Origin of the sequence: Aestuariivivens sediminicola, from assembly GCF_022662015.1 — a bacterium.
In the GTDB taxonomy this organism is placed as follows: domain Bacteria; phylum Bacteroidota; class Bacteroidia; order Flavobacteriales; family Flavobacteriaceae; genus Aestuariivivens; species Aestuariivivens sediminicola.
In genome coordinates, this window is sequence record NZ_JAKMCM010000001.1 from 1 (window position 1) to 230,686 (window position 230,686).

The window sequence follows — 230,686 nt, forward strand, 5'->3', positions numbered from 1 at the left end:
TACAGCTACTGATAACTGTAGTGCTATACCCCTTGGTGTAGTACTCTCAGAATCCACGACCCCTGGAGCATGTGCAGGTACATATACCATAACAAGAACGTGGACCGCTACTGATGAATGTGGCAACTCTACCAACGCTTCTCAAACCATTAACGTAACTGATACAACTCCACCCGTGTTGAGTGGCGTGCCTGCCAATGCAGACGTTGATTGTGAAAGCATACCTGTCGCCGCTATAGTTACAGCTACTGATAACTGTAGTGCTATACCCCTTGGTGTAGTACTCTCAGAATCCACGACCCCTGGAGCATGTGCAGGTACATATACCATAACAAGAACGTGGACCGCTACTGATGAATGTGGCAACGATGTGTCTGCTTCACAGATCATATCCGTACAGGACACTACTGCCCCAACAGCCTCCAACCCTGGCTCAATATCAGTACAATGTCCAACAGACGTTCCCGCTCCAAACATCTCTGTGGTTAACGATGAAGCCGATAACTGTACTGTGAATCCGACGGTAGCCTTTGTTAGCGATGTGAGCGATGGCAATTCCAATCCGGAAGTCATAACAAGGACCTATAGTGTTACGGATGATTGTGGCAACTCTATTGACGTGACTCAGATCATTACTGTTGACGATACTGTTGACCCGGTAATTAGTAACTGCCCTGTCGATATTGATGTATCAAACGATTCAGGTAATTGCTCTGCTGTAGTGACATGGATCGAACCTACTGCAACCGATAATTGCACAATAGCAGGATCCTTGACGTGGAATAAATCACATCTGCCCGGGGCAACATTTCCCGTTGGCACAACAACGGTGACCTATACCGTAACAGATGAAGCAGGAAATGCTTCGAGCTGCTCATTTGCTGTAACCGTTAGCGATACCGAAAACCCCACCATCTCCTGCCCGAGCGATATTACTGTAGACAATGCCGGAGGCGTTTGCGGGGCTGGTGTCGCCTACGCAGTGACATTTACAGATAACTGTCCAGGGGGTACATTGGTACAAACTGCAGGACTGGCCTCTGGCAGTACCTTCCCGATTGGAACAACCACCAATAGTTTCACCGTAACGGATGAAGCCGGCAATACTGTAAGTTGCAGCTTTACGGTAACGGTTAATGACAGTGAGCTACCCGTATTTGCTTGCCTTCCGGACTACAATGTGAGCAATGACCCCGGTCAATGCTATGCTACAGTGAGTTTTGCTGCTCCCACCGCCACGGATAACTGTGGTGTGGCATCCGTTGTTCAAACTGCCGGATTCGTAACTGATGATGAGTATCCTGTAGGCACTACCACGGTGGTTTTTGTAGCTACGGATACTGCCGGCAACACGAATACCTGTAGTTTTAATGTGAATGTTACTGATGACGAAGACCCTGTTGTGCCTACATTAGCAGATCTGACAGATGAATGTTCGGTGACCATTTCTGCTGCACCTGAAACTACCGATAATTGTTCTCCTTATACCATCATTGGGACAACCGGAGATTTTAGCATTCCACACACCTTCAGTACCCAGGGTATGCATACGATAACATGGGAATTTGAAGATGCACATAATAATAGCATTTTTGTAGATCAAACCGTTATTATAGATGATGAAACAAAACCTGTTCCCGACCTACCGAGTTTAACTCACTATACCTCACTTAATGGCAATGCGCAATATGAATGTGAACTCTACTTGGAGATCCCCACAGCTACGGATAATTGCAGGGGAAACATAAATGGCGTGCCTACGGTCAATGGTATAGAAATTGACCTTCCGATAACCACTTATGGTACCTTTGTTATCGACTGGATATTTGACGACAGAAACGGCAACCCCAAAACGCAACAGCAAATCGTGGAAAATATAGAACCTCCTATTTCCGGAGGAGTATTACTGGGACAAGTGGATACCAATACTGTGGATCCACCTACAAACAACGTACTCATTGCCGCCTGCCCCGATAACATCAACCCGGTGACCATCAATTTATCAGGTTACAATGGAACTATTGTGCGATGGGAGAAATTTGAAGTCGATGCCAACAATTGGGTTGAAATAGACAATACGACAACCACCTATCATGTTGATTTTGATATTACGAATACTGTAGCCACACTATTTAGAGCATACATTCAATACAATTCCTGTTTTGAATATTCTCAGGTATTGAGTGTACATCCAGTACCACCTGATGTCCCTCCGACACTTGATAATAATTACTTTAATAGCTGTTATCCTGAAGAAGTTTCATTGACCGCCTACAGTGGGTATGGTGGTGATATTATTGATCTGGAGGATGAAGAGGCCGGACAGTTCGACCAGGGGCAGTTCCCTGACAAATGGAATCCGAATATGTGGCTCATCGATGGGCAGGTGGCCGGTGTATCCTTTACCGGAGCCGCCAACAACCGCTCGGTGAACAACTGGACGGCAACCAATAACCACCCCTTCCCTGATGGGACCTGGACCCCTAAAATTGAATATGATTCGAACAATTTTAAGTTTGCCATTGCGCAAGGTGATTATAACAGCCAGGAATACCTGGATAACTTTCCCGACGGAGGGGCAACAACCCTGGAAACTCCGATCATGAGTTTGCTTGGGCTGGAATCACCAACATTTTCTTTTACCCAGGCCTGGAACTTGTTTGATGGCGATACAGCAATATGTGAACTGTCACTGGATGGAGGATTGACCTACACTGTAGTATTGCAAGATTTAACCGACCCAATAGTGCCCTGGCCCTACGCTAGTTATCCGCCTTCTACGGCAGATAATTATATTTTTGATCAGTCTATTGCTTCATTTGACTTGAGTATGTATAATACTTATGATCAAGTTAGAATACGTTGGACTTTCTTTGGCACCAGACCATTTAGTGCCTGGGCCATCGATGAAATCACTCTGCCACTCGGAGGATCTCCGGCCGATGAAATTGAATGGACCGATGGTATTGGAAGCCCTACTGAAGAACCATTGGCGGACGGTACCTTGAATGTGACCTACACCTTTACACCCGATGCACCGGGGCATCACCAATTTGGCGCGACAGTGCTGGTTAATGGTTGTCGGGCCTATGACCCGGCGGGTACCGCTTTGGCGGATGTCATACAAAATTATGCCTATGCCGGAGAAGATAAAATCTATGCTGACGGGGAATGCGGTGATAATATCATCACCCTGAATGCCTACGACAATACCAAGACCGCTATTGAAAATGCAGCCAAAGGGGCGTATAAGGACGCAATAACTCATGCCGATTTAATTACACCGGATTGCAAGAATTGTGACGATCCCGGTACAGGATCCCCTGGGATATGGACTGCTGAAGTTATTACTTCCAGTTGTGGCGGTGCGTATTCGTTTTCCGATACTACGGATCCTGATGCTACCTTTACAGCTGATCCCGGAACCTATAGGTTGACATGGACTGTCGGGCCGTTCGGTCTGGATAACACTGGTTTCTGCGATGATGATGTTATTATTGAAATCACCAATTGTGCTCTGGTGGATTTTGATGGCGAAAATGACAATATTACATTTGGAGACAATTACAACCTGGGGCAGGAATTCAGTATCGAGTGCTGGATCAAACCCGACCCAGAGACCAATACAGGAGATCCTAACGATACGACTCAGATCATTATTTCGAAGCGTGACTATACGGACTTCAACAATTCCGGTTACGATTTAAGATTGGAAGGCAGTACCTTATCCTTTAACTGGAACAATACCGGATCCTTAGTCTGCCCTGAACCTATAAATACGGATCGGTGGTATCATATAGCAGTAACACGAACTAAAGACGGAAAGAATTACACCATGTATGTCGATGGTATATTTGTTCAAAGTGATACGGGAAATCCACCTGGATTCAATAATAATGAATGCATTTTAGGTGCTATGGATCAAACCGGCAATCCCCCTAATGCCCCAGTGAATTATTTTTCAGGGTGGATCGATGAAGTGCGTATATGGAATATGAAACTGGATGTCGACCATATCCGTCAGATGATGAATCAGCAGATTGATGCTTCCGGAGGTGCCGTAATAGGAGAGGTTGTTCCGCTGGTCGTAGATGGCCCTGATGCGGATGCCGACGGCGTGGACGATAACCCGGTATCCTGGGCCAACCTTGTCGGATATTACCGTATGGATCCCACTTCTATTTCATGTGGTTACCTGCAACCCTACTCCGGTAAAGGTGTAGCCGGTAAACTTGTAAAAATTACCAGTCAGCAGGACGATAGCGCGCCATTACCCTATACGACCAAGGCAAATGGTAACTGGAATGACAATGGTCTAACTACGCCCTGGACCTATGGGGATACCGTTTGGGATCATCCCAATGGCAATGGTGTAACAGGCGATCCCATTGATTGGAATATTGTGCGAACCGCTCATGATGTCACCTCGGATATGCAGGACGTCACCTTGTTGGGGCTTCTAGTAGATCCTGATAAGGAATTAACCATAACAAATACGGCGGGTGCTCAGGATGAAACCAATCCGGGACATGCCCTGTATGTGACCCGTTACCTCTTATTGGATGGACTTATTGATCTGATCGGCGAATCGCAACTGATACAAAAACGCTATTACTTTGACGACGATGGCAATCCTAATAATGCTGAGGTCACCCATCAATTGAACGGAAGTGAGATTGATTTGGCCAGTAGCGGCCATTTAGAACGTGATCAGCAAGGCCAATCTAACCTTTATAATTACAACTACTGGAGTTCGCCCGTGAGCCCGACGGTTAATGGCATCTATACGGTAGCCGGGGTCTTAAAGGATGGTACCGATACCGATAATCCTTTACCACTTACCAATTGGACGAGCGGTTATAATGCATCCGCTGCTACATCTCCAATTACCATGAGCCGACGCTGGCTTTTTGCTTACCGAAACAATCCTGCCGGCTATTATGCCAACTGGGAATATTTGACAGAAACCGGAACCTTGGATCCCGGCCTGAGTTTTACGATGAAGGGCAGTGGTGCCCCGGGGGACGAACAAAATTATGTGTTTGATGGGCTACCACATAACGGTACGGTTGCCACAGCCATTAACCCGGGCTACGGGGCCCTGGTGGGAAATCCATACCCATCCGCCATTGATGCCCGCGAATTTATAAAAGATAATATGCCGGGAGGTAATCCGGGTACCACAGAAAGTTTTGATGGCGCTTTGTATTTTTGGATACACTATGACACGAACAATACCCATATCCTCAGGGAGTATCAGGGGGGCTATGCCCAACTGACTTTAACCGGAGGAAATCAGGCGGCGGCCCCACCGATTACCATCGACGGCTATGAGGTGAGTGGTATGGGAAGTTCAGGTAAGATTCCGGACTATTATATTCCCATAGGACAGGGCTTTTTCGTCTATGCTTTACAACCCGGATCCGGGGTTGGTGATGTCACCTTCTATAATAAGCACAGGGTGTTTGAAACGGAGCTTGGTCCAGACCCCAGATCCATTTTTATGAAACAAGGGAATGGGAAAGATAGCACATCAAACACACCTGAAGAGGACCTAGATCCTGATGACATTCAAAGGGTACGACTACTCTATCGAGCGCCACAAGGTGTCGTTAAACGGCCTTTATTATTGGGATTCACGCCCGATAATGCCGCCACAGATGACTTTGATTTTGGCTACGACGCCGAAAACACCGGTAACAACCCGGAAGACATGTTCTTTAGAATTGGTGAAAAAAATTATACCATTCAGGGTGTTGGGGCATTCGATGACACCAAGGAATATCCTTTGGCACTCTTTACGGAAACAGGCGGTCGAATAGAGATAAGCCTTTTGGCACTGGAAAATTTAGCCAAAAATACCAAGGTCTATATTTATGATGCCTTATTGGGCACCTATACTAAAATTAATAACAAAGCCTTTGAAACAGTTTTAGATCCGGGTATTTATATGGACCGTTTTTATGTGACCTTCTCTAAAAACAATGCACTTTCGGTGGCCACTGACATACTTGGGGACATTGGGGTTAATTATTTACAGGACAGCAGAGAAATTTATATTAGAGTAAATAATGATGTGTTGGTAAAAGAAGTACAGCTCATCAATAGTTTGGGACAGGCCATTAAGGTATGGAATGCTTCAGCATTGCCATCCTTAACACATAATGCCATGAAAATACCGGTAGAACATGTGGCAGAAGGCGGTTATATTATTAAAGTCGAAACCAACTATGGTACTACCCATAAGAAGATAGTAATTAGCCAGTAAATATAAATGGGTATTAAACTCGGACTTAAGTGGACCATGTCCACTTTTTTTATGCGGTTTGGGTCTTTAAATGTTAAAAATATGTGCATTACAACGTTATTATTTGCATTTCATAGGTTTTTTTATAAATTTTCTCTACATTGCAGGCGTATTAAACCTGTCATCAACCCCAAATCTAATGACAAAAATTACGCGCTTAGTGTTTATGGTTATGCTCTTGTTTCAAATAGGGTATACAACTTGTGCATTTGAAACTGAAGCAAATTCCTTTACCCTTCATACAACATCATCCGATCCTGTCATACAACGCGTGCGTATTTATTTTATATCACCCCATGGTATGACTCGATATCTGCTATTAGGCTTTACAAGTGATAACAGTGCCACGGATGGTTTTGATTTTGGGTATGATGCATTGAACTTAGATGACCTTCCGGACGATCTGAATTGGATGATTGAGAACGACAGGTACCTTATTCAGGGTGTTGGTGCCTTTAATGACACTAAAACCTATCCACTGGGTATGTTTTTAAAGAACAGCGGAGACATTTCGATTGGCTTATATAGAACGGAAAATTTTGACGATCCAATTCACGTTTACGTTCACGATGCCTATCTGAACACCTACACCGAAATCACAGAGGAAACCACATTCAACGAAGCTATGACCAAAGGTGATTATACCGATCGTTTTTATATTGCGTTTAAGGATAATTCTGAGGACAATGTGGCAAAAAACAGCCTATCCGGACCGGAAGCCTTCGCAGAAAATACGCGCATACAGTATTTAACGAATTCGAAAGAACTATACGTCAATACAGGTGGATCACAACACATAAAAAACATCACCATATATAATCTCCTTGGACAAAGGGTCTATAGTGCAAATGGTATCCAAAATCAAATGACGAAAATGGCCCTGCCAAATTTGAAGGGTAACTATGCCATCGTTTCGGTAGAAAGTCCTGAGGGCTATATCGCGACCAAGCAAATCGTTATTCATTAGAACGACATCCCAAATTGATATATTAAGCCCATTTATTCTCTTATAGATGGGCTTTTTTCATTAAAAATAGTTTACTAAAAAGTTGAAAAACATAAGCCATAATTAAAGCTATGGCTTTCGATAACATAGGTCAAATGTGATTATTTTATGCATTTCATCGGTTTTATTTGCATTTCATAGATATTTCATCTATATTCGCTCATGAACATGACACTGTAAATAAAGATTGAGTTCTTTATTAACAGTTGTTCTTATGCTGAAGTAGCTTATGCATTTAAATGAAGAGGACTAAAAAAGGAGTACAAAGTAGCCCCATAAAATGATAGAAGGCACACTATCAAAAAAAAGTGCAAGTACCTCCGGTACGATTATTTGAGTTAGTCATGATTAGTTTGAGTTAGTCGATCCCAAATCTACCATATCTCAACTAATTGTAAGAGTCCCGAACCTACTCGGGACTCTTTTTATTTTATCCTGGAAATCAATTCCTCCAATGACAGTTTTGACTGTTCTCCGGAAATCATATCCTTTAAGGTATAGGTTTCGGATTCCATCTCCTCACTTCCGACAATGACCACATAAGGAATTTGGCGCTTATTTGCATAGGTCATCTGCTTTTTCATTTTGGCCGCATCGGGATACAGTTCCGCATGAATCCCCTGTGAACGTAATGCCTTAATAGCTTTAAGCGAGAACAAGGCTTCCGTCTCTCCGAAGTTGATGAATAAGACCTTCACATGTCGCGTTACCGTTTCAGGAAAAAGCTGAAGTTCTTCCAAAACCATATAAATACGATCCAAACCAAAACTGATACCCACGCCACTCATGTCCTTCATTCCAAAGATTCCCGTGAGGTCGTCATAGCGCCCCCCGCCGCCAATAGAACCTATGGCCACGGATGGTGGTGCAGCGACTTCAAAAATGGCGCCGGTATAATAGTTCAGTCCTCTAGCCAGGGTGACATCCAATTGCACACCGGCGATTGCCAATCCCAATTCCGAAATTGCCTTGTGGATAAACTTTAATTCCTCAATCCCCTCATTTCCGATTTCGGAATCGAATAAGATCGCTGTTAAATTGGTAATTTGGTCTTCAAAGGTTCCGGATAGAGAAAACAGTGGTTCAAGCTTGTTGATGCCCGCTTCCGGAATGCCCTTCGTCAGCATCTCCTCTTTCACTTTCTCCGCTCCTATTTTGTCCAGTTTATCCAGGGCCACCGTAAAATCGATCAGTTTATCGCTGGCTCCAATAAGCTCCGTAATACCGGAAAGTATTTTCCGATGATTGATCTTGATGGTAACCCCTTCCAGCTTTAAGGCTGAAAAGACCTGGTCATATAATTGTATAAACTCCACTTCCTGCCATAAGGAACGACTCCCCACCACATCGGCGTCACACTGGTAAAATTCTCTAAATCGCCCTTTCTGTGGTCTGTCGGCGCGCCAAACCGGCTGGATCTGATACCGTTTAAACGGAAACTCAATGTCGTGTTGATGCTGGACCACATAGCGGGCAAAGGGGACGGTTAAATCGTAACGCAGTGCCTTTTCGGAAATACTGTTCGTCAGTGCATTGGAGTCTTTGGCTTCCAATGCCCGATCGTCTGCCTTAGCTAAATAATCGCCCGAATTCAGAATTTTAAATATCAGGCGATCGCCCTCATCCCCATATTTCCCCATAAGGGTGTCGGAATTTTCAAAACTCGGGGTCTCTATCGGCTGAAAACCAAAAGATTCAAATACATCCTTTATGGTATTTGAAATGTAACTGCGTTTGGCAACCTGCTCCGGATTAAAATCCCTGGTGCCTTTTGGAATGCTTGGTTTCTGCGCCATAATAATTTACTGAGACGATCAGCGTTGCTTTATTTTAATTCGCTATTTGTAAACAATTGTTTGCTGAATTCCTGCGAAAACTGGAAACAAACCTAGAAATCACAGGATCACATGACAAAAATAAAAATTTAATACAGTCTCAACGCGCTTTTGTTATAAGAAATAGAATTGCGAACCTGAGAAGCAAGGTTCTGATATCGGAATCTTGACCACTTACTGCTCACAACACTCAGGAGAATTTGATCGCATTCGAACGCTATCCGTTTAACAGCTTATCGAAATACCTGTACAGATCACCCTTGGTAATGACCGCACCCTGCTGGATCATACGAAACTTATCCAGGTTCTTATCATCCCCATAGGCCTTATCGGCTTGGAAAAACTCGACCTTGTCATCCATCAGATGTTCACGTAACCACTGGTAGCCTTCCTCTGTGGTAATATCAACATCATTTTTTAAATTCAGCACAATCGCCTGCATGTTATCCTCACCCAAATGAAACAGATACATGTGCTGGGGGGAAATATGTTCCAGGTATTCCGTTTTGTTTAATACCCCTTCCCATATCAGGTCACTGAAGACATCCAATTCGGTTTCCGCGAGTTCCGGTTTGTTTTGTTTCAAATTATGCCATTCGTCGGCCGTAATGGATTGCGTTGCCAGAAAATTAATGAATTCCTGATGCAATTCTTCAAACTGTTCTTTTGTAAGCCTGGAATATTTCATTTATACTGCAATCAAAATACGATCTCACCTCAACTTATAAGCCTTCATCACTTAATGGGGCACCCTGGCATTTTCATATGGGTGACTATAAGTTCAACGAAAAAAGGCTCCCGTTTCCGGGAGCACAAATTTAATACTATTCTTTGTTTCTGTCTAGAAAATATAGCGCAATCCTACCTGCATCTGCCAACGTGAAGCCAAACTCGAGTCGAAACCAAAGGTATTATTGAGATTGCTGTTAAAGGAATAGACTGGTGCACCATTACTATCAAAATTTACGCCTATAGGCTGCACATTATTAGGTTGCTGGATAACACCCCAGTCTGAATCTATGAGATTTCCAAAATTTAAAATATCCAAACTCACCTGGATGGTATTGGTTTTTTCTTCAGTCACATTAAAATTAAAATCCTGTAAGATCTTAATATCCCAGCGACCTCTCCATGGTGCGAGTGCGCCATAGCGCTCGGCATAGCTGCCGCGACGTCCGTTTAAATAATCATCTTGCTTAATATAGGCTTCCAAGGCACTGGCGTCTCCAGGATTTGCAAATTGCATCTGACTGATCTCTGCCGATGTGGGAATGTAGATCAAATCATTCAATCCTGAACCATCGCCATTGATATCACCGCCATAGGTATAATTAAAGCGTCCGCCCTGGGCATACTCGAAGAAGGTCGATATGGTTGTACCCATGTTACCATTGCTATAGGTCCATTTTTTCGTGGCCACTCCAATAAACCTGTGGGTATCGCCATATTTTGAAAATGCCAGTACATCGTTATTCACATTGCCCAGAGCTGGATTGAACGCAAAGGCATCTCCCGTTATTTCAGCTTCGATGGAATTGACATCCTTTGAATTCAAATAACTGTAGGCCAACATCGCATAGAATCCATTGACAAATGTTTTCTGCGCCTTCACAGAGGCATTCCAAATTCTGCCTTTATCGGAATTTGAAAACACGTATGCGTTATTGATAACATCTGAAGCCTGATAAACGGGTCTGTTATCGACACCTTGTAGCGTTCCAGTAGGAGTCGTTAAACCCCAGTTTTGAACATGGGCGCCATTCACATCTTTGGTGTAGGATACATCTCCAGTTAGTATTAATCCGTTTTCAAATCGATAATCGGTTCCAATATTGGTTCGCCATACCTGTGGGAATTTGTAATCCGGATCGACCATCTGATAGAAGAATACTTCGGGATTGGCTATCTGATTGCCTAACCACACGAACGGGAAACGCCCTGTAAACAAGCCGGAGCCCCCACGTAATTGGAAGGTGTCATCGCCCTTAACATCATAGTTAAAACCGACTCGTGGTGAAATCAACCAGTCATTGTTAGGCATTTTCGTATTATCCAGAAACACGGTCTGACCATTATTCGGATTCACATAAGGAATGTCCGGTACGTAGCAGCAGGCCCTGTCAATAACCTCCTGTGCTTTATCTGCCGAATCAAAAAATAAGGGTTTATCAAAGCGTAAGCCGTAGGTCAACTTGAATTTATCGGACACGTTCCACTCGTCCTGTGCATAAAATGACAATTGGCCGACATTCGTTTCGGCCAGCGCCCAGGAATTATTTGCATTATTATTGTTGAAGGTGTTTATTGCAGCAGACTGGGCATCAGCAATCAGCCCATTACCAATAGCGGTCTGAAAATCTGCCAGGGAACCAAAGGCTCCGAAGGCGCCCACATACCCCCTGTCATCTCCAAAACCATAAACGCCAAGGTTAAAGGAATTGTCAAACTGAAATTTCTCGAAGGAGGTTCCTATGGTAAAGGTGTGATCACCTTTAAAAAAGTTCAGATTGTTGGTAAACTGAATCACCTTCTGATCTAACCTGTTATGGATAGAAAAGGGTTCATGCCCCGCAATGATATAATTTGAGCCATCCTTTTGAATACTAATGGCAGGCATGGGCGTAGATAACGGGTTCCTGAAATCATCGAAATGCGTAAAACCAACCTGGAGTTTATTGGTCGCTTCATCAGACAAGGTAGAGTTTAATTCGACCTGAACTGATTTTAAATTGTTGTTAATTTCATATCCGGAATTCTGAAACTGTAAGGTTGTCGCATTAGGGCCCCTAAAGCCTAAGGCGGTAGGGTGAGCGGGTTTTTCTTTTGAGGCTTCTAACCAGTTATATATTATGGCCAGTCGGTTGCTATCATTGATATTCCAATCTAATTTGACAATACCCTTGGTGGATTTGGAGGCATAGGTAAACCCTTCATAGGCTCCTGTCATGTAATCTAATCCCCCCAATGCATTCTGCACCGCAATTAAATCCTGCTCCGTTACCCGAGACTCATTGATGGCACGAGAATCTGTGTCCGGCACCCAACCATTGGTTCCGAGATCGTCCCGGTCGTCACTCTCGAAATTGACGAAAAAGAATAATTTATTCTTAATTATTGGACCACCAATACTCAGACCATACTGTGTTTGATTAAGATCGGGCCTGGTCACGTCTTCTCCTTTAATCTTCTTTCCGGTCATGGTTTCATCTCTGTAAAACCCATAAACCGTACCGTAAAACGTATTCGTTCCACTTTTTGTTACCGCATTTACCGAGGCTCCCGTGAAACCGGATTGTGTAACATCGTAGGGTGCTGTAGTGACTTGTATCTGATCGATGGCGTCCAGCGATATGGGTTGTGCTTCGGTTTGACCACCGGGAGTAGCCGCATCCAGTCCGAATGGATTATTAAAAATGGCACCATCTAAGGAGAAGTTATTGAACTGGTCATTTCGTCCCCCGAAAGAACCGGCACTGGCAGTGGGTTCTATCCGTGTAAAGTCCGCCTGAGATCGCGTAATGGTCGGTAATCTTGTGAGTTCCCTGCGTCCGACACTGGTCTCAGCTCCGGTTCTATCGCTACCAAACGTTCCTGTACCGCCATAGCCTTCGATAACGACGGCATCTAACTGCTGACTTTCTTCAACCAGAACAATATCGATATTCTGGGTTTTACCAAGCGTTAAAAACACATCATTGAAGGTTTGTTCCTGATAGCCTACAAAACTAATTGTAATGACATAAGGTCCTCCTACCCTTAAATTTAACATATTAAATCGGCCGTCGAAGTTGGTTGCGGCCCCATACTTTGTACCCGTAGGGGAATGTATGGCCACAACATTGGCTCCAGGAAGGGGTTCAGAATTCTGATCTGTAATAAGACCTTTAATGTTTGATGTCGTTACCTGAGCGAAGGTTGCGACTGTGAAAAACAAGAAAACAATGAGAAAGCGCGTTTTTTTCATGTGGCTGGTGTCGTTTTGAGTTAGTGAATTGACATACCCGTTGCGGGTCTATCAAAAATAAAAAAAAAGCTGCTCATAAAGAGCAGCTTTTTAAAATAGTTTATGTGTTTCTATTTAGCCCGCCTGTGCTATAACTTCAAACGGAAATTCGAATGTTACCTCACGATGTAATCGTATAACGGCGGTATACTGACCTAAACGTTTGATGTTCCCACCAATGATGGTAACATATTTCTTATCAACCGTATGGCCTTCCTTTTCGAAAGCGTCAACCAAATCCGCTTTGGTCACAGAACCGAATAATTTGTCTCCGGCCGATGCCCCTGCAGTAGCTTTGGCGGCAATCTTTATGGTTAATGCTTTTATCGCTTCAGCGGTTTCATTAGCATCATCGATAATTTTCTTTTCTTTAAAAGCCCTTTGCTTTAAATTCTCTGCCAAAACCTTCTTGGCCGACGGTGTCGCTAAAATAGCATGCCCCTGAGGAATTAAAAAGTTTCTACCATAACCGTTCTTAACTGTTACAACATCGTCTTTAAATCCTAAGTTCTCAACGTCTTGTTTTAATATAAGTTCCATTGTTATTGGTATTTTACTTTAATAAATCCGCAACATATGGCATTAATGCCAGGTGACGCGCTCTTTTCACGGCTACAGATACCTTTCTTTGATATTTTAAAGAAGTTCCTGTTAAACGACGTGGTAAGATCTTACCCTGTTCGTTTACAAACTTCAATAAGAAATCAGGATCTTTATAATCGATATACTTGATACCGGATCTTTTGAAACGACAATACTTCTTTTGTTTGCTTGTTTCAATGTTAAGCGGAGTTAAATATCTGATTTCTCCGTCTTTTTTACCTTTTGCCTGTTGATCTATAGATGCCATAGTTAGGATTTTACGTTTAATTTTTCTCTTCTTCTCTCAGCCCATGCAATGGCGTCTTTGTCCAGTTTTACGGTTAAATAACGCATAAAACGCTCGTCACGTCTGAACTCCAGTTCAAGTTGACCGATAACGTCGCCATCTACGGTGTATTCGAACAAATGGTAAAATCCACTTTTCTTGTTCTGTATGGGGTATGCTAATTTCTTTAGTCCCCAATCTTCTTTGGCTACCATCTTTGCCCCTTTAGAAACAAGAAAATCTTCATATTTCTTTACTGTTTCCTTTATCTGTTCTTCAGATAAAACGGGATTTAAGATGAAAACAGTTTCATAATGATTCATAAATCTCTATTTATTGTTAAAAATGGGGGCAAAAATAACCAAATAATTTATATATTGCAAGTTGAATCACACTTATTATAGGCATCTTTTAAATGTTAAATTTTTGTTAAATTGAGCAGTTAATCGATGTTTTTTGGTTTTTACCCGAATTTTTTGTACTATTGTCGATACTTAACCGAAATATCAAAATGTTATGACTTTAAACTGTGTAGTAGTAGACGACTCGGCAATCCAGCGTCTCTCGATAGTGAAGCTGGTAGAAAACCATCCGGCTCTTAATTTAATTGCAGAGTACAGTAGTGCTCTTGAAACCAAAAATGGTTTAAACACTCACCAAGTAGATCTTATCTTTTTAGATATTGAAATGCCCGTACTTAACGGATTTGAACTTCTGGATGTTTTAAATAACAAACCCCAAATTATTTTTGTTACCGGTAAAACAGAGTATGCGTTCAAGGCCTTTAATTATGATGCCACAGATTACTTGCATAAGCCTATTACCAAAGAGCGCTTTAACACCTCCGTGGAAAAAGCTCTGGAACAGCATAAGCTGAAACTCGATTTCAACGAAGAGGAAGGCGAGCACATTTTTGTTAAGAGTAATCTTAAAAAACGTAAGGTCTATATCAAGGACATTAAATGGATTGAAGCCCTTGGTGACTATGTAAAATTGGTGACAGAAGAAACGAGTCTTGTTGTTTTATCGACCATGAAAGCCTTTGAAAAAGAATTACCTGAAAATAAATTTTTAAGAATTCACAAGTCTTATATTGTAAATCTCGACAAAATTGACAGATTTAACAGTAAGAATGTTGAAGTTGGCGCTTACGAAATTCCTCTAAGTAGAAATAAAAAGACGCAATTGGTGGATGCCTTGAATAACATTTAGAGATTTTTTATTAATCTAACTCTCACTAAAAGTTATCGACATTTAAAATTATCTTAACCGACCGAAATTCTTTAATGCTAAAGAAGCTGTTATTAATCTTAATAATGGCTTCTTTTGTTTTTGTCAAGGATTGACCCTTTGGTATTTTAATCAAAATATTTTTATAATACTGATTTCTTATTCTGGATACAGGTGGCGATTCAGGACCCAAGACGCAATCAGAAAAAAGTCCTCTCAAGGACTTCCCTAGCCACTTTGAAGCCAGTTCCACTCGGCTATAATCCCTGTGTTTTAAGATGATTTTAATGAGCTTATAAATTGGTGGATACTTGTAATTATGGCGATCATTCATTTGATCTGCATACATGCCCAAATAGTTGTTCGTAGAAACCTGCTGCAAGATGGCATGATATGGATTATAGGTTTGAATGAAGACTTTACCGCGTTCGTCTGTTCGACCGGCCCGACCGGCGACCTGAAGCATCAACTGGAAACTGCGTTCATGCGCACGAAAATCCGGAAAATTTAGCATGGAATCCGCATTCATGATGCCTACCAATTTAACATGCCTAAAATCGAGTCCTTTTGTGACCATCTGAGTCCCGACAAGAACGTCTATTTCCCGTTGCTCTAAAGCTGTAAATAGTTTTTCATAACTGTATTTTCTTCGGGTAGTATCCAAATCCATACGGGCCACTTTATAACCTGGAAACAATGTTTTGACCTCTTCCTCAATCTGCTCCGTGCCAAAGCCTTTGGCATCGATTTGGGAACTGCCACAGGCCTCGCAATTAAGATGCATCGCTACATGATAACCGCAATAATGGCAGCGTAATTGATTCTTATACTGATGATACGTCAAACTCACATCGCAATTCGGGCATTGCGGTGCATGACCGCAGGTAACACATTCCACAATCGGTGAAAACCCCCTCCTGTTTTGAAACAAAATAACCTGATGACCACTGTGTAATACCTCAGTCATGGCTTCAATTAAGGTGTCACTAAAATGCCCCTTCATCCCTCTTCTTTTGTATTTATCCTTTAAATCAATTAACTGAATATCGGGCATAAGCACCTTGTTATAACGTTCATTGATCTCTGTTAAAGCATACTTATCCTGTCTTACATTGTAATAGCTCTCCAAACTTGGTGTTGCAGATCCCAAAAGTGTTTTAGCCTTATGCATCTTAGCCAACATAATAGCGGTGTCCCTGGCATGATATCGCGGTGCGGGGTCAAATTGTTTGTAGGATTGTTCATGCTCCTCATCGATTATCACAAGTCCGAGATTGCTAAAGGGTAAAAACACCGAGGACCTGGCTCCAACAACAATCTGTGCCTTTGATAGCTCGTGAAGTACATTATACCAAACTTCAACGCGTTCATGAGACGTATACCTTGAATGGTATACGGACACATGGTCCCCAAAATAGCGTTGTAGCCTAACAATTAACTGTGCTGTCAAAGCAATTTCAGGTAATAGATAGAGTACCTGCCTGTTTCGTTTCAGCGTAGCTTCAATTAATTTTGAATACACCTCTGTCTTACCGGACGAGGTCACCCCATGGAGTAAAACAACATCATGGGTTTCAAAGGAATCCACAATGCTTTTCAGAGCCTGAGATTGTAGCGAATTGAGCGTTTTGGTAGGCACATTATCTTCACCGGAAAACTCGATTCTATCGGTTTTGATGTGGTATTCTTCAAGAATCTCTTTGTCTATTAAGGTTCTGATGATGGAAGAGGATGCCCCACTGCGACTTATTAATTCTGAAACCTTAACCGGCTTTTTAGTCCTGGCTGCGATCGAGAATAAGGTCAATACAACCTCCTTTTGCCTCGGCGCTCGTCCAAGGCTATCCAATAATTCCTGCATGGCCACATCCGAGGCATACCTGGAATGCAATTTGACATACCGTATTAACCGTGGCTTATACTTTTCAATAACTTCTTCTTCCAGATACACCACCTTTTTTTGAATTAATTTATGTATAAGGGGTAGCACCTGTTTTTTATCCAGGATTCCGATTACATCCTGAATTTTCAGAGAAGATTGGTGTTGCAAAGCTTCATAAATCAAAAATTCATCGTCTTCCAATAAATTTTCTTCTACGGCTTGATCGGTATTCCTTACAATATTTGTTTCACTCTCCAAAATGAAGGCACTGGGAAGTGCGGCCCGCATGACTTCCCCAAGCGTACACATATAATAACCTGCTATCCATTCCCAAAGTTCTAACTGAAAACCATTGACAAGTGGTTTTTCATCCAAAATTTGATGGATCTCCTTGGGTTCATAAATTGCGGGAGGTGTTTGGTGAATTTTAAAGACAATACCCGTATAAATTTTGGATTTTCCAAAAGGAACAGCCACTCGCATCCCTCTTTCAATAAAGGCTGCTTCAGAAACAGAGATATGGTATGTAAATAATCTTTGAAGTGGAATTGGAATTATAACATCAATAAAATGTTCCATAACCTATCCCCTTTTCCGCAATTTATTTAACGATGCATTTAATTCGTAACCCAGGAGCAATATATTCGAATTTAGCCATAAATAGAATAGAAGGATTAACAGTGCCCCGATAGAACCGTATAACTTATTATATTGTCCGAAGTTTTCAATATAGATACCAAATAAATACGACGTTAAAAGTATAAGCAAGGTCGTAAACAACGCACCGATAGAGAAGAACCTGGATTGCCTACCTTCCTTCGTTCCGAAATAATATAAGGTAGCGGTTGCAATGTAAATCATAACAATGAAAAACACATATTTAGCGACTTCAAACCAAAATACACTGTCGCTGTCTATATATCCCCTTGTATTTAGTACATCTACAAATTCCTTGACTACATAAATCTGAAAATAACCCAGCACTACAATAGTGATTATTAATAAAAAAGCGAGTATTAAAGCAATACCAAGGGCATACAAGTATTGTTTAAAAACGCTTCTGGTTAATTGCTCGTGATAGGAATTTTCAAAACCGGAAAATATAGCACTCACCCCATTGGCCATCAATGCAATGGACAAAACAAAAACAGAAGACAACAATCCTCCTCTTTTCGAGTTTTCAATATTTCTAAAGATATTTTCAAAGAAAAAATCCGATGTGCTCGGTGGCAGGAATGATTCCAAAAAGGTCATGAATTCCGTTTGGAAATTGTCTACCGGTATTTCCGGAATTAGAATGATGATAAACAGAAGAAACGGAAATAAGGCCGTAAAAAAATTGAATGCTATCGCACTGGCTCTTGTTGTTAAAGCGCCTTTAACAATCCCGGTGATATAGAGTTCCAATAAATCATAAAAGGATAAGCCCTCGAGACCTGGTAATTTTATGCGTTTTAGAAGGCGGACCAAAACATTCAATACAGGAATTTTATCAAGATTATCTTCAATTTGCCTGCTCATGTAAATACAATGGATTTATCTGATTTTACACATGCAATTTATGTAAAATTAGGCTAACATATGTCTTGAAAAAACAATTAATTGACCGCTTTTAAACTTAGGTCCATATTGTGAACAGAATGGGTTAATGCCCCACAGGAGATGTAGTTAACACCACACTCGGCATAATGCCTTATGGTAGTCTCGTTTATATTTCCGGAAGATTCGGTTAAACATCTATCACCAATTAATTTTACGGCCTTTCGTGTATCCTCATAATCAAAGTTATCCAATAAAATTCTATGCACACCTTCATTCCTCAAAATCTCTTCAACCTCCAAAAGATTTCTGGCCTCGACCATAATGTCCAGATCCTTTCCTGTTTCCTGAAGATACTGCTTTGTCATCTCTATGGCCTTGGTAATGCCACCCGCAAAATCAATATGATTGTCTTTGAGCATGATCATATCATACAATGCAAACCTGTGATTTTCACCGCCACCAATCTTGACCGCCCATTTTTCTAACACACGAATACCCGGTGTTGTCTTCCTTGTGTCCAGGATCTTCGTTTTTGTACCCTTTACCAAATCAACAAATAGCCTTGTCTTTGTGGCTATTGCACTCATGCGCTGCATGGCGTTTAATACAGTACGTTCGGCTTTCAATATGGATCGTATTGGCCCCTCAACATACATCACAATATCCCCAAAAGTGACTTCAGTGCCATCTTCAATGAGTACTTCGAGCTTCAGACCTTTATCGACATAGGCAAATACTTTTTTTGCAAAATTAACACCCCCTATAATACCCTTGTCCTTGACTAAAAGCTTAGCCTTACCTCTTGCCGTTTCGGGTATACATGCCAAAGAACTATGATCTCCATCTCCAACATCTTCACTTATGGCACTAGCAATGATGCGCTTTACTTCCGAATCAAAGTACTCCTGTGTAATCATATTTTCCTAGTTTGATGCTAAAATAATAAATTGCTGCCCCAATTAACATTTTAAATTTATCAAATTTTTAATTTTTGTAAAGTTTAAAAACAGTATTAGTAAAATGTTAGGGTTAATTTTGCATTATGACAATAAAACTACTCGCAATAGGAAAAACGGATAAGAAAGAACTCATCACCTTGATTGAGGAATACACAAAACGTTTGGGGTTTTACATTAAATTCTCCATACAGATTATCCCTGATGTAAAAAATGTAAAAAACCGCTCAAAAAATCAACAGACAGATGAAGAGGGACATCTTATCTTAGATCGCATACAGCCTTCTGATACCGTAGTGCTTTTAGATGAGAATGGACAGCAGTATTCATCCGTTGGATTTGCGAAATACCTGCAAAAGCATTTGAATTCCGGTATTAAGCAACTCGTTTTTGTAATTGGAGGACCTTATGGGTTTTCACCAAATGTTTATCAAAGGGCCAATGGGAAAATATCATTATCTCAAATGACCTTTTCCCATCAGATGATACGTCTTTTTTTTATAGAACAATTGTATCGTGGATTCACTATTTTAAAGAATGAACCTTACCACCATCGTTGAGCTAGTGCTTGATAAAAGTATGCTTTCTTTTTTTTAATTGTATCTCTAAATCCTTTAAAGTTTTCTTCACAGCATTTTCAAAAGTACTCTCATTAGAGGTGGCAAATAGTCTTGGGCCTGGAGCACTCAATTCTATTTTACAGATCTTTCCATTCTGATCATCATTATGTTCGATTTCAAAATGTACCTCGGCATTTATAATCCAATCGTACTTTTTATTCAGTTTATTAAGTTTCTGCGTCACATAGGCATTCATCGCTTCACTGGTTAGCATATGAACATATTGAATGTTAATCGTCATAATTACGCTATTTAGATATTAAGATTATATTTTAAAAATACTAAAATTTAAAGAGGATAAATCTAACAAAAATCATAACATTATAAAATTTGTTGTTGAAAAAGAACAAAAAGGAGCGTTTACCAATTCAAAATTTTAAATTCATTTATAAGCAGTACGAACTCTAGATTTGGAGTTCTTTTATTTGCTCCGTCGGAATTAATCGTTTTGGACCTCTTTCCAAGGCCTCTTTATATAATTGCAGGGCCTCTTGATCTCTATTTTGAGATTTTAAAAATTGTGCGTATAATTCCTTAGTGGGCACAATAATAACAGGGGGACCATAACTATATGAAACCTGATACTCCAGTTCGATAGATGCTTTTAAATGGTCCTCAGCCAGTTCGAAATCTTCGTCCAACCACGATTGAAGTCCCATTAATTGTAATTTTATCACTTCAGCTCGCTTGACATCAGATCTGTTTGGTAAGGATCGGTTTGCAGAAGCACATACGCTTGCCCCATTGCTGATATTATATGCTAACACACTTTCTTTTTTAATATCCTGTTCGAGACCGTTAATGATACTGCTTATTGCATTTAAGTCCCCGGCATGATATGCCTTCATTCCTTCAATAAAGGCATTTTGGGCAACGAGAGAAATGTTTATGCCACTCACATCGACCTCTATATCCGCTATCGGATGTTCCCATAACCCCGTTTCTGCCAAAAAGGTCCCTTTTAAGAACAACAGATGTACATTGGCCCTTTTCGAAGGTGTTTCATTACAGAATCGTTGCATATCCCAGACCATTTTTTCAGCTTCTTCGATATTACCTTGCTGTAAATACCCATACTCCAACCAATGATAGGCATGGTATCCTCGTGCATTATTGTCAAGGCCTTTCTCCTTCATGCGTGTTAAACTCGCTTGATAAGAATCAATATTCGATGACACTACTTTGTCCCACATGCCTAGGGCTACATAAATATGTGAAGGCATATGCAGTGCATGACTGGCATCAGGAGCAACTTTGGCATAAGAATCGGCTGCATCCAAAGCCAAATAAGCATGATTGGGATCGTCATAGGAATGAATTAAATAATGAAGTGCTCCGGGGTGCTGCGCATTTCTTTCCAAAATTTTACTGGCGACTAACGCACCTTCTCCATAAATAGAATCATTTCTGCCCTCAGATACCGATCCCAAAAGGGAAAGGGAATAGAACGCAGCAATTTCATTCTGATTCGGATATTTATCATATAACGATTTCATATACTCCATATAAGCCTTGTCCCTGTCCTTCTTTGGAGTTTTCGGCTTATAAAGAATCGCAATTGCTTTCAACAAATCCTGTTCCACACTATTTAAATCAGACAGATCTATTTCCTCTATTTTGGCCACTGCATTCATACCATCCTGATAATCTTGCTCTCGCCATAAACTGTGATTATAAGTCATAGCTTCACCCCAATAGGCCATAGCCATATTGGGATCTCTCTTCTGTGCCTCGATAAAGGCCTCTCTCGCATCTGTATATTCAAAACTGTGTAAAAGCAACAAACCCCTCTCAAAATGAGGAATGGCCTCATTCTGTCCTGTCACCTCAAAATCCACAATCCCTAAATGTTCGGACTGCTGCTCCTTCTCCTTACATGAAAAGAAAACAATGAGTAAAATAAAAAGTAGATAGACTCTCATAAATTTAAATTTTTATCTTAAAATTTCTAATTGTTTTAAAGATACATAATATTTTTAAGGGAAATTAGTGCACACATCCAAGATTGATGGATCGCGATTAATTGAGATCTATTTTAACCTAGTTACCTACAAATATTATGGAACTTGTATTCGCAACAAATAATGCAAACAAAATAAAAGAAGTTCAGGCCTTGATACCTCAACATATTAAGCTGTTAAGTTTAAAGGACATTGGATGTTATGAAGAACTTCCGGAAACTCAGAACAGCATAGAAGGAAATGCCAGACAAAAGGCAGATTATGTGACCTCGAGATATAATTACGACTGTTTTGCCGATGACACCGGCCTGGAGGTGGACGCCTTAAAGGGAGCACCCGGTGTGTATTCTGCAAGATATGCCGGAGCACATTGCAGTTCGAATGATAACATGGAAAAATTATTGCACAAATTAAAAGATATACCACTTCGAAAAGCACGGTTTAAAACGGTAATCGCTCTCAATATAAATCAAGGGACCCATATGTTCACCGGGATTTGTAATGGAGCCATTACCCGTACCAAAAAGGGAACCAATGGCTTTGGTTACGATCCTATATTTAGGCCATATGGTTTTAATGAGACTTTTGCCGAAATGGATATCAAATTAAAAAACAAAATAAGTCACAGAGCCAAGGCCATAAACCAATTAATTGAATTTCTAAATACAGTATAAACAACCCATAATGTAAATGAGAAAATGGGTTGCTAGTTAATTTTCTTTATGCTATTTTTAAAAGATGACTGAAGAAGCAATAGAACAGGAGAATTTAGCAATTGCAAAAGCTTACAAAGAGTTACTTAAGGTAAGTTATCGAACCCTTTCAAGGGAAGATAAACAACTTATCCGCAAGGCTTTCGATGTTGCCCTGGATGGGCATAAAGACCAGCGCAGAAAATCTGGAGAAGCCTATATCTTCCATCCGCTTGCTGTGGCTAAAATTGTCGCACAGGAAATAGGACTGGATGCCACATCAATAGCTGCAGCTTTATTACATGATGTTGTGGAGGATAACGAAGATTATTCCATAAATGATATTGAGCAGTTGTTTGGTGAGACCGTTGCCAAAATAGTGAATGGTCTAACTAAAATATCCTCCTTGAGTAAGGAACAGGATATGGATGTTTCCTTACAGGCCGAAAATTTCAGAAAAATGTTGCTCACTTTAAATGATGATGTACGGGTCATCATCATTAAAATTGCAGACAGGTTGCATAATATGCAGACCATGGATGTGATGCGCGAGGACAAACAGGTCAAAATTGCATCAGAAACCTTATACATTTATGCTCCCTTGGCCCACAGAATCGGACTTTACAATATCAAAACGGAACTTGAAGATCTTGGCCTGAAATACACTGAACCTGAAGTCTATAACGATATTTTAAATAAAATTAAAGAGAGCAAAGAAGAGCAGGACGCGTACATTGAACAGTTTAGTGAAGTCATTAAAAACTCGTTGGATAAGGAAAATATGGAATATACCATTAAAGGTAGACCTAAATCCATATTCTCCATTCGGCGTAAAATGGTAAAACAAGGCGTTTCCTTTGATGAGGTTTACGATAAATTTGCTATTCGAATTATTTATAGTAGTGACGAGGTCAATGAAAAGTTTCTGGCATGGAAGATCTATTCTATTGTTACCGATCATTTTCGTCCGAATCCAACGCGACTTCGCGACTGGATTTCATCACCCAAATCGACTGGATATGAAGCGCTTCACATAACGGTCATGGGGCCGAAAGGCAGATGGGTTGAAGTTCAAATACGCAGCCAACGGATGAATGAGATTGCAGAAAAAGGCTATGCTGCGCACTACAAATATAAACAGCATAACGAAAAAGAGGATAATCTGGAAAGTTGGATAAATCGTCTTCAGGAAGCCCTCGAAAATCCACATCTTAATGCTGTTGATTTTGTCGAACAATTTAAACTGAATTTATATGCGCAGGAAATTTTTGTTTTTACCCCTAAAGGTGAATTGAAGTCATTGCCGAAAGGGGCCACTGCATTAGATTTTGCTTTTAGTATTCATACAGAGGTTGGCATGAAGACCCGAGGCGCCAAAGTCAATGGGAAACTCGTCCCTCTGAGTCATGTATTACACAGTGGCGATCAGGTGGATATTTTAACATCTGACACTGCAAAACCAACAACCAACTGGTTGGACTATGCCACGACTGCCAGGGCTCGAAGTAAAATTAAATCGGCCTTAAAAGAAGACAGAAAGCTTATTGGTGAGGAGGGCAAAGAGGTATTAAGACGAAAATTGAAGCAGCTTAAAATTACATTAAACGAGCAGGCCGTCAATGAGTTAGTGCGCTATTTTAAGCTAAAAACCAGTCTCGACTTATTCTATCGTGTTGGAATCGGTTCGATAGACAATAAGATGCTTAAAGAATTTGCGGCGTCCAGGAGCAATGCCTTTGTAAGTTATATAAAAAACAAGATTTCCCGCAAACCGAGCATCAGTAAAGAGGAAATTGAAAAAGATGAAATCACCTCAAAATACGATTCACTTGTTTTTGGAAAAGAGGAAGAAAAGCTGGATTATAAGTTGGCAAATTGTTGTAATCCCATACCGGGAGACGAGGTCTTTGGTTTTTTAACGGTATCTGAAGGCATTAAGGTTCATAAAAAGAATTGTCCTAATGCGCTGAGTTTACAATCCAATTATGCCTACCGTATTATTCATGCCAAATGGATAGATTCGAGCCAACAGGAATTCCTGGTAAAAATTCAAATTACGGGCATAGATCACTTAGGCCTTGTAAATGAAATCACTCAAATTATATCCTCTAACATGCACGTGAATATGAAAAGTTTGAATTTTGAGAGTGATGATGGTGTATTTTCCGGACATATTAGCGCCATTGTGAAAAACAACACCATGATAAACAAACTAATCGAAAAACTGAAAAAAATAAATGGTATCGATAAGGTTAAAAGAGTTTAAAAAACATTAAATTTGCCATGTAATTATGAGCACGACTTCCGATACTAAGAATCAGGACATTGTTAAAAATGTATTCACTAAATTTTTAGAAGCTAATGGTCATCGAAAAACGCCTGAACGCTACGCCATACTTCAGGAAATATATAATAACAATGAGCATTTCGATATAGAGTCTTTATACCTAAGTATGAAGAATAAAAAATATCGTGTTTCCAGAGCAACGCTATATAATACAATTGAATTACTCCTTGAGTGCGGACTGGTAAGAAAGCATCAATTTGGTCAGAACCAGGCGCACTATGAAAAGTCATATTTCGACAGACAACATGATCATGTCATATTAACCGATACCGGAGAGGTTATAGAGTTCTGCGATCCGAGAATTCAATCTATAAAAAAAACAATCGAAGAAGTCTTTGATATTGAAATTAATACACATTCACTCTACTTTTACGGAAACAGAAAACCAACCAAATAACAGCAATTAGAATGGCAGTAGATTTACTACTAGGATTACAGTGGGGAGACGAAGGAAAAGGAAAGATTGTCGATGTTCTCACATCAAAATACGATATAATAGCTCGTTTTCAAGGAGGCCCAAACGCTGGGCACACGCTTGTTTTTAATGGAAAAAAGCATGTATTGCATACCATACCATCTGGTATATTCCATGATAAAGCCATCAACTTAGTTGGTAATGGTGTTGTTATAGATCCTGTTATCTTTAAGGGAGAGCTGGACAAGTTGGAGGCACAACATGTGAATTATCGAAAATCGCTACTGATATCGCGAAAAGCACATATTATTTTACCAACCCATAGATTGTTGGATGCAGCCAGTGAAGCTTCAAAAGGAAAAGCAAAAATTGGCTCGACGTTAAAAGGTATTGGACCAACCTACATGGATAAAACGGGAAGAAACGGTATTCGTGTAGGAGATTTGGAAATGAGCGATTGGAAAAAACGCTATCGGGCATTGGCTGATAAGCACGAATCCATGATTGCCTTTTACAATGTAGACGTTCAATACAATCTTGAAGAGCTTGAAGCTGAATTTTTTAAGGCTGTCGAGGTTTTAAAATCGATTACGTTTATAGATTCTGAGGAATATATATATCAGGCACAGAAATCTGGCAAAACCATATTGGCCGAGGGCGCTCAAGGATCTTTACTCGATATTGATTTTGGTACTTACCCTTTCGTAACTTCAAGTAATACGACAGCTGCAGGAGCTTGCACCGGATTGGGAGTTTCACCAAATAAAATAGGTGACGTGTTTGGAATTTTTAAAGCATACACCACCCGAGTGGGTTCAGGCCCTTTTCCAACCGAATTATTTGATGACAATGGCGCTACAATGTCTAGGGTAGGAAATGAATTTGGAGCAACAACAGGCCGCCCGAGGCGCTGTGGTTGGTTGGACTTAGTGGCTTTAAAATATGCCTGTCAGGTGAACGGTGTCACCCGATTAATGATGATGAAAGGTGATGTACTGTCTGGTTTTAAAACCTTAAAAATATGTACGGCTTATAATTATAAAGGTGATGTCATTACCCATTTGCCGTATAATATAGAACCCGAAAATGTGCAACCCATTTACACCGAATTTAAAGGTTGGAATGAAGATTTAACCGAAATGACCGAAGCATCACAACTTCCTCAGGAATTGAATGCCTATATTGAATTCCTGGAAAAGGAATTGGAAATACCGGTTGCCATCGTTTCAGTAGGACCGGACAGAAAACAGACCATTTTCAGAGATTAATATCACCTTCAATTCATCTAGACGTTCCGAATGCGTTTGGAGCGTTTTTTGTTTAGAAATGGATTCCGTGTAATATTATCGTTATTTTTGCTTCAAACAACACTAATTTGAACACATCTATTAAAAACCCCCTATTCTTTCTACTCGGTTTTATTTCAATTTTCACTTTAGAGGCCCAGGAAAAAAAAAGGATTGAAATTGAACAAGCGGGGGCTATTACCATTGATGAAGTTAATTTCCCGGGAGCTAAAATTATTACTCGCGATGACAGGGGGCAAGTTCATATCTCTCATGAAAACATCACTATGTGGTGTGACAAAGCCATTCAGTATGCGAATGAAAATTTTATTGAGGCCTTTGGTAATGTGAAAATGGTGCAGGGAGACACCATAAATATGAATGCCAAATATGTAGAGTATAGCGGAAAAACGCAATTGGCATTCGCCAGCGGCAGTGTTGTTTTAACAACACCCGATTCCGAATTGAAAACCGACACCCTGTATTTTGATCGTATAAAGCAACAGGCCTATTACCGTTCAGGGGGTACAGTTGTAAAAGACACCTCGGGAACGATTACGAGTAGAATAGGTCGCTATTACATGGAGTTGAAAAAGTATAAATTCATCGATGATGTCATTTTAGTTAATGAAGAATCTACGATACATACTGATTATTTTGATTTTTACGAAGAAAGTGGTCATGCTTATCTCTATGGCCCATCAACAATTACCACTCCGGAAAGCGAGACCTACTGTGAACGGGGGTTTTATGATACCAATACTAAAATTGGATACGCAGTTAAAAAGGCAGAAATACATTATGATAATCGCATCGTTGAGGGAGATAGCTTATATTTTGACAATCAGGCCGGTTTTGCCTCGGCTACAAATAATATAAAGGTAACAGACACCCTGAATAACAGCATTGTTAAGGGCCATTATGCGGAGGTTTTCAAAGCGAAAGACTCTGTTTTTATCACAAAACGGGCCCTTGCTATAACCCTTCAGGAAAACGATTCCATTTATATTCATGCCGATACCCTGATGGTTACTGGAAAACCTGAAAAAAGGATTACGAGGGGATTTAGAAATGTAAAACTTTATAAATCTGATATGAGTGGAAAGGCAGATTCCGTTCATGTAGACCATGAAATTGGATTAACCAAAATGATCAATATTTCGAAAATATCGAGTACCGATCAATTTGCTGTAAAACGCAAACCCATATTATGGAATATAAGAAATCAGATTACTGGCGATACAATTCATTTAAAATCAAACCCTGAAACCGAGAAACTAGATTCGTTAATTGTATTTGATAATGCATTTGTTATAAGTAAGGATTCCTTAGGATCCGGCTTTAACCAGATTAATGGTAAAACACTCATCGGTTTGTTTAACGAACAAAATGAATTGTACCATGTCGACATCATAAAGAATGCCCAATCCATTTACTACATGCGAAATGAAAATAATGAACTAATTGGTATTGATAAGTCTAAATCGGGTAGTATTCAAATCAGCATTACAGATCGGGAAATTGAGGAGGTAAGAAAGATCAATCAGATAGACGGTAAAATCTATCCTGAATCTATGTTCCCTGACATTGAAAAACTCCTGAAAGGCTTTGATTGGCGGGAAGCAGAACGTCCATTGAGTGTGGACGATCTTTTTAAGGACGATCCCCCTTTAAACCTGCCAAAAATAAAAGGTCTGGAGGACTATGAACCTCAGGAAGAATTCTTTGATGATCAAATGATGGAACGTATCGAAAAGGCGGATAATGAATCCATTTCAACTTCAGCCCAGAAAAACAAAGCCTCTCGAAACATTCCTAATGATATAAAGATTGAAAAGCAATTACAGACACCTGAAAAAGTAATTGAATAATTGCTTATGACTACAGATTTCTTCAAATATCAGGCTCAAACCACTCCACATCCCATCGCCATGGAGATATCGCATGCTGAGGGATCCTATATTTATGACAAAAAGAACAATCCTCATTTGGATTTTGTAGCCGGTGTTTCGGCATGCCCTCTGGGTCATAACCACCCTAAAGTCGTGAAGGCGATTAAGACCCAGTTAAATAAGTACATGCATGTTATGGTTTATGGTGAATATATATTGGAACCCCCCGTAGAGCTTACAAAACTTCTCGCCAAAAATCTTCCTGGTAATTTAGAAAAGACCTATTTGACCAATTCGGGAACCGAAGCCGTGGAAGGAGCGCTGAAATTGGCTAAACGCTTTACTGGAAGAAGTGAAATTATAGCTGCTAAAAATGGCTATCATGGCAATACTATGGGTGCGATGAGTGTTATGGGTTTTGAAGAGCGCAAACAAGCATTTAGACCCCTTATTCCCGATGTAAAATTTATTGAGTTTAACAAAAAGGAAGATTTATCCATAATAACGGAGAAAACAGCTTGTATCATACTTGAAACCATTCAGGGTGGCGCAGGTTTCATAACACCGGTAGACGGGTATTTAGAAGCTGTTCGTAACCGTTGTAATGACACGGGAACATTGCTGATTTTGGATGAAATTCAACCGGGTATTGGTCGAACGGGTAAATTATTTGGTTTCGAACACTACAAGTGTACCCCGGATATATTGGTCATGGGAAAAGGCCTTGGTGGGGGTATGCCAATTGGCGCATTTACAGCGTCGAGGGCACTCATGGATGTTTTACAGGATCGTCCGAAACTGGGACACATAACAACTTTCGGCGGCCATCCTGTCATTGCTGCTTCCGCTTTGGCCACACTTCAAGAGGTATTGAGCAGCAACTTGATGCGAGACGTTTTTGAAAAAGAGGCATTGATTAGAAAACTATTGATTCATCCCTTAATTTCAGAGATTAGAGGGATGGGTCTAATGCTGGCATTAATCATGCCCTCAAAAGAAATTACCGATCAATTAATAATAGAATCTCAAAAGCATCGGTTAATTCTTTTTTGGCTTTTATTTGAACCAAAAGCTGTTCGTATTACACCACCCTTAACCATCTCGAATAAAGAAATTATTGAGGGCTGCAACATTATAATTCGTATTTTAGATCGCATTCAATCGGGTTCAATTGATTGAATATCAATAATTAAAGTAATCATATTACTGCTCCAATTCCAATGTTCATTACTTTGTTAAAAACATTTGATGAATTAACTACCATAAAAAAAATAGAGCCTTAAATTTATTGAAGTAGAACTTTACTATTGTGCCTATGGAGTTAAGTCATAATGACAACAACAACTTGCCACTTTCAAAATTCGAATCGATGTTAAAAACAAATCACGTGTTGTTTTTCGATTCAGACGAATTTGAAAACATTATTCACCACTACTTAAATCAAGGAAAAATAGCCTTAGCCAAAAAAGCAATAAAGCTGGGCTTAGATCAGCATCCAACTTCAATTAACCTTCGGTTATTTAAAGCTGAAGTCTATGTGTTTGAAGACAAACTTGTGGAGGCTGATGAACTGCTAAACGAACTTTATAGTTTAGATCCTACGAATGAAGAAATTTATATTCAAAAAGCCAATATCTTTTCAAAGAAAGACGAACATCAAAAAGCCATTGAAGTGTTGAAAAAAGCACTTGAGCTTACGGATGATGTTGTTGACATTTATTCCTTAATCGGGATGGAGCATTTATTTCTGGATGAGTTTGAACATGCCAAGACCTATTTCATGAAATGTATTGAAGAAGATATGGATGACTACTCAGCGCTTTACAACATCATATATTGTTTTGATTTTCTGAAGCAACATGAAGAGGCCATTGAATATTTAAACGTTTTTCTAGACAGAAATCCATATTGCGAAGTCGCCTGGCATCAGTTGGGAAAGCAATATTTAGAATTAAAGAAATATAAAAAAGCTTTGACATCCTTTGATTTTGCCATCATAGCGGACGATTCTTTTGTTGGCGCCTATCTTGAGCGGGGAAAAGTCCTGGAAAAACTAAAACGTTACCATGAGGCGATAGAAAATTACAATACCACGCTTAAGCTCGATGACCCTACCTCCTTCGCTTTATTACATATCGGAAATTGTTATGAGAAATTGGGAAATCAGGATTTAGCTGTTCAATACTATTACAAAACTGTTCATGAAGATCCGTTACTGGATAAGGGCTGGATAGCAATTACCAAGTTTTATAACAAACATAAAAATTATCAAAAAGCCTTATACTATATCAATAAGGCCATAAATATTGATTCTGAAAATGTGACCTATTGGAAATTGTATGCCCAGATTAACCATCGTTTAAACTTTTTTGAAGAGGCCGAAAGAGGTTACAAAAAGACATTGGAACTTGGTAATTATGAATTGAACACCTGGTTGTCCAGAGGAGATTTACTTATTAAACTGGGAGAGTTGGAAGCATCCATTTTCAATTTCGAACAGGCTGTTGAGTTCTATCCGGATAACCCGGAACTGGAATATCGTTTAGCCGGTTTATATTTTGCTTTAAATGAAAATGACAAAGGGTCATTTCATCTTAAAAACGGGCTGCGACATGATAAGGACTATATGTTTATTATTGAGGAACTGTTCCCCGAAGTCATAACTAAACTTCACGTTAAAAATCTGCTAAAAACAAATCTATAAACGGTCGTCACATTAAAATACATATCTTTGATATTTCTATAATATCATCAAAATATGCCTAGACGATTATTAGATTACATAGTCATTTTCTCAAAAGGAATTGCCATGGGTGCTGCTGATGCGGTTCCTGGTGTTTCAGGCGGTACAATTGCTTTCATTTCCGGTATTTATGAAGAATTAATTACAACGATAAGTAATGTGAACCCTTCCCTTTTTAAAATTTTATTCAAAAATGGGATTGGATCCTTTTGGAAAGCATTGAATGGCAATTTTTTACTGGCATTGGTATTTGGGATGACAGTTAGTTTTGTAAGTTTCATGAGGCTTGCAAAATACCTACTGGAGAATCATCCCGTTTTAATCTGGTCCTTCTTTTTCGGACTTATTGTAGCCAGTATATATTTTGTGGGAAAGCAAATAAAAGATTGGAACTTTTACACCATTACTGCCATTAGCGTTGGAACAGCAATTGCATTTTACGTTAGCAAAATACCATCATTGGCTGCAATTGATAGTGCCTGGTTTTTATTTTTTGCAGGTGCTATAGCGATTTGTGCAATGATCTTGCCCGGTATTTCGGGATCTTTTATTTTAATTATTCTAGGAGCATACAAAACCTTGAGTGACGCCTTACACGATTTTAAAATCAAGGAAATTTTAATTTTTATAATTGGTGCTGCTATTGGCCTTTTAAGTTTTAGCCATGTTCTGAAATGGCTATTTAAGCATTACCGAAACGTGACATTAGCCTTATTGACGGGATTTATTTTCGGTTCCCTGAACAAAGTATGGCCGTGGAAAAAAACCCTAACATGGCATACCAGTTCAAAAGGAGTAAAAACGCCTCTACTCCAGGAAAGTATTTCTCCATATTCTTTTGAAGGGGATAATCAATTGCTCTATGCTATCCTCTTAATGCTTGTTGGATTTTTAACTATTTTTATATTAGAAAAGTTAGAACCTAATAATTCTTAAATGGAAAGCACCAGAACCCTAAGAGATAAAATTTTTCTCGTCCTTAAGGGGCTGGGTATGGGTGCTGCCAACAAAGTACCTGGCGTTTCCGGCGGCGTTGTTGCATTCGTTGCAGGTTTTTATGAGGAATTTATTTATTCGCTACAAAAGGTTAATCGTAAGGCCTTCAAATTACTGATTAACGGAAGGTTTAACAGTTTTTTCAATTACATTAATGGTCGTTTTCTTGGCCTGCTTTTTTTAGGTATGGTGGTGAGTTACTTTAGTGTATCAAAACTATTAGACTATCTCATTGTACGTTATGAATTATATGTGTGGAGCGTATTTTTTGGTATGATTGCCGGATCGATTTATTACATAAATAAAGACTTTAGAGATTGGAATCAGAGAACCTATGTTTCTTTAGCATGCGGGATTATTTTAGGTTTAAGTATTAGTTTTTTAAATCCGGCAAAGGAAAACGATAATTTGTGGTTTGTTTTTTTATGTGGTATAATTAGTGTTTCCGGAATGACCCTGCCAGGATTTTCAGGTTCTTTTATTCTCATTTTAATGGGCAACTACGTTCTATTACTCGTCGATTCGGTAAATGCATTATATGACTCCTTTTCTGACTTGCTAAGTGGAAATCTAAATTTTATAGATAATCCGAGGCGTATAACCCAACTGAAGGTTTTAGCTGTATTTACCTTAGGTTCAGTGACCGGACTGGTCACATTTTCTCACGTTTTGAGCTATATATTGAAACACTATAAAAGCATAACACTTTCCACCATTATAGGATTTATAATAGGTTCCTTAGGTGTAGTTTGGCCATGGAAAAAAACAATCTATAAGATTGGTGAGAACGGGCTGTTTTTAAAAGATTCGACAGGGGAAAGAGTTGTTGAAAACTATCAGCGGTATATTCCAAAATTAGATTTGGAGACCTTATATGCCGTGCTTTTTATTTTTTTAGGAATCTTAATTGTTTTAGCTTTGGAAGCATATGGAGCAAAAACCAGAAAAGGCATTAAATAAACTCGGACTTTTAGGTAAAAACATTTCTTATTCATTTTCTAGAGCCTATTTCAAGAGTAAATTTCAAAGAGAGCAAATTACGCATTGGAGTTATGAAAATTTCGATATTGAGCATATAGAGGCCTTCCCAAAAATATTAAAACGTAATCCAAACTTAAAAGGCCTTAATGTAACCATTCCATTTAAACAATCGATAATACCTTATTTAGATAAATTGGATGATCAGGCCAATGAAATAGGTGCTGTAAACACGATTAAAATTAGTAATGAAAAGGAATTAATCGGATACAATACCGATTGTTATGGTTTTGAAAAATCTATATCACCAATACTTCATTCAATCCATAAAAGGGCATTAATTCTGGGTACTGGTGGTGCCAGCAAAGCTATTGCGTTTACCCTTAAAAAACTTGGTATTGAATACAATTATGTCTCAAGGACGGCTTCAAATCTTGCGGATTATACTTATGACACACTCACTAATTCAGATATTTCAAAACATTTAATAATAATTAACTGCACACCCTTAGGCACCTTTCCAAAAATAGAAGATTGTCCGGATATACCCTATGAAGCCATTTCAGAAAATCATATCCTTTTTGATTTAATTTACAATCCAGAAGAAACGACCTTTTTAAAAAGAGGGAAAGAAAAAGGAGCAACAATTTGTAATGGTCAAAAAATGCTGGAATTTCAAGCTGAAAAATCTTGGAACATATGGAATTCGGATTAAAAAGCATTTAATTCCTTACTTAAACCCTTCCAATGCTTTGTAATTCTTTAGGTTGTTAGTATATTTAAACTTTAAACCCATTATTTAACGACCCTAAACATTTTTAAAATGTCTGAGACTGATAACCTGCAGAAAGCAGAAGGAAATAAAGAGATTAATAAAAATTCGAGCACTGCTGACGATCAAAAGATTGCTGATACCAATTTGTCAGAATCAGCATCTTTGAAGAATGAAGAGAACCAAACCGAAGAAGAAAAGACTGAAGATATTGGTGCCAGTAATGAAAAAGAATCCGATACTCAAATAAATGACAATTCCGGAGAGATTACCAACGCGGTTTCCGAAACAAAGGACGCGACTTCTAATCCATCTGATGTTGAATCCGATGAAAATGTAAAGACCGCCCAAGATTCCCCTGATGAGACTTCGCAAGAAGAGGAAGTTGTCAGTACAACAGAAGAAGAGACAGTATCAAGTAAATCTTCAGATAAAAATTCCGATAATAACGATGAAGTCTTAGATGAAATAGAAGCTTCAAACGCTGAAGATGCCGAGGACGAAGACAATAAAGATCGTCATAAAATTGAATTCAAAGAATATGACCAAATGTCATTAGAGGCATTGGCCATAGAACTTGAAAGATTATTGAAAGACGAAAAAGTTCAGGCTATTAGGTCTCATGTACAGCATATTAACAATGAGTTTAAAACTAAATTTCAGTCATTGATTGAAGAAAAAAAGACTGAATATGTGAATGAGGGAGGTAACGAAATAGATTTTTATTACAGTTCTCCTGTTAAGAAAAGATATAAGAAAGCTTATAAAGATTACCGCACTAAATTAAACGACTATTACAAAGATTTAGAACACAACCTTAAACAAAACTTAGCCGATAAACTTGAGATAATAGAAGAGTTAAAGGGATTAATTAATATTGAAGAGAATATAAATACGACCTACAAGCACTTTAAAGAATTACAGGAACGGTGGCGCAATACGGGTCCAATACCTCGAGACAAATACAATAATGCCTGGAACAGCTACCATCATCATGTTGAGATGTTCTACGACTTTTTGCATCTGAACAGAGATCTGCGAGACTTGGATTTTAAGCATAATCTTGACAAAAAACTAAAAATAATTGAACGGGCCGAAGAACTCGCCCAAGAGAGCAATGTTTTGCACGCCTTTAGAGAACTTCAAGAACTTCACAAATTATGGAAAGAAGAGTTGGGTCCTGTAGCCAAAGAACACAGAGAAGTTATATGGGAACGATTTAAAACAGCGACAAAGCTAATAAATGATAAGCGGCAACTCTATTTTAAAGAAATAGATAAGGTATATGAAAAAAACCTGGAAAAGAAAGAAGAAATAATAGAAAAGATAAACACCATTGCCTTGGAGGAGATAAATTCTCATGGCGGTTGGCAGAAAAAAATAAAAGAGGTTGAGTCCTTAAGAAATGATTTTTTCAATGCAGGCAAAGTACCGTTGAAAGTAAATGAATCTACCTGGGCAAAGTTTAAAGAAGCCGTAAGGACCTTTAATCGAAAAAAGAATGCCTTTTATAAAGACCTTAAAAAGGAACAGTACAACAATCTTCAGAAAAAGCTAGAGCTTATCAAAATTGCAGAAGACAATAAAGAAAGTGAGGATTTTGAGACTGCAACACCTTTAATGAAAAAAATTCAAAGTGACTGGAAAAAAATTGGTCACGTACCTCGCAAGGAAAGTGATAAAATTTGGAAACGTTTTAAAGCGGCCTGTAATTATTACTTCGACAGAATTCATTCCAAAAGAAATACCGCAAATAAGCTTGAACTTGAAGCTTTCAACAAAAAACAGGAATTGCTTAACAAAATTAAGGATTTGGAGTTAAGTGAAGACAAATCAGAAGGTATTGCAACCATAAATGAGCAGATTTCTCTATGGAAAGAAATTGGGCGTGTACCTTATGATAAACGGTATATTGAAGGAAAGTTTCACAAGGCTTTAGATAATTTATTTTCGAAACTAAAAATGGAGAGAAATGAAATTGAAATGATCAAGTTTGAAAATAAATTAGAACAGCTGAACAGTGAAGAAGACTCCAGGAATCTAGATAATGAGCGCGCCTTTATTAGCAAAAAGATTGATGAAATTAAAGCACAAATCAATCAACTGGAAAATAATTTACAATTCTTCACGAATGTTGATGAAGACAATCCGCTAGTGAAAGAAGTTCACGGTAATATCAAAGGTCATAAAGATGAACTGAAACTTTGGAAAAAGAAACTCAAAAAAATTAAAGAATTGTATTCCTAAAATTGATTGGAATACTATTTACAGCAATCAGTTTCTTTTAAAAGGCTTCCATTTTTTCAGATTTTATGTTATCAGGTATTAAAGTTGTTTGGCCTCTTCCCAAAAGACGTCCATTTCCGCTAAGGTCATTTCTTTTAGAGGTTTATTCAGACTTTTAGCCTTATTTTCCAGATACTGAAATCGCTTTGAGAATTTTTTATTGGTTCGCTCCAATGCATTTTCAGGATTTATATTTAAAAATCGAGCATAGTTAACCATAGAAAATAGCACATCCCCAAATTCATTTTCTATGGTTTCCTGATTGCCGGAGTCTACCTCCATTTTAAACTCCTTGAGCTCTTCCTCAACTTTCTCCCACACCTGGCCAGGTTTTTCCCAATCGAAGCCAACACCCGCTACCTTATCCTGAATTCTATTAGCCTTTACCAAAGCGGGTAAACTGTTGGGAACCCCTTCCAATACGCTCGCCTTACCCTCCTTTAATTTTAATTTCTCCCAATTGCGTTTTACATCCTCTTCATTATCAACATTTATATCACCGTAGATATGTGGATGACGGTCTACTAACTTCTCGCATATACCATGGCAAACATCTGCAATATCAAAATCTTGAGTTTCACTGGCTATCTTCGCATAAAAAACAATATGCAATAACAGGTCTCCCAATTCTTTTTTAACTTCATCCAGGTTATTGTCCAAAATCGCATCGCCAAGTTCATAGGTCTCTTCAATGGTCAAGTGTCTCAGTGATGCCATAGTCTGCTTTTTATCCCATGGGCATTGCGCACGCAATTCATCCATAATTGTAAGTAACCTATCGAACGCCTCTAATTGTTTTGCTCTTTTATTCATAGATACATTTATTTTTATAATGGAATGTGAGGAAAAATAAGTATTTCCTCACCTATTTCTTTTTAAAATTTGACAATTACCAATGTTCTCATAATCAGTATAATTGTTTTCGACATAATCGATGTTCTTTTTACTATAAACATTTATATCTATCGGTACATCGATTTCCTTTAAAATAAAAACAGGCGGGTTTGATATTAAATCTTGATATAACTCTTCATTTTGCATTTCCCCGGATAAAAATATCGAATTAAAATATTTACTAGAAGATACGCTCTCTGAAATTGCAAGACCCTTAATTAAATTTTCATCTGCACCTAATATATAAACATAATCTTTATCTGAAGTGTTATCATTTAACCATCTGCCAATTAATTCATAAACGGCAGTATCTCTATTTATGTACTGAAATCCTGAATATAGTACTTGATAATATGGAAAAAAAAGAAAGATTACCAGTATTAATACTTTTTTATAATTAAAATACTTAGGGAATAATCCTTTATCTAAAAGTGTGGCAATAGAACAACCTAATAGTATGGATAATGGGGCAATTACCTGTCTTAACTGATGACCATAATAATACCCAGAAGAATTCACACCGAAGAAATCAATTATAAGCCACAACATAACTCCTATTAAAAATGTGTTTAGAATTAATTTAAAATTGTAGAAAACCACAACTAAAAGAGGATAAAAAATGATAATTTTAGAAAATACGAAAACATCAAGAAACTTGATAAAACGCATTTTTATAGTTGGTGCTTTAGATCCTGAATTAGTAAGAATTGCCCATGAACCCTCAAGGTAGTCTTGATAGGGGATAGCAAAAAAAACATCTAAAATGAAAACTGATGAAACTAAAATTGAAACTATTCCTAATACGAAGCAAACATAACCACTAACTAATTTTCGTTTTGTTCTTTGGGGATTTAAATAGATAAAATAAAAACAAGAAAAAGCAATATATGTGGTTATAGAAATTTGTTTAAATGAAATGGCCAGACCTAACGCTAATCCAGATATGTACATGAGGGTATTCAAATTTGGATATTTAGCAGACATTACTATGGCATAAAAGCCAAGAACACTAAACAAAATCATAAAGGTTTCTGTTTGTGCTAACGCAGATCCATCGAATACAAACCAACAAAAAACAAGTCCAAAAATACACATGGCCAATATCCCCGCAAATTTATCATATAGCTGTTTTACTGTTTTATAAATAAAGACAGAGGATATCAGAACTGATAATGCTCCGATCATTCTAACGAAATAGAAATTTCCGTTCGAAACAATTTCAGATAAAGCATATAGAATAAAAATTCCAGGCGTTTTGTTCTCTACTGAACCCACATAGGGTGGCATCCCATTATCAACCCAAATTCTGCCAATATATGTCCACAATCCCTCATCATACCGCATATATGGGTACAAGGCGGTAATAGATAAAACAAGTGCTAAAAATAAAAATAGTGTTATTGGATTAATTAAGAGGAAAGTGTTACTTCTTTTCATGATATGTCTTTTCCATATTAATATTCCAAAGATTCTCTTTAGAAATAACACCATTAATAATATTGTCTACGGCTGTTATAGCTGTTAGCATAGAATGGTCTTGATTATTATATTTATGCATCCCATTTCGACCAATTAAAAATAAGTTACTATATGAATCTGTATACTGTCTTATTACATGAAATTCCGAGTACGAACCGAAATATGCAGGATATGCCTTAGGCACTTTTATTATGGTTCTATCTAGCACATCAGCCTTATCAATGATTTGTATTGATTGTAATTCATTTATGGCAAACTCCATAAACTCATGGTCACTTTTACGCCACAATTCATCTCCAACATTGCAAAAATATTCTAAACCAATCCAAATCTTATCTTCATCCTTAACCAGGTAAGGTGACCAATTATTAAATATTTGCAATCTTCCCAATTTCACATCTTTTTCCTGAATGTAAATCCAATTATCTTTAACAGGACCAATATTTTCTTCAACTTTCAATTTATTTAACAATAATCCGACTGTAATGAAATCTCTATATTTTAAACCTTCACTGACTCGTATAACTTTTTTAGGAACATCACTTCCCATACTTCCTATTAAATGCTTAACCGGCATAGTAGAAAAAAAGTAATCCCCTTTGACCACCTTCTTCTCTTTGGAATTCAAATCCGTATATCCAATTTCAACAACCCTATTCTTGTCTAAAAATAAATCCGTTACACTTGAATTCAAATGAACTTCTCCTCCCTTTGATCTTATGATTTCAGCTACTGATTCCCACATTTGACCCGGACCCAGTTTTGGATACATAAATTGCTCAATAAGGCTCGTCTCAGTATTTTTCTGTTCAATAGATTTGACTTTAATAAAAAGAGATTTAAAAATATGTAGGATTACTTTTTGAATGGATAAACGCTTTATGCGCTGAGCGCCCCAACGAGAGTCAATTTCTGAACATGGCACTCCCCATACCTTTTCCGTGTAGTCCTTAAAAAAGGTTTCATACAATTCCTTGCCGAACCTATTAATAAAAAACTCTTCTAAATTAGATATCCTTTTTAGTGGAAATAGCCTTATTAATAAATAAGTCCATCCGATCTTCAATATTTTAACGGGCCCTAAAGAAGATATTGTATGCCAATTAATACTGATCGGATAATCGAAAAACCGTTTTAAAAAAAATATACGTGACAATCGAGTTCGAATGAGCATTACCATGTCCTCTTTTTCAGGATCTGGACCATTATTTGATAACTTTAATTCGATCTCTTGCTGCATAGTTTTATTGCCACTCTTTAGTTCATCTCTTGCAGGAGATCCCTGTATAGGCAAAATGTTTTGCCACCACTGCATGACAACATCAGATTTTGAAAAAAATCGATGACCGCCTATATCTATCCTGTTCCCATTGTAAATTTCAGTTCGAGAAATACCACCTATCTTATCTGTACTTTCAAAAACCAACGGTTTAATATTTGTACGTTTTAAAAGCTCATATGCAGCGGTTAAACCAGCAGGACCAGCCCCAATTATTATTGCATATTTCCCATTGAACTTATCCATAATGTTAATCCAAACGATTAATATAGATTGCTTAGTTTAAATAAAAAAAACCTGCTGGTGTGAAACGCAACAGGCTGTATAATAATATAAATACGAATAAATTTTATTGTGCGTTTTGCTTTTTAATCAAGTTTAATGCTGATCCCTCTTTATACCATGCTATTTGAGCATCGTTGTATGAATGATTCAACTTAATGACGTCCTTTGATCCATTCGAATGAACTATCTCCAATGTCAATTGCTTTTCAGGAGCAAATTCATTTAGATCCAAAAAGTTGAAGGTATCATCTTCCTGAATTAAATCATAATCATTTTCATTGGCAAAAGTCAAACCTAGCATACCCTGCTTTTTTAGATTGGTTTCGTGTATCCTTGCAAACGATTTGACTATTACCGCCGCGACGCCTAAATGACGCGGTTGCATGGCAGCATGCTCTCTGGAGGATCCTTCACCGTAGTTATGATCTCCAACAACAATAGTTTTAATACCTGCTTTTTTGTATTCACGTTGGACATCGGGCACACCACCGTATTCGCCTGTTAACTGGTTTTTAACGAAGTTCGTTTTCTTGTTAAATGCATTCACTGCCCCGATAAGCGTATTATTGGAAATGTTATCCAGATGACCTCTAAAACGCAGCCATGGACCCGCCATTGAAATGTGGTCCGTTGTACACTTCCCAAACGCCTTTATTAAAAGTTTTGCTCCACTAATAGTATCGCCTATTGGCTCAAATGGTGTTAGCAGTTGCAATCGTTCTGAGTTATCAGCGACAATAACCTGAACGCCACTGCCGTCCTCAACCGGTTCTAAATACCCATTATCTTTAACTTCAAATCCTTTTGGAGGCAATTCCCAACCTGTGGGCTCATCCAAAAAGACTTCCTCACCATTTTCATTGATCAAAGCATCCGTTAATGGATTAAAATCCAGACGGCCCGCTATAGCAATAGCTGCAGTAATCTCTGGCGATGCCACAAATGCATGAGTATTAGGATTTCCATCGGCACGTTTGGCAAAATTCCTGTTAAAAGAATGCACAATACTGTTCTTCGGAGCATTCTTGGGATCACTGTAACGCGCCCATTGTCCTATACACGGACCACAGGCATTCGTGAATATCTTAGCGTCCAATTTTTCAAAAACCTCAAGAATTCCATCGCGCTCAGCCGTGTACCGTACCTGTTCAGAACCCGGATTAATACCAAACTCAGCCTTGGTTTTTAACCCTTTGTCCAAAGCCTGTTGAGCGATTGAAGAGGCTCTCGATAAGTCCTCATAAGATGAATTGGTACATGATCCAATAAGTCCCCACTCCACCTTAATTGGCCAATCGTTAGTCTTCGCCTTTTCTGTCATTTCGCTTCCAACAGGTGTCGATAAATCCGGCGTAAAGGGTCCATTTAACAATGGACTTAACTCAGATAAATTGATTTCAATTACTTGATCAAAATAGTGCTCAGGATTGGCATATACTTCTGGATCGGCAGTTAGGTAGCTTTTCACCTCATTGGCAGCATCTGCAACATCCGACCGATCTGTGGCACGCAAATAACGCTCCATAGAGTCATCATAACCGAATGTTGATGTTGTTGCTCCTATTTCCGCTCCCATATTACAGATCGTTCCTTTTCCTGTACATGACATGGCTGTAGCTCCTGGTCCAAAATATTCTACAATGGCACCGGTACCGCCTTTTACTGTTAATATTTCCGCAACTTTTAGTATAACATCCTTCGGTGCTGTCCAACCAGACAATTTCCCAGTGAGCTTAACACCAATTAATTTCGGAAATTTAAGTTCCCAAGCCATTCCAGCCATAACATCTACAGCATCGGCACCTCCAACACCAATGGCAACCATACCTAATCCTCCGGCGTTAACCGTATGTGAATCGGTACCTATCATCATACCTCCCGGAAATGCATAGTTTTCGAGAACAACCTGATGTATAATACCCGCTCCTGGTTTCCAAAATCCAATACCATACTTATTAGAGACCGATTCCAAAAAGTTAAACACTTCACTACTCACGCTATTAGCATGTTTCAAATCGACAGCCGCGCCTTCCTTTGCCTGAATTAAATGATCGCAATGTACGGTAGTAGGGACAGCGACCTTATTTTTGCCTGCTTGCATAAATTGCAACAAGGCCATTTGAGCCGTTGCATCTTGACAGGCTATTCTATCGGGTGCAAAATCGACATAATCCTTACCTCTGACAAAAGACTTGGTCGTTATACCATCCCATAAGTGATTATACAGAATCTTTTCTGAAAGTGTCAGTGGTTTTCCCACTACCTCCCGTGCTTGGTTCACACGTTCGGTCATTCGGCTGTAAACCGCTTTAATCATATCGATATCAAATGCCATATCTAATAAATATTATAATTCTATTTTAAGTGTCGCAAAGTACAAAATTATTACAAAGTTTTAAAAATAAACCCCTATGAATGCCCCCTATTAATACGATTTTATTATACCAATATTGGAAATGCATATCAGTTATATTTTTACCAGATCTGAGCGATAAAAATACCGATTAGTCAATTTTTTGATTGAAAAATTGCTTTATTCGAAACGAATCCCTTAAACTTGTACACGGTTTTTCAAAATACGTATAAATTATTTGAGATCCGAAATAGGTTATCCCCAGATAGAACAGAACACAAGCTATGCGTTGCCATATTTTTAAAGCATTAAAATCCAATACTAATTGCATCAGATATAAAATAAAGGTGTAATGTATAAGATACATGGCATAAGAATACAGACTAATTCTTTTTATTAATTTAGCCCATGCACCGGATGGCCTCTTCAAAAAGTAGAACATTGGTAATGCAAGGCTTATTCCAATTGAATTTAAAGGCAAGTATAAAACGTTCCAGTAAAATGGGTAATTTTCTATGGAAATACCTAAATATGGAATGACAACCATCACAAGAAAAGATAAGCCTATACCGAAATAAAAAAGTATCTTTTTTTTAAGTTTGATTAGCATTCTAAATCTTTTAAGCAAAGCAACCAATATGAACCCATAAAAAATTGCATCTAATCTATATATAACAATAGCCTTTAAATTGGTGTTCCATATCGATAAAGACTGAAGTCCATTATTTACTGATGAGTTGTATTTTGCTTTAAAAACGAAAAAAAGTAGAACCAAAAAAACAGAAACACCTAAAAACAATGAATCCTTTTTGAAAAAATTATTAAGCAGTCTGAAAGATACAATTAAACAAAGTGGTGCCAGAAGATAAGCATATTCTTCCACCGATAGACTCCATGATTCTGGAAAAAAAAGAATATGAGAATCGTAAAAATTCTGAAGAAAAAATAAATATTTCCAGAGATTCGATGGCAATTCGTAACCAATCCAAAGGGCCACAAGGACATTCACAAAAAGCATCAAAAAGTAAAGCGGCAATGTTCTGAACCACCGTCTTACCCAAAAGTAAAGTACATCGAACACCTCAAACGAGGTTGAATTTATCAATCGTAAAAGAAGTCCACCTATCAGAAACCCACTGAGCACGAAGAATATTTCAACACCTTGTACGCCAAACAATTGAATACCTTGAATATCGTATCCCTGAAAGATATAACTTGTATGAGATAGTAAGACCAAGGTAATGGCAATTGCCCTTACCAGATCTAGTCCATAAATTCTCTTTGATTTTTGATTCACAATTATCTCGGAAATTTTTTATCACGATAACTCATAATAGGTTTCTCAAAATAAAGATAAATGAAATTTGAAATTGTAAGAGTTAGAAATAAAAAAATAATTAAAGCGCTAAATTTTGTCCATATTCCTAATCCAATCTTATCTGTAAGTAACTGCATATTTAATAGTATTAAAGAATAATTCACTAAATACATGGCATAAGATCGCGTACTGATAAATTCGATTATTGATTTTAAATATCTACTTCCTCGCAATTCTATAGCGTAAGGAAACATGAATAATAAGGATATCGAGATTACTTGTAAGTATAAAAATGAATAAAACCATAAATAGGAATCAGGTCCTATGTTAAAAATAAACATACTTAAATGTAGAGCAACAAAAATGAGAAGGCCGAGCAAGAATAAAATAGTTTTGTATTTCTTTATTATCAAGGCATATGATTTAATTACAAAAACGGCAAGAAAACCCAAATAAATGCTATCCATCCTAAAAATAACTACCTTTCGAAATGACGAACTCCAATCATAATAATTATTAACTACTGTATTGAAATTAAAATCCATCTTAAAAAATGAAAGCACCACTATAACACTCAGTGAGACCACAAAAAATACCTTTTTTCTCTTCTTGTTTTGAAATAATAACACCGCTGTAAAAAGAAGAAATGGCAATAGAATATAAGCGTATTCTTCTATCGATAAACTCCAGGCCTCAGTAAAAAAATCGGGATGCCCCACCGTAAAATTCTGCAGAAAAAATAAGTAGCTCCCTAAATTCTTGGGCAAAGTTGTATCCAGCAATAATGCAATAACAATATTTATAATTAAAATCAGGTAGTAATTAGGGAGGGTTCTAAGCCAGCGCCTTTTCCAAAACCGAAATAAATCAGACCATTTTAGATGTTTATTATCATTTAATGTTTTAATTAGGATGCCTCCGATTAAATACCCGCTCAAAACAAAAAACAAATCAACTCCAACGGTTCCCATAAGTCTTAAACCATCTAATAATGTATTACTCATTTCGGGAAACAACAATAAAGAGCAATGGGATTGCAGGACGAGGCAAATTGCTAAAGCGCGTATACAATCTAAACCAAAAATGCGTGAATCCTTTTTTGGCATCAATAAAATTCTAAGTATGAATTCGGACCATCCAGATACTTATTTATATGATCCTGTAATTTCTGATATACTCGTTTTTCCGGATATACCATGACATTTATGGTCTTTGCTGACCACTCATTAAAATCGATATAATATTGACCTTCCTGTTGTCTAATATTTTGTTTAATATTCATAGGTAATCTGGATAAATCTTGCTCAACCTTAAAATGCAATCTACAATATTTTGGTTTTGCAGAAAAATAACTAAAGGACAGAAGATGATCGTAGTATCCAAAAAAATTCAAAATCGGAAAAACTATGGATAAAAAAAATACAATGAGGCTTTTTGGATGGTTTAACCTAAATAAAAGTTTAGATGAAAATGGTTTCTTGTAAAATAAATAGAATAGAGTAAATATATTAAACAATGTTAGAGGAAAAACGAGATAACCAAAATTACCAATAATAAAAGTAATTAGAATCATAATATGCATAAAGGTTATCAGCCAAATAGCCCATTTCCTGGTCTTTGAAAAAATTAAAAGTATACCAAATGACGCCTCTAAAAATGGAACTGAATAGGTAAAAAGTTTCCTGTGAACTTCAGGGACGAAAGGTATTCTTCTGCTTAGGCCATTGGACCAAATTTCAAAAAATTGACTGTTCCATTTATGTATGCCACTCCAAAAATAAGTTCCAACAAAAATTAATAGAATACATTGCTTGGCTCTTTTTGGATCATTCGAAAACATGATAAGTGAAAAAACAACAAATACAATTTCAAAATAAAAGGGTTGTATCCTATTTTGGTCAATTAAGGCCCAATAAATATATATGATCACAACTGGTAAACCAAACTTCCATTTCGGAATAAATAAGAACATCAGAAACGTCGAAAAAAATATAGCTATTAAGACAATATCTCCTATCAGATCTGGCACGGGCATTCTCTCGAAAAAGGGTATTAAAGGAAATAACCTATTAGAAAACCAAATTTTGGGAGCCATAATAAAGGGTAAAAAAAATGCTAAAAATGTAGCTACTCTTATTACAAAAAGCTCATCATTTTTTAAATCTTGAATAATGGTTTTAGAATTCACAGTACTTTAATATTAAAACTAAATTATTAGTACATTAGCCAGTAATTAAAGACACATGACCTTAAAAAAATGGTTTAGATTAGCATTTATATTTTCTGCGATATGCAGTATAATTGGTCTAATATACTATTTTAATTTATCCAACAGGCATAAAGCAATTGTAAAAACGAGACTGTTACATTTTTTTCATATTATAGACTCCGATTGGTCAACCAAGCTGACACCCTTATCAATAGAAATTGAATCTCCGTCGTTTTTAATAGACGGTATATATAAATCTATGGAAGGTCCAAAGGCCGTACATTATTTTCAGGCGGACAAAGTTAGAAATGACTTATTATGGATGACAGGGTTTCAAGTTACGGCTCTATCACAAAAATCAAAAGACAAAATTTCCAATGATTTCATTTGTCATACAAATATTAACTATATTGAACAAGAGCATCACGACCGTTGGAATTTAAAAGATCGTATAAATTTGCAATATCCAAGATTAATCTCTTTATCTCACGGAATTGAGTCGATGAATTTTCCAGAAGGTTATGGATTTCCTTTTTTTGCCAATGAGAAGTTTTTTCTAATTACACAATCCTTAAACCATAACATCAGCGATTCTATATTTCAATTAAAACACCATATTTCCATAAAATATAAAAGTGATAGACTTAAAACTTTGATGCCAAAAACGGTCTACATGCAAATTCCTTTCTCCAAAGAACAAATTAAGGATAGTGAGATTGGTAAAATTGAAATGAATACTTGTATTCCTGTAGAAACAAAAAACCATACCTATACCGATGATCAGGGAAATTTACTTTCCGGGCATTGGAAAATCAATTTAGGAAAACAAGAATTTAAGTCAAATATTACGGACCAACTGTCCTTGAAGGATACTTTAAGAGTACATCAAATTACACCTCATTTACATCCTTTTGCAGAGACATTTGCCCTAAGGGATATAACAACTAATAACGTACTTTTCAATTGTAAGGTTATTAATCATAAGAATAAAATTGGATTGAGTAGAACACCTGCCTTTTCAAGTATAGAAGGAATTTTATTATATCCAGACCATGAATATGAACTCCTTCTTAGAACTAATAACACTACCAACGAAATTCAAGATATGATGGCGAGCATGTTCATGTTTTTTTATGATGACGAAATGGCTGATAAAATCAACAATTACAAAACTAAGTCTGAAAATTGATAATTTTGTCATTAAGATAGTTCATCAAAAATTTAGTTTTTATTCAGATATCAGCTACTTCGGAAGATTAATGATAATCCATATTTATGGATATAATAATTTCCTTAATAAAATTCCGGCAAACAACTAAATATCTAAAAAAGAGGCCTATTAAAATAAATCCTTAATGATTTGGTTTTCAGAAATACCTTCAGCTTCCGCTTTATAATTTTTAATGATACGGTGTCTTAAAACACTATAAGCAACAGCTTGAACATTTTCTATATCCGGTGAAAATTTACCATTTATTGCAGCATGCGTTTTGGCTGCCAATACAAGATTCTGTGATGCACGAGGACCAGCACCCCAATCAATATATGTTTTCACCAAATCCGTTGCCGTGCTATTATCCGGTCTTGTTTTTGCTACCATGGTAACCGCATACTCAATGACATTGTCTGCCACCGGAATCCGGCGAATTAAATGTTGAAAATCGATAATTTCCTGAGCTGTGAACAATGGGGCCACTTTATTTTCTACATCGGCTGTGGTGGCCTTTACAACTTCTACCTCCTCATCAAATGCCGGATATCCCAAATAGATAGCAAACATAAAACGATCCAATTGGGCCTCAGGCAATGGATAGGTACCCTCCTGTTCAATGGGATTTTGCGTGGCCAAAACAAAATAAGGTAAACTAAGCTTATAATGATGACCCGCAACAGTTACGGCCCGCTCCTGCATGGCCTCTAATAAGGCTGCCTGAGTCTTCGGTGGGGTTCGGTTAATTTCATCGGCTAAAATAATATTTGCAAAAATGGGCCCTTTAACAAATTTAAAATGTCGGTCTTCATCTAAGATTTCACTTCCCAGTATATCACTTGGCATTAAGTCCGGTGTAAATTGGATACGCTTAAAATCCAATCCTAGTGCCTTTGCAATGGTATTCACCATTAATGTTTTGGCCAAACCTGGTACGCCTATTAATAATGAATGTCCACCCGAAAATATGGATACTAAAATTTGATCGATAATTTGTTCTTGACCAACAATTACCTTAGCTATTTCTGTTTTTAATTCTTTGTAACGCTTTACAAACTTTTCTAAGTCAGCAACATCAGACATAAACTATTTTTTTAACCAATTACTTGAGAAATCACATTCTCTATACTCCCCACCTATTTTTATGTAAGTATCCATTATTTTTTCCGCTTGCCATTTCTCCACCGCACGAATTCTTTTTTCTTGGAGGGCAAGATCCTTAATCTTTAAAAAATCTTGAGCATAATCCGCTTTGTGCTCATCCACACGGTCAGTAACGGTTAAAATAACAAACTTTATATCTCCCGTTCTATCTTGATCATTTAACACCAAACTTACCTCTCCATCTTCCAAATTTTGTATCTGAACATACAACTCCGTATCCATTTTGGTCAATTCAAAATTATAATCCTGGGTGGTTGGATTAATAAGTTGTCCTCCTTCTGCTCGTGTCTCTTCCTCATCACTAGCTTCTCGAGCAGCATCAGCAAAAGAGATATCACCATTAACAATGCGTTCTCTTATCTTTTCTAAACGCGCTTTAGCCTCTCTAATGGCTTCATCTGACACCTTAGGTCTTAATAAAATATGACTCACATCATATTCCTGTCCTCTAATTTTTTGAAGATGAATGATATGAAATCCAAAGTCTGTTTCAAATGGTTCTGAGATTTCACCTTCCTGAAGTGAAAAGGCCACCTGTCTGAATTCCTTAACCATCCTTGGTTGCTTTCTATGAAGGGTATATTTATATCCCGCCTGCTTCAATCCGGGATCCTCCCCATATAAAATGACCTTGGACCGGAAACTGGCTCCATTTTCTTCAATATCTGCCTTGAATTCTTTCAGTTTATCAATAACTTTCTGTTTTTCTTCTTCAGAAACTTTTGGTTTAGCCACTATTCTGGCTACTTTCAGTGTTGTTCCGAATATAGGACGTTCCTCTTCAGGTATGTTATTAAAATAGGTTCTTACTTCTTCAGGAGTAATTTCGACATCTTCAACGACCTTGGCCTGCATTCGCGCCGCTAACTGGTTCGCTTTATTGATTTCGAACATTTCGTCTCTTAAACTCTTTTCGTCTTCCTTATTGTAAAATTCCAGAATGCGCTCCATCGATCCATTTACCTGTTGCAAAAATTGCTCTAACTGATAATCTACGTTTCTGCGAATTTCCGCATCAGAGACTGCTATACTGTCTTGTATAGCATGATGGGCATACAACTTATCTTCTAAAAGTTTTCCCATCAATTCACAATTCGTAATGTCTTTAGTATTATAACCTCCCGCCTCTAATTGTAATCTGTTTTTAGGAATATCGGAGTCCAAAATTATGTAGTCTCCAACTACTGCCGCAACCCCATCTACCTTGATTGCTTTGGTAGTATCAACGGCCTTTACGGCATCTTTAACAGCGACCTTTTCATCTTCAATGATCTCCTGTGAAGATAAAAAGTTAAAGCAAAATATATTTAAGGCAATGATTAATGTAATCCCAAAATTATTTGAATATCTCAAATTGCTTATTTTTAATTGCATCCTTCGTAATATCTTTTTCAATTTCCTTTATGAGCTCAAGTTTTCTCTTATTAATAACGATTTGATCGATGGTAGGTTTAACATATTCTATCGGTGCCGTTTCATTTCTCAATAGCACATCGTTAATTTTCATCAAATATACTCCTAATGAATCTTTGAGTTGTATAAAATTAGATTTTTTTAACAATTCACTTTTATTGCCCGAGTTTAAAACGGATATCTTATCAATAACCTGACTTACTTTTACCCAAATGGAATCGTTAAGAGAATAGGATTTGAACTGAATTGAGATCGAGTCCAGTTCCTTTTTATCTTCATTATTAAAACGTTTGAATCGCTTTTCAATACTACTAAAATTATTGATTTGCTCTTCAACCTGAATGTATCTAAACTTAATGAGTTCCTCGTTTAATTTAAAAATGGTCTTGTTTTCATTGTAATAAACTTCAGCTTCTTCGAAAGTTACTACAGTGTCCACATTTCTACTTACCAGACCTTCTAAATAGGCCTTGGCATAGAGATCATTTTTGTACTGATCGACCAGTCTGTTGAAGGACTCCTGCTTCGATTCACTTAAATTAAGTTTTGCGCCATCGAACAACAATTGTTGGGTCGCCCAACTTGTAATATAATTTTGCACCAGCAGGGTACTATCTTCTTTAGATATTTCCGAAGATATTAATCCTTTGAGATCCTCTGCATATAAATAGGAATCATTAACACGAGCAATAGCATCACGATCATCGGTTTTTTTAAAAAAAGAACATGACACTAAAATCCCAAATAACAATAATATCCAAATTCTCGACCTCACTTAACTCCTATTTACCATTTTTTTTACCTGATTTAAAACTTGCTTGTCAACCACCACTTTGTACTTTTCATGCAATTCCTTAATCCACTGAGCCTCTTTAAATTCTTGATAATCACTAATAATAGCGCCTTTGGCCTCTTCAAATGATTTTAGTGTTTCAGGTACAATTTCTTTAACCTGAACCAAAACAAAATTCGAATTATGTTTATAGATCTTCGATAAACCCATTTTGAATGTATAATCTTTTGGGAGGGCCTGATGTTGAGAATCCATTATTCCTGACGTAAAAATAACTTCGATACTGTCATTTCCATTTATAAGATTTTTTATTCTGTCCAAGGCCAAACCCTGCTCAAGTAACTTGGCTACTTTTTTAAGCGGTTTTTGAGTTGTTGAGGACGCCACAATCGCTTGGATCCGTTCCGGTACATAATATTTAGATTTGTTAGAAGCATAAAAGTTTTGTATTTGAATGGAGTCTTTCGAGGAATCCCAGATCTTGGATTCCATTAGATCGAACAACAATAACCCATCTTGATACTCCCGTAAAATATGAGCAAAGTCTTCATTTTCAAACTCTAAATTATCTTCTCGATATCTCATTAAGCTCGCATTCAGAAAGTCATTGTAATGCTTTCTAACCAATACATTGAAAGGTTCTCTCTTCTGCACGGTACGCTGACTTTTTAACAAATAATCTCCAAAATCATTAAACCTTAATTGCCGGTTACCAATTTTAATCAAAGCACTATCTGCACTAAAATCCTCAGGTAATGTCCAGGTTCTTCTAAAATAATTTTCATTTAATATGGACACAAAATAGTCCAATGCTGGCTGATCGTCGCTTATTTTATAACGCGTTCTCAAATTTTTATATAGTGCCTCATCAATAAGCCTGGATCTATCGTCTCGTTTAACCTTCACCTCCAATTCGGGTTTCATAACCTCAAACGGGGGAACGGGTGTTTTCTCATATAATTTTATGATGTGCCATCCGAATTTAGTTTTAAAGGGTTCAGACACTTCACCCGCAGATTCCAAACTGAAAGCCACATCCTCAAATTCCGGGGCACTTAACTGACCTCCGGAAAATGGTTTCAACAGCCCCCCTTTTGAGGAAGAGCTCTTATCCTCTGAAAATTGCCTGGCCAGATCTTCGAATTCCTCTCCCTGGTTGATCTTTTGATAAATTTCATTTATTCGCGTCTCCGGGCTTCCATGAAGTGTGTCTTTGCTGTTGAAGCCAATCATGATATGTGCTACAGTTCGCTCTCCTCTTGATTTTCTTTTATCGAAAACCTTTACAATATGATACCCGAACCGTGTTCTAAAGGGCATTGAAATTTCTCCGACAGGTGTCTTAAAGGCAGCGTTTTCAAAATTGTAAACCATTTTGAAACCATTAAAATACCCTAACGCCTCCCCGAAAACAGTTTTCCCGTTGTGAACTTCCTTCCTAATATTCTCAAATCCTTCTGCAATAGCCCGTTCCCGGAGCTTAAGAATTTTATTATATGCGACTAATGTATCTTCCGGGCTTGCAGAATCGTCGATCCGTACCAAGATATGATTTGCCTTTACATCGTTAGAAATACGTGCATACGCTTCTTCAACCAAATCATCTGTCACTTTTGAATCCGAAATAAAACTTGAGGCTAACTGCTTTTTGTAGGTGTTCAATTCGCGACTATAGCTTTCCCTTTTATCTAAACCCAGGGCTCTCGCTTCCTTTAACTTAAGCTTGTAATTTGTAAAGAGTTTCAAATATTCATCCACATCCTTTTGGGATTCATCTTGAACTAATTCGAGATTCTTGTTGTATACACGTAAAAACTCAGACACATATACTGGTGCCCCATCTATTGAAAAAAGAATGGCATCTTCATTGCTCTGTGCATTATAATTAATTACAAAGAAGAAAAATAATACAATCGAAAAATACTTGGACTTCATTCGAACTTAAACTTTAATCAGGTGACAAAAATACTAATATAAACCTATAAAACAAGATGCTAATAAGAACGATTAAAATGGATAAATCGTATCTTAAAAAAGAGCATCATTATTATTAAAAATTAACCTTTTGTTATTTTATTGCGGTCTACTAAAGTCAACCTTTTCAATGCTCAGATGATAAGACAGAAACTCTTTAAAATTGGGACTATATACTGGAACCCACTCGTGATGTGCTTAATTAGAATTGTTTACGAAACAAACTTCAGTAGGTACTATCTCGAATAATTGGGAGACTCTTTTGTGATGGTTACATTGTGCGGATGGCTTTCATTTATCCCACTTGAAGTAATCTTAACAAATTGCCCATTCTCCTTTAAATCTGCAATATTTTTGGCTCCACAATAGCCCATACCGGCTCTAAGTCCTCCAATAAACTGATGAATACTTTCATAGAGATCACCTTTATAAGGCACTCTTCCAACAATACCCTCTGGAACTAACTTTTTAATATCATCCTCAACATCTTGAAAATAGCGGTCTTTACTGCCCTCTTTCATGGCCTCTACCGATCCCATGCCTCTGTAGGACTTAAACTTACGCCCTTCGTATATAATGGTTTCTCCTGGAGATTCTTTAGTTCCCGCCAAAAGTGATCCCAGCATTACGCAATCCGCTCCAGCAGCAATTGCTTTTGGAATATCTCCTGTATACCGTATACCTCCATCGGCAATTACAGGAACTCCGCTACCTTTAATTGCAGCAGACACTTCTAATACTGCTGAAAATTGCGGAAATCCAACACCTGCTACAACTCGAGTCGTACAAATGGAACCAGGACCTATACCCACCTTTACGGCGTCTGCGCCAGCTTCAACCAAATATCTGGCTGCCGCCCCGGTGGCTATATTTCCAACTATAACTTCCAATTCTGGAAACTTGGCTTTTATTTCCTTTAAAACTCCGACCACACCTTTAGTATGTCCATGAGCCGTATCAATTACAACAGCATCGACACCTGCATTTACCAAAGCCTCTGCCCTATTCATAGCATCAGCGGTAACACCTATGGCCGCCGCAACACGCAAGCGCCCGTATTTATCTTTGTTGGCAATAGGTTTCTGACTCAATTTTGTAATATCCCTGAAGGTGATGAGGCCCGATAGTTTATAATCATCGTCAACAATAAGCAGTTTTTCAATTTTATGCGCCTGAAGTATGGCTTCAGCGTCCACCAGGGAGGTTCCTATTGGTGCTGTCACTAAATTTTCACTTGTCATTACCTCGACAATGGGTTTTTTATTATCGTGTTCGAAACGTAAATCCCGATTGGTAACAATCCCCTTCAAGGTGCCGTCAGATTCAATAATTGGAATCCCACCGATACTGTGTTCAGCCATGGATTGCTTAGCGTCAAATACCGTAGCCGTGAGGGGAAGGGTTACCGGATCTATAATCATTCCGCTTTCTGCACGTTTTACACGTCTTACTTTAAGCGCCTGTGCTTCAACAGTCATGTTTTTATGTAGGACACCAATACCACCCTCTTGGGCCATGGCAATGGCCATTTTACTTTCCGTAACCGTATCCATCGCTGCCGATATAATCGGAACATTAATGGTTATGTTACGCGTAAACTTGGTCTGAATATTAACTTCGCGAGGTAAGACTTCTGAAAATGCCGGAACGAGTAAAACGTCGTCGTAGGTAAGACCTTCACCTACTATTTTGTTTTGATGTGCAGTCATGTGCAATTACGTTATAATTGCGTGCAAATTTACGTATTTTTTTCCATTTGATTTCACAATTAATCTCTAATTGTGACCGAGTATTCGATTTCTAATTTATTCGAGAAATCTTAAACGATGACCGGATCAAAAAAAATAAATGACACTTTATTTATTTCTTCAGAGAGGACATATCAATTACGAACCTATAATGTACATCACTCTTAAGCATGCGTTCATATGCTTCATTGATATCCTGAATTTTAATCATTTCAATTTCAGAGGTAATTCCATGTTCACCACAAAAATCCAAAAGTTCTTGTGTTTCAGCGATACCTCCAATCAACGATCCAGCCACAGTTTTGCGACCCATGATCATCGGCATGGAATTCAACATTGGATCCAAAGGACCTAAATAGCCTACTAAAACCAAAGTACCATTTGTAGACAAAGTCCCCACATAGGGGTTAATATCATGAATATATGGCACCGTATCGATAATCAGATCAAAATACCCCTGCACGGCATTCATTTGTGACTCATCGGTAGATATAACCACACGATCAGCTCCAAGATTCATAGCGTCTTGTGTTTTATCGGGTGATCTTGAAATTAACGTTACTTCGGCCCCTAAGGCATCTGCCAACTTAATGGCCATATGTCCCAAGCCTCCTAAACCTACCACAGCAACCTTCGTATCCTTCCCAACTTTCCAATGCCTTAATGGTGACCAGGTAGTAATACCGGCGCATAGTACCGGAGCTATAGCGGCTTTATCCAGATTAGCAGGAAGGCTTAACACAAAATGCTCATCAACGACAATGCTTTCTGAATAACCTCCGAAAGTTTGCATATCTAAATGCTTATCATGACCACCATAGGTGCCAACCCATTCCGGACAATATTGTTCAAGATCCACTTTGCAATTCGCACAGCTTCTGCAGGAATCCACCAGACAGCCGACTGCCACCGAGTCCCCAATCTTATACTTTGATACATTAGCACCTACGCCGACCACAGTCCCAACTATCTCGTGACCAGGAACCACAGGATAAACAGAAAAACCCCAATCATTTCTAGCAAAATGCAGATCCGAATGGCAAACACCGCAATACTCAATATCTATTTCAACATCATTTGGTGTAATTTCTCGTCTTTGGATATTTAATTTTTCTAAATTGGCATCAGCGGCTTCTGTGCCAAATGCCTTAACCTGTTTTGTGTTCATTCTTTTGGATTTTTTACGCAGATTATAATTTGATTGTCATGGGACAGTTAATTCCTAAATTTAAGATAAAATCAGATAATCCACAACAATTAAAATCTCGGTATATTATAATCATCTTCAAAAAATTAAAAAGTTAGTCTTTGATCATTTTACATCACTTAAAAAGATCACATCCGAAACTATAGTGCGAAAGCAATATGCCTTTAATCAGTGTCAAAAAATCCATTATCCTTATAAAGCAGAACATATATAAATTCCATAAGACTTATTGGACTTCGATGTATTTAGAAGCAGGATTAATAATATCAAAGAAGCCTAATTGGCTTTCTCAATAATTAACTGATATAAAATTATAAAAACAGCGAGTGTAAATGTTAGGGTCATCAAAACTCCAGAAAACATGACAACATAGGTCATCCATAACATCCCTTTCCAAAGCAGATATAGTCCGCCAAAAGTGAGAAGAACAGAAAAGAACGGCTCGATGATAATAAATAGTTTAAATTTTTTAGGGAGTTTCGTTAGGGAAACAATCAACCCTAACAAAAAGAATATTATGGACATTGACAGTACATGATTATGCACCAAGGTAAGCATCTCCTGATCACTTTTTTTGAAGCGCATGACTTCAATAACATCCTCATCTTCATTACCCAAATATTGTTCTTGAATCCCTTTTGGATTGGCAGACGAAGTTTCTCCAACAAATAATAAGCCTGTAAAAAATCCTATACTCAATACAATAACGAAAGTCCCTATTAATAGTTTGATTTCTTTTGGAAGTGTTGATATAAGTCCGTTTAATTCCATCTATAGAAGCTGTTTCGAATGAAGAATATTAAGGGACCGTAAGAGATTATTCATTGCAGTAGTCATAGAGCGAACTGAAATAGTAGCACCGGAGATGGCCATAATATTATCACCATACTTCAGTTCATCGGAATGCGTTTTTCCTATAAATTGCTTTAACCAGCGTTTACTCCCAATTTCACCACCGTAATCTTCTCGATAAATTAATACCTTGGCCTTAAGAATAACCAATTCTTTGTCCAGGAGAACCACATAATCAAATTGGGCTGTTTTACTCGGAGCCTGGGCGATATAAACATAGCCTAGAAGCTGTTCCTGGTTATTTATTTTAAAAAAGTTGTCTGTTTCAAATTTTGAAGGGAGTTCTTTTGCAGCTTCACTGTTAATGCTATAACTCGATAAATCAAACGTTTCAACTTCGAAGGTATCTCTAATCTCTTTATCTACTTTTTTCTTAATATTCTTGGGTAGCCCCGAGGATATTAAGAATATGCTTAAAACTATTAAAGAAACGTATTTTATACCCATGTTGTAAAAGTATTCTTTTTAATTCGAGCGGACAAGACCCTTCAATATTACTTAAATGACCCTGTCCTGTGACTTAACTTTTATTTCAACTCCTAAATCTTATCTAACCCTATCTATTTGGAAGTATCGCTATACTCGTTTAAAAACTATGGCCCTTAACCTGTATTTTTATTAAAACCAAACGCCCACTCCAAAATTAAGTCTATCGTTTACCTGATCTCCGGATAATGCATTATCTCTAAATTGGTAATCTCCTTTTAGCACAACTCCCGGAGCGATATGATAACTCAGGCCCGTTGTAATATCAGTCCTGTTATAAGCATCATTTCGCATCAATCCACCGGCTGTATCGGCATGTGTGTCATATTGTTCGTATCTGAGGAAAGCAAATAAACGCTGTCTTTTTTCTTGAGATAATAAGTTATAGGCGCCTTCCAAATAATAGCCCTGCAGGGCACTTCCCAAGTCTTTTCCCGTGGCCAGATTATACGCCTCAGTGTCATTTAAACTTGCATAAACAAATTGTCCTCGCGCTGTAAATCTTTGGTAAGCATACCGGGCGTCTAACCCAAACATAGTTGTCCCTATATTGGCGCCGTCCAGTTCTTCGATATCATCCGCAGCCTGTGTCTTTCCAGTGTAGGCGGAAAGCCCCAAACGTAGACCTGGTATCCCATAATAATCAAATTTCACGGATAACGTAGGACTATCAATAGTCGACTTAATAGCCTTTTGACGTCCACCCCGCAAACCACTAGAGCCGCTTAAATAACCACTTAATCCATCGGCCCCGTCAGAACTGGTTGACTTGAAACCATTAAATATATAAGCTTGATAACTTAAAGACAGGTCATTAAACCTACCGGTCACACCAACACCTATTTCTCTCCAGGTGGTGGGTACAATTACATTATCCATTGCCGGACGTTCAACGCCATTAAACGTCGTAGGTTCATGAAATTCGTTAATAATTCCCATCGGAACCAGCATTAAACCACCTCGTAAACTTACATTTGAACCTATTGCATAATTAACGAATGCCTGTTCAACAAAGATTTCTTCAACATGTTCGAATTCCAATTCAGTCACAAACTGTGTTTTATCGTCGAATTTGTAACCAAACAAAACGACTAAACGCTGTACGTCCAATTCTCCATTTTGACCTTCAGGTTGATTGTAGGTGAGTTCGCCATAAGCTCCAACCGTTACGGCCTTACCATAATTACCGGAAAGTAAACGCTGGGCGGCATTTAATTGTTTCTGAGGATCGAAGGTTATGGAATCCTGCATGGTTTGACCTGAAGCCAGAGAAATAGCTAAAACTGCAAAAAGTAGGATTATTTTTTTCATAGTTGGTTGTTGTGCTATATTTATTTAGATTAATTATAAATAGCTGTTGATTAACGGTACAAATATAATACACATAACTAGTAAAGCCAACTTATTTAGAATAAATTTAAATAAAGATTTTTGCGAAAAATAATAACATCCTATTTACCAGTTTTTTAAGATAAAAATAAATTAATGATACATATTGAAGATTTTAGAAGCCTCGTTGTAGGCACTTTCAAAGCTCAACGCATTAAGGGTATTCATCTTATTAGAGGTGAGATACGATAAAAGCTTTTCGGTGGGCATATTTCCCGTGAGTTCATCCCTGGCCATGGGACAACCTCCAAAACCTTGAATGGCACCATCAAATCGCCTGCAACCGGCATGAAAGGCCGCATCAATCTTTTCAAACCACGATGAAGGCCTGGTGTGCAAATGCGCACCGAATTCTATATCAGGATATCTCGGAATGAGATTCGAAAACAGATAGGTGATAGTCTCCGGATTCGAAGTACCAATGGTATCACTTAAAGACACTATTTTCACCCCCATATTGATCAACTTCTCAGTCCATTCACCAACAATATCCACATTCCATGGATCACCGTAAGGATTCCCAAAACCCATCGAAACATAGACTACCACCTCTTTTCCAAAAGTATTGGCTATGCCCAATATTTCCGATAACACTTCCACCGATTGGGCAATGGTCTTGTGGGTGTTACGCATTTGAAAGTTTTCAGAAATTGAAAATGGATATCCTAAATAGTCTATTGTCTCAAATTTACAGGCATCATTAGCCCCCCTTGTGTTGGCAATAATGGCTAATAATTTACTGGAAGTATTTCTTAAATCAAGTGACGATAGCACTTCAGCCGTATCCACCATCTGTGGTATGGCCTTGGGTGATACGAAACTCCCAAAATCTATTGTATCGAAGCCAACGCGCAATAAAGACTGAATGTACTGTACTTTCTTTTCAGTGGGTATAAATTGTTTTATACCCTGCATAGCATCCCGCGGACATTCTATTATCTTAACCGATTCGGTCATATTCCAATTAAAGTTCAGATAAAAATACTACTATTTTTTGTAAGACTTATATTCTAGTATCGACATATTCATTAAACCGATAATCCCTTTATGAGGTACTCTTACAACTTCCATAATTTCATATTTACGGTTCTGATTCTTGTATTCTCAAAGTCATTTAGTCAAAGTACTGCCATCTATGATTTTACCTTTTCAAGTGCATGGAATGCAGCAGATCATACTTCCATTCCTGCAAATGCACATTGGTCGGATTTAGTTGGTGCAACTCATAATATGGCCAATGAATTCTTAGAGGTGGGGCAATTGGCAACCGATGGCATTAAAGATTTAGCAGAATTGGGCTTGAATACGAATTTCCATGCGGAAGTTAATAATGCAATAGCTTCGAATCGAGCACATATTTGGTTGCAGCAGTCATTTTCGCCCTACGGAGCGATCAGTTCGGCCACACTAACTCATGTTGAACTAAGTGAAGACTTCCCTTTAATAACCTTGGTGTCCATGGTGGCGCCGAGTCCAGATTGGTTTATCGCAATAAACAGTTTAAATTTAAGAACCATAGACAATTTGAGTTGGAAACCATCCTTTTCAATCGATGTTTTTGCCTATGATGCAGGAACCGATGATGGTGTAAATTACGAGGCTTCAAATTCGGTTACCAATCCGCCAAATGTTATATCTAAAATCGAAGGTGCCCCGTTCAATGGCAATGTTATTGGTACACTCACTATTACACTGAAATCTGTATTGAACAATAAAAAGAAGGATTTTGACGGTGTTTCAATATATCCCAATCCATCAGATGGAAAAATAATCATATCCAATCCGAATACGATCTACCTGGATCACATAGAAGTGTTTAATGTAATTGGTAAACTGGTCGAAATTCTTAGGCCCGTGCCGGCCTCATTCTCCGTTAGTCTTGATCTTTCTACATTGAAAAAAGGCATGTATTTTTTGAGACTACATACAACCGATGGACGGAGTAAAACGCAAAAGTTAGTACTTCAATAAGGCTTTATTTATTGATTTCACAAGCGACGGACCTTCATAAATAAACCCGGTGTAAACTTGTATTAAATCGGCTCCGGCCTCAATCTTTTCGATGGCATCAGCAGCCGAATGAATACCACCTACACCAATTATTGGAAACGCTTTATTACTTTTCTTAGACAGGTATTGAATTACCCGTGTACTTTTGTCTTTAATTGGTTGTCCACTCAATCCGCCCTGGCCTATGGCATCCAATTCATCCTTTGAAGTCTTAAGACCGGTTCTATCGGTGGATGTATTACTTGCAATAACCCCATCGAGATTGGTGCTCTTTACCAGTTCAATAATTTCATCTAATTGTCCATCATTTAAATCCGGAGCAATTTTTAACAGAATAGGTTTCTGTTTATCGTAATTTGTATTTGCCATTTGAACTTCACTGATGAGTTCTTCTAAGTAGTCCCTGTCATTCAATTTGGCATGACTTTGCACATTCGGACAACTCACATTGAGCACAAAATAATCGACATATGGATGTAAGGCCTTAAAGCATGTCAAATAGTCTTTTGTATAATCCTCCGGTCGCGTACTGGTATTTTTACCAATATTTCCACCGATTACCATTTGACATCTTTTATTTTTTAACTGCGCAATTACAGCCTCTACCCCATCATTATTAAATCCCATCCGATTGATAATACCCTGATCCTCCTGTAATCTGAATAACCTCTTTTTTGGATTTCCGTATTGTCCTTCAGGTGTAACCGTACCTATTTCGATAAATCCAAAACCAAAATTAGCCAACTCATTGTACAATACGGCATTCTTATCGAAACCTGCTGCCAATCCCACGGGATTTTTAAATGTAAGTCCAAATAAGTGTCTTTCCAATCGCTTGTCCTCCACGGCAAATTGACTTCGAAAAAAAGCTTTAAAACCCGGGATTTTAGACGTAAACTTTATTAAGGAAAAAGTAAAATGATGAATTTTCTCTGGATCGAACGCGAAGAAAATAGGGCGAAGTAACAGCTTATACATCAATAATATTTGTGCAAAAATAGGTGGAAATCCTTAGAATAAAAAATCGTGCTATTCAAAAGTAAAAAAATTAATAATCGTAACTTTACAGACATCTTAAAGTATTAATTTTTTCAACTTCTGTGATACCATGATTTCTAAAAAAGATATAATAAAACGTTTTGTGAGTTATGTTACCGTAGACACACAATCGGACCCAAAATCAGATACGACTCCTAGCACGAAAAAACAATGGGATTTAGCCAATTTGTTGGTCAAAGAGCTTCAATCCATTGGGATGCAAGAAGTGACTATTGACGACAATGCCTATATCATGGCAACATTACCGAGTAATATAGAAGATGATGTACCAACCATAGGATTTATTTCTCATTTTGACACCTCACCGGATTTTACCGGAGCTGATGTAAAGCCACAGATATTTGAGAATTACCACGGTGGGGATATTGTATTAAACAAAGCAGAGCACATTGTATTGTCACCTGAGTATTTTGAAGATTTACGTCAGTATATTGGACAAACCCTTATAACCACCGATGGCACAACCCTTTTAGGTGCCGATGATAAGGCCGGAATATGCGAAATTGTATCGGCTATGGAGTATCTTATAAATCATCCTGAGATTAAACATGGTAAAATTAGAGTAGGCTTTACTCCGGATGAAGAAATAGGCCGAGGCGCACATAAATTTGATGTTGAAAAATTTGGGGCGGATTGGGCCTATACAATGGACGGAAGCCAAATCGGTGAATTGGAATTTGAAAATTTTAATGCGGCAAGTGCCGTTGTTAAAGTTAAAGGCAAGATCGTACATCCGGGATATGCAAAGGGCAAATTAATCAACTCCATGTATATAGCCACAGAATTTATAAATTCACTGCCCAAATTTGAAACCCCGGAACACACCGAAGGCTATCAGGGATTTTTTCATTTGCATCATATGACCGGTAGTGTGGAGGAAACACAATTGGAATATATTATTCGGGATCATGATGCCGGACATTTTAAAGCGCGAAAGGAAGTCATGGTGAAATTGACGAATGAGCTTAACTCGCAATACGGCAAAGAAGTTGTTGTGACCGAAATTAAAGATCAATATTACAATATGCGGGAAAAAATAGAACCCGTCATGCACATTGTTGATATCGCCGAAGAAGCCATGGTGCAACTCGGTATTGAACCTATTATCAAAGCCATTAGAGGAGGTACGGACGGATCCCAATTGAGCTATATGGGTCTACCCTGCCCGAATATATTTGCAGGAGGTCACAATTTTCACGGACGCTACGAATATATCCCCGTTGAAAGCATGATCAAGGCCACGGAAGTGATATGTAAAATAGCTGAACTAACGCCCCGCTTTCAAAAGGATTGAATACCTTTTACAGACGGTAACAGCCTACTTAAATAAGCATTGGAAAGCATATTAAAGCTTGAGGAGATGTAAGCATAAAAAAGCCTCCTGTTGGGAGGCTTTATACTTATTTTGCTGTAGCCAAACCTATTTGGCCGGGGCATTGGCTTTGTTAGTCATCTCCAGAGAGATCGCTGATCTGTCAAACTTGAGTTTACCTGCTAATGTTTCAATAACACAACTATTGTCTTTGTCATTCAACTCAGCAATTTTACCGTGCAGACCACTTTTGGTTACAACTTTATCACCTCGCTTTAACTCGGAGATAAACTTTTTTTCTCTTTTAGCCCGTTTCATCTGCGGGGCAATCATAAAAAAATAGACCACCGCAAACATCAAAATTAGGGGTAAAAAAGACCCCATTCCTTCTCCCATGTCTTACTTTTATTGTGCTGCAGCTGCAGCCGTTTTATTTGGATCCGGCTTTACAAAAGCTGTGATTTTAACCGTTTCTGTTCCTTTTTCAGTGTTCGCTGTTACCGTGATGGTTTTGGATACCTTGTTCGTACCACTACCATTAAACTTAACTGTAAATTCTCCGGAATCTCCAGGGGCTAAAGGGTCTCTGCTCCAATCCTTAGGTACAGTACAACCACAAGAACTCTTAATATCTGTTATTACCAAAGGGGCCTCACCGGTATTGGTATATTTAAAGACCGTTTCAACATTGGTTTTGGCTTCAATTTCGCCAAAATCATGCTCTGTTTTATCAAATTCAATAACAGGGAATTTAGAAGCGACTGCATCTCGCTCAGCAGCTTGAGCCACATTATTTTCTTCTATTTTTTTGGCTGCATTTTCCTTACATGACGTAAAGGAAACAAAACATAATACACTTAATCCTAAAATTAATTTATTCATAATAGTGGGTTTTTAATTTTTAGTTCGTAAAAATAACAAATATTTAACCGTTTTAAAATTTTTGTAAGGTTCTTAACAGAAAATTAGCGCAAACCTCGTCCTGATTTATTTAATGTATGGCTATTTTGATACTCCTTTACCAACTTATCTAAAATGCCATTTATAAAAATACTACTTCGTGAGGTAGAGTATTCTTTGGCTATTTCCAAATATTCATTGATGGTAACTTTTACAGGTATGGACGGAAACTCCTTAATTTCGCAAATGGCCATTTGCAGCAAAACAAAGTCTACATCCGCAATACGGTCTGCATCCCAATTTTTTGTTTTCTGAGCTATTTCTTCATTCAGAGCTGCAGTATTCAACACTGTTTTTTTAAACAAATCAAGTGCGAATGTCTTGTCTTCCGGATCCTTATAGAGTCTAGGCACGAAATGCTGTTCCGACGTGGCAGGCCTCACCTTTCTTAAAAGTTTTAAAATAGTTGTATTCACAGTCGGCAGATCGTCCAACCAGGTCAGGTGCTTATCCTCAATATATTCGTAAAGTTTCTGATTTGGAGCAATCACCTCTTTAAAAATGTCGATTATAAATTCCTTATCCTCGTTAAAGCTTGAGGTTCTTGTTTGCATATACGTATTGTAATGCTCACTTTTAATAATAGCCTTAAAAATGATATTCACGTACTCATCATCCAGCTGCCAATTTTGTATGTTATGGGAATTTAAGTGTTCTGACAGCAAGCCATTATCCTTGAGAAGTAATAAAAGTTCGTTATTCACGAACTTTCTGTTGGGATTCTTATCTTCCTGTGTGGCTAGATGCTTATTCTGCTTTTTTTGTAAATCCGATTCTGCCCGCTTTTGTACCTCAACGAGTAGGGCCATGAGTAACAAATACAAGTTGTACATGTTTTCGATGCTGAACAAAAGAAATTTTTGAGGTTTTGACAAATCGTCGCTTTCGCTTCCCCTTAATGCATAAATAGATTGCATTACCTTCACCCTAATATGTCTTCTGTTAAGCATAATTACAAAGAACTTCGAAATAAATAAAGTTTAATTAAAGCATCTCATTTCGCGCACAAAAATAAGACTATTTTGGTAATTCCAAGTTGAAATCAACATATTTATTGCCTTTAATTTTTATATAATATTTAACACTACACCAATCCAAGTAACCCCTTATTGTATTCCAAATCGCGTATATTTGCTTACTTAATTCAAAATGCAACAGCAAGGATTATCTGTTTTTAAATGAAAGCACTCCAGCATTTAAATAAATACTTTTACAAATATAAGACCTACCTAATCATTGGTGTTATCATTACCATAGTTGCAAGGATCTTTTTACTTTACACGCCGCGCTATGTAAAAAAGATATTTATTGTTGTTGAACAGGGGCTTAATCAATCCATTTCAAATGATGTTTTCAGGGCTGAACTCATTGAGGCCATTCTTTACATTGTGGTTTCAGCATTAATAGGGGCTATTCTGACCTTCTTTATGCGCCAAACTATAATAAATGTATCCCGGTATATTGAATTCGACCTAAAAAATGAAGTGTACCGACAATACCAAAAGTTATCGCTCAACTTTTATAAAAAAAACAGAACCGGCGATTTAATGAATCGGATCAGTGAAGATGTGGGCCGGGTCCGTATGTATGTCGGTCCGGCGTTAATGTACAGCATCAATACGATTACACTTTTTGTTATTGTTATCATTTATATGGTAAATGCATCACCTAAATTAACCCTGTATACCGTAATTCCATTACCCATTTTATCGGTTATCATTTACAAGTTGAGCAGAGAAATTCACAAGCGCAGCACCATTGTTCAGGAATACCTCTCTAATTTATCGACTTATACTCAGGAGTCTTTTAGTGGGATATCTGTAATTAAAGCCTATGGAATAGAGCCTTTAACGAGTAAGAACTTCAATACTCTTGCCATGGAAAGCAAGGAAAAACAAATCAGTCTAACACGTGTTCAGGCGTGGTTTTTCCCGATGATGATATTATTGATCGGAACCAGTAACTTGCTCGTTATTTACATTGGGGGCATGCAGTATATGAATGGTGAAATTGAAAGTCTGGGTACCATTGCCGAATTCATAATTTACGTCAACATGCTCACATGGCCGGTAGCCACCGTAGGCTGGGTCACTTCTATTGTGCAACAGGCTGAAGCATCTCAGAAACGCATCAACGAGTTTTTAAAAATTGAACCTGAAATAACAAACACGGTTGATTATGCCACCGAAATTGATGGTGATATCGTTTTTAAGGATGTATCGTTCACCTATGACGATACGAACATACAGGCCCTACATAATATCAACCTCACTATTAAGAAAGGAGAAACGGTTGCTATTTTAGGTAAAACAGGTTCCGGAAAATCCACCATTCTGGATTTGATCTGCAGGTTATATGATATCGATTCGGGAACTTTGACGATTAATGATGTGCCGATTTCGCAACTCAATCTCAACAATTTACGAAACGATATAGGATATGTTCCTCAGGATGCCTTCTTATTTTCAGACAGCATCAAAAACAATATAAAGTTCGGTAAGGAAGATGCTTCAGACGATGATGTGATTCAGGCTGCAAAACTGGCCCATGTCCATAAAAACATTGTGACATTTAAAAATGGCTACAATACGGTATTGGGCGAACGCGGTATCACACTTTCCGGAGGACAGAAACAAAGAGTATCCATAGCCCGTGCCATAATAAAAGCTCCGAACATCTTACTGTTCGATGATTGTCTCAGTGCTGTTGATACAGAAACGGAAGAGAAAATACTGAAAAATCTAAATAGGATTTCTAACAATAAAACTACGGTTATTGTGAGTCACAGGGTGTCTTCAGCTAAAAATGCAGATAAAATTGTGGTCCTGGAAAATGGCCACATCGTACAAGAAGGAACCCACGAGGAATTAATAAACATTGAAGGATATTATAAACACCTCTACTTAAAACAGCTTAGCGAGTCAGCAGCGGGTCACCTGTAGCTGAACTAATACCATATCCGAGGCACATTGAGATCTATACAGACATGTGGTATAAATCAAGAATTATAAAAGAAACTATAAAAATTGTTGGTTAGTTACGGTTTTTTTTAGATTTTTGGTGAATACAACAACGAGTATATTAATTAAAAAACATTAAAGAATAACACGATATGATGGAGAAAGAGGAGATTTTTTCAAAAGTTTTAAGAGCAGGAAGACGCACCTATTTTTTTGATGTAAGGGCCACGAAAGCGGAAGATTATTACCTAACAATTACAGAAAGCAAAAAATTCACCAACGACGATGGGTCTTTTCATTATAAAAAGCATAAAATCTACATCTATAAAGAAGACTTTGACGAATTTAAAGAAATTTTAGCTGAGATGACCGATTACATTATCAGTGAAAAAGGTAATGAGGTGATTAGCGAACGGCATCAAAAAGACTTTAAAAAGGAACAAAATTTTTCGGATAACGGGGAATCGGTTACTGAAGATGCCATTAAATCCACAGATAGTTTTACGGATATAGATTTCGAAGATATATAGTACTGACTAACTTTCAACTAAACTAAACCATAAACCACTAAATACAATTTTTGTTTTGGTGGTTTTTTAGTTATTTACCCCGCTTCAACAAAATAACTTACTTAAGCTTTAACTCGAATTAAAGAAAGGGTCAACGCCATCACGAAATACATCATAGTCACTCCCCATCCGAATACAGAAAATACAATATAACAGAACAGCAACAACCATAGTGGCCCCAGGGTTATGGCCAGGGCAAACCTGAATGTCGATCGAAATTCAATCTCCACTATTTTTGGTTTTATCATCCATTTCCAAATCACATAAGGGACAATCATGTTGCAGATAAACAGTAGATCAAACAATTTTAGTAATAATGGGGGTAATGGACCTCTTGCTTTTTTAAAATGACAATCTGAAAAATCATTCGCCATACACCTGTTAACCGCCACAGGATCTGTAAAGTCTGCACCCATGGCTTCCAGCTTTTTCAATGTCGATTCGTAGCCGTCCGATGGAATATGGGAGGTAAGACCAGTGATATCATCATGCACTCGGGTCTTTAGATGCTGAATCAATTGATTTTTATCGGTAATAGTGATATCTTTTACCGAAAAAGATGTCCCATAATAAATCGACACCTGATCCGGGAATCCCTCAGCTCTTTGAAAATTAAACCCGATAGGTACCAGGTGTAAATCGGTTTCGGGATACCTTTCCAGGGTTTCAGTGATAATCCGAGTAAAACCCTTACTTAAAGGTCTGACCGTTCTATTGAGATTATGGCTGCCTTCCGGAAAAATGGCAACAGCTTCCTTTTCATGAAGTAAATCCGTACAGGTATTAAAAATAGAATTGTTCTGTGTCAGGTTACTCCAACCATCTCTAATGCGATATACCGGCAACATCCTTAGGGTGTGTAACAACTTACTGACCCAAGGTTTTTTAAATACGGCAGCACGGGTCAGAAAATAGGAAAATCGACCACAGGTTGTGGCGATAAGCAAGGCATCAAGTAAAGCATTCTGGTGGTTTGCCAAGAACAGGACCGCCTTGTTTTTCGGTATTTCAGCTTGCTTTACAACTTCTATTTTTTTGAAATAGAAAAAGAAACCTATGCGTATATAAGTCCGAATAATAAGCAACCAGAGCTGTTCCAAAGTATCTCTCAATAGTCTATATTTTCCGCGCCCATAAGGATGCAATTATCAATCCTGAAATAATGTGCCAGATACCCCAGAAAGCCGTTATTATGGCCATACCACCCAACCCCTCAAAAAAGGTAAAGATTAGCAATAGGCCCAATCCCGAATTTTGAATACCTGTTTCTATAGTAATGGTTTTTATGTTATTAAGAGACAATCTGAACAGATGAGCCACAAAAAATCCTAATAGGAAAGCAATTAAATTATGCGTCACCGACAGGGCAAATACGCGATGGATGTGGTCATAAAAAACATCCAGATTCTGTGCAAAGGCGATCACAACAATGATGCAAAAAACAATAATTGAAATGGGTTTCAATAATCGCGATAATCTTAAGGCCAGATGTTCGTTCTTGCTGCGCAGAACCATCCCCACAATCAGGGGTATACCCAGGATGACTACAACGAGTTTAAACAGTTCAAATATATTTAATTCCACCATTCTTAAAAGCGCTGCAGTGGGTGGATATAGGGATCCGTAGAACTGGAAATTAAAAGGTGTCATAAAAATGGCCAAAAAGGTTGCAAAAGCCGTTAAACTAACCGATAAGGCTGAATTCCCTTTTGCCAGATGGGTCATAAAATTTGAAATGTTACCACCCGGGCAAGCCGCGACCATAAACATTCCCAGAGCAATACTAGGTTTAGGATTAATAAGGACAATGAGGAAATAGGTCACCAGAGGTAACAAAACAAATTGAGAACCGATACCGACCAAAAGTAATTTAGGAGCTTTAAGGAGCTGTTTGAAATCGTTTGTAGTTATGCCCAGGGCGACACCAAACATAACAACGGCCAAAGCAATATTCAATACCCACAAACCTGTCTGATCGAAATTAATTCTTACCTGATCGAGTTCCACCATAGTTTAAGACACAACAGTTCCATTCTTAACGTTCATTTCCGGTTGCAAAAGAATAACATCTTTTTCTTTTACCGCTCCCAGTACCAGGCATTCGCTCTTAAAATTAGCGATTTGCTTTACCGGAAAGTTCACCACGGCAATAATCTGTCGGTTCAATAAATCGCTTTTGCTGTATAAGGAGGTTATTTGGGCAGATGATTTCATAATACCTAAAGGTCCAAAGTCAATGGTAAGTTGATAGGCCGCCTGACGCGCCTTCGGAAAATCCTGCACATCAATTATGGTGCCCACACGAAAATCAACCTTCGTAAAATCATCAAAATGAATACTGTGTTCCATATCCTAATAGTACAAATTACAAAACTAATTAAGGTCAATTAGAGTTTAATGATGATTCGAATTTTCATAATGTTCGCGTATCAGATCCCGGCCAAAATCACCATCAAAATCACGCCATACCAGATGAATATGGTTGGCATTGTTCTGGGTGTTATCGAATTCTATCAGAAAGGTTTTCCCTTGAACCCTGTAGTAATGCGGTTTTCCTTTTAACAATGCCCCTGCCCAGCCAAAACGAATAGTGTCAAATTCTTCTTTATTTATGGTCTTTCGCCGTGCCTCTGCTAATGGATCGGGCAAAGCACTGAGGTATTCATCAATCAAATTGCGCAACAGGTCACGCTGACCGGTTTTTAAATCTTTTGCTGCAATACCAACGGGATCCAATGGTTTTACTTCCGGTAGGTTCGCAGTTGTGATATCCGGAAATGCCTCTTCCCTAAAAACAGCCTTTGCTCTCTGCTCGGCTGTCAAGGCATTCATGAAGGCGAAAGCCAGATCTTCTTCCCTGGCTAAGGTGCGTTCTCCAGTTCTGGGGCCTGACATGATAGTGGCCGGATTGGATCCAAAAAATCGAGGAGCAACAGCCACCTTGCCATCTGAGATGGTAAAGTTCAACGATACATGATGCCCTTCGAAGGACCAGCCCCAAAGGGTGTCTTTTCTCGGATTACCATAAATGGCTATGAAATAGGCCCCGGCATCTCTGAATTCAGGATTGTTTTGAAGCTCGGCCAAAACATTTTCCAAATCAATAATGCGTTGGGTCTTGTTGTATCCCACCTCACCCAAAAAGCTTCGCAGCATCTTAAAAAAGAGGTCTTTCTGCTGCTTACTCAAGGCCCCTATCGTGATGCCCTCTCTGGGCCACATCTGACTGGGCAGAAAATGCCACTTAATGCGAGATGCATCCGTAAACTCGTGCATCACCTCACTGCGCTGTTCGGCATTCAATGTATCCAAAAATAAAAGAGTTGGATCATCGGAGCGCTTCACAAATGCCATAAGCAGGATGAATAAAAGTAGGGCCCCCGTATACTTTAATGTTTTCATAATTTGCGACTGTGTTGAACCTTGAAAACCACTTTGGTCTTTCTCAAATGTAACCATTATTTTTCAATGCTGCCGCTCTATAAAAATCCGTCGGTCCTGAGAACGCAATTTTCGGCTTAATTTAAGATCATATCAAACCCATTATTTCTTTTTTCTACTCATTTATACTTAATTTTGAAATAAACTCATCTTATGGCAAGAACACCTTCAAATATGCTCCCTTTGGGAACACAGGCACCGGATTTTAGGCTTATGGATACCATAACGCTATCAGAAATGGACTTGAATGCGTTAAAAGGAGCGCACGGCACAGTTATTATGTTTATTTGTAACCACTGTCCTTTTGTGATCCATGTCAACAAGGCCCTGGTTGCTTTGGCTCACGATTTCCTGAACAAAGGGATTGGCTTTGTTGCCATTTCAAGTAATGATGTGGAGAACTATCCTCAGGACCGTCCGGAAAAGATGAAAGAACATGCCCTTCGTGAAGGCTATCCCTTTCCTTATCTTTACGATGAGACTCAGGAGGTGGCCAGGGCCTATGATGCCGCATGCACGCCGGATTTATACCTTTTTGACAAGGATTTAAAATTAATATACAGAGGACAACTCGACGATTCCCGTCCCGGAAACGACATTCCTCCCTGCGGGGAAGATTTAAGGCATGCCCTTCAATGCTTGCTTGAAGGAAAGGCAAATACAAGAACACAAAAACCAAGCATCGGCTGCAATATAAAATGGAAGCCTTAATCTAAATGCAATTGCCAAATTCCTATCGTTTGCCAGGTGTTGAATTTAAAACCAATATCCTTTAATTCAGCAACTTTCTCAAAGCCGAACTTTTCATGCAGTTTTACACTGGCCTCATTTGGTATGGTGAGCACACCCAGAACATTGGTATATTTTTCCTGTTTCAATAAATGTATTAATTCACCGTACAATTTGGTACCGATCTGCCTGCCATGTGCATTGTGCTTTACGTATACGGTTGATTCCACAACGTAATCATAGGCAGGTTTCGGCCGAAACCGACTTCCATAGGCAAAACCCAGAATGGTATCGTTTTCCTCGTAAACAATGAAGGGATACACCGCATCAATAGTTTCCAATTTGTTTTGAAAGGTCTCCAGGGACAAGGGTTTGATATCGAAGGTGACTGCGGTATGCACAACATAGTAATTGTAAATATCGAGCAGTGCCTGGGCGTCATGTATGTGAACCGGTCTAATCATTTAATTCCAACCCTTTCGCTTTAGCAGGTTTTCAATATGGGCATAGTGATGATTCGAATGCCATGCATAAATGCCAACATTTAGTTTCAGGGAAATTTCAGAATTCGTATCCGGATGAATAAATACGTTATTCCATTGGGTTTTATTGATTCTCTTCAGCATATATACCAATTTGTAATGCACGGCCTTTAAATGCTCAATTGACATGGCAATAGGTCCGGTGCTGGCATCAGGCAGCTCTGCCCAAAACTTTTCATCATACGGTTTTATAACAGGGCGATCTTCAGTCAATGCCCATTTAAATCGAATGTAACTATGGTGATGACTATCCGAAAGATGGTGTATCACCTGTCTCACAGTCCATCCTCCCGGTCGATAGGGTGTCTCTAATTGCGTTTTGTTTAAAAACCTGACCAGAGATTCCAGTCGATACGGAAATTGCTCTAAAATGGCAATCCATTCCGATACCACGTCAGCTGTAATCTCATCAGGAGCCCGAAACTTCCCAATCGGATAGCGCAACGACTCTAATTCATCCTTTGTCATGCATAAATATAAAAAAAGACTACCTTAAAAGATAGTCTTTGCACAATATATATTGATAAACAGAACGACCGATTCCATTTATTTTACATCCATCAGCTCAACATCGAAAATCAAGGTGGCATTTGGTGGAATCACCCCTCCTGCACCTGCACTACCATAAGCCAGATGACTGGGTATCACAAATCGCGCTTTGTCGCCCACCTTAAGCAGACCAATACCTTCATCCCATCCAGGAATGACCTGACCCACACCAATGGTGAAATCTATAGGCTGGTTACGCTTGTAAGACGAATCAAATACCGTCCCGTCAGCCAGCTGCCCTTTATAATGAACAGAAACCATTTTCCCCGTTTCCGCCTTGACACCATTTCCTTTTTGAAGGATCCGGTATCGCAGCCCACTATCCGTTTTATCAAATCCGGCAGCCAATTTTTCCAATTCGGCTTCGGCTTTGGCCTTTTCTTCAGCCAAGCGCTTTTCTCTGGCACCTTCAAAGGTCCTGAAGGCTTCGACCGCATTAAAAGCTTCCGCTTCCGAACCCACTCTCACTATTTCCAGGGTTTCGATAATATCACCCTGGGCAATGGCATCTACCACCTCCTGTCCGGAGTGTACTTTACCGAAAACCGTATGGTTATTGTCTAACCACGGTGTTTCCACATGGGTGATAAAAAACTGACTTCCATTGGTGCCGGGACCTGCATTTGCCATAGACAATATGCCAGGACCATCATGTTTTAAATCCGGATGAAACTCATCATCAAATTTATAGCCCGGATTTCCGGTTCCTGTACCCTGAGGACATCCGCCCTGAATCATAAAATCCGGAATGACCCGATGAAACTTTAAACCATCATAATAGGGTGTGCCCTGGGGCTTTACTGAATTTTCGAGGTCACCTTCGGCCAGAGCCACAAAATTACCCACTGTTCCAGGGGTCTTCTCGTATTCCAAAGCAACCAGTATCTCTCCTTTAGAGGTATTAAATTTTGCATATAATCCGTCTTGCATGCTGTTGATTTTTTTAAATGAGTGGCAAAGATAACCATTGCGCACCTATCTGTGAAACGAAGTTGAAAAAGATTGTCAGAAATGAGACGGCAGGGCAGCACTTCCTGGAATTATTGATATATTAGCCTAACCAACTAAAAATTCCATCGAAGTGTTTCTATTATCACGATTTTCATACTGCTGCTTAGGTATATTTTTTTTATTAAATATCAGCTGCACATCGGTTAAAGAAGACCGTCCTAAAAAGCCGAATATTGTATTCATCATGTCGGACGATCACGCCTATCAGGCCATTAGTGCTTATGACGATGGTCTCATCCAAACCCCTCATATCGATCGTCTCGCCAGGGAAGGCATGCTATTTACCAATGCCAGTGTGACGAATTCCATATGTGCTCCCTCCAGAGCCGTGATATTAACTGGGAAACATTCTCATATCAATGGTAAAATTGATAATCGGTCACCCTTCGACACCACCAATGTCACCTTCCCGCAGTTATTTCAAAAAGCGGGGTATCAGACAGCCATGTTCGGCAAATTGCATTTTGGTAACAATCCGAAGGGCTTCGATGAATTCAAGATACTACCCGGTCAGGGGCATTACTACAATCCTAAGTTCATCACCAATACCGGAGACACCATTGTGAATGGTTATGTAACCGATATTATAACCGATTTGACCCTGGACTGGATGGAAAAACGCAGGGATACCAGCAAACCGTTTTTATTAATGTATTTACATAAAGCACCTCATCGCAGCTGGTTACCTGCATCAAGGCATTACAAAACCTTTACTAAGAAAACATTTTCTGAGCCTTCCACATTGTTCGATGATTATGAACACAGGGGTTCGGCTGCCGCATCGGCTGAAATGAATATTTTTAAGCACATGCATTTGGGGTATGATACTAAGTTGAATCGGGAAACGATTTCAGACTTGAACATCGAATACAAAGGATTGAACAACAATGCCGTCAATCGGATGACACCGTCTCAAAGAGCCAGTTGGGATTCCATTTACCTTCCGATAAACGAGACCTTTAAGGCGCAGTATGGCAGCATGAACGATTCCACCTTAATGCAGTGGAAATACCAGCGTTACATGCAGGATTATCTGGGTTGTATCGCTGCAGTCGATGAAAATGTGGGGCGTTTACTGGATTATCTGGATGCGGAATCCCTTAGCGACAATACCGTTGTGGTGTATACCTCGGACCAGGGTTTTTATCTGGGTGAACATGGCTGGTTCGATAAGCGTTTCATGTACAAGGAATCCTTTAAAACACCGCTGCTCATCAAATGGCCTAACGTTATTGGTCCTGAAACAACAGAAAACGAAATGGTACAAAACCTTGATTTCGCCCAAACCTTTTTGGAGATTGCAGGAATTCAGGTCCCGGAAGATATGCAAGGTAAGAGCCTGGTACCGCTGTTAAAAGGCCAGAAGGAACATTGGGACAGGGATGCCGTTTATTATCATTATTATGAATACCCTGCCGAGCATGCGGTAAAAAGGCATTACGGGATTGCCACCAAACGCTATAAACTGATACATTTCTATTTCGATGTGGATGAATGGGAGCTCTACGATAGCGAAACAGACCCTAATGAAATGCATAATGTGTATCAGGATCCGGAATACGCTGAAATCGTTAAGGAACTAAAAGGAAAACTTGAGGATTTGAGAACGCAGTACAAAGATTCGGACAGTCTGAACAATCATTACATTCAGATCTATAAGGATAAAGGCTATATCAAATAGACTTTCTTAACGTTCATATCACTAATGCTATTCGGACGATACAAATTTAAAAGGGTATCCAAAAATTTTAGGGCGACTCGTTCTCAGTTAGCGACCTCACTGATAAATTTAATACGGTATAAACGAAGTTCCTCGTCATCGTAATCGCCATCAAACTCATCGATAGCTGCATCTATACTATCCGTATCTGATTCCATGAAGTAATCGTGGATCTCTTCCTGCTGATCTTCATCCAGAATATCATCGATCCAATAGCTAATATTCAGTTTGGTGCCGGAGTAAACTATGGCTTCCATTTCCTTGATAAAATCTTCCATACTCATGCCTTTGGAGGAAGCGATATCGTCTAAAGGTAATTTCCTGTCAATATTCTGAATGATGTATAATTTATTTGTGGAATTACTGCCTGTGGACTTCACCACTAAATCATCAGGTCTTATAATATCATTTTCTTCTACATATTGCGCAATGAGCGACACAAAATCCTTCCCATACTTTTTGGCCTTACCGTCGCCAACACCGTGCACATTGCTCAGTTCAGATAGGGTTGTCGGATATTTCAGGGCCATATCCTCAAGAGAGGGGTCCTGAAAAATAACGAATGGCGGCACCCCCAATTTTTTTGCGTTGTTTTTGCGCAAGTCCTTGAGCATCCGCATGAGCACCTCATCGGCGACAGCTCCTCCTCCTTTGGATGCTGTAATGATACTGCCATCGTCCTGTTCGCCATCAAAAACATGGTCTTCAGTCATCATAAACGATGTCGGACTTTCAATAAAGCCCCTACCGGCCTCCGTTAGTCTGATCACCCCATAGGTCTCGATGTCCTTTTTAAGATATCCGGCCACCAAAAGCTGTCGTAACAAGGCCATCCAGTACTTCTTATCCTTTTCCTTGCCCCTTCCGAAAAACGGCTGTTCATTCGTTTTATGCGAATTGATAAGGGCATTTTCCTTACCCACAATAACCATAACCAGGTCCTTTGCCTTGTACTTTTCGTTCGTGCGCTTCACAATGTCCAGCAATACTTTAACATCCTCCTTGGCTTCGTGCTTCTTTTTGGGATGCCTCACATTATCATCCATATCGCCGCCCTCACCTGTTTCATTATCAAAAGCTTCACCAAAATAATGAAGAATAAATTTTCTCCTGGATATGGAGGTTTCGGCAAAGGCCACCACCTCCTGCAACAGCGCATGACCAATCTCCTGCTCGGCAACCGGTTTACCGGACATAAACTTTTCCAACTTCTCTATATCCTTATATGAATAGAAGGCCAGACAATGCCCTTCCCCGCCATCGCGACCCGCACGACCCGTTTCCTGGTAATAGCTCTCGATACTCTTCGGGATGTCATGATGAATGACGAATCGCACATCAGGCTTGTCAATGCCCATACCAAAGGCTATGGTGGCTACCACCACATCCACATCCTCCATCAGGAACATATCCTGATAGCTCGATCTGGACTTGGCATCCAATCCGGCATGATAGGGCACCGCCTTAATGCCATTGACCTGCAATACCTGGGCCAGCTCCTCGACACGTTTCCTGCTTAAGCAATACACAATACCCGATTTGCCTTCATTCTGTTTTATAAATCTGATGATATCGGCATCGACCTGCTTGGTCTTGGGACGCACCTCATAGTACAGATTCGGACGGTTAAAAGAGGCTTTGAATACATTGGCATTCTGGATTCCTAAATTCTTTAAGATATCCTCCTGCACCTTGGGTGTAGCCGTAGCAGTAAGGGCAATGATGGGAATGTTATCGCCAATCCGGGCAATGATATGTCTCAGGTTTCTGTATTCAGGTCTGAAATCATGCCCCCATTCACTGATGCAGTGGGCTTCATCTATGGCCATGAACGCTATTTTCACAGAACGTAAAAATTCGACATTTTCATCCTTCGTAAGCGACTCCGGAGCCACATAAAGCAGCTTGGTTACTCCATTAACAATATCTTCCTTTACGCGTTTTACCTCGGTTTTATTCAAAGAGGAATTCAATACATGGGCCACACCCTCCTCCTGAGACACCCCGCGAAGGGCATCCACCTGGTTCTTCATCAAGGCGATCAATGGCGATACCACTATAGCCGTTCCTTCCTGCATCAATGCGGGCAACTGGTAGCACAAGGATTTTCCGCCACCGGTAGGCATAATAACAAAGGTGTTATGCCCTGATAAAATACTCTCAACAACACCTTCCTGAAGTCCTTTGAATGTTGAAAATCCAAAATACTTTTTTAAAGCAGCATGCAAATCACTTTTTGCTATTAACATGAATTCTGAAAAAATTAATACATACAACGAAATCTAATACACCTTAAAGCGGTATTAAATTTAGTCCCACTAATAAGAGATCCCTCAATGTTTTTTTCGTTAGTTTTGTAACGAAATAGTCGAAAATAAATTTAAGATTTATTCGATTAATTACTTAAAGATAACAATTTCTTTAAAAGGGTCAACCATAAATAATTAAATTTTGAACCAAAAAAACGGTATTATCAGCACGGCTAAGTCTACAATTGAAATGGAAAGTCAGGCCATTTCAAACCTGTCAAATTTCATAGATGATGATTTTGCCAATGCTGTTGAACTCATATATAATTCGAAGGGACGTGTCATCATAACGGGTATTGGAAAGAGTGCCATTATTGCCAATAAAATTGTGGCCACATTAAACTCCACCGGAACACCGGCCATTTTTATGCATGCGGCCGACGCCATTCATGGTGATCTCGGTTTGATCTTAAAGGACGATGTGGTCATTTGTATTTCAAAAAGCGGTAATACCCCGGAAATAAAGGTTTTGGTTCCTCTAATTAAGAGTGCGAAGAACAAAATGATCGCCATGACGGGCAACCCGGATTCCTATTTAAGCCAGCAGGCTAATTTCACCTTGAATACCTTCGTCGAAAAGGAAGCCTGCCCGAACAACCTGGCCCCCACTACCAGTACAACGGCCCAATTGGTCATTGGCGATGCGCTGGCCATCTGTCTCTTGGAGCTGCGCGGATTTTCAAGTCGCGATTTTGCCAAATACCATCCTGGAGGTGCTCTTGGGAAACGGCTCTATTTAAGGGTACGCGATCTTTCGTCCGTAAATCAAAAACCGCAGGTTACCAGCAATGCCAATATCAAGGCGGTTATTGTGGAAATTACCGAAAAAATGTTAGGCGTCACCGCAGTGGTGGAAAACGATAAAATTATTGGAATCATAACCGATGGCGATCTGAGGCGGATGCTCGCCAAGGCGGATGACCTCTCCCTCTTAACCGCCAAGGACATCATGAGTCTGAACCCGAAACGCATAGACATCGATGCTATGGCTGTCGATGCCAAAAGCATTATGGAGAATAATGAGATTTCACAACTTTTAGTTGAAGACCAGGGGGCCTATGCCGGGGTGATTCACTTACACGATCTCATAAAAGAAGGTATTATCTAATGGCAAAGCAGAAAAAGAACATCAATGAGATGTCGTTCCTGGACCATCTTGAGGATCTCAGGTGGCATTTAATTCGTATTGTAACGGCTGTCGTTATTGTCGGTACACTGGCATTCATTTTTAGCCGATTCATTTTCAATGATATCATATTTGCGCCCCTGAGCATGGAATTCCCGACCTACAGGGGGCTGTGCAAGGCCGCTACCTTCATTAATGTGGACACCACCTTTTGTGCAGAACAGATCCCCATGATCATCCAGAACCGCACTATGGCGGGTCAGTTCTCGGCCGATATCTGGACAGCCATTCTAGCCGGTTTTGTGATCTCCTTTCCTTATGTGATCTATCAGTTGTGGCACTTTATCAGTCCGGGACTTCATGAAAATGAAAGAAAACATTCCAGGGGATTCATCATCATCTCATCCCTGTTATTCTTCATTGGGGTCCTTTTTGGGTATTTTGTTATTACACCGTTATCCATAAACTTCCTGGCCAATTACAGCGTGTCAACGGTAGTCGATAACCAGATTGATATCAGTTCCTATATCGCTTTGGTTCGGTCTTCAGCATTGGCTTCAGGCCTCATTTTCGAGCTGCCCATTATCGTCTATTTTTTAACCAAGATCGGATTGGTCACCCCGGAAATATTGAGAAAATATCGAAAGTACGCCTTAGTTGTGGTCTTGTTGCTATCGGCCATTATCACGCCTCCCGATATTGCCAGTCAGGTTATCGTGGCCATCCCCATTATCATTTTATATCAGGTGAGCATTTCAATTTCAAAGCTCGTGTTGCGAAAAGAACGTAAAAAAGAAAAACAGCATGTCAAATAGTGTTCAGGAGTTCAATGCCTATCGTTCCAGGATGAATGATAAAATTCTTTCAGACAATAATAAGATCATCAAACGTATCTTCAATCTCGATACCAATGCCTACACCGATGGTGCTTTGGACGTCAAAACCAAAGAGCTTTTGGGATTGGTGGCCTCTGCGGTACTACGATGTGACGATTGCATCAAATACCATCTGGAAACCTGTCATACCCTGGGTCTGAAAAAAGAGGCGGTTGTTGAGGCACTGAGTATCGCCACCTTAGTCGGCGGTACGATCGTTATTCCACACCTGCGACGTGCCTATGAGTTTTGGGACGCATTGGAATCGCAGCGTTAAACAAATGATAAATAAAGGCCGCGCCTTAGGGTGATGTTAATGATTTTACTAATTTTAGCGTTCATTTTGTAATTTATGATTTTAAGAGCCAATAACTTAATGAAGTCCTACAGCGGACGAAAAGTGGTGAAGGATGTTTCGCTTGAAGTGCAGCAGGGTGAAATCGTGGGACTATTAGGGCCGAACGGAGCGGGAAAGACCACCTCATTTTATATGATCGTTGGTTTGATAAAACCGAATGGCGGGACCATCTATCTGGATAACACCGATATCACGAAATATCCCATGTACAAGCGGGCGCAGAATGGGATCGGGTATCTGGCCCAAGAGGCCTCTGTATTCAGGAAACTGAGTATTGAAGATAATATTCTCAGCGTACTGCAGCTCACCAAACTGAGTAAAAAGGAACAACATCTCAAAATGGAATCCCTCATCGAAGAGTTCGGACTGGGACACATCAGAAAGAATCGTGGTGACCTCCTTTCCGGAGGTGAGCGCCGACGTACGGAAATTGCGAGAGCCCTGGCCACCGATCCTAACTTCATATTATTGGATGAACCCTTTGCCGGTGTTGACCCGGTGGCGGTTGAAGACATACAGCGCATTGTGGCCCAACTCACAAAAAAGAACATCGGTATTCTGATAACCGATCATAACGTGCAGGAAACACTGGCCATTACCGACCGAACCTATTTGATGTTCGAGGGCAGTATTCTCAAAGCAGGCGAACCTGAGGATCTGGCCAATGATGCCATGGTACGAAAAGTGTACCTCGGTCAGAACTTCGAATTGCGGAAGAAGAAGATAAGGGATTAGGGTTTGGAGTTATTTTTTAATCTTCTTTTTTGCATCGCCCAAAAAAGAACATATAAAAAAATAATAGATTCCTGCCTGCGCAGGAATGACAAAAGGAATTCGAATTTGTAATTGTGTAAAAGATATGCAGTAATGCAATTATACTGCAATATGAACTGCCGGGGAATCCCAAATAGAAGACATTTGATATTTCCATCGTTATATTCGACAACGATCTGTCATTCCTGCGAAAGCAGGAATCCATAAATCAATAATAGAATCAAAGAAGATTAATACATCCTTTAGGTCATCTCAAAACACCACCCCCTTTATCCATTTAAAGATTTTAACCAGGAGCAGCGCTGCCAGACCTACCGCGAATCCAATAATAAAATCCCTGAGGAAACCGGGGAGGCCTTCTAAAAGATGATGAAAAACATCAATGTTATGTGAAAAAATACCTCCGGACACCAATAATAAAGCCACAGTGCCTATAACAGAAAGGCTCTTTATCACCCAGGGCAAAGCACGAATCAGGAAATACCCGATACCGCCCAATATAGTGTTCTTCCTTTCCGCATTCAGCTTCACCAGTCTGAACCCAAAATCATCCATCCGCACTATTAAGGCCACAACGCCATACACCCCGACGGTAGCCAGAACAGCAACCAGAGACACCACCAGGATCTGGAATAACAGCGGCTTTCCGATAACGGTGCCCAGTGCGATGATGACAATCTCAACCGAAAGGATAAAATCCGTCACTATAGCAGATTTTATCTTTTCTTTTTCTTTAGTTAACGAATGGTTTTCAATTTCCATCTCAGAAGAAGGATCTTCTTCTTCACGATTGCGGTGAACAAGACCCTCATAAATTTTTTCAACGCCCTCAAAAGCCAGATAAATTCCGCCCAGAACCAACGCTGCTTTCACCGCCCAGGGAGCGAAGGCACTTAAAAGAAAGGCTATGGGTAAAATAATGAGCTTATTCAGCATGGATCCCTTTGAAATGGCCCAGATAACGGGCAATTCCCTTGAAGAGACAAAGCCTGTGGCCTTTTCAGCATTCACGGCCAGGTCATCCCCCAGGATGCCTGCTGTTTTCTTGGTCGTAATTTTACTCATCACGACCACATCGTCCATTAAACTCCCGATATCGTCCAATAATGCAAAAAATCCTGAGGCCATAAAGGGTATGGTTTTATAGTTTGGAAGAATAATTATCTAGAACAGACATGGCAATGTAAAGTAAAATGAGCAAGGGAATGGCCGCAAATTGTAATATGATCAACAATACCACACAGAGCATAATAAAAATGTAACGCGTAGCATTCGCCTTAAAACTATATGTCTTGAACTTTAAGGCGAACAGCCTGATACCTGAATTCATAAGGTAACAACTAACCAGCGTTACGGCCATTAAGAACCACTTATTTAAAATGATGACATTAAAGGCATCGTTGTTCTGAAATTCCATGATAAGGGGTAAGGACAGGATCAGCAAGGCATTGGCCGGTGTGGGTAAGCCCTTGAAGTAGTTCTGCTGCTCGGTGTCGATATTGAAATTGGCCAGACGATAGGCCGAGGCCAAAGGGATAAGCAAGCCTATCAGCGGAATTAATGGCAACCCAATAGTTTGTGACAGGTCCGATCCCCCCCAGTCCAAGGTCGCCATATCCAGTAATTTATACATCACTACTCCCGGTACCAGTCCGCTGGTCACCATATCGGCCAAGGAGTCCAACTGCAGACCCAAGTCACTTTGCACCTTTAGTTTACGTGCGAAGAACCCATCGAAAAAATCAAAAAAGATCCCTAAAAAGACAAATAAAGCCGCACCGACAAACTGGCCATTTACGGCATGAATCACCCCAATGGCACCACACAATAAATTCAGCAGCGTCATGGTATTCGGAATATGTCGTTTCATGGCTTTACGATCAGTTAATAGCTTTTCAAAATTTAGCGCTCGGCCTCCAACAGAAAGACGGCACCGCTGTAAAAATAGCAAACTAAAAGCGTCTGAGACCCATCAGCCATTAATTTTTCTTAACAGATAAGTGGCAGCACTATGTCATGAGGCTAAAAAACCTAATCTGGGCAATTGCTGTTCTTCATTATTTGTTAAGCCGACGTTATATCAGAGCTATTCATGGCTTTAAACCCCATGTGTATAAGACAGAACGAGAGATAAAAACAATAACTATTCTAAATTCAAGTTTATAGATTGTAAATTATGTGCATCTTTGTAAAAAATTTGTGATTGAAAGTTTACCTCGCTACCATATCCTGCCTGATCGGTCTGCTCTTAAGTAGTCAGACCACCAGAAAATATTCCAATGAATTTATGAATATTGGAGTCGATGCTGCCGCATTGGGCATGAGCAGTGCGGTCACCTCCCATACCTCTGATGTCAATTCGGGTTATTGGAACCCGGCCGGTCTGCTGGCACTCGAAGACAATCAACTGGCCCTGATGCATTCCAGTTATTTTGCGAACATCGCCAACTACGACTATGCGGCCTATGCCATGCCTCTGGATGACAGGAGTGCCGTGGCTGTCTCCCTGATCCGTTTTGCGGTGGACGACATCCTGAATACCACCCAGCTGATCGATGAGCAGGGCAACATCAACTACGACCGCATCAGCCTGTTTTCCACGGCCGATTACGGGCTCACCTTTTCCTATGCAAGGGCGCTCCCGGTTGAAGGCCTGAACTATGGGGTGAATGCCAAGGTGATTCGGCGTATCATTGGGGATTTTGCCTCGTCCTGGGGCTTTGGACTGGATCTAGGGATACAGTTTGAAACAGGAAATGACTGGAAATTCGGCCTCATGGCGCGCGACATTACCACGACCTTCAATGCCTGGGCCATCGATGAAGATGAATTCAACACGATTCGTGATGCCGTGGCGGGTCAAAATCAGGAATTGCCTGAAACCACCGAAATCACCATTCCAAAATTACAGCTGGGCGTTTCCAAAATGCTCACCTTTAACTACGATTACAAACTCCTGACGGCCGTCAACCTGAATGTGCGTTTTGAAGAGAACAATGATATCATTTCAAGCTCTTTTGCCAGTATCAATCCGGCGCTTGGATTTGAATTTGCCTATATCGATATGGTCTATCTACGAGCCGGTATGGGTAATTTCCAGAATGAGCTGCAGATCGACAATACCGAGCAACTCACCTTTCAGCCGAGTTTTGGTGTGGGTTTTAAATACAACGGCATCCAGATAGATTATGCCTTTACCGATATTGGTGATCAGAGCGTTGCGCTGTATTCCAATGTCTTCTCCTTAAAACTCGATTTTAGTATCTTTAGATAATCTCATTTTCCATGCGTAAACAACTGTTCCTGCTCTTTATCCTCTTCACTGCCCTAACAGCAGCAGGTCAGCCCAAAACATTATCACCGGAAGCAGAAATCAGTGTGCTGACCATTGGCCCGGGCTACACCTTGAACGATGCCTTCGGACACAGTGCGTTCCGAATCAAGGATCACATCAGGGGCATCGACCTGGTATTCAACTATGGCGTTTACGATTTCAACGCGCCCAACTTTTACCTCAAGTTTGCCCAGGGTAAGCTCAATTACCTCATCGGACTGGATTACTATGAGGATTTCTATGAAAGTTATGTATCCCAGAACAGAACCATTAGGGCGCAGGTGCTCAATTTGTCGCCAACCGAGAAACAGCAATTATTCGATTATCTCCTTAACAATTACAGACCAGAGAACCGGGCCTATCTCTATGATTTCTTCTACGATAATTGCGCCACTAAAATTCGCGATGTGGTTGAGGACATTTCCGATCATCCTATTGCCTTTTATGTCCCTGAAGACTTCGAGGCTAAAACCTTCAGGACACTCATTCATGAGCATCTGAAGCTCAATTCCTGGGGGGCTTTGGGTATCGACGTGGCTTTGGGATCGGTCATCGATCGGGAGGCCTCGCCTTACGAACACATGTTTTTACCGAAAAACATCTATCGCTTTTTTGCTGCGGCCGATATGCAGTCCAATCCCGACCAGGCCCTGGTCATTGCATCTTCGGTGTTGTTCGAAAAGTTGGAGCAACCAAAATCCAATGGTTTCATCAGCAGTCCGCTGAGTATATTTGGCCTGATAGCCTGCATCATCCTTTTCATCACCTACAGGGACTTTCAACACAAGCAACGGAGTCCTTGGCTGGATGTAGTGTTATTCAGTGTCACAGGAATTGTTGGGGTATTTATCTTACTCTTATGGTTTGCCACCGACCATACCGGCACCCATCAGAATTACAATCTGTTATGGGCCTTTGCGCTGAACCTGTTCATGATCCCCCAACTTCTGAAAACACAGCCGAAGTCCTGGTTTGTCAAGTACCTCAAATTCCTGATCATCCTGCTGGCCTTGATGACCCTGCACTGGATCATCGGTATTCAGGTGTTCGCCATAGGATTGATACCCTTATTTATAGCATTAGCCTGTCGTTACCTGTTTTTGGTATACCACTATAATAGGCTGAAATAATGATTACCATAATCTAAAGACTACCAACTACCATCTAAAGACTACCAACAAACATCACTGCCCCCTGAAGAAGATCACCGTACTAATGGTTTTGATGAGGATATTGATATCGAGCAGGTAACTGCGGTGTTTGATATAGTACAGATCATACTGCAGTTTCAGCAGGCTGTCATCCACCGAGGCCCCATAGCGTGTCTTCACCTGTGCCCAGCCCGTAAGTCCGGGTTTAATGATATGCCGGGTCTCGTAAAACGGCAACAACTGCGATAACTCCCGCACAAAATGGGGGCGCTCCGGTCTCGGACCAATCAGACTCATCTCCCCTTTCAAAATGTTCAGGAACTGCGGGAACTCATCCAAACGGGTATTTCTCAAAAACTTTCCAAACAGGGTAATTCGAGAGTCATCCTTAGTGGCCCATACGGCGCCTTTCTGTTCGGCATTCCTGATCATGGTGCGGAACTTGATCATTCGAAACACCTCGCCATTTTTTCCAATACGGTCCTGGACATAAAACAGGGGACCTTTATTGCCAATCAGGTTGCCCAACAGAATGAAGGGTACAAATACACTTCCCAGTAGCAATCCGATCAGGGCGGTTACAATATCGGAGAGTCTGCGGAAAAAGAGGTAAAGCTTATTCTGATTGCTTCGGCTGAAAGGAAAGTATTTATAAAAATCCTTACCCACGAACTGCACCGGTACCCGATGGGTCATTTCCTCATAGACCTGTGTGTACTCTTTAATGGGGAACCCGGTTTCCAGCAGGTTCATAAGGTGATGGTAGATATCAGGAGTGATGTTTTCCGAGTTGTAACTGGCCACCACGATCTCCCTGATATCGAATTCCTGAATGATCTTATGGATTTCATTCGGATTGTATTCCGGTATGCCTAAAAAACGCAGGCTCTCGGGTTTCACCGGTTCACAGTTAATAAAACCCATAATCTTATAGTTGGGGTCAGCCTCCTTGAAGGCATTTATGATCGTCTCTATATTGGATATTTCACCAATGAGCAGTACTTTTTTATAAAAGCGCGGAGAGGCAACAAAGGTTAAATAGAGGTAACGCCAAAGCAGCAGGGCAAATAAAATTGAGAAATAAAAATAGAGGATCTGCAGGCGATTGTCCGGCAAGAATGGGGTGAAGAATGGCGTTAAAAAATAGAACAGCACCGTTGTGGATACCGTCAGGACGATGTTGGAGGTCACCACTTCCAGCTTACTGGACTTCTGCAGGTCGTACAGCTCGAAAACGGTTCCAAAAATAGAGATATACAAAATGAGCACCAGTACCCAGGTCCAGTTCTCTTCATTGATACTGAAATAATCGAAATCGAAAATAGTCCCCACCACATACAGTACTGCCAAGACAAAAAGGATATCGAACAGTCTGAGCAGGACCTTACGTTCTGAAATATCAAAATGAATACTTGGGGTGGCCATGAAGATCACAGGTTAATAGCAGCATAAAGATACTATCTTAAATTAAAACATCCGGATTTATTTTAAAATAGTCAGCCATTGTTCCCTGACAACGGACCAGTCGAAGGCCTCTGCTTTTTGTCTGGCTGCCATAGTCATAGCCTTCAGGCGCTCCGGGTTGGAGATGAGAATTTTAATAGCGTCTACAAATTCCGCTTCAGCATTGGGGTTGACAAGTATGCCGTCCTTTTCATGGGTGATCAGGTAAGGCATGCCACCCACATTGGTGGATACTACGGGCAGTCCCAGGGCCATGGCCTCAATCACACTTACCGGCATATTATCGAAGTTCGTGGTATTGATGAACAGGTTATAATCTTGTGAAAGGGCTATCCACTTTTCTTTGGACAACTTTCCGGTAAAGTACACCTCAAGCTCTAAGGCCTCGGCCAAGCTTTTGGTAGCCTCTAAACTGCCGTCACCACTATCCGGTCCAACCATGCACAGGTATGCTTTAATGCCTTCGTCGCGCAGGCACTTCAACACCTTTACTGCCAGTTCCGGGTTATAAATGTTTGAAAAGGAGCGCACCCATAAAATCTGAGGCTCTTGTAATGGTCTTGACTTAAATTGATAATTGTCCAGGTCAATGCTATTCGGAATATACTTAAGATGTGTATAGCCATATCGCGCGAAAGTGTTCTCCATAAATCGGGATGGAGCGATATTGACATGGGCGTGATTAAAAAGGCGTTGACTCCATAGCGGACTCTGTTTTAGTCGCGTTTCTAGGTTACCCCCATGTAAGATGGGAATGTACTTTAATTTAAACATCCGACATAATTGAGCGACCCATACGGCATACCAGAAGTTAAGCGTACTATAGGTATCTATAAGGACATAGTCGACCTTCTTATTATACTTCCAACAGGTGTAAAGCATATCCAATAACCTAACCACTTTATTTCTTTGCGATGAGGCATAAAATACCTGTATACCCTCTTGTTCCAATAAGGGTCCCAAATGTGCGATACCGGTTATGTTTCGACGCCGATCCTTTAGATTATTCCCTATATAAAGTACAGAAGTCATGGCCTTAAAGGTACGAGTAAATTTAATGTCAATTTAGAACAGGTTTAAAAACATGTTCTCAAGTATTCCTACCTTTCCATAATAATTCAAGATAAACTAAGGAGGGAATGCATTCCAATCATTAAAACAGTTTAGATTCTCAGAACCCTCCGTCTCACGCCTGTCGCGTAATCCACCTCCCTTAGGCTTAAAGTAGGAGCCAGTTAAATTAATCTTTCTTGTTCCCCTCTTGGGTTCAAGAGGGGAATGAATCCCGCCTAATGGCGGGAGAAAGGGGTGTTTGATTAAAAAACACGTATTGTTTAGCATAACCCTCCGTCTCACGCCTGTGGCGTGATCCACCGCCTTTAACCTTAAGTGAGGAGCCGGTTACATAAATCTTTCTTATTCCCTTATGAATTAATGGATTCCTGCCTGCGCAGGAATGACAAAAACACTTCTATTCTAAATTTGATTAATCCAAGTAAGAATATAAGCTCAAAAGCTTGGAGATTCAGGAACGAAGTGACGCCAAGTTTTGAGCTTGGTTCACCGAAGGTGAAATTCCTACTATTGGTGTCCTTTTTTTGGTTCATTTTTTTGGACAAGCAAAAAAATGAACATAAAACCAAATTGACTGCCGAAGCTATAAGGACTAGACGTTTTTGGTTCTTTTTGCGGCAATGGGAAAAAGAACATTTAAAAAAATAATAAATTCCTAATTGCTATCCCCCAGGTAGGCAGGTTTGGTTCAGTTGCTTGCCCTGAGCGCTGTCGAAGGGTTGGACAAGCAAAAAAATGAACATAAAACCAAATTGACTGCCGAAGCTATAAGGACTAGACGTTTTTGGTTCTTTTTGCGGCAATGGGAAAAAGAACATTACTAAGAATTATAAATCATTCCGTAATAGATTCCCGCTGTAGTTTATCTTGAGCGATAGTCGAAAGGCAGGAATGACAAATCCATCTAAAATTTAAATTGACCGCCGAAGATTCAAGGCTAGCATTTCCTGCCTGCCATCCGCCAGGTAGGCAGGTTTGATTCTTTTTTGGGCAATGCAAAATGCAAAGCATTCATGAATACCATATCATAACAAAAAGGATGCATGAATAAAAAGAATATTTATAAAGGTGGTTTTGAGAACATTTCAATGTGCTCAAAATTTCATAAACCCCTACCGATCATAGATCAGTTCACCTTTAAAATCATTTAAGGGAAACAGGTAATAATAACTCCTTCTGATAAGATACAACCAAAAATGGATAACAAATACAGGAAATATGGATTTAAACCGATCCAAATATCGATCATAGATGGAATTATGATAGTTGCAGATCAAAAAGGGCGCCCGATCCGGTTCTAAATAATAGAACCTAATTAAATTATCATCCGGCACATTTGACGATAGAAAGGATTGGTACACAATGGATTTTCCGGCTTTGTTATACTCAAACAATTCCATCACCGACAAGGGTGTTGTACTGCCCTCAAGATAAAAAAGCAGTGTCTTGGAGACGTCTATTAAAACCCATTTCTTCAATGTCTCGGAATAAAACTCATTAAAGGCGTGACCCCCAAATTCAGAATTGAATGGAAAGGAGGTAATCCCCCATTCCCGTACGTCAACATCATTGACCACACAGAAGTTATTGAAGATCTGCGCCATATCACTGCACACCCCGCCCTCACCGGCCAGCATGATCTCCAGGGCCTTTTCTGAGGACAGGCTCAAGCCTCTGCCACCTTTAATATTGGTACGTAACCAACGTGCCAGTTCCATAATGGTATCGAAGTCATTGAGGTCTTTTTTACCCTTAAAGATCAAGGCACTAACAACAGTAAAACTTTTGGGAATAGCTTCCTTTTCGTTAATACTATTATAGTAAAGGGCCCCCAATTCCTTTTTAGATACGTTTTTGGAAAGGAGCTTGAATCTCATAAAATACAAGAAGGGATGCCTTTTAAAGATCCACTTCATTTTTTTAACTATTCGACCCATTAAAAACAGTTGTTAACGATGCGAAAATAATGAAAATAGTTTGACTCTTAATTGATTTTAGATATAAAGACCATAAAAACTACTTTAAAATGCAATTCAAAATAATAATTTTTAAACTATACTCATTTTTTAAGACTACTTAAAAATACGCGTTCAGGCACCACGTTCAACAAGGCAAAAGCATAGAGCAAGGCCGGGGCGGCTATACGCATTCCGGAATGGTTTATGGTGGCAAACCAGAAACAGAGAAAGGCATAAAAAAAATAATTCCGATTATTGGCGGTTCTAAAACCCAAGGGTTTAACAATTAAAATCATAATAATGATAATCCCTAAAATCCCATGCTCCGACAATAAACGCCCTATTTCATTGTGGGAGGGTAGTGATTTATTATCCCGAACTACTCGAATATCCTTAACGCGACTGGCGCCAATCCCCAAAAAAGGACTACCTAGAAAGCCTTCGATTTCTTCTTTAAACAACTGAAGACGACCTGTGGTAATATCTTCTTTTTTAATACCCTGTGCATTTTCATTGGCATAACGCTTATCAATAAGGCCCTGGGTCTGATAGGAACTAACCGTCCACGTAACGATAACAGTAATACACAACAGTATAAAAGAGACTACGATTTGGTTCTTCAATCTACCTGGGGATCTGTAAAATAAGCTCCACAAAAAAGCACCAACCACAATTACCGCGGCGAATACCCCACCTCGGCTAAAGGTGACGATAGCACGAAAGGTCATGGCGCCTAATAAGGCGATATTTAGTATCCTTAAAAACAGGGAAGGCGATTTCATGAACAACCGAACAGCAATGGCAAACATGCCCAAACCTAAAGCGGTAGACACCTGGTTCGGGCCAAATCCTCCCGAGGATGCCGCATTTGATGCGGTTCCGGACAAGGTATCCTTAATACTGGGGTTATATAAAAACAGATAGGTCGTCATGGTAATACAAGGCAGGGCGAGGTACATGATCACATTTAACAGTTGCCTGTTCGTAATCTTTCGATCGTAACAAAACAAGGCTGCAATCCCCAAACAGACCGGGCCACTCAATACAAAGGCGATATTTGTTCTGAAATTGGCAAAAAAACTTAAGGTCGTCGACGCCACTAAAATCGAAGGTACCAACAAAATCAGATAGATAAAATAGGGATAACCCTTACCATTCACCCCCTTAAAAAACATGCCCATCAGCATAAATAAAATGACCAGATATTTGGAAGCCTCATAGGCAATCCCCCCATCCGTCATTCGAAACAGCACTTCAGCACCCGAAAAATAGGCACAACCCAAAAACACATAATAGGACTTGTAATCCCCGGAGACCAAAACAATGCGAATAATGAAATAACCCATGACCACCCAAAAATACAGTTTGGATAAAGGTTCGTAAGCATATAATAGGATACCAAGGCCGATGTGCAGGATTACGGCCAGAACATAGTAATCATTTATGGCTTTTCTAAGTCGTGGCGTCAGTGGTTACAGAATTTAATAAGTTAACAATACGCTGGTTGTAATTTGTAAAGGTGAATTGCTTTACAAGTTTAGGTGCCTGATCTAAAAAAGCTCTTCGTTTCACCTCAGACAAATATAACAGCTTTTTGATTAGGTTCCCCAGGACATCATCGGTTACAGGATCTATTAAATACCCATTCTTTTCATCACCTATATAATGACCTATAGCGGACAGCCTGGAGACAATGGGGATACATCCAAAATTCAGGGCCTCAGCAATGACCTTCGGAAAGCCTTCAGACGCCGCTGTGGGTAACAAGAACACATGACTTTGTTCATAGACCTCGAACACCTCTCCTCTGGCCAAGGCACCGTGAAATTTAAAATCTATCTCACTCGATTGCACCAGTGATTTAAAATAATCCAAGTCCTCACCTGCTCCTACGAGGTGTACCGCTTCAACCCTGTCCAGATCTTTGTTATTCAGACCTAAAAAGGCCCGGATGATCCGCTCCACCCCTTTCTCCCGTTCCAGGCGTCCCACGAAACAAAAGGATAACTTTCCACTAAAATCTTTCTGTCGCCTCACTTGTTCACCAAGCCTGATGTCGGCCTCACTGAGACATGGATTTTCAAAACTTAAATGATTGACAGGCTGATGCTCCCAGAACCCGTTAATGGTTACCTTTCGAGTCTGATGCTTTAGCAGCCAGCGCTGAAGCGCATAGCCTAATGGGGGTTGCTTCTGGTTCCAGTTCCCTGCGTATTTGTACCAGCCCTTCTTTTTTGTAAAAAAGGTCAAATACGGAATGACATACACTCCAATACCGGTCGGTGCTCGAAATTGAAATATATCCACCTTTTTAAGGACAGCGGAAATAATACTCATGATTTTAGGAGCATACCACAATATCCTAAACTTATCCCGGAACTTTGGCCCTCCAACCGCAGGAATCGGGACAAAATGAATACGTTTCGATTGGTATAACAGGGCACTGGGTGGGGCCTCTCCCTGATGTAACATGGCCACATGGTAGATCTCCTCGAACACCTCCAGGAGGTGGTTAATTTCCATCACCGTTGGTCCCCATCCTACAATGGTACCGTCGGTCGTTTTGTAATGTTCGGTATGGGAGATAATGGCCAGTTTCATAAGCGTCCTGACAAAGTTGCCATTTTTATTTTAACTTAAAAATTATTTTTGGTTTTATGTTTTTTGTCATTCCTGTTTTTAAAGATAGTATAGTTAATCAGAACCCTCCGTCTCACGCCTATGGCATGATCCACCTCCCTTAGTCTTAAGTGAGGAACAAGACTTATTAATATTACTTGTTCCCCTCTTCAGAGGAAGAGGGGTGTCACGCTTTTGCGTGACGGGGAGTTTGATTTAATATTTAGTTTATTTTTTTCAGAACCCTCCGTCTCATGCCTGCGGCGTGATCCACCTCCCTTAGGCTTAAGGGAGGAACAAGACCTATTAATCTTTCTTGTTCCCCTCTTCCTCTGAAGAGGGGTGTCACGCTATTGCGTGACGGGGAGTTTGATTTAATATTTAGTTTATTTTTTTTCAGAACCCTCCGTCTCACGCCTGCGGCGTGATCCACCTCCCTTAGTCTTAAGTGAGGAACAAGATAGAATGAACTTCCTTCTTTAAAAGTCCATAATAGCTGGCAGGCGAGCATCAATAGTTTGAAGGTTCCGTAAAAAAGAAATGCTGTTCGATCGAAGAGAGTTCATTTCTTTTAGGAACCAAAAACGTGATTGACCGCCGAAGCTATAAGGACTAGACTTTTTTGGTTCTTTTTTGGGCAATGCAAAAAAGAACAATACTAAGAATTATTTATACCCTCTATAACAGAAACATACTTCTTAATAACATGAACCCACTGATGTTCTTGCGCCCATAAAAGCGCCCCCTTTCTGTAATCAGAAATGTTATTCAAAATAGTGGTTACGGCCTCAACGAAGGCTTCCGCATCCGTTCCGTCTATAAGCAGACCCGATTGCCCTTGTTGAATCGCATCCGCAATACCCGATCCACTGGCTCCAATAGCCGGTATGCCCATGGCATTGGCTTCCAGAATGGCAATACCAAAACCTTCAACATCGCCCGTGACCGTGGTGGTACTTAACATGACAAAAATATCCGTTCCCTGGAGCACCTGCTTCACTTTTTGCTTATCCAATACCCCGCGAAATGTCACATGGGATGCCACGCCCAGGTCCTCGGCACGCTTAATAAATTCAGGCATCTTTTTTGACATACCAACACATTGGTAATGCAAGTCAGGATAGACTTTTAAAAGCACAGGTAAATGCTTAATGACCTGCAACTGCCCTTTTCGCTTACTCAAACGTCCCACCGTCGTAAGCACCGGTTTTCCGGTAATCCTCTTTTGAGACATTTCGACCGGCAGCCAATCTTTTAGGTCAATGGCATTGGCAATGACTAGCACTTCTCTATTTAAATGACTTACCAATGTTTTGGTGAAGTGGGAAACGGCAACTATGCTGTTGAACCGTTTTAAAGAAAAATCCACCGCCTTTCTTAATAGATAAGCCTTAAAATTAACTTCGGTACCATGAATCACCGCCAGTCTTTTACATGAATAGACCAGGCTGCACAGGGCAACATTCCAGAGTGAAAATTTTCCCGTGGCAATCACATAGGGCCTGTTTTTCAAGGCCTTTAAAACCATTATTATGCGCCTGAAATACATAAATAGTCGTGGTGTCCTACCTTTTATACGTTCTACCTTAAAGGGCAAGGTGGCATCAAAGGCCATTTCCTCCAGACCATCCCCGGATCTGATATCCGTTATCACATGAACCTCAAAACCATATTCAGATAACTGAAGGGCCAAATGATAGGCATGATTGCCTATGCCCCCCGGTTGGGGTGGGAATTCCGAGGTGACTAAAAGGATGTGCTTTAGTTTTGACATCAGTCCAGAGTATCAATTAACGGACCCTCTTCTAACTTTTTACTCGATAAGCGCCAGGATTTAAGCACCTGATAAAGTACCAAAGGTAAAAGTAACACAGTCAAAAGTGCACCCAAAGCCAACATGGGCTTATTTTTTTTAAAGCGATATGGCATGATTGATAGGGGTACCGTTCGCAATAGTGTATACTTCGCCTCTTTGTTCCCGAAATACCGTCTAAAAAGATAAAGTACAGAGGGTATGGGCCTGGGGGCATTCCATTTCGATGTCCTGAAGGCATCCCAACTGCCCATATCACGTAATCCACCGGAACCCACCTTTAAATGCAGGCGTTTGGCATAAGGATTGGACACATTTAAATACCCCTTTAAATAAGCGCGTAAACCGAACTCACCATCACCCATACGCTGTTTTTCAAACTGGCGATCAAACAAACCGATAACTTCGAACACTTCTTTTTTTATTAAGGCATTCCCGGTATCCAACTGATCACTGACTCTAAAAAAAGAATAATGTGCTGGTACTTCAGCCCCGACTTCCGATAGGGATACCCCGAATGAGATGTCAGCCTTAAAAAAATCCAAACATTTCAAATGATTGCTTATCCAATCCGAACCTACGCGGCTGTCATCATCAAAAAATAGCAGGTAGTTCCCTTTAGCCATCTTAATGGCCGTGTTGCGCGCGAGCCAAAGTGCTTTCTCTTCTTGTCGTTCTACCTTCAAATCTAACTTAAAATGACTATAAAAAGAGTCTTGATATTCATCAGATTGATCTATCACTATAACCTCAAAATTGTTATAATCCTGGACCTCCAAATCCCGTAAGGCATCCTTTAAATACTCATAACGGTTTAATGTTGGAATAATCACAGTCACCAGAGGTTTGATTTCCAGTAGCCCGGACTTAAAACTGCCCCAATTGGGATATGGTAATGGCTGTTGTAAATAACCAATTCTAGCGACATTACTTGTTGCAAACCAGGCCCGCAATTCCTTAAACGGATTGTAAAAGCTTAGGAGACGTAATACCAGGACATAGGCTACCCATGCGCGATTAAAATATTTTCGAAGGAAGTGGTACTGATCCCGCAGCGGCACCCTTTCAACGGTGGTTAGGGTTTTTTCCTTTCCAATCCATCCTTGATGTAAGGCCTGCCAGGCCAAATCGTAGTGCATGGCTGCAGCACTCTGATAGCCGGTATCCGGACGTAACCAGTGTTTCACCTCATACGGCAATGCATCCGGTTCAGGATAGAGGAAGTCTCCAGAATCCCGTTTCAGGGAAAAGTAATGTGTAGGTTGTACATATTTCAGAAAGGCAAACAACATAAAATCGATTAGTTAGGAACACAAAATATATTGGGTGGTAAAGCATTGTTAAGTTGATATTCCTCCAAATTCATATCCAATACTTTATAATTACGGGTCTTAAAAAAATCTAATATGCGGCGATCATTATTCGTTTCTACCACAAATAGAGGTTGAAATGTCTTTAAAGTGTCTTCGGATCCCTTTAAGATATCCAGTTCAATACCGTCCACATCAATTTTTATTAAATCGCATTTATTAAAATTATTTTTTGACACATAGGAATCAACCGTAACCATTGGGATATTTACTGAATCAGTAACTATTTCAGTTTTTAAAACATTGGAAGTGGTATTATTTAGAAAGAGTTCAACCACTTTTTCCTCAATGCCTACCGCTAAATTCTCCAAAATTATAGCATCTTTTAAATTATTCACATCTATAGACTTGGCAAACGAATCATGCACCTGTCTATTAGGCTCAAAGGCTACAATCTGACCCTGATTTCGACAAATGCTCTGAGACCAAACTAAACTGAGGAATCCAAAATTGGCTCCAATATCCAACACTGTTAAATTATGTTGGTTCGATTTATAAAACTTGCAAAGTTTGATAGTGTTATTCAACAAAGTGGTTTCTACACCTTTTTTCAGGGCTTTAGAGGCCTCCTTCAATGGCGCGTAAAAACTAAACCTGACCAGATATTGTTGATACCTCCGTTCAATATTAACCTTTACAATTCTATATACCCCATTGGGTTTATTCAGTGCATTTACTAAGCCCTTGGCAATATTAGATTTGCCTAAAAAACGCTTTATAGCTGCAGGAACTTTGTTATATATTTTAACCAGTCTACTCACTATAAAACTTTACAAATTGTTCCACTTGATGCTTCAAATTAAAATTACGTCTTACATGCTCTATGGCGTTCGCCTTAATCTTATTTTTTTCTTCAACGGGCAATGAAACAACTTTCATTAAAGTTTTAGCCAATAATTTCGGCTGTCTTTTTGGAACTACAAAACCAGTTACACCACTTAATACATTTTCAGATAGGCCCTCCGCATCTGACACAACACATAGCAATCCCATGGCTTGCGCTTCTAAAACGGCATTGCAAAATCCTTCCTGGACACTATATTGTAAATAGATGTCGGAAGTTTCAAGTATTTCCTTTACAAAACGGGGGGCTATTTTACCGGTAAATGTAATATTTTGAAGCATATCTAACTGAAATACTGCAAACTTTAATCGTTCTAATTCTATACCTTCACCAATAATTGTATACTTAAAATTAAGTCCTGACTCTTTTAATAAACTTAAGGCTTCAAGCGTATAATTCAATCCTTTTTTCCAGTGCAATCGCGCAATACTTACAAAATGAATCGTTTCTCCAAGATTGAGTTCTTTTTTACTTTTAAAAAAGGTGACATCAATGGCCGGAGTAATCTTTACGATTTCAGTCTCGTCCTTAAACCCATACTTATAAACCATGGCTTTAATGTCATTGGATATAACATGAATTTTATCAACTTTATTCCATAGTTTATTGTAACAATCAGGATGCCCAATGGGATAAATACTGATGTCAAACCCTCTGAAGCTTACAGCCATTTTAGCACCAATAGCTTTTGCTATATGCTCGCTTTGCAAAGCCATAGTGGCAAAACCAAAATGAACCCAATCTAAATTCGCCGTTAATAAATGGCTATTATTGTATAAGTTTTTTAAAAGTTGCTTATTAGATCGACCATATTGCTTTTCCAGTCTAACAAACCTTATAGATCGATTAAGATTTAAGAATAACTTTAAAAACACCGTTAGGCTATTTCCTAACAAAAATATGAAGTTACGTTTATACACTTTTGGCGCCACTTTAACATCACACAAACTGAAGTCAGCTTCTTTATTCTGTACAAACATGGTTACCTGAAAACCATGATTTTGCAAGCCTTTTATTTTGGAAACAAAAAAGGTTTCGGAATAACTCGGCGGTTTAGCTAATACAAGTCCTATTTTCAAGATGAAACTATTTCTGGGTAAAATTTAATAATCGATTAACATAACTGCTATTAAAATAATTAATTTTAATTCTTTATTCCGACTATTTGCTTATAGAGGGCTTCATGTTCTCTAATAAATCTGTCAATAGATAAATTATTCTCTACATGCGCTCTCATTCTATTCGCAATTAACTCTCTTTCTTTAAATGACATTTCTTTAACTTTCAAAATTTTCGAAATTAAATCATCTATATCTCCAGAACTAAATAAAAAATCTGGAAAATTTTTTAAAACCTCTTTAATTCCAGTGATGTCTGATCCTAAAACAATTCGTTTCGAGGACATTGCTTCCATTGGAGCTATGGGCAGACCTTCTTTTCTCCCTTCATCTTTAGTAGGAATCACGAATAGATCTGCCAAAGCCAAATAAGGTCTGACATCTAATTTCTTGCCCAAAAAGAAAATATTAGAAAAATCTTTGTAATTACTAATCAGCTCTTTACCATATTCATTCTTATCATCACCCACTATGAGTACTTTAATTGTTTTATCGTTTAACCTCACAATTGCATCAAGTAGTATTTCAATCCCCTTTACAGGGACTAAATTAGCTACAGAAATAATAATGAAATCTTCTTCTCCAAAAATTAGTCCTTCTGGAGACTTATAAGTTTTTTCCAAAGGTGAAAATCTTTTAACATCTACACAAAGTGGTATTATGGTAACCTTGCTAAAGTTATTTTTAAAAAACCGTTCAGGTATTTCTTTGTTAACAGATATAATTTTAGTACTCAACTTTGACCGCCACAACCAAGCTTTATTACCCCAACCCATCGCTTTTTTTGTATATATAAACGGAATTCCTGCAAGTTTTGCTGCTAATGGTTCAGAAAAATCAGAGCTCCAATGCCAAGAATGAATGATATTAAAACCACCATTTTTAAAAAACTGATAAATTTTAAAAACTCTAAATGGAAAAGTTAACAATGGATAATAAGAAACACTCGTATTAAATAAATGAACTTTAATATTAAGTTTCATAATTTCCTTAAATAATTCCCCTCTATCATGAAAACAACAAACCTCTGGATTAAAAATATTTTTATCTAAACGAGACACCATATCATAAACAGATTTACCACTCCCGGCCGTATCAAAATTGGGAATCGTAAATAAAATTTTAATACGCCTATCCATGACCTCGGGATTTATAAAATTGGGATAACACTATAAGCATATTTATCGGATGGGCAACATCAAGGGATTGCCCTTGATAAAATCTATGACAACATTCCGTGATCACAGCCTCAGGAATAAACCCATCGGACTTTAGTTCTTGCAATTGTTGTATTACATGGATTTGGTTACTAGCCCCTAAATACTGAAGCTCCCAGTTACGCTGTAAATAGGGTTTCCGAATTAGTGATGACATCATACGTTGCATTTTATTGGTTAAGCGATAGGGTATATTATAAGGAACTTTATCGAAATGGTAGTTGTACAAATGAAATGGACGATGGGCCTGCCAGGTTATTTTCGCTAATTCAGGCATCTTATGCTTTATGTAAGCGATTTGCAACTTTCTATTCGACAACATATTCTCCGGTAACGTACAAATAAACTGACACATCGCATTGTCATAATAGGGCAAGCTTATGGGTGCTACACTATGGAATACCGAAAGATTGACTGAGGTCCAACGTGGTGCCCAGTGCATGGACTTAAAGGCACGTAGTTTCGCATTTGTATCCTCAATGCGAATTTTGGACAATAATTCTGAAATTCGTGATTTCAAATAACTTGTAAAGTCACCCGATAAGTTCCAATGATCCCACAACTTGCAGGCTAACTCCAGTCCACCTCGCTTTATAAGTTTACGTTCTAAAAACGTAACCAGTTCATCTTTGGATAAACTAGGCACATGCATAGAGTCGAATAACACGTCGCCCCAATGCCCTAAGGAAAACACCTCTCCTTTTCCCTCTAAGTAATCAACCACGGCCATCTGTCTTGGACTGGTAAAATCCGAATACCCCCCATTCAGTTCAAACAATCGGTCCAAAACTGACCATAAATACCCTTCAGGAATGGAATAGCTTTCAAACTCGAAATCACAAGCCTCAGCAATCTTTCTGGCTATTTTAGTTTCAGGATAGCCTTGCTGAAATTCGTAACTATAAGAAAACACCTCCCGTTGCAACCTGTGCAAGGCCACAGCCTGGGTACGACTATCGAGTCCACCGGAAAGTGGCAGTATGACCCGTTTACCTTTGGTTTGTTTGTCAATAATACCCTCAAACAGATCAGAATAGGCCTCCAGCGCTTCACTAAAGTCTGATATAGTCGGGGTGGAATGCCATTGAAACCATGGTTTGGAATCCACAACAAAGCCATGTTCGTCGAGTTCATGTTTAGACGCTGGAGCTAGTACCACCTTATCCTTCCAATAGGTGTCCTGATCTAAAAAAAAACCAATAGCCACAAACACGCATATGGCCTCTAAGTGTAATTCATGAGGTGCCTTAACCTTGGCAAAGGTTTGATGGGTTGGTATTATTGGGGTGGTCACTGTTCTCATGTATTGCTAACGCAATATACAATTTTATGTCGTTGAAGGTACCAAGCATTGTAACATTCGACTCAACTCTTTCACGCTTACAATAAGCTCCCCTCTAAAGACCAAAGGGTAACGGAGCGTTAAAACACATCCGATGGATGTTATTAGGGAAGGGGCGAGATTGCGTTTTGGCGAAAGGCGTGACAGGGAGTTTGGCTTAATAATTAGCCTGATTTATTTTTTCATAACCCTCCATCTTACGCCTGTGGCGTAATCCACCTCCCTTAGGCTTAAAGGAGGAGCCAGTTAAATTAATCTTTCTTGTTCCCTTACGAATTAATGGATTCCTGCCTGCGCAGGAATGACAAGATAATTCAAATTTGTATTGCTCTTATCCAATAGTAAGAATATAAGCTCAAAAGCTTGGAGATTCAGGAGTGAAGCGACGCCAAGTTTTGAGCTTGGTTCACCGAAGGTGAAATTCCTACTATTGGTGTCCTTTTTTTGGTTCATTTTTTTGGACAAGCAAAAAAATGAACATAAAACCAAATTGACCGCCGAAGATTCAAGGCTAGCGTTTCCTGCCTGCCGTCCGCCAGGTAGGCAGAATGCATCTCTGCATTGACCATTACTCCATGACCATTTCATAAAAGTCCAAAAACCGGGCAATAGAGGTCTCAGAATTAAAATGCTGTCTTACAAATTCGTGGGCCTGTAAAGTGATACGCTGAATCTCTTTCTCAGGTGTCTCTGCAACCTCCTGAATGGCACCCGCCAGAGCCTCAGGATCTCGAACAGGGACCAACCACCCAGTTTCATTGGGGGTGACTACCTCGGCCATACCACCACAGTTGGTTGACACCACGGGAATACCAAGAGCCATTGCTTCTAAAACCACATTGGCAATGCCCTCTTCTACACTTGGTAATATTAAGCAGTCATAATCTTTAAGAGATTCAAATAGAAGATGCTGTGGTAACCCATTCAAAATTTCAACTTCCTTAGTAAGATTCAATTGATCTATTTGAAATAAAATGTCTTCAGATATCGCGTTGGAAGCAATAACCGTGTAATGCACTTGAACACCTTTTTCCTTTAAAAGTTTTACTGCATCTATGGCATAGTTGTAACCCTTTATCCAATGAAAACGACCTACTGATACCATAAGAAAACAATCCATATTCCTCTTTTCAAAAACCCCAAAAGCATCAAAAGTCGTTTTAACTATAGGAGAATGAATGACCTCTATTTTTTCTTTATCTACATGATATTTTTGAGCTTCGATAGCAATTGCTTTGGAAACAGCGTGAAACCTATCTACTTTAGGAAATAACTCTTTATAAGTATTTGCCAGTTCAACATCTGCTATTGGCGAATAATTTATATGCGCCCCTCTTAAACTTAACACCAGTTTAGCCCCAAACCTGTCCTTTAAAAACATCCATTGTCTAATATCTTTTGCCCACTGAATATGAAAAATATCCGGTTTATGAATTATTACTGGTACTAGTCTTGATAAGACATACCATCTTTTATAACGCTCAGGATAGGTTTTTAGTTCTTTCCAAAGTAGTACAAACCTTGTAGGGTATAAAATCAATAACTTTACAACCCTAAACATGGTTAGTATTACATTTAAAATCCTGTTTTTAGGGATTCCATAGATCTTTATCCTTGGAGACCTGTACTTTATGGGAGCGGTACGTTTACCAAATAAAAGCACCTCATGCTCAGACGCTATACCCTTAATTAAGTTTTCAATAAAGGTAGTACTTGGTACAGTTCCAGAGTAAATGGCTATTTTCAAAGGTTTTTTCTCTTTTATCATTCCAGCTCTATTTTCAATCCCCAATGGGTTTAAATATTTTTAATGTTATAAAATATAACATGGTAGCCATACCGTATTTTTAATTTTTAAAAAACTGCCTTAAACTGGTCCGTATAAACAACCATTTTCGCTTCAAGTTAATTTTACCGCTCATAATAGGTCTCAATGCCAACTTAAGCCCTACAACTTTATCTCCTCTACCCAAAAGTTGTAAAGATTGTCTTAAGTTATCGTACAGTAGTTCAATCTTACGTTGCTCACTTGCCGGTATAATTTTGGCATTACGATAAACCCAAGGTTTTAAATTATTTGCTTCCCAGGTTGTAATAGCCTCTTTAAATAAAGTTTTATAAAGATTATTTAATTCAGGCCAAGAATAATTAGAAGCAATATTTTTAGACTTTGATGCACACTCCAGATATTTCTCATGATCTTCTTTCATTGAAACTACGGCATCCACTAATGCCGACACATCTGCTTTAGGACACAAAATACCACCTCCTTTTTTCAGTGCATCAGCTGCAATACCTATATTGGTTGAAATAACTGGTACACCGCTAGCTAAAGACTCCAAAATAGGTAAAGGTCCTCCTTCAAAATCCGAAGTACATAAATAAACATGTATTGATTCAAAAAACTTTAAGGCTTTTCTGTCCGATGTAAGCTTTTGATGTGTAAATTTCACTCCTATTTCTTCAAAATCATTATAAAATTGTTCCCATCCCCTTCCCTGAATTAGTAGCTCTATATTCATACTGTTATCTACAAGTTTTTTTAATACCTCGATAGCTATATCAATACGCTTTCTGTTAAACTTTCCCGGATAGGACCCCATCATTCCTAGTTTAAAAGCTCCATTTCCCGTATAAAGATCTGGATTTATTTTTTTAAAATCATCAGGCATAATGCCTAATGATGCGTAAATAACCGGTGTTTTTGAATGCGCCCCCAGGAAATGCAACCATTCTATAGAAACCACGTGGATTATATCCGCGTAAGCAGCTTCTTCTATTTTATAAATTTCATCAGAACAAACATGGTGCACTGTTGCAATCGTAGGTATGGGAATATTTCTAAAATCAACTTTTCTATCGTCATCAAGATGAGCGACGTTAAAAAGCCAGTGAATAACATCCACCTGTTGAATCAATAATTGAAACTCTCGATATCTATATTTGAACTCGTGTACAGAAAAATAATAGATCTCATCCTCGGGCATGGCTCGCACTATACCTTTGGCAATAGCGCCTTCTGACCAATAAAAATTTGCCGATACCAATAGAATCCTCATGCCTTTCTAACCACGCTTTTTATGTTATAAATAATAATTTTTTTTATTAAGGCATAATTAAACCACTTTCTTAATAAAACTACTCTATGAATAAGTCGATACTCCTTTTTTCTATAGGTCATTTTTTTTGCATTATTCCGAACTGTACCTTCATGTTTACGCATAAAGTTCAGTTTTTCCGACATATAAGTAAATCTGTAATTTTCCAAACATAGATGAACCCAGAAATAAAAATCTCCTATAGTCTTATAAGTAATGACCTTTTTTGCTTTTTCAGATAATAAAGACTTTTTAAATACTGCTGAACTTACATTTCTAATAATACAGTAATCTGGCATAAAATAGTTTAAAAACTCTTTACCCGCCATATTAAAATCTTTTTCCAGTAGCTTTTCATATTTCCTTTCGATACGTGTTGTGTTACCAATATCATTATTATTTGCATCTACGTTAGTGGTACCCACAAAAACAACATCTGGCGCATAACTTCTATTAAAGCATCCCAATACCTTTTCTAAAAATAAAGGTGATGCAAAATCATCACTTTCTGCAATCCAGATATAATCACCACGAGCAACACTAATCCCTTTAAACCACTGTTTAAAAGGAGATCCTGAGTTTTGGGTATTAACAATAAAATGAGATATTTTCTCATGGTTTTTATAGGTCTTAAGTATATCTATACTCCTATCGGTCGAGGCATCATCTAAAATTATAACTTCAAAGTTCTGATAGGTCTGGTTAATTATTGTATCCAGTCTTTTTTGTAAAAATTTTGCATGATTATAATTAGGAATTATAATGGACACCAAGCACTGTTTAATTCGAGTATCCATTATTCCAATGCCCTTTTTGTAGCTTTTAAATAAGCATTACCATATTTTTCACAAGGCTCTATATGATTACCTTCTGCCCACTCATTCATGGCATTAATGAAAATAAAATTTTCATCTTCTGAAAAAGGCCTAAAATTGTCCTTAATATGTCTTAACCATTTATAATAGAGTTTAGGACTACTCCCTAATCCTATAGAAGCATTATTTCCTTTTCTTGCTGTATTATCCCAGCCTGGTGTAACAGAACGATACAATTTATAGTCTGGTGTGGATCTATCCATTTGTTCTCTAACTCCAAGTTTGAAATCACGCAAACTATATGTATATGTAGCAGGTTTCCTTATAAAAAATCTTTTCAAAAACTTAATCCAATATTTAGATCTTTTTTTATTTTTCATCACACGATGTGGTGAAAACTCTACTGAGGCATCGAAATTGAATTCTTTAGGATTTTTAAAATTATCAAAACTTTCGGCAACACATAAGTATAACCCTTTATAACCAAATTCATTTACAGCAATATCACGCCAAATATTTGAAGTTTTACTAATATCTGGGAACAAATCGGGTCGGTAAACCATAAAAACAGGGCAATCATCAACCCTAATATATCGTCTGTCCGAGAAGACCTTTTCACAAAGCCATCGTATATGGGTTTTATCATCTTCAAAACTATAATCCTGTTTAATCAATATTTCGTGATCCAGTCCATCCCATCGCCGTGTCCAATTTTCATTAGCCCAACAATACATAAAAGGCATATTGGGTTTACCTTGTTTAAGCATTTCATCTAAAGGATAATTAAGTAGCCGTTTGCCGTTAAACCAATAGTGGTAGTAACAAAACCCATGTATACCATATTTTTTAGCCATATTAGCTTGTGCTTCTCTGGTCTGAGGATCTCTTAGGTCATAATACCCTAATTCTGTTGGCACATGAGGTTGGTAATGCCCCTTAAATAGTGGTTTAGCCTTTTTTACATTAGTCCATTCCGTGAACCCTTTACCCCACCATAAATCATTTTCAGGTATGGGATGAAACTGTGGCAATACAAAGGCTATAGATCTTAATTTAGGCATCTAAAATCTTTTTTTTGCAACAATAATTTCAATATATTCGGCTCTAATACCAAAGTCTAAATTATCTATATATTCAATTTCTACTTCGGCACCGGTATGCTCTTCAATAAAATTTTTAATATCATACCCCCAATGAAATGTTACTGGTGATCCTTTGGGGTCAACAGGATTACCATGCCATTCGGGTTCAAACAAAAAAATGGGTTCTCCATCATGGTCTTTTTTTGCCCAACGCTGTGTCTTTTTATGCTTATTGATAATAGGTACAGAAAAAATATGTGCCCCTCCAGGTTTTAAGGTACGATGTATTTCTTTAAAAGCTTTGTCTGGTTCATAAATATGCTCCATAACATCTGATGTAATTACCAAATCAAAGGTGTTGTCTTTAAAGGTTTGATTTTCCAGATCTTCGTTTCTAATACCATTTACAATACTTCCAAAAGGTTTATCAACAAAATATTGAGTTTCTAAATACTGCTTTGCATTATTACTTAAATTAATGCTATGTCCCCTATTTCCGGGTGAAGACTCATGTATAGCAAGGTTTTTCCAGTTAGGGTAATACTGGTTAATTATAAACATTAGTGCTCTCTCTCTTGGAATTGAACCACAGTCAGAACATTTGAAATAATCCCGAAGCCAACTATTTCTTGAAACAAACATGACTTCTTGTTCACAGCATGGACAAAACCCTGAATGCTTGAAATAGAATTCCCTTTTTCTAGCTTCATGTATACTTGTAATTTTTCCTTTAATGTATATTTTTAAAACTCGTAGCATATTTTAAAAGTCAAAATAGTTTTTAAAAAATAAATAATAATGTAAAAAACATCAATTTATTAATTCACGAAAAATTAATTATAAAATCTTAGTACTTTATTATACAATTTAATAATAAATTACAAGCTTTTGTTGAAATATTACTCATCATTCAATCTCATAAAGTCTAGGGATATTATTTATAACTATAGAGAACATTGACTTAAAATCATTAAACCAAATATTACTATTATTCATATTATGAAGTAAAACCTCTGCCAATTGTCTAGTACGACCTTTAAAAATTAATTGATTATACATTAGGGACGAAGATGATATTCCACATAATTCCACTTGAGGGTCATTGTACAATAAACATTCCAGTGGCATTAAATTATTTTCAATCACTATGACTTTATCCTTGAAGATATTTTTAAATTTATAGTCAAAATCATGATTTCTTGGATGTCCCTTCCAATAGACTTGACACTTTTTATCTAAATAATAACTAATAAGGTGTAGATAAATTTCAAACTCAAAATCTTTAGTTACTAAATCATAATTTGAGAAACATTGACCTACGATAATTACTATCTTCCGATCATTAATTCTTTCTAATTTAAATTTCCAAATATCGGAAACCTTTTGAATTACATCTTTTAGGTAAAAATTATTTACAACATCATTTTTTTTCTTTGGCTCAACTAGAGGCAATAAAAAATATCTCCCAATTACCCTTTTCTCATGTTTCCTAAGAACTAAATGGCCATACTTATGCAATAATAATGATCTGTTCAGAAAATATTTTCCAATAATTTTTACCTTTTTAAAAAAGGTTTCATTTTCTAGAAATAAAGACTTTAAAGTAAATTTCCTTACTGGCACATAAGAATGTAATCCCTCTTCAAATAACAAAATTGGCATTGAAGAAAAACTATCAGCAATGTCTTTTGATTGTTTTGAAAACAGCTTTCCAATCCAAAGATTAATATATTTATTCTTTTGAAGTTTATGTAATTCATTAAAACTAACAATACCGTTTATAAAATCATACTTTCTAAGAATCCTAATACATTCATTCGATATATCCTCATTTACTTCAAATAAAATTACATCACATGATTGGGATTTATCTTTGATATGAACCTGATAAAAGTTTAAAAAAGTTATACATTGCCAAGTTCCGTTAATTGCCGCAATATCCATTTTAAAATAATCTATCAAAAAACTCTCTCACACAACCTTCACCTCCCTTTGCTGTCATTATCAATATTTGTGGCAGGGACTTTATTTTCTTTATAGCATCAGCCGGACAGCCGGCCCATCCCACATTTTGTAAGGCTTCCAGACAATTAATGTCATCACCTATATATGCCACCTCACTTAGGGAGATATTTTCTTTTTTACAAATTTCCTTGATGGCATCTAGTTTACCCCCATGTTCTTTACCTTGATACAAATAATCTACTTTCAACTTGGTCGCCCTATATTCAACTATTTTTGTGTTTTCTGATGTAATCATGGCCGTTTTAATTCCTGCACTACGAAGTAGTTCAAAAGCTTTGCCATCATGGGTATTGAATTTTTTGAGCTCCTCCCCATTTTCAGTATAATACATCCCTGCATCAGTTAAAACGCCATCAACATCGGTTGCAAAGAGTTTTATTTTTTTCTTTTCAGGTTTAATAATGTTTCGATACATAAGCGCCTCTGCAATAATCCAATCTTCAGGTTGGTCCAATTCAAACGCCGTGTATTCGGGCATTTCATATAAACCTATTTTGCCACTCAACCTATTTTTGTCCCTTAAAATATTCGCCACGGTATTTATGTAGACTGCACCATTTTCCATATATTCTCCAAAGAAATCCTGTCTTCTTGGGCGGTTTTTATAATCATAGTTTTTTGAAGTTCCATCTTGGTTCCAAAAAAAACGTTTTATTTTCACAACACTTAACAGGGAATCGATAAGTTGGCCATTAAACTTTTGTAGAGCCTTTGAGAAATCTAAATTCGTAGTGAATGGAGATGTTGCTTGAACAAGCATAAAAACGGTATCTTTTTCCAATTTCGTCTTTTCCAAATACTCTAGCATAACACTCTCTGTAGTAGAAGTGTCTTTCGAGTTTTCGGTTGAGCGCCTATAAATTTCTGTTTTTTTTAAATCAAACTCAGCTACAGTTTCCTCGATTATATCCGAATCTGTAGCAACAATAATTTTGTTTATTTGTGGTGTTTCTTCCAGAGCCGAAATACTCCAATACACCAAAGGTCTTCCGCAAAAATCTTTAATGTTTTTTAATGGAATGGATTTGCTACCACCACGCACAGGTATAAAAGCTATTACATCCATTTTACCATTTTATCTGGTTCTTTTTAAGTTTATTTCTTTGAACATTTTCTATATCCAATATTTCCTGCTTTTTAAAATTCATTGATCTATGAACCGCATTGGCATCTCGGGCTAATTTGCGCAAGCCATCAGGTTCTAGTGATGCGGCATGATCAGTTCCTTTCCATGTCCTATCCAACGTAAAATGGCGTTCTATCCATTCTGCTCCAAGGGCTACGGCTGCAGCATCGACTGCAATTCCCAAATGATGCCCCGAAAAACCAATAGATTTAACCCTGTACATGAATTTTTCTTTCAGACGCTTTATCTCCAACAGACTAATATCTTCAAAAGGTACTGGATAACCAGAGGTACAACTATAAATAACCAGATCCTTGGCACGTTGCTTTTTCTCAAAAAAGGTTACAATTTTTTCTTCTTCCTCATGGGTTGTCATTCCTAACGAAAGGTGGATATCACCTTCAAAATTGTTGGCCAAATATTCCAACAAAGGTTTATTGAGATTACAAGCCGATGGCACTTTGATAAGCTTGGGATTGATAAACATAATCTCTTTCGCTGAAGTTATATCCCAAACTGAAGTTGAATATATTACATTTAACTCTTCACACCATTTCTTAAGTTGCTTGTGTTGCTCTAAATCAAATTCTAAAAACTCACGATGTGCTCCGTAAGTATTGCCATAAGAATTAAGGGGGTTTGGATGAGGTGCCACGTATTCATCTTCAGTCAGCAATTCTTTATTAGAGCGTTTTTGAAATTTCGCTACATCAACCTTACAAAATATGGCAGCCGTTTGAATAAGCTCTTTGGCAATTTCCATTTGCCCTTTATGATTAGCTCCAATCTCTGCAATAATTTTAGGTCTTTTCATATTTTTAATTTAAATGCATCTTTTCAAGTGCATCCTTTACATTTTTTAAAGAAGTATGATATAATTCTTTTTGTTTTCTTGATATATACTCAATTTCATTTTGCGTATTTTCAAGCGAGTTTAATATTCTTGACTGCAAATCTTTAGAATAAGTTGAAGATAGCACATCAACACCCCAATTAGGTCGCCCTATATCATCTAGAAACCATTGTAATTTATCATGTGAGATAATTGACACTATGGGAGTTTTACAACCGAAAGGAATCATTTGTGCATGACCTCGCATACCTACTACTAATTTAGGTCTTGAGTATTCTTCAATAATTTTCTTAGGATGAACATGACTCAATTTAACTAATTCATACTTTACACCGAAACTTTGTAGGAAAGGAAGAATTGCTTCGTCCGTTTGCATATGTGAATAAAACTTTATTGGTATATTTTTAGATATGTCCTTAAGCATTTTGGCTGTATTAGATAATATTACACCAATATTCTTACCGAATCTTAAGTGAGATCTATCGAAGGCTGTATTAATAGCAACAAAATCCTCTTTTTGATTATAATCTGCAAGATCTGGATAAAGTTTAGATAAAAACGTAGTCATACATGGTTGAAAGCGTAGTTTATGATGCAAATCTTCCGGTATATAATTTTTAATAGCTTCTATACTACCCGTATTTCTTAGGCCAATGTAACAAGATTTTTTTGCAAAGGCCGTGATATTTTCCTTAAAATATGGCTCAAATTCTTCCTGCCCTCGAAAACGATTGTAACCCACCGCATAAATTACAACAGGTCTTTTTATTTTTTTAAGCATTTCTACAGAGCAAGGCCATTGCCATCCACTTTTATCATTAGCATTGGTATCCTTTAAAAACAAGCCACCACCACCTATTACCACACCATTTGTATCATTAATTTGGTTAATTAGCTGATCATCAACCACGGGATAAACAGCTTTATTCTTCCAACATAATGTAGGAAGAATATGTGACCAAGTATCCTGAAGTGCAATGGGCAACAATGCATCCCCCGCATTCCCGTAATTGAATGCCGATATATGTATGATTTTGTGGCTTTCGTTTTTTGATGGAAAGTCAACAATTTGAGGTAGTTCTTTTGGTAACAATGAATTATTTGCCTTAGATACTTTAAAAAATCTAAAATAAATTTTCCTGAGAATTTTATCTATAGTACTTTTCATTAAAGATATTTCTTTAAACGGATTTTAAGTTTGTTATTTAGATTGCTGAAAAGACTTTTTTTAGTTTTCTTTTTGCTATTTTCTTTTATAATGTCAATGATTCGTTGTTTATTATCTTTCTTAAATCTTTTATCTATTCCTTTTTTGGCTATTACGGATACAAAACCTCTATTCATAAATAATTCTATTATTGAAAATCCTTCGCTCTCCAATAACCAAGGTAAAGTTTTGTTGGAAAATGTATTTACATGTACATCCCAAAAAAATGTATCTAGACTTCCTGTATAAATATTATCAATTGTTGGACATTCTATATAAATGTAACCATCATCTTTTAAACGTGTATAAATTTCCTTAATGAATGCACGCGGATCTATGATATGCTCTATGACGTGAAAATTACAGATAAAATCAAATAAAATCCCTTTCGGATAATCCTGAAACATTACGGTTTCAATTTCAATATTATAACGTTTTTGTACAGGCTTAACAAAATTAGAATCCGGTTCTATACCAATAACTTTATGTCCTAAAGCTTTTAATAACCATAAAAAACTACCAGCGCCACAACCAATTTCCAAGCAACTTTTAGCTTTTGAAAAGAAACTGGGAATTTTCTTTTCGAGATGATGTATGCGCTCTAAAGCATACTGTTCAGTTTGTATAAACTTATCCAAGTCCGGTTCGGTAGATTTTCTGGCTTCCTTCGAAAAATCACCATCCAAGTATAATTTAGACACTTCTGCATTTGATATTCTTGGCCAAGTATAAATGAATCCACAATTAGAACAAACATGATTTTCCAAATATCTTTTTCCCCTAGAATTAGTATAAAGTAATTCATTATTGGGCGATTCGCAAATTGGACATCTATTCATTATTTATAAAGTCTTTATCCAATTCTTTATTTTTAATTGAATATAATTTAAAAAATATCCGTCAAAATACAACAAATAATAGTAAATACTATAGGCTATAATGCCAAATTTAGAATGATGCCCCAATTCTATTTTCCGATGCATTTTTAGGGCTTTTTTATAATCTTGTCTGGTGACTATATTTGGAAATTCATCTCTAAAATCTTTAAGTAATTTTCTGGTGGTTTTGTGTTGTAATGCCTTATTAGTAGTTACTGACTGGTTTGCTACTTTTCTATTTATGGCTACCAGTTTTCTGGGGATACCATATACCTGAGACACCAGAGCAAAACGTAATACATAATCCCAATCTACATTCATGTTAGGATATCTATTGGTAAAGGTTAAATGATTACCTGTATGAACAGATTTACGCAGCATCATGCAGGTGTTTACTACTTTAAGCTGGTTAATGTATAAGAACTTAAATAATGCTTCCCCTTGAGGAAATTGCTTACCATTAACCAATAGTCCAGGGAACAACACGCGCCTGTGGTCACTTACAAACTCCGCAATACCAGATACTAACCCAACTTTTGGGTACTGCTGCATAACGGCTACCTGCCATTCAATACGTTCTGACACATATACATCGTCTTGTTCGGCCATAGCAATGAAAGCACTTTCTGGTGATGCTGAAGCTATTAATTTATTTGTATTGGGGCCCAGTCCCAAATTGACTGGATTCTCAGTAACAGTAATTCGTGGATCCTTAAAACTTTCGGCAATGGCTTTTGATCTATCTTTTGAACCATCAATACCAATTAGCAACTCAAAATTAGTGTAGGTTTGATTGAGTAAACTTTCTAAGGTTGTCTTTAAAGTGCTTTCACCATTATAAACAGGAAGAATTATAGTTACTAATGGCTTTTTATCTACCATTTAATTTTTGTTTTATTTTAATCAAAAGCTTTATAAACGGATTAAATTGTTTTATTAACTTAATTTCATTTTTTAAACTTAGGTAAAGCAATATGTGCTTATAATATTCATAATAAAGCATCTGCTTTTCATTAATATTCTGACTTTTGTTTATACTTGTTGCTTGATTATCATGCAGCCTAAACCTTACGAGGTAATCATCTACAAAACCAATAAGAAAATGGGGCATTACAAGATACCAGTAAAGATAGTCTAAGTTCTGTTTTAAGGAGGTACTAAAGTACCCTACGTTCTCTAAACATGTTTTATTTAACAATACGGCCGAGGGCTCTCCAATTTTGTTTCCTGGGGATTTAAGGAAGTTAGGATCTCTTAAATAAACACGTCCGGAAATCACCCCTTCCGTCACCATAAAATTTGCCCATTTATCATGTAAGGTCTTGTAATTATTTATAAAATCTGCATATCTATGCTTTGGTCCCTCAACCATAAAATGACGTTTACAATAGACCAATCCAATTTTGGGATTGGTTAAGGCCAATTGCATCATTTTATCTATACATGCAGGTTCTAAAATATCGTCCTGAAATAAAAATTTAATATAATCGCCTTTTGCCTGCTTTACACAGTTATTCCAATTAGCACCAATACCTTGTGGTTCATGATTATATACATATATAGGAATATTGGTCTTTTGTTTATACGATTCAACAATTTTCAAGGTTCCATCCTGAGAAGCATCATCAGAAATAACAATTTCAATATTTCGATAGGTTTGAGCAATAGCAGAATTTAAAGCCTGATCTAAATAAGCTTCGCCGTTACAGGTAGGTATGCATATGGAGACAAGAGGTTTCATTGTATCATTTTTCTTAACTTACGTAATACCTTAATAGCATAAAACGAAAACTTTTTTAAAATGCTGTAATTATATCTCATTATATCTTTACTTTCAATATAATACTCGTACTTATGAGCATGATAAATAGAATAAATGTTCTTAAAAACATTTCCTTTAATAGTATTTATTTTTTGACCTGTTTTATGAATGACATAAACAATAGATAACTGATCTCTACGACTATACTTTAAAGTCTGTTTCCACCAAAACGGATAAAAGTTTCCGGAATCAATATTTTGGTTTTTAATTAAGATTCCTGAAGCATACATACCCGCATGAGCCGGCATACCGTTAAAAAAATATATTAAAGCCTGTTTTAAAATGCGTAAAGAAAAATCCTTACCAATTCTTACACTGGTCATGGCTTCACTATAAAAATCATCTCGATCGGGATGTACATACATTGTTAAAAATGAATTATGTGCAAATTCAATTAATTTAGGTAGTTTATCAAAATCTAATTGGATATTAGAATCATGCCATATTAAAACATCATAGTCTTTCAATATAGGGTCGCCCATATGCTTGTAGTAAAAGGCATTTTTTGAAACATCTTTAAAAATTAATGGCTTTATTACAGTTTCATAGGGATAAACATTTAAGTCCGTATCCGTAAATAAGTAAAAGCTTATATCACTGCCGTCCAAATAGTTTAAAGGCGTTAGGAGCGCATCCTTACCTCCGAAATTAGCCGTATAAATTGCAATTTTCATGTAATTCTTTTTGAATACAACTTAATTAAATAATAAAGTCCCTTCGCGCCAAATTCAATTAAAATAGCATTAATAATACCTCTCTCAAACAATCTTTCCTTTAATGGAAGTTTGCCTAACAATCTAAAACAACGATAAACTAAAAATTTTCTTGCTTTTTTGGGAGCCTTATCTTTAACTTCTAAATACGTATTCCAATAGGTGAAAAAATAGCCTAAATAAGTTTTGCGCCTACTGTCGCGTAAACTTCCCCTAATAGACGCTTTATGATATCTGATTAAGGTAACGACTTCCTCAAGAAAAATACCATTTTCTGACAATAGGAGAATTTTACAAAAATAATTGTATTCCTGTCCAGACATTAAACTTTCATTAAACCTTACTTGTTTCGCTAGATTTGATGTTATAAGTGTATCACAGGTTAACCAATTTATTTTATGCCTAATATAATTAATGGACGTGATGTCTTTAGTGGTAAACTGGTACTGATTCACCAAGGTCTTGTTAAGTTCTTCATTATTTAGATAACGGGATTGGGCGACAACAAAGTGGTAATCATCGCTGTGTAAAGCTTTTATCTTTACCTGAAGATGATTAGGGGCCATTAAATCGTCACTGTCAAAAAACATAATATAATCTCCTCTTGCTTTTTGAAGCCCGAAATTCCTGCACGCATTGGCCCCTTTTACTTTATTTATAGGTCTTTGCAAAGCAACAAATCTTGAATCATTTAAAGCATAATCAGTTAATACTTTTAAAGAATTATCTGTAGAATCGTCATCAACCACAATACACTCCCAATTAGTATATGTTTGCTTTTGGATTGAATTTAGCGTGTTTCTGATAAGATGGGCCCTATTGTATGACGGTATTATTATGGATACTAAATTATTGTTTGACATAAAAACCTTATGTTAATCGAATTACGCTAAACGTTTAGACTTGTTTAATAATTAAATAACCTTTTCCAAAACACTTATAAGACACATATGCTAATTTAAGGTAACATTTTCCTGAAAATGATAAATTAAATAGCTTCTTTGTATATTTAAATACTGCTTTCGCTTTTATGTAGTCATTTTCATTGAGCATATTGTAATACGAATCAGTAAAATAATTAAAAAAATAGGATTGCGCCTTAAAGCTCAAGTCATTACCAAATAAAGTATATATCTTTTTTCTTGCCAAAAAATAGTTCCAGAGGACATTAGCATTTTTTTGCCCAGACATACTTTCTTCATGGTTCCTAAAAAACACCAGTTCCTGATTTACAAAACAATAATCTTTATCATAATGTAAAACTCTACTGAAAAATTCCCATTCTTGAGCGGCTTGCAAATCTTCATCAAACTTCAACCCAAAATTTATTAAAAACTCTTTTTTGAAAAGTGGAGCTTGAGTTAGCCAAATATTTTTTTTCATTAAAAACTTCTCAAAAACATCATTTGATGTAGGGTAAGTTCTTAGAATATCGATAATATTTGAAGGACTGTTTTGAAATTTAGCAGTTTTGCAGACGCAAAAATTCGTTTTAGACTCAATCAATTTGGAAAGTTGAAGTTCAATCTTATTTTTATGCATTAAATCATCGCTATCGAACCAATTTATATAGTCTCCATTACTTATTTTTAAACCATAATTCCTGCATGCATTTGCTCCTTTAGGCTTTAGTCTCGGTCTTTTCACAATCTTTATTCTATCATCTTTTTTGCAAAAATCTTCAACTACCTTAAAAGTATTATCAATACTACCATCATCGACAACAATACATTCCCAATTTGTGTAGGTTTGAGCAATAATGGAATTTAATGTCTCTCCTATTAAATCTGCTCTGTTATAACTCGGTATAACTATTGAAACTTTATTACCCATTTAAAATTTATTTTATGACACTATCATCTAAACTTCTTTCTGACTCCAATTATTGGTTTTTCCAATATCTCATAAGACCAAACTGCCATAAAAAAGACTAACAAAATATTTAACGGAAACTTCTGGATTTCTAGTCTATTTATTCCTCCTGGACCTGTTTTAAGAAATAAACCTTGATAAACATATATCCCATAGGATATCTTACCTACATAATTCAAAACTCGATAATCTATCAAATTAATTTTATCATTTTTTTGATTAGCTAAAATCCAAATTAAGAAAATGGACATAACACACCCATGAATTAAAAAAGTAAAATTAATTAACTTAATTGGGCAGTATAATGGATATAAAAAAATAAGAAGTAAAATTGATAGAATTTTATAATTCTCTATAAAGTATTCTTTTATTAAGATTTTTTTTGAGTCGTAAATAATTGCTGATAAACTTCCAAACATTATTGGTCCAATCCCTGGAATAAATCGTCTGTATGGCATAAAAATTTCTGGTGGAGTAACTGTATATATATATACTAACAAAAATGAAAAAAGTACAAAAAGAATAGCTATAGAAATTAAATACTTATTTTTTCTAAATAAATAAATGAATAACGGCCAAGAAAAATAAAACTGTTCTTCTAAAGAAAGAGACCAAGTATGCGCTAACTCTCCAGAATATATCTCTTGAGGCACAAAATTATAAACGTAAAAAATAGAATATAAGACACCTTTATAATTGGATCCGATTAAACCAAAATTCATTAAAACTAAAACAAAAATATAAAATAGAATTAATGGTGGTATTAATCTTAAAAATCGTCTTATATAAAATTTTTTTAGACTAATTCTACCCTCTTTTCTTTCGAATAAAAGAATTAAAGTAATTAAAAAACCACTTAAAGTGAAAAAAATTTGCACCCCCGTATCACCTGAGATAAGAGTCATAACTCTTTTTTGATAATAATCATTTTCTATTCCAAAAAAATTAAACAATCCTAAGTGAGAAAACAAAACTAAAATAATAGAATAAGCTCTTAAATTATCAAACCCTCTTATATATTTCATAACCTTAATTTTCTATATTCTGTAGCCTATCCAATTTGGGATAATATCAAATTTTGAGGGTATTTAAGTGGAATTACATTTTAATCACTTTAAGCCTAACTGTTAATTGAATTATGTTTATGGATAATAAGTATAACTATTATATGTAGAAATAATTATTGAAACCAACCCACTCATAATTCATTATAAATTTCCAACCATTTTTTGTGTAAAATAGTAGAGTCATAATTAGCAATTACAAACTGTCTTCCTTTCACACCCATTTCGGATAGCATCTCAGTATTATTAATTAATAATAATAGTTTATCGACAAATCCACCGATATCATTTTCGTTAATTACGTAACCTGTTTTACCATTCAAAACACCTTCTTTCATACCTCCCACGTCCGAAACAATCACAGGTAGCTGCATTGCCTGAGCTTCCTGGATTACCAGCCCTTGACTTTCACAACGCCCACTATCATCAACAATCCCAGGATACAAAAAGACGTCAGCGCTATTCATTAGATTCTTAACTTCAACTTGTGACTTACTTCCCAATAAACTGATATCCTTAGTAAGGTTATTCTGTTCAATGTATGTTTTACACTCTAAAAAACAATCACCCATACCAATAATATTAAAAATAATTTTTTTATCAATTATTCCAATAAGCTGCTCAACAATTTTAATTGCCAATAGGGGAGCCTTTAACGGTATTAACCGACCTACAAATAAAATATTAAAGGAATCTTTATTATTATTCTCCTCAGGCTTAAAAAAGGAAGTATCCAATCCAACGGGTAAAACATGTGTATTCTTATGGGGAAATCCCAATTCCATTACCTTTTGTTTGGTATAATTCGAATTAACGGTATATGTAATATGACTTAAGCTTTGTAATCCTTTAAAATAATCGGCTGGATAGTTATGGGCATCATAGCCATGGAATGTCACGACAATTTTACCATCAAATATTTTTATCTGTTCTAAAAGATGCACCGCGTTATCAGCAAAATGAATATGGACCACATCAAAACAATGAACACTAAAAAAATATTTAAAATAGGCTTTAGAAAATTGTTGATTAAAACTATCTATATTACCCAAAATTAGATGCCTAAAACTTTTAAGTAATGGAAAAAAAGCTTTAGTTCCTGCGCTTCTTAATAGAATTTTAAATTTATTTAAAAGACCTTTGTTTTTTTTTATCAGTCCTTTTGGTGTAAACTTTATAGCTGATTTTAAAAGTTTATTTTTTGAAACCAATGGATTATTTATGGAATTCTCGTTAACCTCTCTAGTGCACAAAATGCTTAATTGATGACCTTTTTCCTTTAAAATCTCCAATTGATTAATAATAAAAGTTTCAGAAATAACAGGAAAAACTCCGACAACAAAAGCTATTTTCAAAGATTTCATGAGTATATCTTTAGGATTTGTCTAAAATTTTTAAGCAAAGACATTACCGACATCTGTAAAAAGAACAATTCAACACTTAATAATGCTGCTTTTAAGAGTTTCTTTTCTTTTATATTGGCCCTGATAAAGTTTTGAAACGAATGTAAATACCTTCCTTTCAAAATCTGATTGCCTTTATTATTTAAATAGATTTCCTTGTGACACTCATATCCCTTTTTAAAACCTTCGTATACTGTCGCAGATGAATGTATTCCACTTGGATGCACTCTATAAACCGCTCCTATAAAATTTAAACACTTTCCCTTACCATTTTTTAAAAGATGTGTTAATACATGAATATCCCTAACAGATTCATATTTCAAATATACTGAATAATCAAAATGGCTATTCCTGAACACCAACGTCTGATTGCCTATATGCCATCCTTTTTGAAGGGTTTTAAAATTAAACTCAATTGCAGTTTCATTATTAATAAAATGTTCTTCATTAAGATCCAGAGCAAACGCTTTAGTTTTTTCATAAAAAGTTTTAAACCTTGTATAACATAAACTGTAATCTTTATATTTATCTAAAAAGTCAATTTGCTTTTGCAATTTACAGTCATCTACCCAATAATCATCACCTTCGCAAATAGCCATATATTCTCCAGTCGCCATGGAATGCACATGCTTAAAGTTTTCATGAATCCCCAAATTCTTAATGTGGTTAAAATATTTAATCTTAACACTTTTGTTATTGGATTCAATTACCTTGCTTATTACTTCATGACTATTATCTGTAGAACAATCATTACTAATAATCAATTCAAAATCAAAATTGGTAATTTGGGATAGTATGCTTTTTATTGCCTGGGCAATATAGTCTTGGTGATTATAAGTAATCATGAGAACGCTCGCTTTCATATATTAAAGATTTCTTCTCATATATTTTTTCCCTGACGCTAGCCTTATTAACTCAAAACCAAATTTGCTATATAATGCTATTGCCTTTTTATTAGACACATCTACTTCAAGATCAAAATGCTTAAAGTTTAATTTTCTCAAGGCATCAATTGCCATATGCATTAATTGTTTTCCATAACCTTTATCCTGGTAATCAGGATGAACGGCCAACATACTTAAGTAACCTATTAAACTTTCCTTATTATTATCATAGTAAGCGATAAAGGCTTTTATATGACCCAGCTTATAAATACTCACTATAGTTGCATGTTTTAAAATTTTGTCGCAATAGTCTTCCACCGAAGAATCAAACAAACTACCCTTAAACTTTTCATCTATTAATGATAACAATATTACGAGATCTTCTTTCATACAAGTTGACAATTTCTTAAAAGAGACTTCGTTTGTTCCTTAGAATTAAACATCAATACATCAATAATCGATAAAGAATCTACAAACGGATGTTGAAATTGGTCATACCGTATCCTATCGGTTTGTAAAAAATTGAGACTAATACCTCTATCTTTAAAATAAGTCTTGGTATATATTTTTTGACCTCCGATAGGATTAATGTAATTATACTTACCCGCTTCCTTTGCTATTGCTATTAATCTATCAGCCTTTTTGGATGTCTTGCAATCAGAATAATCCCGGGAACTTAAACTAAAGCAAGAGGTTAATTCTAAATAACCACAAACCTTAATTACACTATTTATAGCAATCTGTGATACAGTTTTAGCATCGTCTTCTAAAACATCTTTTACCAAACTATAGACACTTTCAAAATGTGGTGCATTTTTATAGGCAAATTGCAACGTCTTTAGAAAGGTATCAGCCCATTTTTTGAATAAGGCTACTTCAGTCTCGTTTATCAATTTATTCTGAGACGCTTTTTTTAACGGTAAAGTGAATTGATAGCAATCTCCATTAACCAATATGGTATTTCTATTAATGTATCCTTTCTTTATAAAATTGACATCGTCATAAAACACAAACTCATCTACTGTATTAATCAACTGAAAATACCCAATGTAAGGAAAAAAATAAGGTTGCATTATTGCAATTTTCATAAATGAGCTTTAATCAATTCAACAATTCTAGTTTGTTGTTCTTCAGTTATATCATGATATAATGGCAGGCACAGAATAGAAGCGGCTATCCTATTTGAAATCTCACAATGTTGATTTTTCACATAGGGTAAATTATCCAAGCTTGGATAAAAATAACGCCTCGGGAATATATCTACAGAATTTAAAGCACTAACAACTTTGAGAAGTTGTTTTTCATTTTTAAAAATAATTGGATAATAACTGTAGTTCCAATCCGTATGATTTCTAAGTTTTAAAAACTTCAGATTTGTATCTTGAAGTTGTTCGTTATAAATATTCACAATGAGCCTTCTGGCATCTATTATAGATTTCAAATAAGGCAATACGGCCAATCCCATAGCCGCCTGCAGCTCACTCATTTTAGCATTAATACCTAAACCAAAAAAGTCTTCATTACCTTTGTGTCCAAAATTGTGATGATAGTAAAAATCATTGTAAAAGTCATCATCTTTAAAAACCATAGCTCCGCCTTCACCCGTATGAAACAATTTGGTCGCATGAAAACTGCAGGTACTGATATCACCATAACTAAAAATGGAGTGATCTTTATAAGTAACCCCAAAACAATGCGCTGCATCATATATGACTTTTAAACCATATTTACCAGCAATACGCTCAATACCCTCTACATCACACGGATTTCCAAAAACATGAGTCACTAAGATAGCACTGGTTTTAGAATTTATAGCTGCTTCAATTTTGGTTTCATCAATAGTTAAATAGTCCGGATGAATATCTACAAATACTGGTTCGCAACCTTCCCATACAATACTTGAGGTTGAAGCTACATAACTAAAGGGCGTGGTAATAATCTCTCCCTGCAGTCCTAAAGCTTTAATAGCTATTTGTAATGGCAAAGTGCCATTAGTCATGCAAATAATATTAGGAACTCTTAGATAGGCTTTAAGCTCTTCTTCAAGAACTTTCACCAACTCTCCCCGATTAGTTATCCAGCCATTATCCCAAACTTTTTTTAATATAACCTGATACTCCTCTTGGGGTGGCAAAAACGTTTTTGTTACATTAATCATCTAGTCGCACCCATTTAAATTGAGGTCTGATATACCCAGGTTCCTTACCCATATAAACTCCTATATCCCGTTTACCATCGGTCACTACAAAACTCATAATATCCTTTTCTATAAAAATAGCTTTCCTTCTATCTTTAACGAAAAAAAAGGATAGAAAATATTGCCCAGACTGTAAAAAACTTTTTGGAAAATAACACCCAATCACATTATCCCCATGCCTTAATGGTTCTGCTGTATTAGAAAAAGAGAACATAGGTTCTCCCATTTCATTAAATAAATGATAGGTAATATGATAGTCTTTTGGGTTAGTGGCTTTAAAACTTATGGATGTTTTTAGCTCAATTTCTTCATCTTCTACTATAGCATCATATATTTCTCGAGTATTATTTTTTATACCTATATGGTGCAGCTGAAACACCTTATTATTAATAGAGTCTCCAAAATCGCGATAATTCAACAGTTCATCCCCTCCCTTTAAATAAAAACTGACGGCTTCATCAGTACCTCCCTCAAAAACCTTCTCTCCATGATCCAAAACAATGGCTCTGCTACATAAGGTCTTCACCGATGCCATATTATGGCTTACGAACAACACAGTCCGCCCTTCACCCCTACTAATATCCTGCATTTTACCAATTGCTTTTTTTTGAAATTCAGCATCTCCCACGGCCAATACCTCATCAATCACTAAAATATCAGGTTCTAAAAAAGCCGCAACCGCAAAAGCCAAACGCACAGTCATGCCGGACGAATAGCGCTTAACGGGCGTATCAATATAACGCTGACAGCCACTAAAAGCAATAATCTCAGCTTCCTTACTTTGTATTTCAGCTTTGGTCATCCCTAATATGGCACCATTTAAATAGATGTTTTCACGTCCCGTTAATTCCGAGTGAAAACCAGTACCTACCTCCAATAACGAAGCAATACGGCCTCTGGTCTTTATACCGCCACTAGTGGCGGAGGTAACTCGAGATAATATTTTTAAGAGAGTAGACTTTCCTGCACCATTTTTGCCAATAATGCCCAAAACCTCACCTTCACGAACTTCAAAGCTGATGTCCTTTAGAGCCCATACATAGTTACTATTACCCTTTAAACTTCGGTCGTTAAGATCACCCACTTTTAAAAAAGGATTGGGTTTCCCTCTTACCTGATACCACCACCGCTTGAGGTCATCCTGTAAGGTTCCCATACCTACTAAACCCAAGCGGTATTGTTTACTAATATGCTCTACTTTAAGTATGATATCATTCATAAAGCCTCACGCTACTTGCTGTTTAAAATGTCGAAAATATTGTTTTATACGTTTTAGATATATAAAAATACAATATCTAAGACTAAATTTTAAGTTGCCAATAAATTCAAATCCCTTGAGATAAACTTTATTACATGTTAAATCCTTGCTTAATTCGTTTATCACATTTCTCTTATGAATAATTTGCATCCAATAATACCCAGAGGTAATTGGAATATAATATGCTGCTCCTTCCCATTGGGTATGTTCTCTGTTGTAAACAGTTAAAAAGGAATTTGCTTTTTTTGCATTTTCAATAAGACTGATAAATGGTCCGTATGTGATATTTTTTTTTAGTGACAATTTTTTCTTATGTCCAATTTGCAAACATAGACCATGGCATAATTCTATAATAGTTAGTGATTTAGAGATAAAATGTTTCTGAATTACTGCAACGGCCTCTTTATGAAAACAATCATCATTATCGAGGCGAGTCGTTACAACAAAGGATTTGTCTTTATTACGATAGTTTTCTACAATTTTTGGTAATGATGTCCCAAATAGCTCAAAGCTGTCGACATATATGGGAATAAAGTTTCCATATTCGTCATGCAACAAGGTATTCATGTTTTTAAAGGCAATAGGAGTTTTTGAATCAAAAAAGACTAACCATTTAAAATTTTGATTGAATTGAGATTGAACTGACGGGAAACAAAATTTCTTAAATAATTTATAACGATCTTCCAACCATACAATATCATTGACCTGAATCTGATTTTTGTCATTTTCCCAAATAGACTGTCTGAGATTAAATCGGGTAATGATAAAATGATCAAAAAAATGTTCCATTAATAATTGGGATATTATACTGTATCAATAAAACTTTTCTCGGTCTTATTGAAAATAATCAACCCTAAAAACAAGACTGTTAATGTTACAAAACATGTAAAAACAATACCATTCACAGAAATGTTCCCAGTGCTTAATAACATATAGCGAGCAGCTTCTATAACGTAGGCCATAGGGTTATACTCAACCAACCAGGCAAAACGGGGTAATTTGTCCCTTACCAATGCCAACGGGTACATCACAGCCGAGGTATACATCAATAATTGCACTCCAAAATTGAGCAAATATTTTAAATCCCTGTACTTAGTGACCATCGAAGATATAATCATGCCTAAACCTAATCCCAAGAGCCCCATTAAAATAATTAAAACAGGAAAAAATATTAGAGAGGTATTTACAGAAACAGTGGCCCCTTTAAAGTAGTAATAAATATAAAACCCTATAAAAACTAACAACTGAATTCCAAATTTAATAAGGTTGGAAATCACTACAGATAAAGGTGAAATCAATCGAGGAAAATAGACCTTACTAAATATACCTGCATTGCTGCGAAAGGTATCAGAAGTCGCCTGCAAACAGTTTTTAAAATAGTTCCACACAGAAATACCCGCCAGGTTGAATAAAAAAGGGGGTACAGTTCCTGTTTCAATATTGGCCACCTTATTGAATATAAGCGTAAAAGTAAGCGCCGTAAATAAGGGTTGTATCAAATACCAAAGGGGTCCCAAAATGGTCTGTTTATAGACTGTAACGACATCACGCTTTACAAATAGAATCAACAAATCACGGTACCGCCAAATCTCCTTAAAATTAAAATCAATAAGCTTACGTTTGGATGAAATGGTATATAACCAAACATCATCTTCAAAATTATTCAATGTTTTGGGGTATAATTATTAAGGGTTAAATATACTTAATATTGTTTAAAATTTATCTTTCCTACTAACTTTAAAAGGAATCTTAATTACCTCTAATCAGGTGAAGTAAGAAAAATAAATTTAGCTCATCCAAGTTTATTATTAGTACACAACTTTTCTAATCCAAAAAAAACATTAACATTAGGGCGATATCCTAACAAGGATTTTGCCTTAGAAATATCCGCTAAGGAATCCTTAATGTCCCCTGATCTTGATGGCACATTAATGGGCTGTAATGTCTTTCCGGTAAATTTGCATAATACGTGCCAAAGTTGACTGATGCTGATGCGTTCCCCACAGGCAATGTTATACACCTGGTTCGCTGCTTCCGGTTGCGCGAAAAGGGCCTTAATATTGGCCTGAACCACATTGTCAATATAGGTGAAGTCACGGGTTTGTTCCCCGGTTCCATGAATGGTCGGTGCCGTTCCAGTTTTTAAGGCTTCCATAAATAAGGGAATAACCGCAGCATACGGGCCCTCAGGACTTTGTCCCGGGCCGAACACATTGAAATAACGGAGACCTATAGTGTCTGTATTATAAGTGTTGGCAAAGACCTCGGCATAAAGTTCGTTGACATATTTGGTCACCGCATAGGGGGATAAGGGTCTCCCAATATGATCTTCCTGCTTTGGTAATCGAGTACTATCTCCATAGGTAGAACTGGAGGCTGCATAGACCATGCGCCTTACATTCGGGTGCTCCTTTAAGGCCAGCATCATGTTCAAGAATCCGGTACTATTCACCCCATGGGTGGTCAGGGGATCATCAATAGACCGCGGGACCGATCCCAAAGCGGCCTGATGGCTCACATAATCCATACCGAACATCGCCTTTTTACAGGTTTCCAGATCCTGAATGTCCCCTTCCATCAATTCAAAGTTAGGGTGTTCCAAAAAGGTTTGAATATTTTCGCGATATCCCGTAGAAAAATTGTCCAGTACCCGGACATGCTTCGCTTTGTATTTTAACAAATAAGCTACCACATGGGAACCTATAAATCCGCCACCACCGGTCACTAAAAATGTATAGTTACTCAAATTCTGTTCATGATAGGGGATCTGATTCATTTTTTTGATTTTTTTTCATGTCTCCATGATTAACTCATTATAGGCTTTTTAGGAACCGCTTTATTTTTTTTCCAAAATGATCCTTACCACTGTCATGATAGGCTTCTCCATAGACGCCATAACCGTAGCCATAACCATAACCATAACCGTAACCATAGTTCTGGTTGGTTCTATGCTTGTAGAAGTTAAGAATAAAGCTTAAATTCTTCAATTCCCCCGTTCGGTATTTGGTATTCACCAATTGCAGCATGCCTTTTTTAGTGTAATCCAGGCGAATCACAAAAAGGATTGCATCCGCATAATTGGCTAATTCGAATGCATCAGTCACCAGGCCTATTGGTGGGGTATCCACCACGATCATATCGTAAGAGGATCTCAATTGAGCCATTAAATCTGAAACGTCGCTACCTATGATCAATTCCGAAGGATTCGGTGGGATGGGGCCCGAAGTAACTACATCGAGGTTCTCCACATGGGTATGGTTTACGATCTCCTGAAAGGATTTATCGCCCATAAAATAATTGACAATCCCGTAATCATTATCCAAATTAAAATCGTTGAAAATTTTGGGTTTCCGCAGGTCCATCCCCAGCAGCAGGGTCTTCTTACCGGACAAGGCATAGGCCGTGGCAACATTGATGGAGCAAAAGGTCTTACCCTCCCCGCTTACAGAAGAGGTGATCATTAGGGTTCTTCCAGGAGTCGAGGTCGTAACCTGCTGCTTATAAAAAAACTGTAAGCTGGAACGAATGCCACGAAACGATTCCGCCACAGCGGATTTGGACTTTTCCAAGACCACAAGGTTATTCTTATAGCGGTACTTCCCCACCAACCCGATTATCGGAATACTGGATAAGCGTTCCACCTCGTCCGAACCGTGAATGGTGGTATCCAGTAAAAACACCACAAATATCAGGCCCAACGGGGCGAAAAATCCGACCATTAATGCCATCATGTAATTGAGGCTCTTATTGGGACCAATCGGCGGATTCCCTATATCCTTTGCCTCATCGATCATAGAAATATCCGAGACATTGGCCGCCTTCACAATGGCCGCCTCACTGCGCTTGGCCAAATAAATATTATAAGCCTCCTGACTTAATTCCAGTTTACGTTGGATTTTTAAAAACTGTTGTTGTTCTTCAGGAAGCATACTCAATTCAGCCTCAAATTTTGCTATTTGTGAATTGATAGTGCTTAATTGAACATCGAAAGTGCGTTTTGTGCCATTTATGATTTCAAACAACACATTTTTTTCGGCATCAATACGGCTGTCCAGTTCATTAAACAAACTGGAACCTTCCTTAGTAGTGGCTTCCAGGTTTTGCCGCTCGATGGCCAAATTGGTGATCTTCCCCACACTGGCCAAAATATTATTTTCATCAATACCTACCGACGACGGCGCTGCAATATCGGTGTAATCAGTTTTAGTCCTGAGATAATTTTCTAAGACTTCTAAGTACTGCAATTTATTGTTAATACCATCTTTTTGAGCTTCTATAAGTTTAAGCTTTCCTGAAATTTCCAAGACCTCCTCATCCACATCAAAAACCTTATTTTGCCGCCTAAAATTATTCATTTCTTCATTGACCGTTTTTAAGTCGACATTAACCGCGGCCAAACTACTATCAATAAATTTGATGGTATTTGTGGCGTATTGGTTTTTGTGTTCTAATTCCGTTCGACTTAAAATTGCGACCGTTGCATTTAAGTAATCTACTATTTTAGCTTTATTGTTACCAGTCATGGACAACCTTAATACTGAAGACGTCTGGCCATTTGGTAAGGCTTTGACTTTGTTTTTATATTGATTCACAATACCATCAAAATCTAAAAATCGAAGATAAAACTCAGTTTGTGGTTTAACTGGAATCGAAGGGTTTGGTTGTATGGTAATATTTAAAAAAGGCAGGGCTACACTTTCCCCAAACCTATACTTCTTACTAAATTCACCTAAAGGTACTTTTAATCGTTGCTTTTCTTTACTTGAATAAATCTGGCCAGTGGCACTCTCCTTCTCAAAGATGGTAAATATTTCATAGAATTCGTTATCTAAAAATCGAAGGCCAATATATTGCACCAAAATTTGTGGTCGGGATTTATCAATATGCAAAGAAAAAGGAACCTTTTTGTAAATATCTATTTTATGATATTTACCTTGTACTAAATATTCAACATAATATTGTAGGGAATCAACTACCATTTCATTATGTTTTCTCGTGCCTAATGTGGTTATAACCTTGCCAACCTTGCCAGATACACCACCCCAGTTAAAGGAAATACTCGTATTGGCTGTAAAAAAAGGATTCTGGTCATTTTCTATGGATACCAGGGCCCCCAAACGGTAAATATTTTGCTTCCTGACGTTAATGGAATAGGCCACAATCATGGCTATACCAATGCTGAAAAAAATAAATTTCCAGAGATGCAGCACCTTAAACAAGAAACCCTTAAAATCGAAGGTTATACCCTTCGTTTCAATATGGTCCAGATCTTCAAATTCGTTGTAGGACATAGGTTTAGATACGTTGGAACAATAAGATTGACGTTGTTATGAGTGACAATACCGTGGCAACGGCCCCAATATTCTGAATGGCTGAAGTGCCGGTTCCCCAGGACTTCTGCTTTAAAGGCTTCACATATATCATATCGTTGGGTTGAATAAAATAATAGGGCGAATGCATCACCTTACGATCCGTCAGGTCAATATGATGGATCTTCTGCCCATCCGGATATTGCCGTATAATAAGAACGTCCTTTTTATTACCCGTATCCGGGATATCCCCTGAATTGGCGATGGCCTCAAAGATATTGGCCCGCTCCTGGTACAATAATCTCGTCCCCTTATTACCTATTTCACCATAGGTCGTATATTTTAACCCCGTAAGTTTCACCGTCACAAAGATGTTGGCGGTTTCCTTAAACTGGTCTTCCAGTAACCGCTGGGTAATGCGCTGTTCAATTTCACTAGCCGTAAACCCTAGTACATTGATATAGCCCAATTCCGGAATGCGAATGTTACCATGCAGGTCCACCGTAAAGCCATCGAAGTAAGCGCGTTCCGCGCCACTGGCATTCAGGTCTCCTACCCCGATAGGGTTGAAAATTTCTACATTATCCTGATTCGTCACCTTGATGCGAATGTTCAATATATCATTGATCTGCACCCGATAGGGTTTTTGCTGCTCCAAAAGGACCCTGGTCGTATCGGTAGCCTCAGATTTATTCTGCAAATACAGGGTGTCTTTGTACGGAATGCAGGACACGGCTGCGAACTGCATAAGGATTATGGCAAGAATAAAGGCGTTCTTCATAGTGAGGCGGATAGTGTAATGACAAATCTACATTTTTTTTGTTTTTAAACCAATTTATGGGTCGTGCATGTGTGTATGCAGTTTAATTATGGTTTTTTTTTTCTTTTCTTTTTGGCATCTTCCAACCCTTCGACTTCCTGCCTGACTGGCAGGCAGGAGCTCAGGACAGGGAATCAAACCTGCCTACCTGGCGGATGGCAGGCAGGAAACCATAGCCTTAAATCTTCGGTGGTAAATTCCTTTTTGTGTTCATTTTTTTGCTTGTCCAAAAAAATCGAACCTAAAAAAAGGACCCCAATAGTAGGAATTTCACCTGCGGTGAACCAAGCTCAAAACTTGGCGTCCCTTCGCTCCTGGATTTCCAAGCTTTTGAGCTTATATTCTTACTATTGGATTAATCTAATTCAGAATAGAATTATTTTTGTCATTCCTGAGCAGGCAGGAATCCATTATAGATAGGTCTTTATTATTTAACTATCTTCTTTTTTGCATCGCCCAAAAAAGAATCAAAAAAGTCTAGTCCTTATAGCTTCGGCGGTCAATTTCTTTTTTGTTCATTTTTTTGCTTGTCCAAAAAAATCGAACCTAAAAAAAGGACCCCAATAGTAGGAATTTCACCTGCGGTGAACCAAGCTCAAAACTTGGCGTCGCTCTGCTCCTGGATCTCCAAGCTTTTGAGCTTATATTCTTACTATTGGATTATTTCGAAATGGACTTTTTCAAATCATGAATGTAAGAAGGAAGTTTAATCTATCTTGTTCCTCACTTAAGACTAAGGGAGGTGGATCACGCTATAGGCGTGAGACGGAGGGTTCTGATTATTTAACCTAAAAAACCTTTGTAAACCCCAGTGTTTTTAAGGCTTTAAAAACATGCGGAAGAAATTGGAATTTTGTGCTTATGTTTTCACTATTTCTTGCCTATGTTTTCCTCATTTTATGCGTATGAAATTTTGGAGTTATGCTTAGCCGTTTTTATTTATAATATTTTGCTTTTAAATGTTCTTTTTATGTTCATTTTTGGCTTGACCCAAAAACGAACCAAACCTGCCTACCTGGCGGATGGCAGGCAGGAAAAAGGACCCCAATAGTAGGAATTTCACCTCCGGTGAACCAAGCTCAAAACTTGGCGTCTCTTCGCTCCTGGATTTCCAAGCTTTTGAGCTTATATTCTTACTATTGGAGAAGTACAATTCAGATTTAAATTTTCTTGTCATTCCTGCCTTTCGACTATCGCTCAAGATAAACTGCGGCAGGAATCCATTTTTGATAGATTTTTAATTCTTAGTAATGTTCTTTTTCCCATTGCCGGAAAAAGAACCTAAAAGGTCTAGTCCTTATAGCTTCGGCGGTCAATTTCGTGTTATGTTCATTTTTTTGCTTGTCCAAAAAAATTGAACCAAAAAAAGGACCCCAATAGTAGGAATTTCACCTCCGGTGAACCAAGCTCAAAACTTGGCGTCGCTTCGCTCCTGAATCTCCAAGCTTTTGAGCTTATATTCTTACTATTGGATTATTTCGATATGGACTTATAGAACTCAAAAGGGCAACAAGCTAGATTCATGCGTATCGTGTAGATTGATAAAAATAGTACTCGAAAACAATTTCCTTAGTTCTTCCCAATTTTTTACGTTCTTTGCAAAAACGCATGCCTTGAACTATTTAACGGTTGAGAATATATCGAAATCCTATGGGGAGTTGGTCCTGTTTGAAGACCTGTCATTCAGCATTCACAAGGATGATAAGATTGCCTTTGTGGCTAAAAACGGTACCGGAAAGACCTCTATTCTGAACATTCTTGCAGGCGACGACCATACCGATTCCGGGACGATCATCTACCGAAAGGATATCAAAGTGTCCTTCCTCTCCCAGGATCCTCAATTCGATCCCAAGCTCACCGTTGAGGAGACCATCTTTGCCAGTGATAACCCTATCCTACAGATCATAGGCAATTACGAAAAAGCCCTCCTCCACCCCGAGGATACCAAGTCGTACCAAAAAGCCTTCGAGGCTATGGAACGCCACCAGGCCTGGGATTTCGAAACCCAGTACAAACAGATCCTCTTCCAGCTTAAACTGGAAGACCTGAACCAAAAGGTCGGCACCCTTTCCGGGGGACAACAAAAGCGACTGGCACTGGCGAATGCCCTTATCAATAAACCCGATCTACTCATTCTCGACGAACCCACCAACCACCTCGACCTGGAAATGATCGAGTGGCTGGAGGCCTTTTTCACCAAAGAAAACCTCACCCTATTTATGGTGACCCACGACCGGTACTTCCTGGAACGGGTCTGTAATGAGATCATCGAGCTCGACGAGGGACTGCTATACACCTATAAGGGTAACTATTCCTACTATCTGGAGCAACGCGACGCCCGGATTGAACGCGAAGCCGTCGAAACCAATAAAGCCAAACAGCTCTTTAAAAAGGAACTGGAATGGATGCGCCGGCAACCCAAAGCCCGTACCACCAAATCGAAATCACGGATTGACGATTTTAAGGACATCAAACACCGGGCACACCAGCGCCGTAAGGACCACCAGATCCAGCTGGAACTCAATATGGAGCGCCTCGGAAGCAAGATCCTCGAGCTCCATAAGGTCTCCAAGGCCTTCAAGGACAAGATCATCCTAAATAAATTCGAATACACCTTTAAAAAAGGGGAACGCGTGGGCATCATCGGTAAGAACGGCACAGGTAAGACCACCTTCCTGAACCTGTTGACGCAAGTGGACAAACCCGATACGGGTAAGATAGTCAAAGGGGATACCGTAAAGTTTGGATACTACACCCAGGAAGGTATTGCCATTAAACCGGAACAGAAGGTCATTGAGGTCATCCGGGAGTATGGTGACTATATCCCACTTAAAAAAGGGCGACAGATCAGTGCCCAGCAATTGCTGGAACGCTTTTTATTCAGCCGAAAAAAACAATACGACTACGTGGAAAAGCTCAGCGGTGGCGAGCGCAAGCGCTTGTACCTCTGTACGGTCCTAATCCAGAACCCGAATTTTCTGATCCTCGATGAGCCGACCAACGATCTGGACATCATAACCCTGAATGTCCTGGAGGAATTCCTGATGGATTTTCCCGGTTGTATTATCGTCGTGTCTCACGACCGTTATTTCATGGATAAGGTGGTCGATCATCTTTTCGTATTCAAGGGGGATGGCCTGATTGAGGGTTTTCCCGGAAACTATACCGATTACAGGGTGTATGAGGACAGTCAGCCAGCCGTTTCCACTCCCTCTGAACCTAAAAAGGAGAAAGCCTCATGGAAACAGAACGCCTCGACCAAACTGAGCTTCAATGAAGAAAAAGAGCTCAGAAACATTGAAAGCAAGCTGAATGCCCTGGCCTATGACAAAAAACAACTGGAAAACAAGTTCAACAACCCCGATCTGAGCCAGGAAGAGATCGAAAGTCTTTCCCTCGAATTACAAGACCTAATGGATACCATTGAAGCGAAGGAAGCGCGGTGGTTTGAGCTTTCGGCGAAGCTTGAGGGGTAAAATGTGTTCCAAAAACAATTCCTTAATGGTCAGCCTTAAATCCGTATACTTTTAATATGCTTAGTGTTCATTTTTTTGCTTGTCCAACCCTTCGACTGCCTGCCTGCCGGTAGGCGGGCGCTCAGGGCAAGCAATTGAACCAAAAAAAAGGACTTCAATAGTAGGAATTTCACCTGCGGTGAACCAAGCTCAAAACTTGGCGTCACTTCGCTCCTGAATCTCCAAACTTTTGAGCTTATATTCTTACTATTGGATTAATCTAATTCAGAATAGAATTATTTTTGTCATTCCTGCGAAGGCAGGAATCCATTTTTGATAGATTTTTAATTCTTGGTATACTTCTTTTTCCCATTGCCGTAAAAAGAACCAAACCTGCCTACCTGGCGGATGGCAGGCAGGAAGGTCTAGTCCTTAAAGCTTCTGCAGTCAATTTCGTGTTATGTTCATTTTTTTGCTTGTCCAAAAAAATTGAACCAAAAAAAGGACCCCAATAGTAGGAATTTCACCTGCGGTGAACCAAGCTCAAAACTTGGCGTCGCTTCGCTCCTGAATCTCCAAGCTTTTGAGCTTATATTCTTACTATTGGATTAATCTAATTCAGAATAGAATTATTTTTGTCATTCCTGCGAAGGCAGGAATCCATTTTTGATAGATTTTTAATTCTTGGTATCCTTCTTTTTCCCATTGCCGTAAAAAGAACCAAACCTGCCTAGCTGGCGGATGGCAGGCAGGAAGGTCTAGTCCTTAAAGCTTCTGCAGTCAATTTCGTGTTATGTTCATTTTTTTGCTTGTCCAAAAAAATTGAACCAAAAAAAGGACCCCAATAGTAGGAATTTCACCTGCGGTGAACCAAGCTCAAAACTTGGCGTCGCTTCGCTCCTGAATCTCCAAGCTTTTGAGCTTATATTCTTACTATTGGATTGATCCAATTCATAATAGAATTATATTTGTCATTCCTGCGCTCACCCTGACAAACGAATCGAGCACGAGAACACGTCGAGAACGTATGTCGTAACGAGAATTTAAAAATTTATGCTATACCAAAGCATTCAATACATTCGATACCTGTTCAATTCCACCAATCAACATGGTGTACATTCCCCATTCGTGTTCAATCTGGTGACACAATGTTTTTACGACACCACCGATCATAAGGCCTACCGCCAATTAAAACAGTACCGACAGGAACTTTTAAATGATAAGCGCAGGATTCATGTCACCGATTTGGGTGCGGGCTCACAGGTCATGAAACGGCAAGAACGTAAGATTTCCAGAATAGCTGGTAGTGCAGGGACCACATCGTCCCGTGCAAAACTGCTATTCCGGCTAGCTCAGTATTTCAATTGCCAGACTGTTTTAGAGTTGGGTACCTCTCTGGGTATGGCGACATATGCCCTGTCCTTAGGCAGTCCTAAAGCGCGTATCACCACCATAGAGGGCTGTCCGAATCTTGCTGCTCATGCCCAACATCAACTTCAAACCCACGTCGCAACGCAAATTGAAAGCATTACCGGAGAATTCTGTGATGTGCTTCAAGAATTGAAATCAAATAGCTATGACCTTGTATTTTTTGACGGCAACCATCAAAAGGAGGCCACTTTAGCCTATTTTGACACACTCCTTGACACGGCCCATAACAACTCCCTTTTTATTTTTGATGATATTTATTGGTCCAAAGGGATGACTGAGGCATGGGAAATCATTAAACAGCATCCCAGGGTTACGGTAACTATCGATACATTTTTTTGGGGTATGGTGTTTTTTCGAAAGGAACAGGCTAAAGAGCATTTTAGAATTCGGGTGTAGGATTTTGGATTTTTTGCAAACTCCCCTTTCTCCCGCTATTAAGCGGGATTCATTCCCCTCTTGAGTTCAAGAGGGGAGCAAGTTTGTTAATTAAGTCTTGTTCCTCCCTTAAGCTTAAGGGAGGTGGACCCCGAGCACTCGGGGGACGGAGGTTCTGAAAAAATAAATCAAACTAATTTTAAAGTCAAACTCACCATCACGCCTTATGCCAACCCGCCATCTCGCCCCTGCGCTAAATACATCCACCGGATGTATTTTTAACGCTTGGACGTGTTCATTTTTTTGCTTGTCCAAAAAAATCGAACCTAAAAAAAGGACCCCAATAGTAGGAATTTCACCTGCGGTGAACCAAGCTCAAAACTTGGCGTCGCTTCACTCCTGGATCTCCAAGCTTTTGAGCTTATATTCTTACTATTGGATAAGAGCATACAGATTTAAATTCTCTTGTCATTCCTGCCTTTCGACTATGGCTCAAGATGAACTACGGCAGGAATCCATTAATTCGCAAAAGAACAAGAAAGTAGACCACGGGAAAATTTTTAATTCGGGACTTTTAACTTTTAACGCAGAACCGTTAACTTTGATGCTATGAAAGTATATACAAAAACAGGCGATTCCGGTACCACGGCATTATTCGGGGGTACTCGCGTACCTAAACATCACATTCGAATTGACAGTTACGGTACCGTTGATGAATTGAATTCCTTTTTGGGCCTGATCCGCGATCAGGACATACAGCAGGAATACAAGGACACCATAATAAAAATACAATCCGACCTCTTTACCATAGGCGCCATACTGGCTACCGATCCTGAAAAGGCCACTCTGAAAAGTGGTAAGGAACGTCTGAATATTGAGAAAATTTCTGCCGACGACATTACCTTACTCGAACAGGAGATGGATAAAATGGAGGCTTCCTTAAGCCCAATGACCCATTTTGTGCTTCCTGGGGGGCATCAAACCGTGTCATTCTGTCATATAGCGCGCTGTGTGTGCAGACGTGCCGAGCGTTTGGCCACGGCCCTCAATGAATTGGAACCCTTCGAACCCAATGCGCTCAAATACCTTAACCGCCTATCTGACTATCTTTTTGTGTTGGCACGAAAGTTGACACATGACCTACAGGCAGATGAAATCAAATGGATTCCCTCAAAAAAATGATTTTTTGAGGAATTGTTTCGAGAACATCAAAAAAATGATTTTTTGAGGAAATGTTCAAAATACCTCAAAAAAGTGATTTTTTGAGGAATTGTTTCAAGAACATCGAAAAAGTGATTTTCTGGGGAAATGCAGGAATTTCACTAGAATAAGAGGATCTCAATTTCATCTGTGTAACATTAATGTTAACGCTCTTTAAAGTCATGATGAATTAATTCACTTTTTTCTTGTAGGTTTAAACTAAAAATTTATTTTTGCAAAAAATTATAACGCATACAAAATGTATTGGACTTTAGAATTAGCATCCTATTTAAGCGATGCGCCGTGGCCAGCAACAAAAGACGAATTAATAGACTACGCTATTAGAACCGGAGCCCCTTTAGAAGTTGTTGAAAACTTGCAGTCAATTGAAGATGAAGGCGACTCATACGATTCCATTGAAGAAATTTGGTCTGATTATCCAACGGATGAGGATTATCTGTGGAACGAAGATGAATATTAATCAAATAAGTATAAAGAATAGTTAAAAAGTCTCATATCGAGACTTTTTTTTATTCTAAAATTTAATAAACTAATTACATAATGTATCTTTGAATACTTTTCTGAAGTATAAAAAATACTGCTGTAAGCTATATGATACCGAAGCAGAAGGCGTAATCCAAAATAATATATCAATTCGGGCTCATATAAAATGATAAAATACACAAACCAATGAGTTTTTTAAATTCCGTAATAAAGGTTTTTGTTGGAGACAAATCCAAACAGGATGTGAAGGCTTTAATGCCCCTTGTTGAAAAGATAAAGACATTTGAATCGGCTCTTGAAGCCCTCTCACATGATGAGCTAAGAGCCAAGACGGTCGAATTTAAGGCCATCATTGCTGAAGCCAACAAAGCGATCAATGAACAAATCAAGGCGCTTCTTGAAGAGGCCGAAAATACAGAGGATATTGACCGACGTGAAGATATTTACCAGGATATCGACAATCTGAAGGATGAGGCCTATAAAATAACCGAAGACGTCCTGAACGACATCCTCCCCGAGGCCTTCGCCGTTGTAAAGGAAACGGCCAAACGCTTTGTAAATAATGAAACGATAACTGTGAAGGCCAATGAATTTGACCGCAGTTTATCCGGTGAAAAAGAGTATGTAACCCTTGATGGCGACCAGGTGGTCTGGTCGAACTCCTGGGATGCCGCGGGTAAACCCATAACATGGGATATGGTGCATTACGATGTACAGCTTATAGGCGGTATTGCCTTGCACCAGGGTAAGATTGCAGAGATGCAAACCGGTGAAGGTAAGACCCTGGTTGCTACCTTACCCGTGTACCTCAATGCACTTGCCGGACAAGGAGTGCATCTCGTGACCGTTAACGACTACCTGGCAAAACGTGACAGCGCCTGGATGGCGCCTATCTTTGAATTCCATGGCCTGAGTGTCGATTGTATCGACTATCATCAGCCCAATTCTGCAGCACGAAAAAAAGCCTATAATGCCGACATCACCTATGGTACCAACAACGAATTTGGTTTTGATTACCTGCGTGATAACATGGCGCATTCCCCTGAAGATCTGGTACAACGACCACACCACTACGCCATTGTTGATGAGGTGGATTCGGTGTTGATCGATGATGCCCGTACACCTTTGATCATCTCGGGTCCCATACCCAAGGGCGATCGACATGAGTTTAACGAACTAAAGCCCAAAGTGGACGATATTGTGGCTGTGCAGCGCAAATACCTCACCGGGGTATTGGCCGAGGCGAAAAAATTGATCAAAGAAGGCGATACCAAAGAGGGAGGCTTCCAGTTGTTGCGTGTTTACCGTGGAATGCCCAAGAACAAGGCACTGATAAAGTTTCTCTCGGAAGAAGGGATAAAACAACTGCTCCAGAAGACCGAAAACTTCTACATGCAGGACAACAACCGGGAAATGCCAAAGGTTGATGCCGAACTATACTATGTGATAGACGAAAAGAACAATCAGATAGAACTGTCCGATAAAGGGGTGGAATACCTGTCGGGAAAGGACGATCCCAACTTTTTCGTAATGCCCGAAATAGGTCTTGAAATCGCTCAGATTGAAAATCAGGGTTTGTCCCCTGAAGAGGAAGCGAAATTGAAGGAAGAGCTCTTTAAGGATTTCAGCGTAAAATCGGAACGTATCCATACCCTGAACCAACTTCTAAAGGCTTATGCCCTGTTTGAAAGGGATACACAATATGTGGTCATTGAGAATAAGGTGATGATCGTTGATGAGCAGACAGGCCGCATCATGGAAGGGCGTCGTTACAGCGACGGACTGCATCAAGCCATTGAGGCCAAGGAAAATGTAAAGATCGAGGATGCCACACAGACCTTTGCTACCGTAACCCTACAGAATTACTTCAGAATGTACCGTAAGCTGTCGGGTATGACGGGTACGGCGGTTACCGAGGCCGGCGAGTTCTGGGAAATATACAAATTGGATGTGGTCGAAATCCCCACCAACCGCCCAATAGCCCGTGACGACAAGGACGATTTGGTGTATAAGACCAAACGTGAAAAGTATAACGCGGTGATTGATGAGGTCACCAAACTGTCTCATGCGGGTAGACCGGTGCTGATAGGTACGACCTCTGTTGAGATATCCGAGCTATTGGCTAAAATGCTGAGCATACGCAAAATACCGCATAATGTCTTGAATGCAAAACTCCACAAGAAGGAGGCCGATATCGTGGCAGAAGCCGGTCGGTCGGGACAGGTGACCATAGCCACCAACATGGCTGGTCGTGGTACCGATATCAAACTGACCGAAGAGGTGAAAACGGCAGGAGGTCTGGCCATAGTGGGAACCGAGCGTCATGATTCGCGTCGTGTCGACCGTCAGTTACGTGGTCGTTCCGGTAGGCAGGGAGATCCCGGAAGTTCGCAGTTCTATGTGTCCCTGGAGGATAACCTGATGCGTTTGTTTGGTAGTGAACGTATTGCCAAGATGATGGACCGCATGGGATTGAAGGAAGGGGAAGTGATTCAGCATTCCATGATCTCCAAATCGATTGAACGCGCACAGAAGAAAGTAGAGGAAAACAACTTCGGTGTTCGTAAGCGTCTGCTGGAATATGATGATGTGATGAACGCTCAGCGGGAGGTGGTTTACAAACGTCGCCGTCATGCCTTGCACGGGGAGCGTTTGCGTGTGGATTTGGCCAACATGATTTTTGATACTTCAGAAGGCATAGCGGAGACCAATAAAGGCGCGAACGATTATAAGAACTTTGAGTTCGAGCTGATCCGATATTTTTCCATGAGTACGCCAATATCCGAAGAGGAGTTTGGAAAGCTTACCCCGCAAGAGATTACCTCAAAAATATATAAGGGCGCCTTCGAGCATTACCGTGAAAAAATGGAACGCAATGCCGATATCGCCTTCCCGGTCATTAAAAATGTGTATGAAAACCAGGGGGATAAATTCAAACGCATCGTGGTGCCCTTCACCGACGGCGTAAAAACCCTGAACGTGGTTACTGATCTGGAAAAAGCTTATGAAACCAATGGTAAGCAGCTGATTACAGATTTCGAGAAGAACATCACCTTAGCCATTATCGATGATGCCTGGAAAACCCATTTGCGTAAAATGGATGAGTTAAAGCAGTCGGTACAGTTGGCAGTGCACGAGCAAAAAGACCCGCTTCTAATTTACAAGTTTGAAGCCTTTGAGCTCTTCAAAAGCATGATCGACCAGGTGAATAAGGACGTGATCTCCTTCCTCTTCAAAGGGGAGTTGCCACAGGAGACGCAGGAAACCATACGGGAGGCACGTGCCAGAAAGCGAGAGAAGTTGAGTACCCAGAAAGACGAAATTCCTAATTTGGATGAGCGTTCCGCCCAGGCCAGAGCCGCAGGCAATACCCAGCGCAGACAGGAAGTGGTGGAAACCATAGTGCGTGATCGCCCTAAAATTGGGCGTAATGACCGCGTAACGATCAAGCATGTGATCAACGGGGAGAACAAGACCTTAAAATACAAACAGGCCGAACCCCTAATTGCCAAAGGCGACTGGGTGTTGGTTGATGAATAATGATATAACTTAGAAGTCTTACATCCGTGACATTAATAAATGTTACTTCTTCCTCTTTTGAGTTGAAAAAGTCCATAATAGCTGGCAGGCGAGTGTCAATCAATTGCAAAAGGCGTAAAAATCCATATTGTTTGACGACCATCGGGAGGAGTTCATGGATTTTAGCCTTTAAAATTAGAATTGACCGCCGAAGCTATAAGGACTAGACTTTTTTGGTTCTTTTTTGGGCAATGCAAAAAAGAACAATACTAAGAATTAAAAATCAATCTGTAATGGATTGCTGCCTACCGCCCAGTCGGTAGTCAAAGCTCCCAATAATTAATTCAACTGTTCTACATCCGATCCGGAACCTGAATCCCTAACAATCCAAAGGCGTTTTTAATGGTTTGAGCCACCTTCCTGGAAAGCTGTACCCTAAAAATCCTGTCCGTTTCATGATCGGCTCCCAAAATTGACACATTCTGATAAAAGGAATTGAACTCCTTAACCAGATTGTAGGTGTAATTGGCAATAAGCGCCGGGCTGTGCTGCTCGGCCGCCTGTTGTATGATATCCGGAAATACCTCTAATTGTTTGATGAGTTCCCGTTCCTTGTCATGCAAAGTGCGCTGCGATGGACTTAATTGGACCTCGGTGTCAAAATCAGCTTTTCGAATGATCGACTGTATCCTTGCGTAGGTATATTGTATAAAGGGTCCGGTGTTCCCCTGAAAATCAATCGATTCCTTCGGATCGAACAGAATGCGCTTTTTGGGATCCACCTTCAGAATAAAATACTTCAGGGCTCCAAGACCAATCGTCCTGTATAAGGTTTCTTTTTCTGTTGCCGTATAGCCATCCAGTTTGCCTAATTCCTCCGAAATCTCAGCTGCTGTTTCAGCCATTTCTGCAATCAAATCATCGGCATCCACAACGGTACCTTCCCTGCTTTTCATTTTCCCGCTTGGCAAATCCACCATGCCATAACTCAGATGATACAGATTGTCGGCCCAGTCGAAGCCTAATTTCTTAAGGATTAAAAACAGTACCTTAAAATGATAATCCTGCTCGTTACCCACGGTGTAAACCATACCACCCACATCGGGGTAATCCTTGATGCGCTGTATGGCCGTACCGATATCCTGGGTCATATATACCGCGGTACCATCGGCCCGCTGGACTATTTTCTTGTCCAATCCGTCATCGCTGAGATCGCACCATACCGATCCATCCTCAGCCTTTTCAAACACCCCTGTCTTTAAACCTTCTGCAACGAATTCCCTTCCCAATAAATAGGTATCACTTTCATAATACAAGGTATCGAAATCCACACCGAGGTTTTTATAGGTCTCGTTGAATCCGTCATACACCCAGCTGTTCATGGTCTTCCATAAGGACACGACGGCCTCATCGCCGGCCTCCCATTTCCTCAGCATCTCCTGGGCTTCCAATAATATGGGCGCCTGCTTCTTTGCCTCTTCTTCCGTGAGCCCCTTTTGTATAAGAGATTGGATCTCTGCCTTGTATTCCTGGTCGAATTTCACATAGTAGTTCCCCACCAGTTTGTCGCCTTTGAGACCCGTACTTTGCGGGGTTTCTCCGTTTCCATAGCGCTTCCAGGCCAACATACTTTTACAGATATGGATGCCTCTGTCATTTATGATCTGGGTTTTATAGACTTTTTTACCGGCCGCTTTTAAGATCTCGGCAACACCATAGCCCAGAAGGATATTCCTGATATGCCCCAAATGCAGTGGCTTATTGGTGTTTGGTGAAGAATATTCAACCATAATGGCATTGCCATCCGGCTTCGGAGGCACAAACCCATAATCGTCCTGATCGTAAATCGAGTTAAAAAATTGCAGGTAATAGGCATCGCTTATTTCCAGGTTCAAGAATCCCTTCACCACGTTAAACGCTTTGACGTCCTCAGTATGATCCACCAGATAACGACCAATGGTCTCTCCAATTTGCACCGGGTTTCCCTTAACGAAGCGCAACATAGGGAAAACAACTACGGTGATATCGCCCACAAATTCCTTTCTTGTGGCCTGAATTTCGACGGCTTCCAGTTGTACTCCAAAAGCCTCCTTGACGGCCTGTTTTACCCGGGTTGTTATCGTATCCTGAAGATTCATGTTAGCTGTATTGATAAGTGTGCAAAGATAGCACTTATTACAACATAATTCATATGAAGTTGATGTGTTCTTGCGAAGGGTGAATTTTAATAAAAGGCACTTTCATCAACGACCAAGGTGGTCAATTCGACCACATGACCATCCGGGTCTTTCGTGTAGATGGAATGAAAATAGTGATGGTCCTGGATATGGTAATCGAGCTCTAACTGTGCGTAATGCTGTTTCGCCTTTTCAAAACCGGCATTGCTCACATTAAAAGCAAAATGGTCGATCTTTACATGCCTGGATTGGCCATCCAGTACGGGATCGTCTAATTTGGCCGGAAACAAAGCGATTCCCGACTTACCGGACATCAGAAAAATTGGAACCGCACCCCACTCCGGAAGCTGGTATTTTTTAAGGCCCAAGACCTTCTGGTACCAGGCTACGGATCGGTCCATGTCCGTCACACGCAGGGCGACATGGTCAAGAAATTCTATATCGAATCCGGTGTTCATAGTCTTGCTCATTGTATCAGGCCCTCAAATTTAATCATAGCATTCCCGTTGTATGTATGACAGCCTCATAAAACACATTACTTTCGTTTACCGGCAACCAAACCCAAAACAATGGCAATCAATCCAAATGCTATGGTCGTGTAGGCGTCCGTATTATCCTGGGTCTCTACACTTAAATCACCTATACTTACTAAAGGTTCCGGTGCAATCAAGGTATAAATCCCGTAAATTAAGAGTCCAAATCCCACTACCATGAGACTCGTTTTCACAGTTTTATTCATAACAGCAATTCAAATAAGTTAACCCCTGAATATAAGAATTATTAGCATATGATGGACTCCTTTTCACGGAATAGCCCTAAAATTCCAAAAAATTGAAATCTTAAGGCATGCATTTCATCGATTAACATGTCGTTATTCCATAATATATGCCGTTTATCTATTCGTCGATTATAATCCTAAATTTTGGTGTCCATTTCAACTAATATATTGGCATTAAAACCTAAATATTAGCTTTTGATAGGTGATTTTGCAAATTTTGTTAAGCTATTAATTATCCATTACACTAAAATCGTATTTTATAATACTAACAATTAGATACATTTAAATTTAGAAAACTATAGAGAACTCTTATATCCCTCAATGAAGGTCTCCTTAAAATAGCTATTTATTAAATGCTTTAGTTTAATGTAGATATTGTATGAGGAAATTAATTACGTTAGGTGCTTTTTTAACTATGTTCGTAGGGTTTTCCCAAACTCAGGATATAGATAGTCTTACCTTGCAGTTAGCTTACCAAAAACAGGATACATTAAAAGCCAACACCTCCCTTGAACTCATTAAAATACTCTATAAAAACGGCGATTACAATCGCGCCCTGCGTTATATCGTCAGGAGTGAAACACTTGCTTCCGATTTAAACTATACCAAAGGCCTTGCGGATATCCTCTATTACAAATCCCTCATCTATGCCAAAAAGAACGACTATATCAATGCGGTAAACAGCTACACGAGGTGCAGAACCCTGTATGAACAACTTAAGGATTCCCTTGGTGTTGCCAAAGTGAACAACGGTATGGGTCTCATTGAAATACAACGCGGCAATTATGCCAGGGGATTGCGCTATGCCTTATCCGCCATTTCCATATTGGAGGACAAAGGACTGGATAAAGAATTGAGTCTTGCCTACAGTAATCTGGCGGATGCCTATTACAAGATCAGGGCCTTCGATACTGCACTGACCTATTATTTGAAGGCCTTGCCCTTGCAGCAGGCTTTAAATGACACGTCGGGCGTAAATACCTCGTACAGCAAACTGGCCGAACTGTATTCGATGAAAAAAGAACACAGAAAGGCCATCGACTATTATCAAAATCTGTTGCAGAGCAACCCTGATAACGATTCCATTCAAGGGATCATTGCTGCAAAACTGGGTGGTGAATATCTGCAGTTCAACGACTACACCAATGCCTCGAAATATTTATTACAGGGACTGACCATTAACAGGCGAAACGATCATAAATCCGGGTTGATGGCCACCCTGATCAATTTGGGTACCCTGAATCTGAAACAGGGGCGACTCATACTGGCCGAGCGGCAACTGGCGGAGGCCGGTGTTATTGCAAGGAGCCTCGACGACAATATGGGACTTCTTCGGTACTATGACCGGATGAAGCAGCTGGACTCTACCAGAAGGCGTTTCGACAGAGCCTTTGTGTGGCAGCGCGAATATTACAGTTTAAAAGCGGATCTTGAGGAACCTGATGGCGGTTTTCTTAAAGATAGCATTGTCCTTGATCTTGACGGCGGCCTATTAGAACCCGGCATGGATAGCGCTGCTGAAGATGCGACTGGAACCGATACTGAACAGACCCCAACCGGAATTGATGACCCTATACCGTTTCGGTTGCTTTTTTATATTATGCTGGCCATTCTCATCATCGCCATTGCCTTTATCATGATGAACAATGCCAAACGGATGAATAACATGAAGCTCGTGCAGGATTTGGAAGAAAAAAATCTAAAGGCCCAATTACAGCACGAGGCCGATCTCGAACACATTGCTCAGCTGGAGAACCGAAACAATGTGAAGGATAAATTATTTTCGATCATTTCGCATGACTTGAAGGATTCCCTGTCATCCATTAATGGCTTTATTGACCTGCTGAAAGATGATGCCCTTACCAAAGAGGAATATGACAACCTCATCCCTGAATTGAGTGAAAATGCCAACAACGCCTCCCTGCTTTTATTTAATCTTTTAAACTGGTCGAAATCCCAGATGCAGTCCCTCGAACCCAAACCGAGTTTGTTTGATATTCAGGAGGTATTTGAGGATAAGATCAATTTGATAGAGCAGCGCATGGCACAAAAGGGCATTACCCTGATAGACCATTCGCTGCGTGATTTTGCCTACGCGGACCGAAGCATGATAGAAATTGTAATTCAGAACCTCTTGGCCAATGCCCTGAAATTCTGCAATAAAGGCGATACGATTACGGTATCCAACCATATCAGCAATGGCCATTGTATACTTAGCATTGCCGATACCGGTGTGGGTATTTCAAAAGAGAATCTTGGAAAACTGTTTAAAGGCGGTTCCTTCACCACGGCCGGAACCAGCAATGAAAAAGGCACCGGATTGGGATTATCGATATGTAAAGAGCTGGTAGAACTCAATAACGGTAAAATCTGGGTGGAAAGCACCTTAAACGTCGGCAGTACGTTTTATGTTCAGCTTCCCAAGTCGAAGGCGATCTAAACTCCAGCTTTGGGCAAAAATACTTCGGCGATCATGCAACGGGCACTTCCTCCGCCGCAGGTTTCAATTGTATCCAAAGAACTGGACATTATTTTTGTGTGCTTCTGCAGTTTTTGAATCTGCGACTTGGTCAGGGCATTATAAGCGGATTGACTCATCACCAGATATCGTGTATCACTAGTCCCCTTTACCTGTAACATATTACCTGCAAAATGAGCCACCTGTTCCTCGGATATGTCGATAATCTCCTTGCCGTCTGCTTTTAAATGTTTGATCACATTCTGACGTTCTTTCTTGTCGTCGATACTTTTTAGGCAAATCACAGCGAAGGTCTCTCCAATGCACATCATGACATTGGTATGGTAAATGGGCAAGCGCTCGCCATCAACGGATTGGTAGGCCGTGAAAATAACCGGTAGATATTCGAAATCCTCACAGAATTCAATGAGCAGATCCTCGTCTGCACGAGCCGATAAGGCACAATAGGCCTTTCGATGCACCCGATCCAGAACCACACTGCCGGTACCCTCAAGGAAAAGATCGTCCTCCTCGGCACTGGTATAATCGATAATATTACGGATAAGAAAGCCGTTTTCCTCTAAAATGGGAAAGATGTCCTCACGTCGTTCATTCCTCCTGTTTTCAGCAAACATGGGGTAGATACCCACATCGCCATTTTTATGAAACGACACCCAGTTATTGGGGAAAATGGAATCCGGCGTATCGAAGTCCTTATTGTCACTCACCACAATGACATGTACCCCAATCTGTCTCAGCTGGTCGACATAGGCATCAAATTCCTGCTGCGCCCTGCTATTGATGGTTTCCGGTAAGAGGTCCTCGGGTTGCTCCTGATAGAAGTTATTGATAGCCGTTTGCTCATTCATCCTGTAATTTACCGGACGAATCATTAAAACGGTGTTGGTAGTTTGTTCCATGGTGAGAATTAATTATTACTGAAACCTCAATCCCTGATCAGCGGCAAGGTTGTACAACGCAACAGTCCTTCCTGTTTCCCTATTTCGGCATAGGGCACCTCCTCTACGGTAAAGCCCTGTGCTCTTAACCATGAATTCAATCGCGTAAACCCCCTTTCGGAAATGACAACGTCCTCAGAAATGGAAAAGACATTGCTGTACATGTCGTACATTTCATCCCTCGTAATTTCAAAAACATGGTCCTTACCGAAGAAATCGACTAACCATTGGTATTCCGCTTCAACTAAAAATCCGTTTTTATGAATAATGGCCTTTCCTTTTCCCAGGGGATTGAAACAACAATCCAGATGCAGGGCATTTTCCCTTGGATCCGTATTGGATTTTCGCAATTGGAACGATTTCACGGTTTTATGCGGAAACAGGTCCTGAATGGCCATTACAGCCTCTTTATTTGTTCTGGCCGTTATATAATCGGCATAGTCTTCCCCGGCGTAGTACCCGACAAAAATATAGTCATTCCACGGCATCACATCACCTCCCTCGACATGGCATGCCTCCGGCAGAATGATCCTGTTTTTCCTGTCGATCTGATTCCAAACATAACGTATGGCCTCGACCTCATCCTCACGGTCGGGTAAAATGTTGGCTCGGATTATTTTATCATCTATGACAAAGGCAATATCCCTGCTAAAAATCTGATTGCAGTCCTCAATGACATTGGGCCTGTACACCGTAACATCGTATTTTTTGAATACTGCAGCTGCGGCCTCCATTTCTAAAATCATATCCTCTTCCTTCGGATAGGTCCCGTTCAGGACATGCTGAATGCTTTTTGGATCGTAACAGTCCTCGACCTTCGGTACGGGTCCGTTACTTTGGGCAGTCCCTAAAATGACAGCCCTTAACCTGGAGGTTTCGTTTTTTATGTTGAGTTTTAGCATAAATTCTACCAGCGCAATTCAAAAGTCAAAACTAAGGATAATTAATGCGCTATTTAAAATAAATTTACGAATAATGACCAAGAAAAGGAAAAGCTTCATGACATGAACATGAAGCTTTCAGATGATATAAATTCAAGGTCCTATCGTTTTTCTATAGGAACGAAAGGACGCGCTGTTTCTCCTACATAAAGCTGTCTTGGCCTGCCGATAGGTTCTTTATTCAATCGCATTTCAAACCATTGGGCAATCCATCCCGGTAAGCGCCCCAGGGCGAACATGACGGTAAACATATCTGTAGGAATGCCTAAAGCACGATAGATAATACCGGAGTAAAAATCGACATTAGGATACAGTTTTCGATCCACGAAGTATTGATCTTCCAGGGCTTCTTTCTCAAGTCCTTTGGCTATATCTAAAATGGGATCGTCGATACCTAAGTCATCAAGTACTTCATCGGCTGCTTTTTTAATGATGCGCGCTCTGGGATCGAAGTTCTTATAGACGCGGTGTCCGAAGCCCATTAATCGGAACGGATCATCCTTATCCTTGGCCTTGGCCATATATTTTTTGGTATCTCCACCGTCTTCCTTAATGGCTTCAAGCATTTCCAGTACGGCCTGATTGGCCCCTCCGTGAAGCGGACCCCACAAGGCGGAAATTCCGGCAGACAGGGACACAAACAAACCCGCATGTGACGAGCCTGTAATTCTAACCGTTGATGTGGAACAGTTCTGCTCATGGTCTGCATGGAGAATCAACAATTTGTTCAGGGCATCAACAATAACATCATTCTGAACATAATCCTCATTCGGCTGTTTAAACATCATTTTAAGCACATTCTCTACGTAGCCAAGATTCTTGTCACCATAATCCAGGGGCAGTCCGTGTTTTTTTCTGAAGGTCCAGGCGACCAAAACAGGAAATTTCCCAATGATCCTTACTATGGCCTTATAGGCCTCCTGCTCGGAATTAACATTGACAGAAGAGGGATTAAAAGCTGTTAAGGCACTTGTTAAGGAGGATACGATACCCATTGGATGCGCCGATTTCGGAAATGCATCGACAATTTTCCTTACATCGTCATCTACAACGGAGTAGGATTTAATGTCGTTATAGAACTTCTCATATTGCTCCTGTGTGGGAAGATCACCAAAAATAAGCAAATAAGCCACTTCGAGGAAACTGGCTTTTTCTGCCAATTCTTCAATAGAATACCCCCTGTATCTTAGTATACCATTCTCCCCGTCAAGGAAAGTGATTTTACTTTTACAGGATCCGGTATTTTTATAACCCGCATCTAAGGTAATGATGCCCTTGGTTGCACTTCTCAATGATGAGATATCTATTGCAACTTCATTTTCTGTTCCAGTAATAATTGGGAATTCGAATTTTTGACCATCTATTTCAATGGTTGCCGATTTTGCCATAAGTTCAAGAAAATTTATGTTATTAAGCAGAGTGCTAATTTACGAAATATATGCCTATTTTTAAAGTGGATAAGGCAGCTTTTAATCGATTTGAACTTTTTTTAATTCAGACTGAAAAGAAAAAAGCGATTGCTTTAAGAAACAATCGCTTTTTCAATACTATGTAAGGCCCTCTTATTTTACCTTAAAGGCTTTTTCCTGAGGAAAATAGGCCACATCGCCCAACTCCTCCTCAATGCGAAGCAGCTGATTGTATTTTGCCATACGATCACTACGCGATGCCGAACCGGTTTTTATCTGGCCGCAGTTTAATGCCACAGCAAGGTCCGCAATGGTATTATCCTCTGTTTCTCCAGAACGGTGCGACATGACCGATGTATAACCGGCATTCTTTGCCATATTCACCGCAGCAATGGTTTCGGTTAAAGATCCGATCTGATTCACCTTTATCAGTATGGAATTGGCTATACCATTTTCGATACCACGAGACAGACGCTCGACATTGGTCACGAACAGGTCATCACCGACCAACTGGACCTTATCCCCAACCAGTTCAGTCAGGTAAGACCATCCTTCCCAATCGTTCTCATCCATACCGTCCTCTATTGAAATGATCGGATATTTCGACACCAGCTCTGCCAAATATTCGGCTTGCTCCTTGCTTGATCGCACCACACCCGTATCGCCTTCAAATTTGGTATAATCGTATTTACCATCGACATAAAACTCCGCAGAGGCACAGTCTAAGGCAATTTTTACCTCATCTCCGAATTTATAGCCCGCATTCTCAACGGCTTTGGCAATGGTTTCAATGGCGTCTTCAGTACCGTCCAGAGTCGGTGCAAAACCACCTTCATCACCTACGGCCGTACTCAATCCTCTGTCGTGCAACACTTTTTTCAAATGATGGAAAATTTCGGTTCCCATCTGCATGGCATGGGTGAAGTCATTCGCTTTTACCGGCATGATCATGAACTCCTGAAAGGCGATTGGTGCATCGCTATGAGATCCTCCGTTAATAATATTCATCATGGGAACAGGCAATGTGTTTGCCGATACCCCTCCAACATATCTGTATAACGGTAATCCCAGCTCTGCAGCTGCAGCTTTGGCAGTGGCCAAAGACACCCCAAGAATGGCATTGGCCCCCAATTTGGATTTATTTGGCGTGCCATCCAAATCAATCATGATCTGATCGATAAGGTTCTGTTCGAAAACAGAAATACCAAGCAAGGCATCGGCTATGGTCGTGTTGACATTCTCAACAGCTTTTAAAACCCCTTTGCCCATATAGGTGTTTCCACCGTCCCTAAGTTCAACAGCTTCATGCTCCCCGGTTGAGGCACCGGAAGGTACCGCCGCTCTGCCCACGATATTATTTTCGGTTACAACATCTACTTCAACAGTTGGGTTACCCCTTGAATCTAAAATTTGTCTTGCGTGAATATTTAATATAGCACTCATAATTGGTTTGTTTATAAACTTTTAATACCCCCAAATTTACGACTAAATCTTAGTATTAACACGTAATTTAAGAACAAATACATGAAAACACACCTATAACGTTTTAGTGAAGTCTGAGGCTCTTTTACAACTTTATTCGACTACTGAAAGTTTGCTTTTTTTAATGTTTTCCAGGAACTGATCGAACAGGTATGCGGAATCGTGCGGGCCAGGGCTCGCTTCGGGGTGGTACTGCACTGAAAAACAATTCTTGCTTTTCATGGCTATTCCAGCTACCGTGTTATCGTTAAGGTGCAGGTGTGTTATTTCCAAATCCTCATGGGCTTCTGCCTCTTCCCGATTTACAGCGAAACCATGGTTCTGAGATGTGATTTCACCCTTACCGGTAATCAGGTTCTTAACAGGATGATTAATGCCTCGGTGGCCGTGATGCATCTTATAGGTGGATACCCCATTGGCCAATGCGATGACCTGATGGCCCAGACAGATACCGAACAAGGGCAAATCGCGCTTGATGATTTCTTTCGCTAAAGCCTGTGCATCCTTCAGAGGTTCCGGGTCACCAGGACCATTGGACAAGAAATAGCCATCCGGATTGAAGGCCTCCAGTTCTTCGAACGTCGCGTTATAGGGAAACACCTTGATGTAAACGTCACGCTGTGCAATATTTCTCAGGATGTTCTTCTTAATGCCGATATCCAGGGCCGCCACCTTATATGTGGCATTTTCGTTTCCAAAATAATAAGGGGTCTTGGTGGATACTTTTGAAGCCAGCTCAAGACCTTCCATATTAGGCACTTCAGACAGCTGCTTCTTGAGCTGTTCAATATTATCTACCTCTGTCGATATCACCGCATTCATTGCTCCATTGTCGCGAATATAGCTCACCAGAGCTCTGGTATCGACATCCGATATGGCGAAAAGATTATTTTTATCTAAAAACTCCTCCAAAGACGCATCTGCATTAACCCTTGAATACTCATAACTGAAATTCTTAACAATAAGTCCCGCTATCTTTACCGAATCGGATTCTACTTCGTCCTTATTGGTGCCATAATTCCCAATATGGGCATTAGTGGTTACCATTAACTGTCCGTAATACGAAGGGTCGGTGAAAATTTCCTGATAACCGGTCATTCCGGTATTAAAACAGACCTCCCCAAAGGCGGTTCCCTGTTTGTTACCTACCGCTTTTCCATGAAAAATGGTCCCATCGGCTAGAAGGACGATGGCTTTTTGTCGTTTTTGATATTTCATCTGTTAATTTTAATTCTAAGAATTCCCTTCCAGTCGGGAATGAAGTTTTACAAAATTGCATAAAAAAAAGGATAAACTAAAATAGTTTATCCTTTATATGTTAAACGTTTATCAACATTTATTCTTCTTCTTCGTTTGACGCTTTGGTCTCTACCGGAGCAGCCGCTGCCGGCTTCGATCCGCCTCTTCGACTTCTTCTCGTAGCCTTCTTTTTAGGTTTGTCGGCATTGTAGATCTCGTTGTAATCGACAAGCTCTATCATCGCCATATCGGCGTTATCGCCCAATCGGTTACCCAGTTTAATGATCCTGGTATACCCTCCTGGTCTGTCACCAACCTTGGCTGCAACCTCCCTGAACAATTCGGTTACCGCCTCCTTTTGTCTTAATCTGCTAAACGCTATACGTCTGTTATGCGTCGTATCTTCCTTAGATTTCGTAATGATGGGCTCCACAAATTGTTTCAAGGCTTTTGCCTTGGCGACTGTGGTGTTAATACGCTTATGCTCTATTAAGGAGCACGCCATATTCGCCAACATAGACTTTCTGTGAGCGGTCTTTCTACTTAAATGGTTGAATTTTTTTCCGTGTCTCATGACATTTGTTTTAAACCCTTGTCTTGCTACAACCCTGAACGCTCAGGGGAGCAAACTACAAAGGAGTTAGAAATAGTTAATCTTTATCTAATTTGTATTTGCTTAAATCCATTCCGAAGTTCAAGCCTTTAACGCTGACAAGCTCTTCAAGCTCTGTTAAAGATTTTTTACCAAAATTGCGGAATTTCATCAAATCGTTTTTGTTAAATGAAACCAGGTCACCCAAAGTATCCACTTCAGCAGCCTTCAAACAATTAAGTGCCCGAACAGATAAATCCATATCGATCAGCTTCGTTTTAAGCAACTGCCTCATATGCAGTGATTCTTCGTCGTAAGTTTCAGTCTGTGCAATTTCATCAGCCTCAAGCGTAATGCGCTCATCAGAGAACAGCATGAAGTGGTGAATTAATGTTTTTGCGGCCTCGGTTAAAGCATCCTGAGGCGTAATAGAACCATCGGTAATGATTTCGAAAACTAATTTTTCGTAATCTGTTTTTTGTTCTACACGATAGTTTTCTATACTGTACTTCACATTCTTTATAGGTGTATATATAGAATCTGTGAATATCGTTCCAATTGGAGCAGATGCTTTCTTGTTTTCCTCTGCAGGCACATAACCTCTACCCTTTTCGATCGTAATTTCAAGATTGAAATTTACTTTAGGATCTAAATTACAAATCACCTGCTCAGTATTTAAGACCTGGAATCCAGAAATGAACTTTTGGAAATCCCCGGCTAATATTTGCTCCTGACCAGAAATAGAAATAGAAACAGATTCGTTGTCAATATCTTCTATTTGTCTTTTAAAACGAATTTGTTTTAAGTTAAGAATGATTTCGGTAACATCTTCCACCACACCCGCTATCGTAGAAAACTCATGATCTACGCCTTCAATTCTAACCGATGTTATTGCAAATCCTTCAAGAGAAGATAATAAAACTCTTCTCAGTGCATTACCTACTGTTAATCCATATCCAGGCTCCAAAGGGCGAAATTCAAATTTCCCTTCAAAATCTGTTGAATTAATCATGATTACTTTGTCCGGCTTTTGAAAATTAAATACTGCCATATTTCAGATTTGTATCAGTTATTATTTAGAATATAATTCGACTATAAATTGTTCATTTATGTTTTCCGGAATTTGAATGCGCTCAGGAACGGCAACATAGGTCCCTTGTTTGGTATCGTTATTCCAGGTGATCCACTCATAAATGTGACTTGAGTTCGCAAGTGAATTCTCAATTGTCTCAAGTGATTTGGATTTTTCTCTGACAGCAACAACATCTCCGGCCTTTAACTGGTAAGATGGAATGTTTACCAAACTACCATTTACGGTGATGTGTCTGTGAGAAACCAATTGTCTTGCTGCACTTCTTGAAGGGGCTATACCCATTCTGTACACCACGTTATCCAATCTAGATTCACAAAGCTGCAACAGAACCTCACCCGTAATACCTTGTGCTGCTCTTGCTTTTTTAAATAAATTTCTAAACTGACGTTCTAAAATACCATAGGTGTATTTTGCCTTTTGCTTTTCCTGCAGTTGGATAGCGTACTCCGATTTTTTACCACGTCTTCTGTTGTTACCGTGTTGACCCGGAGGGTAATTTCTTTTTTCGAAAGACTTATCGTCTCCAAAAATAGCTTCGCCGAATTTTCGAGCTATTTTAGTTTTAGGACCAGTATATCTTGCCATTTTAAATTGTTTTTTAAGAGCGATTATGAATTAAGGTCTTAATCTTATCCTTCGATAACCGTTGATCTCTTGTTGATACTTGTTAATAAATTAGTTGCTTATATAAAAGAAGCTGAAACACATTCAGCTTAAACTCTTCTACGTTTTGGAGGTCGACATCCATTATGTGGCAACGGCGTAACATCTATGATTTCTGTTACTTCAATACCCGCATTATGGATGGATCGAATGGCAGACTCTCTACCATTACCAGGCCCCTTAACATATACCTTAACCTTTTTCAATCCTGCCTCCAATGCTACCCCTGCAGCATCTTCAGCAGCTAATTGAGCCGCATAAGGCGTGTTTTTCTTAGAGCCTCTAAACCCCATTTTACCAGCAGAAGACCATGAAATCACATCGCCCTTTTTGTTGGTAAGTGAAATAATAATGTTGTTGAATGAAGCCGTTATATGTGCCTCACCAATTGCCTCAACAATTACTTTACGTTTTTTTGTACTTGTTTTTGCCATGTTCTTTTAGTTTCTAGTTGTTAGCTTTTAGTTATTGGAATCCTAAACTGTTACATTTCAGGCAGATTCTTCTAACCTCCAAATACTAATGACTAATGACTATTGTTTTAATGATTATTTCGTTGCCTTTTTCTTGTTAGCAACTGTCTTTCTTCTACCTTTTCTCGTTCTTGAGTTATTCTTGGTGCGCTGACCTCGTAATGGAAGTCCGGATCTGTGACGAATACCTCTGTAACACCCAATATCCATTAAACGCTTAATGTTCAACTGAGTCTCAGAACGCAATTCACCTTCTATCTTATAGGATCCAACCGCCTCACGGATCGCACCGATCTCGTCGTCCGTCCAATCCTGAACTTTAGTGTCTTCGCTAACTTTAGCTGTCCCTAAAATCTCTTTTGCTCTGCTTTTACCAATACCGTAAATATAGGTTAAAGCGATTGCACCTCGTTTGTTTTTTGGTATGTCTACACCTGCAATTCTTGCCATAATTACCCTTGTCTTTGTTTAAATCTAGGATTCTTTTTGTTTATTACGTAAAGTCTACCTTTTCTGCGCACGATTTTACAATCTGCACTTCTTTTCTTTACTGACGCTCTTACTTTCATAAGTTTCCTTTTTAAATGATACTGTAATTTTAGTATCTATATGTTATCCGAGCCTTGGTTAAATCGTAAGGACTCATTTCTAATTTTACCTTATCCCCTGGTAACAACTTAATATAATGCATACGCATCTTACCAGAAATATGTGCAGTCACAATGTGACCATTTTCCAGTTCTACACGAAACATGGCATTCGATAATGCTTCTATAATTGTTCCGTCCTGTTCTATTGCTGCTTGTTTTGCCATATTTTAGTTTTTAGTTGTTTGTCTTTAGATGTTAGTCCTGTTATTCTATTTTTAATGTAGTATAACGATTCCAACGCCTAACTACCAACGTCCATTTTCTAATTTTAAGCCACTGCCTTTCTGTTCTTTCCGGTTTTCATCAAGCCATCATAATGCCTATTGAGTAAATACGCATTTATTTGCTGCATGGTATCAATGGCAACCCCTACCATAATCAAAAGCGAGGTTCCTCCAAAAAACAATGCCCATCCCTGCTGCACATTCATAAGTTTAACAATGAAGGCCGGAAAAACAGCAATCAATGCTAAGAATATAGAACCTGGCAAGGTGATTTGTGACATTATTCTATCCAAATATTCAGAGGTTTCGGTACCCGGACGTATACCAGGAATGAACCCTCCACTTCGTTTTAAATCATCAGCCATTTTATTGGTCGGTACCGTAATCGCCGTATAGAAATAGGTAAACACGATGATTAAAAGTCCGAACACAAGATTGTACCAAAATCCGAATATATCAGAAAATTGGGTTTGCATCCAGGCACCCACCGCGGTTTCCTTCAATATGGCCGAACCTCCTATCAATCCGGGTACAAACATAATAGCCTGTGCAAATATGATCGGCATTACCCCGGAAGCATTCAGTTTTAATGGAATGTACTGTCTGGAACTTGCCATAACATTTCGTTCATAACCTCCTGATGCCGTCCTTCTGGCATACTGCACGGTAACTCTTCTAACAGCCATTACCAATAGTACAGACAGTAAAATAATGACGAACCAGATAACAAGCTCAAAAAGAATAAGCATGACATTATTTCCGTCCAACCTCGTGGCCGCATTTTGAATGAACGCCTGCGGTAAGGTGGCAATAATACCTACCATAATTAACAGGGAAATACCATTCCCAATCCCTTTATCCGTAATTTTTTCTCCTAACCACATCGCGAAAATACAGCCGGTAACCAAAATAATTACAGATGAAAAATAAAATAAACCTCCTGTTCCTAATAGGAAAGCCGACTGAGGAATACCCAATGCCGGTAAACTTGCTAAATAACCAGGTGCCTGTAACAAACAGATACCAATAGTCAGCCAGCGTGTAATCTGTGTTATTTTCTTTTGACCACTAGCGCCTTCCTTTTGCAGTTTTTGTAAATACGGAATGGCTATTCCCATTAACTGAACCACAATCGAAGCAGAAATGTAAGGCATGATACCCAAGGCAAACACCGATGCGTTTGCAAATGCTCCACCTGTAAAGGCATTAAGTAAACCTAATATACCGCCTTCTGTACTATCTGCCAAACCACTTAACTGTTCAGCATCTATCCCCGGTAAAACAACCTGTGCACCAAATCGGTAAACCAAAAGCAGACTCAACGTGACGATGATCCTGTTTCTGAGTTCTTCGATTTTCCAAACATTCTTTATAGATTCTATAAACTTCATGAATTGTAAAGTCTTATAATGTTATTGCCTCTCCTCCTGCAGCTTCAATAGCAGCTTTTGCCGAAGCAGAAAACTTGTGCGCAGAAACTTTTAACTTCGCTTTTAACTCACCGCGACCCAATATTTTGACCAAATCATTTTTATGCACCAGGCGATTATCAAATAAGGTATCGAAATCTACAGTATCCTTTACTTTCTTGTCATCAACCAATTGTTGTAAGGTGTCTAAATTAACGCCTTGATATTCCACACGATTAATGTTGTTGAAACCAAATTTAGGCACACGTCTTTGAAGTGGCATCTGACCTCCTTCAAAACCTATTTTCTTGGAGTAACCAGAACGGGACTTAGCCCCTTTGTGACCACGTGTAGCGGTACCACCCTTTCCGGATCCTTGTCCTCTACCTACTCTTTTGCCTTGATGTTTTACTGAACCTTCTGCAGGTTTTAAATTACTTAAATCCATTTTTTCAGTCTATATTTTTAAGCTTCCTCAACAGAAACTAAATGTGAAACTTTAGCAATCATTCCCAATATATTCGGTGTTGCCTCGTGTTCTTTAACTTGACCAATCTTTCTTAGACCAAGAGCTTCCAAAGTTCTCTTTTGTCTTTGCGTTCGATTGATTGCGCTTTTAACCTTTGTTACTTTAATCTTTCCCATTTTTCTAGTTTTTCAGTCGTTAGGTCGGTAGTCCTTACTATATACAGACTAAGGTCTAAAGACTATAGACTTATTTATGCGTTAAAAACTTTTTCAAGTGAAATTCCTCTGTCTCGTGCTATAGTATGCGCATCACGCAACTGCAATAAAGCATCAAACGTCGCTTTTACTACGTTATGCGGATTCGAAGACCCCTGTGATTTTGATAATACATCATGTACACCTACAGCCTCCAACACGGTTCTTACAGCACCTCCTGCTATAACTCCTGTACCAGGAGCAGCCGGAATGATATTTACTCTGGCACCACCATATTTCCCTTTTTGTTCATGTGGTAATGTCCCTTTAATAATAGGTATTCTAACAAGATTTTTCTTGGCATCCTCGACAGCCTTTGCAATAGCGCTGGCTACGTCTTTTGATTTACCAAGTCCCTGACCGACAACACCTGCTTCATCTCCAACAACCACGATTGCCGAAAAGCCAAATGCACGACCTCCTTTAGTTACTTTAGTTACCCTTTGTACACCAACTAAACGATCTTTAAGATCTAATCCACCTGGTTTTACTAATTCTGCACTTTTATATTTTTGAAACATATTTTCTTAGAATTTAAGTCCTGCTTCTCTAGCTCCGTCGGCCAATGATTTAACTCTACCGTGATATAAATAACCACCCCTGTCGAAAGAAATGGTTTCTACACCGGCTTTTAATGCTTTTTCTGCTAACGCTTTACCTACAAGAGCAGCGGTTTCTGTCTTGTTTGCTTTCGCAGCAGCGATATCTTTATCTCTCGAAGATGCTGCAGCTATGGTTTTCCCATTTACATCATCAACTATCTGAGCATAAATTTCCTTATTACTTCTGAAAACAGATAATCTGGGGCGTGCTGCCGTACCGGAAACCACCTTTCTTATTCTGTTTTTTATCCTTATTCTTCTTTCGTTCTTTGTCAATGCCATAACTAATTTATTAAGCTGATTTACCTGCTTTTCTTCTTATTTCTTCACCAACAAACTTGATTCCTTTACCTTTGTAAGGTTCAGGTTTTCTAAAACTACGAATCTTTGCAGCTACCTGACCTACAAGTTGTTTATCATGAGAGGTTAACTTCACGATAGGATTCTTTCCCTTTTCTGAAACCGTCTCAACCTTCACTTCAGGCGCTATATCCATAACGATATTGTGTGAAAAACCTAAAGCCAAATCTAATTTTTGTCCCTGGTTGGTTGCTCTGTAACCTACACCTACCAATTCCAATTCTTTGGTCCATCCTTTAGATACGCCTTCAATCATATTGTTGACCAAAGCTCTGTAAAGACCATGCTTTGCTCTGTGGTCCTTGGCATCCGAAGATCGCACCACCTGTACATTTCCTTCTTCAACTTTAATATCAACTGAATCGAACGGTTGTTCTAAGGTTCCTAGTTTTCCCTTAACAGTAATTACGTTGTCGTTTACGTCTACTGTTACACCTTCTGGAATGGCTACTGGATTATTTCCTATTCTTGACATTTCTTTTCGGTTTTAAATTAGTAAACGTAGCATAAAACTTCACCACCTACATTTTCTCTTTTGGCTTGTTGGCCGGTCATTACTCCATGAGAAGTGGAAACAATGGCAACACCTAGTCCGTTGAGAATTCTAGGTAATTCGTTCGCGCCGGCATACTTTCTTAGACCGGGCTTACTTACCCTTTGAAGTTTCTTAATTACGGGTTCTTTCGTTTCTTTGTTGTACTTAAGGGCTATTTTAATTGAACCCTGTACTGATGAATCATCAAACTTGTAACTTAAAATATATCCTTGCTCGAATAATATTTTAGTGATGTCCTTTTTTAAATTAGATGCAGGAATTTCAACCACTCTGTGATTGGCACGCACTGCGTTTCTAATTCTTGTTAGATAATCCGAAATTGGATCTGTATACATATTTATTAATTTGCGGAAGTGGTTTTCGAAACCGTCCTTCGGTTCCAAACCTTCAACCAGTTTATAATTTCTTTTTTACCAGCTCGCCTTTTTAACTCCTGGGATCAGACCTTGATTAGCCATTTCCCTGAAGGTAACACGAGAAATACCAAAAACTCTCATATACCCCTTTGGACGTCCGGTCAGCTTACATCTGTTATGCTGACGTATCGGAGAGGCATTTTTTGGTAGCTTTTGCAACGCTTCATAATCTCCAGCTTCCTTTAAAGCTTTGCGTTTAGCCGCGTATTTCGCTACAGTTTTTGCTCTCTTTACCTCACGGGCTTTCATTGATTCTTTAGCCATGTCTTAGTTTCTTTTAAAAGGTAAACCTAATTCAGTTAATAATGATTTTGCTTCTTTATCCGTTTCAGCAGAGGTCACAAAGGTAATATCCATTCCAGAGATGCGGTTTACCTTATCGATATTAATCTCAGGGAAGATAATCTGCTCCGTTACACCTAAGTTGTAATTCCCTCTTCCGTCGAAACCTGTTGCCTTAATCCCATTAAAATCTCTAACTCGAGGTAAGGCAGTGGTGACCAAACGGTCTAAGAACTCATACATTTTCTCACCGCGTAATGTCACTTTAGCACCAATTGGCATGCCTCTACGCAATTTAAACGATGCGACGTCCTTTTTGGATATTGTTGCAACCGCTTTCTGTCCGGTAATGGTAGTTAACTCTTCTACTGCGTAGTCGACTAACTTCTTATCTGCCACTGCTGCACCCACACCTTTAGAAATTACGATTTTCTTAAGTTTAGGAACCTGCATTACATTTTTGTATCCAAATTCGTCTGTAAGAGCTGCAATAACTCTGCTTTTATACTCTTCTTTAAGTCTTGGTGAATATGCCATAACTAAATTACTTCATTAGATTTTTTTGAAAATCTCACTTTCTTCTCACCTTCCATTCTATAACCAACTCGCGTTGTCTCCCCTTTAGAGGTCAATAACGATAAATTAGATAAATGAATTGGTGCTTCCTTCTCAATAATGCCTCCTTGAGGATTTTGTGCACTTGGTTTGGTATGTTTCTTAACCATGTTCACACCTTCTACGATAGCCTTATTCTTATCTATAAATACTTTTTGCACTTTACCTTCTGAACCTTTATGGTCTCCAGTAATAACGCGCACTGTATCTCCGGTTTTTATTTTAAGCTTTCCCATCTTTCTTTTTGCATTAAAGCACTTCCGGTGCCAATGATACGATTTTCATGAATTGCTTGTCACGAAGTTCTCTTGCCACAGGACCAAACACACGGGTTCCTCTCATTTCCCCAGTTGGGTTTAGAAGGACACAAGCGTTATCATCGAATCGGATATACGATCCGTCAGGTCGTCTAACTTCTTTTACGGTACGTACCACAACTGCAGTAGAAACGGCACCTTTTTTAATGTTACCGTTAGGCGTTGCATCTTTTACAGAAACCACGATTTTATCGCCTACAGAAGCGTATCTTCTTTTAGTGCCACCCAGAACACGAATCGTTAGAACTTCTTTTGCTCCGGTGTTATCTGCTACCTTAAGTCTTGTTTCTTGCTGTACCATAATTACTTCGCTCTTTCAATTATTTCAACTAATCTCCAACACTTGGATTTACTTAAAGGTCTTGTTTCCATAATCTTTACAGTATCTCCAATATTACAATCATTTTTTTCGTCGTGCGCCACATATTTCTTGGTCTTCAACACGAACTTACCATACATAGGGTGCTTTACTTTCTTAACCTCAGAAACTACAATAGATTTCTGCATTTTGTTACTCGTAACAACTCCTATACGTTCTTTTCTTAAATTTCTTGTTTCCATCTTTCTGCAGAATTATTGTACTTCTCTCTTAGTTATTTCTGTCGCAATTCTAGCTACTGTCCGTCTAAGTGCACGTAACTGAATTGGATTTTCTAAAGGAGATATTGCATGCGCCAGTTTCAGGTCTGCATAACTCTTTTTTGTCTCACCAAGTTTTTCCTGTAACTCGGCTGTCGATAATTCTTTAATTTCTGATTGTTTCATATCTCTCATTAAATAAATTATGCTTCGTAATCTCGAGCAATTACAAACTTAGTTTTTACCGGTAGTTTCTGTGCTGCCAGACGCAAGGCTTCTTTAGCCGTATCCAATGGCACACCTCCTATTTCAAATAAAATACGTCCAGGTTTAACCACGGCCACATAGTACTCAACAGCACCTTTACCCTTACCCATACGTACTTCCAATGGCTTTTTAGTTATTGGTTTATCCGGAAATATTTTAATCCACAATGATCCTTCCCGCTTCATGTAACGCGTTGCAGCAACACGAGCTGCTTCAATTTGACGAGAAGTGATAAACGTAGAATCCAAAGCTTTTATTCCAAAAGTACCGTAAGACAGTTGATTTCCACGCTGCGAAACCCCCTTCATACGTCCCTTTTGTTGCTTACGAAATTTTGTTCTTTTAGGCTGTAACATTTTTCTTTTACTTTAAAAAATTACTTTCTTCGACGCGGATTTTTACCACGACCTCCTCCTTTACCCTGCTTCTTGGATAATCCAACAAGTGGAGAAAGCTCTCTTTTACCATATACTTCGCCTTTCATGATCCATACCTTAACACCTAATCTACCGTAGGTAGTATGTGCTTCTACTAAAGCATAGTCGATATCGGCTCTGAATGTCGACAATGGAATTCGTCCTTCTTTATAGTGTTCGCTACGTGCCATTTCAGCACCGTTTAATCGACCACTGATCTGAATTTTAATTCCTTCAGCATTCATACGCATTGTAGCAGCAATAGCCATCTTTATTGCACGACGATACGAAATACGATTTTCGATTTGACGTGCAATACTTGATGCTACTAAAAATGCATCCAGTTCAGGTCTCTTGATTTCAAAGATGTTAATCTGAACCTCTTTTCCAGTAATCTTTTTAAGCTCTTCTTTTAACTTGTCTACCTCTTGACCTCCCTTACCAATAATGATTCCAGGACGCGCCGTAGTGATAGTAACGGTTACAAGCTTAAGAGTTCTTTCAATAATTACTCTACTCACACTAGCCTTAGCCAGACGTACATGAACGTACTTTCTAATTTTATCGTCTTCGGCAAGCTTATCGCCATAATCGTCTCCTCCGTACCAGTTAGACTCCCATCCTCTGATAATACCTAAGCGATTTCCGATTGGATTTGTCTTTTGTCCCATACTTCTATCTTAGCTTTGTGTGTTATTGTTAGATCCAACCACAAGTGTAACATGGTTAGAACGTTTTCTAATTCTGTGCGCACGACCTTGCGGTGCTGGACGCAATCTTTTCAACATCGATCCACCATCCACTCTGATTTCCTTAACGAATAATTCAGCTGTTTCCACATCAGCATCCTCATTTTTAGCCTGCCAGTTTGCGATGGCAGATAACAATAGTTTCTCTAAACGAGCGGATGCCTCCTTTTGGTTGAACTTTAAAATATTCAGTGCATTTTCTACGCGTTCACCTCTTACTAAATCGGCTACTAAGCGCATTTTCCTCGGTGACGTAGGACAGTTATTAAGCTTAGCAAAAGCAACTTGCTTCTTTGCTTCCTTAAGAGCGTCTGCCATTTGTTTTTTACGACTTCCCATAGCTTACTACTTTTTACCTTTGTTTTTAGCACCTGCATGCCCACGGAATGAACGCGTTGGTGAAAATTCTCCTAATTTATGTCCCACCATGTTCTCGGTAACGTATACCGGTACAAACTGGCGGCCATTGTGAACCGCTATGGTTTGACCAACAAAATCCGGTGTAATCATACTTGCACGAGACCAAGTTTTAATCACCGTTTTTTTATTCGCTTCAACGTTAGCAGCTACTTTTCTTTCTAATTTATAATGAACGTAAGGTCCTTTTTTTAACGATCTTGCCATGTCTTATTTCTTTCTACGTTCTACAATATATTTATTACTTGGATTTGATTTAGAACGCGTTCTATATCCTTTTGCAGGTATACCGTTTCTCGATCTTGGATGACCTCCGGAAGCACGTCCTTCACCACCACCCATCGGGTGATCAATTGGGTTCATAACTACAGGTCTTGTACGTGGCCTTCTTCCTAACCATCGCGTTCTACCTGCCTTACCAGACACCATTAACTGGTGATCGGAGTTAGAAACAACACCAATAGTAGCCATACATGTGGCTAGAATTAAACGTGTTTCACCTGAAGGCAATTTAATGGTTGCGAATTTACCATCCCTTGCCATTAACTGAGCAAATGCTCCGGCACTACGCGCCATAACAGCACCCTGACCCGGACGTAATTCAACACAGGAAATAATAGTTCCCAATGGAATTTCACTCAATGGCATGGCATTTCCAATTTCAGGAGCGATCCCTTCCACACCGGAAACCACATTTTGCCCAACCTGTAATCCATTTTGAGCAATGATATATCGTTTCTCACCGTCCTGATAGTTCAGCAAAGCGATGAAAGCCGTTCTGTTTGGATCATACTCTATCGACTTAACCTCCGCCGGAATTCCAGTTTTGTTACGTTTAAAATCGATAAGGCGATACCTTCTTTTGTGACCACCACCCATGTAGCGCATGGTCATCTTTCCTTGACTGTTTCTACCACCAGACCTTTTTTTCGGAGCTAATAAACTTTTCTCCGGCTTATCAGTAGTAATGGCGTCAAATCCATTAACTACTCTAAAACGCTGCCCTGGTGTGATTGGTTTTAATTTTCTTACTGACATTGTTGTCTAATTACAAATTACTGTATAAATCAATCATTTCACCCTCCGCCAGTTGTACAACCGCTTTTTTAACAGCGTTTGTTTTACCATGCTGAATACCCGTTTTAGTGTAACGTGTTCTTCTATCTGGACGGACATTTATTGTACGAACCTTTTCAACAGAAACCCCGTAAGCAGCCTCAACCGCCTTTTTAATTTCTATCTTGTTCGCCTTAGGATTCACTGAAAACCAATAGCAGTTTTTCATCTCGCTATCGGCAGTCGCTTTTTCCGTTATTATAGGTTTAATTAAGATACTCATGGTTTCTATTTACTTAAATTTGATTCTATTCCTTCTATGGCGCCTTCCAAAAGCACCAACTGATTTGCGTTTAAAATTTTGTAAGTATTTAATTCTGAGTTTGTTACAACTTCAGAACCTTTTAAATTACGCGATGACAAATATACATTATTATTTGACCCGCCCAACACAAACAAAGATTTTTTGTTTTCAAGGTCCAGGGCCTTTAAAACTGCAGTGAAGTTTTTGGTTTTTGGCGCATCGAAATTGAAGTCCTCCAATACCAAAATGGACTTCTCACTGGCTTTCATACTCAATGCAGATTTGCGTGCTAAACGCTTCAGGTTTTTATTCAGTTTGAAACCGTAGTTTCTCGGTCTCGGACCAAACATGCGTCCACCACCTTTAAATATTCCCGACTTGATACTACCTGCTCTTGCCGTACCTGTTCCTTTCTGCTTTTTAATCTTTCGTGTACTTCCAGAAATCTCATTGCGCTCTTTAGACTTGTGAGTTCCCTGTCTCTGGTTAGCCAAATACTGCTTGACATCCAAATACACGGCATGATTATTAGGCTCTATAGCAAACACCTCTTTAGAAAGCTCTGCTTTTCTTCCGGTGTCTTTTCCGTTTATATCTAAAACTGCTACTTTCATTACTTTCTGATAATTACATAAGCGTTTTTGTGTCCAGGCACACAACCTTTAACAACCAGTAAGTTCTTTTCAGGAACCACTTTCAACACTCTTAAATTTTGAACTTTCACTTTTACACCACCCATTCTACCGGCCATTTTCATGCCTTTAAAAACTCTTGATGGATAAGATGCAGCTCCAATAGAACCCGGTGCCCTCAAACGGTTGTGCTGACCGTGAGTAGATTGTCCTACCCCGCCAAAGCCATGACGTTTTACAACACCCTGAAACCCTTTACCTTTTGAAGTTCCAGAAATATCAACAAATTCACCTTCGATGAAATGTTCTACGGTGATGGCATCACCTAATTTGTACTCCTCCTCAAAACCTTTAAATTCAACGACTTTGCGTTTTACAGAAGTACCCGCTTTTTTGGCGTGACCCAGGTCTGCCTTTGTTGCGCTTTTTTCTGTCGCGTCATCGAAACCTAGTTGCACAGCTTCATAGCCATCCACTTCTTTGGTTCTGACTTGGGTAACGATACATGGTCCAGCTTCAATGACGGTACACGGAATATTTTTTCCGTTCTCATCGAAGATACTGGTCATACCGATTTTTTTTCCAATTAACCCAGACATTTTAATTTACATTTTACGATTGATGGCTTACTGTTTCTTAATTCACCATCAATCAATTATTACACTTAATTTACGTTTTCGATACCTTCCAATTCACATTGGAATACTCGAACTGACACTATAAAAACTTCAGGGACAAAATACCTTTCGTCCCTGAAATGTATTTATCCGTTTTTCCCGCGACCGCATCGGTGGGACATGCATGCCCTGAATTCGTTCCAGGGTCTTTTTTAATCTTCTACCGCCTTCCCGAATCATCTTCGGGACTTCGATAACAGTCTGTTAGACTTTTATCTCAACCTCAACACCACTTGGCAACTCCAATTTCATCAAGGCATCAATGGTTTTTGAAGATGAAGAATAAATATCCAATAAGCGTTTAAAAGAACTCAATTGGAATTGTTCTCTTGATTTTTTGTTAACGTGTGGTGAACGAAGCACAGTAAAAATTTTCTTGTGGGTTGGTAATGGGATTGGCCCGGTTACCACAGCTCCAGTACTTTTTACTGTTTTTACAATCTTATCGGCAGACTTGTCTACCAGGTTATGATCGTAAGACTTTAGTTTTATTCTGATTTTCTGACTCATGTTCTTATATTTTAAGCTTCAACGCCTTTAGCAGCTTTAATAACCTCTTCTGATATGTTTGAAGGTGTTTCAGCATAATGTGAAAATTCCATAGTTGATGTCGCACGTCCTGAAGACAGGGTACGTAGCGCCGTTACATAACCAAACATTTCAGACAATGGCACATCCGCTTTCACAACTTTTGCACCCGCTCTGTCGCTCATGTTATTCACTTGTCCTCGACGACGGTTAAGATCTCCTACGATATCACCCATATTTTCTTCAGGTGTAATAACCTCAAGTTTCATGATAGGCTCCATGATAACAGCCTTTGCCGCTTTCGCAGCTGACCTGAATCCTAATTTCGCAGCCAGTTCGAAAGACAACTGATCTGAATCCACATCGTGGTAAGATCCATCTGTTAAGGTTACCTTCATCGCGTCTACTTCATATCCGGCCAAAGGCCCGTTTTGCATCGCCATAGTAAATCCTTTCTCAACTGAGGGAATAAATTCCTTTGGAATGTTACCGCCCTTTATCTCAGAGACAAACTCTAATCCTGGCTTACCTTCTTCGGCCGGTTCAAGAGTAAATACAATATCGGCAAACTTACCGCGACCACCGGATTGTTTCTTATAAACTTCTCTGTGCTCCGCACGTTGTGTAATGGCTTCCTTGTACTCCACCTGAGGCTGACCCTGATTGACTTCAACCTTGAATTCACGTCTTAAACGATCTACGATAATATCCAGGTGAAGCTCACCCATTCCTGATATAATGGTCTGTCCGGAGGCCTCATCCGTTCTCACGGTAAAGGTTGGATCTTCTTCAGCCAATTTAGAAAGCGCCATACCAAGCTTATCGACATCTGCTTTCGTTTTAGGCTCTACCGCAATACCAATAACAGGATCTGGGAAATCCATGGATTCCAAAACAATAGGATGTTTTTCATCAGACATGGTATCCCCTGTCTTGATATCTTTGAATCCTACTGCAGCACCTATATCTCCAGCTTCGATAAAGTCGATCGCATTCTGCTTATTAGAGTGCATTTGGTAAATACGTGAAATACGCTCTTTCTTTCCAGAACGGTTGTTCAATATATATGATCCCGCATCCAGACGTCCTGAGTAGGCTCGGAAGAATGCCAAACGACCAACGAAAGGATCGGTAGCAATCTTAAATGCCAATGCAGAAAATGGTTCTTTGGCATCTGGTTTACGGGCTATCTCTTCTCCAGTTTCAGGATTGGTTCCTATAATGTTATCTCTATCCAATGGGGAGGGTAAATAGCGACATACGGCATCTAACAGGAACTGTACCCCTTTGTTTTTGAATGAAGATCCACAGATCATTGGAATAATGGCCATATCCATTACCGCAGCACGAAGCGCAGCATGGACCTCATCTTCAGTGATCGAATCTTCGTCTTCCATGAACTTTTCCAGGAGATGCTCATCATAAGTAGCGACCTCTTCTATTAAAAGGGCACGGTATTTATGTGCTTCTTCTTTTAATTCCTCAGGAATTTCAATAACATCAAAAGTTGCTCCCTGGGTTTCATCGTGCCAAACTATAGCACGGTTCTTAACTAAATCGATAATCCCTTTGAAGTCTGCTTCATCTCCAATATTCAAAACAATTGGCACGGCATTGGACTTCAACATATCTTTAACCTGCTGGCAGACTCCTAAAAAGTTAGATCCCTGACGGTCCATCTTGTTAACGAACCCAATTCGAGGCACCTTATAATTGTCTGCTAGCCTCCAGTTCGTTTCAGACTGTGGTTCAACACCATCTACCGCACTAAAAAGAAATACCAAACCGTCCAATACACGTAAGGAACGGTTTACTTCAACGGTAAAGTCAACGTGACCCGGAGTATCTATAATATTAAAATGGTATCCTTTGGTTTCGTCGGTAGGCAATCCGTTCTCAAGTGGAAAATTCCATGTACATGTTGTGGCAGCAGAAGTAATAGTAATACCTCTTTCCTGCTCCTGCTCCATCCAGTCCATAGTAGCAGCACCATCGTGTACTTCTCCAATCTTGTGAGATACGCCGGTGTAATAAAGGATACGTTCGGTAGTTGTGGTCTTTCCTGCATCAATATGTGCAGCAATACCTATATTTCTAGTGTATTTTAAATCTCTTGCCATGTCCTAATTAAAATCTAAAGTGAGAGAATGCTTTATTAGCTTCTGCCATTTTATGCGTGTCTACTCTTTTCTTTACGGCTGCACCTTCTTCTTTGGCTGCAGCTAAAATTTCGGCCGCTAATTTTTGTGACATTGATTTTTCGTTACGCTTGCGAGCATAACCAATCAACCATTTCATGGCTGTAGAAATTTTTCGATCAGGACGGATCTGCATAGGAATCTGGAAGGTAGCTCCTCCAACACGACGGCTACGTACCTCAACGTGAGGCATCACATTTGATAATGCATCTTTCCAAATCTCTAATGCCGATTTTTCCTCATCGGTTTTTTTGGCGTCTACGATATCAATGGCATCGTAGAACACTTTAAATGCCACGGACTTTTTACCATCCCACATCATATTGTTAACAAAACGTGTTACCAACTGATCGTTAAACCTCGGATCTGGTAAAAGAGGCCTTTTTTTCGCTTGTCTTTTTCTCATGTCTTTCTGTTAAGTTGTTTGTGGTCAGTTGCTACACGTTCTCAAAAGGAAGCATAACACCCAACTCAAACCTGTTTTTACTTTTTAGGGCGTTTAGCACCGTACTTAGATCTCCGTTGCGTTCTACCTTGCACACCTGCTGTATCCAAAGCACCACGAACAATATGATATCTAACACCCGGTAAGTCTTTAACCCTTCCACCTCTAACTAATACTATCGAGTGCTCTTGTAAATTATGTCCTTCTCCAGGGATGTATGCATTCACCTCATTACCATTGGTTAACCTTACCCTGGCCACTTTACGCATTGCAGAGTTTGGTTTCTTAGGTGTTGTCGTGTAAACACGAGTACATACGCCACGTCGTTGAGGACAAGAATGTAATGCAGCCGATTTACTCTTCTTAGTTATTTTGGCTCTTCCTGTTCTTACTAATTGTGAAATTGTTGGCATAAATTATTTTATAAATTTAAAATCCTCTTCTTAGAGGGCTGCAAAGGTAGAAATTTAAATGAATTATTCAAACCCTTGTTCATTAATTTTTCTGGTAATCTAAAATTAAATTTCACCACTATATTATATGTCTCCTTTTTCCGTTAGTTTTACACTATAAAGTCTGACCATCGAAGTTGGACTCTAACAGTATTGAAACAATGCCATAATAGTCCGATTGAGTCCTCTTAACCCGTGAAAAAAATCGCTTTATTCATACTCCTTAACTGCACCCTGTTTTCTCCGGTATTACCCTGTCAAAATCTGTCGCTAATGGTAGAGGGATACGATTCCGGAGAAACATCGCTATTGGATTCATTGGGTTATGTTAAAAAACACTTGAATTATCAGTCCATCGTCAATGAAGTTGACTCCATAAAAAGTACCTGCTACAGGTTGGGATACATTGAAACTAAACTGCAGTCACTGAGCAGACAAAATGATACCACTTTCAAAGCCAAACTTCATTTGAAAGATAAATTTCACACCATATATATATATTACGATACTTCAGTACTATCAGAGAACACCTTGGAAGCTATTAGCGTGCAAAGCAACGACAGGTATTTCGAAGTCCAATTTAAAGACATCGAAGCGGTCATGGTTTACTTAAATGCTGAAATTGCCAAAAGGGGGTACCCTTTTACCAAGTTGAAACTGACCGATATTGAAGTTGATCAGGGTACCTTAAAAGCCCGGCTTAAAATTGATAGGGATGATCAGAAGAGAACCATCGACACGATTGTCATCAAAGGGTATGAAAGATTTCCGGCATCGTTTATCAAACACTATTTAAAAATTAAGCCCGAACAAACCTTCGACCTGGCATTACTAAAAAATAAAACTGAAAAATTAAATAACTTAAGATTTGCCAATCAAATAAAGCCGCCTGAAATTTTATTTACCGAAGACGCAACAGCTATTTATTTATATGTGGAAAAATCCAAGAGCAATGCTTTTGATGGTTTCCTTGGTTTTGGTACCAACGAGGACGATGGCAAACTTGAGTTCGATGGTTTTCTCAACCTTGTTTTAAGCAATAATCTTAATTATGGTGAATCCTTCCGGTTATTCTATAAAAGTGACGAAAATGATCAAAAAACGTTTGAGGCCGGTATCGCTATGCCTTACCTGTTTAAGACTCCATTGGGTTTTGATATGCAATTACACTTATTTAAACGTGATTCATCCTTTACCAATGCGAATCAATCCTATAAATTACACTATCAGATCAATCCCAAACATAACATCTATGCAGGTTATAAAACATTGACCTCCAATAACCTGCTTTCCAACAGCATGGCCTCGATTAGTGATTTTGATGCCAATTATGTGTCACTGGGATATAACTTTATCGATCTTAGAATGAATGACGTTCTGTTCCCAACCGACGCCATGATTACCATAGAATCGGATTTTGGAAAGCGAAAAACACCAAATGTTTCGGAATCCCAATCCAAATTCCTGGTCGACGCCATGAACCTGATTCGTATCAATAAGAGAAACAGTATTTATGCGCGTTTCAATGGAGGCGCCATACAATCGAACCAGTACCTAGAGAATGAACTGCTTCGCTTTGGCGGCATCAATTCCATTCGCGGATTTGAAGAAAATAGTCTGTATGCCAATTTATATGGTTTGATCAATACGGAATACCGATATCGATTGAGCAATACCATCTTTGCCCATTCCATTATTGATGTGGCCTATTTTGAAAATGATATTATAGACACTAAGGAAAAACTTTTCGGTTTTGGTGTTGGTTTCGGTCTTCTCACCAACTCCGGGCTGTTTAGGTTTGTTTACGCCAACGGGAAAAGTGAAAACCAGGGCTTTAAATTATCCAATTCGAAAGTACACCTGAGCTTAACAACGTCCTTCTAATCTGGTGAATACCCCCTGAACACCTGTTTCTTATCGGAAATTTTAAAATTTTAACCCTAATTTATTGTTTAATTAACATTTTATTAAGACTTTTGACTCGACTAATTCAAATAATTAAAAAATGAAAACAAAGTTTAGCGGAATGCTAGCGCTGTTTATGGCGTTAGTTGTGCAATTTGCGTTTGCACAAGAAAAGACAGTTAGCGGTACGGTTTCAGATGCAAGTGGACTACCTCTACCGGGAACGACTGTCTTAGTAAAGGGGACTTCTTCGGGTACCTCTACAGATTTTGATGGGAACTATTCTATTACTGTAAATCAAGGGCAATCCCTTGTATTCAGTTTTGTGGGATATACCACCCAGGAAATTGTAGTCGGCGCCTCCAATACAATTAACGTAACAATGTCCGAGGATGCTGAGTCATTGGAAGAAGTTGTTGTAACGGCTCTTGGTATTTCAAGAGAGAAAAAATCCTTAGGTTACGCCTCACAAGAAGTTAGCGGTGAAGATGTCTCAACAGTTGTTGTAGACAACGTAGTTAGCTCTCTATCAGGTAAAGTAAGTGGGGTTCAGGTATTAGGTAATAACAACTTTGGTGGATCAGCGAATTTCCTTATTCGTGGTGTTAGTTCTCTAACACAGAACAACCAACCCTTGTTCGTTATCGACGGAATACCTGTATCGAACAGGATTAATAACACAGATCAGCAAGAAGCCGGTAGTACAGGTTACGACTATGGAAACGCTGCTTCCGACATCAACCCGGATGACGTAGAATCCATTAACATATTGAAAGGTGCTGCTGCATCTGCGATCTATGGTTCTCGTGGTGCTAATGGTGTTGTGATCATTACAACTAAATCAGGTAAAAAGGGTAGAACAAAAGTAACAGTCAATTCCTCTGTTACAGTAGGTACAATTGACAAAAAGACCTTTTTGGAATACCAGGATGAATACGGAGCCGGATACGGAAGATATTATGGATCTACAGATTACTTCGAGGATATTGATGTCGATGGAGATGGTCAGTTAGATTTAGTTGTTCCTACCTATGATGATGCTTCTTATGGTGGTGCCTTAGATGGTAGTTTAGTGTATCAATGGGATGCTTTTGTTCCTGAACACAGAAATTATCTTACACCTACACCTTATGTTGCCGGTCGGACAACCCCTGTGGATTTCTTTGAAACCTCTTACCAGTTTAACAATTCTGTAGCCATTACAGGTGGCAATGATATCGTTGATTATAGAATTGGCTATACCCACTATGATCAGGATGGTATGCTTCCAAATTCGAATTTGAATAAAAACTCATTCAATTTTAATGGAACCATTAAGTTGAACGAAAAATTTAAGGCTGGTTCCTCAGCAAATTACATCGTTCAAAGGACTGTTGGTAGAAACTCAACCGGATACAGTGACAACTTAATGTCGCAATTCAGACAATGGTGGCAAGTAAACGTTGACATGGATGAGCAACGTAAGATTTTTGAGCAAACAGGCAAAAATTACAGCTGGAACCACGAAGGTGCCCTAGGAGGTTCTGCATTGGTAGGTCATTACTGGGATAACCCGTATTGGACACGTTATAAAAACTATCAGTCCGATAACAGAAACAGGTTATTCGGAAATCTATACGGCACTTACACGGCAACGGATTGGCTGGATATTACGGCCAAGGCTTCCGTGGATACCTATAAAGAACTTAGAGAGGAGCGTCGTGCCATTGGTTCTACAGCAATTCCATTCGGAATCCCTGTTACCGGTGTTACCGGTGAAGATCAAAACTCGGGTTACGATCGTATCGACATTGATTTTTCGGAATACAACTATGATTTAATGTTCAATATTAATACCGATATCACCGAAGATCTTAGCTTAACCGCCGTAGCCGGTATTAACATCAGACGTGAGCGTTACAGTTTCTACAGACAATCTACCTCCGGTGGTCTTATTGCACCTGGTATTTTTGCATTGTCTAACTCTGTAAACACGAATCCAAAACCTCAGGAAATTCTAAGACAGAAGCAGGTTAACGGTTACTACGGTCAGGTATCTTTTGGCTATAAAAATACCTTATATGTTGATTTTACAGATCGTTATGATGTGTCAACCGCCTTACCTGAAGGCAATAACGACTATAACTATTTCGCAGGTAGTGCGAGTTTGATATTCTCGAATTTGTTTGAAACGGATTGGATGAATTTTGGTAAGTTCAGAATAGGCTATGCTGAAGTTGGTAACGACTTACCTGCAAATAATGTGTATGACACGTTTACCATTTTGAACAACTTTGGTAACGCTTCGTTATTTTCATTCCCAAATACCAAGCAAAATCAAGATTTAGTTCCGGAAAGAACTAAAGAAATAGAACTTGGATTGGAAACCAAGTTTTTGGATAACAGGTTAGGACTTGATTTTACATATTACAAAAGAAATACAGAAGATCAATTGATGCAGGTATCCTTAACAAGAGCTTCAGGATTCTCATTTAGATGGGTAAATGCCGGTGAGCTTCAAAACAAAGGATATGAAGCGCAATTAATGGCCGTACCTGTAAGAACCTCTAATTTCGAATGGATGTTCAACGTTAATTTTGCGAAGAATGAGAACTTGGTTGTCGATTTATATGAAGGTCAGGAAAACCTGCAGTTGAATAGTTACCAAGGTGGTGTGAGTTTGAATGCCACAAAAGGACAGCCTTACAATACCCTGCGTGGTAGAGGTTATGTCTATGATGACGAGGGTAACCGAGTGATTAACAGTAGTGGATATTATCTGGCACAAGCTGATCAGGTGATCGGTAATGCCAACCCGGATTGGAATGGTGGTATTCTGAATAGATTGACTTATAAGGATTTGAGCCTTAGCTTCCTAATCGATGTACAAAAAGGTGGCGATGTGTTCTCACTTGACTTATATTACGGTCAAGGTACAGGTTTACCATATTACACAGCCGGCTTAAACGAACTTGGCAATCCTAAGAGAGATCCAGTTGCCGATGGTGGTGGTGTTTTAAATGAAGGTGTTGTGGCCGCTCCCGGAACTACGCTTCAATACGATGCCAATGGTGTTGTTATTTCTGAAACGGTTCCGAATACAACCAGAGCAAGAGCCGATTATTTTGGTGGTGCGTACTACTGGGGTAACTCCAGCAGGAATCCAAGCCAGATCAATGTATACGATGCATCTTATATTAAATTAAGAGAAGTGACCTTGAGTTACAAATTACCTGTGAGTAAATGGTTTGGTGGCGCTATAACTGGCGGAAACTTATCATTAATAGGACGTAACTTATGGATAATAGACAAGAACGTTCCATTTGCTGATCCAGAATCCGGATTAGGAGCTGGTAACGCTCAGGGCTATTTATCTGGATCTTATCCTACGCTAAGAACTGTAGGATTAAGTTTAAATCTTGAATTTTAAAAACTTATGAAAATGAAAAAATTATTAATTCCAATTCTTAGCGTTTTGGTGCTGTTAAGTTCCTGCGCTATTGATGAAAACCTCAACAGAGATCAGAAAAACCCAACAGCGGTACCTGGTGAAGGGTTTTTCTCGAACGCCTTAAAAGGGTTTTTTGACCTGATGAACGATATTAACGTAAACAGAAATGTTTATAAACTGTATGCACAATATTGGGCACAAACAACATACCCGGATGAAAGCCAGTACAACCAAACCACCCGAGATATCGGTGGTGGTATCTGGAACAGATTATACAGAGACGTATTACAGGATCTAAAAGGTTCAAGAGAGACATTGATTGCCGACGAGGCTGATAATCTTGATAACAAATTGGCTGTAATCGAATTTATGGAAATTTTCACCTATAGTGTTTTAGTGGACACCTTTGGAGATGTTCCTTATTCTGAAGCTCTCGACCCAACGAATCCGGCTCCGCAGTATGATGATGCAGCGACCATCTATTCAAAATTACTGGAGCGTTTAGACGCGGTTATTGGTGAAATGAATGGTGGTACTGGATTTGAAGCAAATCAGGATCCCGTTTACGGGGGTGACATGGATTTATGGAAAAAAGCGGCCAACTCCCTAAGATTACGTTTAGGTATGCGCTTAGCTGATGTCAATCCATCGCTTGCACAATCTACAGTTCAGAAAGCGCTTAATGCACCGTTGATCCTGGAGAATAGCGAAAACTTTGGTATCGACTATTTAGGAGGCGCACCGAACACGAACCCATTGTATACTGAATTGGTATTGAGTGGTAGAAATGACTTTGTTGCGGCAGATACTTTCGTAGATGAATTATTGGCGCTCAACGATCCTCGAATTGATGATTACTTTGCATTGCGAAATGGTCAATTTATTGGTGGTGTTTATGGTAGTGCCAACTCACCAACAAGTTCATCTCATCCAAGTGCACTCATGAAAGATCCAACCCTTAGAGGCAACATTTTAACAGCTACCGAGGTATTTTTCCTTCATGCTGAAGCTGCCGAAAGAGGTTTTGGAATCACTGGTGCTGCAAGCTTTTATCATGCTGCTATTGAATTGAGTATTATGGAGTGGACGGGTACCGAGGAGGAAGCGGATACCTATATAGCCCAGGCGGAAGTTAACTATGCTACTGCTCCTGGAACATGGCAGGAAAAAATATCCTTACAAAAATGGATTGCATTGTACAATTCAAGCTTTGAAGGGTTTAATGTTTACAGAATATATGATGCATTACCTTTAAAAGCACCTGAAGATATGACCTTGGCTGATATTCCTACGCGATTCTTATATCCTGAAGATGAAGCTACGCTTAATCCGGTGGGATATGACAGCGCCAGCAGTGCGATTGGTGGTGATACCAGAACAACAAAATTGTTTTGGGATGTGAACTAATATCACGACGAATCAAAATTTGATTTTCACATAGATGAACCGCCCTTTTTACATGATGTAGAAAGGGCGGTTTTTTTGTATTCAATTTGGGATGCGGTACTACTTTTATTGCTAATATTAGATTTTTTTTATATTGTGTAAACTTTTTGAGCTGTATTCGACCAAATAGCAAACAGGTTGTATCATGAAATATGTTCTTTTATTTTCAGTTTTCTTATTCACACTAAGTTGTACCACTTCTGATTCCTCACAACCCAGTGATGAATCTGATATTACCATTCAGGATAACTGGACTGTATCCCCGGATGACATCTATGGTTCGAACGATCCTTACCCCCTCATTGTTAATCCGGAATTTACGGAAGCCTCAACGATCGATTTTCTTCCTCCCAGTTCCTTAGTGGCCATTGCAAAAATGAATGACGAAATTAAAGTTTTTCCATACGAGGAAATCAGCATCTACGAATCCATCAATGACCTCATGTCGAATACACAGGTCGCTTTTACCTATTGTCCCCAGACCAAGAGTGGTTTATTTCTGGACAGGGCATCAGTTAACAGTGAAACACAGCTCAGAGCTTCAGGGTACTTGTACAAAGATAATCTGGTGGCCTATGACGAGGCTACTAAAACCTTCTGGTCTCAAATGCTCAAGACATGCATCAGAGGCGATTGTACGGAACTAGAATTCACCCATATTAATTTTATTGAAACGACCTGGCAGACGGTTAAAACCTTTTTTCCGGAAGCCATGGTATATATAAACCCTCAGTTAACGCACAGTTCAAATCCTGATGATGTTGAAATCCCCGTGAAGCCCTATGGCATTTTAGAAAGTGATTTTAAGGAAGAAGGTCTTTCGGCTCATCTTTTTAATATGGACAGTTTCTCAGACAATATTGAACTTAAAAGCTTAACCATAAATTCAACCGATCAGTCCGGTAAAACGGTTGTTGTGGGAAGCAAGAATTACCATTTCATCACTAATTTTATTACCAGTAATGCTGTAGAATTTCAAGCCATTCAAAATGAATTTCCCATCATCATGTCCGATAATAACGGGAATACATATGATGTCTTTGGCTATATTACTGAAGGCCCGGATATGGGCCAAAAACTCAACTCACAATTGGCCTATTTTGCTTTGGACTGGGCCTGGACCTTGTTTTTTGATACCTTGATAGAACAAAATTAAGACTTCATCGGAATTTGAATGGAGATCAAATATCAATTGAAATTTATTTGTATCTTGTTTTCATCAATCAATTAATTAACATCACTGCCGAAACCGTTTTTTATGAAGTCATTTTCTATTCTCGTATTGCCTATCATTCTGTTATTATGTTGTGCTCCCAATGAAACAGGTCAGGAGCCTTTCGTCCCAAGATCGGCCGATGATGTGAGGGAAGATTTTCAAAACTTAGGCCTGGATGCGGGTATCAACGATATTACCCTGGAATCGGCTGTTGAAAATGTATTCTGGAACTTCAGGGTTATCATACCTGAAGGTATTGACAATAATAGTAACGTCCCCCTGATTATGCGTCTGCATGGTGGCGCGAGAAACAGTTCTGCCGATGCTCATAAATCCACCAATTGCCTTGTGGGCCCAGCTTTTGAGAATACAGATGCCATTATTATCAGTCCAAACAGTAATGGCGAACTGTGGTATGATCAAAATAACCAGGTGCAGGTTCTGGCCCTGATCGATCTTGCAACGACCTATTTACCCATAGATGCAAATAAGGTTGTCATTATGGGCTATAGCGATGGCGGTAATGGTAGTTTCTTTTTTGCACAATATTACACATCATTATTTGCAGCCGCCATCCCCATGGCTACATCTTACAACCCAGTAAATTCAAACGGAATTGTTGAAAAAATTGACATTCCTATCTATGCCATACACGGTTCAAACGATCAGCTTTTTCCCATAGAAGTCACCCAGGGGTATATCAATCAGTTGGTAGATGCAGGAACGGATATTACGTTTTCAGTGGCACCCGGTCTGGATCATTACAGTGTTTGCGATTATTTGTCCTATTTGAATAATGCGGTTGACTGGTTGGAAACTACGATTTGGTAACCCATTGGGAAACGATCACTTTACCTAAAATTATAACTTCAGGGCAAAATGACCCTTATACTCCTCCCCGGTTGGCAGTTTCATATAATACCAATAATCATCAGAGGATAATAACTTTCCTTTTAGAGTTCCGTCCCAACTCGATTGAAAGGGGTTGTAGGTTTTTAACAATTTTCCAAACCGATTGAATATCTGAAGCATGATCTGTTCTGATTGGTATTTCTGATCTAGACCATAGACATTCCAGGTATCGTGAATACCATCTCCGTTAGGTGTAAAATATTTTGGAAATCCGAGCAGGTAAAAATTCTGTGACACCAGGTAACAATCATTACTGTCTTTTACATATATCGTATGATCCCCCGGTGAAATTCCCATGAATGTACTGTCGTAAGTAAAGCCCCCATCCGGGTTATCCAAGGCATATAAATAGTCTTCATTGTAGTTACTGAGCGTTACCGATACACTCAACCCGTCTATGCGCAAATCAATTATTTCAGGTGGATCATTCTTAACGACTTCCACCGTGATATAATCAAAGCATTCCAACAGCGGATCCTCTACCCTGACTTCATACATACCTTCTTCCGACACCAGGACACTATTGGAAATTTCATTGGAATGTGTCCATGTATAATTATAGTCATTCCGTTGTTCGACAGTCAAACCGGTCTGAATGGCTACAGGAAAATCCTTGGAACAGACAGTAACGATTTGATCATCCAATTTAGGGAAGTTCTTCACATTTAAATGCAGTTCGCCACTGCCATAGCAGGCCCCTTCTAAATCCAATCTAAAGTAAATGGTCTTACTTCTAGAATTATAAACTTCCGGTAAGGGATTAATCCCTATGGCTGCATCCCTAAGCCGTTCATGAAACGTGAGATTAACATCCGCTGTTAAGTCGAGGGCATCTAGGAGGTCTGCCCGCATTAAGCCCAGGTCAAAATCGGCTTTAGTCTCACCATACGGGGCACAGCTCTCGAAGCTATTATCATCCAACTCAACGGTCTCAGAGGTTAACAGGCGCACCGTAGCGATACTGTAACAATTTTGGTCGGAGGTAAAAAGTTTGGCATAGAGTATTTCTTCTGCAATGTCATTTCTGTAAATGTTGTTCAGGGCATATAGGTTGCTTTCATCCTGAATCGCATCTTCTATGGTTTTATAATAATAGGCATAAACGATGTCATAAGTATAGTTTGTCAAAGGCCCATTGGCCAATTGTAAATTAAAATCGGCGCGGCCATCATCCGGATTACCATCATAATTATCACACTGAATTAAATCATATGTATAGTCTAAAACTTCCGGTGGTGTGGTAATACTTACCTGCTTTATAAACGGATTCTGGCTCACACCATCGGCCGTTAAAGACAGGGTAACCATATAATCCCCCGGCTGAGTATAGGTATGTCTTGGAGCTACCTCTGTCGAGGTTTCTCCATCTCCAAAATCCCATAAAACAGAATCGAAAGGGTCCTCAGAGGTGATCTTAAAAACAGTTTCATCGCCAAAACAGGTGTTTTCATAATCGAAAGTGGGCAAGAACAGGGACTGAATAAAAGGAGGCAACCCTAGTGTAGCCTGCCTTCCTCCCAGGCTAACGGAATTTTCAGAATAATCGCATCCGCTGCCTTTTACATTGGGTTTGTTTATCACTGATATTCTTTCTCCCGCACCGGAAACATGGTACCCTGCCCGATATATTTTTCCATTGATGGCCAATTGCAATGCACCGGCCACATTTTGGGTTGTCGATAAGATTTCCCTTGATTCATAGATATCGTTGGCCTCCAGATCAAATTGATACAAATGGCTATGCACGAATATATCGCTGGAGTTAAAATCGTTGTCTGTGATATAAAGTAGTTTAGAATTCGTTGAAAATTCGACACCATAGGGATAGGAACCAAAAAATATTTCCTCCTGATTCGATACAACACCTGTTTGATTATTAAAATCATAGAGCATCACCTTTCCGGATCTTTTGGTTCCGGATCTTGGGCTACCTAAGCTGGTAGAACTGTGTGCAATCGCAATTTTTTCGCCATTCGGAGAAATTTTCAAATACCCGATTGCCGATATATTGGCGCCCTCGGCGTTAATAATGGGGTTGAGAAAGAAGGAGGTTTCAGTAATGACAGGGGTGTGATTTACACCATCGGCCTCAACTCTAAAAGCATAAAATTTGTTGACAAAATGGGTGATGACCCAAACTGCACTTCCATTTCCATGTAAAATTGCGGTGATCTTCTCAGAGGACTTGTATTCGTTTTGTATAGGAATACTCTGATCGTAGGTTACCAGGTGTACATTTTTAGTTGTACCTACAACAGCCCCGTATCCCCCATTTAACTCCATATCCACTTCGGAATAATTAACCCCATCTATGGGTTCATCTTCCGTAAGGTAATAGCTGGGTTTATCAATGGTGAAAATATAGTATCTGGTCGAACTCCCCGGTTTGGGTACGATTAAAGCCGATTCCGTACTTGAGCTGTGCCCTAATAAACCGGTTCCATTGGGCATGACTTCATGACGCCTGTCCCAAACAGTCACACCATTGGTATAGAATAAGAGATTACCGTTAGAATCTGATATGGTGGCGCAACCTTCGCTAGTGGCCAACTTACCATCCAACAACGGCACCGGGTCACCATTATTAAAATTAAGTCCGGCAAATTCTCCGAAATACCAGTTTGCAGATTCTTTTTGGCAGTACACATGATGACACCAAAAGATGATCGCCAGTACAACTATTCGTTTCAATTGATTTTGATTTGGCTAAAAATAACGAATAGATCGAATTCGCCCAAATGCGAAGGGTAAAAAGCAACAATACAAGTTTAAGGGGTAAATGTAAGCTAAGAACTCAATCCCTGATTGCAACGCTTTTTCATCTTCGATTTTTAAAAGGCTCAGGTTTCAACTATTTAAACCGCTCTATTAAATCGTTTCCATTTGCCCATATCTCATTTTCAAGAAAGGCTAAGAACTTGAATTTTAACTCGTATTCGTATAATCTTTAAAAGCACATCATCCTGAAACAAAGCGCTTCATAGTTTCAAAAATGAATAGAAATTGCGTTCTAACCTATTCTGAAAAATCATTTTTAAACCGCGTTATTTTAAGCATCTTATGACTTCCTTTTCATATAAACGACCAAAAATGCCGATATAGTGACAATTTTTCAACCGAAAAATGTTAATTCTTGACGGAAAAATTACTTTTCTAACATCAAACTTTGTTTTTTTAAGATTTTATGTAGATTTTTGGGGTTGACTAATTCTAATAATTATAACATGAAAAGAAAATTGAGTGGAATGCTAACGCTATTCCTAGCGTTGGTAGTGCAATTAACCTTTGCACAGGAAAAGACTATTACAGGTGTAGTTTCTGACGATAGTGGTTTACCACTGCCTGGGACTACCGTCTTAGTTAAAGGGACTTCAACCGGAGTTTCTACAGATTTTGATGGCAAGTATTCAATTAATGCCAGTACTGGTCAAGTATTGGTGTTTAGTTTTGTTGGTTACAAGAACGAAGAAAAAACCATCGGTTCTTCAAATATTATAAATGTTCTCATGCAGGAAGATGTGTCTTCCCTTGAAGAGGTTGTAGTTGTTGCCTATGGTACACAGAAAAAGGAGGCTTTAACTGGTTCTGTGGGTGAAGTTAAAACAGAAATTATTGAGCAAATAACAAGCTCAAATGTCGTCCAGGGAATTGTTGGTAAAGTTGCAGGTGTACAAGTAGTAAATAACTCGGGACAACCAGGAGCAGCTCCAACCGTTAGAATACGTGGTATAGGATCTATTAATGCTTCTAATGAACCTTTATATGTTGTTAACGGTGTACCATTCTCCGGTAGCATCACTTCTATAAACCCAAGTGACATTGAATCTTTTACAGTTTTAAAAGATGCAGCAGCTGCTGCACTTTATGGTAGTAGAGGGTCTAACGGGGTTATTATTATTACAACAAAAAAAGGAACTAGAAATGCGACTACGTTTAACATAGATGTTAGCACCATTCATACTTCCAGAGGTTCTAAAGATTACGATGTAATTACAGACCCAGGGATGTATTATGAAGCGCACTTTCTATCCTTAAAAAACTTTTTAATAGCCAGTGGAGAAACGCCTACAGATGCTGCGAACATTGCAGCAGACAATATGGTACAGGATAATGCAGGTACAGGCTTTAGTTTAGGATACAATAATTATGATGTTCCCGATAATCAAATAATAGATCCTTTAACTGGAAAATTGAATCCATCTGCCAACTTATTGTACTATGATGATTGGAATGAATATATGTTTAATAATTCATTCTCAACCAGAACTTTTTTAAGTATTAATGGTGGAGATGAGACATCTAAATTTTACTTTTCGCTGGGGCATCAAAATGATAAAGCCTATGCCATCAGATCTAATTTTGAAAGAGTAACTGCGAATATTTCTTTAGAGAAAACAATTAAAGAGAATCTTACAATTGGAGGTACTATGAACTATGCCCATACGGTTCAAAACATCCCGGATCAAGGTGGTTATGCAGGGGCCTTTACTTGGTCACGTTCTATTGCTCCAATATATCCTATTTTTGGTTATAATTTAGATGGTTCGCCTGTTCTAGACAGTAATGGTAATCAGGTATATGATTATGGTGATGGACAAACAGGAACACCTCAGATAAGAAGGTATGCTTCCTTTGCAAATCCTTATGCTACGACTCTTTTGGATATTAAGAAAAGAACTACAGATAACTTTAATGGTCTTGCATTCTTGAAATATAATTTCCTTGAGGACTTTACCTTTACTTACAATATTTCAGGGGATTTAAGAAGTAGACATGGTGTTAGTTTTGATACTCCACTTGGAGGAGATGCCTATGGTGTAGAAGGTAGGTCAACTCCGAATGCATGGAGAAATTTCTCTTTTGGACAGCAGCAATTATTAACATGGAATAAATCTTTTGGTAACCACAATTTTAATGTATTAGTTGGACATGAGACGGGCGACCAATCTTATGTTTATCTGGATGCCCAAAAAACCAAGTTTTTATTACCAGATCAAACGGTCCTCGATTATGGTGTTAACTTCCAGTACATTACCAATTACGAATTCGACTACCGCATAGAAGGTTATTTATCACGAGTTAATTATGATTTCAGCAATAAGTATTTTTTAAATGCTAGTTACAGGAGAGATGCATCATCAGTTTTTCATCCAGACAATAGATGGGGAGACTTTTATGGAGCAGGTGTGGCCTGGAGAATCTCTGAAGAGTCGTTCTTAAGTGATTCGAGTTGGTTAAGTGAACTTAAACTGAAAACCAGTATTGGACAGCAGGGAAATGACAGAATATTATATTCAGATGCAACAACAACTGCTGACAGAAACTACATTGCCTATGAAGACCAATACATTGTTTCAAATAATAATGGTAATATTGGTTTAAGTTTGCAATATCAAGGAAATGAGGATTTGACCTGGGAAACCTCAACCAACTTCAATGCTGGGTTTGAATTGGGTCTGTTTGAGGACCGAGTAACAGTAGATGCGGAGTATTTTGAAAGAAAAGTTGCAGACTTATTATTCAATACACCTCAAGCACCTTCCTCAGGATTACCAAGTTTCCCTGAAAACGTCGGTGATATGGAAAATAAAGGTTTCGAAGTAACTGTATTTGCAGAACCTGTGAGATCAAAGAATTTTGATTGGTCGATCAATTTTAATGCAACGCATTTCAAGAATGAAATTACAAAACTTCCAGAAGGGAGAGAATCTATTGAAAATGGTGCATTTCAGTTAGAAGTCGGAAGATCGAGATACGACTATTACTCAAGGGAATTTGCTGGTGTAAATCCTAATAATGGAGCAGCTTTGTTTTATAAAGACATTTTAGATACTAATGGTGATCCAACTGGCGAAAGAGAAGTCACTGAAGAGTGGACTGATGCCGATGAATATTTCATCGAAAAAAACGCATTGCCTGATTTATATGGTGGTTTTGGGACATCATTTAGATTTAAAAACATCACTCTGGGGCTTAACTTTGCGTATCAGTTTGGAGGATATGGAAGGGACAACACCTATATAGAACTATTATCTGGTGAAGCTGGAGAAAACCTTCATAAAGATGTATTCAAAACCTGGACGATCGATAATCCGGATGCTAAGTTACCTCTTGTAGTCCCTAATAACGATTTAAATTATTATGCCACATCCAATATTAGATTAATAGAATCTGACTTCTTAAGTCTTCAGGATGTAAACATAGCTTATAATTTAAATCCTGATGTTGCAGAAAAAATCGGGATGTCATCTGCCCGAATCTATCTCAATGCGAATAATGTATATCTCTGGTCAAAAAGACAGGGGTATGATCCTAGATTAAGCCTTACCGGGCTTAACACTGATGATGATTTTTCATTAGTCAGACAAATAACACTTGGTATAAATCTTAAATTTTAAAATTATGAAAAAGAAAATTTTATTTATCATTTGTATTGTATCATTAGTAATCTTTTCTTGCGAAAAAGAACACTTGGATGTTGATGCAAGGCAATTTGTAACAAAAACACAATTAGAAGAGCTCGCAAAATCTTCTCCTGAAGCTTTAATAACCATTAATACGGGTGTAGAAGATGGTCAATATTCTTTCATGCGTGAATATTCGACCAACTTTGAAGATACAGGAGGGAGACATGATGACTTTGGACAGATGTCCATCAATTTAGGACTTGATTTAATGTCAAATGACGTAGTACAAATCACCGATCACTGGATGGGAAATTACTACGCTTACAGAGGACGAACTCAAGATTTTTCGACCACCAGAATAATTTGGAATTTTTATTATTCAATTATTAATAATGTAAATTCTATCATTGTTCAAATCCCGGACGATGCTACCGATGAAAGATTAATTCATTTGAAAGCACGAGCAAAAGGATTGAGAGCATGGAGTTATTTTAACCTGGTAAGAATTTATCAATATACCTATCAGGGTAATCAAGGTGCTCCCGGTATTCCCATATATGACGGTGATGAAATTAATATCCCGGCCAGAGCTAGTGTACAGGAAGTGTATGATTTGATTCTGGCAGATATTGATGATGCCTACACCAACATTGAAGGATACGCACGTGACACCAAAGAAAAACTGGACAAGTATGTTATTGCCGGTTTTTATGCGAGAATTTTGTTGGAAACTGGGACTGATTATGCCAAATGTGCTCAAATGGCTGCCGTAGCAAAATCAGGAGGATCCTTAATGACGGCCACTCAATGGGTAAGCGAAGGATTTTCTCAAATATCCAACAGCGAATGGTTGTGGGGTTCTGATATCAATAATGAATCATCTACGATCTATGCCTCATTTTTCTCTCAAATGTCAAGTTTAAATCCGGGTTATGCTGGTCTTTTAGGAGTTCATAAGACTATTGATCGAAGATTATATGAAGCCATTCCTGCTACGGATATAAGAAAAACAGCATTTGAAGGTGAAGCCGGAGGGTTTTTAAATTATAAATTCTTTGACTTTACATTTTTTGAAGGCGACTATGTTTATATGAGAGTGGCAGAAATGTACTTAACAGAAGCTGAGGCCCTTGCTAGAGCTGGAAATGATTCTGGAGCAGCAGCAGTACTTTATGATCTGGTAAGTACAAGAGATCCAGGATATGCGTTATCAACCAATACCGGCACTGCTTTGATTAATGAGATTCTATTGCAAAGAAGGATAGAACTCTGGGGAGAAGGCTTTGCTTGGTTTGATATGAAACGTAATAAGGTGCCTTTAGAAAGGGATTATCCAAATTCTAACCATGCTGTTTTTGGTAAAGATAATTATGCTGCCACAGCTAATGAATTCTTGTTTCAAATTCCTCAAAGGGAGTTGGAAAACAATTTAAGCATTAATGACGCAGACCAAAACCCGCTTTAATAAGATAAAATGTAATCATTATGAATAATAAATTAATATATAGCTTATGTTTAACCCTAGTTACGGCAGTTGCTTTTTTAGGGTGCGAGGAAGACGGAGTACTTCCAGTCGAGATTCCAACGGCTATCTCTTTTCACTTAGCTGAGGATAATCTTTCTGTTCAACCGGGCGGGTCTTCGTATGATCTTCAGATTGAATCTACTACCGTAGCTACTGCTGACAGGACCTATTCAATAACATTTAATGAAGGGGCATCTACTGGAGTTACAGGAGAATATACTCTCGGAGCTACTTCAGTTACTATTCCGGCTGGAGAATTGTTGGGTTCTACATCGATTAGTTTTGACTATGATGCCATCCCATTGGGTGTATCGCGAAAACTTGTTTTTGACTTAAATGAAATTACAGATGGTTCTTTTACCAACACGTCAAGAACATCATTTACATTAAATTATTCCGCATTTTGCCCATATAATGAAGTAACTGTATCGTTTACTTTTGATGCTTATCCAGAAGAAGCGTACTGGCAGTTGTTTGATAATAGTGATGATACTTTTTTAGGAGGTGACGGTTATACTTCGACTGGCAATTGTTATGTCGACTTAACTTCATCGACTGCTGTTTTCTGTTTAGAAGATGGAGAGTATCGATTTGTAGTTGGAGATTGCTATGGTGATGGCGGAACTGGTTTTCAATTAAAATCGGATGGAAGTGTATTATTATCCTCCTCCGGAGTTTCAGGTTATGGTGAGGTGTTCATTTTTTCATTACCGTAACGATATCCCATTTATCTTCTGCTTTAATTGTAGAATAAAAAAAACATCTCTGTGTGAGGTGTTTTTTTTATTCTAATCGTTCCTATTCAAAAAAAGTTTATTTTTTTGAATATCTTTATAATTCTAACTGATAATCTTTAACATTATCTCAGTTAAATTATCATTTAGGGAATACTTTTAAAAAAAAAAAATGAAAATGAAACTACTTTTAACTACATTATTACTCTTTATTTTTTCTACCGTTTGCGGTCAAACGGATTTGGAAAAACAAAAAATTATCAGCAGTTATGATATTGATAAGTTAGCTAATTTAAAAAGCAATTTAGCTCAAAAATATGAGGCTAACAAAGCTATTATAGAAGATTATGTGAAACGGAATGGTTTGCAAAAAAAAGTACGAACCCCCGATGGCCAAATCAAAGAAATTAAATACATAATTGATAATAAACCCATTTATATAACCACCGACAATGTGAATGCTGCCATATCTACTAAAACAGATAAATTACATAATGGAGGCGATTTAGGGTTAAACCTGGAGGGACAAAATATGAATATCGCCATTTGGGATGGCGGACGGGTTCGACTGACGCATCAAGAGTTTTTAAACTCAGATTCATCAGCATCGAGAGCTTCGAAAGGAGAAACTCTTATTACTATAGTTGATGACCATGCCACTCATGTAGCCGGAACTATGGTTGCTAAAGGTACAGACCCTAATGCAAAAGGTATGGCACCTCAAGCTGCATTAACCTCTTATGATTGGACTAATGACGAAAGTGAGGTTATTGGTGAAATTACAAATAATGCCCTGTTACTATCAAATCATTCTTATGGCATTTCCGGATACAGTGGCAATACATTAACAGTTTCCAGTTGGTATCCGGGATGTTATGAAGTCGATGCTATTAATTGGGACCAGATTGCTTATGATGCCCCTTATTATTTGATGGTGACATCTGCCGGTAATAATGGATCCGATTTAAAAGATTACACAGATCAGTTGTTAGCCGGTTATGATAAGCTCATGGGAAATAAAAATGCAAAAAACAATTTAGTAGTTGCCAGTGCCAAGCCTCTTGTATTTCCAGGTGGAAATATACTTATTCAAGAAGACGCTTTCAGTAGTCAGGGACCATCAGATGATGGCAGAATAAAACCGGACATTACAGCAAATGGTAACTTATCGTATTCATCCATTGGAACTTCCGACACTGCTTATGGGAATTTCGGTGGCACTTCTATGGCTACCCCGAATACATCGGGCACCTTGTTATTACTCCAGCAATATTATAATGAACTAAACTCAAAATTCATGAAGGCGGCTACCCTAAAAGGTCTGGCTTGCCATACGGCTACCGATGACACCTTTAGTATCGGACCAGACCCTGAACTGGGATGGGGATTTTTAAATGCTGAAACCGCAACTCAAACTATTACTGATGATTTTAACGGGAGTGCTCTAATAATGGAAAATAACTTGCCGAATGGCAGCACCTATTCATACTCCTTTTCAACAACTGGAACGGGAACTTTGAGTGCCACTATTTGCTGGACGGACCCTCCTGGTCCCAGTCAGTCAGGAATTTTAAATAGCACCACACCTGTTTTGGTAAATGATCTCGATTTAAGGTTAACAGCTCCCGATGGCACTACCGTATTTTTACCATGGAAATTGCAATTAAGCGATGTTTCAGCTCCGGCAATTAAAGGAGACAACATTGTTGACAATATAGAAAATATTCTTGTTGACAATCCTGTTTCCGGAACATACACCTTGACAGTTTCTCATAAAGGCACATTAAATCCCAGTCAAGATTTTTCATTAATACTGACCGGCTTTAACTTAACTTTGTCTGATCAAACTGATTTAAAACCAACAGAATTAACTATTTGGCCTAATCCAACCACAGACTTATTGAATATAAGCTATAAATCAATTAATAATTCAAAAGTAAATATATCACTAACGGATATGCAAGGTCGATTAGTTCATAGTAACACAATTATACCATCTGGAACTGTCTTAGAACGTATCGATACACGGATTTTTGCTAAAGGCATTTATATATTAAGTATAAAGCAAGCTAATTCTATTATTAATAAAAAAGTTGTTTTAGACTAATTATAAAATAATAAATTTCAAAGAGGAGACTGTAAATTTACGGTCTCTTTTTTTTTACCTTTACCCCATGCCAAACCAAACCCAGATATTCGGTATACGAGCGGTGATAGAAGCGATTAATGCCAACGAAAGCATCGATAAGGTCTTTTTACAGAAAGGCCTTAAAGGCGACCTGTATCTTGAACTGGAAAACCTGTTACGTTCAAATGACATTTCGACCGCTTATGTTCCGGTTGAAAAACTCAATCGCCTAACCCGTAAGAACCATCAGGGGGTGGTGGCCCAGATAGCTCCAATTGCCTTTCACCAGCTGGAAGATCTGATCTTAAATGTTATCGAATCCGGTAAATCACCCTTGTTTTTGCTTTTAGACCAACTCAGTGATGTTCGTAATTTTGGAGCCATTATACGCACCGCGGAGTGCACGGGTGTAGATGGCATTATTATTCAGAAAAAAGGAGGCGCTCCCGTAACCGGAGACACCATTAAAACCAGTGCCGGTGCCGTTTTTAATGTACCCATCTGTAAGGTAGATCATATTAAGGATGCCGTGTTCTATTTGCAGGCTTCCGGGATTAAGGTCATAGCTGCAACCGAAAAAACATCTAAGAACTTGTACGACATCTCTTTTACAGACCCTTGCGCCATCATTATGGGATCTGAGGGCAAGGGCATAAACCCGTCTATCCTTAAAGTCGTGGATGCCAAAGCAAAACTCCCCTTAATGGGTGAGATCGGGTCTTTGAATGTTTCGGTAGCCTGCGGTGCCTTTTTATATGAGGCCGTTCGGCAGCGTCTTGAAATTAGTGATTCATAACTAAGGAGTAGTAGTTGCTGATTACCCATTAGTAGTATGCGATGACCAACCAATGATTTATATCCAACGACTAAAGACTAACAAACTAATTTCTAATTTTTCGTATCGTCCTCTTTCTTATAGATATAATTTATCCTGGAAGCTTCACTCTGATCTGCTTCGGATTCGGAAGAGGCAATAAAATTACCATCAGCGTCAAAATGCTTTAAAAAAGGATCGTCATCTTCATTGTAATGGGGATCTTCCCAGACATATTTTTTGGGTTTGGCTATGGCCTTTCTGAATAGAAATGCAAATACAAGACCAACGATCAAACCGGATAAATGCCCTTCCCAGGACATCCCTTCCTTGATGGGTAAGGTATACCAAACCATACTGCCATAGAGAAAAACAACGAGTAAAGACAAGGCGATGAGTCTGAAGTGCTTGGCTAAAATCCCTTTAAAGAAGGTAAAACTGATCAATACATAGATCAGTCCGCTAGCCCCGATATGAAACGATGGGCGCCCTATGGACCAGGTGAGCAGGCCTGACAGTACAATGCCCCAGAAAAGGACCTTCCAGGCAATGGCCCTGTAAAAATAGAACAAGGCCGTTGTCAACACAAATAGCGGAACGGTATTATGGTAAATATGTTGGATATCGCCATGAATAAAGGGACTTAACAGCACCCCCCGCAATCCCTTAAAGGTCTGTGGGTAAATACCATACCTGCTAAAATTGTAACCAAAACGGACCTCGAACCAAAATACCAGCCAAATGATAAGCACAAACAGTATAGGGTAGGCTATGACCCCGGTAGAAAACTTAAAATGATGTTGTGTTTTCATAAAACCTAATATAGCAAATAGTTCACCAAGTTTAATACAAGTGCTAAATTGGCAGGCACCCATTTCCACAGTTATTTTAAACATGTATAAAAACTTAGGGTAGGAAGATGCAATTTTGAGACAGAATTATTTTAATTTTAACGATATGAATACAAATGCACCCCTGGCCGAACGCTTACGCCCGCAAACTTTGGAGGACTACCTGAGTCAAACACATTTGGTGGGTCCGAATGGCACGTTGACCCGGCAAATCGAGCAGGGTTTAATACCCTCAATGGTGTTTTGGGGACCACCCGGAACTGGAAAGACCACTTTGGCCCATATCATTGCCAATGTATCCGAACGCCCGTTTTATGCTTTGAGTGCCATAAATTCCGGGGTAAAGGATATCAGAGATGTCATAGACAAGGCAAAACAGAGCGGTGGCTTGTTTACGACCAGGAATCCTATATTATTTATTGATGAGATACATCGTTTTAGCAAATCCCAGCAGGATTCCCTTTTGCAGGCTGTCGAAAAAGGCTGGATCACCCTTATCGGGGCCACTACCGAAAACCCCAGTTTTGAAGTTATCCCTGCCCTGCTGTCGCGTTGCCAGGTCTATATTTTACATCCCTTTGACAAATCGAATTTAGAGGAACTCCTCAAACGTGCCATCGAACGCGATGACTACCTCTCACAGAAAACCATTACGCTAAAAGAAACCAATGCCCTATTACGGCTATCGGGCGGTGATGCCCGAAAACTCCTTAATATTTTCGAACTGATCATTAGTTCGTTCACAACAGATGTCATAGAAATTACGGATAAAGTGGTTTTAGAAAAGGTTCAGAATAATACGGTGCGATACGATAAGACGGGAGAGCAGCATTACGATATCATTTCAGCCTTTATAAAATCCATCAGGGGTAGCGATCCCAATGCTGCCGTGTACTGGTTGGCCCGAATGATCGAGGGTGGCGAAGACCTTAAATTTATTGCCAGAAGAATGCTCATTCTGGCCAGTGAGGATATCGGAAACGCCAATCCAACCGCCCTGGTCATGGCGAACAGTACATTTCAGGCGGTGTCTACTATTGGCTACCCGGAATCGCGAATTATATTAAGCCAGTGTGCCACCTACCTCGCTTGTTCACCAAAGAGCAATGCTGCCTATGAGGCCATTGGTAAGGCACAGCAGCTGGTCAGGGAAACCGGTGATTTAAGTGTGCCTTTGGAGATCCGGAATGCCCCGACCAAACTGATGAAAGAGCTGGGGTATGGCGACAATTACAAATATGCCCACCACTATGAGGATCATTTTGCCGACCAGGAATTTCTTCCCGACAGCATTTCCAATACCAAACTGTATGACCCGGGTAACAATCCGCGTGAAGATGCACAACGGCACTTTTTAAAAAGTCGCTGGAAGGATAAATACGATTACTAAACTGCTATTTGGATGGACCAGGTGATGATCGTCTCGGGGCCTACACCAACACTAAAACTTAATATTCAGTGGTGCTTTAATCGAGGTGTCTCCTGAATGCTGTTCGACAATCCAGGTATCGCCGTCCTTATACACGATAGCACTCAAGCCTTCAACCAGGAACACATTGGATACCCCTGTCCTGATTAATTTATAAACCACCTTGGGCGTACTGTCCACCAACTGAAATCCATTTTCAATGGCTTGGGCATATAATATATTTTTGGAGGGCTCAGCATCGGTCGCTTCGGGCTCAGGGGCTTTCTCTTCCTGAACTACCTCCTCTTTGATCTCTTGCCTGGTTTCTTCCACCACGGGAGCTACTTCAACCACGGGTGGTACTTCAGCTACGGGTGGTGTTTTAGCTACCGGCGGTACTTCAACCACTTCTTTTTCCTTTTCCTTTTTAAGGGACTCTATTTCGGCTTTAAGTTCTGCGATTTCCTCGGCCGTAGCACGCTTTTCCTCTGTGGGTTGGGTTACAACAGGGGCTGCGGAAACCGAAGCATCCGGATCGTAACGGTATCCCATCCCTTCAAAGGACATAAAGGCATTACGCAGGGCCTCATGGTACGATTTGGCATAGTCCTTCTCTCGGCTTTCACCCAATTGAGAGGTGTAAACGACCTGGTCATTGCAATCCTTCAGTATGACCCTGAGTTTGGTTTTAAACAGACCCGATTCCTTGGTGACATTCGATTTTAAGGCGAGGCACCTGTTACTGCGCATGTCATTGGGATAATCATCGCCCTCCATGAACGCTTCAAAACCATACTTTTTAAACAAAAATTGAGTTAACGCATTGACCTTGTACTGATTCTCCTCTTTTAAGAAATCGAATTTGTTTGGAACGATCACATATTTGTAATTGTTCAGATTGGCTTGCGAAATCGCAAACTGACACATCATTAAGGCAATACATAAAAATACAAGTCTGGTTTTCATTTTAACTACTTATTTATTGAAGGAATAATGGTAAATATACATCAAGTCTTTGACAATGCATACAGCCTTATTGAATATTCCAAATATCACCGTATAAGCCCATTGAAACACCCAATGTTTACAAGGCCTGAGAAACATGCCTATAAAAATGTAATTTCATGCTTGTGTTTTGTCAATTTCATGCTTGTGTTTTGTCAATTTCATGCGCATGAATTTTTACAGGTACAGGCATCGGTTTTTGGGATACTAATTCGTAGCATTCGGATCACTCTAAACGCCGTTTTTGAAACTGTCACAGGGAGGGTGTATTTCAAATCGCATTGAACACCGATAAACATCCAATAAAAGATCACGTTAAAGGCATTATCATGAAAAAATGAATTACAGGTAGGTCTTTAATTCAATAAGACTTTTAATCTGAGGGATACCGTTCGTATTAACCTCCGCACCACCATTGAAATAGATCACCTCCATACCTGCGTCCTGTGCGCCCAGGATATCGGCTTCAAAATTATCGCCAATCATGACACTCCTGGCTCCCGAGGTGTTGGCCAGATCCAGTGCATGATTAAAAATAATCGGATTAGGCTTCTTTACACCTACCATTTCCGAAACCGTAACGGTTTTAAAATATTGGTGGATATTGGAATTTGAAAGCTTACCGTACTGTACTTCCTCAAACCCATTGGTTATCACATGCAATTCATAATGTTCATAGAGATACTCTAAGATATCGAATGTGTGTTCGAATAAATGATTGAAAGAGGGCAAATGCGCAATGTAATCCGTAGACAACTGATGTATCATTTGCTCAGACACCTCGTAATTCAATGCATCGAATGCCTCATATAATCTGCCAAATCGCAGTGAAGGTTTATCTATCTTATCCTCCCGATACAACTTCCAATACTTCATGTTGATGGGTTCGTAATACGACAAAAAATCCTCTAATTGTACCCTGATGTCATGTATTAAAAAAATCTTAGTGAAGGTCAACGCCGAGTTCTTGTCAAAATCCCAGAGCGTATGGTCCAAATCAAAAAACACATCGGTAATGGTGTCACGCATTTTCATCGGTCGATTCCAAAATAATATTAAACAATTCTTTAAATCCGGCCCAACGGCTTATGGTACTGAATGTATAATTATGAAATACCGGAACAAACTGTCCATTAACCTGCTGTATCTCGGAAATGATCTCATTCAGCACCTTCTTTTTATCCAACAAGGATTTATGTTTTAATAAGGCATAGTCCATAACGTGATAGGAATTAATTTTTAGGGGTGTTTGCGTTTCATAGTCCAGATCGAAGAATAAAAAAGGGGTACAGGTACCTGCGCGAAACCCGACCTGGTTTACATAACCCATGGTATAATCTTCATTGACCTCCAACTCTACTAAATTTCTGTACGACTCCGGGAAATTAAGTTTCGAATAGGAGTGTCGTGAAGCCTCCAGTGATGTATTCATGATGGATTCGATCTGTAATTTTTCCTTTTTTAAAACCTTTATGTCCTCGATGGCCAAAAATGAGACTTTAAGGCCGACAAGGCAGTAATCTGCAACCTGTTTGATCAGGGATCTGAATTTTTTGTTATTGGGGCTGGTTCCTTTGTCGTAAGTCGAGTAGCCACCAACTAAAAAGAAAAATAAAAATTTAAACCTGGTTTGTTTCTGCTTATTAATGACATACTTATAGGTGTCGAATGGATCGTGCTTAAACCCAAATAGCACAAGAAACCTGTTATATAGAGCCTTTAACTTAAAACCTATAAGGTCTTTAATGACTCCTCCAATGGTTCGCATAACCCCCTTAAGTCTGTAATGGTAGGCACAGGGCACATCAATTATAGGCCGGATGGTATAGGATCTTTCAGAAAACTTAAAATCCGGAAACTGCTCCTGTAATTTGGCCTTAAATTTATAGGCCCAAATATCGACTACAGGTTGATGTAAAAAGTCAAATTTAGAAGCAATACTTTCGGTAGCTAAAAAGCGTCCATAGGCATCGCGTACCTGAGGCAAATACTCTTCGTATCGCGACAACAGGTAAAATGAAGCTGCAAATATGTCGAACGGCAAGGCACTTTTATCACCATTGTAAAAAAAACACTTGGTGTTTCCCCAGTCGTGTACATGAATTTCGATGTCTGTTATCCCCTGTTCGAACAAAATGTCATTGCTGCGAATAAAGAACTCATTGCCCAGTTGTTGTCTCGTGTAAGACATTTTTAAACGATCATGTGCAATGAACTCCTCCACCTTGGTGGTGAAATCGACCTCAATTCCGAGTACCCGTGTACAAATATGTTTGAATATATATTTTAATCGGGGTGTTATACTATGTGAATAAACAAGGAGCATTACAGTAGCGTTTCATCTGCAAAACTAAAATATGCTTTTTCCGTGATAATCACATGATCTAACACCTTAATATCTAAACTTTCTGCAGCGGTCTTTAATTTTTGGGTTACCTGCTTGTCGGCCTGACTCGGTTTAATGGTTCCAGAGGGATGGTTATGTGTTAAAATCAATCCGGTGGCACCCCAATGCAGCGCATTTTTAAGTACGAGTCGTACATCCACCAAGGTCCCCGTAATACCGCCTTTACTTAACAGGTGTTTTTGAATGACCTTATTCGAATTATTTAAATAAATGATCCAAAACTCCTCATGCTCCAATTCTCCAATAACAGGTTGCATAAGCTCAAAAACAGAGCTGCTTGATCGAATACTGTCCTTTATTAAGGCTTCTCCTCCCCTTCGTCTTCTGCCCAATTCCATGGCTGCGGCAATGGTAACGGCCTTGGCCTCCCCGATGCCTTTGAATGCCATGAGTTGTTTCACTGAAAGTTTGCCCAAGGCACTTAAATTATTGTCCACACTCGCTAAAACGCGTTTGCACAAATTAACCGCGCTTTCATTTTTGCTTCCGGATCCAATTAATATGGCCACCCATTCCGCATCACTTAAATTAGCTTTACCTTTATGAAGTAATTTTTCCCGGGGCTGGTCGTCTTTTGACCAATTTTTAATCGAAAAAGTAGATTTGCTATCAACCATGACATAAATATAATTTGTAATTTTATGAAGATTAAATCATTTTTCCTAAATAAATCGATATTGAGGTTTTCGTCAAAACTGCGCCCTTCTGAGAGGCGTATACTGTTTTTCTTTTTAGCCATTTGTTTCTGTCTTTCAAGCTGTTCAAAATCAGCAAATGGAACTTCCGAAATGCCAAATATCATTTATGTTTTAGCAGACGATCTGGGAATTGGAGATATCTCCATATACAATGCGCAGGGTAAAATTATCACCCCACATATTAATCAATTGGCCAAAGATGGCATGCGATTTACAGATGCTCACACCTCTTCATCGGTATGCACACCGACGCGTTACGGTATTTTAACCGGCCGCTACAATTGGAGAAGCCCCTTGAAAAATGGAGTTTTAACTGGTAAATCAAAGGCCTTAATTCCTGGTTCCCGAAGTACGGTGGCCTCGATGCTGAAAAAACAGGGCTATCAAACGGGATTCATCGGGAAATGGCATTTAGGTTGGGATTGGGCCTTAAAATATACCGATACACTGTCTGGGGAAGGCTGGAATGCCGGTGATTTTGGCGCACTGGATTTTTCAAAACCCATTTCGAATGGACCAAATGATTTAGGATTTGACTATGCCTATGGCCTCTCAGGATCTTTGGATATGGCGCCTTATGTCTACGTTGAAAATGGGATGCCAACCATGATCCCGGATACGATAACCCAAAATACTGGCCGTTATTCGTGGTGGCGAAAGGGACCTACCTCAAAGGATTTTGTTCATGAGGACGCGACACCCAACTTTTTCAGGAAGTCCTTCGACTTTATAAGTGAAAAAGCCCAGGGCAGCGACCCGTTTTTTCTTTACCTGGCATTACCATCCCCACACACCCCAATTCTGCCAACCAAGGCATGGGAGGGGAAAAGCAACTTAAATCCTTACGCCGACTTTGTCATGATGATCGATGCCTATATGGGACAGCTCATAGAAACCATTCAAAAGGCCGGGATTGAGCACAATACCATGGTGATTTTTACAAGTGATAACGGCTGTTCGCCTCAAGCCAATTATGATCTGCTGCGCTCCAAAGGGCATGACCCAAGCTCCATTTACCGAGGTCATAAGGCAGATATCTTCGATGGAGGACATCGCGTCCCATTTATTGTAAAATGGCCCGAAACCATAAGCAAAAATACCGTTTCAAATCAAACTATTTGTACAACCGATTTGATGGCTACCTGCGCCGAAATTTCGGATTATGAGCTCATGGCCAACGAAGCCGAAGACAGTTACAGTTTAATGTCCTTGTTTAAACAAACCCAAGAAGACAGGCCACTAAGGGAAGCTACTGTGCATCATTCTATTAATGGAAGCTTTGCCATAAGACAGGGCGATTGGAAACTCATCCTTTGTCCCGATTCAGGAGGCTGGAGTGCTCCGAAACCCACAGATAAAGCAGCTTTGGACAGCTTACCAAAATACCAGCTATACGATATCCGGACCGATCCCGGGGAACGCACCAATCTCATCGATCTGCACCCGGAAAAAGTAGCTGCCTTAAAGGCCTTGTTGATCTCATATATAACCCAAGGACGAAGTACACCCGGCGAGCCTCAGGATAACGATCCGATAGATTTTGAATGGAAACAAATAGCATTTGCGAATTCGACGGATGACTGAACCATTTATTTTAGTTAACTATGAAAATACTGTTTCCTATGGCATATCAATTTAACACATTATAAAATGAAGAAAAAATGTATCCTTATATGTTTAACCGTAGGTATAATAGCTCTCAGTGAGGCTCAGGACTGGGGTAATTTAAAACGGTATCAAAGTGAAAATCTCGCTTTGGGAAAACCTGATCCGGATGCGCATCGTGTGGTATTTATGGGCAACTCCATAACCGAGGGTTGGAAAACACTCCGACCCGAATATTTTTCTGAAAGACCCTATATCAACAGGGGCATCAGCGGACAGACCACACCACAGATGCTTTTACGATTTCGACAGGATGTCGTTAATTTATCACCTTCGGTTGTGGTTATACTGGCAGGCATCAACGATATTGCCGAAAACACCGGTCCGACCACGATCGAAATGATTATGGACAACATCATTTCCATGGCCGAGATCGCCATATCGAATCGTATTAAAGTCGTTTTATGTTCCGTCCTTCCGGCCTTCGATTTCCCATGGCGCCCGGGACTTAATCCATCCGGAAAGGTCATCCGATTAAATGCCCTTTTACAGGAATACGCGAAAGCACATGATCTGGAATATGTCGACTATTTTTCAGCTATGGCAGACGAGCGTAATGGATTAGAACAGAGCCTGGGGGACGACGGTGTTCATCCAAATGCAAAAGGCTATGCCATTATGGAGCAGCTGTTGGAAAAAACGCTGAGCCAAATGTTAAAGGATTAACTTTTTAAGCGCATCGAAATCCAAACCGCCGTAATTACCCGAACTCATCAGCAGTAATGTCTTATTCCTGAAATCCTGATCGAATAAATACCTTTTAAACGCATCCGGGTCTGTGTAAATGATGAGGTCATTGCGTCCAAATGCAGCAGCAATCTGGGCTTCGGTAACTTTTTCAAGCTTTTTTATTTCAACGGCATGAGGTGAATAGAATACCACTGCAATATCTGCGGCATCCAAAGTGCCCTTGTATTCTTTTAAGAATTCGGCATTTAAACTGCTGTAGGTATGTAATTCTAAACACGCCAAGAGGGTTCGCTCCTTGAATTGTTCTTTTACAGCCTGAGTTGTGGCCTGTACTTTACTGGGCGAGTGGGCAAAATCCTTGAAGGCAACGCTTGTAGGGCTTTCTGCAATTTTTTCCAGCCGCTTACTGGCCCCTTTAAAGGTAGCGATGGCCTCGTAAAAATCGTCTTCGTCGATGCCCATATGCTGACAAATCCACTTGGCACCGGCAAGATTATTCAAATTGTGTTTTCCAAAAATTTCAACAGGTAAATCGCCTTCCGGAGTCAGTAGGAAAGTCCGGCCATCTTCAACCCTGTATTCCGGGGTTCGATATCCTATTTTTCGAATGGTGTTCGAACTATTTTCAACGACCCTCACCACCTCAGCATCCTCAGCATTGTAATTGATGCTACCACCACTCACTATGGAATCCACAAATATCCTGAACTGCTCCACATAATTGTCGAAGGTCGGAAATACGTTAATATGGTCCCAGGCAATACCACTTAAAAGGGCGATATTGGGCTTGTACCAATGTATTTTTGGTCTTGGATCGATGGGCGAACTTAAATATTCATCTCCCTCCAAAACGATAAAATCATTATCTTCTGTGAGCTTCACCATAACATCGAAACCCTCCAATTGGGCGCCCACCATATAATCAACATCCCGTTCATGATAGTGCATCACATGTAAGATCATAGAGGTTATGGTCGTTTTGCCATGACTACCTGCTATAACGACACGGGTTTTATATTTCGATTGTTCGTATAAAAATTCGGGATAGCTGTAAATCTTAATTCCCAATTCCTGAGCCTTCAATAGCTCGGGGTTGTCTGCCTTGGCATGCATGCCCAAAACTATAGCATCGAGAGTGGAGGTGATTTTTTCCGGATGCCAGCCAAAACGTTCAGGTAAAAGTCCTTTTTTTGCCAATCGCGATTTCGACGGTTCAAAAATAGTATCATCACTTCCTGTAACCCGGTATCCCTTGTCGTGTAATGCCAATGCCAGATTATGCATGGCTGCTCCTCCTATTGCTATAAAATGTACGTTCATGAGTTATGTATTGAAATGCTCCTGGCATTTCAAAATTCGAATTCTATGTCTGTTAATTTTAAAGGTAAAGATATGAATTGAAGTTAGAAGCGCGAAGCCTAAATGGAGACATTTTTACATACCACATAAGGCATGGGGTTGATAACACCAGGCTGTTAAATTAAAAGGAAAAAGAGTCATTCCTACATATTGACAATCTTTTCCTTTTGCTCCTTAAAGGTTTTAATTTTTGGTAATTCAGCGATAGCCATATCAATATGCTCCAGTGCTTTACGCTTATGATTCTTGTGCATATGAATTTGTGCCAATCGATAATGCGCCCATGCTTTTGGCACACCGTCCTTTACGGTATAATTTTTAAGATAGGTATTGAGACATTGTTCTCCCTTATCCAATGCAACATTATATTCAGCTGCTATCTTACCAATTTGATAGTGTAGGGAATTGCGTTGGTATTTCTGCTGTGCCACTTCAATGTTATGTATGGCTTTTTCAGGTTCGTTTTCATTTTCATAAAATTGGGTAAGCTTTTCAAAACAGGTCAACGAACCACCTTCGTTTATGGCCATTTTATAATATGTCTCAGCACGATCGGGTTCATTATCATATTCATAAATATAGCCCTTTGCCAGGTAACCATCTACTTTCGACAGGTTTTCCAACTCCTCTGCATAGTGAAGCGATTTCGTTTTACTGCCCCCAAACAGACCCGGTAATTGCATGTACAGTTCAACCAGGGCCCATCGCACCTCGATATGGTTTGGATCCAGATCGGCGGCCATTTTAAACGATGATTTTACATCGCCTATAAGACCCAGCGCACTAAACTTATTCTCCAAAGCCTTCATCCCTAACATACCACCATATTTGTAATGGTAATTGGCGTTTTTATCATCAACTTCAAGAAGTTTCTTGAACTGGACTTTAGCCTCATCCCATTTCTTCTGATAGGCATAGGCATCTCCTAAAAGCTCTATCGCTCTCAAATTTTCAGGATGGTCTTCTAAAAAATCCAACATCAATTGCTCCATTTCAACATAATTCTTCTCCTGGAACAATCGCTCCGCCTCAGCTATTTCAGATTGGCTGAAAGCGAGGATTGGAAAAAGCAATAAAAACAATAAAAAATGTTTCATAGGTATTGGGTCGAAATTGCAAAGTTAAACTTTCCCTCCTTACTTTAAAAATATTAACTTCACTCCTTTGGTAAAATTATATTTGCAGACCACCTTTTTTGGAATGGCTTTTGAATATAAGCTGTAAACGCACATCCTTTTTAATGTTCCGATGGAAACCATAAATTTTTAAATAGATGAAACACGCTTTATCGCTGCTTATTATACTCCTTTTTTCAAGTCTAATAGAGGCCCAGACCACTAATTATGAAGATCTGTGGCATAAAGTGGAGCAATACGAAAAAGATGGCTTGCCTCAATCAGCATTAAAAATAGTCACAGCAATTGGTGAAAAAGCCAGAAAAGATGGAAATTCTCAACAACGGATTAAATCGATGCTGTATCAAAGTAAATATGCCCTGATCCTTGAGGAAGAGGCCCAACTTAACATCATAGCACATTTCAAATCTGAAATAAACAACACCACCTTTCCTGTAAAAAACATATTGGAAAGTATTCTGGCCGATCTCTATTGGCAATACTTTAACCAGAACCGTTGGAAATTTTACCAGCGAACGAAACTGGATCCTTCGGGAGCCTCAGTATCTGAAACTGATTTCAGAACCTGGGATTTGCAGACCCTTTTTAATGTGATTCATTTGCATTATCAGAATTCATTGGATAAGGGGTCGAAATTACAACTCGAAGATTTAGAAGCATACGATGCCTTACTCGTTCTTCAAAAAGACTCAAAACGATACAGACCCACCTTATTTGACTTTTTGTGTCATCGTGCACTGGCGTTTTATAAATCCTCTGAAACCCAAATAACGCAACCCGCCTTTTCCTTCGAAATTGACCATCCGAAATATCTGGGTGCGGCAGAACCCTATTCAACATTAGAACTGACATCCCGAGATACGATGTCTCTCCAGCTTAACGCCCTGAACATTTATAAACAGCTCATTCAATTTCATCTTAAGGACAGTAACCCTTTGGCATTGGTCGATGTTAACATTGAACGATTGCATTTTGTGCACCAGTACACCTCCTTAACCGATAAAGACGCTCTTTTATTAGAGGTACTCAACAGAGAAAAAAGTAAAATTAAGGATCATGAGGCTTCCGGATTATACGATTTTGAAATCGCCTCCCTTTACCACCGTCAAAGCAAAGACTACCAACCTAAAACGGATGAACGTCATCGATGGAAAGCAAAGGAAGCGCTTGCCATTTGCAATGCAGTCATCAGCAGATTTCCGGAAAGTAAGGCTTCAGAACAATGCAAATTACTCAAATCTCAGATTGAACATCCGTGGCTTCAAATCACCTCGGAAAAGATGCTTCCGCTGCAACAACATGGACGCCTGTTGGTTAAGTATAAAAACTTAAATGCGCTTCATTTTAAAGTATTCAAAATAGCTGAGGACGAATTGGAACGTTTCAGTAAACTATATCGCAAGGAAGAACAACTTGAATTCATTGATAAACTCAAAATAAAAACACAATGGAGCAACACCCTTCGAAATGAAAGGGATTATCAAATACACAGCACAGAGTTAGTCATTCCCGAACTTGGCAATGGGAACTACTTGATTTTTGCCTCTGCTAAAAACCATAAGAGCACTTTTGCATTTTCAACCATTCAAGTCACCAATATCGCCCTGGTAGAGTGCAACGGCAAAAACGTCAAGACGTTTCAGGTGATTGACCGAAATAACGGATCTCCTATTAATGGTGCCGATGTAACCTTAACCTTTTACAAAAATTATAACAAGGAACCGCATCAGGAATTTTTTAAAACAAATAGCCTCGGGGAGTTTCGTTTAGAAAAATCTAAGGACCGCTACAGAAATATAGTCGTAAGGGTTAAATATGAAAATGATACAGCACACTTTGGCAATTATTTTAAAAACGCATTGAGCGAACAGGTACGCAATGACACTGATTTTAAAGCTTTTATTTTTACAGATCGCTCAATTTACAGGCCCGGGCAGACGGTTTTTTTTAAAGCCATTGCCATGAGAACCACAAAAGACACATCTGAAATCGTGGCCAACGAACCGGTTAAGGCTGTTTTATACAATACAAATGACGAAGCGTTAGCAGAATTGGAGTTACGAACAAATGCCTTTGGCTCGGTTTCGGGCGAATTCATATTACCAACTGATGGATTGAATGGCACCTATCATATTGAATTTGACGGGGATGAAATAAACTTTTTTACGGAACATTACTTTTCAGTTGAAGAGTATAAGCGTCCTACGTTCGAAACCCAATTCCATCCTATTAACCAGATCTTTAGAGTTAACGATTCCGTAGTGGTGAAAGCTGTGGCCAATGCCTATGCGGGAAGTCCTGTTACCAATGCCAAAGTGGTATATCGGGTGCAGCGAACAGTACGATACCCAAGATGGTACTCATGGGGCCGACCCGCCTTTTTCGGTCAACCTCAGGAAATTGGCCACGGGGAAACAGTGACCAATGAAAAAGGCGCCTATGAGATTGCCTTCAGGGCGCTTCCGGACCAAAGTATCGATAAAGGTGATTTACCGGTCTTTACCTATGAAATTACTGCAGATGTTACCGATATAAACGGTGAAACACGAAGTGCTGCAACTGTGGTTAAAGTTGGTTATCACGCCTTAGTAGCCAACATGACACTGCCAACAGTATTGGATAAAACGAAAAAGGATCATAAGATTTTAATTGAAACAAAAAACCTTAACGATGAATTTGTTCCAGCAAAGGGCCTTATTAAAATATATAAATTAGAAGCACCAAATACCGTTTTAAGACAACGTCCCTGGGCTGCCCCCGACTATCAGGACATCGATGAGAAAACATTTAAAACCCTGTTCCCGCATGACGCCTATAACGATGAACACGACCCAAATCATTGGGAAAAAGGCGATTTGGTTTTTGAAACGAAATTCGACACCCACAGCGCTCAGGAAGTCGCTTTGGGTAATATTAGAAGATGGGCATCAGGGGCGTATATAATTATCCTGGAAACACGCGACCCATACGGTCAGTTCGTGAAAGACGAAATTAGAACCGTGTTATTTAGTGAGCAGGACAGAACCATTGCTGATAATCAGTTGTTCTCCTTTACCACAGACGCTACTCAGTATGCTATCGGTGATACTGCCCTGTTGACCCTGGCTTCAGCAGCAGACGCTCTTACTGTGACCCTTAAACTTGAAAAAAACCATCAGATAGTCAAAACAGAGATCATTGAACTCGGCAGGAACAAAAAAACATTTTCCATTCCTATAGAATCAAATGACCTGGGTGGTTTTTCCATACATTACAGTTATGCAGCATTCAATAGTTTTGAATCCGGAACGATACCGATTTCAGTACCATACCCTAAAACTGAATTGGAAATAGAAACCTTGACCTTCAGGGATAAATTACAACCGGGATCTGAAGAAACCTGGAGTTTCAAAATAAAGGGGCCCTACGGAGAACAGCTTAGCGCCGAGTTATTGGCCGGCATGTATGACGTCTCCTTAGACCAGTTTAAACCACACCAATGGAATTTCTCGCCTCTGTATCGTCCAATTTATACCGCTACGAGCAATAGCAATGCCTACCACAGTTTTGGCACGAAATACTTCAGAGCTTACAATGAGCGGTTAAGCTTGAACGCCTCGAAACACTATTATGATCAATTGAATTGGTTTGGTTTTTCATTTGGGCAACGGAACATCCTGATAAGGGGAGTTTCCAGTGTGTCTGACAATTTAAATAATGATCAGGCCGATGCTAACCCAGTTGAATTTGAAGATGATGTCTTGTTCAAAAGTGAAGCTGCCGCTCTCGAAGAAGAGGTTACCGTCGGCTACGGATTACAAGAGGAAACTGAGGGCGGCAATTTAAAGGATGGCATGCCTGGTTTTAAGTCCATTCAAATTCGTAAGCACCTTCAGGAAACAGCCTTTTTCTTTCCTCATTTACAAACGGACACCCTTGGCCATATTAGTTTTCGATTTTCCACGCCGGAAGCCCTGACCCAATGGAAACTGCAATTACTGGCACATACCAAAACCTTACAGAGTGCGACAAAAATCTTAACTGCCGTTACCCAAAAGGAATTGATGATTATCCCAAATGCGCCTCGCTTTCTTAGAGAGGGTGACACCCTTTTCATCAGTACAAAAATTGCCAACCTAACAAAAGAAGAAATGTCGGGTCAAGCCACTTTAATCCTAACGGATGCTATTTCAGGGGAGGACCTTTCGAAACAACTGGTAATCCCTCAGTTATCCAATTACCCCAATGCCGATAACAGGAGCGATTATACTATACAAAATTTTACGGTAGATGCAGAAGGGAACACACAGGTCTCATGGCAAATGTATGTTCCTGATCATATGCAGGCCATACAGTATAAGATCGTTGCAAAATCAGATAACTATAGTGATGGTGAACAAAATACACTCCCTGTCTTAAGTAACAGGATACTGGTCACCGAGACCTTACCCATGTGGATAAAAAGCAATGAAACCAGAACCTTTGAATTGGATAAACTGAAACAGAACACATCCAACACCCTAAGACATCATAAACTAACGCTTGAAATGACTTCGAATCCTGTATGGTATGCCGTTCAGGCCTTACCTTATTTAATGGAATATCCCTATGACTGCAACGAACAGATTTTTGCGCGCTACTATGGAAATGCGCTGGGACACCATATTGTAACATCGAATTCAAAAATACACGAGGTATTTAAACAGTGGACTTCCCAGGATGCCTTGCTGTCAAACCTTGAAAAGAACGAGGAATTGAAGTCAGTTTTAATTCAGGAAACACCTTGGTTACGGGATGCGCAAAGCGAGACCGAACAGAAAAAACGCATCGGTCTGTTATTCAATCTCAACAAAATGGACGCCGAGTTGCAATCCTCATTACGCAAATTAAAACAGAATCAAATGGCTTCGGGTGCCTGGTCCTGGTTTAATGGTGGTCCGGACAACCGATTCATTACCCAACATATAATGAGTGGTTTCGGACAACTTTACAAACTTGGAATTATAGGGGATACGACCACCTTATTCAATCCCGATTCGGGTGAAGAATCGATGATACAAAAAGCCATTTCATATCTGGATGCCGCTTTTGTTAAAGAATATAAAGACCTTAAAAAACACAACGAGGACTCCGATTTAAGTCAGGATCATTTGAGCTACACCCAATTGCATTATCTCTACATGAGGAGCTTTTTCCCCAATGTGATCACATCGCCGGAGGTAAAGGAAATTATGGACTATTACCAATTACAGATTCAAACCTATTGGTTAAAAAAATCGTTATATGCTAAAGGATTAATGGCCTTGATATGCTTTAGAAATAAGAATACGCAAACTTCAGCTAAAATTCTGAAATCATTAGTCGAAACGAGTATTACAAATGAGGAATTGGGGATGTATTGGAAGACCAATGTAAATTCGTGGCATTGGTATCAGGCCCCGATAGAAACACAGGCCTTATTCATAGCTTTGTTTGATGAAGCCGGTACTACTGTATATGACGAAGCTAAGACTACGGAACTCATTGATCATCTAAAAATCTGGTTGCTCAAACACAAACAGACCAACCAATGGAAAACGACTAAAGCCACAACAGATGCTATATATGCCCTTTTACTTCAGGGAAGTGACTGGTTAAGTATAGCAGATGGGGTCGACATTAGGGTAGGCGACGAACGTATCGTGCCGTTATCCATTGAAAATACTAAAATAGAGGCTGGAACCGGTTATTTTAAAACCTCATGGAGTGCCCCTGAAATTACTCCGAATAAGAGTACGGTTAGACTTACAAAAAAAGGAAAAGGCATGGCATGGGGTGGACTTTACTGGCAATATTTTGAAGACATGGACAAAATTTCTTCGGCTAAAACCCCCTTAAAATTACAGAAGAAACTGTATTTAAAAACCTTTACCGATTTGGGTGAGCAGATAAAAGAAATTACGGATACTACAACTTTGAATGTCGGTGATGCCGTTCGTGTTCGTATTGAACTGCAAAGTGATCGCGACATGGAATTTGTTCATATGAAGGATATGCGGGCCTCCGGATTGGAACCGGTAAATGTCTTGTCTCAATATAAATGGCAAGACGGGCTGGGCTATTACGAAAGCACCAAGGATGTCAGCACCAATTTCTTTTTTGAGTTTTTACCAAAAGGCATCTATGTATTCGAATACGATTTACGCGTCATTAACGCCGGCGACATGAGCAATGGTGTGACCACCATACAAAGTATGTACGCTCCGGAGTTTAGCAGCCACAGTAAGGGATCTAGAATTAAAGTGGAGTGAATTTATTTTACCGGCGGTTTTGACGGACGCACTTCAATTTTACTCGGTAAGGTTCTTGGATTCATCTTAACCAAATCGACTACCAATTCACCCAGATCCTCAATCTGGATTTTCCATGCGTCACTGTCGTTGGGCACATGGTTATTAAAATAGGTCGCTACGGATCCGGGCATTATGGTACTAACCTTGACATCGTGCTGTCGCAAATCCAACATCACGGCTTGTGTAAACCCGGTTAAACCAAATTTACTGGCATTATAAGCCGACCCTCTAGCAAAAAAGTTGGTGCCTGCCAGACTGGAAATGCTAATAAAATAGCCTTTGGATTGCTTCAAGGCCTCGACCGAGGCTTTGATAGTGTAGTAAACACCCGTTAAATTTGTGTCGATGGTCTCGTGCCATTGGTCCGGTGTTAATTCTTCAATACTCGCAAAATGACCTACACCCGCATTCGCTATGACGATATCCAATTGATTGAATTGTTCTAATACTGTTTGAACCGCTTTTTGCTGACTTTCCAGCTGTCTTACATCGGCTTCTATACCCAGGGCCATGGCCTCAACATCAGAATTGGAATTCAACAAAGTAGCTGCTTCCCGGGCCGCGGATAATTTTCTACTCGTTATTGCTACGTTAACGCCTTCATGTAAGAGGGCCTCGGCAATGCCAAAACCTATCCCTTTTGATCCTCCTGTAATAAGAGCAACTTTACCTTTTAATGAACTCATAATATTCGTTTTTCGTAAAGCTACAAAATGCAATTGAGGTATTAGAACTTGGGCGGATATTTGTCCAGTACTTTTTTAACCAGAGCGGCGAAATGGGCCTCACGACTTTCGGGGGTGGTATTAGGATGATAACTCGATTCGCTAACGGCCTGCCAAAATAAGCCTTTGTTATTTTTTTCATCCACAAAATCGAAGGTAATTTGCTGGTTCATATTCCCCTGACCAACAGGTAATCCAATAGATATCCCGCCCCCTACATTTCGGCCACTTCCCCCAAGACCAACACCAACGGTATTGCGTTGTGCCTCCTGATAGGAACTGCTGTTTATGTCAATGAAGAAATCCGGATGGTCCGATAGGGCATATCCCCGGGCTTTCAACTCCAAATCCAGAGCGTCCAAAAGACGTTTTGTATCAAATTCACTAAGCCCCGTTTGCAGATCACTGTAGTAATTATATGTTTTATATTTGGAAAAATCCGTGGTCCTTTCAAAATCATAGTTCACACGAATGGGAGCGCATGAAAAACATAGGGCAAACAGGACGATCAGGTAAGGTGTTTTCATGATCTTTTTTCTATAAATTTAATCAAAAATTATTCCATGACCTTGAAAATCTTATTTTTGCCTAACATGCCTTAACCCATGCCGTTTTTTTCAGTTGTCATACCGCTTTACAATAAAGAAGCTTATATCGCCGATACCTTAAACAGTGTTTTAAACCAATCGTTTCAGGATTTCGAGATCATTATTGTTAACGATGGTAGCACCGATAATAGTGCCGCGATTGTGAATGCATTTAAAGATCCGAGAATCACTGTTTTTGACCTTGAAAATCAGGGCGCTTCAGTGGCCAGAAATTATGGTATTGATCATGGAAAAGCCGATTATATCGCCTTGTTGGATGCTGATGATACCTGGTATGAAAATCATCTGGCAGAACTCAAAAAATTAATAAAAACCTTTCCTGAAGCTGGATTATATTGTAACAATTATGAGGTAAAGCGCAATAGGGACTTCATTACGCCAGCTATGTTTAATTTTAAATTTGACACAACTCCCCTGATAATAGAAAACTTTTTTGAAGCCAGTTTAATATCTTTTATATTAACCTCCTCTACTGCTTTTTTAAAAAGCACCTTCAAAACCATTGGAGGTTACAATGAAGCTCTTAAAACGGGACAAGATATAGACCTCTGGATAAGAATGGGATTGAACTATAAAGTTGCCTTTAATCCGTTAATCACTGTACTTTATAATTTAAGCGACCATAACAGCCTTTCCAAAGCGAATTACAACTCGATTAGATACAACTTTATAAATGCCTATAAAAAAGAAGAACAAGAGAATATCTATTTAAAAAAATATTTAGATGTAAATCGCTATGCCTTGGCTATAAGGTGTCAATTAAATGATGAACATGAACTTTACCACAAACTAAAAAGACAAATTGATTATAATAATCTAAACTTTAAACAAAATCTTTTGATCCGTTTACCAAAAATAGTATTACAGATCTTTAAATGGATTCAAAAAAAACTTATTCGGAAAAGAATATACTTAACTGCATATAATTAGCATCCTTATTTAACTAGTCTTTGCTTTAAGAGGGACTCATAAGAAAGAATGCCTTTAATCCCGACTTTAAATTTTGAGCATATATCAAGCACCCCTATTTCTCTGTTCTGAAGCCCATGAAATACGTGTTTAACAAGCCTTAGGTAGGCTAATTTACCTGAATACTTTCTCATTATGGCACTTCTGGCAAATATATTGGAATCTTTTCCCAGTAATCTTCCGGAACTTAAATACTTATGAGTTAAAATAATTTTTTTAATGAACAGTAGCTTTAAATTCGCCTTAAGCGCATCTCTTAGAAAAATATATTCCTCTCCTAAGGGAAATTGCGCCCCCAATCCGAAATATGGATTGAAAGAAATACCTGAATTCAATATGTTTTCTCTTCTAAAGGATATCACCACAGAATTAACAGTAATTACAGACTTCCTGTTATGCCAGTGGACGTCTGGATATGTTTTGAACAATTTTCCTGAATCATCCTGCATTTGAAACGTTATAAAATCAGCCTCCGGATTATTTTTAAATGCGCTTATAATATCTTTTTCAAATCCCTTTTTATAGGTTATATCATCATCAGCAATCAGGCATATATCCCCCATGGCATTTCGAATGGCCAGATTTCTACTTTTGGAAAGTCCCTTTTCGAAGCTGTTAATAACCCGCACATTGGTTAATTCTGACTCCAGTAAATTATCTTTTGTAGTTTGATTGATGATTAGTATTCTGTAGTCCTCTAAAGTATTGTTGGCAAACATTCTTTTTAAAAAGGTAAAATCCTTTTTATTCATAGTGCTTATAAGGATCTCAAAAATCATATTATTGGATTATATTTGTTCCGGTAAAAGCTCCTTTTTTAAATGGAAGAGTAATCTAGGAGATTTATTTTAACTGGCAAAGCATTAATCGTTCAAGTTTTACGCGTAAGTCATAATCTTTCCATAATGGTCGAACTATCGGTAGCACTAATAACATACAATAGTGAGCACTATATCGAGGAAACTATTGCGTCCTTATTAAATCAAAATTGTTCTTTTAATTATGAAATTGTTGTTGGCGATGATTGTTCCACAGACAAAACCTTTGAAATAATAAAAGCCTTTAAGAAGGAATATCCCGATGTTTTCAACATTAAGCAAAATGCAAAACAATTAGGGATACTGAACAACTTTAAAACTACCTTAGATCGATGCTCGGGTAAATACGTATTTAATTTTGATGGTGATGATATTGTAAAAAGTCCCGACGCTTTTGAAAAGCTAGTTACCGTATTTAGAAACCACCCCGAGATAGGTTTCGTTGATTCCGGCTATGATAAATATTTTGAGCATGAAAACAAAACTCAGGCATTTGTAAATAGAGATACCATAACCGCATCAAAAAAGGATTACAAGGATGCTGTCTTTCTCGGGAAAATTATTCCTATAGGGACTTGTTTTAATCTTTCCCTTTTGATGAAATACGTCGATTTTAAAACTTATATCGATAAAAAAGTTACTATCGAGGACTATCCTACATTAGTCGACATGGTGGCACATTGTGATTTCGAACGCATAAATGAATCTTTATTTGTTTACAGAATTCACAATAAGTCCTATTCCTACCATTCGGATTTTGAAAACTATTTTTTTCTAAGAAAAGAAATGCTCAGTTTATTCAACTATTTTAAAATCAAATATAATTTTAGGGATGACCTATGTGAACACTATTACCAGAAATATTTTAAAACGGTTCTTTATTTAGCGGGCAGGTATGAAAAAAAAGATTTAGGGAAGGACATGTTTTTAAAAATTAAAACCAAACATGCATACGATTACATTCACTACCTGGCAAGTCAATACAAGATTGTTCGAAAACTGGTTGGATTGAGGAAAACAAAAAACCTTTTGGTACAAAAATTAAGAAGGGGCTTTACTAGGGCATTCATCTAAGCATTTAAAAACGTACTGAAATCCCTGATGTAATCTTCTTCTTTATGGATATCGGAAGCTAGGACCAGGCATATGGCATGATCTGAAAAGTTCCTGACTTCATGCCAGACCATATTAGGCACAAAAAGTCCTTTGTTTGGTCCCTCGAGCCGAACCGTTAACTTCTTCTGATCGGTATCTATTAAATCGATAACAAAACTCCCATTAAGAGCCAATAAAAGGGTTAAGTGTTCAATATGTGCATGTCCCCCTCTGATGCTCGTTTTCGGTACATTATATATGTAAAAGACCCTTTTTATATCAAAAGGTAATAGGTCGTTCTGAATAAAAGACATCCCACCTCTATGGTCAATAAAATCAGGAATGTCGATTATTTTTACTTTACTTATGTTCAATATTTTATACTTTACTTGTTGGTTTATGATCCACGTTTCAACCTGTCCAATAAACCAAAATGCGTATTCAATTTATAGAAGGTAAAACACATTGAAAACAAAATTACTAAAATCATAATGATGTACTTTACGAAGTTATTTTCCATGTAAAACAAACTCACCATGATTATAAATTGAAACAGACACACAAAAAACAGTCTGTTGAAAGTCAAATTGAATTTAAACCTGTAGGTTTTGGTTACAATCCATTTGATAAACATAAGATCAAGGATGTGATAAACCAAAAATCCAATTCCAATACCAGTTAAACCGTAAAATTGGTATCCCACGATAACCAAAGTCAGTAATGCGAGCTGGGACACTAATTCCGTTATAAAATACAATTTCGAATCTCCTTTTGCCAATAAAATAAAGCCCATAGACCAGGATACAGACTTGAATGCAGTCGATAAGATACCAAAAGTTATCATTCCTATTATCGGTAAAAAATCTTTTGAATACAGCAAGGTAACGATATAGGGCTTAAGTGCTAAAAAAATGATAATCAGAGGTGTAATAAGAAGTAAAAGCATATAAGCCTGTTCATTCACAGTTTTATTTACCATATGACTGTCTTGTGATACTTCGGAGAGTCTTGGGAAAAAATCCTTACTTAATGCACTAAAAAAAACCGCGACATAGGAATGTATTAGAGCGAACCCCGCATTGTACAATCCCACTTCATCTACACCACCCGTATTCGCTACATAGATTTGAAGAATATATCCAATTGCCATTGTCATAATACTAGCCAAACTTAAATAGATACCTGGTTTTAGCAAGGTCTTACTTGTCTCTTTAAGCTGACCCAAACTGAACTTAAACCGCCTTAATTTCAATTGTTTTATGTAATAACTCGAAACAAAAAAGCTAATAGCAGCGGTTGTCACTATAACCCAGGGGATCCCTTTTTCTTCAAAAAAATAATAAATGGCAATGGTGGGAATTAGGCTCAATACACTTGAAAATGCAATAACCTTCGCCAGTCTTTTTAATGACCTCAGGCCTTGTAGGATGACGATATTACCTGTTGCCAATTGATTAAACAACACTGCTATTGATACGATGACAAAAAATGAAATATAGGAGGCATCACTAAAGGCCAATAAACTCAGAACAGGTGAAGACACTAAAATGACCAAAGCACCAATTACCCCGGTTATTAAAACAATCGTTCCTACTAATTTTGCTAATTTAGGTTGTTCGTCCTTTTCCGATGAAGCGATTTCCTTTACGGCCGTAACGTCGATTCCACATCGTGTTAAAGCCTGAATAAAATTTAGGGTAGACATCAAAACCCCGAAGATACCCAGTCCCGACACCCCAATAAGCAGGGCTGCTGCTTTGGTTTTGAGAATTGAAACCAAAATCGTAATCGACTGTACTCCTCCAAATAAGGATGTTGCCTTTAAAATCTGCTTATATGAGTTGCTCTCTATTTTCAAATAATCTACTCGAATTCAAAAATCACCTGAAGTCCGTCAAAAGGTTTGCAATTTTTTCAATTTCCGATGAATTCAAACAGACATTTAACGGCAAACTCAAAACTTCATTGTGTAATCTATCGGTTATTGGAAGGTGCAAATCGTTAAGATCAGCGTAGGCTTTTTGATGATGAATGGGCTTAGGATAGTGAATTAAGGTTTCAACTCCATTTTCAAATAAATAGGATTTTAATCGATCCCTGTTTTTATGTCTGATCACGAACAAATGAAAAACATGTTCGCTGATGTGATCCACCTCCGGTAAAATTATCTCCTCATTATCTATTAGTTTCAAATAGAGTTGGGCCAGCGTTCTGCGCTTTTCATTTTCAGCATCCAAATATCTTAACTTAATTCTTAAAAACACAGCTTGAAGCTCATCAAGCCTGCAATTATATCCTATAAAATCATTTTCATAGCTAGAGGACCTGCCATAATTTCTCAATTTATTTACAACCTGTGCCAATGCATCATCATTTGTCGTTATGACTCCGGCATCACCCATTGCTCCTAAATTTTTTGTTGGATAAAAGCTAAACGCCGCAGCATGCGACACATTGCCTGCCTTGCGCCCATTAATCATACACGCGCCATGGGCCTGGGCAGCATCTTCTATTAGGATTAGATCATTCGCTTCACATAGGGCTTCAAGGTCATTTACATTGTATAACTTGCCATACAAATGAACTCCCAAAATAGCTTTGGTCTTTGGTGTTAGTGCCAGTTTAGCACGATTGACATCAATATTGAGACTGTTACTGTCCGGTTCCACCAAAACCGGCCTTAAATTGGAACTGCTAATGGCTAAAACTGAAGCGATATAGGTGTTTGCAGGAACTAGTATTTCATCACCAGCACTTAATTTGCCCAAAATTTTATAACCTTCAAAAATTAAGCGCAGGGCATCTAATCCATTGCTCGTCCCTATACAATGCCCGGTACCACAATATAATTTGAATTCAGATTCAAATTTTGAAACTTCATTTCCAAGGATATAACTCCCGGAATTCAAAAATTTTTTAAATCCTTCGTCATATTCATTTTTATATCTGGCATTAATTCTTTTTAAGTCAAGGAATTTTATCATTTAAAACAACTGTAGAACGTTAGTTTTATACCATTAAAAATAGTTACATGCCTAAGAGGGCTATTCGCTGGGCTTTTCATTTTCATTCACCACCCCAAACAAGGAACTGCCGAATATAAGCAAAATCACACCAAAATACATTAAATAGCTCACCAAATGACCAATTACAGCGCCCTCTAAACCAAATACTTTTATAAAGTAGATGCTCGTTACATATAAAATTATGACGAGAAACGCTTCAGTGACTATATAATGCCAGAACATTTTCTTTGCCAAAAATTGATATGCAATTACGGTAGAAAGTACTTTTACAAAATCACCAAGGAGTTGCCAAAGGAATAGTTCTTCAACAGGTTCAAATTCTTCCGAAAAAACGAAACGCACAATAAAGGACCTGAAAAGATAGATGAGGACCAGACCAAGTGCAAAAAGGGGAATCACCGCTTTATAAAAACCGAATACCTCCTTTCTGAATTCCTTTACCGTTTCAATTTCTGAAAAACGCGGTATGATGTAAAGCCCCATGATCGAAGTAACCAACATCAGGTAATATTTGGAAATGCGTGTCATGGCCTCCCAGAAACCGGCATCTTTGTAACTTATATGATCTATGATATACGATCGAATGGCCAAAAACACAAATGGTAAAATCATCGCTGAAAAGAACGCCATCATGGTGTAAGGACTTAATTTTTTTGCCATACTAAAACTAATGCGCTCCACCTGGATAAGCCCTACCAGACTTCGCCGGTGAATTATTCCTACCAACGTAATTAAAAGGATTAGGGCTTCGGCAATCGCTACCGAAATCAATGCCCCGTCAATTTTTTTCTGATATATTAAAACCAAGGCCACCGATAAACCCAACATCTGCCCTATTATATTTATTATAATGAGATTTTTATACTTAGAAAATCCATTCATAATAGAAAATGAGAACATATTCAGAGCAAAAAATGGAAGTACTATGGCAAAAATCCTTATAACATAGGCATAGTTATTATAACTTGGGAAAATAAGATCATTAATGTCTCCGGCAAAGAAATAGCAAAAAAAGGACATGAAGATGGTAGTCGTAAAGCCAAGGTAAAAAACGGTTGAAATCGTCTTACTCAGTTTGATGACATCCTCTTTAAATTCGGCTATATACCTTACCGCCCCATTGTACAGTCCCAAAATGGAGATGGATTGAATGGCACTCGTGAAGTTCCTCAAATTTCCGATGAGCGCAAGCCCTTCGGCTCCGATAAAAACGGCGATAGCCTTTGAGGTTAATATACCTGAAAAAATCTTCACAAAAAGCGAGATGGCTTTCAATGAAACAATTTTCACAAGCACTTTCTCATTTATGTAGGCCAGTAGTTTTTTCAAATATCTGTTAATGGTAATTTAAAAATTCACACCCTTAAATAAAAATGTGAGTGCATCCCTTCGCGTGTTTCAAATATACAAATCGTTTAAGTAAACTAATGCCGACGGGGTCATTTTATTACTTCACTTTTCTAATTCATATCGTTGAAATAAATAGAAGAGATTAATCAAAAAAATAGCTGCATTTGCTATAATTATGGGTAGTCCAATGCGAATGGACGGCATTAAAAAACCGTAAACAATGAACAATAAACAGCCCATCATATTAACCAAACGTAAATTTCTAACCGTTTTCATTGTAAATGATAATAAAACCATTAACGAAGCGAAATAGCCTATGTACTCCAAACCTGTAATACCGAATAATTCCATGAACCAATATTAAAAAAAAAAGAGAAATCCGTTCAAGGATTTCTCTTCATATTTACTCAAAATGCATATAGTATTATAAAACTTTACTTCGTTTGCGTTCCACTTCGGTCAACAATATTTTTCGCAGGCGCAAATGGTTTGGCGTTACCTCGACATATTCATCTTTCTGAATATACTCCAATGCCTCTTCTAAGGAAAATTTAATTGCCGGTACAATCCTCGCTTTGTCATCTGCACCTGCAGAGCGCACATTAGTCAGTTTTTTAGTTTTTGTCACATTGACTACCATATCATCTCCACGAGAATTCTCGCCAATAACCTGACCTTCATAAATATCCTCACCCGGATCGATAAAGAACTTACCGCGCTCCTGTAATTTGTCTATGGAATATGGAATGGCCTGTCCCTTCTCCATGGACACCAAACTTCCGTTCTGACGCTCTGGTATACCCCCTTTTAATGGTTGATATTCTTTAAAACGATGGGCCATAATAGCTTCCCCGGCAGTGGCCGTTAATAACTGGTTTCTCAGTCCGATGATCCCCCTGGAGGGCACTAAAAACTCACAAACCATACGGTCTCCTTTAGCCTCCATGCTTAACATCTCGCCCTTTCTTAAGGTGACCATTTCTATTGCCTTACCCGATACTTCTTCAGGCAAATCGATGGTCATTTCTTCAACCGGTTCGCATTTAACACCATTAATTTCCTTAATGATCACCTGGGGCTGTCCTATCTGTAATTCATAGCCTTCACGTCGCATGGTTTCAATTAAAACAGACAAATGCAAAACGCCACGACCAAAAACCATAAATTTATCAGCACTATCGGTTTCCTCAACGCGTAATGCCAGGTTTTTTTCCAATTCCTTGGTGAGACGTTCTTTTATATGGCGCGAGGTTACATATTTCCCATCCTTACCAAAAAAAGGTGAATCGTTTATGGTAAACAACATGCTCATTGTTGGTTCGTCAATGGCTATGGTCTTTAATCCCTCGGGATGTTCCCAGTCTGCGATGGTATCGCCTATTTCAAATCCTTCCAACCCGACAACTGCACAAATATCTCCGGCAAGGACTTCGTCTACTTTTTTTCGACCCAGACCTTCAAACGTGTGAAGTTCCTTAATCTTTGACTTTATAATGCTGCCGTTACGCTTTACCAGGGAAATATTTTGGCCCACTTTCAATACTCCCCGAGTCAGACGACCAATCGCAATACGTCCTGTAAAAGAGGAGTAATCCAGCGAGGTAATTAACAGTTGGGTATTCCCCTCCTCGATTTTCGGTGAAGGGATATGGTTAATCACCATATCCAGCAAAGGCTCTATGTTTTCAGTCTCCTTCTGCCAGTCCTCACTCATCCAGTTGTTCTTGGCCGATCCGTAAACGGTGGGGAAATCCAATTGCCATTCCTCGGCGCCCAATTCAAACATGAGGTCAAATACCTTTTCATGCACCTCATCAGGCGTACAGTTTTCCTTATCCACTTTATTGATAACCACACAGGGTTTCAAGCCTAAATCGATTGCCTTTTGAAGTACAAACCGCGTTTGTGGCATGGGGCCTTCAAAGGCATCCACCAACAACAACACCCCATCAGCCATATTGAGTACCCGTTCCACCTCACCGCCAAAATCGGCGTGACCGGGGGTGTCTATAATGTTTATTTTAGTATCCTTATAGGTAACAGAAACATTTTTCGATGTAATGGTAATACCCCGTTCACGCTCTAAATCGTTGCTATCCAGAATTAAATCGCCGGTATTTTCATTGTCGCGGAATAGCTGACAATGGTACATTATTTTATCTACCAAAGTGGTCTTACCATGGTCGACGTGAGCAATAATTGCAATGTTTTTAATAGTAGCCATAACAGGATGCCTTAATTTAAGCGTGCAAAGGTACTTATAAAATATGGATAAATTTACAGTAATTCATGTTTTGGTATTTCTTTTTTATGCACCATAAAAAAGAACGCGCTATTCACTATATCTTTCTTGCTTTTAATACCTTAAAACAAGAAAGGATGCCGTTGCTATCGCTAATACAAAATGGCCGTAAACTAAAATAGGTTTAACCTTTTAATAGTATCTTTGTTGCATAAATTGAAATCATCAGGCACATGAATCTGCAAACCCTATCGAAATTAAAACACATCAACTCCAATAACTTCTTTTTACTCTGCGGACCATGCGCCATTGAGGGGGAAGATATGGCTCTGCGAATTGCGGAAAGGGTAGTGAACATCACCAATAAACTCGAGATTCCTTATGTATTTAAAGGAAGTTTTAAAAAAGCGAACCGTAGCAGAATAGATAGTTTTACGGGTATTGGAGATGAAAAGGCCCTTAAAATACTAAAGAAGGTTTCAGATACCTTCGACATTCCGACGGTCACCGATATACACGAAGTTTCAGATGCCGAATTTGCTGCTCAGTATGTAGATGTCCTTCAGATACCTGCCTTTTTAGTGCGTCAAACCGATTTGGTTGTTGCAGCTGCCAAAACGGGTAAAGTCGTGAATCTGAAAAAAGGCCAGTTCATGAGTCCCGAAGCCATGAAGCACGCTGTTCAGAAGGTTAAGGATGCCGGTAATGAGAATGCCTGGATAACCGACAGAGGTACCATGTTCGGTTATCAGGATATGATTGTCGATTTCAGAGGTATCCCTACCATGAGGCGCTTTGCTCCCACTATTCTCGATGTTACCCATTCCCTGCAACAGCCCAATCAATCTGCAGGGGTTACGGGAGGTCGCCCGGATATGATAGAAACCATCGCCCGTGCCGGCGTTGTTAACCATGTCGATGGTTTATTTATTGAAACCCATTTCGATCCTGCAAATGCTAAAAGCGACGGTGCCAACATGCTCCATTTAGACAATTTAGAGCCACTTCTTACCCATTTGGTGGCCATTAGAGAGACCATAAACAGGTTTTAAGAGAGAGGTGTTTTAACAGAAATGAAGGCTGGTTGGTTGTTTTAAAAAACGATTATTTCCCAGGGCTTTGCAACTTACAGGAACCAGGCTTTGTTATGTGACTTCAGGTGTTGTGCAGCAAGACGTAAAAGGGCTTCAAAATTTTCCTGATCTAAATCTTCCAAGGATTTTAATGGAATGGATCGCACCTGCTTTCGCTTATTGTCGTTCCTCAGTATTGGGAAGTCATCTTCCAGTAAAACCCCATGTACGAAAGCCACATCAACATAGTCCCTTCCTTTTAGGATATTCAGGTACAGGAGTGGTTTCTTTCCAATATGGTAAAATGGAATGTTGTACCTGAAATGTTCAGTTACTTCAGGTAAGGCTTTCAGTATAACGCTTCTTACATAGAGCATTATGGATTGATAGGGTTCCTTCTGATTTAAAAAATAGTGGTCTACAGGTTTCAAAGCCTCTGGTATTCAAAAAAGTCCTTATTAACTTTCAAACTTAAAAAAATGATTGATAAGAACATAAAAAGTTAATAAGGACATGCCTTTTAATTACCCTCTATTTTTTTGAATCGCGATGCAATACTTCTTCCGGGAACGGGAAGAGTATGGTTGAGTTCTTCTCCGCGGCGATATTCGACAAGGTCTGATACAGTCTTAATTTAATCGCCGACGGCGACTGGTCTATTAACTTACCGGCCTCTAATAATTTGCCGGCTGCCTGCTCCTCTGCCAAGGCCAGAATGATTCTGGCGCGCCTGGAACGCTCCGCCTCTGCCTGATTGGCCATCATACGCTTCATGTTCTCCGGCAATTGGATGTCTTTTATTTTAACATCTATAATTTCGATGCCCCATTCCTTGGTTTCAATCTCAACAATATTCTTTATGTTCTTACCCATTTCCTCTCGTTTCGATAAAATGGTGTCCAATTCCACTTTACCGCAAACATCGCGCAAAGCCGCCTGAGAGAGCTGGGTTATTGCAAATTTGTATTCCTCGACTTCCAGAACAGCCATTTCCGGATCGATCACCTTAAAAAACACCACACCATCAATACTGCAGGGCACATTGTCTTCGGTCATTACCTCCTGGGATACCACATTGATGGTAATGACCCGTATGTCCACGATCTGAATGGTCTCAACAAGAGGAATAATCCATCTGAATCCGGGCTGTAAGGTTTTTACATACTTTCCAAACCTGAATTTTATGCCGCGTTTGTATTCAAAAATAATACGTATTCCTGACAGGAGAAATACTATAAGAAAAACCGTAAATAGTAAAGGAGGATTCATGACTTCATGTTTTATAGTTAATAATCCGTTAATGACCTTTGAAGGTACGGCTTTTTAATCAACCATAAAATGACATCCGTCAAATAAATCGATAGCATCACTAATTCAGTCCCTGACTGCAGTATATTACTCTATGGGGTCTATTGTGTTAGGCCATTACTCATTTCCGTCAACGTAGTCATGCAAATAAGCGAAGCGTAGGGTGAGTTTACCATTTTCAGTGATTTTGGCGCGCTGCAAAATACCATCCTTATCACCGTTAAAGAATGCGGGCAGCACATGTGCCAGGAACATATCTCCAAACCCTTCACTGGCATCCTTGGGCAGTTCACAAGGCAAATTATCTACCGCCATGACCGTAATAGCTCCTTCAGTATCAAAAGGAACTTCCTTTTCTGTTATGGGATCATAACCATAGAACGGATTGGCTATGGTGGACGGTCTGATGGTACTCGCTACGGGGCCATCAATATCGCAAGAGATGTCAGCAACAAGACGGATCCTAAAATCGGGATGTTTGGCATCCTCGCGCGAAAAGAGATAGGGGGCGCCATCCCCATAAAAATGACCGGCTATAAAGAAATCGGTCTCTTTGGCATAAGGCATAAAATTACTTTCATAACCACTCGGGTCCCTATAGAACTCATCCGTACTGCCTACCTTACCATCCTTACGTTTGGCATATTCCATGACATCGACGATACAATACACGGGTTCTGTGAATTGAGAAGTCAGGTACAGGGCATCACTGACTTCCTTTATCTTCAAATGGTCCAGAATTTCTTTGGCTCCATAGGCCACTTTACCAGTCCCTGAAAGTAAAATTTTAATATTTGGTAAGGTAATTTTATCCAGCTCAGCCTTAACGGCATCGAGATCGGCAAGGGTCTCTACTTTGGGTAAATTAAAAAGTCCATCTCTCAACCCCAAGGCCCGTATTCCATTATACGCACCGACCAATCCTGCGTAACGTCCGAAACCAATTAATCGAAACCCCTTCTCATTGACAATGGTCTCATGGTCATAGAGTTCAATATGCTTATCCAATATAGCCCTTAACAGCTCTCTATTATAGGGCTGTTTCTTAATGGTATGCGAGAAGAAAAAGTATTTTTTATCAGGTACCAGGGCCGCTATAGGCACTTCTTTTACACCTATGAACACATCACAGTCGGACAGGTCGTCAGTCACCTCAAATCCGGCATTTTTGTATTGCTCATCGGGAAAAACACGAATATCCGAGGCTTCCACTGTAAAGCTGCATTCCGGAAATAGATCTATGGCTTCTTTGAGTTTGGAGGGTGAAAAGACAACACGACGATCTGGCGGGTTTTTACGTTCTTTTATGAGGGCAAACTTCATGATAGTAATATGGAATAGTTTTTGTGCTAAATTACTCGGATTTACATTGAATTACAAAGTTTTTGATAACTTTGCTGGCCGAAGTTTGAGATTCGATGTATTCTTAGAATTCGAAGATTTACTATTGCTATGGGGTCGACTGGTTTTGACAGCGAGATGTATTGAATAGTAAGCACGTCGTGTAAGGGTTTTGAAACACGTTAAAGGCTAGACCAAACATTAAACGGCGAGAATAACTACGCTTTAGCTGCTTAATAACTGAATTATAGTAAGTTCAAGCCTTTGTCCCGCAAGGCGGGAAAGCTAAATGTCTCTTGAAAGCCCTGGTTTATGGCGTTCTAATTAGAGGCATCGTAAAAGTAAACCTAGAGGTATTAGTGCATCGATAATACTTTGAAACTTTGAGATGATAAGCTAAAAGTAGATCGTTTTTAGTCGGCTTTTAGTCGAAAACCAAATAAAAACTAAACGTGTAGAAAGCTCTTTGGTAACTTGTTTGGACGAGAGTTCGATTCTCTCCGACTCCACAATTAAGCGCAACAGGATTGCGATTTTAGACAAAAATAAGTGCAACAAGTTTTACTTGATTGCACTTTGTTGTTTAAAAGCGACTGTGCGCCAAGCACAGCATGTTGTATTTACAGTATGGGAGTGAAAGTGAACAACGCAGTTAATTTCTCCGACGCTACTTCAAAAAGCAGTAATTGCAGTTTTTTCATAATTAGTGTAATTAACCTGTAAATGTTTCTTTTTAGAGGAGATAGTCTCTTAATCTCTTGCTTTATGTTTCATTTACAGTACTAAAATTAATCTTAACAAATGAGATGAGTATCCCAAATGATATTCTATGGAGAAATTAGGATAAATTAAGATTTCTAAAAAATTACTATGTTTCGTTATACCCTTGAAACAACTCTGCCTATTTCGCGGGGTATGAGGAAAAATAATTAATCAAGTCTTGGAGCATATTTAAAAGAACTAATTCCAAATTTAAATATTCTCACTTTAATTCTGGCAACTGTTAAATAATGTTAAATTACTACATTGTTATGCATAGTACTGTAACAAATAATATTCTATGTCGTCTATAAGGTATAATACAATTTTAGAATTAGAAATTATAAAACCAATATTAACCATTAAAATATAGAAATTATGAGAACTTCAAACAATAATCATTTCCCCAGAACCTTTAATAGAACAAAAAGTTACACCTGGAACAACATAAGAAGATATAAATAATATTTATCAATCAATTCATCAATCATAATAAATCAAAATAAGGATGCTGTTAATTCACATCCTTTTTTTTTATTCCATTTTAGCAGCTTACTTATAAAGATTTTCCCCATATTTAAATTCCTGACTTAAGTTGCCACATTGTGGTGGCATTACAGACAACTTCAATAACGAACTTGTCATTTCAAAGCAGTTGATTTTAATGTCTTTGGTTATGAAGTTATCCGAGGACACCTCTTAATCCCACATCACATATCGAGGTATTAGAGCGTTTTAGGATTTTCTGATGGGTTACCCTGTCTGAGGTATTATCGTTGGTGTATCAGACTTTTTACTGATGGGAAATGCAAGGTCTGTTCCTATGGATTATATCCGTTGTTGTGATTTATTTATTTTTCCTTCGATAGTAATTCCTGCTCGATAGATTTTTTAAATATTTCTAATTCTTGTAAAGTCAACTCATTCCAGTTAGCTACATCGAAAGTATAATTTCGAATTGCTAAAACAGCTGCAATAAATTTAGAATCTTTACAGAGTTCATTGAAATCAAAAATTGCATCTTCATAGTCTAATTCAGTGTTACCTCTAGTTGGTTCTTCAATATTCAAACTAAACTTTTCATCGATATAATAGACATGTGGTGCTACAAAGCCTTCTGCCTGCGAAAAAATGACATTAAATTCCTCATAAACACCAAGCATTTTAGTTAATTGTTTTCTTAATTCCACATTCTGAATAGATAATAAGTTTCCTGTTGATTGAAGTTCATTTATTGTACCTCTAATTACAACAGGGGGTGCTAATTTTCCTAAATGATACATTCCATTCACGAAATCTTTTTGGTCAGTTTCAGGAATTAAACAATTGTTCAAATTGTCGATGATTTTAGTTGAACGATTTGCGGTGTTTATCATGAAGTCAGTATAAAGCCTTGTCTTTTCTATTGATACTTTTATGTCCTCATTTAATCTTTTAAGATATTCCAACTCATTTGCATTTCGTTTGCGATTTTCATTCCAGTTATTTACTTGTAATGCGATTAAAATCCCAATTACAACAAGAATAATTTCTCCGATTGCATAAATCAGATACTTGCTGAATTTGTTTTCAGCGAGTAATCGCTGGCGTATTCTTCTAAAAAACTTAATCATAATATTATCTCGTTTTATTTTCCGCAAGCGGCTATCTCAACCAAAGGTCTTCAAGACCTTTGATTTTGCTTTGCAAAATTGTGTTTCGATAATCTAAAGAATTTTATCATTGGTTATTAGGTTGGTCACGGTTTCAGCTACCGAAGCTTTCGCGTTGGAGCAATGATGTACAACGGTAAATTGTATGAATAGTGGTAGATTGCGTGTTAATTTCGTGTCAAACCGCTACGCAGTTTGAGCGGGTTACAAAACTTGATATTTAGCACTTTGCCTGCCATTACTTACCCAAAATGTCATACCTCGTTATTATTCAACTATTATATATTGGTTAATAATCATTGCCATTTTTCGATTGCTTGCAAGACTCCACCCAAGCCAATAAATCTGCTTTCATTTCTTCTGCTAATTCAGGGTTTTCTGCAATACTATTTTTTAATTCACCTGGATCGTTCAAAAGGTTATACAGCTCAAATGTTTCACCTTTATCAGTACTTATTAATTTATATTCCTGTGTTACCCACGATATTTTTCCACCATATTGAAATCCCATAGGCTTTTCTCTTACATTCTCTTTCCCATTTAAAACAGAAGTTAAACTCACGCCATCAATTGGGCGATCATCTGGAAAATCAAGTCTTAAAATATCAACAATGGTTGGTAAATAATCACTTGTAAAACAAGGGAATGCAGTTTTTTGTCCTGCTTCAATTCCATTTGGATAAACACAAAATGCAGGTACCCGAACACCTCCTTCATATAACGAACGTTTTCTTTCACGGTAAATTCCAGCAGTTCCTGGTGTGTCTCGTTCAGGTCCATTATCACTGCAAAACCAAAGCATTGTATTTTCGGCTTCGCCAAGTTCCACTAACTTTTTCCACAGCCTGCCTATTTGCTTATCCATTCCTGTAATGGTAGCATAATAAATCTGCTCTTTGAACGAATATTCACTGTAATCTGCCATCATTTCATCGGTAGCCACAACTGGTAAATGTGGTGTATGAAACCATACAACAGAAAAGAATGGATTCTTATCTAGAACGGATTTTTCAATAAATGGAATAGCTCTGTCTATAATCACCCTTGCATCATCACCATCTAAATTTTCAATAGCACTCTTTTCTTCCCCCTTCCAGTAGTAAGTTCCATAATTCCTAGCTTCACTTTTATCAGTCATTGCTTTCCAACCGTAACGTAAACTTTCACCTTTTTCTTCATCAAAAACGGCGGGTTTTAACATCGGATCGTAAGTAGGCACTTTCGATTCAGTAACAAAATATTCATCGTAACCATGCATACTTGGAATACTATAATGTGCGGAATCACCAGGTTTCCCACGGTTAGCATCTTTCACTTTTGTCGTTAATGTCCCGAGGTGCCATTTCCCAAAATGTCCCGTGGTATAACCTTTTTGTTTGAGCAATTCCGGTAAAGTAATTTCCTGTTCTTTTAAACGCCCCGAATTAGCTCCGGGAATGCCCAATCTATACGGATTTCTTCCGGTTAAGCAACTAGCTCGTGTTGGCGAGCAAACAGCAGACGCTGAGTAAAAACGGCTAAAGGTGATTCCTTTAGCGGCAAGCATGTCAAGGTTTGGGGTTTTTATTATTTCGTTTCCATTAAAACCTGTGTCGCCCCAACCAAGGTCGTCGCACATTATTAAAATGATATTAGGTTTCTTGTTTCCCTCTGTCTTTTTTTGTTGGCAGGAGAATAACAGGAATACCATGATTAAAGTAGATAATCTAATTATACTTTCTGTATTGCAACTTTTAATATTTAAATTATTCCTGTAGTGAATCATTCTTAAATTTTAGTACTAATTGATTAAACGAGGTACAACTAGTAACATGTTACCAATATATGTCTTTATCCCTGTTATTTGGCCGATAAACAAACATAACCCTTGGTTTCAGTCATCCTTATTCCCACTAAAAATAAGCAAAAAGTATTCAAAAGGAATCTAAATGACTAAATCACCCCATCATTCTCAAATTCTTAAAAAATTAGCGTGCATGATTATACCATTGAAATGACTCTGGCTGTTTTGGGTTATAGGGTCTCATTTAAGCATGACATATTGAGATATTATAGCGTTTAAGGATTTTCTGAGGCTTTACCCTGTCTGAGGTATTATCGTTCGTGTATCTGAACTTTTTCTTGAAAAAATATAATTAAAACAAACTCCACCAAAACCAGTCACTAATATGACCAAGACTATCCAGATGCTCACATGGGGGATACTCCTGATAGTAAAAGTATTGCAATTAAGACTCCTAGTAAAACTATTACACCTACTGGGACTGATAAGAAAGACAGGAGATTCGATAAATACCTATTCTTTATCTTAATCGATTTGATGTCCTCTTTGTTTATAGGAACGTTAATTAAATCACCTTTACTCCTTTTAACTCCAAAATATTCCTGGTTTATGCTTATGATTTTTTTATACTTTATAGTTTGATTGTCTATTTTTTTAAGTTTGACTTTGTTATTAGTTGCAGATGCCTCCTCTAAAGTTACTGGGGTTGTTCTGTATACTGTGCAACCTTGAATCAACACAAGTGTTGCAAGAAAAAAAGTGACTGCTTTTAAATATTTATTTATTGTTCTCAAAATGGTATTTTTTGAATCAATCAATGTACCTGTAATACTAATAATTCACAATGAGGGATATCAGTTAAAAATTACAGAACTGATGCTCATCATATCATCTATCACCTGTTCTGATTACATTGTTCATCGTTAATTTTAAAGGTGAATACAATGAAAAGACATTTGAAAGTGTTAGCACGCTTTTTGGCTTTGTTGATATTGATTCAGGGTTGCTCAATTTATAAACAAGTCTCTCCTCCTTATGAAGAGGCTATGAAACATAATGCCAGGGTTCGAGTAAAGTATCCACATCACCAAGCTGTTAAATTTAATAGCATCGAAGTCATTGAGGATAACATCTATGGTGTTAAGAAAGTCAGTGGTAAAACTGTAAAAACACTTGTCAATGTTGAAAAAGCAAAGAAAATCCAGGTTAAAGATAAAACAGCATCAATAATTGTAAGCATCGCAATTCCTGTTGTTCTGATTGGTGTATTAATTGCTGGTTTTTCAGTTGATCCTTTTGGTAAAGATTACACCTATCGGTATTAGACATTGATGACTAATTATATTTAATTTCTGGATTGCATTTAATATTAAGGAAGCCTGGGGAGAACAATAGGTTTAAAGTCTAAATAATAGGTAGTTATCCCAATTTATCCATGAAGACATTTTTCGGATATTCAAACAATAGACCCGTGCTATTTTTGATTAACTATTTATGTGGAGCGTTTTAAATAATTAAGAGTTTAATTTTTAAAACAGAAGCCATGAAAAAACACTTCAAAAAAATCGCTACTCTATTTTGCTTCATCCTATTAATTCAAAGTTGTTCGGTCTTTAAATCTGGTTTTACAGTCTATAAATCTGCTAATGTCAGTCTTTCTGAGGCATCGGAAACAAATAAAAAAGTTAAGATTACCAATTCCGATGGTGAGAAACTAAAATTCTATAGAGTTGAAAAAACTGAGGACGGTAAATTCATTGGGAAAAAAATGGTAAAGATGCTAAAAGGAAAAAAAATATTTAATGAATTTTCAATTGATAAGAAAGATATAGAAAAAGTTCAAATCCAAAATAAGACATTATCAACAGTATTTAATGTGACAGGTATCCTTGTTGTTGGGGCAGCAGGTTTTGTTGCAGGTGGTGTTTTGTTTGCTCTTTTAATCTTTTCGGGAATTTGATTTTTACTGATGCTCATCATTTCTACTTTTAACTGTTCTAATTACATTGTTCATCGATAATTTTAAAGATGAATACAATGAGAAGATATTTGAAAGTGTTAGCACGCTTCTTGGCTTTGTTGACATTAATTCAAAGTTGTACAGTTTACAAATCTGCCAACGTCACTCTTTCTGAGGCTGCAAAATCAAATTTGAATGTTAAAATCACTACTGATTCTGGAAAAAAAGTGAAATTTAATAAGATTGAATTATCCGATGACGGCAAGTTTTATGGTTTTGTAAGTAGGACTAGAAAATTTTGGATAAACACAAACCAAGTAGAAAAAGTTCAACTTCTGGACAAAAAAACATCCGATATGGTTAATATTGGTTTAGGCATAGGATTAACGCTTTTAATTTGGGGGTTTGTATCTAATAATGCTGATAGTTTCATTATGTCACCTGATTAAATTTGTTGTTTTTAATTATAAATTATTGCCGCTATATCATCCTTTATTAAGATGTTTAATAAAGGAAAAATTAAAAAATACCCCATCATTCTCAAATTCTTAAAAAATTAGTGTGCTTGATTACACCATTGAAATGACTCTGGCTGTTTTGGGGTGTAGGGTCTCATTTAAGCATGACTAATGGAGGTGTTAGAGCGCTTTAGGATTTTCTAAGGGTTTACCCTATCTAACGAATTATCGTTCGTCTCTCAGACTTTTTCTTTAAGTTATTACCAAATTTTATTGTTCTATTTCAACTGAAGTTATATCACCATTTTTCATTATCATTTTCTGATGGATATAGTTATACAATGATGAATGAAGTTCATTAAAAAGATGTTCGATATTAATAATTAGCAACTCTATCTCCTTGAAGAACGGTTTACCTTTCCGGTCAAAGTAAAAATAATTACAATTTTTAGGATTTGAAATACATAATTCATTTTTCTCCCAACGTTCTCCAAAAATGAGATCGTTAACCATAGTTCCAAAAAATGATCCTGATTCATTGCTATTACTATAATACCATAAAGACACTGGATCAAATTCATATTGACTATTACGGAAGGTAATATCAATTCTATAAAAATATGTGTCGCTATTATATCCAAATATTTTAATAACCGAATTGAGGGTATCTATAGCAAATATTGGTTCGGATTTGTTCGGTATTTCTGCTTTATAAAGAATATGACCGTCAAATTCAGGTACTTTTTCAAGAATTTCCTCAATTTTAATACCACTGCCATATTCCATCAAAACATACTTTTCTTTTATCCAGCTCATAGTATGGTCAAGCAATTCCTTTTTACTAACTGAATCGAATTTTACCTTTACAAATTCGGTAAATCCAGAAGGTGTGAATTTAAAGTATTCCAATCCTTCAATATCTTCACTCATATACAATATAGAGCTATTCCTTATGGTTTTACTGTTTCCATTGACTTCCAGAATATCAAGTTTATTACCTCTCTCTCTAATCTTACTAGCAATGATTGTTTCTCCCTTTTTAGTAACAATTCTGTATTGCTTCTCCTGTGCTATAATTAGGAAGGGAATCAAGATTATGATCCAAAGAATGTTTTTCATTTTATATTTATTTTAGTTAATGTTAGAGCCATGATTTTATCACTTCCTAATTATTAGGATTTAACGTCCTCAAATGATTAATATCTCCTTCCATATTTTATAGTGTCAGTGGTGTGACCCGAAAGAATGTTTATGATAGAATCGTTTGAAATTTTTTGGAATAATTTATTGTAAATTGGTTTTCCTGAAGTATTTTCCTGAACGCTATAAAAATAAGTAGTATCGGTTTTAATCTGCTCAATTAGAGTCGATGCATGTTCACCCCATCTTATTTTATTAAGCTGTTTATTCTGACTAAAAGATTTCAACCCATTTGAATAATAATAACTAATAACATCGGAATAAGTAAACTGAACTGCCCTCACATATTCATCATCATCCGCATACCACATTCCAATTATCCATTCTGGAGGAGCCAGATAGGTTTTATTTTCATAGTGTAAGTCTTTCATATCTTCAAACCATTCTGTTACAATATCAGGTCCATCAAAATATTCACTTGGACCACATGATAATAGAACAGAGCTAATTCCTACTAATAATATCTGTAGTGCTTTCATGATATTGTATTTAAGTTATATCATAAAATTACCTATCCATTAAAAATTGAATATCCTAGTTAATACATGAAGTACAAATCGGGACATATTTTATAAAAAAGTAACCTAACATTAATACTAAAAATTCACAATGAGGGATATCAGTTTAGGTTGTGTTAACTGAATTAATGAGGATTAACTATTCAGAGGTTTTAATTAGTTTGAGTTGTTCATTGGGTCATTTATATCTACACTATTGTTACCCGATGAACGAGCTAAAGTCAAAATTGATAAGAATAAAAGGAGTAATCTTTTCATATTAGTAAAGATAGTAACAAAATAATTACCATGTTCTCCAATATTGCCAACAATTTGTCTCAGGATAGTATACATAAATATTAGGATCTATTTTATTCCCATTGATATAATTATATAATGTTCTATTCAAATCGTTGAAAAGGATTTCAACTCGAGTAAAAAAGCATCTCCATTTTCGCTCTATCATTCCTGATTCGTCTCTAAAAGGTGTAATATCATAAATTGGAAATTCAAGAATATAGGTTTTGTCATAATTTCCTAATATTCCATCTACAAAACCATCGACCGCAGCTTTAAAAGGGTTTAGCTCAATTAATGGTTTTTCTTCATAATCAATATATGGATCTATATAACAGTAAAACAGATTAATTGGGTCTATTTTGTACCCTGTTTCATGGAATGTTAAATTAATTGTATAGAAAGTTGCGGATAATGGTACTATGCTTTTTAGGATTATTTGATTACATCCAACCAATGTTATTTTATAGTTGTCTTCATCAATATTGAATCTATATTCAAGCTCTGGGATTATTTTTGGCAAATTATCCCTTACACTAATGAAGCCTTTTGGTGCACTATTATTTTTATATAAGCCTCTACCTTCTTTTTCTGCAAACATCGAATCTGGTTGTATCAAAAAGCCATATTCAGTTGGAAGAAAAGACATCTCTATCCATTCCTTTGCTTTTAGAAAGAGTTCTTCTCCACTCATTGAATCAATACTTATTTCCAAAAAATCGGTTAACTCTGTAGGTTCCCATTCAAAATATTTCCAACCTTCAATGTCTTTTCTTATAGATAATATATTATTTGTTTTGATAGACTTTGTTTGTCCATTAGCATGAGTAACAAATACTTTTCTTTTTCCGTCAAAGTGATGCTTTCCATAAATTGTATCTAATTCTTTTCTGGTTATAACTCGAAACTCCTCTTCTTGAGACAATAACGGATATGGTATTATTAGGATTAGGACAATTAACGTGAGGAATAAAGTTTTAAAATGAAAACAAACTTTTGAAATCATGGCATTTCTCATTTAACATAGTCTGTTCCTTTAAATAAATAATTTAAAATATTAAAGGTGATGGGCAATGATATTGGTCAGTAATGAAGTCTTATTACACCTCCCTAGTGTCTTTGGCTGTTTTGGGGGATAGGGTCTCATTTAAG

200 protein-coding genes, 1 other RNA gene and 1 pseudogene are annotated in these 230,686 nt (G+C 38.7%); 55 read left to right on the plus strand and 147 right to left on the minus strand.

Going from position 1 to position 230,686, the window contains the following annotated elements:
- Window positions 1-6,268: HYR domain-containing protein (locus tag MR041_RS00005; RefSeq protein ID WP_242091529.1), on the plus strand; the 6,268-nt coding region annotated here is incomplete at its 5' end.
- 178 nt (window positions 6,269-6,446) lie between these two features.
- Window positions 6,447-7,274: a T9SS type A sorting domain-containing protein gene (locus tag MR041_RS00010; protein WP_242091530.1), complete on the plus strand. Its 828-nt coding sequence runs from the start codon at window positions 6,447-6,449 to the stop codon at window positions 7,272-7,274.
- Window positions 7,275-7,738: 464 nt separating this feature from the next.
- Here the strand turns inward: MR041_RS00010 and hisS are convergent, their stop codons facing one another.
- From hisS to rpsF, 6 genes are all read right to left on the minus strand, one after another.
- Entirely contained in the window at window positions 7,739-9,109 is a 1,371-nt protein-coding gene (gene hisS, locus MR041_RS00015; RefSeq protein ID WP_242091531.1) for a histidine--tRNA ligase, read from the minus strand.
- 256 nt (window positions 9,110-9,365) lie between these two features.
- On the minus strand, window positions 9,366-9,836 hold the full coding sequence (locus MR041_RS00020) for a DUF6495 family protein (RefSeq protein ID WP_242091532.1): 471 nt from the start codon (window positions 9,834-9,836) through the stop codon (window positions 9,366-9,368).
- Between the two features lie 153 nt (window positions 9,837-9,989).
- A complete protein-coding gene (locus MR041_RS00025; RefSeq protein ID WP_242091533.1) occupies window positions 9,990-13,112 on the minus strand; it encodes a TonB-dependent receptor in 3,123 nt (1,040 codons plus the stop codon).
- Between the two features lie 114 nt (window positions 13,113-13,226).
- On the minus strand, window positions 13,227-13,691 hold the full coding sequence (gene rplI, locus MR041_RS00030; RefSeq protein ID WP_242091534.1) for a 50S ribosomal protein L9: 465 nt from the start codon (window positions 13,689-13,691) through the stop codon (window positions 13,227-13,229).
- 13 nt (window positions 13,692-13,704) lie between these two features.
- A complete protein-coding gene (rpsR, locus tag MR041_RS00035) occupies window positions 13,705-14,001 on the minus strand; it encodes a 30S ribosomal protein S18 (protein WP_242091535.1) in 297 nt (98 codons plus the stop codon).
- Between the two features lie 2 nt (window positions 14,002-14,003).
- The gene (gene rpsF / locus MR041_RS00040) at window positions 14,004-14,342 is read right to left on the minus strand and encodes a 30S ribosomal protein S6 (protein WP_242091536.1); all 339 of its coding nucleotides are present in this window, start codon (window positions 14,340-14,342) and stop codon (window positions 14,004-14,006) included.
- A gap of 193 nt (window positions 14,343-14,535) precedes the next feature.
- Between rpsF and MR041_RS00045 the strand changes: the two genes are divergently transcribed.
- The gene (locus MR041_RS00045) at window positions 14,536-15,231 is read left to right on the plus strand and encodes a LytR/AlgR family response regulator transcription factor (protein WP_242086280.1); all 696 of its coding nucleotides are present in this window, start codon (window positions 14,536-14,538) and stop codon (window positions 15,229-15,231) included.
- A gap of 25 nt (window positions 15,232-15,256) precedes the next feature.
- On the opposite strand, the gene priA is transcribed toward MR041_RS00045, so the two are convergent.
- The 3 genes from priA to nadC form a co-directional block, all read right to left on the minus strand.
- A complete protein-coding gene (gene priA, locus MR041_RS00050; RefSeq protein ID WP_242091537.1) occupies window positions 15,257-17,710 on the minus strand; it encodes a replication restart helicase PriA in 2,454 nt (817 codons plus the stop codon).
- A gap of 3 nt (window positions 17,711-17,713) precedes the next feature.
- On the minus strand, window positions 17,714-18,652 hold the full coding sequence (locus MR041_RS00055; protein WP_242091538.1) for a YihY/virulence factor BrkB family protein: 939 nt from the start codon (window positions 18,650-18,652) through the stop codon (window positions 17,714-17,716).
- A 77-nt stretch (window positions 18,653-18,729) separates the two neighbouring features.
- Entirely contained in the window at window positions 18,730-19,590 is an 861-nt protein-coding gene (gene nadC, locus MR041_RS00060) for a carboxylating nicotinate-nucleotide diphosphorylase (protein ID WP_242091539.1), read from the minus strand.
- 125 nt (window positions 19,591-19,715) lie between these two features.
- On the opposite strand from nadC, the gene rlmH reads away from it, so the two are divergent.
- The gene (gene rlmH, locus MR041_RS00065; protein WP_242091540.1) at window positions 19,716-20,189 is read left to right on the plus strand and encodes a 23S rRNA (pseudouridine(1915)-N(3))-methyltransferase RlmH; all 474 of its coding nucleotides are present in this window, start codon (window positions 19,716-19,718) and stop codon (window positions 20,187-20,189) included.
- A gap of 1 nt (window position 20,190) precedes the next feature.
- Here the strand turns inward: rlmH and hpf are convergent, their stop codons facing one another.
- Together hpf and MR041_RS00075 are read right to left on the minus strand one after the other, a co-directional pair.
- On the minus strand, window positions 20,191-20,490 hold the full coding sequence (hpf, locus tag MR041_RS00070) for a ribosome hibernation-promoting factor, HPF/YfiA family (protein ID WP_242091541.1): 300 nt from the start codon (window positions 20,488-20,490) through the stop codon (window positions 20,191-20,193).
- A 163-nt stretch (window positions 20,491-20,653) separates the two neighbouring features.
- Complete coding sequence (locus MR041_RS00075) at window positions 20,654-22,171, minus strand: tetratricopeptide repeat protein (RefSeq protein ID WP_242091542.1); 1,518 nt, start codon at window positions 22,169-22,171, stop codon at window positions 20,654-20,656.
- A gap of 137 nt (window positions 22,172-22,308) precedes the next feature.
- Between MR041_RS00075 and MR041_RS00080 the strand changes: the two genes are divergently transcribed.
- The 11 genes from MR041_RS00080 (at window position 22,309) to MR041_RS00130 (ending at window position 36,578) form a co-directional block, all read left to right on the plus strand.
- Window positions 22,309-22,884 (plus strand): non-canonical purine NTP diphosphatase, encoded by a 576-nt coding sequence (locus MR041_RS00080; protein WP_242091543.1) that lies wholly within the window; start codon window positions 22,309-22,311, stop codon window positions 22,882-22,884.
- Window positions 22,885-22,948: 64 nt separating this feature from the next.
- Window positions 22,949-25,168 (plus strand): RelA/SpoT family protein, encoded by a 2,220-nt coding sequence (locus MR041_RS00085; protein WP_242091544.1) that lies wholly within the window; start codon window positions 22,949-22,951, stop codon window positions 25,166-25,168.
- Window positions 25,169-25,193: 25 nt separating this feature from the next.
- Window positions 25,194-25,646, plus strand: coding sequence for a Fur family transcriptional regulator (locus tag MR041_RS00090; RefSeq protein ID WP_242091545.1), 453 nt, complete (start codon window positions 25,194-25,196; stop codon window positions 25,644-25,646).
- 11 nt (window positions 25,647-25,657) lie between these two features.
- On the plus strand, window positions 25,658-26,932 hold the full coding sequence (locus MR041_RS00095; protein WP_242091546.1) for an adenylosuccinate synthase: 1,275 nt from the start codon (window positions 25,658-25,660) through the stop codon (window positions 26,930-26,932).
- Between the two features lie 107 nt (window positions 26,933-27,039).
- Entirely contained in the window at window positions 27,040-28,821 is a 1,782-nt protein-coding gene (locus MR041_RS00100) for an OstA-like protein (protein ID WP_242091547.1), read from the plus strand.
- Between the two features lie 6 nt (window positions 28,822-28,827).
- The gene (locus MR041_RS00105; RefSeq protein WP_242091548.1) at window positions 28,828-30,021 is read left to right on the plus strand and encodes an aspartate aminotransferase family protein; all 1,194 of its coding nucleotides are present in this window, start codon (window positions 28,828-28,830) and stop codon (window positions 30,019-30,021) included.
- 136 nt (window positions 30,022-30,157) lie between these two features.
- Window positions 30,158-31,546: a tetratricopeptide repeat protein gene (locus MR041_RS00110; RefSeq protein WP_242091549.1), complete on the plus strand. Its 1,389-nt coding sequence runs from the start codon at window positions 30,158-30,160 to the stop codon at window positions 31,544-31,546.
- 54 nt (window positions 31,547-31,600) lie between these two features.
- Window positions 31,601-32,521, plus strand: a complete 921-nt coding sequence (locus MR041_RS00115; RefSeq protein ID WP_242091550.1) for a polyprenyl-phosphate transporter — start codon at window positions 31,601-31,603, stop codon at window positions 32,519-32,521.
- Window positions 32,522-33,541 (plus strand): DUF368 domain-containing protein, encoded by a 1,020-nt coding sequence (locus tag MR041_RS00120; RefSeq protein WP_242091551.1) that lies wholly within the window; start codon window positions 32,522-32,524, stop codon window positions 33,539-33,541.
- Window positions 33,510-34,274 (plus strand): shikimate dehydrogenase family protein, encoded by a 765-nt coding sequence (locus tag MR041_RS00125; RefSeq protein ID WP_242091552.1) that lies wholly within the window; start codon window positions 33,510-33,512, stop codon window positions 34,272-34,274. Before MR041_RS00120 ends, MR041_RS00125 begins: the two co-directional genes overlap by 32 nt.
- Window positions 34,275-34,382: 108 nt before the next feature.
- Window positions 34,383-36,578 (plus strand): DUF349 domain-containing protein, encoded by a 2,196-nt coding sequence (locus tag MR041_RS00130; RefSeq protein WP_242091553.1) that lies wholly within the window; start codon window positions 34,383-34,385, stop codon window positions 36,576-36,578.
- Window positions 36,579-36,656: 78 nt separating this feature from the next.
- On the opposite strand, the gene mazG is transcribed toward MR041_RS00130, so the two are convergent.
- The 8 genes and pseudogenes from mazG to MR041_RS15670 form a co-directional block, all read right to left on the minus strand.
- Window positions 36,657-37,430, minus strand: a complete 774-nt coding sequence (mazG, locus tag MR041_RS00135; RefSeq protein ID WP_242091554.1) for a nucleoside triphosphate pyrophosphohydrolase — start codon at window positions 37,428-37,430, stop codon at window positions 36,657-36,659.
- 48 nt (window positions 37,431-37,478) lie between these two features.
- The gene (locus MR041_RS00140) at window positions 37,479-38,948 is read right to left on the minus strand and encodes an ArnT family glycosyltransferase (RefSeq protein ID WP_242091555.1); all 1,470 of its coding nucleotides are present in this window, start codon (window positions 38,946-38,948) and stop codon (window positions 37,479-37,481) included.
- A complete protein-coding gene (locus tag MR041_RS00145) occupies window positions 38,935-40,515 on the minus strand; it encodes an NAD(P)/FAD-dependent oxidoreductase (RefSeq protein ID WP_242091556.1) in 1,581 nt (526 codons plus the stop codon). The genes MR041_RS00140 and MR041_RS00145 overlap by 14 nt, the downstream gene beginning before the upstream one ends.
- A gap of 103 nt (window positions 40,516-40,618) precedes the next feature.
- A complete protein-coding gene (locus MR041_RS00150; RefSeq protein ID WP_242091557.1) occupies window positions 40,619-42,889 on the minus strand; it encodes an aconitate hydratase in 2,271 nt (756 codons plus the stop codon).
- A 169-nt stretch (window positions 42,890-43,058) separates the two neighbouring features.
- On the minus strand, window positions 43,059-44,204 hold the full coding sequence (locus MR041_RS00155; RefSeq protein ID WP_242091558.1) for an acyltransferase family protein: 1,146 nt from the start codon (window positions 44,202-44,204) through the stop codon (window positions 43,059-43,061).
- Window positions 44,205-44,206: 2 nt separating this feature from the next.
- The gene (locus MR041_RS15665; RefSeq protein WP_422613557.1) at window positions 44,207-45,331 is read right to left on the minus strand and encodes an acyltransferase family protein; all 1,125 of its coding nucleotides are present in this window, start codon (window positions 45,329-45,331) and stop codon (window positions 44,207-44,209) included.
- Window positions 45,331-45,507 carry a hypothetical protein gene (locus MR041_RS00160; RefSeq protein WP_242091559.1) on the minus strand — a complete coding sequence of 59 codons (177 nt, stop codon included), beginning with the start codon at window positions 45,505-45,507 and terminating at the stop codon, window positions 45,331-45,333. Before MR041_RS00160 ends, MR041_RS15665 begins: the two co-directional genes overlap by 1 nt.
- A 279-nt stretch (window positions 45,508-45,786) precedes the next feature.
- Window positions 45,787-46,320 (minus strand): annotated as a pseudogene (locus MR041_RS15670) (MauE/DoxX family redox-associated membrane protein); the annotation flags it as partial.
- Between the two features lie 373 nt (window positions 46,321-46,693).
- On the opposite strand from MR041_RS15670, the gene MR041_RS00165 reads away from it, so the two are divergent.
- Complete coding sequence (locus MR041_RS00165) at window positions 46,694-47,623, plus strand: hypothetical protein (RefSeq protein ID WP_242091560.1); 930 nt, start codon at window positions 46,694-46,696, stop codon at window positions 47,621-47,623.
- Between the two features lie 150 nt (window positions 47,624-47,773).
- On the opposite strand, the gene MR041_RS00170 is transcribed toward MR041_RS00165, so the two are convergent.
- From MR041_RS00170 to MR041_RS00215, 10 genes are all read right to left on the minus strand, one after another.
- Window positions 47,774-48,727, minus strand: coding sequence for an AAA family ATPase (locus MR041_RS00170; RefSeq protein ID WP_242091561.1), 954 nt, complete (start codon window positions 48,725-48,727; stop codon window positions 47,774-47,776).
- 3 nt (window positions 48,728-48,730) lie between these two features.
- A complete protein-coding gene (locus MR041_RS00175; RefSeq protein ID WP_242091562.1) occupies window positions 48,731-50,182 on the minus strand; it encodes a peptidylprolyl isomerase in 1,452 nt (483 codons plus the stop codon).
- On the minus strand, window positions 50,145-50,996 hold the full coding sequence (locus MR041_RS00180) for a peptidyl-prolyl cis-trans isomerase (RefSeq protein ID WP_242091563.1): 852 nt from the start codon (window positions 50,994-50,996) through the stop codon (window positions 50,145-50,147). Before MR041_RS00180 ends, MR041_RS00175 begins: the two co-directional genes overlap by 38 nt.
- A complete protein-coding gene (locus tag MR041_RS00185) occupies window positions 50,997-52,949 on the minus strand; it encodes a peptidylprolyl isomerase (RefSeq protein ID WP_242091564.1) in 1,953 nt (650 codons plus the stop codon).
- Between the two features lie 275 nt (window positions 52,950-53,224).
- Window positions 53,225-54,697 carry an IMP dehydrogenase gene (gene guaB / locus MR041_RS00190; RefSeq protein ID WP_242091565.1) on the minus strand — a complete coding sequence of 491 codons (1,473 nt, stop codon included), beginning with the start codon at window positions 54,695-54,697 and terminating at the stop codon, window positions 53,225-53,227.
- Between the two features lie 151 nt (window positions 54,698-54,848).
- A complete protein-coding gene (locus MR041_RS00195; protein ID WP_242091566.1) occupies window positions 54,849-55,904 on the minus strand; it encodes an NAD(P)-dependent alcohol dehydrogenase in 1,056 nt (351 codons plus the stop codon).
- A 315-nt stretch (window positions 55,905-56,219) separates the two neighbouring features.
- Window positions 56,220-56,714, minus strand: coding sequence for a hypothetical protein (locus MR041_RS00200; RefSeq protein WP_242091567.1), 495 nt, complete (start codon window positions 56,712-56,714; stop codon window positions 56,220-56,222).
- Window positions 56,715-57,242 (minus strand): FMN-binding protein, encoded by a 528-nt coding sequence (locus tag MR041_RS00205; RefSeq protein ID WP_242091568.1) that lies wholly within the window; start codon window positions 57,240-57,242, stop codon window positions 56,715-56,717.
- Between the two features lie 171 nt (window positions 57,243-57,413).
- Window positions 57,414-58,592: a hypothetical protein gene (locus tag MR041_RS00210; protein WP_242091569.1), complete on the minus strand. Its 1,179-nt coding sequence runs from the start codon at window positions 58,590-58,592 to the stop codon at window positions 57,414-57,416.
- 171 nt (window positions 58,593-58,763) lie between these two features.
- Window positions 58,764-59,627, minus strand: a complete 864-nt coding sequence (locus MR041_RS00215) for a hydroxymethylglutaryl-CoA lyase (RefSeq protein ID WP_242091570.1) — start codon at window positions 59,625-59,627, stop codon at window positions 58,764-58,766.
- A gap of 90 nt (window positions 59,628-59,717) precedes the next feature.
- Between MR041_RS00215 and MR041_RS00220 the strand changes: the two genes are divergently transcribed.
- Window positions 59,718-60,641 carry a T9SS type A sorting domain-containing protein gene (locus MR041_RS00220; RefSeq protein ID WP_242091571.1) on the plus strand — a complete coding sequence of 308 codons (924 nt, stop codon included), beginning with the start codon at window positions 59,718-59,720 and terminating at the stop codon, window positions 60,639-60,641.
- Here the strand turns inward: MR041_RS00220 and MR041_RS00225 are convergent.
- Entirely contained in the window at window positions 60,627-61,658 is a 1,032-nt protein-coding gene (locus MR041_RS00225; RefSeq protein ID WP_242091572.1) for a quinone-dependent dihydroorotate dehydrogenase, read from the minus strand. The genes MR041_RS00220 and MR041_RS00225 overlap by 15 nt on opposite strands.
- A gap of 130 nt (window positions 61,659-61,788) precedes the next feature.
- On the opposite strand from MR041_RS00225, the gene pepT reads away from it, so the two are divergent.
- Complete coding sequence (pepT, locus tag MR041_RS00230; protein WP_242091573.1) at window positions 61,789-63,033, plus strand: peptidase T; 1,245 nt, start codon at window positions 61,789-61,791, stop codon at window positions 63,031-63,033.
- Window positions 63,034-63,159: 126 nt separating this feature from the next.
- Here pepT and yajC read toward each other — a convergent pair whose 3' ends face one another.
- The 3 genes from yajC to nusB form a co-directional block, all read right to left on the minus strand.
- On the minus strand, window positions 63,160-63,447 hold the full coding sequence (yajC, locus tag MR041_RS00235) for a preprotein translocase subunit YajC (protein ID WP_242091574.1): 288 nt from the start codon (window positions 63,445-63,447) through the stop codon (window positions 63,160-63,162).
- A 9-nt stretch (window positions 63,448-63,456) separates the two neighbouring features.
- Window positions 63,457-63,933: a DUF1573 domain-containing protein gene (locus MR041_RS00240; RefSeq protein WP_242091575.1), complete on the minus strand. Its 477-nt coding sequence runs from the start codon at window positions 63,931-63,933 to the stop codon at window positions 63,457-63,459.
- Window positions 63,934-64,016: 83 nt separating this feature from the next.
- Window positions 64,017-64,961 (minus strand): transcription antitermination factor NusB, encoded by a 945-nt coding sequence (nusB, locus tag MR041_RS00245; protein WP_242091576.1) that lies wholly within the window; start codon window positions 64,959-64,961, stop codon window positions 64,017-64,019.
- 228 nt (window positions 64,962-65,189) lie between these two features.
- Between nusB and MR041_RS00250 the strand changes: the two genes are divergently transcribed.
- Window positions 65,190-66,953, plus strand: a complete 1,764-nt coding sequence (locus MR041_RS00250; RefSeq protein ID WP_242091577.1) for an ABC transporter ATP-binding protein — start codon at window positions 65,190-65,192, stop codon at window positions 66,951-66,953.
- Between the two features lie 170 nt (window positions 66,954-67,123).
- Window positions 67,124-67,501 (plus strand): PUR family DNA/RNA-binding protein, encoded by a 378-nt coding sequence (locus MR041_RS00255; protein WP_242091578.1) that lies wholly within the window; start codon window positions 67,124-67,126, stop codon window positions 67,499-67,501.
- Between the two features lie 101 nt (window positions 67,502-67,602).
- Here MR041_RS00255 and MR041_RS00260 read toward each other — a convergent pair whose 3' ends face one another.
- Genes MR041_RS00260 through MR041_RS00275 form a run of 4 tightly spaced genes read right to left on the minus strand, consistent with a single transcriptional unit; the run spans window position 67,603 to window position 70,942 of the window.
- Window positions 67,603-68,652 (minus strand): 1-acyl-sn-glycerol-3-phosphate acyltransferase, encoded by a 1,050-nt coding sequence (locus tag MR041_RS00260; RefSeq protein WP_242091579.1) that lies wholly within the window; start codon window positions 68,650-68,652, stop codon window positions 67,603-67,605.
- Between the two features lie 4 nt (window positions 68,653-68,656).
- Window positions 68,657-69,550 carry a bile acid:sodium symporter family protein gene (locus tag MR041_RS00265; protein WP_242091580.1) on the minus strand — a complete coding sequence of 298 codons (894 nt, stop codon included), beginning with the start codon at window positions 69,548-69,550 and terminating at the stop codon, window positions 68,657-68,659.
- 3 nt (window positions 69,551-69,553) lie between these two features.
- Complete coding sequence (locus MR041_RS00270; RefSeq protein ID WP_242091581.1) at window positions 69,554-69,889, minus strand: tRNA-binding protein; 336 nt, start codon at window positions 69,887-69,889, stop codon at window positions 69,554-69,556.
- Between the two features lie 45 nt (window positions 69,890-69,934).
- A complete protein-coding gene (locus MR041_RS00275; protein WP_242091582.1) occupies window positions 69,935-70,942 on the minus strand; it encodes a DUF3500 domain-containing protein in 1,008 nt (335 codons plus the stop codon).
- A 192-nt stretch (window positions 70,943-71,134) separates the two neighbouring features.
- Here MR041_RS00275 and MR041_RS00280 point away from each other — a divergent pair, with 192 nt between their 5' ends.
- Window positions 71,135-71,692: a thioredoxin family protein gene (locus tag MR041_RS00280; RefSeq protein ID WP_242091583.1), complete on the plus strand. Its 558-nt coding sequence runs from the start codon at window positions 71,135-71,137 to the stop codon at window positions 71,690-71,692.
- Here the strand turns inward: MR041_RS00280 and MR041_RS00285 are convergent.
- From MR041_RS00285 to MR041_RS00295, 3 genes are all read right to left on the minus strand, one after another.
- Complete coding sequence (locus tag MR041_RS00285) at window positions 71,689-72,174, minus strand: GNAT family N-acetyltransferase (RefSeq protein ID WP_242091584.1); 486 nt, start codon at window positions 72,172-72,174, stop codon at window positions 71,689-71,691. The two genes, MR041_RS00280 and MR041_RS00285, sit on opposite strands and share 4 nt — an antisense overlap.
- Window positions 72,175-72,720 (minus strand): YfiT family bacillithiol transferase, encoded by a 546-nt coding sequence (locus tag MR041_RS00290; RefSeq protein ID WP_242091585.1) that lies wholly within the window; start codon window positions 72,718-72,720, stop codon window positions 72,175-72,177.
- 78 nt (window positions 72,721-72,798) lie between these two features.
- Entirely contained in the window at window positions 72,799-73,731 is a 933-nt protein-coding gene (locus tag MR041_RS00295; RefSeq protein WP_242091586.1) for a peptidylprolyl isomerase, read from the minus strand.
- Window positions 73,732-73,882: 151 nt separating this feature from the next.
- Between MR041_RS00295 and MR041_RS00300 the strand changes: the two genes are divergently transcribed.
- On the plus strand, window positions 73,883-75,493 hold the full coding sequence (locus MR041_RS00300) for a sulfatase family protein (RefSeq protein WP_339328744.1): 1,611 nt from the start codon (window positions 73,883-73,885) through the stop codon (window positions 75,491-75,493).
- Window positions 75,494-75,576: 83 nt separating this feature from the next.
- On the opposite strand, the gene recQ is transcribed toward MR041_RS00300, so the two are convergent.
- A complete protein-coding gene (gene recQ, locus MR041_RS00305) occupies window positions 75,577-77,781 on the minus strand; it encodes a DNA helicase RecQ (protein ID WP_242091588.1) in 2,205 nt (734 codons plus the stop codon).
- 202 nt (window positions 77,782-77,983) lie between these two features.
- Between recQ and MR041_RS00310 the strand changes: the two genes are divergently transcribed.
- The 4 genes from MR041_RS00310 to lptB all read left to right on the plus strand — a co-directional run bounded on the left by MR041_RS00310 (window position 77,984) and on the right by lptB (window position 80,935).
- The gene (locus tag MR041_RS00310) at window positions 77,984-78,949 is read left to right on the plus strand and encodes a KpsF/GutQ family sugar-phosphate isomerase (RefSeq protein WP_242091589.1); all 966 of its coding nucleotides are present in this window, start codon (window positions 77,984-77,986) and stop codon (window positions 78,947-78,949) included.
- Complete coding sequence (gene tatC, locus MR041_RS00315) at window positions 78,949-79,782, plus strand: twin-arginine translocase subunit TatC (RefSeq protein WP_242091590.1); 834 nt, start codon at window positions 78,949-78,951, stop codon at window positions 79,780-79,782. Before MR041_RS00310 ends, tatC begins: the two co-directional genes overlap by 1 nt.
- Window positions 79,772-80,119, plus strand: a complete 348-nt coding sequence (locus MR041_RS00320) for a carboxymuconolactone decarboxylase family protein (RefSeq protein ID WP_242091591.1) — start codon at window positions 79,772-79,774, stop codon at window positions 80,117-80,119. Before tatC ends, MR041_RS00320 begins: the two co-directional genes overlap by 11 nt.
- Before the next feature lie 75 nt (window positions 80,120-80,194).
- Window positions 80,195-80,935, plus strand: coding sequence for an LPS export ABC transporter ATP-binding protein (gene lptB / locus MR041_RS00325; protein ID WP_242091592.1), 741 nt, complete (start codon window positions 80,195-80,197; stop codon window positions 80,933-80,935).
- Between the two features lie 291 nt (window positions 80,936-81,226).
- On the opposite strand, the gene MR041_RS00330 is transcribed toward lptB, so the two are convergent.
- Window positions 81,227-82,102, minus strand: coding sequence for a DUF808 domain-containing protein (locus MR041_RS00330; protein ID WP_242091593.1), 876 nt, complete (start codon window positions 82,100-82,102; stop codon window positions 81,227-81,229).
- 13 nt (window positions 82,103-82,115) lie between these two features.
- Window positions 82,116-82,844, minus strand: coding sequence for a CDP-alcohol phosphatidyltransferase family protein (locus tag MR041_RS00335; protein ID WP_242091594.1), 729 nt, complete (start codon window positions 82,842-82,844; stop codon window positions 82,116-82,118).
- Window positions 82,845-83,177: 333 nt separating this feature from the next.
- Between MR041_RS00335 and MR041_RS00340 the strand changes: the two genes are divergently transcribed.
- The gene (locus tag MR041_RS00340) at window positions 83,178-84,248 is read left to right on the plus strand and encodes a putative type IX sorting system protein PorV2 (protein WP_479686164.1); all 1,071 of its coding nucleotides are present in this window, start codon (window positions 83,178-83,180) and stop codon (window positions 84,246-84,248) included.
- 11 nt (window positions 84,249-84,259) lie between these two features.
- Entirely contained in the window at window positions 84,260-85,438 is a 1,179-nt protein-coding gene (locus tag MR041_RS00345) for a lipoprotein N-acyltransferase Lnb domain-containing protein (protein ID WP_242091595.1), read from the plus strand.
- Window positions 85,439-85,492: 54 nt separating this feature from the next.
- On the opposite strand, the gene MR041_RS00350 is transcribed toward MR041_RS00345, so the two are convergent.
- The 39 genes from MR041_RS00350 to MR041_RS00540 all read right to left on the minus strand — a co-directional run bounded on the left by MR041_RS00350 (window position 85,493) and on the right by MR041_RS00540 (window position 129,881).
- Window positions 85,493-86,884 carry a sugar transferase gene (locus MR041_RS00350; RefSeq protein WP_242091596.1) on the minus strand — a complete coding sequence of 464 codons (1,392 nt, stop codon included), beginning with the start codon at window positions 86,882-86,884 and terminating at the stop codon, window positions 85,493-85,495.
- A gap of 57 nt (window positions 86,885-86,941) precedes the next feature.
- Entirely contained in the window at window positions 86,942-87,955 is a 1,014-nt protein-coding gene (locus tag MR041_RS00355; RefSeq protein WP_242091597.1) for a glycosyltransferase family 4 protein, read from the minus strand.
- 1,154 nt (window positions 87,956-89,109) lie between these two features.
- The gene (locus tag MR041_RS00360; RefSeq protein ID WP_242091598.1) at window positions 89,110-89,934 is read right to left on the minus strand and encodes a transglutaminase domain-containing protein; all 825 of its coding nucleotides are present in this window, start codon (window positions 89,932-89,934) and stop codon (window positions 89,110-89,112) included.
- Between the two features lie 122 nt (window positions 89,935-90,056).
- Window positions 90,057-91,301 carry an O-antigen ligase family protein gene (locus MR041_RS00365; RefSeq protein WP_242091599.1) on the minus strand — a complete coding sequence of 415 codons (1,245 nt, stop codon included), beginning with the start codon at window positions 91,299-91,301 and terminating at the stop codon, window positions 90,057-90,059.
- Between the two features lie 106 nt (window positions 91,302-91,407).
- Entirely contained in the window at window positions 91,408-92,556 is a 1,149-nt protein-coding gene (locus tag MR041_RS00370) for a glycosyltransferase (protein ID WP_242091600.1), read from the minus strand.
- A 676-nt stretch (window positions 92,557-93,232) separates the two neighbouring features.
- Complete coding sequence (locus MR041_RS00375; protein WP_242091601.1) at window positions 93,233-94,348, minus strand: glycosyltransferase family 4 protein; 1,116 nt, start codon at window positions 94,346-94,348, stop codon at window positions 93,233-93,235.
- Complete coding sequence (locus tag MR041_RS00380) at window positions 94,348-95,679, minus strand: glycosyltransferase family 2 protein (RefSeq protein ID WP_242091602.1); 1,332 nt, start codon at window positions 95,677-95,679, stop codon at window positions 94,348-94,350. Before MR041_RS00380 ends, MR041_RS00375 begins: the two co-directional genes overlap by 1 nt.
- A gap of 8 nt (window positions 95,680-95,687) precedes the next feature.
- Window positions 95,688-96,518 (minus strand): FkbM family methyltransferase, encoded by an 831-nt coding sequence (locus MR041_RS00385; protein ID WP_242091603.1) that lies wholly within the window; start codon window positions 96,516-96,518, stop codon window positions 95,688-95,690.
- Entirely contained in the window at window positions 96,511-97,680 is a 1,170-nt protein-coding gene (locus tag MR041_RS00390; RefSeq protein WP_242091604.1) for a glycosyltransferase family 4 protein, read from the minus strand. The genes MR041_RS00385 and MR041_RS00390 overlap by 8 nt, the downstream gene beginning before the upstream one ends.
- A 65-nt stretch (window positions 97,681-97,745) precedes the next feature.
- On the minus strand, window positions 97,746-98,858 hold the full coding sequence (locus MR041_RS00395; RefSeq protein ID WP_242091605.1) for a glycosyltransferase: 1,113 nt from the start codon (window positions 98,856-98,858) through the stop codon (window positions 97,746-97,748).
- Window positions 98,851-100,239: an asparagine synthase-related protein gene (locus MR041_RS00400; protein ID WP_242091606.1), complete on the minus strand. Its 1,389-nt coding sequence runs from the start codon at window positions 100,237-100,239 to the stop codon at window positions 98,851-98,853. Before MR041_RS00400 ends, MR041_RS00395 begins: the two co-directional genes overlap by 8 nt.
- Before the next feature lie 607 nt (window positions 100,240-100,846).
- Complete coding sequence (locus MR041_RS00405; RefSeq protein ID WP_242091607.1) at window positions 100,847-102,046, minus strand: glycosyltransferase family 4 protein; 1,200 nt, start codon at window positions 102,044-102,046, stop codon at window positions 100,847-100,849.
- 79 nt (window positions 102,047-102,125) lie between these two features.
- Window positions 102,126-103,196 carry a glycosyltransferase family 4 protein gene (locus MR041_RS00410; protein ID WP_242091608.1) on the minus strand — a complete coding sequence of 357 codons (1,071 nt, stop codon included), beginning with the start codon at window positions 103,194-103,196 and terminating at the stop codon, window positions 102,126-102,128.
- A gap of 137 nt (window positions 103,197-103,333) precedes the next feature.
- Window positions 103,334-104,146, minus strand: coding sequence for a glycosyltransferase (locus MR041_RS00415; RefSeq protein WP_242091609.1), 813 nt, complete (start codon window positions 104,144-104,146; stop codon window positions 103,334-103,336).
- Between the two features lie 26 nt (window positions 104,147-104,172).
- Window positions 104,173-105,252: a glycosyltransferase WbsX family protein gene (locus tag MR041_RS00420; protein WP_242091610.1), complete on the minus strand. Its 1,080-nt coding sequence runs from the start codon at window positions 105,250-105,252 to the stop codon at window positions 104,173-104,175.
- Entirely contained in the window at window positions 105,253-106,032 is a 780-nt protein-coding gene (locus MR041_RS00425; protein ID WP_242091611.1) for a class I SAM-dependent methyltransferase, read from the minus strand. It abuts the gene before it with no gap.
- A 147-nt stretch (window positions 106,033-106,179) separates the two neighbouring features.
- Window positions 106,180-107,217, minus strand: coding sequence for an alpha-2,8-polysialyltransferase family protein (locus tag MR041_RS00430; protein ID WP_242091612.1), 1,038 nt, complete (start codon window positions 107,215-107,217; stop codon window positions 106,180-106,182).
- A gap of 1 nt (window position 107,218) precedes the next feature.
- The gene (locus MR041_RS00435; protein WP_242091613.1) at window positions 107,219-108,364 is read right to left on the minus strand and encodes an acylneuraminate cytidylyltransferase; all 1,146 of its coding nucleotides are present in this window, start codon (window positions 108,362-108,364) and stop codon (window positions 107,219-107,221) included.
- 1 nt (window position 108,365) lies between these two features.
- Window positions 108,366-109,247, minus strand: coding sequence for an N-acetylneuraminate synthase family protein (locus tag MR041_RS00440; RefSeq protein WP_422613561.1), 882 nt, complete (start codon window positions 109,245-109,247; stop codon window positions 108,366-108,368).
- Entirely contained in the window at window positions 109,243-110,445 is a 1,203-nt protein-coding gene (locus MR041_RS00445) for a polysaccharide pyruvyl transferase family protein (RefSeq protein WP_242091615.1), read from the minus strand. Before MR041_RS00445 ends, MR041_RS00440 begins: the two co-directional genes overlap by 5 nt.
- The gene (locus MR041_RS00450) at window positions 110,445-111,251 is read right to left on the minus strand and encodes a class I SAM-dependent methyltransferase (RefSeq protein ID WP_242091616.1); all 807 of its coding nucleotides are present in this window, start codon (window positions 111,249-111,251) and stop codon (window positions 110,445-110,447) included. The genes MR041_RS00445 and MR041_RS00450 overlap by 1 nt, the downstream gene beginning before the upstream one ends.
- A 75-nt stretch (window positions 111,252-111,326) precedes the next feature.
- Complete coding sequence (locus tag MR041_RS00455) at window positions 111,327-112,244, minus strand: glycosyltransferase family 2 protein (RefSeq protein WP_242091617.1); 918 nt, start codon at window positions 112,242-112,244, stop codon at window positions 111,327-111,329.
- A complete protein-coding gene (locus MR041_RS00460; protein WP_242091618.1) occupies window positions 112,234-113,103 on the minus strand; it encodes a glycosyltransferase family 2 protein in 870 nt (289 codons plus the stop codon). The genes MR041_RS00455 and MR041_RS00460 overlap by 11 nt, the downstream gene beginning before the upstream one ends.
- A complete protein-coding gene (locus MR041_RS00465; RefSeq protein WP_242091619.1) occupies window positions 113,100-113,858 on the minus strand; it encodes a glycosyltransferase domain-containing protein in 759 nt (252 codons plus the stop codon). The genes MR041_RS00460 and MR041_RS00465 overlap by 4 nt, the downstream gene beginning before the upstream one ends.
- Complete coding sequence (locus tag MR041_RS00470; RefSeq protein WP_242091620.1) at window positions 113,855-114,760, minus strand: glycosyltransferase family 2 protein; 906 nt, start codon at window positions 114,758-114,760, stop codon at window positions 113,855-113,857. The genes MR041_RS00465 and MR041_RS00470 overlap by 4 nt, the downstream gene beginning before the upstream one ends.
- A gap of 34 nt (window positions 114,761-114,794) precedes the next feature.
- Window positions 114,795-115,730: a glycosyltransferase family 2 protein gene (locus MR041_RS00475; protein WP_242091621.1), complete on the minus strand. Its 936-nt coding sequence runs from the start codon at window positions 115,728-115,730 to the stop codon at window positions 114,795-114,797.
- A 23-nt stretch (window positions 115,731-115,753) separates the two neighbouring features.
- Entirely contained in the window at window positions 115,754-116,794 is a 1,041-nt protein-coding gene (locus tag MR041_RS00480) for an acyltransferase family protein (protein WP_242091622.1), read from the minus strand.
- A gap of 173 nt (window positions 116,795-116,967) precedes the next feature.
- On the minus strand, window positions 116,968-118,197 hold the full coding sequence (locus MR041_RS00485; protein WP_242091623.1) for a glycosyltransferase family 4 protein: 1,230 nt from the start codon (window positions 118,195-118,197) through the stop codon (window positions 116,968-116,970).
- On the minus strand, window positions 118,194-119,099 hold the full coding sequence (locus MR041_RS00490) for a glycosyltransferase family 2 protein (RefSeq protein ID WP_242091624.1): 906 nt from the start codon (window positions 119,097-119,099) through the stop codon (window positions 118,194-118,196). Before MR041_RS00490 ends, MR041_RS00485 begins: the two co-directional genes overlap by 4 nt.
- A 3-nt stretch (window positions 119,100-119,102) precedes the next feature.
- A complete protein-coding gene (locus MR041_RS00495; protein ID WP_242091625.1) occupies window positions 119,103-119,510 on the minus strand; it encodes a GNAT family N-acetyltransferase in 408 nt (135 codons plus the stop codon).
- Complete coding sequence (locus tag MR041_RS00500) at window positions 119,507-120,208, minus strand: WbqC family protein (protein ID WP_242091626.1); 702 nt, start codon at window positions 120,206-120,208, stop codon at window positions 119,507-119,509. Before MR041_RS00500 ends, MR041_RS00495 begins: the two co-directional genes overlap by 4 nt.
- Complete coding sequence (locus tag MR041_RS00505; protein ID WP_242091627.1) at window positions 120,205-121,278, minus strand: DegT/DnrJ/EryC1/StrS family aminotransferase; 1,074 nt, start codon at window positions 121,276-121,278, stop codon at window positions 120,205-120,207. Before MR041_RS00505 ends, MR041_RS00500 begins: the two co-directional genes overlap by 4 nt.
- Window positions 121,271-122,536 (minus strand): ABC transporter ATP-binding protein, encoded by a 1,266-nt coding sequence (locus tag MR041_RS00510; RefSeq protein ID WP_242091628.1) that lies wholly within the window; start codon window positions 122,534-122,536, stop codon window positions 121,271-121,273. Before MR041_RS00510 ends, MR041_RS00505 begins: the two co-directional genes overlap by 8 nt.
- A gap of 6 nt (window positions 122,537-122,542) precedes the next feature.
- Window positions 122,543-123,364: a glycosyltransferase gene (locus MR041_RS00515; RefSeq protein ID WP_242091629.1), complete on the minus strand. Its 822-nt coding sequence runs from the start codon at window positions 123,362-123,364 to the stop codon at window positions 122,543-122,545.
- Window positions 123,365-123,378: 14 nt separating this feature from the next.
- The gene (locus MR041_RS00520; protein WP_242091630.1) at window positions 123,379-124,242 is read right to left on the minus strand and encodes an ABC transporter permease; all 864 of its coding nucleotides are present in this window, start codon (window positions 124,240-124,242) and stop codon (window positions 123,379-123,381) included.
- 125 nt (window positions 124,243-124,367) lie between these two features.
- Entirely contained in the window at window positions 124,368-125,351 is a 984-nt protein-coding gene (locus MR041_RS00525; protein WP_242091631.1) for an SDR family oxidoreductase, read from the minus strand.
- 37 nt (window positions 125,352-125,388) lie between these two features.
- Window positions 125,389-127,866 (minus strand): GumC family protein, encoded by a 2,478-nt coding sequence (locus tag MR041_RS00530; RefSeq protein ID WP_242091632.1) that lies wholly within the window; start codon window positions 127,864-127,866, stop codon window positions 125,389-125,391.
- Between the two features lie 4 nt (window positions 127,867-127,870).
- Window positions 127,871-128,665, minus strand: a complete 795-nt coding sequence (locus tag MR041_RS00535) for a polysaccharide biosynthesis/export family protein (protein WP_242091633.1) — start codon at window positions 128,663-128,665, stop codon at window positions 127,871-127,873.
- Window positions 128,666-129,659: 994 nt separating this feature from the next.
- Window positions 129,660-129,881: a hypothetical protein gene (locus MR041_RS00540; protein WP_242091634.1), complete on the minus strand. Its 222-nt coding sequence runs from the start codon at window positions 129,879-129,881 to the stop codon at window positions 129,660-129,662.
- Window positions 129,882-130,317: 436 nt separating this feature from the next.
- Here MR041_RS00540 and MR041_RS00545 point away from each other — a divergent pair, with 436 nt between their 5' ends.
- From MR041_RS00545 to secA, 5 genes are all read left to right on the plus strand, one after another.
- Entirely contained in the window at window positions 130,318-132,180 is a 1,863-nt protein-coding gene (locus tag MR041_RS00545) for an ABC-F family ATP-binding cassette domain-containing protein (RefSeq protein WP_242091635.1), read from the plus strand.
- A 1,032-nt stretch (window positions 132,181-133,212) separates the two neighbouring features.
- The gene (locus tag MR041_RS00550; protein WP_242091636.1) at window positions 133,213-133,986 is read left to right on the plus strand and encodes an O-methyltransferase; all 774 of its coding nucleotides are present in this window, start codon (window positions 133,213-133,215) and stop codon (window positions 133,984-133,986) included.
- A gap of 588 nt (window positions 133,987-134,574) precedes the next feature.
- Window positions 134,575-135,147, plus strand: coding sequence for a cob(I)yrinic acid a,c-diamide adenosyltransferase (locus tag MR041_RS00555; protein ID WP_242091637.1), 573 nt, complete (start codon window positions 134,575-134,577; stop codon window positions 135,145-135,147).
- A gap of 277 nt (window positions 135,148-135,424) precedes the next feature.
- On the plus strand, window positions 135,425-135,646 hold the full coding sequence (locus MR041_RS00560) for a DUF2795 domain-containing protein (protein ID WP_019387375.1): 222 nt from the start codon (window positions 135,425-135,427) through the stop codon (window positions 135,644-135,646).
- Window positions 135,647-135,855: 209 nt separating this feature from the next.
- Window positions 135,856-139,209: a preprotein translocase subunit SecA gene (gene secA, locus MR041_RS00565; RefSeq protein ID WP_242091638.1), complete on the plus strand. Its 3,354-nt coding sequence runs from the start codon at window positions 135,856-135,858 to the stop codon at window positions 139,207-139,209.
- Between the two features lie 332 nt (window positions 139,210-139,541).
- On the opposite strand, the gene argS is transcribed toward secA, so the two are convergent.
- The 3 genes from argS to MR041_RS00580 form a co-directional block, all read right to left on the minus strand.
- Window positions 139,542-141,326 (minus strand): arginine--tRNA ligase, encoded by a 1,785-nt coding sequence (gene argS, locus MR041_RS00570; RefSeq protein ID WP_242091639.1) that lies wholly within the window; start codon window positions 141,324-141,326, stop codon window positions 139,542-139,544.
- A gap of 86 nt (window positions 141,327-141,412) precedes the next feature.
- Window positions 141,413-141,823 (minus strand): VOC family protein, encoded by a 411-nt coding sequence (locus tag MR041_RS00575; RefSeq protein WP_242091640.1) that lies wholly within the window; start codon window positions 141,821-141,823, stop codon window positions 141,413-141,415.
- 77 nt (window positions 141,824-141,900) lie between these two features.
- Window positions 141,901-142,104 (minus strand): hypothetical protein, encoded by a 204-nt coding sequence (locus tag MR041_RS00580; protein ID WP_242091641.1) that lies wholly within the window; start codon window positions 142,102-142,104, stop codon window positions 141,901-141,903.
- 418 nt (window positions 142,105-142,522) lie between these two features.
- On the opposite strand from MR041_RS00580, the gene MR041_RS00585 reads away from it, so the two are divergent.
- On the plus strand, window positions 142,523-144,583 hold the full coding sequence (locus MR041_RS00585) for a tetratricopeptide repeat-containing sensor histidine kinase (RefSeq protein ID WP_242091642.1): 2,061 nt from the start codon (window positions 142,523-142,525) through the stop codon (window positions 144,581-144,583).
- Here the strand turns inward: MR041_RS00585 and ctlX are convergent.
- The 37 genes from ctlX to rpsL form a co-directional block, all read right to left on the minus strand.
- Window positions 144,580-145,521 carry a citrulline utilization hydrolase CtlX gene (gene ctlX / locus MR041_RS00590; RefSeq protein WP_242091643.1) on the minus strand — a complete coding sequence of 314 codons (942 nt, stop codon included), beginning with the start codon at window positions 145,519-145,521 and terminating at the stop codon, window positions 144,580-144,582. The two genes, MR041_RS00585 and ctlX, sit on opposite strands and share 4 nt — an antisense overlap.
- Window positions 145,522-145,547: 26 nt before the next feature.
- Window positions 145,548-146,462: a dimethylarginine dimethylaminohydrolase family protein gene (locus MR041_RS00595; protein WP_242091644.1), complete on the minus strand. Its 915-nt coding sequence runs from the start codon at window positions 146,460-146,462 to the stop codon at window positions 145,548-145,550.
- 140 nt (window positions 146,463-146,602) lie between these two features.
- Window positions 146,603-147,889 carry a citrate synthase gene (locus tag MR041_RS00600; RefSeq protein ID WP_242091645.1) on the minus strand — a complete coding sequence of 429 codons (1,287 nt, stop codon included), beginning with the start codon at window positions 147,887-147,889 and terminating at the stop codon, window positions 146,603-146,605.
- Window positions 147,890-148,063: 174 nt separating this feature from the next.
- On the minus strand, window positions 148,064-149,353 hold the full coding sequence (gene eno, locus MR041_RS00605; RefSeq protein ID WP_242091646.1) for a phosphopyruvate hydratase: 1,290 nt from the start codon (window positions 149,351-149,353) through the stop codon (window positions 148,064-148,066).
- Window positions 149,354-149,485: 132 nt separating this feature from the next.
- Window positions 149,486-150,610, minus strand: coding sequence for a glutamine-hydrolyzing carbamoyl-phosphate synthase small subunit (carA, locus tag MR041_RS00610; RefSeq protein WP_242091647.1), 1,125 nt, complete (start codon window positions 150,608-150,610; stop codon window positions 149,486-149,488).
- Between the two features lie 118 nt (window positions 150,611-150,728).
- Entirely contained in the window at window positions 150,729-151,205 is a 477-nt protein-coding gene (rplQ, locus tag MR041_RS00615) for a 50S ribosomal protein L17 (RefSeq protein WP_242091648.1), read from the minus strand.
- A gap of 76 nt (window positions 151,206-151,281) precedes the next feature.
- Complete coding sequence (locus tag MR041_RS00620; protein ID WP_242091649.1) at window positions 151,282-152,274, minus strand: DNA-directed RNA polymerase subunit alpha; 993 nt, start codon at window positions 152,272-152,274, stop codon at window positions 151,282-151,284.
- Window positions 152,275-152,295: 21 nt separating this feature from the next.
- Window positions 152,296-152,901, minus strand: a complete 606-nt coding sequence (gene rpsD / locus MR041_RS00625; protein WP_242091650.1) for a 30S ribosomal protein S4 — start codon at window positions 152,899-152,901, stop codon at window positions 152,296-152,298.
- A 128-nt stretch (window positions 152,902-153,029) separates the two neighbouring features.
- Window positions 153,030-153,413, minus strand: coding sequence for a 30S ribosomal protein S11 (gene rpsK, locus MR041_RS00630; protein ID WP_242091651.1), 384 nt, complete (start codon window positions 153,411-153,413; stop codon window positions 153,030-153,032).
- A 114-nt stretch (window positions 153,414-153,527) separates the two neighbouring features.
- Window positions 153,528-153,902: a 30S ribosomal protein S13 gene (gene rpsM / locus MR041_RS00635; protein WP_242091652.1), complete on the minus strand. Its 375-nt coding sequence runs from the start codon at window positions 153,900-153,902 to the stop codon at window positions 153,528-153,530.
- Between the two features lie 2 nt (window positions 153,903-153,904).
- Window positions 153,905-154,021, minus strand: coding sequence for a type B 50S ribosomal protein L36 (gene ykgO, locus MR041_RS00640; protein WP_013305171.1), 117 nt, complete (start codon window positions 154,019-154,021; stop codon window positions 153,905-153,907).
- Between the two features lie 29 nt (window positions 154,022-154,050).
- Window positions 154,051-154,266 (minus strand): translation initiation factor IF-1, encoded by a 216-nt coding sequence (gene infA, locus MR041_RS00645; RefSeq protein WP_007094967.1) that lies wholly within the window; start codon window positions 154,264-154,266, stop codon window positions 154,051-154,053.
- Between the two features lie 104 nt (window positions 154,267-154,370).
- Complete coding sequence (secY, locus tag MR041_RS00650) at window positions 154,371-155,717, minus strand: preprotein translocase subunit SecY (RefSeq protein WP_242091653.1); 1,347 nt, start codon at window positions 155,715-155,717, stop codon at window positions 154,371-154,373.
- A 13-nt stretch (window positions 155,718-155,730) separates the two neighbouring features.
- Window positions 155,731-156,183, minus strand: a complete 453-nt coding sequence (gene rplO / locus MR041_RS00655) for a 50S ribosomal protein L15 (RefSeq protein WP_242091654.1) — start codon at window positions 156,181-156,183, stop codon at window positions 155,731-155,733.
- 17 nt (window positions 156,184-156,200) lie between these two features.
- Complete coding sequence (gene rpmD / locus MR041_RS00660; RefSeq protein WP_242091655.1) at window positions 156,201-156,380, minus strand: 50S ribosomal protein L30; 180 nt, start codon at window positions 156,378-156,380, stop codon at window positions 156,201-156,203.
- 74 nt (window positions 156,381-156,454) lie between these two features.
- Window positions 156,455-156,979 (minus strand): 30S ribosomal protein S5, encoded by a 525-nt coding sequence (gene rpsE / locus MR041_RS00665; protein WP_242091656.1) that lies wholly within the window; start codon window positions 156,977-156,979, stop codon window positions 156,455-156,457.
- A gap of 6 nt (window positions 156,980-156,985) precedes the next feature.
- On the minus strand, window positions 156,986-157,342 hold the full coding sequence (gene rplR / locus MR041_RS00670) for a 50S ribosomal protein L18 (protein ID WP_242091657.1): 357 nt from the start codon (window positions 157,340-157,342) through the stop codon (window positions 156,986-156,988).
- Between the two features lie 10 nt (window positions 157,343-157,352).
- The gene (rplF, locus tag MR041_RS00675; protein WP_242091658.1) at window positions 157,353-157,895 is read right to left on the minus strand and encodes a 50S ribosomal protein L6; all 543 of its coding nucleotides are present in this window, start codon (window positions 157,893-157,895) and stop codon (window positions 157,353-157,355) included.
- Window positions 157,896-157,912: 17 nt separating this feature from the next.
- Window positions 157,913-158,311: a 30S ribosomal protein S8 gene (rpsH, locus tag MR041_RS00680; RefSeq protein ID WP_242091659.1), complete on the minus strand. Its 399-nt coding sequence runs from the start codon at window positions 158,309-158,311 to the stop codon at window positions 157,913-157,915.
- Window positions 158,312-158,386: 75 nt separating this feature from the next.
- The gene (gene rpsN, locus MR041_RS00685) at window positions 158,387-158,656 is read right to left on the minus strand and encodes a 30S ribosomal protein S14 (RefSeq protein WP_242091660.1); all 270 of its coding nucleotides are present in this window, start codon (window positions 158,654-158,656) and stop codon (window positions 158,387-158,389) included.
- A gap of 3 nt (window positions 158,657-158,659) precedes the next feature.
- Window positions 158,660-159,211, minus strand: coding sequence for a 50S ribosomal protein L5 (rplE, locus tag MR041_RS00690; RefSeq protein WP_242091661.1), 552 nt, complete (start codon window positions 159,209-159,211; stop codon window positions 158,660-158,662).
- 2 nt (window positions 159,212-159,213) lie between these two features.
- Window positions 159,214-159,525, minus strand: coding sequence for a 50S ribosomal protein L24 (rplX, locus tag MR041_RS00695; RefSeq protein WP_242091662.1), 312 nt, complete (start codon window positions 159,523-159,525; stop codon window positions 159,214-159,216).
- A 13-nt stretch (window positions 159,526-159,538) separates the two neighbouring features.
- On the minus strand, window positions 159,539-159,907 hold the full coding sequence (gene rplN / locus MR041_RS00700) for a 50S ribosomal protein L14 (protein ID WP_242085836.1): 369 nt from the start codon (window positions 159,905-159,907) through the stop codon (window positions 159,539-159,541).
- Window positions 159,908-159,909: 2 nt separating this feature from the next.
- Entirely contained in the window at window positions 159,910-160,167 is a 258-nt protein-coding gene (rpsQ, locus tag MR041_RS00705; RefSeq protein ID WP_242085828.1) for a 30S ribosomal protein S17, read from the minus strand.
- Window positions 160,168-160,179: 12 nt separating this feature from the next.
- On the minus strand, window positions 160,180-160,371 hold the full coding sequence (rpmC, locus tag MR041_RS00710) for a 50S ribosomal protein L29 (protein WP_242091663.1): 192 nt from the start codon (window positions 160,369-160,371) through the stop codon (window positions 160,180-160,182).
- Between the two features lie 17 nt (window positions 160,372-160,388).
- Window positions 160,389-160,808: a 50S ribosomal protein L16 gene (gene rplP / locus MR041_RS00715; RefSeq protein ID WP_242091664.1), complete on the minus strand. Its 420-nt coding sequence runs from the start codon at window positions 160,806-160,808 to the stop codon at window positions 160,389-160,391.
- 20 nt (window positions 160,809-160,828) lie between these two features.
- Window positions 160,829-161,539: a 30S ribosomal protein S3 gene (gene rpsC / locus MR041_RS00720; RefSeq protein WP_242091665.1), complete on the minus strand. Its 711-nt coding sequence runs from the start codon at window positions 161,537-161,539 to the stop codon at window positions 160,829-160,831.
- A gap of 9 nt (window positions 161,540-161,548) precedes the next feature.
- A complete protein-coding gene (gene rplV / locus MR041_RS00725; RefSeq protein WP_242091666.1) occupies window positions 161,549-161,956 on the minus strand; it encodes a 50S ribosomal protein L22 in 408 nt (135 codons plus the stop codon).
- Between the two features lie 6 nt (window positions 161,957-161,962).
- Window positions 161,963-162,241, minus strand: a complete 279-nt coding sequence (gene rpsS, locus MR041_RS00730) for a 30S ribosomal protein S19 (RefSeq protein ID WP_013869040.1) — start codon at window positions 162,239-162,241, stop codon at window positions 161,963-161,965.
- 3 nt (window positions 162,242-162,244) lie between these two features.
- Window positions 162,245-163,072, minus strand: coding sequence for a 50S ribosomal protein L2 (rplB, locus tag MR041_RS00735; RefSeq protein ID WP_242091667.1), 828 nt, complete (start codon window positions 163,070-163,072; stop codon window positions 162,245-162,247).
- A gap of 10 nt (window positions 163,073-163,082) precedes the next feature.
- Window positions 163,083-163,373, minus strand: coding sequence for a 50S ribosomal protein L23 (gene rplW / locus MR041_RS00740; protein WP_242091668.1), 291 nt, complete (start codon window positions 163,371-163,373; stop codon window positions 163,083-163,085).
- 5 nt (window positions 163,374-163,378) lie between these two features.
- Window positions 163,379-164,008, minus strand: coding sequence for a 50S ribosomal protein L4 (gene rplD / locus MR041_RS00745; protein WP_242091669.1), 630 nt, complete (start codon window positions 164,006-164,008; stop codon window positions 163,379-163,381).
- Window positions 164,008-164,625 carry a 50S ribosomal protein L3 gene (gene rplC / locus MR041_RS00750; RefSeq protein WP_242091670.1) on the minus strand — a complete coding sequence of 206 codons (618 nt, stop codon included), beginning with the start codon at window positions 164,623-164,625 and terminating at the stop codon, window positions 164,008-164,010. The genes rplD and rplC overlap by 1 nt, the downstream gene beginning before the upstream one ends.
- A 282-nt stretch (window positions 164,626-164,907) precedes the next feature.
- Window positions 164,908-165,213: a 30S ribosomal protein S10 gene (gene rpsJ / locus MR041_RS00755; RefSeq protein ID WP_223549398.1), complete on the minus strand. Its 306-nt coding sequence runs from the start codon at window positions 165,211-165,213 to the stop codon at window positions 164,908-164,910.
- 11 nt (window positions 165,214-165,224) lie between these two features.
- Window positions 165,225-167,351 carry an elongation factor G gene (gene fusA, locus MR041_RS00760; RefSeq protein WP_242091671.1) on the minus strand — a complete coding sequence of 709 codons (2,127 nt, stop codon included), beginning with the start codon at window positions 167,349-167,351 and terminating at the stop codon, window positions 165,225-165,227.
- Between the two features lie 7 nt (window positions 167,352-167,358).
- Entirely contained in the window at window positions 167,359-167,835 is a 477-nt protein-coding gene (gene rpsG, locus MR041_RS00765) for a 30S ribosomal protein S7 (protein ID WP_242091672.1), read from the minus strand.
- A gap of 77 nt (window positions 167,836-167,912) precedes the next feature.
- A complete protein-coding gene (gene rpsL, locus MR041_RS00770; RefSeq protein WP_242091673.1) occupies window positions 167,913-168,287 on the minus strand; it encodes a 30S ribosomal protein S12 in 375 nt (124 codons plus the stop codon).
- Between the two features lie 312 nt (window positions 168,288-168,599).
- On the opposite strand from rpsL, the gene MR041_RS00775 reads away from it, so the two are divergent.
- The 5 genes from MR041_RS00775 to MR041_RS00795 all read left to right on the plus strand — a co-directional run bounded on the left by MR041_RS00775 (window position 168,600) and on the right by MR041_RS00795 (window position 177,154).
- Entirely contained in the window at window positions 168,600-170,210 is a 1,611-nt protein-coding gene (locus tag MR041_RS00775; RefSeq protein ID WP_242091674.1) for a BamA/TamA family outer membrane protein, read from the plus strand.
- 121 nt (window positions 170,211-170,331) lie between these two features.
- Window positions 170,332-173,640 carry a SusC/RagA family TonB-linked outer membrane protein gene (locus tag MR041_RS00780; RefSeq protein WP_242091675.1) on the plus strand — a complete coding sequence of 1,103 codons (3,309 nt, stop codon included), beginning with the start codon at window positions 170,332-170,334 and terminating at the stop codon, window positions 173,638-173,640.
- A 12-nt stretch (window positions 173,641-173,652) separates the two neighbouring features.
- Entirely contained in the window at window positions 173,653-175,068 is a 1,416-nt protein-coding gene (locus tag MR041_RS00785; RefSeq protein ID WP_242091676.1) for a SusD/RagB family nutrient-binding outer membrane lipoprotein, read from the plus strand.
- Between the two features lie 184 nt (window positions 175,069-175,252).
- Window positions 175,253-176,263, plus strand: a complete 1,011-nt coding sequence (locus tag MR041_RS00790; protein WP_242091677.1) for a DUF3179 domain-containing (seleno)protein — start codon at window positions 175,253-175,255, stop codon at window positions 176,261-176,263.
- 102 nt (window positions 176,264-176,365) lie between these two features.
- Window positions 176,366-177,154, plus strand: a complete 789-nt coding sequence (locus tag MR041_RS00795) for a carboxylesterase family protein (RefSeq protein WP_242091678.1) — start codon at window positions 176,366-176,368, stop codon at window positions 177,152-177,154.
- A 30-nt stretch (window positions 177,155-177,184) separates the two neighbouring features.
- On the opposite strand, the gene MR041_RS15590 is transcribed toward MR041_RS00795, so the two are convergent.
- Window positions 177,185-179,926, minus strand: a complete 2,742-nt coding sequence (locus tag MR041_RS15590) for a T9SS type B sorting domain-containing protein (protein ID WP_277926297.1) — start codon at window positions 179,924-179,926, stop codon at window positions 177,185-177,187.
- Window positions 179,927-180,459: 533 nt separating this feature from the next.
- On the opposite strand from MR041_RS15590, the gene MR041_RS00810 reads away from it, so the two are divergent.
- From MR041_RS00810 to rlmB, 5 genes are all read left to right on the plus strand, one after another.
- Complete coding sequence (locus tag MR041_RS00810; RefSeq protein WP_242091679.1) at window positions 180,460-183,633, plus strand: SusC/RagA family TonB-linked outer membrane protein; 3,174 nt, start codon at window positions 180,460-180,462, stop codon at window positions 183,631-183,633.
- A gap of 4 nt (window positions 183,634-183,637) precedes the next feature.
- The gene (locus MR041_RS00815; RefSeq protein ID WP_242091680.1) at window positions 183,638-185,107 is read left to right on the plus strand and encodes a RagB/SusD family nutrient uptake outer membrane protein; all 1,470 of its coding nucleotides are present in this window, start codon (window positions 183,638-183,640) and stop codon (window positions 185,105-185,107) included.
- Window positions 185,108-185,127: 20 nt separating this feature from the next.
- A complete protein-coding gene (locus MR041_RS00820) occupies window positions 185,128-185,883 on the plus strand; it encodes a hypothetical protein (RefSeq protein WP_242091681.1) in 756 nt (251 codons plus the stop codon).
- Between the two features lie 196 nt (window positions 185,884-186,079).
- Window positions 186,080-188,008 carry a S8 family serine peptidase gene (locus tag MR041_RS00825; protein ID WP_242091682.1) on the plus strand — a complete coding sequence of 643 codons (1,929 nt, stop codon included), beginning with the start codon at window positions 186,080-186,082 and terminating at the stop codon, window positions 188,006-188,008.
- Window positions 188,009-188,075: 67 nt separating this feature from the next.
- Window positions 188,076-188,825: a 23S rRNA (guanosine(2251)-2'-O)-methyltransferase RlmB gene (rlmB, locus tag MR041_RS00830; RefSeq protein ID WP_242091683.1), complete on the plus strand. Its 750-nt coding sequence runs from the start codon at window positions 188,076-188,078 to the stop codon at window positions 188,823-188,825.
- Window positions 188,826-188,917: 92 nt separating this feature from the next.
- Here the strand turns inward: rlmB and MR041_RS00835 are convergent, their stop codons facing one another.
- Window positions 188,918-189,655, minus strand: a complete 738-nt coding sequence (locus MR041_RS00835) for a rhomboid family intramembrane serine protease (protein WP_242091684.1) — start codon at window positions 189,653-189,655, stop codon at window positions 188,918-188,920.
- 145 nt (window positions 189,656-189,800) lie between these two features.
- Here MR041_RS00835 and MR041_RS00840 point away from each other — a divergent pair, with 145 nt between their 5' ends.
- Window positions 189,801-191,084 (plus strand): replication-associated recombination protein A, encoded by a 1,284-nt coding sequence (locus MR041_RS00840; RefSeq protein WP_242091685.1) that lies wholly within the window; start codon window positions 189,801-189,803, stop codon window positions 191,082-191,084.
- A 51-nt stretch (window positions 191,085-191,135) separates the two neighbouring features.
- Here MR041_RS00840 and MR041_RS00845 read toward each other — a convergent pair whose 3' ends face one another.
- The 4 genes from MR041_RS00845 to radC all read right to left on the minus strand — a co-directional run bounded on the left by MR041_RS00845 (window position 191,136) and on the right by radC (window position 195,131).
- Window positions 191,136-192,068 (minus strand): hypothetical protein, encoded by a 933-nt coding sequence (locus MR041_RS00845; protein WP_242091686.1) that lies wholly within the window; start codon window positions 192,066-192,068, stop codon window positions 191,136-191,138.
- Window positions 192,069-192,449: 381 nt separating this feature from the next.
- Window positions 192,450-193,136, minus strand: coding sequence for a YjjG family noncanonical pyrimidine nucleotidase (locus MR041_RS00850; RefSeq protein WP_242091687.1), 687 nt, complete (start codon window positions 193,134-193,136; stop codon window positions 192,450-192,452).
- Window positions 193,129-194,433, minus strand: coding sequence for a polysaccharide deacetylase family protein (locus tag MR041_RS00855; protein WP_242091688.1), 1,305 nt, complete (start codon window positions 194,431-194,433; stop codon window positions 193,129-193,131). The genes MR041_RS00850 and MR041_RS00855 overlap by 8 nt, the downstream gene beginning before the upstream one ends.
- On the minus strand, window positions 194,433-195,131 hold the full coding sequence (gene radC / locus MR041_RS00860; protein WP_242091689.1) for a RadC family protein: 699 nt from the start codon (window positions 195,129-195,131) through the stop codon (window positions 194,433-194,435). Before radC ends, MR041_RS00855 begins: the two co-directional genes overlap by 1 nt.
- Window positions 195,132-195,302: 171 nt before the next feature.
- On the opposite strand from radC, the gene MR041_RS00865 reads away from it, so the two are divergent.
- Both MR041_RS00865 and MR041_RS00870 read left to right on the plus strand, forming a co-directional pair.
- Window positions 195,303-196,796, plus strand: coding sequence for a sulfatase family protein (locus MR041_RS00865; protein ID WP_242091690.1), 1,494 nt, complete (start codon window positions 195,303-195,305; stop codon window positions 196,794-196,796).
- A 66-nt stretch (window positions 196,797-196,862) separates the two neighbouring features.
- Window positions 196,863-197,543: an SGNH/GDSL hydrolase family protein gene (locus tag MR041_RS00870; RefSeq protein WP_242091691.1), complete on the plus strand. Its 681-nt coding sequence runs from the start codon at window positions 196,863-196,865 to the stop codon at window positions 197,541-197,543.
- Here MR041_RS00870 and MR041_RS00875 read toward each other — a convergent pair.
- Together MR041_RS00875 and MR041_RS00880 are read right to left on the minus strand one after the other, a co-directional pair.
- Window positions 197,532-198,887: a UDP-N-acetylmuramate--L-alanine ligase gene (locus MR041_RS00875; RefSeq protein ID WP_242091692.1), complete on the minus strand. Its 1,356-nt coding sequence runs from the start codon at window positions 198,885-198,887 to the stop codon at window positions 197,532-197,534. The genes MR041_RS00870 and MR041_RS00875 overlap by 12 nt on opposite strands.
- A gap of 182 nt (window positions 198,888-199,069) precedes the next feature.
- Window positions 199,070-200,023, minus strand: a complete 954-nt coding sequence (locus MR041_RS00880) for a tetratricopeptide repeat protein (protein ID WP_242091693.1) — start codon at window positions 200,021-200,023, stop codon at window positions 199,070-199,072.
- Between the two features lie 176 nt (window positions 200,024-200,199).
- On the opposite strand from MR041_RS00880, the gene MR041_RS00885 reads away from it, so the two are divergent.
- Window positions 200,200-206,331, plus strand: coding sequence for an alpha-2-macroglobulin family protein (locus MR041_RS00885; protein ID WP_242091694.1), 6,132 nt, complete (start codon window positions 200,200-200,202; stop codon window positions 206,329-206,331).
- 2 nt (window positions 206,332-206,333) lie between these two features.
- On the opposite strand, the gene MR041_RS00890 is transcribed toward MR041_RS00885, so the two are convergent.
- Together MR041_RS00890 and MR041_RS00895 are read right to left on the minus strand one after the other, a co-directional pair.
- Window positions 206,334-207,059, minus strand: coding sequence for an SDR family oxidoreductase (locus MR041_RS00890; protein ID WP_242091695.1), 726 nt, complete (start codon window positions 207,057-207,059; stop codon window positions 206,334-206,336).
- Window positions 207,060-207,100: 41 nt separating this feature from the next.
- Window positions 207,101-207,625, minus strand: coding sequence for a DUF4136 domain-containing protein (locus tag MR041_RS00895; protein WP_242091696.1), 525 nt, complete (start codon window positions 207,623-207,625; stop codon window positions 207,101-207,103).
- A gap of 78 nt (window positions 207,626-207,703) precedes the next feature.
- Here MR041_RS00895 and MR041_RS00900 point away from each other — a divergent pair, with 78 nt between their 5' ends.
- Window positions 207,704-208,636 carry a glycosyltransferase family 2 protein gene (locus MR041_RS00900; protein WP_242091697.1) on the plus strand — a complete coding sequence of 311 codons (933 nt, stop codon included), beginning with the start codon at window positions 207,704-207,706 and terminating at the stop codon, window positions 208,634-208,636.
- A 5-nt stretch (window positions 208,637-208,641) separates the two neighbouring features.
- Here the strand turns inward: MR041_RS00900 and MR041_RS00905 are convergent, their stop codons facing one another.
- On the minus strand, window positions 208,642-209,454 hold the full coding sequence (locus MR041_RS00905; protein WP_242091698.1) for a glycosyltransferase family 2 protein: 813 nt from the start codon (window positions 209,452-209,454) through the stop codon (window positions 208,642-208,644).
- A gap of 126 nt (window positions 209,455-209,580) precedes the next feature.
- Between MR041_RS00905 and MR041_RS00910 the strand changes: the two genes are divergently transcribed.
- A complete protein-coding gene (locus MR041_RS00910) occupies window positions 209,581-210,567 on the plus strand; it encodes a glycosyltransferase family 2 protein (protein WP_242091699.1) in 987 nt (328 codons plus the stop codon).
- Here the strand turns inward: MR041_RS00910 and MR041_RS00915 are convergent.
- The 5 genes from MR041_RS00915 to typA all read right to left on the minus strand — a co-directional run bounded on the left by MR041_RS00915 (window position 210,564) and on the right by typA (window position 217,188).
- The gene (locus tag MR041_RS00915; protein ID WP_242091700.1) at window positions 210,564-210,962 is read right to left on the minus strand and encodes a sugar 3,4-ketoisomerase; all 399 of its coding nucleotides are present in this window, start codon (window positions 210,960-210,962) and stop codon (window positions 210,564-210,566) included. The genes MR041_RS00910 and MR041_RS00915 overlap by 4 nt on opposite strands.
- Before the next feature lie 23 nt (window positions 210,963-210,985).
- Window positions 210,986-212,446 (minus strand): oligosaccharide flippase family protein, encoded by a 1,461-nt coding sequence (locus MR041_RS00920; RefSeq protein ID WP_242091701.1) that lies wholly within the window; start codon window positions 212,444-212,446, stop codon window positions 210,986-210,988.
- 22 nt (window positions 212,447-212,468) lie between these two features.
- Window positions 212,469-213,572 carry a DegT/DnrJ/EryC1/StrS family aminotransferase gene (locus MR041_RS00925; RefSeq protein ID WP_242091702.1) on the minus strand — a complete coding sequence of 368 codons (1,104 nt, stop codon included), beginning with the start codon at window positions 213,570-213,572 and terminating at the stop codon, window positions 212,469-212,471.
- 60 nt (window positions 213,573-213,632) lie between these two features.
- Window positions 213,633-214,943 carry an O-antigen translocase gene (locus tag MR041_RS00930; protein ID WP_242091703.1) on the minus strand — a complete coding sequence of 437 codons (1,311 nt, stop codon included), beginning with the start codon at window positions 214,941-214,943 and terminating at the stop codon, window positions 213,633-213,635.
- 445 nt (window positions 214,944-215,388) lie between these two features.
- Window positions 215,389-217,188 (minus strand): translational GTPase TypA, encoded by a 1,800-nt coding sequence (gene typA / locus MR041_RS00940; RefSeq protein WP_242091705.1) that lies wholly within the window; start codon window positions 217,186-217,188, stop codon window positions 215,389-215,391.
- A 251-nt stretch (window positions 217,189-217,439) separates the two neighbouring features.
- Here typA and kdsA point away from each other — a divergent pair, with 251 nt between their 5' ends.
- Window positions 217,440-218,258 (plus strand): 3-deoxy-8-phosphooctulonate synthase, encoded by an 819-nt coding sequence (gene kdsA, locus MR041_RS00945; RefSeq protein ID WP_242091706.1) that lies wholly within the window; start codon window positions 217,440-217,442, stop codon window positions 218,256-218,258.
- 74 nt (window positions 218,259-218,332) lie between these two features.
- Here kdsA and MR041_RS00950 read toward each other — a convergent pair whose 3' ends face one another.
- From MR041_RS00950 to MR041_RS00960, 3 genes are all read right to left on the minus strand, one after another.
- Window positions 218,333-218,710 (minus strand): DUF1801 domain-containing protein, encoded by a 378-nt coding sequence (locus tag MR041_RS00950; protein WP_242091707.1) that lies wholly within the window; start codon window positions 218,708-218,710, stop codon window positions 218,333-218,335.
- A gap of 100 nt (window positions 218,711-218,810) precedes the next feature.
- Window positions 218,811-219,548 (minus strand): slipin family protein, encoded by a 738-nt coding sequence (locus MR041_RS00955; RefSeq protein ID WP_242091708.1) that lies wholly within the window; start codon window positions 219,546-219,548, stop codon window positions 218,811-218,813.
- Between the two features lie 156 nt (window positions 219,549-219,704).
- Complete coding sequence (locus MR041_RS00960) at window positions 219,705-220,910, minus strand: NAD(P)-dependent oxidoreductase (RefSeq protein WP_242091709.1); 1,206 nt, start codon at window positions 220,908-220,910, stop codon at window positions 219,705-219,707.
- Window positions 220,911-221,041: 131 nt separating this feature from the next.
- On the opposite strand from MR041_RS00960, the gene ssrA reads away from it, so the two are divergent.
- Window positions 221,042-221,440: a transfer-messenger RNA gene (gene ssrA / locus MR041_RS00965) on the plus strand.
- Between the two features lie 1,098 nt (window positions 221,441-222,538).
- On the opposite strand, the gene MR041_RS00970 is transcribed toward ssrA, so the two are convergent.
- The 3 genes from MR041_RS00970 to MR041_RS00980 form a co-directional block, all read right to left on the minus strand.
- A complete protein-coding gene (locus tag MR041_RS00970) occupies window positions 222,539-223,300 on the minus strand; it encodes a DUF6090 family protein (protein ID WP_242091710.1) in 762 nt (253 codons plus the stop codon).
- Between the two features lie 328 nt (window positions 223,301-223,628).
- Window positions 223,629-225,104: a sulfatase family protein gene (locus MR041_RS00975; protein ID WP_242091711.1), complete on the minus strand. Its 1,476-nt coding sequence runs from the start codon at window positions 225,102-225,104 to the stop codon at window positions 223,629-223,631.
- Window positions 225,105-225,529: 425 nt separating this feature from the next.
- Complete coding sequence (locus MR041_RS00980; RefSeq protein WP_242091712.1) at window positions 225,530-225,916, minus strand: hypothetical protein; 387 nt, start codon at window positions 225,914-225,916, stop codon at window positions 225,530-225,532.
- Between the two features lie 150 nt (window positions 225,917-226,066).
- Between MR041_RS00980 and MR041_RS00985 the strand changes: the two genes are divergently transcribed.
- From MR041_RS00985 to MR041_RS00995, 3 genes are all read left to right on the plus strand, one after another.
- Window positions 226,067-226,447 carry a hypothetical protein gene (locus tag MR041_RS00985; RefSeq protein ID WP_242091713.1) on the plus strand — a complete coding sequence of 127 codons (381 nt, stop codon included), beginning with the start codon at window positions 226,067-226,069 and terminating at the stop codon, window positions 226,445-226,447.
- 218 nt (window positions 226,448-226,665) lie between these two features.
- A complete protein-coding gene (locus tag MR041_RS00990; RefSeq protein ID WP_242091714.1) occupies window positions 226,666-227,082 on the plus strand; it encodes a hypothetical protein in 417 nt (138 codons plus the stop codon).
- 77 nt (window positions 227,083-227,159) lie between these two features.
- On the plus strand, window positions 227,160-227,531 hold the full coding sequence (locus tag MR041_RS00995; protein ID WP_242091715.1) for a hypothetical protein: 372 nt from the start codon (window positions 227,160-227,162) through the stop codon (window positions 227,529-227,531).
- 279 nt (window positions 227,532-227,810) lie between these two features.
- Here the strand turns inward: MR041_RS00995 and MR041_RS01000 are convergent, their stop codons facing one another.
- From MR041_RS01000 to MR041_RS01010, 3 genes are all read right to left on the minus strand, one after another.
- Window positions 227,811-228,659, minus strand: a complete 849-nt coding sequence (locus MR041_RS01000; RefSeq protein WP_242091716.1) for a hypothetical protein — start codon at window positions 228,657-228,659, stop codon at window positions 227,811-227,813.
- Between the two features lie 77 nt (window positions 228,660-228,736).
- Entirely contained in the window at window positions 228,737-229,219 is a 483-nt protein-coding gene (locus tag MR041_RS01005) for a hypothetical protein (protein WP_242091717.1), read from the minus strand.
- Between the two features lie 322 nt (window positions 229,220-229,541).
- On the minus strand, window positions 229,542-230,540 hold the full coding sequence (locus tag MR041_RS01010; RefSeq protein WP_242091718.1) for a hypothetical protein: 999 nt from the start codon (window positions 230,538-230,540) through the stop codon (window positions 229,542-229,544).
- Between the last annotated feature and the right edge of the window lie 146 nt (window positions 230,541-230,686).

What these genes read in the sequence shown, in the direction of transcription:
- MR041_RS00375 (WP_242091601.1), bottom strand. Translation starts at nt 94,348, where the DNA reads ATGTCAAAACTAAAGCACATCCTTTTAGTCACCTCGGAATTCCCACCC.
- ctlX (WP_242091643.1), bottom strand. Translation starts at nt 145,521, where the DNA reads ATGGAACAAACTACCAACACCGTTTTAATGATTCGTCCGGTAAATTAC.
- MR041_RS00205 (WP_242091568.1), bottom strand. Translation starts at nt 57,242, where the DNA reads ATGGGTATAAAATACGTTTCTTTAATAGTTTTAAGCATATTCTTAATA.
- MR041_RS00795 (WP_242091678.1), top strand. Translation starts at nt 176,366, where the DNA reads ATGAAGTCATTTTCTATTCTCGTATTGCCTATCATTCTGTTATTATGT.
- nusB (WP_242091576.1), bottom strand. Translation starts at nt 64,961, where the DNA reads ATGCTTAACAGAAGACATATTAGGGTGAAGGTAATGCAATCTATTTAT.
- MR041_RS00510 (WP_242091628.1), bottom strand. Translation starts at nt 122,536, where the DNA reads ATGAATGATATCATACTTAAAGTAGAGCATATTAGTAAACAATACCGC.
- MR041_RS00455 (WP_242091617.1), bottom strand. Translation starts at nt 112,244, where the DNA reads ATGGTAGATAAAAAGCCATTAGTAACTATAATTCTTCCTGTTTATAAT.
- MR041_RS00600 (WP_242091645.1), bottom strand. Translation starts at nt 147,889, where the DNA reads ATGGCAAAATCGGCAACCATTGAAATAGATGGTCAAAAATTCGAATTC.
- MR041_RS00855 (WP_242091688.1), bottom strand. Translation starts at nt 194,433, where the DNA reads ATGCTCCTTGTTTATTCACATAGTATAACACCCCGATTAAAATATATA.
- MR041_RS00125 (WP_242091552.1), top strand. Translation starts at nt 33,510, where the DNA reads ATGGAGCAAAAACCAGAAAAGGCATTAAATAAACTCGGACTTTTAGGT.
- MR041_RS00575 (WP_242091640.1), bottom strand. Translation starts at nt 141,823, where the DNA reads ATGAACACCGGATTCGATATAGAATTTCTTGACCATGTCGCCCTGCGT.
- MR041_RS00130 (WP_242091553.1), top strand. Translation starts at nt 34,383, where the DNA reads ATGTCTGAGACTGATAACCTGCAGAAAGCAGAAGGAAATAAAGAGATT.
- rplI (WP_242091534.1), bottom strand. Translation starts at nt 13,691, where the DNA reads ATGGAACTTATATTAAAACAAGACGTTGAGAACTTAGGATTTAAAGAC.
- guaB (WP_242091565.1), bottom strand. Translation starts at nt 54,697, where the DNA reads ATGACTGCACATCAAAACAAAATAGTAGGTGAAGGTCTTACCTACGAC.
- rplE (WP_242091661.1), bottom strand. Translation starts at nt 159,211, where the DNA reads ATGGCATATTCACCAAGACTTAAAGAAGAGTATAAAAGCAGAGTTATT.
- rpsH (WP_242091659.1), bottom strand. Translation starts at nt 158,311, where the DNA reads ATGTATACAGATCCAATTTCGGATTATCTAACAAGAATTAGAAACGCA.
- MR041_RS00025 (WP_242091533.1), bottom strand. Translation starts at nt 13,112, where the DNA reads ATGAAAAAAACGCGCTTTCTCATTGTTTTCTTGTTTTTCACAGTCGCA.
- hpf (WP_242091541.1), bottom strand. Translation starts at nt 20,490, where the DNA reads ATGACGATTAACATTCAATATGTTCATATGCTAACCAGTGAAGCGATG.
- MR041_RS00425 (WP_242091611.1), bottom strand. Translation starts at nt 106,032, where the DNA reads ATGCTACGAGTTTTAAAAATATACATTAAAGGAAAAATTACAAGTATA.
- MR041_RS00560 (WP_019387375.1), top strand. Translation starts at nt 135,425, where the DNA reads ATGTATTGGACTTTAGAATTAGCATCCTATTTAAGCGATGCGCCGTGG.
- MR041_RS00175 (WP_242091562.1), bottom strand. Translation starts at nt 50,182, where the DNA reads ATGCAATTAAAAATAAGCAATTTGAGATATTCAAATAATTTTGGGATT.
- MR041_RS00955 (WP_242091708.1), bottom strand. Translation starts at nt 219,548, where the DNA reads ATGAATCCTCCTTTACTATTTACGGTTTTTCTTATAGTATTTCTCCTG.
- MR041_RS00875 (WP_242091692.1), bottom strand. Translation starts at nt 198,887, where the DNA reads ATGAACGTACATTTTATAGCAATAGGAGGAGCAGCCATGCATAATCTG.
- MR041_RS00215 (WP_242091570.1), bottom strand. Translation starts at nt 59,627, where the DNA reads ATGACCGAATCGGTTAAGATAATAGAATGTCCGCGGGATGCTATGCAG.
- MR041_RS00345 (WP_242091595.1), top strand. Translation starts at nt 84,260, where the DNA reads ATGCGTAAACAACTGTTCCTGCTCTTTATCCTCTTCACTGCCCTAACA.
- MR041_RS00905 (WP_242091698.1), bottom strand. Translation starts at nt 209,454, where the DNA reads ATGATTTTTGAGATCCTTATAAGCACTATGAATAAAAAGGATTTTACC.
- MR041_RS00195 (WP_242091566.1), bottom strand. Translation starts at nt 55,904, where the DNA reads ATGAACACAAAACAGGTTAAGGCATTTGGCACAGAAGCCGCTGATGCC.
- MR041_RS00400 (WP_242091606.1), bottom strand. Translation starts at nt 100,239, where the DNA reads ATGAGAACAGTGACCACCCCAATAATACCAACCCATCAAACCTTTGCC.
- MR041_RS00835 (WP_242091684.1), bottom strand. Translation starts at nt 189,655, where the DNA reads ATGAAAACACAACATCATTTTAAGTTTTCTACCGGGGTCATAGCCTAC.
- MR041_RS00500 (WP_242091626.1), bottom strand. Translation starts at nt 120,208, where the DNA reads ATGAAAATTGCAATAATGCAACCTTATTTTTTTCCTTACATTGGGTAT.
- MR041_RS00780 (WP_242091675.1), top strand. Translation starts at nt 170,332, where the DNA reads ATGAAAACAAAGTTTAGCGGAATGCTAGCGCTGTTTATGGCGTTAGTT.
- MR041_RS00505 (WP_242091627.1), bottom strand. Translation starts at nt 121,278, where the DNA reads ATGATTAATGTAACAAAAACGTTTTTGCCACCCCAAGAGGAGTATCAG.
- MR041_RS00485 (WP_242091623.1), bottom strand. Translation starts at nt 118,197, where the DNA reads ATGAAATCTTTGAAAATAGCTTTTGTTGTCGGAGTTTTTCCTGTTATT.
- rpsS (WP_013869040.1), bottom strand. Translation starts at nt 162,241, where the DNA reads ATGGCAAGATCGTTAAAAAAAGGACCTTACGTTCATTATAAATTAGAA.
- MR041_RS00290 (WP_242091585.1), bottom strand. Translation starts at nt 72,720, where the DNA reads ATGACAAAGGATGAATTAGAGTCGTTGCGCTATCCGATTGGGAAGTTT.
- MR041_RS00585 (WP_242091642.1), top strand. Translation starts at nt 142,523, where the DNA reads ATGAGGAAATTAATTACGTTAGGTGCTTTTTTAACTATGTTCGTAGGG.
- rpsM (WP_242091652.1), bottom strand. Translation starts at nt 153,902, where the DNA reads ATGGCAAGAATTGCAGGTGTAGACATACCAAAAAACAAACGAGGTGCA.
- rpmD (WP_242091655.1), bottom strand. Translation starts at nt 156,380, where the DNA reads ATGGGAAAGATTAAAGTAACAAAGGTTAAAAGCGCAATCAATCGAACG.
- MR041_RS00085 (WP_242091544.1), top strand. Translation starts at nt 22,949, where the DNA reads ATGACTGAAGAAGCAATAGAACAGGAGAATTTAGCAATTGCAAAAGCT.
- MR041_RS00275 (WP_242091582.1), bottom strand. Translation starts at nt 70,942, where the DNA reads ATGAAAACATTAAAGTATACGGGGGCCCTACTTTTATTCATCCTGCTT.
- MR041_RS00975 (WP_242091711.1), bottom strand. Translation starts at nt 225,104, where the DNA reads ATGATTCACTACAGGAATAATTTAAATATTAAAAGTTGCAATACAGAA.
- rplV (WP_242091666.1), bottom strand. Translation starts at nt 161,956, where the DNA reads ATGGGAAGTCGTAAAAAACAAATGGCAGACGCTCTTAAGGAAGCAAAG.
- MR041_RS00535 (WP_242091633.1), bottom strand. Translation starts at nt 128,665, where the DNA reads ATGAAGAACGCCTTTATTCTTGCCATAATCCTTATGCAGTTCGCAGCC.
- MR041_RS00815 (WP_242091680.1), top strand. Translation starts at nt 183,638, where the DNA reads ATGAAAAAGAAAATTTTATTTATCATTTGTATTGTATCATTAGTAATC.
- MR041_RS00465 (WP_242091619.1), bottom strand. Translation starts at nt 113,858, where the DNA reads ATGAAAATTGCAATTTATACGGCTAATTTCGGAGGTAAGGATGCGCTC.
- MR041_RS00160 (WP_242091559.1), bottom strand. Translation starts at nt 45,507, where the DNA reads ATGAATATTAAACAAAATATTAGACAACAGGAAGGTCAATATTATATC.
- MR041_RS00140 (WP_242091555.1), bottom strand. Translation starts at nt 38,948, where the DNA reads ATGAAAAGAAGTAACACTTTCCTCTTAATTAATCCAATAACACTATTT.
- rpsL (WP_242091673.1), bottom strand. Translation starts at nt 168,287, where the DNA reads ATGCCAACAATTTCACAATTAGTAAGAACAGGAAGAGCCAAAATAACT.
- MR041_RS00885 (WP_242091694.1), top strand. Translation starts at nt 200,200, where the DNA reads ATGAAACACGCTTTATCGCTGCTTATTATACTCCTTTTTTCAAGTCTA.
- MR041_RS00970 (WP_242091710.1), bottom strand. Translation starts at nt 223,300, where the DNA reads ATGATTAAGTTTTTTAGAAGAATACGCCAGCGATTACTCGCTGAAAAC.
- MR041_RS00475 (WP_242091621.1), bottom strand. Translation starts at nt 115,730, where the DNA reads ATGGGTAATAAAGTTTCAATAGTTATACCGAGTTATAACAGAGCAGAT.
- MR041_RS00250 (WP_242091577.1), top strand. Translation starts at nt 65,190, where the DNA reads ATGAAAGCACTCCAGCATTTAAATAAATACTTTTACAAATATAAGACC.
- argS (WP_242091639.1), bottom strand. Translation starts at nt 141,326, where the DNA reads ATGAATCTTCAGGATACGATAACAACCCGGGTAAAACAGGCCGTCAAG.
- rlmB (WP_242091683.1), top strand. Translation starts at nt 188,076, where the DNA reads ATGCCAAACCAAACCCAGATATTCGGTATACGAGCGGTGATAGAAGCG.
- MR041_RS00580 (WP_242091641.1), bottom strand. Translation starts at nt 142,104, where the DNA reads ATGAATAAAACTGTGAAAACGAGTCTCATGGTAGTGGGATTTGGACTC.
- MR041_RS00530 (WP_242091632.1), bottom strand. Translation starts at nt 127,866, where the DNA reads ATGTCCTACAACGAATTTGAAGATCTGGACCATATTGAAACGAAGGGT.
- nadC (WP_242091539.1), bottom strand. Translation starts at nt 19,590, where the DNA reads ATGATTACACAGGAGTACTTTGATTCGGAAGTAAAGCGCATCATTGCT.
- secY (WP_242091653.1), bottom strand. Translation starts at nt 155,717, where the DNA reads ATGAAGTTTATAGAATCTATAAAGAATGTTTGGAAAATCGAAGAACTC.
- MR041_RS00355 (WP_242091597.1), bottom strand. Translation starts at nt 87,955, where the DNA reads ATGACTTCTGTACTTTATATAGGGAATAATCTAAAGGATCGGCGTCGA.
- MR041_RS00330 (WP_242091593.1), bottom strand. Translation starts at nt 82,102, where the DNA reads ATGGCCTCAGGATTTTTTGCATTATTGGACGATATCGGGAGTTTAATG.
- rplW (WP_242091668.1), bottom strand. Translation starts at nt 163,373, where the DNA reads ATGAGTATCTTAATTAAACCTATAATAACGGAAAAAGCGACTGCCGAT.
- MR041_RS00295 (WP_242091586.1), bottom strand. Translation starts at nt 73,731, where the DNA reads ATGCAAGACGGATTATATGCAAAATTTAATACCTCTAAAGGAGAGATA.
- MR041_RS00240 (WP_242091575.1), bottom strand. Translation starts at nt 63,933, where the DNA reads ATGAATAAATTAATTTTAGGATTAAGTGTATTATGTTTTGTTTCCTTT.
- MR041_RS00850 (WP_242091687.1), bottom strand. Translation starts at nt 193,136, where the DNA reads ATGCGTGACACCATTACCGATGTGTTTTTTGATTTGGACCATACGCTC.
- MR041_RS00995 (WP_242091715.1), top strand. Translation starts at nt 227,160, where the DNA reads ATGAGAAGATATTTGAAAGTGTTAGCACGCTTCTTGGCTTTGTTGACA.
- MR041_RS00990 (WP_242091714.1), top strand. Translation starts at nt 226,666, where the DNA reads ATGAAAAAACACTTCAAAAAAATCGCTACTCTATTTTGCTTCATCCTA.
- MR041_RS00280 (WP_242091583.1), top strand. Translation starts at nt 71,135, where the DNA reads ATGGCAAGAACACCTTCAAATATGCTCCCTTTGGGAACACAGGCACCG.
- MR041_RS01010 (WP_242091718.1), bottom strand. Translation starts at nt 230,540, where the DNA reads ATGATTTCAAAAGTTTGTTTTCATTTTAAAACTTTATTCCTCACGTTA.
- rpsD (WP_242091650.1), bottom strand. Translation starts at nt 152,901, where the DNA reads ATGGCAAGATATACTGGTCCTAAAACTAAAATAGCTCGAAAATTCGGC.
- MR041_RS00150 (WP_242091557.1), bottom strand. Translation starts at nt 42,889, where the DNA reads ATGGCATTTGATATCGATATGATTAAAGCGGTTTACAGCCGAATGACC.
- MR041_RS00370 (WP_242091600.1), bottom strand. Translation starts at nt 92,556, where the DNA reads ATGAAACTGGCCATTATCTCCCATACCGAACATTACAAAACGACCGAC.
- MR041_RS00435 (WP_242091613.1), bottom strand. Translation starts at nt 108,364, where the DNA reads ATGGATGTAATAGCTTTTATACCTGTGCGTGGTGGTAGCAAATCCATT.
- MR041_RS00445 (WP_242091615.1), bottom strand. Translation starts at nt 110,445, where the DNA reads ATGAAAAGTACTATAGATAAAATTCTCAGGAAAATTTATTTTAGATTT.
- MR041_RS00110 (WP_242091549.1), top strand. Translation starts at nt 30,158, where the DNA reads ATGGAGTTAAGTCATAATGACAACAACAACTTGCCACTTTCAAAATTC.
- MR041_RS00820 (WP_242091681.1), top strand. Translation starts at nt 185,128, where the DNA reads ATGAATAATAAATTAATATATAGCTTATGTTTAACCCTAGTTACGGCA.
- rplC (WP_242091670.1), bottom strand. Translation starts at nt 164,625, where the DNA reads ATGTCTGGGTTAATTGGAAAAAAAATCGGTATGACCAGTATCTTCGAT.
- rplD (WP_242091669.1), bottom strand. Translation starts at nt 164,008, where the DNA reads ATGAAAGTAGCAGTTTTAGATATAAACGGAAAAGACACCGGAAGAAAA.
- MR041_RS00365 (WP_242091599.1), bottom strand. Translation starts at nt 91,301, where the DNA reads ATGGGTTATTTCATTATTCGCATTGTTTTGGTCTCCGGGGATTACAAG.
- MR041_RS00880 (WP_242091693.1), bottom strand. Translation starts at nt 200,023, where the DNA reads ATGAAACATTTTTTATTGTTTTTATTGCTTTTTCCAATCCTCGCTTTC.
- priA (WP_242091537.1), bottom strand. Translation starts at nt 17,710, where the DNA reads ATGGAACATTTTATTGATGTTATAATTCCAATTCCACTTCAAAGATTA.
- MR041_RS00115 (WP_242091550.1), top strand. Translation starts at nt 31,601, where the DNA reads ATGCCTAGACGATTATTAGATTACATAGTCATTTTCTCAAAAGGAATT.
- MR041_RS00495 (WP_242091625.1), bottom strand. Translation starts at nt 119,510, where the DNA reads ATGAAAGAAGATCTCGTAATATTGTTATCATTAATAGATGAAAAGTTT.
- rplN (WP_242085836.1), bottom strand. Translation starts at nt 159,907, where the DNA reads ATGGTACAGCAAGAAACAAGACTTAAGGTAGCAGATAACACCGGAGCA.
- ykgO (WP_013305171.1), bottom strand. Translation starts at nt 154,021, where the DNA reads ATGAAAGTAAGAGCGTCAGTAAAGAAAAGAAGTGCAGATTGTAAAATC.
- MR041_RS00090 (WP_242091545.1), top strand. Translation starts at nt 25,194, where the DNA reads ATGAGCACGACTTCCGATACTAAGAATCAGGACATTGTTAAAAATGTA.
- MR041_RS00890 (WP_242091695.1), bottom strand. Translation starts at nt 207,059, where the DNA reads ATGAGTTCATTAAAAGGTAAAGTTGCTCTTATTACAGGAGGATCAAAA.
- MR041_RS00895 (WP_242091696.1), bottom strand. Translation starts at nt 207,625, where the DNA reads ATGAAAACACCTTACCTGATCGTCCTGTTTGCCCTATGTTTTTCATGC.
- MR041_RS00925 (WP_242091702.1), bottom strand. Translation starts at nt 213,572, where the DNA reads ATGATAAAATTCCTTGACTTAAAAAGAATTAATGCCAGATATAAAAAT.
- rplO (WP_242091654.1), bottom strand. Translation starts at nt 156,183, where the DNA reads ATGGATTTAAGTAATTTAAAACCTGCAGAAGGTTCAGTAAAACATCAA.
- MR041_RS00165 (WP_242091560.1), top strand. Translation starts at nt 46,694, where the DNA reads ATGGAAGGTCCAAAGGCCGTACATTATTTTCAGGCGGACAAAGTTAGA.
- hisS (WP_242091531.1), bottom strand. Translation starts at nt 9,109, where the DNA reads ATGGCGCAGAAACCAAGCATTCCAAAAGGCACCAGGGATTTTAATCCG.
- MR041_RS00840 (WP_242091685.1), top strand. Translation starts at nt 189,801, where the DNA reads ATGAATACAAATGCACCCCTGGCCGAACGCTTACGCCCGCAAACTTTG.
- rpsQ (WP_242085828.1), bottom strand. Translation starts at nt 160,167, where the DNA reads ATGGAAACAAGAAATTTAAGAAAAGAACGTATAGGAGTTGTTACGAGT.
- MR041_RS00105 (WP_242091548.1), top strand. Translation starts at nt 28,828, where the DNA reads ATGACTACAGATTTCTTCAAATATCAGGCTCAAACCACTCCACATCCC.
- MR041_RS00595 (WP_242091644.1), bottom strand. Translation starts at nt 146,462, where the DNA reads ATGCTAAAACTCAACATAAAAAACGAAACCTCCAGGTTAAGGGCTGTC.
- rplB (WP_242091667.1), bottom strand. Translation starts at nt 163,072, where the DNA reads ATGTCAGTAAGAAAATTAAAACCAATCACACCAGGGCAGCGTTTTAGA.
- MR041_RS00845 (WP_242091686.1), bottom strand. Translation starts at nt 192,068, where the DNA reads ATGAAAACCAGACTTGTATTTTTATGTATTGCCTTAATGATGTGTCAG.
- MR041_RS00420 (WP_242091610.1), bottom strand. Translation starts at nt 105,252, where the DNA reads ATGCCTAAATTAAGATCTATAGCCTTTGTATTGCCACAGTTTCATCCC.
- MR041_RS00430 (WP_242091612.1), bottom strand. Translation starts at nt 107,217, where the DNA reads ATGGATATTGCGGCAATTAACGGAACTTGGCAATGTATAACTTTTTTA.
- MR041_RS00380 (WP_242091602.1), bottom strand. Translation starts at nt 95,679, where the DNA reads ATGTTGTTTGCCTTTCTGAAATATGTACAACCTACACATTACTTTTCC.
- rplF (WP_242091658.1), bottom strand. Translation starts at nt 157,895, where the DNA reads ATGTCAAGAATAGGAAATAATCCAGTAGCCATTCCAGAAGGTGTAACA.
- rplP (WP_242091664.1), bottom strand. Translation starts at nt 160,808, where the DNA reads ATGTTACAGCCTAAAAGAACAAAATTTCGTAAGCAACAAAAGGGACGT.
- MR041_RS00785 (WP_242091676.1), top strand. Translation starts at nt 173,653, where the DNA reads ATGAAAAAATTATTAATTCCAATTCTTAGCGTTTTGGTGCTGTTAAGT.
- MR041_RS00055 (WP_242091538.1), bottom strand. Translation starts at nt 18,652, where the DNA reads ATGAGCAGGCAAATTGAAGATAATCTTGATAAAATTCCTGTATTGAAT.
- MR041_RS00320 (WP_242091591.1), top strand. Translation starts at nt 79,772, where the DNA reads ATGTCAAATAGTGTTCAGGAGTTCAATGCCTATCGTTCCAGGATGAAT.
- rpsR (WP_242091535.1), bottom strand. Translation starts at nt 14,001, where the DNA reads ATGGCATCTATAGATCAACAGGCAAAAGGTAAAAAAGACGGAGAAATC.
- MR041_RS00775 (WP_242091674.1), top strand. Translation starts at nt 168,600, where the DNA reads ATGGTAGAGGGATACGATTCCGGAGAAACATCGCTATTGGATTCATTG.
- MR041_RS00470 (WP_242091620.1), bottom strand. Translation starts at nt 114,760, where the DNA reads ATGTCAAACAATAATTTAGTATCCATAATAATACCGTCATACAATAGG.
- MR041_RS00220 (WP_242091571.1), top strand. Translation starts at nt 59,718, where the DNA reads ATGAGGTACTCTTACAACTTCCATAATTTCATATTTACGGTTCTGATT.
- recQ (WP_242091588.1), bottom strand. Translation starts at nt 77,781, where the DNA reads ATGTTAATAGCAAAAAGTGATTTGCATGCTGCTTTAAAAAAGTATTTT.
- MR041_RS00540 (WP_242091634.1), bottom strand. Translation starts at nt 129,881, where the DNA reads ATGACAAGAAAATTTAAATCTGAATTGTACTTCTCCAATAGTAAGAAT.
- MR041_RS00095 (WP_242091546.1), top strand. Translation starts at nt 25,658, where the DNA reads ATGGCAGTAGATTTACTACTAGGATTACAGTGGGGAGACGAAGGAAAA.
- lptB (WP_242091592.1), top strand. Translation starts at nt 80,195, where the DNA reads ATGATTTTAAGAGCCAATAACTTAATGAAGTCCTACAGCGGACGAAAA.
- MR041_RS00480 (WP_242091622.1), bottom strand. Translation starts at nt 116,794, where the DNA reads ATGAAATATATAAGAGGGTTTGATAATTTAAGAGCTTATTCTATTATT.
- MR041_RS00270 (WP_242091581.1), bottom strand. Translation starts at nt 69,889, where the DNA reads ATGGAACACAGTATTCATTTTGATGATTTTACGAAGGTTGATTTTCGT.
- MR041_RS00255 (WP_242091578.1), top strand. Translation starts at nt 67,124, where the DNA reads ATGATGGAGAAAGAGGAGATTTTTTCAAAAGTTTTAAGAGCAGGAAGA.
- MR041_RS00020 (WP_242091532.1), bottom strand. Translation starts at nt 9,836, where the DNA reads ATGAAATATTCCAGGCTTACAAAAGAACAGTTTGAAGAATTGCATCAG.
- MR041_RS00825 (WP_242091682.1), top strand. Translation starts at nt 186,080, where the DNA reads ATGAAACTACTTTTAACTACATTATTACTCTTTATTTTTTCTACCGTT.
- MR041_RS00350 (WP_242091596.1), bottom strand. Translation starts at nt 86,884, where the DNA reads ATGGCCACCCCAAGTATTCATTTTGATATTTCAGAACGTAAGGTCCTG.
- MR041_RS00960 (WP_242091709.1), bottom strand. Translation starts at nt 220,910, where the DNA reads ATGAAGTTTGCCCTCATAAAAGAACGTAAAAACCCGCCAGATCGTCGT.
- rplQ (WP_242091648.1), bottom strand. Translation starts at nt 151,205, where the DNA reads ATGAGACACGGAAAAAAATTCAACCATTTAAGTAGAAAGACCGCTCAC.
- rpsJ (WP_223549398.1), bottom strand. Translation starts at nt 165,213, where the DNA reads ATGAGTCAGAAAATCAGAATAAAACTAAAGTCTTACGATCATAACCTG.
- MR041_RS00145 (WP_242091556.1), bottom strand. Translation starts at nt 40,515, where the DNA reads ATGGATAAGTTCAATGGGAAATATGCAATAATAATTGGGGCTGGTCCT.
- pepT (WP_242091573.1), top strand. Translation starts at nt 61,789, where the DNA reads ATGATTTCTAAAAAAGATATAATAAAACGTTTTGTGAGTTATGTTACC.
- MR041_RS00170 (WP_242091561.1), bottom strand. Translation starts at nt 48,727, where the DNA reads ATGTCTGATGTTGCTGACTTAGAAAAGTTTGTAAAGCGTTACAAAGAA.
- MR041_RS00790 (WP_242091677.1), top strand. Translation starts at nt 175,253, where the DNA reads ATGAAATATGTTCTTTTATTTTCAGTTTTCTTATTCACACTAAGTTGT.
- secA (WP_242091638.1), top strand. Translation starts at nt 135,856, where the DNA reads ATGAGTTTTTTAAATTCCGTAATAAAGGTTTTTGTTGGAGACAAATCC.
- MR041_RS01005 (WP_242091717.1), bottom strand. Translation starts at nt 229,219, where the DNA reads ATGAAAGCACTACAGATATTATTAGTAGGAATTAGCTCTGTTCTATTA.
- MR041_RS15665 (WP_422613557.1), bottom strand. Translation starts at nt 45,331, where the DNA reads ATGCCAAAAAAGGATTCACGCATTTTTGGTTTAGATTGTATACGCGCT.
- MR041_RS00550 (WP_242091636.1), top strand. Translation starts at nt 133,213, where the DNA reads ATGCTATACCAAAGCATTCAATACATTCGATACCTGTTCAATTCCACC.
- MR041_RS00210 (WP_242091569.1), bottom strand. Translation starts at nt 58,592, where the DNA reads ATGAAAAAAATAATCCTACTTTTTGCAGTTTTAGCTATTTCTCTGGCT.
- rpsE (WP_242091656.1), bottom strand. Translation starts at nt 156,979, where the DNA reads ATGTTTCAAAAATATAAAAGTGCAGAATTAGTAAAACCAGGTGGATTA.
- MR041_RS00515 (WP_242091629.1), bottom strand. Translation starts at nt 123,364, where the DNA reads ATGGAACATTTTTTTGATCATTTTATCATTACCCGATTTAATCTCAGA.
- MR041_RS00075 (WP_242091542.1), bottom strand. Translation starts at nt 22,171, where the DNA reads ATGAGAGTCTATCTACTTTTTATTTTACTCATTGTTTTCTTTTCATGT.
- MR041_RS00555 (WP_242091637.1), top strand. Translation starts at nt 134,575, where the DNA reads ATGAAAGTATATACAAAAACAGGCGATTCCGGTACCACGGCATTATTC.
- MR041_RS00810 (WP_242091679.1), top strand. Translation starts at nt 180,460, where the DNA reads ATGAAAAGAAAATTGAGTGGAATGCTAACGCTATTCCTAGCGTTGGTA.
- MR041_RS00335 (WP_242091594.1), bottom strand. Translation starts at nt 82,844, where the DNA reads ATGAAACGACATATTCCGAATACCATGACGCTGCTGAATTTATTGTGT.
- rplR (WP_242091657.1), bottom strand. Translation starts at nt 157,342, where the DNA reads ATGGCATTGACAAAGAACGAAAGAAGAATAAGGATAAAAAACAGAATA.
- MR041_RS00225 (WP_242091572.1), bottom strand. Translation starts at nt 61,658, where the DNA reads ATGTATAAGCTGTTACTTCGCCCTATTTTCTTCGCGTTCGATCCAGAG.
- MR041_RS00200 (WP_242091567.1), bottom strand. Translation starts at nt 56,714, where the DNA reads ATGGAATTAAACGGACTTATATCAACACTTCCAAAAGAAATCAAACTA.
- MR041_RS00900 (WP_242091697.1), top strand. Translation starts at nt 207,704, where the DNA reads ATGCCGTTTTTTTCAGTTGTCATACCGCTTTACAATAAAGAAGCTTAT.
- MR041_RS00010 (WP_242091530.1), top strand. Translation starts at nt 6,447, where the DNA reads ATGACAAAAATTACGCGCTTAGTGTTTATGGTTATGCTCTTGTTTCAA.
- MR041_RS00405 (WP_242091607.1), bottom strand. Translation starts at nt 102,046, where the DNA reads ATGATAAAAGAGAAAAAACCTTTGAAAATAGCCATTTACTCTGGAACT.
- fusA (WP_242091671.1), bottom strand. Translation starts at nt 167,351, where the DNA reads ATGGCAAGAGATTTAAAATACACTAGAAATATAGGTATTGCTGCACAT.
- carA (WP_242091647.1), bottom strand. Translation starts at nt 150,610, where the DNA reads ATGAAATATCAAAAACGACAAAAAGCCATCGTCCTTCTAGCCGATGGG.
- MR041_RS00360 (WP_242091598.1), bottom strand. Translation starts at nt 89,934, where the DNA reads ATGGGTCGAATAGTTAAAAAAATGAAGTGGATCTTTAAAAGGCATCCC.
- kdsA (WP_242091706.1), top strand. Translation starts at nt 217,440, where the DNA reads ATGAATCTGCAAACCCTATCGAAATTAAAACACATCAACTCCAATAAC.
- MR041_RS00120 (WP_242091551.1), top strand. Translation starts at nt 32,522, where the DNA reads ATGGAAAGCACCAGAACCCTAAGAGATAAAATTTTTCTCGTCCTTAAG.
- MR041_RS00265 (WP_242091580.1), bottom strand. Translation starts at nt 69,550, where the DNA reads ATGGTGGAACTCGATCAGGTAAGAATTAATTTCGATCAGACAGGTTTG.
- rpsN (WP_242091660.1), bottom strand. Translation starts at nt 158,656, where the DNA reads ATGGCTAAAGAATCAATGAAAGCCCGTGAGGTAAAGAGAGCAAAAACT.
- yajC (WP_242091574.1), bottom strand. Translation starts at nt 63,447, where the DNA reads ATGGGAGAAGGAATGGGGTCTTTTTTACCCCTAATTTTGATGTTTGCG.
- rpsG (WP_242091672.1), bottom strand. Translation starts at nt 167,835, where the DNA reads ATGAGAAAAAGACAAGCGAAAAAAAGGCCTCTTTTACCAGATCCGAGG.
- typA (WP_242091705.1), bottom strand. Translation starts at nt 217,188, where the DNA reads ATGGCTACTATTAAAAACATTGCAATTATTGCTCACGTCGACCATGGT.
- MR041_RS00525 (WP_242091631.1), bottom strand. Translation starts at nt 125,351, where the DNA reads ATGAATCAGATCCCCTATCATGAACAGAATTTGAGTAACTATACATTT.
- radC (WP_242091689.1), bottom strand. Translation starts at nt 195,131, where the DNA reads ATGGTTGATAGCAAATCTACTTTTTCGATTAAAAATTGGTCAAAAGAC.
- MR041_RS00985 (WP_242091713.1), top strand. Translation starts at nt 226,067, where the DNA reads ATGAAAAGACATTTGAAAGTGTTAGCACGCTTTTTGGCTTTGTTGATA.
- MR041_RS00285 (WP_242091584.1), bottom strand. Translation starts at nt 72,174, where the DNA reads ATGATTAGACCGGTTCACATACATGACGCCCAGGCACTGCTCGATATT.
- MR041_RS00490 (WP_242091624.1), bottom strand. Translation starts at nt 119,099, where the DNA reads ATGAAAGCGAGCGTTCTCATGATTACTTATAATCACCAAGACTATATT.
- tatC (WP_242091590.1), top strand. Translation starts at nt 78,949, where the DNA reads ATGGCAAAGCAGAAAAAGAACATCAATGAGATGTCGTTCCTGGACCAT.
- infA (WP_007094967.1), bottom strand. Translation starts at nt 154,266, where the DNA reads ATGGCAAAACAAGCAGCAATAGAACAGGACGGAACAATTATAGAAGCA.
- MR041_RS00185 (WP_242091564.1), bottom strand. Translation starts at nt 52,949, where the DNA reads ATGAAGTCCAAGTATTTTTCGATTGTATTATTTTTCTTCTTTGTAATT.
- MR041_RS00395 (WP_242091605.1), bottom strand. Translation starts at nt 98,858, where the DNA reads ATGGATAGGCGTATTAAAATTTTATTTACGATTCCCAATTTTGATACG.
- rlmH (WP_242091540.1), top strand. Translation starts at nt 19,716, where the DNA reads ATGACAATAAAACTACTCGCAATAGGAAAAACGGATAAGAAAGAACTC.
- MR041_RS00460 (WP_242091618.1), bottom strand. Translation starts at nt 113,103, where the DNA reads ATGAAACCTCTTGTCTCCATATGCATACCTACCTGTAACGGCGAAGCT.
- MR041_RS00080 (WP_242091543.1), top strand. Translation starts at nt 22,309, where the DNA reads ATGGAACTTGTATTCGCAACAAATAATGCAAACAAAATAAAAGAAGTT.
- MR041_RS00045 (WP_242086280.1), top strand. Translation starts at nt 14,536, where the DNA reads ATGACTTTAAACTGTGTAGTAGTAGACGACTCGGCAATCCAGCGTCTC.
- MR041_RS00870 (WP_242091691.1), top strand. Translation starts at nt 196,863, where the DNA reads ATGAAGAAAAAATGTATCCTTATATGTTTAACCGTAGGTATAATAGCT.
- MR041_RS00865 (WP_242091690.1), top strand. Translation starts at nt 195,303, where the DNA reads ATGCCAAATATCATTTATGTTTTAGCAGACGATCTGGGAATTGGAGAT.
- rpsC (WP_242091665.1), bottom strand. Translation starts at nt 161,539, where the DNA reads ATGGGACAAAAGACAAATCCAATCGGAAATCGCTTAGGTATTATCAGA.
- rplX (WP_242091662.1), bottom strand. Translation starts at nt 159,525, where the DNA reads ATGGGAAAGCTTAAAATAAAAACCGGAGATACAGTGCGCGTTATTACT.
- MR041_RS00620 (WP_242091649.1), bottom strand. Translation starts at nt 152,274, where the DNA reads ATGGCAGTATTTAATTTTCAAAAGCCGGACAAAGTAATCATGATTAAT.
- rpsF (WP_242091536.1), bottom strand. Translation starts at nt 14,342, where the DNA reads ATGAATCATTATGAAACTGTTTTCATCTTAAATCCCGTTTTATCTGAA.
- rpsK (WP_242091651.1), bottom strand. Translation starts at nt 153,413, where the DNA reads ATGGCAAAAACAAGTACAAAAAAACGTAAAGTAATTGTTGAGGCAATT.
- MR041_RS01000 (WP_242091716.1), bottom strand. Translation starts at nt 228,659, where the DNA reads ATGAAAAACATTCTTTGGATCATAATCTTGATTCCCTTCCTAATTATA.
- rpmC (WP_242091663.1), bottom strand. Translation starts at nt 160,371, where the DNA reads ATGAAACAATCAGAAATTAAAGAATTATCGACAGCCGAGTTACAGGAA.
- mazG (WP_242091554.1), bottom strand. Translation starts at nt 37,430, where the DNA reads ATGAATAAAAGAGCAAAACAATTAGAGGCGTTCGATAGGTTACTTACA.
- MR041_RS00910 (WP_242091699.1), top strand. Translation starts at nt 209,581, where the DNA reads ATGGTCGAACTATCGGTAGCACTAATAACATACAATAGTGAGCACTAT.
- eno (WP_242091646.1), bottom strand. Translation starts at nt 149,353, where the DNA reads ATGAGTGCTATATTAAATATTCACGCAAGACAAATTTTAGATTCAAGG.